The sequence below is a fragment of the Pseudomonas chlororaphis subsp. aurantiaca genome, assembly GCF_013466605.1.
Classification (GTDB): domain Bacteria; phylum Pseudomonadota; class Gammaproteobacteria; order Pseudomonadales; family Pseudomonadaceae; genus Aquipseudomonas; species Aquipseudomonas chlororaphis_I.
Genome location: NZ_CP059162.1, coordinates 4,905,429 through 5,124,660 on the forward strand (window position 1 = coordinate 4,905,429; position 219,232 = coordinate 5,124,660).

The following is a 219,232-nucleotide window of genomic DNA, read 5'->3' on the forward strand; positions in this document are numbered from 1 at the left end:
CCGGGCAGCTCGATCATGCCGGGCAAGGTCAACCCGACCCAGTGCGAAGCCCTGTCGATGCTGGCGTGCCAGGTGATGGGCAACGACGTCGCCATCGGCTTCGCCGCCAGCCAGGGCCACCTGCAGTTGAACGTATTCAAGCCGGTGATCATCCACAACCTGCTGCAATCGGTGCGCCTGCTCGCCGACGGCTGCAGCAACTTCCAGCAGCACTGCATCGCCGGGCTGGAGCCCGACCCGGTGCAGATGGCCGACCACCTGGAACGCGGGCTGATGCTGGTCACCGCGCTCAATACCCACATCGGCTACGACAAATCCGCCGAGATCGCCAAGAAGGCCTATGCCGAGAACCGCACCTTGCGTGAAGCGGCCCTGGAGCTGGGTTATCTGACGGACGAAGAATTCGATGCCTGGGTGCGGCCGGAAAACATGCTGGAGGCTGGCAAGCAGGGCTGATCGCCAGCGATTGGGATCAGTTGCAAATCAGCCCCGCTCCTGCTTCCACAGGAGCGAGGCTTGCCCGCGATCAACCATAACGCGCCCTAGCTCTCCGGCACTTCCATGCGCACTCGCCGCGCCTTGAGCCCGGCTATCAGCGACGGCCCCAGGGCCGTCAAGGCCGAGCCCAGCACCACCAGCACCGCCCCGCCATAGCCCAGGCCGTTGATCTGTTCGGCATGCACATATTCGGGCCACAACCAGGCCGCCACAGCCACCGCGGCGAAAGTCACCAAGGGCGTGATCGCCAGCGTGGCGCTGACCCGCGACGCCTCCCAATGGGCCAGCGCTTCGGCAAAGGCGCCGTAGGCGATCAGGGTATTCAGGCAGCAGGCCAGCAACAGCCAGCCTTGCAGCGGGCTCAACTCCAGCGCCTCGAGGGGATGGGCCCACGGCGTGAGCAACAGCGCGCAGAACAGGTAGATCACCATCATCACCTGCAGGGAATTCCACACCGTCAGCAACTGCTTCTGGCCCAGGGCATAGAAGGTCCAGACCGCCGAGGCGGCGAGCACCGTCAGCACACCGGCGGTGTAGTTGCTCAGGGACGTCAGCAGCTCGGTCAGGCGCTGATTGAAAAACAGCCCGAAACCGATCAGCAGCACCGCCAGGCCAATGCCCTGCCCCAGGCTGAAACGCTCCTTGAACACAAACAGGCTGGCGATCAGCAGCAGGATCGGCCCCATCTGCACCACCAGCTGCGCGGTGCCGGGGCTCAGCAGGTTCAGCCCCATCAGGTACAGCACGTAGTTGCCCACCAGCCCACAGACCGCCATCAATACCAGCCAGCAGCCACGCGGCCCGAGCACCCGCCAGCTCGGCAAACGCTTGACCGCCGCCAGGTAGATCAGCAGGAAGCCACCGGACACCAACAGGCGAAACCAGGTCACGGTCACCGGGTCCATCACCAGCAGCACCTGCTTGAGCTTGATCGGCAGGATGCCCCACAACAGCGCCGTAAGCAGTGCGAGGAACAAGCCGTAGACCCAGCGACCGGACGAGATGTGCATGCGAACCCCAAAAGCCTGATGGAGGGAGCCCGCATTCTAGGCCCGGGGCTGTGACGAACACAGGGACAATTGCCGGCTGAGCGTGATTGGGATTGTGCTGGTCGTAAAAAGCATCGCGGGCAAGCCTCGCTCCTACAGATGCAGGAGCGAGGCTTGCCCGCGATGGGCTTAGCGCACTGCTTCGAACAACCCGGTCGCGCCCATGCCGCCGCCGACGCACATGGTGACGATGCCGTAGCGCAGGTTGCGCCGTTGCAGTTCGCGCACCAGGTGGCCGACCTGGCGCGAACCGGTCATGCCGAACGGGTGGCCGATGGAGATCGAGCCACCGTTGACGTTGTACCTGGCGTTGTCGATCAGCAGCCGGTTGCGGCTGTACAAACATTGCGACGCGAAAGCCTCGTTCAACTCCCAGAGGTCGATGTCGTCCACTTGCAGGCCCTTGGCCTTGAGCAGCTTGGGTACCGAGAACACCGGGCCGATGCCCATTTCGTCCGGCTCGCAGCCGGCCACGGTGAAACCGCGGAAGAACGCCTTGGGCTTGAGCCCCAGCGCCAGGGCCCGCTCCAGACTCATGACCAGGGTCATGGACGCACCATCGGACAGCTGCGAGGAGTTGCCCGCGGTGACCGAGCCGTCTTCGGCGAACACCGGTTTCAAGCCGGCCAGGTTTTCCAGGGTGGTATCCGGGCGGTTGCAGTCGTCGCGATCGACCACGCCGTCGAGGACCTGCACCTGGCCGCTGTTCTTGTCCTCGACCCGGTACTTCACCGCCATCGCCACGATTTCGTCGTCGAACAGCCCGGCCGCCTGGGCCGCCGCGGTGCGCTGCTGGCTTTGCAGGGCGTACAGGTCCTGCTCCTCGCGGCTCACGTTGTAACGCCGGGCCACCACCTCGGCGGTCTGGCCCATGGGGAAGTAGATGCCCGGCACCTGCTCCTTGAGCAGCGGATTGATCAGGTTGTCGGTGTTGACGCTTTTCATCGTCAGGCTGATGGACTCGACGCCGCCGGCGACAATGATGCCGCTGCAACCGGAAGCGATCTGGTTGGCCGCGATGGCGATCGCCTGCAGGCCGGAAGAGCAGAAACGGTTGAGGGTCATGCCCGCGGTACCGGTGCCCAGGCGGGACAGCACCGCGACATTGCGCCCGATGTTGTAGCCCTGGGCGCCTTCGTTGGAACCGGCGCCGACGATGCAGTCCTCGATGCTGGCCGGGTCGATACCGTTGCGGGTCAGCAGCGCATTGACGCAATGGGCGGCCATGTCATCCGGACGGGTCTGGTTGAACTTGCCGCGAAAGGACTTGGCCAGGCCGGTCCGCACGCTATCGACGATCACCACTTCACGCATGGCATACCTCATCATTGTTGTCGGTTGTGAGTGGGTCGAGCATAGATCCAGCCCTTGCCCGACCGCGACGATCATTCATCCGGCGTATGCAAAACCATCGCGGCGCCGGGCCCGCGCCTTGACCCGCTCATCGCCTGCGATGGCTATTTCTTGTTCTTCTTGCCTTTCCTGTCCTTTTTCTCGGACTTGTCGAACGCCTCTTCCAGCGCGCGGTTGAGGGTGCGCAGCACCTTGACCCGGGCCCAGCGCTTGTCGTTGGCCTCCACCAGGGTCCAGGCCGCGACCTCGGTGCTGGTGCGATCGACCATGTCGCCGACGGCGGCGCGGTAGGCGTCCCATTTGTCGCGGTTGCGCCAGTCGTCCTCGGTGATCTTGAAACGCTTGAACGGGATCTCTTCGCGGGCCTGGAAACGCTCCAGCTGGGTCTGCTTGTCGATCGCCAGCCAGAACTTGACCACTATCACCCCGGCGTCCTCGAGCTGCTCCTCGAAGTCGTTGATCTCGCCATAGGCGCGCAACCAGTCCGCCGGGCTGCAAAAACCCTCGACCCGCTCCACCAGCACCCGGCCATACCAGGAACGGTCGAACACGGTGAACTTGCCCCGCGCCGGAATATGCCGCCAGAAGCGCCACAGATAAGGCTGGGCACGCTCATCCTCGGTCGGCGCGGCAATCGGCACGATGCTGTACTGGCGCGGGTCCAGCGCCGCCGCCACCCGGCGGATCGCCCCGCCCTTGCCGGCGGCATCGTTGCCCTCGAAAACCGCCACCAACGCGTGCTTGCGCATGCGCTTGTCGCGCAGCAGGCCGGCCAGGCGCGCCTGCTCGGTAATCAGTTGTTCCTCGTAGTCGTCCTTGTCCAGGTGCTGGCTCATGTCCAGGCTGTCGAGCAGGGTCAGCTTGTCGACTGCCTCGGCCAGCGGTGCCACATGGGACTCGACTTCGACCGCGGGCCGGTTGAGCGCGCTCTGCAGGCCCTCGAGGAGGATCTTGCCCACCGCCAGGCTGCGGTAATGCGGGTCCACGCCTTCGATCACATGCCAGGGCGCGTAGTCGCGGCTGGTGCGGCGCAACACCCGCTCGCCATATTTGACGAACTTGTCGTAGGTCTCCGACTGCTGCCAGTCCAGCGGGCTGATGCGCCAGCTGTGCAGCGGGTCGTCCTGCAGCGACTTGAGGCGGGTCTTCATCTGTTTCTTGGACAGGTGGAACCAGAACTTGAAGATCAGCGCGCCTTCGTCGCACAGCATTTTCTCCAGACGCTCGGCACCGGCGATGGCCTGGTCGAAACGGCCGTCCTTGAACAGCTCATGCACCCGTCCCTGGAGCATCTGGCTGTACCAGTTGCCGAAAAACACGCCCATGCGGCCCTTGGCCGGGAGCATCCGCCAGTAGCGCCAGGCCGGTGGCCTCGCCAGTTCTTCGTCGGTCTGCTGGTCGAAGGTGCGGACCTCGATCAGGCGGGGGTCCATCCACTCGTTGAGCAGTTTCACCGTCTCGCCCTTGCCGGCGCCTTCGATGCCGTTGATCAGCACGATCACCGGAAAACGGGCTTTCTGCTTCAGCTCGAACTGGGCTTCCAGCAGGGCTTCGCGCAGGGCCGGGACTTCGGCGTCAAAGGTTTTTTTGTCGATGGCGTGACCGATTTCGGCTGATTCGAACATGAGCGACTCCCTGGCAAGATGGAGCAAGACTAACGGATCGACACATGATTTGTCGGCAGGGAAGATGCCAGCCATTGCCGTGGATCATTACCCCCTGTGTCGATCGGCTAGAATGGTCGCCTTGCCGTTACCGAGCCGAACATGACCGCTGAACTGTCTCACACCCAGCCCCATGCCCAGCTCGACTGGGACGACCAGGGCCGCCCGCGTTCGCGGGTTTTCGACGACGTGTATTTCTCCACCGACTCGGGCCTGGATGAAACCCGCCATGTGTTTCTCGAACAGAATCGCCTGCGCGAGCGTTTTGCCGCGTTGCCGCCCAGTGGCCGCTTCGTCATCGGCGAGACTGGCTTCGGCACCGGTCTGAATTTCCTCTGCGCCTGGCAGTTGTTCGAGCAACAGGCCGACGCCAGCGCGCGCCTGCATTTCGTCAGCGTGGAAAAATATCCGCTGACGCCAGCCGACCTGCAGCGCGCCCTGGCCCTGTGGCCGGAGCTGGCGCCCCTGGCCGAGCGCCTGTTACGCGCCTATGTCGCTGTGCATCAGGGCTTTCAACGCCTGGTGCTGGACAAGGGCCGCGTCACCCTGACCCTGTTGATCGGCGATGCCCTGGAGCAGTTGCCGCAACTCGACGGGCAGGTCGATGCCTGGTTCCTCGACGGCTTCGCCCCGGCGAAAAACCCCGAGATGTGGACCGCCGAGCTGTTCGCCGAACTGGCGCGCCTGGCCGCTCCGGGTTCGAGCATCAGCACCTTCACCAGCACCGGCTGGGTGCGCCGCCTGCTGAATGCCGCGGGCTTCAAGATGAAACGCACCCCGGGCATCGGCCATAAGTGGGAAGTGCTGCGCGGCGAGTTCCTCGGCTGGCCCGCAGACACCCCAGCGCCAGCCGCCAGCAAGCCCTGGTTCGCCCGCCCGACTCAACGGATCCAGGACAAACACGCCCTGGTGATCGGCGCCGGCCTGGCCGGTTGCGCCAGCGCCGCCAGCCTCGCCGCGCGGGGTTGGCAGGTCAGCCTGCTGGAGCGCCACGGGCAACTGGCCCAGGAAGCCTCGGGCAACCCGCAGGGCGTGCTGTACCTGAAACTCTCGGCCCACGGCACCGCCCTGTCGCAGATGATCCTCAGTGGTTTCGGCTACACCCGGCGCCTGCTCGAACAGCTGCAACGGGGTGTCGACTGGGACAGCTGCGGCGTGCTGCAACTGGCCTTCAACGCCAAGGAAGCCGAGCGCCAGGCGCAGTTGGCGGCCGCCTTCCCGACGGACCTGTTGCATCAGCTGGACCAACCCCAGGCCCAGGCCCTGGCCGGCATCGGCCTGGCCCACGGCGGGCTGTTCTACCCGGAAGGCGGCTGGGTGCACCCGCCGGCCCTGTGCCAGTGGCAAGCCGCACACCCGCGGATTCGCCTGCTGCCCCATCACGAGGTACTGGAACTGCGCCGGGTCGATGGCCAGTGGCAGGCCTGGGACGGCGAGCGGCTGCTGGCCAGTGCCGAGGTGGTGATCCTCGCCGGCGCCGCCGAGATCAAGCGCTTCCCGGCCAGCGCCGAGCTGCCGCTCAAGCGCATCCGCGGGCAGATCACCCGCCTGCCGCAGACCGCGCGCAGCCAGGACCTGGCCACTGTGGTGTGCGCCGAAGGCTATGTCGCCCCCGCGCGCCTGGGCGAACACACCCTGGGCGCCAGTTTCGACTTCAAGAGCGAAGACCTGACGCCCACCGCCGCCGAGCACGCGGGCAACCTGCAGATGCTCGAAGAGATCTCCCAGGACCTGGTGGAACGCCTGGAGGCCGACCGGCTGCAAGCGGAAACCCTCGAAGGACGGGCCGCCTTCCGCTGCACCAGCCCGGACTATCTGCCGATCGTCGGCCCCCTGGCGGACCAGGCGGCATTCGCCGAGGTCTACGCGGTGCTGGGCAAGGATGCGCGCCAGGTCCCGGACCTGCCCTGCCCCTGGCTGGACGGCCTGTATATCAACAGCGGCCACGGCTCGCGCGGGCTGATTACCGCGCCGCTGTCGGGCGAGTTGCTGGCCGCCTGGCTGGACAACGAACCGCTGCCCCTGCCGCGCAACGTGGCCGAAGCCTGTCACCCCAATCGCTTTGCCTTGCGTCGGTTGATTCGCGGCAAGCCATGAAAGCAAACCGCGATGCCAGCCACCCTGGCATCGCTTCGCCATCGCCGCGCAAACGCCCACGGGCCCTGCCCGCGCGGCAAAACTCCAGGCAGATCAAGGCCTTTACCTCGGCCCGCAACGCACTAGCACTCCGCCGCTTATAACCCATCGGTCTAAAACTCCAGGGTTTCACCTGGGTCAGTTTCCGGGTACCTGCCGTTTCTGGCCGGTCGCGTTTCACCCCTCCCCAACGGAAAAACCGGTAAGGACTTATGTGCGGATTAGCTGGAGTATGTGATATGCGCTAAACAAGGGCTCCTAGCGCCTCTTATTGTCCCTGATATCCCCTATCGGGAACTGAACATGGTACAAAAAGTGGTACGAGAGCCACATGCCCTCCTACGGCGTCCTGCCGACCGAACACAACCCCTATTTTTGCAGTTCCCTCACATACGCCTGGCAAGCCTGCAGAGCGATCAGTCCCCGGTCGCCGGCATCGGCGATGCCGACAATTCGTTGAGCATGCGCTGGGTCAAGTCTGGCGCGTGCGGTTCCATGAACCACGCCGACGGTGGCGGCGGTGGCAGGCACTGCACAGCTACTGGCTGTATCCGCGGCGTCGACAAGGACTGACAGCCGCAGGTCAGCAGTAGCAAGACGGTCACGCAGACGGCTTTGATCACGTTGTGCATCGGTCAGGGCTCTGTGATGGGTTTGATCGCTGGCCTGCAGCTGCTGCTCCAGGGCCAGGCGTTTGTCCTGCTCGGCCTGCTGTCGGGCCGCTGCCGCAAGGTTCAGCTGATTCAGGTCGTCATCGTGCTGCCTGGCCTGATCCGCCAGCTGTCGGCCAAAGCGCCAATCCTGGACCTGCCAGGCGACGCCCGCGCCGGCGGCGATCAGCAGGCCGGCCAGCACCAGGGCGCCGGTCAGTTTCTGTAATGGCGTAAACATCGCTAGTCCTCCCAGTCAGGCAGATCCACGGTATGACCGGCCAGCGCATGCGTGCAGTCGCCGAGGAATTGAATGCGGCCATCAGTCACGAATGAGTGGCACACGAACGGGCGCGGCTCGACGTGACCGCCAGCCATCAAGATCGCGTGCTCCTCTTCGGTTACACGCTGAGCGCCGCGAACAAGAATCGACGGTGTAAACGTTGGCGTGTCGACATTACCGTTCCACCCCCACCGGGGGCCGGGGCCTGAACCATGCTGAATGCTGTGCATTTGCTTGCAGCCTGGGCACTCGAACCACAGAGAGCCATCGGCGGCGGTAGCCAGAATGCGGGACAACCTGAGGAAGTAGCTCATGCCAGCGCCCTCCGCACGCCTTCAGCCAGTACAGCGGCCGGGTATTCGTACCCTGCGTTTTCGTGATGGATGATCGCCTTGACGAACCCGGCCATGGCCGGGGCCTGAGTCAGATCGATCTCTGCCCCAGGCCGGGTACCGGTGTTGGCCTCGACGGCGCGTACGTAGGCAGCCGTGTCGTTCTCTACTGCTGGCGCCCAGCGGCTGATAATCCCCTTCACCGTCTTGAGCCCGTGCTTTCGCTGGTAGGTCAGCAGCAGTTTGCCCAGTGCGCGGATGCCGTTCTCTGGCGTGTCGAACCGGGCGAACCGCTTCTCAAGCGCAGGGTTGGGTGGGAGTTGGCCTTTCCACTGATTTGCTGGGTTGTAGTCGATGTTCCCGGGGTTTCGATTGCGCACCCCGCGCGTTTCGGTTGTCGGCATACTTTTCTCCAGGCGAAAAAAAGCCCGCGCATGGCGAACCATGATCTGAGGTAAATTTTTTATTTCTCGCTTAATGCAATATGATGCAGGAATGTTTTCAGAAAAAGACAACTACTGACAAATGAACAATAAATATTACTCAATTCAAGCCCTTCGCGGACTTGGCGCCATATCAGTTGTAGTCTTTCACTCCTTGTCACTTGCCCCTATATTTAACTTTAAAGCTGGGGCCGCCGGCGTAGATCTATTTTTCATTATCAGTGGATTTGTTATGTGCATGGCATTGCGCCCGCAAACAAATCAAATAGATTTTCTTGCAAGGCGAGTAATTAGAGTGACCCCTATTTATTGGGTCGCAACAGCAATAACAGTTGTTTATTATCTATTAAGGTATCCAGAAACTCCTCCATCAGCAGAGCACATAATAAAATCTTTTCTTTTCCTACCTCCTCCTGACGGATTTGGAAAACCAATCCTATATCCTGGATGGACGTTAAATTATGAAATGTTTTTTTACTTTACATTATCATCATTCATGATTTTCAAGGGTAGAGCGATAAGCATAACCTGCTGCGCGCTAATTGTAATGGGGACGGCCATCAGCTCAAGCAAATACGGAAACAATATTTACTATGCAAACCCGATACTCCTTGAGTTTGTAGCTGGACTATTAATTGGAAGAGTTGTAAAGCTCGGCTATCACCCAAGCAAAAAAACCGGAATATTGCTTTTATGCTCATCTCTAATAATTTTTGCAACTCATAACCACTTGAAATCCGATGGGATAATTGCCTGGGGAATTCCATCTGCTCTGCTGGTAATTGGAGCGCTAGCTTTTGAAGATTCATCGTTAGTAAAAAACAAGATATCTCAGCTTCTAGGGGAGGCAAGTTACTCAATCTACGTATTCCACATAATAGTAATATGGGCTATAGATTGGTCAGCGCCAGATTCCAGATCACCAATACTAATTGCTGTAGCAACATCGGCATCTATTGTGGTTGGTATAGTTGCACACAAAACTATAGAGCGGCCAATGCTAAAATCAATGCAAGGGCTATTGAGCATTCGCAAAGCGCCACTGGATACCGCCCCCTGAAACTCCTAGCCGAGCGAATCATTAAGCCATGATGGTGCTGTTGGCCGGTTCTCTAAATAAGGAAATCCTAATGAGCTTGGCCACTCCCTAAGGCTGCGACGATACCTCTGTAAATCTGTGTATTTATCTGCTGACAAGGTAGATGGGCCTCCTGCCTCTATCTCGTCACGATGGCGTGCAACCAGGCGATCGGTTAACAAAAGATATGAATTAATCCATTGATCCTCGACGGCTGCTAGTTCTTCTTCTGTGGGGCCCGGGCGAAGGGACAATACTAATTCACCAGAATCATCAACCTTAATAATCTGAAACCTTTCAACCCCAGACTTTAGCTCTTCGTATTTACTATCTGAAATGCCAATACAGTCTTCTGGTTTCCTACTACCATTAATGTCATCAGAATAAAACTGATTATTGCTCGGAGAAAAATAGTACATTGCTTAACCCTCAATAGCCAATAGCTAAAAGCCTTACACCTGCGTTTCCGCCGTTGGTTGACGACCAAGAGACTCGAACGCTACCAGTAGTATTCTCGATAACATTAGTTGCAAACGTATCAGCCTGACCTGACGAAGAATTAGATGCAAATGCAATCAGCATCGCATTTGGAAAAGTTATAGGCAGAGATATTGTCTGAAATACATTTGGGGTTACACCAGTAGACGCAGCCCTCATCCATTGCAAGATAAGGCCATTTGGCAATTTCGCATAGCCACTATTATTGGTTGACGCAATACCAGCGCCATTACTAACCAAAATTGTCGATGCCGATATATAAATAAACTCTACGGCAACTCCAGGCTGAATAGCGATGCTAGTTCCAGATCCATTTGGCGGGCCAAATGTCAACCCTGACGGAGCGTTTACAGTTATAGCACCTGTACCGGCTCCACACTGAATATAAAACTTAGTCCCTGCCGACACGCTAGCAAAAGACGGAAGAGCAATCACTCCACCTGACGTTATATTTGCCAGGACCACATGGCCTGCATCGGCAGCTGTAAGGGTTGCTCCGGAAGTTATAATCTTAACTCCGGCCATATTCCCAAGCGATTTCTGCACAAACTCTGTGGTCGCAAGTTTTGTCGTGTTATCGAACTGGGGCGCTGTCACGCCGGCCTTATTAAGGCCCTGCTTAAAGCTATTGAGCAGGGTTGTGATTGTCCCATCATCAATGGCGTCCGTTCCATTGTTATCGACAATGAACTGGCCGATCATCGCTGCCATGATCGAGGCTTGCCGCCAGACTTTATTTAGCTGGATTGATGCAGCCGTACCTGCTGAAAATCCATTTGACCTGGCGGTGAGTGCTGCATAGTCCGACTGGGACATGACATTAGCACCCACGGCAGAGCCGAACGGCAAAAAGTCATTCGTTGGCATAGATACCCCGATTTTCTAGTAGATTTTTCCCCAGCTTCCTTGGTCGAAGCCGGCGATGTATTGGTTTTCTGCGTCAAACCCGAAGAGAGGCCCTTCTTCCGTTGAGATGATGTAGTAATCAACGCCAACGCTTTGCGGCTTGATGGGAATGTACCCGCCAGTAAGGAGCGCAAGTTCAAGAGCTGACGGTGAGACCCCGGCAACACCGATGGTCATGGTCATGTCTTGGTTGTCCTGGATGAAAGCAAAAGTCCCATCAGAGAACACAAGGTCCAAGATTTCCTTGGACTGCTCCATAGTCCCATCCCAGCGGTTTGCGCCGATCCTCGCCCTGATCAGCAATCGATAGGTGTCATCGTCCAGCCTAGTTACACCGCTATCCGGGTCGAACGGCCCTTGCCATACCCCTTGATCGAATCCAAGACCGCTGACATCAAGGGAGAAGTACACGCCTGTGAGTGGGGTTCTAACGTTTCTAGATATGCCGACCCATAGACCTATGTCGTCGAGCTGCACACCGACTGCATCATCTAAATCAAATACCGATGAAAGACTGCTTGCGGTGGAATTGGTGTCAAGAAAACACTGTGATACAGCCTCCACCATCGCCATGTACTTCGGCTTGTCGGAATGCTCGCTGGTAATTTTCCCGGTGTAATCCTTGATGGTTGCCATGTCAGGTCACCGTAAGGACAACGGCCGCCGGAGTGCACGAGGCGGACTGGTTAAATGCAAGCGGCACATCTGGCGCTCCAGGACCACCCGGGCCCGATATGGTCAAAGCCGTCAGCTTGAAGGTTTCGCTGCCTGGAATACTATTTGCTGCAGTCAATGCATCAGCCCATTCCACAGTCCCGCTGGGGCCGCCACCTATTGCTACTTGATTTACATAATCAGAAACAGCCTGCTGAAGCGCCACCCCGATTGCTGTGGTGTAACCGTTTAGAGCCTTTAATGACGCTGCAGCTGTAATTGGTTGATTTGTCGGACGAAAAAACTTGATGGTTACAGGCATGCCGTAGACGTTGGTGGTGGAAATTGACGTTGTGCCATAGGTTCCACCGCCTGGACCTTTCTTTGCGGCTATTGCTGCCGCAATTTCGTTGGCATCGCCGCCTTCGACAACCACGGCCAAGCTGTTTCCTGGAATTCCATTTGAGTCTGTGACCTTCGTATCATTGTCGACCGCGGAATATCGAGTAACACCAGTCACGTTGGCGACAGCGCCGATCGTTCCCTCAAGCACAGTCCTTGATGGAAGTGCTGTCGAAGTCTTCTGCTTGGCGCGAAGTTTAGGGTCGGTCTCGACTGGCGCCCCGGGTGTTGCATCCAAAAGGTTTGTAACGCTCTGCCAACCTCTAGTCATCGTTGAGATTTTATTGATCTGGCCGGCAAGAGCAGTTATCGCCCCTACTGTCGCGCAAATGGCTGTCTCAACAATCTCTCCAGAGGGCGGGATGACTACCGACGACGGTAATGCCCACTTGTTACCGCTCTGATCCTCAGCGAACCCATTCGTGATGGTAGTTCCGGCCTGCCCAACGATTTTCAAGTCGACTTGCGAGTTTGTAGCAACCGCTCTGGCAATGCCGTTGATTTTTACGTTGCTCGAAAGAGCTGCACCTTGTGCAGTAGCTGGAGAGAATGAGAGGTAAGCGGCAATCGTCGCAGCATTGGCATCGCTTATGGCCAAAGCCTGAACAGCCAGAAACTGACCGTCTTGAGAGTCTGACTCGAGATAGACATCATCGCCATAGATCGAGCGATATTTCGCCTTGAGGTAATCAAGCACCTCGGCGTAGGCGGGTGCAGTGATCCCGGTTGCGGTGATTGTCGGTGCTGTTGGAGAGGCCATTTACAGGTTCTCGCTTATGGTCGTCTGCCCGTAGGTTGTATCGATTGTCACCGTAGGGGTGAACTTCCTAGTTTCAGAATCAAATTCGCTTTCATAGCTGGCAATCTGAGTAACGCCCTGCGTGCCAAGCACGCGCTTCTGCACTGCGCTATCACGGGTTGCAGTGGTTCGCTCACCAAGAACCTGAGTCTTCCATGGCATCCCTTCTGTTTTGTCGAGGAACCATTCGCCTTGGTCTAGCTTTAATCGGGTGCTGACTGCCTGAGCAACAGCCTCAGGCGAGTCGCGGAGAAAGTCGGCTTGCTGGTGGCCGAAGGTGTAGTCACCATTGGCGTCGAGCTTTCGGTATCTCATGGCACGGGCACCCCGCTCGTTCCGCCGCCAGGCGTTACACCGCTAGTTTTATGGGTCAACAGGCTGATGGTGTCCGCCTTGACGTCGCCGGTCGTGTCGACGCGACCGTTTACCTTCATGTCGCCATTGATGGTTACCAATGGCGCAGTCATGGTGATATTGCCCTGGGCGCTGATCGATGCTGCGCCACTGGTGACGGCGTTGATGGCATGCGTACTCGAGTCGACCTCAATAAAGGCCGCGCCATCGTCAGTCCTGAGCTGAGCCGCGGTTCCGCTGATGCTGCCAATAACCCTAGGTTGCGAGCGAAACCCCAGCAGCGCGAATCCATCTGACAGGTCGTGCATGCGCAGATCAGCCTGAGCCTGAATACCTCCCGACTGCCACCATGAATCAATGCAGCGAGAAGAGAACACTACTAGGCATTCGTCACCTGGCTTAACAGGAAAGGTCAACGTACAGCCGCCGCCGGCCGGGAACTGCACTGGGCAATCCACCAATAGCGGCAACTCAACACCGATAAGGGCTCCAGTTTCGTCCCGCACTTGGCCACTGATTGCTGGCTGCACCGTGCAGGTCATAGAATCAGGGTTGTCGGTGTTGAAGGACTGAATTATTCCGGGAATGGCTGTCTGCATTTTTGACTGCCACCCGCCAAGGGCGACCGTCAACCCAACGACGGGGTCGTTCATTCGCTCGCGTGAATCCATGGAGAATCACCACATGAGAAAGTTGATTTTGGTTGTGGCGTTGGCGCTGCCGGCGATTGCCAGCGCAGAAGTCGTGTATGTACAAACGGCCAAGGGGCACCAATGCGTCGGAGACAAATTCCCCATCACAACCCCTCAGGAAGTGTTGTACGGAGATCGTCAGTGCGACTTGCCTCTGGTCCACGCTAAGGACATGCGCGCCTATTCATTTAAAAGCGGGGCTGGGCCAGCTTTGGCACTGAAAGGCTGCTGGGGCAAACATCTGGACGGTTCGTATATGGTTGTCAGACAGGATGAAAGCCAGAACTACGCACCACCAAACGCCTATGTCACAGCGGAACTATCAAGCAGCGGAATGGCCATCGTCACCAAGTCGCCGAACCAGGGAACGCCTTACGCGAAGGCAATTGAGATGTGCCCTTAACCATAAGGTCGCACCGGTCCGACAGGGCCAACCCCGCCTGTTTGCGGAAGCAGCCCGAGAGGGACCGTAGCGTCAATAGCCAAGCAGATCGAGTCGGTGTACCACTCGTTTCCCCGTGTATCACCAAAATGATCCACAACGAATGCCTTGTAGAAGCCGTCATCAGCAACCTTGGCCTGCTGTGCGACAAAGCTGTTGGATGTTCCCGAGTTGGTACCGGTACCGAACCGGTATAGCTGGATGCTGGTGTTATTGATCTGCAACCGTTTGCCGATTCGAATGCCTGGGTTCAGTAGTGTTCTGACGGTTATCCCGTTCTGTGTCTGCTCGGGCAATCCAATCATGCCGGTAGCGGAAGTAACCACCACAGCTTCACCTGGCAAATAGGCATTGTTCGGTATCAGCGTCAGCTTGCCGTCTTGAATGCTCCAGCTCACATCCTGTGTCTTCCCGAGGATATCGAGGAAGTCTCGGGTCATCCCATAGAACACCTTCCCGCGCGGCAGCTTGTTGGACGACAGCTCCGGCGCCTCTCCCATCGTTATGCCGCGAGATGCCATCGAACTCAGTACTTGCTGAAGATGGTCATTCGCAGTAGATCCGGCCGCCAAAGTTACATTCATGACAGCAAAGTTGTAGGCGCTGTCTCCGTCGGCAGCGGTGATGTCGATATAGGTGTCGGTCTGGCTCTCACGCCCGCGCCTGACCTGTTTGATTGTGCCGTCGAAAATGGTGCCGTAATTCCCCGCATAGCCTGCCTGCAAGACAACGCGCTCAAATTCCTTTTGAACACGTTTAATTGTGTCATCACTCAGGTTGTAGACGCGGATGTCGGCAGTGTTTGGCGTTCTGAAATCGCCACGCCGGACAGCAAACCGAATGCGCATATCTGAAAGGTCAAGAGCGTCAGTGACGTCTCCCACCTTAAGGCTGATTTGACGCAGGTATTGAGGTACGCTCATTGGTCACTCCACGGGACGGGCGAACTTAAAAAATGGAACCTGAGAACAAAACTGATATTGCCAAGCCCCCTGGTAACGGCGACCTTCTGTCAGAGTCAATGAACCATGTATTTTTGATCGTCTTCCAGACATCACGATCTCCCAGCTACCCAATGGCTGTCGCCATCGCACGCAATGCTTCGTTCTACGAAGAATCGAAACAAGGGAAGACTACGCATCACGCTGCCGGCTTCTCCAACACGGAAGAGCAACTTGCACGCGCCGCAACTATCGCCAGCCTCATTGGCTCGCTCAAAGGCACATTTTTCATCGTCCGAGGGAGGCTAGTTCACTCGTCTGGCGGGATTCTTAGCGTTATCGAATGCTGCCTAAAGTCATTTCAGGTTCAAGATCATAGAGCCCATTGCAATGTCCTATATCCTTCACAGTTAACACCCGGAATTGCGGGTAGTTACATAAAGATCACCGGCCTAGCAAAAAATGAACAAGCCGTTATCCCTTGCGCCTTTGTGACGCAGTACACCGGATGGTCCATAAGTCATGAACACCCAGCATCAATGAAGGATCAATTCCGATCAGTATGTGTAAAGCGCGGCTGTGATTGGTGCCCCCGCTGTAACCCTGACGATTTCAGGCTTATTACTTCCAGCTAGGCCGTATACCAATAAAGGTGTGAGCCGACACCAAGATTGTCGAAGGTCGGCACCGCATCAGGATCGGCCGTTGTCTGAACCCAGAGCACGCCCGTAAATCCAAGGTATGCGTACTGCTCCAGCAGGTTCACCCCAGTCACCAGGGGGATGCCTTGAATGATTGGATTGCCGCTGGTATCAGCTATATCGACGACCCAGCCAGCGCCTTCAGCATTCCGCCACTGCACGGTTAGCCGATAATCGATACCGGAAAGCGAAATGGTGAAGGTCTGAGGATTTGGGCTCAGTGGGATTTCAAAGTTCGCCATAAGGCTATCCGTTTGGGGGCTGCCATCCGCCTGGAGCAGGAGTTCCGACCACTACCTGCTTTACCCCTGCATCGGATGTTTCTGCCGTTGACTGTGGCTGTGCCTGGTCATCCCTGGGTGGCAAGGTAGTTGCTCGGGTCTGGACGATGAGAACCTGCTTGAAAACAGCAGTCACCATCAGCGCATATTCGCTTTTCTCATCTGTGGTAACGCCAAGGCTGCGCATCAACATGTTGGTGTAGAGGCGCTTCCCGGTGGACACGTCGAAAGGAATCCGTGACTCCTGCAGCGCAAGTAGCTGGTTATAGATTCCCGATACGTAATCAGAGCCGAATGCATCACCGCCTTGTAGTGCAGTTATTAGCCCCTTCACGCTGCCGATCACTCCAGCCAGGCTGGCATTGCTCCATCCACACCGAATAATCAGATCTGCAGGCTTCTTGAAGGCGTGATCAGTGATGTTGGCACCAAGCTCAACCGGGTGTTCCGTAATCTGCAACTCATCGGTAGCAACCTCTTCCATAGTCACATGAGCGACGATGCTACCGATGGAGCGCTTCGGGTCGATGGTGATGAAGCCGGCAAAATTTGGCATATCAGTTCACCGCCGAGTTCATGTTGCGGGTTATTTCCTGGTTCACCCTGATCTGTGCACCACTTACCGCCGTTGCTGTGGCGTTCGGGTCAGTTGCGCCATGAATGTTGATATTGGTTGTTTGGCTAAATTCAACTGGAGGCGGGGTCGTCCCGGCCGCAGGGGCAGCCCTTGAAGTGTTGTAACTGGACATTGACACCTCGGGCGAAGCTGCGTTTTGACTGGCCCGTATCATCTGCTCAGCTGTACGCCCAGCATTGGCTTGGGCCTTTGCAAGTGCCTCAGCGACTTCCGGGGATAGCTCGGGCTGTGGCAGCGATTGAAGTGGCTTCGCTGCACCGGCATTGGCGAGCTGATAGGCCATTGCAGCGCGCACCCTTGCCTCCCTATCTCTGGCCTCTTGATCAATGCCTGGGCGCAGCCACTTCTTGGACGCCGCGGCGCCGGCAGCGCTGGCACCAGTGGTTGCACGAATCTGATCACCTGCTGGCTTTTCAAGCCCCTCTGTCAGCTCGTATTGAGCAAACTCCAATTGCTTCATCAGGTCAGCACGAGCATCCCTGATATTGAATCCCGCCCATTTTTCGAACTCGCTCTGACGATCAGGATGCCATTGCCCAATCCCCCTGGCTCTGCCCCCGTCACCCATAGCTTTGGGGTTGAAACCGCTTTCTGCCGCAAGATTCGCGGTGATACCTGCGGCTTGGTCTTTTGTCCATCCTTGAGCCACAAAGAAATCTTGAACGAAGTTCGACTTGTCCTTATCGGTTCCTTGAAGTTTATTCCATGCTTCTACGACTGATTTTTCGTTGTTTGCTTGATCAGGTGTCTGGCCTTCCTCAGCCGAAAGCCCTTGGCTCTCCCTGATCTTTTTGACGATCTCGTCTTCCCCGTCATTCAGGGATGACGAGTAAAGGGCAGATCCAAGTCCGACTGCTAGGGTAGACAAAGCAGTTGCGCCGGCAGCAGCAGCCCCTGCACCGGTTATCGCTGTTCCAAGTCGCAAGAAAGCCCCTGCCAAGCGCGCAATGCCACTGATCAGCGATAACGCGCCAAGGGCATTCAGCACCCACAACAGCGCAATAATCTTCGTGCTCCAGCCATCGGTAGCATCGTCGAGTTTGACGAAGAATTCCCAGATCTTCTGAAGGTACGGACCGGCCTTCTCCACCATGTCGACCAGCTTCACGGTGATGTCAGCGACTCTGTCCGCGATCATTGGTCCGTTCTGCTCGAACCAGATTGCGAACCGCTGCAAATCAGGACCCAGTTTGCGCATAAATGCTGATTGCACCAGAACCGAGAAAGTCTCGAACTGCAGACCAACTTCGCGCAGCGTCTCCATGAACGCATGGGCGTCCTTGGTGGCCTGATCCAGGCCACTGTCCTTGAGCTTCTTCCGGTTCTGCTCGAGCTTGGCGCCGAACTTGTCGTCCTGGATGGCGCGCAGCATGCGCTCATCGATGCCAAGCTCATTCGCGTATAGATTTGCCTGGTACCACGGCATCGCCTTCAATTTATGGCCAATGTCGACCAGCATGTCAGTTGTATCGCGTAGATTGCCATTAGCATCCCGCGTCTGGACTCCTAGGTTTTGCAAGAACCCTTCGCCACCAGGAACATTACGCAGAAACTTCGCAATACCCTCGATCGAGCCGCGCGCCTCATCCGCCGAAGCGCCCAAATCACGGGCGGCATATTCAGCGGATTTCAGGCTTTCAGCGGAGGCACCCACACGCTGCGACGCGAAATACAGCCCCTCCAGATTGGAGGCGAACGCCGAAACACCGGCGGCGACCGTCAGCGATGCGCCGGCGATCACCGTTACCAGCTTGACCACGCTCTTGGTGGCAGTGTCGATACCCTGCGTGAAATCCTTCGCTCCCTTCTGGTCAACCTTGAAGCCCAGGCCAACCAAGAACTCCTTGATGACTTCTTGATCGGCCATTTAATCCTCCAGGGCTCTACGCATCCGCTCCTTATTTTCGGCTCGGACCAGCAGCGAATCATTCATTTTTGCGATGTCGGAAAGATCTAAAGTCCCATCAATCAGGGACTCGTACCGGCACATGCCTTCGTGTACGGGAATCAGGAGCCAGTCTTCCCCGTTCGGCATCTTGGCGAGTTCGACCGTCAGCCCTTTGGAGTGCTCTGGCCGGTAAGCATCCCGCGTAAGAAAGGGCCGAGCGACTCGGTGATCACTCGGACAGCCAGTTTCATCATGACGCCCAGGTCGAGATCGTCGAACATGCATGTGTTTTGGCTTGAACTCCAGACAGGGAACCAGGCAGTCCCTTGCTTGCGCTGCACGACGCCCAAGCAGGTCGACAGGATGAACTCGGCCGTCTCGTCTGGCATACCGGCGATGCCGTCGGCAAAGGGCTGAAGCATCTCAGCCAGTGCGCCGAGATCACCGCTCAATGGCGCCAAAGCAGAATTCGAAGCACTCTCAGCAGGCGTGGCTTTAGCCGACGCTTGAAGCTTCAGAAATACCGGAATAAGCGTCGGAATGACCGGCGCCACTTTCCGCGACAGATGGAACTGCTGAAAGGCATTCAGCTTGCCGATGCGGTAGGTGTCGGAACCAAGCTCAAAGTCGCTCATCAGTAGGTACCCAGGATTGCATCAATTTTGATGGAGTCGAAAACCCACTCAACAATATCGCCATCCTTCTTGTAGTTCAGATCGGGAATCTTTTTGAACGCACAGCTTCGGCAGCCAATTGCGTCACCGCTAGCGCTGTTGGTGATGGTGATGACGTTCTGCCCCCAGAGCGACGAACTGATGCTTTGTGCCCCGTACAGCGCCATCAGCTTGGCGTTCTGCGGGGATGTCTTTAGTAGTCGTACCGTCACCGTGCCGGACTTGCCGGCATGCAACGAATGCATCCCTTCGCCGTCAGCACCAATCAGCATGGTGTTTTTGTCGTCGACCATGGCCGTAGTAATGCCTTCTTCGGCGTTTGCCGATCCAGCACCAAGATCAATAACCGCGCCAGCACCAACCAGAGTCGCGCTTACATCAAGAAAGCTATAAGTAGCCATAAGAGATCAACTCCGATCAGCGGTTAACGTTAACAATGACGTCGGCGAAATGGACTGCTCCGGCCAACTTGATTGCCACCTGGATGACTGGTGCTTTACGAGCCTCACGATCTGCCTGCGACTGAGTGGCAATAGGAGCTGCATAGACGTAATAGCCTTTAGTAAGAAGCTGCCCGCTGGTGATTGCGCCAATATCAGGACCATTCCAAATCCCTGGAGCAGACAGGCCGTTGTCTACGGCTTGTTCGCAACGCCCATCAATGGTGGTTACTATTCTGTTAGTTCCAGGATCGGTCTGCGGTGTTTTGGTTGGAGTGGTATACAAAAGGTTGTATACGGCGGTTTGCAGATCATTCTGCAACCAGTCAAGGCCATGTACCTCATCGAAGAAGTACCCGTTGCACATCACTCCTTCCTGGATGATCGCGGTGTCATTGTTGTAGTTGACGAACACGTTGCAGTTCTTCGCCTTCAACGCAGCGGCTTGCCCCTCAGTCAGGCTTTCGGCAGTAATGCCAGGCTCCTGCTTGAACTTCAGGGTGATGGTTGTGTTGTTGCCCTGGAAATTCACCGTGAATGCCCGGCCAAACATCGACGCAGCGGCATACGGGGTAGCGCTGGAGAACTGGGTAAAGGTGCGCTTGTAGTTGGCTGCCTTCAGCTTGCTGGCGATGTCAGTGGTACTGGTTGGGTCAAGTGCAAGCGAGTTCTGCGTGGTGTAGCCAAAGATCCTGCTTTGTCCGGTTCCCTCAATGAATGCCGCAGTTGCCAGCACATCAGCTTCGGCCAGCGCGGAATCAGCCACGAGCAGTCCATACCAGTCGTTCGACATGCCGGCCAATCGGGCCACAGCGTCGACCAGAGGCTCGGCTGCCACACCATTAACCGGCGCAGAGGCTTGACCAGTCTGTAGGCCAAGCAAAGCCGATACATCAACGCCACTGGATGGCGCCTCGGCATAGGTGATGGTCGAAGTTACGCCGGTGGTGGCACTCGTGACCTCGAAACGGCTTTGGGTAGAATTCCATACGCAGGTGCCAGAGGAGGCGAGCTTGGTAGTAATAGCTGAAGCAACGCCGTTCAGATTGGTAACCGCTGAAAGATCAATCGCGCTGAGCGTCTTCAGCGTTCCGTCGATAGTGATCTTCATGCCGCCAGCAGTCACCGCCGTGAAGTTGGAAATGTCCTGCTGGGCAGTTGAAAGCACAGCGCCCTTGAGGATCGCCGATGTAGCAGTCTTGGCCCAGCGCCCGATGTACATGATTGCCGGCTGCGGCGATTGGCTGAAGAACAGGTTTCCTGCTAGGTACTCAGGCGCTGATGTTCCAAAGTCGCTGACGATGCCATCAGTGCTTGAGTATTGGCGCAAGCCCTCATTCACATCGATAACGGGCGACGAACCGAGGACCAGCAGAGCGCCAAAATCGCGCACGGCAGCTGCCTTCGGAGACATGACGATTTGGACGTTCACGACGTCCGAAATGGCAAGAGTCTGCATTGCTTTCTCCGGGGTGAAATCAGTCGACGATCGTTGGTTCGGCCGACAGGATGTTGAGCACTGGATAGACGCGTACCACTTGGCGGCGCATCTGAATAAAAAGGTCGTAGCGGCGCACCCATTGCTGGTTCACTAACTCGGGAACCGGGCGAATATCTGATGCACCTACGAAAGCCATGCGCGAGGATTTGATTGCCTCGCTGTTTTGAGGGATGAAGATGCCGTCACGGAGGATCGAGGCATATGCCTGGGCCTGTGGACCGTAGAACGTGCACAGCACGCTCAACTCTTCATGCATCTGGTATTCATCGCTGCCATCTCCAGCACCGACATGGCTAATGGCTGGATTGGCTACGGTTTTTGTTTCATGAACTCCAACAGCGCACCAGTTGATGTTTGGCTCAGGCTGCTTTGGAGGGTTTGGTTGCCATCGCGGACGAACCATTGGCCCGGGCAGCCCGCTTATGCCGACCACCATTGCCTGCAAGATATCCTCAAGCTGATCGTCTTCCGATGGCGCAGGCGACCCCGCCGGCGCTAGATATCCGCCGGTTGCTGAGGTATTCGCCATGGGTTACCCCTTCAAAGGAAGTAGATCGCAGGTGGCGCAGACGAAACCGCGCCCGAAGTGCTTGTAGTCATTGATGTTGGAGACGGTGTAGCGCTTGCCCTGCCAGGTGACGATGTCGGCAGTGGTGTCGCCTTCGCCGGCTGTCAACTTGAAGATGGTATGGATGGTGATCGAGCCCTTCTTGCGCTCGCCACCCGCCAGACGCTCCAGAATGTCGCCCTTGTCGCTTGTGACCACGCCGGCAAATGTTATGTCGGCGTCCGAGATAGTGGTGCGCCCGTTATCGCCAACGGTTTGCACCGAGCGAGTACAGATCAATCCGAGATCCATGAAATCCGGGTCTAGCAAGATTTCCGAAACATCAAGCTGGGCCATGGATTCAATCCTTCTCGCGGATCACGTAGGTGATAGCGTTACGCAACTGACCGGTATCGATCAGCGGTTTTACACCGCTCCTGCCTCGCCGACGCCTGGCCGCCAGGGTGCTTTCCGCCAAAGGAGCAAGATCGCCATTAGTGATCTCGTTCCTGGCCCCGGCCTGCGCAATCAGCCCAGTAGCATTCAGCTCGACATCAACCTTTTCGGAATTCCCATCCATGGCTGCTTTCGCCGCCTTTTGCAGATGGTTGTTGATGCTTTCCTGCGACCGATTAACGCCTGGATTCAGGAATGGGCGCGCCGGAATGTTGGCCTTTGGCGAGCCGTATTCATGGATGTAGCCAAGCTGCGCGTTGTTGATCGGCTCTTCATCGCCTTCCTTGCGCTCTGTCTTAGATGCCGGGATTCCCACCAGGACCTGCTTGTTAGCCAGATCCTGGATAGACGCCAGAACTTTTGATACGGCGTCCTTGGTGATCTTCATGCTCACAGTTGAATACCCCCAGTGCCGACCATACGGGCTAGTTGCAGGAACTGGATGCCGTAGGTGGTCAGGTTGTAGAACCCGCCATCCTGAAGCGCCACAGCGCCCGTATCGTAGCCCGCGCTAACCTTGTCCACGGACTTTGAGGTTAATGGTCCCTTCACCTGCCCAGGGGTTCCACCTACAGCCGCCGCCAACTCGCGTCCTGCCGCAAGCGACAGGTTGTGAGCTATGAACAACTCAAGACCAAGGTCCAAGTAGTCACACCAGCGATCTGGCGCGAGCGTCTTCTCGCCCAAGGCCAGCCATAGGTTTATGGCTGAATCCTTGTAGATGGTGGTGTCGGCGAATTCAGGGAAGTCCTGTCGGAACTGGGAGGAATCCATGGGTAGTTCCTTGCTTAGGCTGTGGTATTGGCCTTAGCCACCCGGTCGCGAAGAGTTTCCAGCTTGATGTTTCCACCAACGTTAATACCTTTGGCGGCCAACTCAGCGATGAGGCGCTTTTTCTCATCGTCTTCGCTTTCGCTATTCGTTGCGTCTTTCAGTTGCTCGAGGTGGGCTTTGACGAACCAATGATCAACTAACTCATCATCGATTTCCTGTGTGCCTGCCTCGAAATCGATAACACCATCAGTCGTGTTCAGCTTGAAGGGCTTGAGAACATTACGTGTTGCCATGTTTAAGCCCTCAAATGCCGTCGCGGTAGCCGACAGTTTCTGGATAGACCACTTCCACGACGCCCAGGCGACCGTAGTAGGTGGTGATTTGACGGATGCCGCGATATTCCAGCGGGGTACGCTGCAGAGGCACCAGAGGGAACCGCACGCGGTCCTTCTCGTTGGTGTACGCCATCATGCGGTTGGTGTTCGAAGTTCCGCGGCTAGTCAGCCACTTCAGAGGCTGGATATTCAGCGGCCGGCCATTGATGGAGTTCGACAGGCTGTTGACCTTCAGGTACTCGAGAATCGAGATGTTGCCGGCGGTCGACACGATGCGGCTGACCAGCTTGCTGTAGCTGACCGGGTCCAGACGCAACTCGCTTGGGCAGATTGCGAAGGCAGACGCTGCCCATACGCTGTTGAGCAGGTCGTTGACGTCGGCCAGGATCTGGTCAGGCGTTGCAGTAGTCCAGTTGCCGGTGATGGCGTTGCTGACGTTGGTAACAACACTGGAGTTCACCAGACCGGTTTCGCCCAGCTCGGTATCGCCGATGTAAACCTGCTCATCGATGTCCATGTTGTGCTTGAGCTGCATGCCAGAGAACTTCTGGCTGTCTACCGGGCGGCCGAGTTGTTGTGCAGATGCCAGCTCAGGCAGCGTCCAGGACAGTTCCATGCCCCAGAGGCTCAGGGGCTTGGCGGTCTTGCCGATATCCAGCGCCAGGCTGGCAATCGCGCTCGACTCTTTACCGATCCAGGCCTTGCCGTTCGGGCTAGTGCCGCCTACCGCGGCAAAGGTGCTGTTGGTGAAGCTGGACAGTTCGTCGGCGATGCTCACGTCTTCACGCAGCATGATGTCGCGTGACCACGTAACCGAGGCTAGGGGGCCATGCAGGTTCTGGTCGAGACGCTCCAGCTCACCGATCAGGAATACGCCAGTGGAGTCGATGGTTTGAGCATCGAACGTCATCATGCTGTCGCGGGTGTGGGCGCGCTTGATGGAGCGCGGCAGAATCAAATTGCTCATCGAGCGTTCCCCTTAGATGTTGTAAGCGATTTCGACGTTGCCAGAGGCATCCGCCGCGCCCATGAAAGACGCCCGAGTAATGGCGACGGTGTTGGTACTGTCAGCAGCGGCTTCGATGCCGCCAATTGGCTTGCCAGCAGCAGCTGCAGCAACGCGCACGTAGACCTGGCTGTCTTTCGAAGCAGTACCGGCGTTGAGCTTCACGGTCATGTAGCCGCGGCGCAGGACGTCAGCCACGCCCTTGGTTGGAGGGGTAGCCGTGCCGAGTGGATCGGAGCCCGATCCGCCAGTGATCGGATACGGGCGCGCGAACAGACCGTATTCGGCACCGTCAACGTCGCTTGCACCGAACGGGACGAACTTGCCAGATGCGATCTTGCCGAACAGGCCATAGCCTGCGAACGGCAGAGTCGAATCCAGAAATACCGGCTCGATAGTGGATTGACTGGCGCGGGTAACGTCACCAGGAATGCCCGCAGGCATGCGATAGAGAAAAGCGTTAGCCATGGGAATAGTCCTCAGTTACGGCCCGAGCCGTTCCAAAATTCACGGTTACGTTGGTTGATCTCGGCAACGCTCAACGGAGGGCGGCCAAAGTCTTTGGTGGTGATGGAGTTGCGAGCGCCAGATGCGTTGTTCTGCATCTTGGCGAACTCAGTGACGCCGATGAATGCTGCGGACACTTGGTCAGCGGTCATCTTCGACAGGTCGCGACCGGTCAGGAAGGGCTCTACCAATGCTTTACCATCACCAGTTTGCATGGCCTTGGTCAGCGCCTGGCGTTGGCAGCTGCACACGTGATCGGCGGTCTTGGTCTTGGCATCACGGGTCTGGAAGCTGATTCCCGGGACGAGGATCTCGGCGCGGGAGCGGAGATCAGTCATGATCTCGGCATCACCCGTGTAGGTCTTGCCAGATGCTTCTGGATTTCTCGCTGCTTCTTCAGCCTCTAGGACGTCATCCTCGGTCTTCGATTTGTCGTCGTCAGGATCTTCATCCTCGGTGATCTTCTTCACCTCGGCCTCCATGTCGCCGACTCGTGCACCGAGGGCCGTAACCGCTTTGAGGATCGAATCAAGAGTCGCAGAGTCACCAGTCTTGGCATTCTCTTTGCCTTCTTCTTTCATGTCCTCGTCTTCGGTCTTGGATTCCTCCAGAGCCTCTTCGAGTGCTGCTTCATCTTTGGCCCGGAAAGCCGTGCGAACACGATCCATCCAGGTGCGCTTTTGCGGCTTTGCGTCTGTCGTCTTGGCCACTTCTGAATCTCCAATTGCACATCGCGGGCCACAGCGGCCGCGCTCTACCAGGGCTACGTGGTTACCCACGATGTTTGTCTGGCGGCCGCGACCGACTGCCAGCTGTTCGTATTCGGCGTCATAGCCGCAGGACACCTGACGCAAACCGCTGCGTACCTCTTCGATGGCGGTTGCATCCGTGATCAGCAGGTCGGCCAGCATCAAATCGCTTTCAACCCCATCGCCTTGACGCACGTTCTGGGTGATCCCCATCGAAAGCTCACGCCAGTTGGCCGGGGTTACAAAATCATCAGGATGAGCCATGGTCACCGGCTTCCCCTCGAAGCTGGCGATCGTCTCGGCGCGGAACACCTGATCTGGGTTGCGCTCAATGGTCACCAGTCCACCGCCGCCACCCTGGATCAACGGGCCATCCTCGTTGACCAGTTCGCTTTCGTCGTAAACAAGCGTACCGGTACGGGCGATGGGGACTGCCTCACAGAGCAGGAATCCTTCAGGCGTCATGCTCTGCCTGGCGCTCAAACGCTCAGGCGCGAACCATCGCCCGGCCTCGTCCTGGGTTCTCACTTTCATGTTTGGGTTACTCGGGAATGACTGGTTCTGGATAGCAGCGGCAGTTCGGCAGGCAGCCTGCGTGACCTGTGAGCTTGTCTAGCGTCGGAGGCGAATCCCAGCGCACGAACTTTCCGTTCATTTCTTTGTGCGAGTGGCGAACATCGCTGTCGCCAGAGGTCCGCCAGATGTAGCCCTCACTGCCAACAGCCTTGGCGCGTGCCTCGGTCAGTGTGGCGGCAGTGCGGGATACCTCGGTGCGGGCAATCAGCTTGGCTCTACTCTCAGCTACCTCGCCGGAGCGCATGATTTCCTTCGCGATCTCGTTTGCCCGGGTGCCATCCTCGATGCCTTGCAGCGTCAGTTCGTGCACGCGTTTGGCCGCATCGAGGGGGATGCTCTTGATCAGCGTGACCTGCTCAGCCAGCAGACCCTGCATGGCCTGCCCAGTGGGCGCTGTGCGGATCTCCTGCCGCAAAGCCTGGGACATCTGTTCAGTGAGCGTTGCCCATGCCTTGCGGTCCTGCTGGTTGACCTCTACGAGCATCTTGCTCGCCGTGGACACGGCCCAGTCGCTCAGCAGATCCGCATATCGGCTCAGCATGTGAGAGATGGTTGGATCGACTGATGGGTCGCCTGGCGGGAAGCCGTTGATGATGCTTCCCACCTGGCGTGCAACCTGGGAAAGGGCCGATTGGTATTGCCTCTCGGCCCTATTCGTCCTGACCGGATTCCGGCTTCGCTTTTTGTCCCGGGTTTTCAGGCGCATCGATCAGATCCTTTTCGCCAGGGACTGGAGGCGGCTCGTTTTCGGCCTCTGTGATTTCTTCGTCTGTAATGTTCGACCAGAGCCCCGTGGTATTGCTGGACTGGCGCAGCTCTTTGAGAGCGGTGCCGCGGTCGACAATCCCGGAATCGAATGCCTGCACCACAGATGCAGTGTCCTTGGCGCCGACATCGGCCTTCTCGGTATCGCTGAGCTGCCACAGCGGCACGAAGTCGAACGCAAACCCTTCCGGCAACGGCTTGCCAAGCTCAGAACGGGCGATGACGTCGCACAGTGTGGTCACACCAGGCCGCAGGGCCGAATCCTGATCAGCCTTGATGCCGTCGTAGTAGATGCGCACGCTGTCATCGTCATTACCTATCCCACCAGGAGACTGGCCGAAGAGAATGACGTCAGGGGTTTCAACAGCCCCGCACACCTGCTCGCCGAACTTGTCGATCACGTCGGACAAGCCACTAAAGCTGTATTGATGCGTTTCGAACGTGTCAGAGGCGTCCATGAGGGTCAGCCCCTCATTGCTCTGGAACTGGCGAATCATGTCGATGTTCTTGAGCAGAGCCTCAAGAGACTTACCGCCGAGGGCGATCAGATCACGGAGTTTTTCAACCTTGTATGTCCGCAAATGAGCCTTGTAGACGAGCTGGGCAGTCCCAGACGTAACACTGTCGAACGCGATCAGGCGATCCCACAAGCGCTCAAGCACTGACTGCCCCCAACCGTTTTCAGCAATGCGCTGCCAGTACGGCAACTCGACACCTTCACGGCGAATCACCCGAGAGTAGTGAATCTTCTGGTTTATCAGCGCCTGGGCATCAGCAACCACGGTGTAGAACTTCGGTTTTCCGAGGTTCGGACCGTATTCGGTAACCAGATTCTCGAGCGATGGCTGAACCAGCCAGCGGTCCAGCACCAACAACCCTTTGAACTGACCAGGGCCGATCGTATCTAGGCGCAACTCAGTTTCCGGACGCTGCCCATCGATCAGCATCACGGCGATGGAGCCGCCATAAAGACGTGACCACTTCTCGTTGTCGCACAAGCCCTTCCAGATCTGGAGACGCTCGAAGGCGCGGGACAGCTTGTCCTTTTCCTCTGGAGGCATCACCGAGTTGAACTCGATGCCCTCGCGGGTCATATCCTTGGCGCGACAGTCAACAGCACGACCAGCAAGCCAGCTGGACCGATACACCGCTTCCATCTGGATGCGGTTTCGGCTGACGAAGGTAAACCCGTAGCTACTGCCGCTGTTCTGGTTGGCGGTGCCAAGCCCTACACGAGCGGTGAAGTTTTGGAAGCTATCGCCGGTCATGAACGACTTGCGCGCCACGTCAGTCTGCTGATTGACCTTGGCAGCCCTGGCATTGAGTTGGTGCCGCTTGCTCATAGTCTTCCCCACACGGCAAGGCTGCTTTGGCTACCAAGCATGTCGTTGATTGCATCGCACATTGGGTCTATTTGGTCGTCGTGGAGGTGGCTGTCGTCAGCCGTGAAAGCCTCGCACTCGGTGATGAAGTCGGATGTGAACGGGGCGCCTTCGGGGATGCAGACGTTACTGGACTCGATGTAACCCAGCACATCCATAACCCTGGTGAGCTTGTCCTTGGTCCGCTCGATGCCCGAGATCGGGATACCGCCCAGGCTGCGAATATCTTGGATGAGGCCGGTTCCGCTGGCCTTGTCTTCCACCATGAACGAGCGAAGATAGCCAACGTCCAGTTGGGCGGCGTGCTTGTTCCAGAATTCGGTGGCGCGCTTGCGCAGGTCCGGTGCTTCCCACTTTCCGCGCAGCTGGTCGATCAGATATATCCGGCGATCCTCCCCAAACCCCCAGCACTGGAACACAGTGTAATCATTGCGCTCGCCGGTCTTCTGCGCGGTGTCTGCGTAAATTACGCGGTACTCGATGCGTGGCAGCGTGCGGTAGCGAATGAACCAGGCCGAGTGGATTAGGCCGCCGCCCTTGGTGGTGGGCCGCTGCTGGTAGAGCGCGTTCCAGGCATGCGAGCCAATGGCCTGTTTGATCTTAGCTAGACGCTCCAGAGGGTACCGCTCAGGGTGCAGCGCCTCGCCAGCCTTCCGGTAGACCTCATCCTCTTCGGCGATGGCTGGGAAGCTCACAACCTTCCAGTTGTCGCCCTCACCGTTCTCCATTTGCTCCAGCAGCCGCCCGGCTAGGTCGTCGGAGTGCCAGCGGGTCATGCCGAGCAGAATCCCGCTCTTGGGCGACAGTCGCGTGTAGAACGTGGTTGTGTACCAGTCCCAAATGGCGGCCCTGACCGTCTCGCTATTCGCCTCCTTGGCGTCCTTGACCGGGTCATCGATGATGCCGATGTCGGCGCCCATGCCGGTGATGCCCGCGCCAACACCCGCACTACGGTACGCACCGGAGTGACCAACAATCTCAAAAATCTCGCTGTTACGCAGCGCGGTACCGGTTACGGTCACTACGCGCTTACCATTCAGGCAGGTGTCCGGGAAAATGCTGTGGTATGCGTCATCATCAATGATGCGCTGCACATCACGGCTCATCCGGCTCGCTAGGTCCGAGGCATACGAACAAGCGATCATCTGCAAATCTGGGTTCTTGCCGAGCGCCCAGGCGGGGAAGCGGCGACTGAACAATTCAGACTTGCCGCTACGTGGCGGGGCAAAGATCATCAGCCTGGGTTGCAAGCCGCGCTCGACGTCGTAGTAAAACTGCTGAAGAGCCGCCGCTACTTCGCGGTTGAACCATCCCTCAACAAAGTCAGGCTTCGTCCTTAACGTGAACTGGAGAAGACCCCGGCGCGCTCGCTCATTTTTGATCGACGTCAGGTCGAGCAGCTGCGGCGATATGCTCAAGCTGCTCAAGTTGCTCATCGGTTAAGTTCCGTAAATCTGCGGTGACAGTCTGGATTGGGCCACCACCTGGTCCTGCCAATTCAAGCTCCTGCTTGGACTTGCCATAACCTCGGTCAAGAATCTCTTTCGTTGCTGCCACTCTGGCCGCATGTGGGGCATCGCCATCACGCATGATCTCAACCAAAGCATTTACAGCCTCTTCACCAAATGCCTGGGCGATTACCTTAATGTCCGCAGTGATCTTGTTGCGCTGACCCTTAGGACGGCCAGCACCTTCGCGCTTTCCACCTAAAGCCATATTGAATTCCTTTGATTTTTTTTCACTTAATCAATTGGCTGCGACGCGTCCAGGCATACAGGACGACGCCGCCATGCAGCATTACGCCGAAGGGGTTCACCCATTGGCCCTGGAGCGCCGTAACGAAGGCGCCGAATGCACCGATAGCCACGAGATAGAACGCCGTACTCAAAAGCGGCTCATCGATCGGGCGCACCTTGCGCAAGTAATCACATGCAGCAATCACCACGAGGACACACAGGAAGGCGTCAGCGGCGGTCATGGCTGAAACGAGAATGCTGTTCATCAGACCGCTCCTGTGGCGCCAAACTTCCTCGCCAAGGCTCTTAGGCCTGGAATGATGTTCATGGCCAGCAGGCCGATCAGGAAGGCAACGCCATATTGGGTTTCGCCACCAGGCTCGAGCTTGAAGAAGCTGATGGCCAGAGGCGTACAGAAGATTGCCGAGGCGAACCCAGTGAAGAATGCGCAGACTGCTTGCTTACGGGTCAGGCCCTGCAAGAAGGTCAGAGAAAGGATCGCCCCACCAAACGCGCCGAGAAAGACGCCGTACTTCACAAGCAGGACGCCGGCAGCAGTGGTGCTTGCTGGTTCTGCCATTGGAGTCTCCGGGGAATAAAGTCGGCCGCAACGGCACTCCCCAGCTTGACGCGATGGGTGTGGTTGGGCCGAGAAACAAAAAGCCCAGCGGTTAGGCTGGGCTCTGAATAGCAAAAAGCCCGACTCTAGGCCGGGCTTTGTGTAATTTGCCAAAGGCAAAACTTTAACGATGGGGAAATCCTACTGTCAGCCGGACATTTCGTCAACATGTATTTTGCGCGCTATATTTTTGCGCAGAATATGCACGGGTTTCTCCGTCATGCCACATCCTTCATCACCTTTATGCAATGAGACACAGGGATGAGCGCAGCTTTGTCCAAGTCATTGCATGCGTCGAAGCACAGATCAATGAACTGCGACCATTCCCTACTCCACTGCTCTGAAGATAGTTGCAACCCGAGCTCTGCATAAAGCCATCCCCTGAAAGCCTCTGGAGTAGGGCAAGGATCAACCCCCTCGCTCTGGCCGCCTTGGTGCATGCGGCGGTACCGAAACAGGACGCCAGAAGCTACCAGCTTGGCCTTCTCGAACTTCTTAGCCGTCATCCTGGAGCCCATTGCATAAGCGACCCTAAATAGGGCCTCTTCTGCCTCTTCCCTATCGTCGTCAGTGGCCATAGGGCTGTACATGTGATCGCCGAATGCCTTGAGGTGGCGCGGTAGCGTGTCGATCGCCTGCTGAATGCGGCCGGCGATGGCCTGGTGGGCAGCATGATTAGCGTTGGTGGACCGCTCGGTTCGCTGGACCATGCGGCCGAGCAAGCCGATCTCCCGCAGGCAAGCGCCCTGACTGTCACGGGGCATATACAGGCTGTCATGCCAAGCCATACGCGCACTATTCAGCTTCATCATGCTGCCACCTCTTTCAACATGTCAGGGCTTACGGTATGACGGGCTACCTCGCCGAATTCTGAGTGCATGACGATGCACTTCATGTTCTGCTGGGCGCGATATCCTCCAAAGGCCGCGTAGGCATCCTTGGCAGTCAGGGTGTTGAAGGACTCGACGGTGACTCCGGCATACTCTTTGACGCTCTGGTGGTGGACGTGGCCGAGATACCAGTAGCGATACTTGGTGCGGCCCCACGCTTCGGCCTGGTCGGCCGCCATGACGCCGGGGAGACGTTCTGACTTGCAGGTGTGCCCGTGGTGGGTGCCGATCAGAACGCGACCGTGCTCGATGTAGTGGAAGGCTGACGGGGCGCGATCGATCTGTACCCGGGGCTCATTCTCATAGGTATGGCTCAGGGCTACGGACATCCATAGCGCGCCTGTGTCGTCATGGTTGCCTACAACGTTTATCACGCGGACCTTGGCGTGCTTCTTGAGTGCCGAGGCGATGCATTGGCGCATCACCTTCATCCCCACACTGATCATCTTCGCGTACCGGCCGTCCAGGTCCATGATGTGGCCAGAGCGGGATGTCATGCCTTCCATGTTGTCAGCATGGAACCAGTCGCCCAGGTTGATAATTACCGCCAGCTCTGCGGGCGGCGCCAGATCGACCAAGGCCGCCATAGCGCCACACTGGACACGAACGGCCTCGGTCATGTCCCAGCTATCGCCCTGCGTTTCTTCCCCCCAGGCCCGCATGCCGATATGGGCATCCCCGATTGGATAGACAGCCATAAGGCTAGCGAGGGTCGAAATAGGCCCTGAAACCGGGTCGATTTGCGGAAGGTCTTCGGACATGGCCTGGCAGGCTGCAATCATCAGTTCGCGCTGGCGTTCGTGGTCAATGCTCGACTTCACCCATTGCATGACCTGGACGCCATCCTTATAGAGCGTCGATGCGCCCTTGAGGTGAAAGCCATCCGGTACGGCGTGGGTTAGATCGTGCTCGGGACTCCACCCTTTGCGCGCCAAGGCCGACTTGCGCTTGCGCAATGTGCGGATGTGGATTCCCAGGTGCTCGGCAGCCTTTGGCATCGTGTGGATCTTGAGCGCCTCAATGATCTGGTCGTCTGTTACTTTGCGATCGCTCATTGGGCCTCTCCATTCTTAGACTTTGGCTTAAGTCCGGCGCACGCAGCCCAACCCAGCCAGCAGCCGTGCATGTAGGGGAGATGGTCGTAATCGCCCTTCTCGCCGCGGAGCTTTGCCATCTCAGAGTCAGAGAGATAATCCCCGGTAACAGCAAGGTGCTTCTGTGCAAACCATTCCTCGAAAGTTTGGCGAACCTTGAAATCACTCATTGCTTCTCTCCATTCAGGAACCGAGTACGGCGGGCGACTGCGCGTATTGCCAAGTAGCAAGCACCGCAGGCGATGAAAAGGATGCAGAGCCAGAACTGGATGGGGTTGATGGTCATGCGGCAGCCCTCTTCATCTCGCGTATCAACACCCGAAACTTGGCCTTGATGGCCTTCAAGTCTTCGATGGTGTAGCGCTTGGGCTCATGAGGCCCTTCTAGCCACTCGACCAGTTCAACCCCGATCCGCTTCACCAGCTCAATGCGGTAGTTAACGATGTCGCCGGACTTGTGGTTGTTGCATGGCGCGCACTGCTTGTGGACGTTGAGCGGCTCGAACCGAAGTTCGGGGTTCGCTCCTACAGTGCGGTAGTGGCCGGCGTGGTATTGGCCTTCGTGATGGCGTCCACAGCTGACACACGGCAACGCGGCATCGCGCAGGCGGATCCACTCGTTGAACACCGTCTGCGTTTCCCGGAAGTGATCGCCGCGGGTCTTCATGCGTTCCTTGCTCGCCTTGATCTCTCGGCGCTCACGCTGCTGGATCGCCTTCCGCGCTCTTTCCTGGTTCACGCCCTTGATGGCCAGGCCGCAGGCCCAACCGCAAACCTTCTGGCCCAGCTGGACCGGAGTAAACTTCACGCCGCATGCCGGGTTGCCGCACTCCTTTTGGCGGCGCTGCTTGATGGCAACCTTCATGCTGCCGCCTCCCATTGCTCAGGCATCTGCCCTTTCGGTTCGCTCCAAACCACCCCCTTCTCGGCGCCGAAGGCATACATGCACTCGATCACGTCGCCCAGCTCAGCTACGGTCATGCGCTTGGTGCTTTCGCCGAGCATGACCACGCCGCCATTGATGCCCTGGGCCATGCGGATCTCTTGGCGCGCCGCGGCAGTCATCAGAGCCTTCCAGTCCTCGCTGTCGAGCTTCTGCATCACTCCATTGACCGGCCATTCAGCCTGACGGGAAATGTCGCCCAACATCGCCCAGAGCTTCGCGTTCTGTTCCAAGGTGCGGCGGGACTTAACGGGGCGGACGATAATCTCGACGGCGCCGATAGCAGAAAGGTCGAAGGCAAACAGATAGGCCAGCTTGAACACGTCGCGGATGCGGTTATGGCCAGTGGCGAAGAAGTGGCGTGATTTATGGATTACGTTGGTCATTGAGCACCGCCCTTTAACCTTTCTGGATCAATGGCTTCAGAAGTTTTATGGGGCAATTGGGCACCGCCCTCTTCGTACCCGAACAACCCCTCGATAGCGGCGCCTATGAGCAGGATTCCAAGCCATGCAAGCAATCCCCAGCCATTGCCAAGCCAGAACGCCGCCGCTAGCCCAGCTGACATAGTGAGCCACTGCCAGTAGCTGATGGTTTTGGCGAAAAGGAAGCTCTTCATGCCTGCTCTCCCTTGCTCATGGCAGACTCAAGATCATCCAGCCATTCTTCATTCGGGATTTCATGCGACAGATTCGGGTCCCGATGAATCTGAATTACCCACTCCGCTGCCTTGCGCAGCGCCTCGTTCTCGGCCTTGAGCTGGTCGCGCTCAGCAGCCAAGTCTCTGGCAACTTGGAACCACTGAGCATCAGAGGTATTGCATCCTCCATGTGGAGAACACATTCCCGGTGTCTGACAACGGGCCATGGATTTTTTGCAGATCATGTCGGTCATCAGAAACCCTCCTTACCGCGCTGCGATTCCCACTCGAACGGGATGACGATCACCCCGCCCTCCCGAAGACGATCTGCGCAGCGCTCTCCGATAGCGGCTGGCAATGCCTTGGCGTCCAGGTTCGACACGATCACGGTGGGGCGCAGCTCTTCGTAGCGGCCGTTGATGATTGAGAACAGAGTGGTCAACTCGAAGTCGCTAGGCTTCTCCTTGCTCACGCCGATCTCATCCAGGATCAGCAGCGATGGGCTGATGAGGCTCGACAGGATCTGGCTTTCACTCTGGTCGCTGGTGTGGTCGTAGGTGGCGCGAATGGCCTGGAGTACAGCGCCGATCGTGCGATACACCGCTGTGGCGGTAGTGGTCGCCATGATCTCGTTGGCGATTGCCACGGCCAGGTGGGTCTTACCGGTTCCGGGTTTTCCCAGCAGCAACAGGCAGCGACCAGACTCGGCGATCTGCTGGAACTCGGCGGCGTACTTGCGGCAGGTGTTCAGAGCCTTGCGCTGTTCGGCGGTCTTCGCTACGTACTGGTCGAAGGTCTTGTCCATGAAGCGCCTGGGAATCAGGGCGGCGCCGAGCTTTTCAGCCATGCGCATGCGTAGAAGCTGCGATTCCTGGGCCTGCTTGCGGGCTTCCTCACCCTCGGCTCGAATGCGGCTGCACTCGGGACAACCGGATCTAAGGTCGCGCCCAAGCACCGAGTACACCTTCTGCTCGTACTCGCCGTGGGTTTCACAGGTGGCCGACTGGATTCGAGTTCCTGGCGGATAGACCGGTGCGGGAATGGCAACAACGTTTTCAGAAGGCATAGGTGCCATCCTCCCGAGGGATCAGGCCAGCGGTGTAATCGCGATCAGAGAAACCAGAATGCCGGGATGGCAGCTGGTGGACGTTGCCAGTGGTCTTTTCCGGAAATATCCCAGTCCAGCCGTTGGAAATTGAGTTGGATAGGACTTGATCTGGGCATACGTGCCCTTCCAGTGCCTTGGCCTGCTGCTCGCAGCTCTTGGCGGTCAGTGGCTTGTGGATTTCCCGGCGGTGCTGGCACCAATCGGCCCAGGCCTGCTCGGAGACGTTTTCTGGCCGGGCAGAGAGAGGATCGAATTTTGTGGAATTTGTTTTTCGAGCACGCGCAGGCTTTTGATCTTCTTCTGTATCTGTATCTGTATCTGTATCTCTTATCGTTGAGTTTTCGTTCAACGGAATTTCAACGGGCGTTGAACGCGCGTTCACAGTCTTTGTTTTCCTGGCCTGAGCACGTGCCGCTCGCGCCTCAGCAGAAGCCTTTCCGGCTGCGCTACGCTGTGTTTGGGTGGCGTGGACAGCCTGCAAATCACGCTCAATCCGGTCATGAACCCACTCACCTGAACGCTCGTTGAAAAACTCGTTCAACGAGCGTTCAACGACCGTCCATCGCTCGTCTGAAAGCCGCGCAATACGGGCTAGACGAGACACCGGGATCGGCTTTCCGGTCTGCCAGTAGTTGAAGATCAATAACAGATAGGCGCCGTGCTCCTCAGTGTTGAGGTGCATGGTGTCGGCCAGGTAGTCGGCAACATAGAGTTGCATGTACGGAAGAGCGGCCATGGTCAGTCCCACTCAAGTTGTTCAACGCTTTCGATGTCCACCATCCGCGAACGAGCGAGTTGGAGAATCGCGGCGATCTCTTTCTCGTCGAAGCACTTCATTTCGTTCGGGACAATCTTCAGATCGAGCACAGCCAGGATCTTGGCGAACTCCTGGAACTTCTCGGGCTTCATCCGGCTAATAGTCGATTCATCGACTCCTACCGCTTCCGCTACCGCAAGATTTCCGGCCGATGCAAGCTTCTGCATGAGCTGGCCGTAGTTCTTGCGTGCCCTTGCATCCTGTTCAGGGCTTAATTTATCGGCGCTCATGATTAAGCCGCCGCTCTAGAGGCTTCCGCCTCTTTATGCATAGCTTCGATAGCCTTGCCAGCGCTATAGCCGATACCGGCGCCCTTACTGGCGCGGTGAATCGTTGGCTGTGTTGTTCCGGTCTGCTTGGCGATAGCTGCCTGGGAAAAACCCCACTCGGCAAGATCCGCAAGCATTTTCTGAATGGTCATTTCGCTCACCAATGCGTGTTCGTATCGTCTTCATGATACGCAAACGTATTGATAGGCGCAATACACTTCGTTGATACGTTTTTCTATTGGTGGCACATGAATATTGGAGATCGAATACTCGCTGAAATGGCCTCCAGGGACTGGAGCGAGGGCGAGCTTAGTAGGCGTTCTGGGGTTACCCAGCCAACGATTCATCGAATCGTTTCTGGCGAATCAGAGAACCCACGACAAGCGAATATTGAAAAAATCGCTAAGGCCTTGCGACTGCCAAGTGATTGGCTATGGAGAGGTGGACCAAGACCATCAAGTAATGGGGATTCTGGGACGCAGTCGATAGATGATGGCTTTAATTTACAAAATACTGTGCACTCATACAGTGTTCCGCTAATCTCACTGAGCCAGGCTTTGAACTGGATTTCAGGGGATTACAAGATGTCAGACCTCAGCGAAGAGAACCGTCTGCCTTGTCCTGTCATGGTTGGAGCGCGGGCTTTTGCCTTTCTTATGCCAAATGACTCGATGGTAGGATCAAGGAACGAAAAACCAATATATGAAGGAGCCGCGGTCTTCATAGATCCTGATCTTTCAGCAGAGGCAGGGAACACAGTCCTTGCCTCCATCGATGGTCGGCCACCGATTATTGGTGTCCTCATAGAACACGGCGGCAAGCTGTACGTTAAGCCAGCAAACGTACAGTTCGAAAAAGAGGAGGTCAGTAAAGAAACCAAAGGATGGTACCTAGGCCGTGCCGTTTTTACTGGTCATTTCCTATAAGCAATACAGGCCTGGCAGTAGCTCTGTAACTGCTGAATAGACGAAGAAATCCCGCCTTTGAGCGGGATTTTTTTTCGCCCTCTAAAAAAACAATGCGTTTACGTATTGACTAAATCGATACGCGAACGTATTGTTTGTTCAACGCCGCCAAACACGGCAGGGTCTGAAAAGACCCACACGCTCTTTAGCGACACCGCATCACCCATTGCCGGATCGACACCGGCGGAAACAGAAAGGTTTAGCGAGGTCGAGCCTCAATTCGACCCACGGGTAAAAGCGATCAGTGATCGTGCCTCGACCCGGCCGGAGCAGCCTAGATCCGTGCAGAAACAAGAGTGCAGTCGGGAAGAGCCGCGGACTGCTGAACAACTTGAAGGGCCCGTACCGCGCCAGTAGCGCCGAAGGGCAAGGAGATAGAGCCCTGCCTGATTCAGGGCTCCATCTGGTTTCACAAATGCCTCTCCTACCCCGGGAGGCATTCGGAAGCCAAACAACCGCCCTGGAGGGCAAGACGATGGAAATTTCCTTGAACCATTACCAGCTCAAGGCCTTGCTTGAAATGAGCGAGTCCAGCGGCGACCCAGAGTGTTACGACACAATCGTCATCGCACCAGGCAAGGAGAATGGGCATAGCGGCCCAGGGTTGTATGCCTGGTTCTACGAGTGCCCGGAGGAAGGTGCCAGCTTCATCGGCGAAGATGAAGATGACGACGCTCGAGCTTCGAAAATCGCCGAAGAACGAGAAGCCAATGCCTCCGCTGAATAGGCCAACCAGCGCCGCGTCAGCATGACGTTAACTGCCCTTATGCAGCGATGGTTGAGAACGTGGGTGGTCACGTTGAAAGCTGCCTTGAACCCACCCGATCACCTCGAAAGAGGCTGCATCGGAGTGTGATCTGGAAAGGTGACTCCATACCGGGCTCAGTTTGTCGCTGAGCTGAGGCCTTGAGCCGGAACAGAATGGGCGTCCTTGCGATGACAAGCGCAGATCACACCCCGATGCGGACGAAACTGCGGCCTATAACCGCCCACCTGCATCAAATCGCCTGACCGAGGGTGCACTTAAGTCGGGAGGAAATGGAGACGGCCGTGGAACTCGGCGCCGGAGACGTAACCGGCAACGCAGATGAATGCGCAGGCTGATGCGCAGCGACGCAGGCTCACGAGTGCGGCGCCGATGGGCGAAAGCTGGTCGGCTTGGTTGAACCTGACACTTCACACGCAAGCCGGAAATCAGCGCCGGCCATCTGCATCACCCATCCCAACTAGTGCAAAAGATGCACCAGTTCAACCAGAGCGGAGGATAAAGCCATGAAGCGTTAAATGATCTGGCAGCACGGCCCTCATGGCCCGGCTGTCACGTAAGGGGAAAAGCCCGGCGCGATTGCCGGGCTTTTTATTGCGAACCCAACAGAAAGCACTCCCTCCGCGCCCAACGGCAAACAGCGGCCACACCGAGTGCTTTCGATTGGATTTGAACCGTCACCCGACAAGGAAAAACCCATGAACGCAGAACAGAGCATCCAGCCGCCAGCCATTGGCGACATCTGGCCAGGTCAAGGCGGTATCTATGGCGGCCTTCGCCAATACCCCGAAGGTCTGTGTCACGTGATCTTCGCCGCCGAAGACGTTGGGCGACACGCATACGGCGACTACGGCGTATCAACTAAAGCCACCAGCCGCACCGACGGCCGCGCCAACACTGCAATCCTGATCGCTCGCAAGGGCAAGCATCCTGCCGCCATCGCCGCGGTTGCTTACACCGCCGATGGGCACGCCGACTTCTACTTGCCAGCGATTGGCGAACTTCACCATGTATGGCAGTACGCGCCTGAGTCATTCGCCACTAATTGGTACTACATCTCGTCTTCGCAGTACTCAGCCGACATCGCCTACTACATGGACTTCGGAGTTGGCTGGCTCTTCTACGGCGTCAAGCTCTACGAGCGCGTGGTGCGCCCTGTCCGCAGATTCCTTCAGTAATTCATTTATTGCTTCTGATCTTAAGACTTCTATCGAGGTTTAAGCCATGAAACGCAAGCCATCAAAGCCCCGCCCCAACGTCCACGACTGCGCCAAAGGCCGTATGCATGACGCACCGCGGAAAGTCGTTACCACTATGCCTGGCGGGTATATCGCCTGATTGGAGATTGAGATGAGCGAGTGGAGTTCTGTAAATAACCCGCCGCCACAAGCAGGTACCTACCTGCTCCTGCTTGGCGACCAAAGCATGGCCGTCGGTTACCTGGATGCCTGGCGTGAATGGTGGCCAAGTGGTGTCTATGCAACATACGACGGTTGCGGAACAGTTGCTTTCGACTCTAAGCCGACTCACTGGCAGCCACTCCCCGCCCCGCCCACCGAGTAACCGCCACCCTGGAGGCGACCATGAACACCGCGATGCAGATTTGCCAGGACCGGCACGACAACATGTTGCCACCGGAGCCGATCGACCACGAAGAGCTAGTAGACGCTGAGGTCGAGCGGGTGCTGGCGATGGAATCCAAGGTGGTTCCGTTCTTCGACAAGCGCGCAACGATGACGAAGCCGCATGTACCTGGCTTTGCGCTGAACGCCAGCGAGACCATGGCCCAGGCTGGCGGCCATGAGTGCTTCGAGGTGCAGCTGGTCCTGGCGGTCCTGGCCGGCAACTTCGAGCTGGCCCAGCGCATCGCGGAGAATAACTTCCGGGCGGTGTTGGTGGCTGAGGCCCGGCACATGGTCATGAAATCCATGGGGCTGATCGCCAAGGTGTACCCATGAGCCGCCAGCATCAGATTGCGATCGACATGATCGACGCCCGGTTCCTGGCCTTCGCCCGGGGTGAGTCCTCGGACAGCCTGCACGCCGAAACGTCCATGGCCATCGAAATGGCCTACTCCCTTGGCGCCATCAGCGACGCCGAACACCGCCACTACGTTGCGCGCCGCAAGCGGATCATCGAGCGCGAGCACGACGAGTTCATGGCCAGAATGTCGAGGTCAGCATGACGATCACCGCCCGAACCTGCAAAGAACTGACTGAAGCCCTGGCCCGCCGGGGCTTTTTTCTGGTCACCGACTTACCCCGGCCGCTGCGGATCGAGATCCGGCGCGGCATGCTGATAGCGAGGATGCCATGAATATCGATTGGAGCAAGGCGCCGGAAGGCGTGACGGGTTTCCACCCTGATAAAAACGGTCACCTCGCGCACTGGGTAAAATTGGGGTCTAACGGCAATAATTGCTTCTGCGTGGTGGGTTTCGAATCCAGCGGATGGGTAAATTTACACAGCAGTAGAATTAGCGAAGATTACCGAGCAGAAATCATTAATGCGCCCGTAGCCTGGAACGGTGAGGGTCTGCCGCCGGTTGGGACGGTGTGTGAACGTAATTACGGTGGCGAATGGAAGAAGACCACCATTTGCGGTCATAGCCCAGACGGGCAATCGTGGGCCGCTTTCTACGATGACGACAAAGCCGGCTGGCTGAGCGTTTCAGGCTTCCGACCAATCCGCACGCCCGAGCAGATCGCGGCGGAAGAACGAAAGAAAATTGAGGACGAGATCCAGGACATTTGCACTGATGCAGAAAACAGTGGGGTGCCCTACTTCGAGGCCCTGTACGACGCCGGCTACCGCAAGCAGGTGGCGCCATGAGCGGATCAGGAGCAGTGCTTAGAGCACAAGCCCTTGCCAAGCGGGCCTATAAGCTTCGCGCCGATGGCGTAAGCGTCCGGGAAACCGCCGAATTACTCGGCGCCCACAAAGGCCGAATCAGGACGCTCCAGATTCTGGGTGAACGCTTACTGAGCCTGGAGCCGAAACCATGACCTTACGCGAGTTCATCAACGTCACCGCTTGGCTTCTGTTCTGCGGTGCTGGAATCTGGGGGCTTTCCCAAGCCATCGAGCATCGGCCTGAGATTCCACAGGTTCCGCATTGTGCGGGGGTCGTCAAATGACCGCCCGCCAGCGCGCCCGCCGCCTCCTAATCTGGCGCGGCAGCTTCGCCCCTCTCGCCCTCTTCTCTTTCCTGATGCTGCTCAGCGCTCTTGCTGATCGCGTTACTTCCTGAACCAACGTACCCGAGCACGGCGGGCTGCCTAGCAGATAACCGTACCCTGAGTGGAGCGTAAGCCGGTAAGAGCGCGCAACCATCACCGGCTGCCAGGGCGTGAATCGACCCTCCGTATCGCGTGACCTGGCTTCCCTTATTTCAACTGACGGCGCTCCGCATGGAGCGCGGAGAGTAATCGTGTCTAACAAAAACCTACGCATCTGGGATCAGGTCGAGAAGACCGACACCCGCTATACCAAAGACGCCAAGGTTGGTGGCCAGCAAATCACCAGCCTGAATGGCACTGCGATGATCATGAAGGCGACCGAGGTGTTCGGGCCTGCTGGAATCGGTTTTGGTTGGAAAGTGCTAGAGGAGCGCTTCGACAAAGGCGCAGAGATGTTCAGCGGAGAAGGTGAAAAGCGCATCAGCCTTGGCCATGAACTGAACCATACCGTGAAGATTCAATTCTGGTTCAAACAAGATGGCGAACGCGGGGAGCTTGAGCAATATGGCTGCACGCCCTACCTCTACAAATCGAAGTACGGCACGACTACTGATGGCGAGGCGCCAAAAAAGTCTCTCACTGACGCCATCAAAAAATCCCTGTCGATGCTTGGCTTCAGTGCTGACGTATTCCTTGGGCTGTTTGACGATCAGGAATACGTAAGCCAGTTGAAGGATGAACAACTCCTCGAACAGGCAGAAGACAAGGCCGCGGAAGAGGAACGCCAGAAGCAAGAGCGTCTCGATTACATCGCGTCAGTTATCAAATCGCTACGGGAAGCCCAATCAGCAAACGAGATGAAAAAGATCCACGACGTGGCTGTACGCAAGCTCGCAGCTCGGCGTGATGAGAAAGCCGTCACAAGGATTGTTCGAGAGTACGAAGAGCAGAAAACCCGTTTTGATGAGGAGAAGGCAGCATGAGTGCTCTCTACACAATTACTGAACAGTTCAAGCAACTGGCAGTCCTGGCCGAGACTGCCGACGAGGATCTGGCTATAGCCCTACGCGACACCATGGAGGGGATCGAGGGAGAGTTTCAGGAGAAGGGCCAAGCAATCGCCATGGTGACTCTGAACCTTGATGGCGACCTGGAGGCGATTCAATCGCAGATCGACAGGCTTACAGAGCGTAAACGGGTTATCACCAATCGCCGCGAGAGCCTAAAGGAATACCTGCGACAGAACATGGAAGCATCAGGGATAACCAAGATTGCACACCCCCTATTCACCATCACCTGCGGCAAGGGCAAGCCGATCGTAGTGATTGATGACGAGAAGGCTATTCCTGACGAGTTTATGAGGACCTCTGTATCCAGCATCCCGGATAAAGCGCAGATCGCTAAGGCCATCAAGGAAGGGTCAGACGTTCCTGGTGCTCACACAGAGATCGGAAAAAGCTCTATCAGTATCAAGTGAGGCAGCCATGATCAGTCATGAACTCAGCATGATCCAGCTGAACGCGCCAAGAAGCGCAGAGCTGGCCAGCCATATAGAAGCGTTCTTGAGTGTCGGAGGGACTATTCAGGAACTGCCAGGATTCCAGAGGACCAAGGACCGGCCTCCATGCACATATCCGCCCGACTTCTCAACACAGAAAAACATGAACGCAAAAGAAGGCCGGATATCCAGGGTGCGCAGCATGGCTAAAACCATGACAGCCCAGGAGATCTGCGATGCGGAAGGTCTTAGTCGCGGCGAGCTTCGAGGCCTTCAGAAGCGATATGGATTCACCTGCAAGAGCGTAGATAGGACCGGTAAAGCGCCGCCGAACAAGATGAAGCCAGAGGAAGAAGCAATCATCCTCACCAAAATCCATGAGGCTGCAGCAGAAGGTCTTAGCCAACGAGCATGCTGCGCCAAGCATGGATTCAGCGACACAGTCCTAAGGCGCCTTGAACGCGATTATGGATTCACCTACCCGCGCCACTAAAGCCACATCAACTTCACATCTGTGGAGGCTCACATGATGCCGCGCAAGTTCTGCGACGAAGATATCGATAAGGCTATGGAGCTGCGTAGACGCGGCGAGAAGTGGGTAGTGATTGAGGCGTTACTTGGCGAAGGAATCCAAGGCGCCTGCGATAGGCGTAGACGGCTGATGACGGCTGATGACGAAACGAAGCGCGAAGTCTTTGCTGCGAAGATTTGGCGCGAGCAGAAAATTGCCACACCCTGGATATCCGGCGCGTCCCACTTCGCGGACATGGATGTCCAGCTGCAATGGCAGGCATTCCAGAACCAATAAACACCCTACCCCACGCTGCGCATCCGGTTCCGGAGGGCGGCGCACACCTGGAGAAACACCATGACCCAAGCTGCACAGCAAACCATCGACGCGGCTGAACTCCCTGAGCGCGGCCAACCACTCGCCGGCGGCATCTTCGTTACCCGCTACTGGCTCAACGGTGAAGAGCGCGCCCTGGTGCTGCTCGACGACGAGCTGAACGGCGCCTGGGGCGAATACGGCGTGAAGATCCCCGGGGCGGACAGCTACAGCGACGGCGAGGCCAACACTCGGGCACTGGCTGAGGCCGGCAGCGAGATCGCTATCAAGGCACTGGAACTGGATGCGCATATCCCTTCCTGCCTTGAAGGCCAGCTGGTTATGGCAGCCAAGGCTGATGGCCTGGTGACCCTGCGCGAGGATCGCTTCCACTGGCTGAGCACGCAGTACTCAGCCGACCACGCCTACGACCTGGACTTCGAAGATGGCTGGCTCTACGACGACGGCAAGGACGGCGAGCGCGTGGTGCGCCCTGTCCGCAGCCTTCCAATTCGCTAATTCACCCCTTCATTCCTTCTCTTGCAGGCGATTCCGGGTTCGTCAGGACGACGATCAGACCAGAAGCGAGCCGGGAAGCGCCGGCCGCCTGCACCCTATTCCGCTCACAGGAGCATCCCATGCAAATGATCACCGTAAGTCACGGCGAGACCATGCTGACCACTCCGGACGCTGCCCTTGCACTGCAGGTGCTGGCCGGGCTTAGCGCTTCCGAAAAGCCGGCCGCGGCACCATCTGGCATCCCAGCAATCGGCGAATACTGGCCGGGTGAAGGCGGCGTCAACGGTGGCCTGTTCCCTGGCGGCGACAAGCCCTACTACCTGATTGTCCCTATTGGCGCCGACGCCGAGAAGGAACTCCAGTGGGGTGGCTACGGCGATGAGCTCGATGGCGCTAATAGCCCGAATGACGGACTGGCAAACACTGCGGAGCTGGTAGGAGCTGACGACAATTACCCGGCCGCGCAGTTCTGTGCCGCCTTCGAGCGTGACGGGAAAAAGGACTTCTACCTGATGGCCCGCCGTGAGGCGCAGTTCCTGGAAATCACTGTTCCGGATATGTTCAGCAAGCGCTGGCACTGGACCAGTACGCAGTACTCAGCCTACAGCGCCTACCGCGTGGGCTTCGGAGATGGCTGGCTCGGCCTCAACGTCAAGGACAGCGAGCGCGTGGTGCGCCCTGTTAGACGAATATTAATTACCGAATAAGGGTTGAAGAATGCCTGAAGAGCAATGGCGACAAATTGTTGATTGGCCGGCTTATGAAGTAAGCAGTCTTGGCCGAGTACGGCGCGGTGACCACGTGAAGGCGCATTATCTTGACCGCAAGGGCTACTTCAAGGTGAAGCTGTGGAGCGGTCCAGAGTCGAAAGCCTTCCTGATCCACAGGCTTGTCGCCATCTACTTTATCGGGCCTGTTCCAGAAGGTCATATTTGCCGCCACCTGAACGGAGACAAGTCAATCAATAGCGTAGGCAATCTGGCATATGGGACGCCATCGCAAAACGAGACTGACAAGAAGTCACATGGAACAGATGGAACTGGCGAAAGGCATCCTGCTGCGAAACTGACAGCGGCACAGGTCATCGAGATCAGGTCAACTTTCAGGCCGTACTGTCGGAAATTTGGTGGTGTTTCCCTTGCCAGAAAGTATGGGGTTTCTCAGCCGATAATCAGCGCCATTATTTGTCGGCGGATATGGAAGCATCTATAGCCACCAACAGCTACTTCGGCCTGCTCGGACAGGCCAGCCACAGCCAGAAGGACCGCGCAGCCCTGGCCAATGTCGTGCTGAGGCGCAGCAATACAGTCAACGCAGCGCTGACGAAGACTTACCAGAAACGCGAGGCTCCGGCCCGTAGGCCAGGTCACGCCACCGCGCAAGGTCAGCAATAAGCTTGAGCCCCAGGCGCACCTCAACCTCGAGCCTTTCCTCTGGAAGGTTGAGCAGTCGCACAACCTCACCGCCGATCAGGCGTAACGCTTCCGCATCGGTTTTCGTGCTCATCACGGTCATCGTCTGGTTTGTGTCGAGCGCAAATCATCAACCCATTTCATTCATCACGCCAGCCCGCGAGGCAGGCACGCGCCTGGAGGTGCGATATGTCTACCCCCCCCAACGCATCAAGCGTAACGACCTGTCGCGCAGACGCATTCGTAAGCGCGTCCTGCGAGCCTTCAAGTCGAGCTTCCGACTGAAAGGCGGTCCTATCGAAACGGCCTGGCTATCTACACCCGGAACCCTGGTGTTCACACTGGGCGAATGGCGCGGCCACTACAACGCCAAGAATGAATGGGTGCCGCTATGACACCTCATGAATTCATCGAGAAGAATGTCCACGACGAGCTGCGCAAGCTGAAGTTCAAGGAGTCGGTTTGCTTCAGCGTGAGCCGCGATGCAGTCGACTACTACCGTCAGCGCAGTATGTTCAGCAAGAGCGTTGTGCTTGACGTGCTGGCCTGGTCGAAGAAGCGGGCCAAAGAGCTTTCCCGATAATCACCCTCAACCGCCCGGGCATGGCCCGGCAAGGACTCCCCATGCCTACAGAAATTAAAATCAGCACTGGACACCCTGATGCGGGCCGGATCTATGCGCAAGCCTTGGCACGTGTAACCGCCGAGCGCGACGCCCTGCATGCCGACCTGACTGCCCGGGATCAGCGGGTGGCTGACCTGGAGGGGCTGCTACAAGAGACTATTTCGGCTTGGGCCGCCACCCAATTCGGTGATCCGCCGACCGAACTCGCCAAGGTCATTGCGCGTATCAAGCCCGCTCTCAACCCCACCCCGAAGCCCCACACCTGCTGCGGCAACTGCCCGGCCGGCTGCATTGGAGCGAAGCCATGAAAAGGCTGATTAACTCCATGGCCAAGGGCAAGCTGAAAAACACGCACCTGAACCGGGTCGATGCGCTGATCGAGCGCTACTCCTACCACCTCTATCCCAGGGTCTATATCGACATAGACCGGATGAAAGAGGCACTCAAGGGACCGTTTTACACTTTGCCTCGGGGCCTGGATGCCGAAGGAATCCGCAAGTTCATGCTTGATTGCGCCGGGGATACCGACAACCGCCCGGTCTGGCCCAATACCGGAGAAAACCATGAGCAATAACGAAATGGTCAGCGTGCCGCGTGAGCTGCTGGAGAGCATCCGAACTACCTGCATGTATACGATGCCCGGCAATGCATACAAAGAACTAAGCGCCATACTGGATGCGCCGCCGCACTGCCCAGAGTGCGGTTACACCGAGCAGGATTGCCGGGAGCAGATGGACCATCACTTGTGCGGGCTTCCGGAGCCAGCTCCAGCAAAAGTAACCGGAGCCGACGTACTCCGCTGGATGGATGAGCATGCAGCCGCCCAGCCCCAGGACAAACTTGATCAGGTCAATCTGGCCAGTTTTGCCATGGACATGTCAACCTGTACCCTGACCACTGGCGACGGCACGGCGTATTTTTACAACCGAATCGACCTCAATAAGGCCGAACAAGTCCCAGTGTGTATATATTGGGATGCCAAAACCCAAGACTGTCTGGACAGCAAGTGCGGCGAGCACGGTGCGTACAAACCAGCCGCCCAGCCTGTGCCGCCTGCGGGCTACGCACCGTGCTCGCCTGAGCTGTTGGAGCCTGGAGTTGATTGCGCAACCGCGCCGCGCTGGTCAAGCCCAACCTGGGACGGCCATTCGCATTGGCATCCTATGCCGCCTGCTGGCGGGGAGCCGGAAGCCCTTGTCTTGTGTCGAAACTGCGCCAACAAAGGGCAGGACTCAAACTGCGCGGAGTGCCAAGGCCGTGTCGTTTACTACGTAAAGCCTATAAGTAAGGCGTTCAGTGATTGGTATTCGCGCAATCCGTACAGTGAACTTAGCCCAGGAACACTTGGCCTCATGGCGTTCAAGGCAGGGGCCAACTTTGTCCGCGCCCACGTCACCCGGCTGCTGGCCGAGAACAAGCGCCTGGATTTGATGGTTGCCCAGGGCGACTACAACCGGGATGCCACGGTAATAGCTCTGCGCGCCGAACTGGACGCCCTGAAAGCCCAGCTTCAGGGCGAGCCGGTGGGTTTTGCTACAAAGCGAAATGGGAAGATAGGTAGCTGGCTTCACAGCAGCCAACGCCAAGCTGAAAACTTTGATTCAACTGCGGACAACGGGAAGCCCGGCAACTCCGAAATATTTCCTGTTTATCGCCATCAAGCCGAGCCGCCCGCGCCGGTGGCGGTGGTGCTGCCTGTCCGATACGAAAGCAACCTTTTCCCAAAACCGTACCGTGACGGCTGGAACGCCTGCCTCGACGAAGTAGCCCGTCTCAACAGCCTGTAACCCCTCCCCCCTTCAACTCAACTCTGCCGCGTGGCAGAAAGGACAAGTCATGCCTGAAGAAATCAAGATCCAGACCTGGAGCGGCGAAGGCCTGCCGCCGGTTGGGACGGTGTGCGAGTGGTTTGAGCGCAACTGCTCTCGCTGGGCGAAATGTGAGGTTGTATTCTCGTCCTCATGGGTGATGGTGATACGAGATACGAGCACACATCCCGATGGACCTGTCGATACGGCTATAGATCTTGTTGCAACAGCTCCTGACTTCCGTCCCATCCGCACGCCCGAGCAGATCGCGGCGGAAGAGCGGGAGACTGCCATTTACGAGATGTCGGTATGGGCTGGGGTCGGGGTAACTGGTCCGGGTTCCGACCGGGAGCGCAGAATTCTCGGTCTGCTTTGGGACGCAGGCTACCGCAAGCAGGTGGCGCCATGATCCTGCTCTCCCTCCCCGCCCTGCTGTTCCTGGGCCAGCACATCTACCGAGGGCCGAAGCGATGAGTGAATATCAGCTCTACCTCGGCGACTGCCTGGAGGTCATGAAACAGCTGCCAGACGCCAGCGTCGACCTGGTGCTGGCCGACCTGCCTTATGGCACAACCCAGTGCGCCTGGGACACCATCATCCCGCTTGAGCCGCTCTGGCAGGAATACCTGCGAATCGCCAAGCCCGAGGCGGCCATCGTACTTTGCGCGGCCCAACCGTTCGCCTCGATGCTGGTGGCGAGCAATCCAAAGCTCTATCGGTATGAATGGATCTGGGAGAAAGGCAACGCCACCGGCTTCCTGAACGCCAAGAAGCAGCCATTGCGGGCACATGAAAGCGCCCAGGTCTTCTACCGCAAGCAGCCGGTGTACAACCCTCAGATGACGGGGGGGCATGAGCGGAAGGCGGCGAAGCGAAAGACAGTCAACTCGGAGTGCTACGGCAAAGCTCTGGCCCTGGCCGAATACGATTCAACTGAGCGGTACCCGCGCTCAGTGCAGTTCTTCTCGAGCGACAAACAGACCGGCAGCTTTCACCCAACACAGAAGCCTGTGGCCTGGATGTCATTCCTGATCAGCACCTATACCCAGCCGGGCCATGTGGTGCTGGACAACACGATGGGCAGCGGTACCACCGGCGTGGCCTGCATGCAGCTTGGCAGGAAGTTCATCGGCGTCGAGAAAGACCTCGACGAGAACGGGAACAGGCTCGGGTATCTGGATATAGCCCGCGCGCGGATAACCGACGCTATCGCCATCCGTGACGCCCCGGTACCGCAGCTGGCATTTGAGGAGTTCGCCACAGCCCGCCGGAAAGTCGACGGATAGCCAGGACAACGGGCCGGGCGAACAACCCAACAGTAGCCGCGCGCAACGCCGGCGTCTGTAAGACCTTTCCGAAACAACCCCTCAACTTTCATAACGAATGAGGTCGGTCATGCACAGTTGGATCCTCATCTATTTTGCTTTGGTTCTGGTTGGCTTAATCGGCGCGACCAAGCGACAGCCATTGCTTGTCACCATCTGCATAGTCTTGGCATGGATTGCAGGTGCGTTTTTTTACAGGAAATAACAATCCCATCAATCACACCGGCCGGAGACGGCCGGCGAGGAATTCGCATGCAGTACGACATCCACGAAAAACGTCAGGACGGTGGCGTAGGTCGCCTCCTCGACGTAATCGACCGAACCCCAGAACGACGCAAAACCGGGCTCTTCGTAGAGTTCGACGGCGAATTTCACCCAGTGCTGACCGGTATCAGGAACTTCATTGTCCTGACTGCTGAGCGGTGGGAAATGATGAAGAGGAGGAAATCATGAGCAGATACCCATATACCGAGGCATACGATGCTTTGCGGGCTCTGACCGACTGGAAGAATGGCCAAGGGATAACCTTCAGCAGGTCAGAAGCAGCAAGAGTTTGCGAGTACATTGCCGCCGCCATTGGCCTGGACAAAAAAGAACTCGCCGAGAAGATTGCCGACCACGCACGGATATTGGATGCCAAATCATGACCGACTACAGCGAACTGAAGCGACTGGCCGGCGAAGTTGCCAGCACGAAGACAATGACAATCGACGACGAACGCCTTTGGTACCGACCTTCAACCGGCGAGGCCGTGCTGGAGTTGTTCATCGAGCGCGACCAGCTCAAGGCCGAGAACGAGGCGCTGCGCAAGGACGCCAAGCGGTATCGATGGCTTAGGGATAGTCCTGATGACTTGGATCTATCCTCGGCTGACAACATGGAAGAGATTGACGCACTGATCGACGCCGCAATGAGCAAGGAGAGATGAGATGGGAGCAGCAGAGAAGCTGTCTGATGATTCCGGGCATGACAAGGTAACCGAGAAGCGCATGGCCGAACTGCTGGGCACGACCGCAAAAGCCCTGCAACGGAAGCGCGAACGCGCCATCATACCGGCCGATGTATGGTGCAAAATCGACGGCCGAATCATGTATAGCAAATGGAGATATGACGAATGGCTAGAGAGCCTATGGAGCTGCCCACGGGCGTTGAGTTCGTCGGGGAGTCAATCCGAATTCGATTCTCCTACAACAAGAAACGCCGCTGTGAAACGCTCCCCTTCCCCCAAACGCCGAAGGGAATCGCAGCCGCAGCCGGTCTTCGTTCTCAAGTAAAGCAACTCGAGAAGCTCGGTGCATTAACCCAAGAAAAATATGCCGAGCTTTTCCCCCGCTCAAGAAGCGTCGTAACAACCCATCTTCCCCTCTTCTTCGATTATGCCCAGGAATGGCTAGATAGCCTGCAGATCGTCGAAGGCACACGAAAGAACTATCGCTCTACCCTACAGACCTACTGGGTTCCGCGCCTAGCCGCTCTCCCCCTAGACAAAATCACGCCGATGCTGATGCGTAAGCTGGCTACGGAAATTCAGTGGACTTCGCCTGCCCGTCGCAAGGGCGCAGTCCGATTGGTCACCAGCATTTTCAGTCAAGCCGTCAAGGATGAGCTGATTATGCGAAACCCTGCCCTATCAATCCCTCCATCGCGAGTGGTGAAGCGTGAGATTGATCCGTTCACCCGGGAAGAGGCCGATCTCATGATCGATAAGCTTTATGAGGTTACTGGTGGCCTTCAATCGATATATGCAGCGTTCTTCGAGTTCTCTTTCTATACCGGAATGCGCCCGGGTGAGGCGATGGCACTACGCTGGGAGGAGATAGATACAAGGAAGAAAACGGCAAGGGTTTGCCGAATTCGGATCTACGGGGAGATCAAGGAAAGGACGAAGACGAAGACCGTTCGTGAGGTTTTATTGAACGATCGCGCTCTTCAGGCACTCGATAAAGCTAGGCCATTAACCATGGCCCGCTCGGATTACGTGTTTGCGCCAAGTGGCGCGGGGGATAGGTCAGGGCTGTACGTGAAGTCAGAGACTGGCGCTAAGCGCTATTGGATAAGCGCGATGCGAAAGCTTGGGATCAGGCAGCGTCGAATGTATGACACGCGCCACACCTACGCAACGATGTGCCTGATGTCGGGCATGAACCCTGCGTTCATCGCCGCACAGCTCGGGCATAGCGTACAGGTCCTGCTTTCAACCTACGCCAAGTGGATCAACTCGCCGAGTGATTGGGCTGAATTGGAGAAGCTGAATTTTGCTGAAACAGGTACAAATTTGGTACACGAAAAACTCCAATAGCGTCACACACTAAGAAACACAAGGGTTTTAGTCTTATGTGCGGATTAGCTGGAGAACTACGTTTTGATCATCAACCCGCCGACCTGGCAGCGGTTGAACGAATCACCCACCACCTCGCCCCTCGTGGACCCGATGCCTGGGGCTTCCATAGCCAGGGCCCGATAGCCCTGGGCCATCGACGCCTGAAAATCATGGACCTGTCGGACGGCTCGGCCCAGCCGATGATCGACAACCAACTGGGCCTGTCCCTGGCCTTCAACGGCGCGATCTACAACTACCCCGAACTGCGCGCCGAGCTGGAAAGCCTGGGCTACGCCTTTTACTCCGGCGGCGACACCGAGGTGCTGCTCAAGGGGTATCACGCCTGGGGCGCCGAGCTGCTGCCGCGGCTCAATGGCATGTTCGCCTTCGCCATCTGGGAACGCGACGCCAAGCGCCTGTTCATCGCCCGCGACCGCCTGGGCGTCAAGCCGCTGTACCTGTCGCGCACCGGCCAGCGCCTGCGTTTCGCCTCGGCCTTGCCGGCGCTGCTCAAGGGTGGCGACATCAACCCGCTGCTCGACCCGGTGGCGCTCAACCATTACCTGAACTTCCACGCCGTGGTACCTGCACCGCGCACCCTGCTGGCGGGCATCGAGAAACTGCCGCCGGCCACCTGGATGCGCATCGAAGCCGACGGCCGCACCGAGCAGCAAACCTGGTGGACCCTGCCCTACGGCCCGCGCGCCGATGAAGCCGGGCTGAGCCTGGAAGACTGGCGCGACCGCGTACTCGACAGCACTCGCCAAGCCGTGGCGATCCGCCAACGGGCGGCGGTGGATGTCGGCGTGCTGCTGTCCGGCGGCGTCGATTCGAGCCTGCTGGTCGGCCTGCTGCGCGAAGTCGGGGTGGAGAACCTGTCGACCTTCTCCATCGGCTTCCAGGATGCCGGGGGCGAACGCGGCGACGAGTTCCAGTATTCGGACCTGATCGCCCAGCACTACGGCACCGATCACCATCAGTTGCGCATCGACGAGCGCGAGATCATCGAACAGTTGCCGGCGGCGTTCCGCGCCATGAGCGAACCCATGGTCAGCCACGACTGCATCGCCTTCTACCTGCTGTCGCGGGAAGTCGCCAGGCATTGCAAGGTGGTGCAGAGCGGCCAGGGCGCCGACGAGCTGTTCGCCGGTTACCACTGGTACCCGCAGGTGGATGGCGCCAGCGATCCTTACGCGGCCTACCGCGAGGCGTTCTTCGACCGCAGCTACGACGACTACGCGGCCACCGTGCAACCGCAGTGGCTGACCGCCAACGACGCCGCCGGCGATTTCGTCCGCGAGCACTTCGCCCAGCCCGGCGCCGCCGCGCCTGTGGATAAGGCCCTGCGCCTGGACAGCACGGTGATGCTGGTCGACGACCCGGTCAAGCGTGTGGATAACATGACCATGGCCTGGGGCCTGGAGGCGCGCACACCGTTCCTCGACTACCGGCTGGTGGAGCTGTCGGCGCGAGTGCCGGGCAAATTCAAGCTGCCCGATGGCGGCAAGCAGGTGCTTAAGGAAGCCGCGCGCCTGGTGATCCCCAGCGCAGTGATCGACCGCAAGAAAGGCTACTTCCCGGTGCCTGGCCTCAAGCACCTGCAGGGCGACACCCTGGACTGGGTGCGTGAACTGCTGCTGGACCCAAGCCAGGACCGTGGCCTGTTCAACCCGGCGATGCTCGACCGCCTGCTGACCGATCCACAAGGCCAGCTGACGCCGTTGCGCGGCTCCAAGCTGTGGCAACTGGCCGCGCTGAACCTGTGGCTCAGCGAACAAGGAATCTGACCCATGAAACCCTACGCCACGGCTTACAGCCAACGCTTGCTGCGCGGTCAGGCACCCTCCTACGAACGTCTGCAGGCGCGTTTCGCCGAAGACCGCAGCGCCCTCGGCACCGCCCCCATCGCTGTGCACTGCGGCTGGGGCCGGCTGCTGATCGGCCATACCTTTCCCGACCCGACGAGCCTGGCCGAGGAACTGCTCAACGAACACCCCGGCGAACGCGACATCGCCCTGTATGTCGCCGCGCCGCAGCAGATTCTCGGCCTGGAGCCGACCCAGTTGTTCCTCGACCCGTCCGACACCCTGCGCCTGTGGTTCAGCGATTATCGCCAAGCCACTCGGGTGTTTCGCGGTTTCCGCATCCGCCGGGCGCAGAGCGCGGCGGACTGGCAGGCCATCAACCAGCTGTACCTGGCCCGCAACATGCTGCCGGTCGACCCGAGCCTGCTGACCCCGCGCCACGCCGGCGGGCCGGTGTACTGGCTGGCCGAAGACGAAGACAGCGGCGCGGTGATCGGCAGCGTCATGGGCCTGGATCACCAGAAGGCCTTCCACGACCCGGAGCATGGCAGCAGCCTGTGGTGCCTGGCGGTGGACCCGCATTGCACCCGCCCGGGGGTCGGCGAAGTGCTGGTCCGGCACCTGGTCGAACACTTCATGAGCCGCGGCCTGAGCTACCTCGACCTGTCGGTGCTGCACGACAATCGCCAGGCCAAGAGCCTCTACGCCAAGCTGGGCTTTCGCACCCTGTCCACCTTCGCCATCAAGCGCAAGAACGGCATCAACCAGCCGCTGTTCCTCGGCCCCGGGCCCGAGGCGGCGTTCAACCCCTATGCGCGGATCATCGTCGAGGAAGCCCATCGCCGCGGCATCGACGTGCAGGTCGACGACGCCGAAGCCGGGATGTTCACCCTCAGCCATGGCGGCCGTCGGGTGCGCTGCCGCGAGTCCCTGAGCGATCTGACCAGCGCCATCAGCATGAGCCTGTGCCAGGACAAGAGCCTGACCCACAAGGTACTGAAACGGGCCGGGCTGAACCTGCCGGCGCAACAACTCGCAGGCAACGCCGACGACAACCTGGCGTTTCTCGACGAGCATGAACGGGTGGTGGTCAAGCCACTCGACGGGGAACAAGGCCAAGGGGTGGCCGTGGATCTGCGCACCATCGAAGAAGTGCAACAGGCGATCGACAACGCCCGGCGGTTCGACAGCCGGGTGTTGCTCGAGAGCTTCCACGAGGGCCTGGACCTGCGCATCCTGGTGATCGGCTTCGAGGTGGTCGCCGCCGCCATTCGCCGGCCGGCCGAGGTGATCGGCGACGGTCAGCATTCCATCAGGCAACTGATCGAAGCCCAAAGCCGGCGTCGCCAGGCCGCCACCGGGGGCGAAAGCAAGATCCCCCTGGACCACGAAACCCAGCGCACCCTGCAGGCCGCCGGGCATGGTTACGACAGCATCCTGGCGGCCGGCGCACGGCTGTTCGTGCGGCGCACCGCCAACCTGCATACCGGTGGCACCCTGGAGGATGTCACCGCGATTCTCCATCCGGAACTGGTGGACGCCACGATCCGCGCGGCGCGGGCGCTGGATATCCCGATGGTCGGCCTCGACCTGATGGTGCCGGCGGCCGACCAGCCGCGGTACGTGTTCATCGAAGCCAACGAGCGAGCGGGCCTGGCCAACCATGAACCGCAGCCGACGGCGGAGCGGTTCGTCGACCTGCTGTTTCCCCACAGTCAGCCGGCGATCTGACCGTCATGGACCGACAGTAACGGCCTTATCGCGGGCAAGCCTCGCTCCTACAGAAACACATTGTGGGAGCGAGCGCCCGACGCCTTGTTCATCGAAACCATCGATGGCCTTTTCATCATCAGGAGTTTCCATGACCCGATCGATTCCCGAACCGGACCTCAACTACCTGCAGAAAGTCCTCCTGGAAATGCTCGCCATTCCCAGCCCCACCGGCTTCACCGACACCATCGTGCGTTATGTGGCCGAGCGCCTGGAAGAACTGGGCATTCCCTTCGAGCTGACTCGCCGTGGGACCATTCGCGCCACCCTCAAGGGTCAGAAGAACAGCCCGGACCGCGCCGTCTCGGCGCACCTGGACACCATCGGCGCCAGCGTGCGCGCGGTGAAAGACAACGGCCGCCTGACCCTGGCCCCGGTGGGCTGCTGGTCCAGCCGTTTCGCCGAGGGCAGCCGGGTCAGCCTGTTCACCGACAACGGTGTATTGCGCGGCAGTGTGCTGCCGCTGATGGCCTCCGGGCACGCCTTCAACACCGCGGTGGACGAGATGCCCATCAGCTGGGACCACATCGAATTGCGCCTGGACGCCTACTGCACCACCCGCGCCGACTGCGAGTCGCTGGGTATCGGTGTCGGCGATTTCGTCGCGTTCGACCCCTTGCCGGAATTCACCGAAAGCGGCCATATCAGCGCCCGCCACCTCGACGACAAGGCCGGTGTCGCCGCGTTGCTGGCCGCGCTCAAAGCCATAGTCGACAGCGGTGAGCCGCTGATGATCGACTGCCATCCGCTGTTCACCATCACCGAAGAAACCGGCAGCGGCGCGGCGGCGGCCCTGCCCTGGGACGTCAGCGAATTCGTCGGCATCGACATCGCCCCGGTCGCCCCCGGCCAGCATTCCAGCGAGCACGCGGTAAGCGTGGCCATGCAGGACTCCGGCGGGCCTTACGACTATCACTTGTCGCGGCACCTGCTGCGCCTGGCCACGGAGCACGAACTGCCGGTGCGCCGCGACCTGTTCCGCTACTACTTCAGCGATGCCCATTCGGCGGTCACCGCCGGCCATGACATCCGCACCGCCCTGCTGGCCTTCGGTTGCGACGCTACCCACGGCTATGAACGCACCCATATCGACAGCCTGGCGGCCCTCAGTCGCCTGTTGGGCGCCTACATCCTCAGCCCGCCGGTGTTCGCCAGCGACGCGCAGCCGGCCCAGGGTTCCCTGGACCGCTTCAGCCATCAGCTGGAGCACGACACACAAATGGAAAGCGACACCCGGGTGCCGTCGGTGGACAGCCTGGTGGGGCAAAAGTCCTGAGGTGATAAGCCCTGAAGTGAAAAGCCGGGCCCCGCGCGAGGTTTGCCTAGCCGCGCGGGGCTCGGCGCAGTAGGATCCGGGATTGTTTGCCGGAGGCCCCTATGCTGATTCCCCATGACCAACTGGAAGTCGACACCCTGACCCGCCTGATCGAAGACTTCGTCACCCGCGACGGCACCGACAATGGCGACGACACCCCGCTGGAAACCCGCGTCCTGCGCGTGCGCCAGGCGCTGACCAAGGGCCAGGCAGTGATCGTGTTCGATCCGGACAGCGAGCAATGCCAGTTGATGCTCAAGCACGATGTGCCCAAGGAATTGTTCGACTGATCCCTGGCCGGGAGCGGGCGCCATGGCGGCGCCCAAAACCCGGCTAGCGCCTCAACCGTTGGTAAAGCGCGGGCCGAACAGAATGATGCTCGCGCCGATCACGCACAGCGCCACCCCGAGCCAGTCCGAACTCAGCGGCCGCACCCGCTCCACCATACCCAGCCAGCCGATCGAGGCGATGATGTAGATCCCGCCGTACGCCGCATAGGCGCGGCCGGCGTAGCTCGCTTCGATCTTGGTCAGCAACAGGGCGAAGAGCATCAGGCTCGCCAGCGCCGGGACCATCCACCAGGCGCTTTTGCCCTGGCGCAGCCACATCCAGAAGGCGTAGCAGCCGGCGATCTCGAACAGCGCGGCGAGGAAGAACCACAGGTAATTGAGCATGCAAGGTCTCGTCAGGGATGCCAGATGCTGGCAACCCTAACGACGCACAGGGTCAGCGGCAAGCTCAGCTGGCGTTTTGCTTGGCCTTGGCACGCATCTTGTCGGCCATGAGGGTCATTTCGTCGTACAGCAGCTGCGGGTTCTTCTGCTTCAGGGCCCAGGCCATGCGCCCCTGCTCGTGGGGCAGGATCATGAATTCGCCGGCGGCGACCTGGGTGTAGATGTAGTCGGCGATGTCCGCCGCGCTGATCGGCGAGCTTTCCAGCAGTTTGCCGACCTGGGCCTTCATCGCCGGGGTCGGGCCGCGGAACGAATCCAGCAGGTTGGTCTGGAAGAACGACGGGCATACCACGTGCACGCCGACTTCCTGCTGGGCCAGCTCGATCAACAGGCTTTCGGAGAGGGCCACCACGCCCGCCTTGGCCACGTTGTAGTTGCTCATGGCCGGGCCCTGCATCAAGGCCGCCATCGAGGCGATGTTGATGATCCGGCCTTTGCTCTTTTCCAGCAGCGGCAGGAACGCCTTGCAACCCTTGACCACGCCCATCAGGTTGATCGCGATCTGCCAGTCCCAGTCTTCCAGGGACAACTCGCTGAAGAAGCCGCCAGAGGCCACGCCAGCGTTATTGACGATCACATCGATGCCGCCGAGCTTGACCTCGCAGGCCTGGGCGAAGGCCGTCAACTGGCTGTAGTCACGCACGTCGCAACGTTGCACGAAGCCGTCGCCGCCGGCTTCGCGCACCAGCCTGAGGGTTTCCTGCAGGCCGGGTTCGCTGACATCCGACAACGCCAACTGCCAGCCTTCGCGCGCCCAGCGCAGAGCGATTTCGCGACCCAGGCCGGATCCGGCGCCAGTGATCATCATGCGATTTTGCATAGGAGTTGCCTTGTTGTTCCGGGAAAGATGAGGCGAGTGTAGCGAAGGATTTTGTACCACCCACGCACCATCAGAATGCTGAATGCCCCAGGCAAACCGGGGCCTCGGTGCGATTTCCCGCGGTGTTGCAAGTTCCACTCGATGGCCAGCGGCAGCAGGTACGAAAGGAAATAGTCCTGCGTGCAAAAAACATTAAAAAAACTTGGAATCATCCTTGAAGGCCCAGAGTCGGAATGATTAAGCGGTGTGGATTAATTGCTTTGAATCCAGCCGCGCCTTCGATCATCCAATAAGGACAACGACATGGGCACAATCCTGATCATTATTCTGATTCTTCTGCTGATCGGTGGTCTTCCAGTGTTCCCGCACTCCAGAAGCTGGGGTTATGGCCCATCCGGCATCATCGGTGTGGTCCTGGTGGTGTTGCTGATTCTCGTGTTACTGGGCCGGATATAGGCATCGCTCATTCAAGCTCGGTACTGTTCAAGCGTCGAAAAAAAAGAGGCCCGAGGGCCTCTTTTTCATTCGCGCGATGAATCAGTCCGGCGTGCCGTGCACCACGCCTGCGGTGTTATCCAGCAGGCTCTTGGTAGCGGTTTGCAGGAAGGCTTCGAGCTTGTGCTTCAACTCGGCGGTACGCGGAGCGTCCGGTACGACTTCGGCATGGGGATTGGCGCCCAGTTCGTACTGGTAGATCTTCGGCGCCATTTCCTTCTCGCGCGGCAGTACCAGGATCTGGTCGGCGGTGACGATGGCGGTGGTCTGCTCGCTGCCCGACGGCTTGATCACGCCAAACCCGGTATCGCCTTGCGGCAGGTTGAGCAGGTCGCGGCCCCAGCACTGGTGACGCACTTCGCCACCCAGGCGGCCCATGATGGTCGGCACGATATCGACCTGGGTACCCACGGTGTGGTTGCGCTGGCCGAATTTTTCCTGGATGCCCGGGGCGATCATCAGCATCGGCACGTTGAAGCGGCCCAGGTCCATTTCGGTGATCTGGCGCTCGTTGCCGAAACCGTGGTCACCCACGATCACGAACAGCGTCTCCTTGAAGTACGGCTCCTTGCGCGCCTTCTCGAAGAACTGGCCCAGGGCCCAGTCGGAATAACGCATGGCGGTCAGGTGTTCGTTCAGGCTGCCACGGTCGGTCACCTTCTCCACCGGCAACGGCGTCGGCAAGGCGTACGGGGTGTGGTTGGACAGGGTCTGCAGCAGGGCATAGAACGGCTTGCCGTTTTCCCGCGCCTTCAACTCTTCCAGGCCCCGGTTGAACATGTCCTGGTCGGACACGCCCCAGGTCGGATCGGAGAACACCGGATCGACGAAGTCGTTGCGACCGACGAAGTTGGTCATGCCCTGGTTGCTGAAGAAGCCCGACTGGTTGTCCCAGGCGAAATCGCCGTTGTATACGTACACGTCGTCATACTTGCGGGCGCTCAGCACCTGCGGCAGGCCGGACAGCTTGTGGCTGCCTTCCGGGGTCTGCATCAGGTATTCGAAACCCGGCAGGTTGGGGAAGCAGGCCATGGTGGCGAACATGCCCTGGTGGGTATGGGTGCCGTTGGAGAAGAAGCGGTCGAACAGCAGGCCTTCCTTGGACAGTTGATCCAGGTACGGGGTGATGTTACCCGGAGCGCCCAGGGCCCCCACCGAGTGACCGGCCATGCTTTCCATCAGGATCACGACCACGTTCTTGATCGGCAGGGTCTTGTCGGCCGGTGGCGTGTAGTCGCGGCGCACGGCGGCGATATCGGCGTCCACCAGCTTGTCGTCCGGCATCACCAGCAGGTCGCGCACCACTTGCTGCGCCTCGGGCTGCGGCAGGGTGGCTTTCCAGATATTGCTGCGGTCTTCGCCCATCCGGCTCTTGGCCGCTTCGACCAGCGACAGCGTGCCGTTGAGGCCCAGTTGGTTGGCGAAGTTCGATTCGGTGGTGTAGACGTCACCCCAGCGCAGTGGCGGGCCCTGGCGCAGGGTGCCGCGGGCGGCGACCACGCAGACCAGCAGGCAGACCACGAATACGCCGATACGGGCGTACCACGGGGCGACCTGCCGGGTGCCGATGCTGCCGCCGCTGAACGGGCCGCGTGGCCGGGTCGCGCGGTCGGCGCCCTTGAACGCCAGGCTCAGCAGCCAGGTGCCGAGCGCCCAGGCCAGCAGGTAGCGCACCACCGGGAAGCCGTACCAAAGCATGCTCATCACGGTTTTCGGGTCTTCCTTCACATACTGGAAGACCAGGCCGTTGAGGCGCTGGTGGAACTCGCGGTAGAAGTCCATCTCCATCAGGCCGAGGAACAGCGCGATGCTCGAAACGATGGTCAGCCAGAAGCGGAAGAAACCGCGGGCCGCCATGGCCCGGGCACTGAACAGGGCCAGCAGCAGCGGGATGCTGAGGTAGACCACCAGGCGCACGTCGAAGCGCAGGCCGTTGGCGAAGGCTTCAAGGAAGGTCGAGGCCGGTGTGTCGAGGATCATCTCGCGGTTGTAGACCAGCAGCGCCACGCGCAGCAAGGACAGCATGACCATCATGGCCAGCGCGCAGAGCAGCGTATAAGCCAGATGCGATTTGACGGTCGGTTGCAGCAGGCGACTCGAGGCTCGCTGCTGACTCAGGGCGTCCGGGTTTGCCATATCGTTTTAGGACCCAATGGAAGTTGAAGTTGCGAAAAAAATGCAGCTGCGCTTTGCCCTCTTGTAGCCATTCAGGGCTGGGGGGATGGCGCGGTGCGCAAATGTTGCACGATCAGCAGCGGCATTGCCATTGATTACTGGCAGGCGCCCTCACCCGGCCGGCAATGGCCAGAGTCAGGGATCGCAACCGGAGATCGCACGGGGTGCAGCGGAAAAACAGCGCTGGCGAATTGTCATGGAGACTTTGTGAAAATTTCGTGCAGCGCATATTTGGTCACATAAAAAAGGGCCTGGCGGCCCTTTTTCGAACCCGCGCCAGCCTTCAGAGCCGTACGTTGCCGCGCGGCCCGGCAATCGCCCAGATGATCAGGCCCAGAACCGGCAACAGGATGATCAGCAGCACCCAGAGGATTTTCATCCCGGTTTCGGCACTGCTTTTAAGCACATTGATGATCGCCCAGATGTCCAGCGCGAGGATGATCAGGCCGACCAGCGTATTGAAGGTGGAACCCATGGTGTCGCTCCTAAGTGAGGGCTTGCCCACTTAGGATAGCCGGCCAGCGCCGGGGTTCCTTTTTATTGCCCGTACGGTCAGGTCTGTGGCTCGGCAGCTCAGACGTGAACCGCGACCTTGAGCGCTTCCAGGGACGGTGCGGCGGCGATGCCGGCTTCGGCGCACAACTCCAGCACGCGCGGCACGTCGTTGCCGTAGACCAGCACCACTTGCAGCTCGTCGTCCAGCAGCTGGCTGAAGTTCATCAGCACGTAGCCGCCGTTTTCCGGGTTCATGCTGCCCATCTGGATCTGGATGCGGTTGAGCGCGGTCAGGGCCTCGGTCTTGGCCAGTTGCTTGGGCTTGATGTTGAACGCCACGCCCGGGCCGAAAGACGCGACAATCTGCGCGAACAGGTCCATGTAGGTGTCGGCCTGGAACAGCACGGTGTCCGGCAGGCTGCCGACCACCACCCATTCGCCCAGCGGGATCGGGAAGCTGTCGTCGTAGTTGATGTCCGGATTGGCGGCCAGGAAGGCCTGGGGATCGGCGTAGGCTTGGGCGGCCTCGTCGGCGATCCGCAGGATTTCTTCTTCGCCCATACAGCCGGAGCTGATTTTGGTGATGAGTTCGGCGAGGACGGTTTTCATGGGCGAATCCTGTTACGGGTCAATGGCGGGCGCGCAGGATAGCCTAAACCCGCCCCGCGAACCTACCGCCGCGACCAAGGCCTGGCCTTGGCCCGGCGGCATGCGCCGTTCAGCTCAGCCCAGCAACTTCTGCAACTGCGCGGTGGTGTCGACGGCGCCCATGGTCTTCGCCGCGTCCAGTGCACTCACGCCGTTAGCGTCGGTGGCTCGTGGGTTGGCGCCCTGGCTGATCAGGTAGTCGACGATTTCCGTGCGGTTGAACATCGCCGCCATCATCAGCGCGGTACGCCCGTCGAAGGACGAACCTTCCACCTCGGCACCGCCTTCCACCAGCGCCTTGACCACCGCCAGGTCGCCCTTGAAGGCCGCGCCGGCGATCGGGCTCTGGCCGTTGTCGTTACGGATCTCGGGGTCGGCCTTGTGCTTGAGCAGCACCTGCACCGCATCCACATGCCCGTAGTAGCTGGCCAGCATCAGCAGGGTGTCGCCCTTGTGATTGCGCAGGTTGACCGGCAGACCGCTGCTCGCCAGCTTGTCGAGCATCTGGGCGTCGCCTTGACGGGCGACGTTGAAGACCTGCTCGGTAAACTCGGCGGCTTCTTCTGCGGTCATCTGGCGGCTTTTGTCTGACATCGGGAACTCCACTTTCGGCCAATCGGAAAGCCGCTAGTGTCCCCAAGCGGCTCCAACCCTGTCATCCCTTTTTTCTCAAGAGCGGCCATAGCCAGAATCAATAACGGTGCCGGCCGGCACAAATGTCCGCCAGGACCGCCTCCGTCACCTGGACGTAGGTCGCCGATCCCGGCAACCAGGCGTACACCGGATCGCCACCGGTTTTCGACGGGTCGAAGGCTTCTTCCTTGAGCCGGGTCTTCTGGTACTTGAAGGTGCCGGTGGTCTCCATCTTCACCTTGACCCGCAGGAACAGCGGCACCGCGTAGCCCGGCAGATGCTCGCGGGCGAACTGCAACAGTTCGGTGAAATCCAGGGTCGCCAGGGATTCGGCCGGGGTGATCGCTGCCATCCCGGCGCGACCGTTGGTGTTGTGCACCTCCACGCCATAGGCCACCGCCTCGGCGACCTGCGGATGTTGCAGGAGGATGTTCTCCACTTCGGTGGTGGAGACGTTTTCGCCCTTCCAGCGATAGGTATCGCCCAGGCGATCGATGAACTGCGCATGGCCAAAACCGATATCGCGCAGCAGGTCGCCGGTATTGAAGTAACGGTCGCCCTTCTCGAACACGTCGGTGAGGATCACCTTCAGGTTCTTTTCCGGCTCGGTGTAGCCGTCCAGCGGCGCCTTGTCGTCGATCTTCGCCAGCAGCAGGCCCTGCCCGCCCCGGGCGACCTTCTGCATGAAGCCGGAACCGTTGCGGATCGGTGCGCAGGTGTCGTGGGCGTACTCCACCAGCGCCCAGGGCGCCAGGGAAAAGCCCACGGTATTGTCGAAGTTGAGCACGTTGGTAAAGCCGATATTGCCGTCGCTGGCGGCATACAGCTCGCAGATATGCTCGACGCCGAAACGCTGCTTGAACGGCCCCCACACGCCGGGGCGCAAACCGTTGCCGACCATCTTCACCACGCTGTTGTCGCGGTCGTGCTCGCTGGCGGGCTGGTCGATCAGGTAACGACACAGCTCGCCCACGTAGCCGATGGTGGTGGCCTTGAACCGGCGGGCATCCTCCCAGAACCGGCTGGCGCTGAACTTGCGGCGAATGGCGAAACCCGAGGCCCCGCTGATGGCCGAGCCCCAGCATACGCACAGCCCGGTGGCGTGATACAGCGGCAAGGTGCAGTAGAGAATGTCGGCCGGCTGCATGTCGAGGGCGATCATGCCGAAGCTGGCGGAGGTGCGCATCCAGCGGCCGTGCTTGAAAATGCCGGCCTTGGGCAGCCCGGTGGTGCCCGAGGTGTAGATATAGAAGCATGGATCGTCGAGGTAGATCCGCGCGGTGCTCGGGGGATTGGTCGAGTCACTGGCGACGCTGGCGGTCATCAGGTCGATGCAGCCGGCGGGCGTTGGCCCGGGCGCCACATCCGGATCGGCGACGAACCAGGTTCGCGCCTCGTCAATGGCAACCTGGTCGCGAATCGCCGAATAGGCATCCAGCAGTTCGCCGCCGACGATCATCGCCACCGGCTTCACCAGGTTCACGCTGTGCACCAGCACGCTGCCGGCCTGTGCGGTGTTGAGCATGGCGCAGATACCGCCGAGCTTGGCCACCGCCAGCACACTCAGCAGCAACTCGGGACGGTTCTCGACGAAGATCGCCACCACGTCGCCCTTGCCGATGCCCTGGCTCGCCAGGTAATGGGCGATCCGGTTGGCCCACTGGTTGGCCTGTGCATAACTCAACACCCGGTCGCCGTACAGCAGCGCCGGGCCGTCGGGGTTGCGTTGCGTGGCTTGTTCGAAGGTCCAGCCCAGCCCGCAGGGCTGATCGGCACGCTTGACGTTGGCTATCTGCATGCCCCTGATGACCCGCGGCAACGCCCGGGCGATGGAGGGCAATTTGCGCAGCATCATGCCCCAGGTGATCGTGTCGTGCTGACGAGTGCTCATGACGGCTCCTGTTCGACGCAAAAGGATCCTGCACGGGCCAGGCCGGCAGGCAGACAAGGTCGATGGGGCTATTCAGCCGGGGGCCGAAGGCGGGCCGCCACGGCAAACAGGAGCGAAACAGGGGGCGCGCTATTGGCAGTAATGCGGAGCATGGCGTTCATGGATGACGTCCTATTTTCTTATTATCAGGCGCCCATGACCCTAGGGATCACGACGCATGACTGTCCATGTCGATGAAGCGTCTGATTGACCTGTACAGCCTGTCGCTGGCAAAAAAATACGTCAGCGCTTCTTGGCCTGTACACGGAGTTTTTGCAAAGTTTTGTATCTCCCCCGCGCCGCCAGGTGCCTCGCGCTTGAGGGTCGGTTTGCCGGTTGAATCTTTTACGTGAACCGGCAGTCACAGCGTTACGCCCCGGCCCTTGCCCACGCCTGCGATCTCGCAAAATGCAGGATGCACGATGGCCATTCATGCAAATTGCACGGGCGCGCAAATGGCGAATATTTATAACAATATGATTTATAACGATTTTTTAAAAATTTGAGGCTGGCACAATCGCTGCACCTATCACTTCAGGTTTGCCATTCAAGAACCAATGGAGCTGATAGACATGAGCCTGATCCAAGAAAAATTCGCTTCCCTGTTCTCCAACTACGAAGTGACCACTCAGCCACGGCCCGATGGCGGCATCCTGCTGACGCTGCGTAACAGCGAAGGTAAACAGCTCAAGCGCTCGATCTCTTATGCCCAGTTGCATGCGGGCGATCAGTTGTCGTGGGTGATCAGCGCGTTGCGTCGCGACCTGGCCGAACAGGCCAGCGAATTGCCACAGATTTCCCTGCTGCAAAGCCAGAACCGTTTTGCCCTGCCGTCGTATCACTCGCTTTAAATCCGCAGCGCTGCGGATTCGCGGTGACAACGCAGACATGACGGATAGCCCCAATCAGGCCGTGCCAGCCTTGCGCTGACACGGCCTGATTGCTTTCAGAAACGCTGCGGATCGATATCGGCGAAGCTCGCCACATTCGCATGCCCCGCCAACACCCCGCCTTCGCGCACCAGGCCGCAAGTGGCCAGGCCGGCGGACTTGGCCGCATCCAGTTCCTGGACGACATCGGACAGAAAGAGAATCTGCCCAGGCGCACAACCGATGGCCTGGGTAATGCGCTGGTAAGACTGCACTTCGCGCTTGGGCCCCGAGGCGGTGTCGAAAAAACCGCTGAACAGCGGCGCCAGGTCCCCGGCAGTGGAGCGACCGAAAATCAACTTCTGCGCTTGGATCGAGCCCGACGAATAGACGTACAACCGATAACCAGCCTGATGCCAGTGCTGCAACGCCGCCACCGCATCCGGATAGACATGGCCCTTGAGCTGCCCGGCCCGATACCCCTGCTCCCAGACCATGCCTTGCAAGGTCTTGAGTGGCGTGGCCTTGCGATCTTCCGCGATCCAGCCCAGGAGGATCTCGATCACCCGTTCGACATCCGCCGCCGGCTCGCCGCTGGCCTCGCGCACCGCCTGCAGCTGCTCAGCGACATCGGCCCGGGTGACGTGCTTGCGCACGAAGTCCGGCAGCTGCTGCACCGCATAGGGGAACAGCACCTCGAAGACAAAACTCACCGCGCTGGTGGTGCCTTCGATGTCGGTAAGAATGGCCTTGATCGGCATCCGCTCAATCCTCCAGAAGCGGGAACTGGCTGGCGATATCGGAACCGGTGAAGTCGGCGACCCAGCCTTGCGGGTTATTGAACATGCGGATCGCCACCAGGTACGGGTTCTCGCCCATGTCGAACCAGTGCGCGGTACCGGCCGGCACCGAAAGCAGGTCGTTCTTCTCGCAGAGCACGGCGTACACGTAGTCGCCGATGTGCAGATTGAACAAGCCGCGACCGGCGACGAAAAAGCGCACCTCGTCCTCGGCGTGGCGGTGTTCGTCGAGGAACTTGGCGCGCAATTCGGCCTTCTGCGGGTGATCGCTATTGAGGCTGATCACATCGACGGTGATGTAGCCGCGCTCGGTCATCAGGCGGTCGATCTGTTCCTGATAGGCGCCTATCACTTCTTCCTGGCTGGCGCCCGGCTGGATCCTGGTGGCGGCTTGCCAGCGATCGAAACGCACGCCCTGCTCGGCCAGGGTCGCGGCGATATCGTCGAAATGGGTCAGCACCTTGTTCGGCAGGTCCGGGCTGGATACGTGGTAAACGGACAGGCTGCTCATCTTGGCAATTCCTCGCTATCGGCAGTGCCCTCCGGCTTTTTCCAGGCCGGTCAGGCAGTGCATATCATCAGGCGGTGGCTACTTCAGTCGAAGAAAGCCTTAACGGTTTAACAGGGCGCGAGTCTTCAACTCACACTCGAACAGGAACTCGAAGGCCTCGATCTGGCGCTGCGCGTCACTCATGCGCGCCCCCCAGGTATAGAGGCCATGACCGCGAATCAGGTAACCGACGCAATCGGGATGGGCGTCGAGCCAGGGCTGGACCTTGCTCGCCAGCCGGGCGATGTCCTGATCGTTGTCGAAAATCGGCACACGCACCCGCGACTCGTGGCTGGCGATGCCGGCAAAGGCCTTTTGCAGCTCGTAACCCTCGAACTCGATGAAGTCCTCGGCGGTCAGGCGCGACAGCACCGTGGCATTCACCGAGTGGGTATGCAGCACGGCGCCGATCTGCGGGTTCCAGCTGTACAACTGGGTGTGCAACAGGGTTTCGGCCGACGGCTTTTTACCCGGTTCCAGGCTGTTGCCCGCCAGGTCGGTGGCCAGCACGTCATCCAGGCCCAACTGGCCTTTGTGCTTGCCCGAAACCGTGAGCAATACCGCGCTTGGCGACAGGCGCGTGGAATAGTTGCTGCTGGTGGCCGGGGACCAGCCGCGGGCATACAGAAAGCGCCCGACCTCGATGATGTCCTGTGCCAGCTGTTCGCGGCTAAGGCTCATGGCCTCTCCTCTTGCATACGTGTGGCAATGATAACGGCTGCCGCCAGCGCTGCGAGGCTTGCAATACTAAAGGTCAATGTCGCGCCCAGGGCATTCCAACTGTAGCCGGAATACAGCGCGCCCAATGCGCCGCCGGTGCCGGCCAGGGCCGCGTACAGGGCCTGGCCCTGGCCCTGCTGACGGTCACCGAAGCTGCGTTGCACGAAATGAATGGCCGCGGCATGAAAGCTGCCGAAGGTCGCGGCATGCAGCACCTGGGCAAACAACAGCAGCCACAGGTGCTCGGCAAAGGCACCCAGCAGCAGCCAGCGCAGGGCCGCCAGCAGGAAACTCGCCAGCAACACCCGGCGCACCGAAAAGCGCAAGAGAATCCAGCTCATCGCCAGGAACATCAACACTTCGGCGACCACCCCCAGCGCCCACAACAAACCGATCAAGCCGCGGCTGTAGCCCAGGTGTTCCAGGTGCAGGGTCAGGAAGGTGTAGTAAGGACCGTGGCTCATTTGCATCAGCGCCACGCAGGCATAGAAGGCCAGCACGCCGGGGCTGCGCAACTGGCCTATAAAACCTCCGGCCGCCAGGCGACTGCCCTGGGCCGCTGGCTGGGCATTGGGCACCCAGGCGCTGCTGAGCACGATGCCGGCCATGATCAGCACCAGCGCCGCCGGGTAGATGTCCAGGCTCAGCCACTCGAACAGCCGCCCCAGCGCCACCACCGTGAGGATGAAGCCGATCGAACCCCACAGGCGGATCTGGCTGTAGCGGGCAGTCTGGCCTTGCAGGTGCGCCAGGGTGATCACTTCGAATTGCGGCAGTACCGCGTGCCAGAAGAACGCATGCAAGGCCATGACCATCGCCAGCCAGGCGTAGCTCTTGCTGACGAAAATCAGCGAAAAGCTCAGCAGCGTGCAGATCGCGCCAAAACGCACAATGGCCAGGCGCCGGCCGGTGTAGTCGCCGAGCCAGCCCCAGATGTTCGGCGCCACGCAGCGCATGAGCATGGGAATCGCCACCAGCTCGCCGATGCGCGCGCTGGAAAACCCCAGGTGATCGAAATACAGCGCCAGAAACGGCGCGGTCGAACCCAGCAGGGCGAAATAGAACAGATAGAAACTGGAGAGCCGCCAGTACGGGAGCGCCGCCACGGCCGTCAGACCGTGGCGGCTGGCAGGGACGCCATTACAACTGGCCCAGCACCGGCGTGCTGACGCGCACATCGGCGTTCTGGCCACGGTGACGCAGCAGGTGATCCATCAGCACGATGGCCATCATGGCTTCGGCGATCGGCGTGGCGCGAATGCCGACGCATGGGTCGTGACGGCCCTTGGTGATAACGTCCACCGGGTTGCCATCGATGTCGATCGAACGGCCCGGGGTGGTGATGCTGGAGGTCGGCTTGAGCGCCAGGTGCGCGACGATCGGCTGGCCGGAGGAAATCCCGCCAAGGATGCCGCCAGCGTTGTTGCTGAGGAAACCTTGCGGGGTCAGCTCGTCGCGATGCTCGGTGCCACGCTGGGCGACGCTGGCGAAACCGGCGCCGATCTCCACGCCCTTGACCGCGTTGATGCTCATCAGCGCGTGGGCCAACTCGGCATCCAGGCGGTCGAAGATCGGCTCGCCCAGGCCCGGCATCACGCCCTCGGCGACCACGGTGATCTTCGCCCCCACCGAATCCTGATCGCGACGCAGCTGGTCCATGTAGGCTTCCAGTTCCGGCACCTTGTCCGGATCGGGGCTGAAGAAGGCGTTGTCTTCCACCGAATCCCAGGTCTTGAACGGGATTTCGATCGGGCCCAGCTGGCTCATGTAGCCCCGCACCACGATGCCCTGGCTGGCCAGGTACTTCTTGGCGATGGCCCCGGCCGCCACGCGCATGGCGGTTTCCCGCGCCGAGCTGCGACCGCCGCCGCGGTAATCGCGGATGCCGTATTTGTGGTGGTAGGTGTAATCGGCGTGGGCCGGGCGGAACAGATCCTTGATCGCCGAGTAGTCCTTGGACTTCTGGTCGGTGTTGCGGATCAGCAGGCCGATGGAGCAGCCAGTGGTCTTGCCTTCGAACACGCCGGAGAGGATTTCGACTTCATCGGCTTCCTGGCGCTGGGTGGTGTGGCGACTGGTGCCGGGCTTGCGCCGGTCCAGGTCGCGCTGCAGATCGTCCAGCGACAGCTCAAGACCCGGTGGGCAGCCGTCGACAATGGCGACCAACGCCGGGCCATGGCTTTCGCCCGCGGTGGTGACAGTGAACAGCTTGCCGTAGGTATTGCCAGACATGCGGGACGCTCCGTGAAATCAGCCGAAATAACTCAATCTGGATTACTGAGCGCGCCAGTATACGCAGCCTACCCAACTAGTTCATCCTCGAACCTTATCCGTGCCCGGAAGTCCAACCGGCACCTTCTCCATGATGGCGTGATGATGCTGCGAGTTCTTCTCTTGAGCCTTACCCTGTTCACCGGCCTGGTCCAGGCGGCCGTGCTGCAACGTCCCATCAGCCTGGAGACTGGCAACGGCGAATTATACGGCTCGCTGCTGTTGCCCAAGTCCGACGCCCCGGTGCCGGTGGTGCTGATCGTCTCCGGCTCCGGCCCCACCGACCGCGATGGCAACAACCCCGACGGCGGGCGCAACGATAGCCTCAAGCGCCTGGCCTGGGTGCTGGCCAAGCACAACATCGCCAGCGTGCGCTACGACAAGCGCGGCGTGGCCGCCAGCCTTGCCGCCACCCCGGACGAACGCAACCTCACCCTCGACGCCTACGTCGCCGATGCCGTGGCCTGGGGCAAAAAACTCAAGGCCGACCCGCGCCTGGGCCCGTTGATCATGCTCGGCCACAGCGAAGGTGCGCTGATCGCCACCCTGGCGGCGCCCCAGGTCGATGCGGCGGCGGTGATTTCCATCTCCGGCACCGCCCGCCCGGTGGACCAGGTGCTGCGCCAGCAATTGAGCTATCGCCTGCCGGCGTCGCTGATGCTGCGCAGCAACGAACTGCTCGACAGCCTCAAGGCCGGCCGGGTCGACACCGACGTGCCGCCGCCGCTGGAGGTGATCTTCCGCCCCAGCGTGCAGCCGTACCTGATCACCCTGTTCAAGCAAGACCCGGCCGCCGCGTTCGCCCGCCTGAAAATGCCGGCCCTGATCGTCCAGGGCAGCAACGATATCCAGGTCGGCGTCGACGACGCGCGGATGCTCAAGGCCGCCAAGCCGGATGCCCAGTTGGCGCTGATCGAGGGCATGAACCATGTGTTGCGCATTGTGCCCAACGACGTCAAGCGGCAACTGGCCTCCTACAAGGACCCGCAACTGCCCCTGGCCTCGGAACTTGGCAGCCGCATCATCGGTTTTATTGACGGACTTCACGCCCGTTGACGCGTTTTCCCCTCCAGTCCTGAAAAAAACGGCCGATAAGCCTTTGCCGGCCGTTCACTTGCCGTCGGCAAGTAGCGCTTGGACAGGATCTCGCCGTTATGACCGATACCCAGAACCCTCCCGAAACCGAGGTTGAAAACCCCGTTCCCGAAGCCGTGGCGTTGCCGTGGGCGGACGTCCATGCCGAGCATCACCGGATGCTTCGCCTGGCCCCGCTGCAAACCGATCGCGCCACGGGCGGACGGCCCCTGCGCTTTATCGAGTTCGGTTATGCCGAGCGCAGCAACAAGGAGCGCAGCCTGTTGCGCATGACCCTCCAGTTGCCGGGCCAACGGGTGCGCAAGGAACAGAATCACCTGGATGTCTGGGTCGACCATACGACTCGGCGGGTACGTTTCGAGCCGGACAACCTGCAGATCGAACCGGCGAACCGTGGCATCGGCCGCTTTCTGCTGGCGCAGGGGGCAAGCTGGGCGCAGAAAAAATGGCCGCACTACCGCGTGGATGGTTTCGAACTGGCGAACAAGGATGCGCTGAACGAGGCCACGCGCCTGCGACGCGACCATTTCCTGCGGGTCCAGGGCTTCGATGTGGTTTACGCCGATGCCCAGCATCTCAAGGGCAGCGTCAAGGATGTGCAGGTCGGCGAACTGCTGGCCAACTGGAACACCGAAAAGCTGCAATTCGTCGAGATCCTCGAAGCCGCGCAGATGCTGCAGCAGGCCGAGCAGAACCTCGAAGAGCAGGAAGTCAAACTGCGCAAGCACGAAGAAAAGGTCGCCAAGTACAAGCGCGAAGACACCGGACTGCGCTTTACCATCACTTGCCTGGTGGCCTTTGCAGTGTTCCAGGCCGGGTTGCTGATCTGGATCGCGACCCACCGCTGACAACAAAAAGCCCGCCGATTGGCGAGCCTTTTTGTAGCGCTTCGCTCGCGGCTCAGACCCGGGAACTGAACAGCGCCTGATGCTGCCGGCACTGCTCGGCGGTGAGCATGAACACGCCATGACCGCCGCGCTCGAAGTCCAGCCAGGCAAAGTCGACTTCCGGGTACAAGGCTTCGACATGGACCTGGCTGTTGCCGACCTCGACGATCAACAGGCCCTTCTCGGTCAGATGATCGGCCGCCTCGGCCAGCATGCGCCGCACCAGGTTCAGGCCATCGTCGCCACAGGCCAGGCCCAGCTCCGGTTCATGCTGGTACTCCTCGGGCATGTCGGCGAAGTCCTCGGCATCCACATACGGCGGGTTCGACACGATCAGGTCGAAACGCTGGCCCGGCAAACCGTCGAAGCCGTCACCCTGCACCGTGAACACTCGCTCGTCGACGCCATGGCGCTCGATGTTCTGGTTCGCCACCTCGAGGGCTTCGAACGACAGGTCGGCCAGCACCACTTCCGCATGGCGGAATTCGTAGGCGCAGGCAATGCCGATACAGCCGGAACCGGTGCACAGGTCGAGAATCCGAGCAGGCTCGGCGCCCAGCCAGGGTTCGAAACGTTTTTCGATCAGCTCGCCGATCGGTGAACGCGGAATCAGCACGCGCTCGTCGACAATGAACGACAGGCCACAGAACCAGGCTTCGCCCAGCAGGTAGGCGGTCGGCACGCGCTCTTCGATGCGCCGCTTGAGCAGACGCTGCAGGTTGACCAGTTCGTCGTCTTCCAGCGCGCAGTCCAGATAGCTGTCGGCGATTTCCCACGGCAGGTGCAAGGCACCCAGTACCAATTGGCGGGCTTCGTCCCAGGCATTGTCGGTCCCATGGCCGAAAAACAGATCCTCCCCATGAAAGCGGCTGACAGCCCAACGGATGTGGTCGCGCAGGGTGCGCAGGCGGGAAGTGATCACGGGGCAGACTCCTGAAAAAACGACTGGCGATTCTAACAGCCAAAACGTCTGAGGACGACGCATGAAAAATCTGAGTCTGCGGAGCGTTCAGGCGCTTTTCCCCGCATTCGACCCGATTCTCCATAGCCCTTGACACGGCTGTAGGCCAGCAACCACGCACCTTACGTTAGTAGCGATTCACAGAAGCGCTCCGCCAGAGGACAATGTCGCAAAAGCCCCACTCACAGGAGCCCCAGAATGTCCGTTCCAAAGACGATGTTTCAACTCAGCGGTCGTGGTTATGCAGCGGCTAATTTGAGCCACGCGACCCTTGTGATCATCGACGCCCAGAAAGAGTACCTCAGCGGTCCGCTGGCCCTGTCCGGCATGGACGCCGCGGTCGCCAACATCAAGCAACTGGTCGCTGCCGCCCGCTCCGCCGGCCGCCCGGTTGTGCACGTGCGCCACCTCGGCACCGTCGGCGGTCTGTTCGACCCCCAGGGCGAGCGCGGCGAGTTCATCCCCGGCCTCGAACCCCAGGGCGACGAGACCATCATCGGCAAGCTGCTGCCAAGCGCCTTCCATGGCACCGAACTGGAAAAGCGCCTGCAGGACCTGGGCTCCCTGGACCTGATCGTCTGCGGCTTCATGAGCCATTCCAGTGTCAGCACCACCGTGCGCGCCGCGAAGAACCTGGGCTTTCGCTGCACCCTGGTGGAAGACGCCTGCGCCACCCGCGACCTGCCCTACAAGGGCGGCATCCTCACTGCCGAGCACGTCCAGCAGACCGAAATGGCCATCATGGCGGACAACTTCGCCACCCTCGCCCTGACCAAAGATCTGATCTGATCGACCCGCAATGAGCGGTCCACGGGCCGCTCATCCGTAAAAGCCTCTCATTTGCCGTAATTGCCTTAGCCTCAGGAACCACCCGGTCATCTTTCGGTCGAAGGGCCGATACCCATTGAGGAAGGTCGGAATGAAGATATCCGATGGTTTTGACGCACGTCGTCTGCGGCCAAAAGGCCCGCGGAACTGGCGTTTGCGCCTGGGCGCGGCATTCTCCGCGTTGCTGGCGACCTTCGGTGTGCTGCTGGCGATGGCCGGGGCCGCCAGCCTGTTGGGGCGCCCTCCGGCGCTGGGCGAATTGAATGCAAGCCCGGCAGGTTCCGCGGTGATTCTAGCGGTCGGTCTGTTACTGCTGTATGTCGGCGTCTGGCTGTGGCGTCGCTGTCGGCGCCGCATGCGCCAGCCGCAGACCCTGAACATGGCTCCACACCTGATGAAGAAACATGACTGAATCGACGGCAACACGTTTTGTCCCGCCCCTCTCCCGTCGAGTTGGGTAAACTGCTCGGTCTTCGCGGAGGCTGACATGCAAGACGACGATTTTTCCCTGTTCAAAAGCGCGATCCAAGGCGTCAGGCCAATCAAGCACGATCGCGCCGAAACCGGCAAACCCAAGGCTGACCGGGCGCAGATCGCCAAGCTGCGCCAGGCCGCCAGCCTGCGCACCGAAACCACGACCGTCGACGGGCTGTCCGATCAGTTCGTGATCGACGTCGGCCCGGAAGACGAGTTGATGTGGGCTCGCGACGGGGTCCAGGAAAGCCAGATGCGCAAGCTCAAGGTCGGCCAGATCCCTTTCGAGGGCAGCCTCGACCTGCACGGCATGAACGTGGAAAAGGCCCGGGAAACCCTCTGGGCGTTCCTTGCCGAAGCCACCAGGTTCGAGATCCGCTGCGTGCGCGTCACCCATGGCAAGGCCGTGCGCCTGGACGGCAAGCGGCCGATGATCAAGAGCCACGTCAACACCTGGCTGCGCCAGCATCCCCAGGTGCTCGGCTTCACCACGTGCCAGGCCAGGCACGGCGGCGCCGGCGCGGTCTACGTGATGCTCAAACGCACCATGATGGAAGGCCGCGACGAGTAAAGCCGCTTCGTCGCGCTTGCAGCGTCGAGTCCGCCACCGTACCCTTGCCCTTTGCGTAAAATCCCACAGGTAGTTTCATGTCCCTGGAACAGAATTACACGGCGATCCTCGGCCAATTGGGCGAAGACGTCTCCCGCGAGGGCCTGCTCGACACGCCAAAACGTGCCGCCAAAGCCATGCAGTACCTCTGCCGCGGTTATGAACAAACGCTGGAAGAAGTCACCAACGGTGCCTTGTTCAGCTCCGATAACAGCGAAATGGTGCTGGTCAAGGACATCGAGCTCTACTCGCTGTGCGAGCACCACCTGCTGCCTTTCATCGGCAAGGCCCACGTCGCCTACATTCCGAGCGGCAAGGTGCTGGGCCTGTCGAAAGTCGCGCGCATCGTCGACATGTACGCGCGTCGCCTGCAGATCCAGGAAAACCTCAGCCGCCAGATCGCCGACGCGGTCCAGCAAGTGACCGGCGCCCTGGGCGTCGCGGTGGTGATCGAGGCCAAGCACATGTGCATGATGATGCGCGGTGTGGAGAAGCAGAACTCGTCGATGATCACCTCGGTGATGCTGGGCGAATTCCGCGAAAACGCGGCGACCCGCAGCGAGTTTCTCAGCCTGATCAAGTAACACGGCTGCCCGAAAGAACCGGCGTTCATCGCCGGTTTTTTTTCGCCTGGCAAAAATCAGGTAAGCTGCCGCCCCTTCTTTCATGGGCAAGAGGCAATATCGTGATCGTCAAAGCGCTTCGAGTCGGCCTGGGCCAGCTCATCATCCTCATCGACTTCATCACCCGCCCACGCAAGCAGCAGCGCCCCGTCGCGGCTCAAGCCCGGGTCGAACAGGCCGCCAAGGGCCTGACCCTGTACCAGTTCCACGCCTGCCCCTTTTGCGTGAAAACCCGCCGCACCCTGCACCGCCTGAACGTTCCGGTGGCCCTGCGCGACGCGAAAAACAACGAGCAGGACCGCCAGACCCTGCTGGAGCAAGGCGGCAAGATCAAGGTGCCGTGCCTGCGTATCGAAGAAAACGGCCAGACCACCTGGATGTACGAGTCCAAGGTGATCATCGATTATCTGGACAAGCGTTTCTCCGCCGCCTGAAGCGCGCAATCGCCGGCTGGCCCACAAGAGCCACACCATAAAAAACCGACCCAAGGGTCGGTTTTTTGTTTCCCGCAACGGCTCAGTCGAGCATCCCGACATGCCGCGGATGGCTTTCCACCCGTTGCATCCAGGCCTGGATCGCCGGGTAGCGCGCCAGGTCGAAATCACCTTCATGGGCGACATGGGTGTAGGCATAGAGCGCGATATCGGCAATCGAATACTGCTCGCCCACCAGATACGGCGTGCGCGCCAGTTGATGCTCCATCACGTCCAGGGCCTTGTAGCCGCGCTTTTGCAGTTTCTCGTATTCGTGAAGGCGCTCTTGCGGCATCCCCAGATAAAGCTGGATGAAACGCGCCACGGCAATGTACGGCTCATGGCTGTATTGCTCGAAAAACTGCCATTGCAGCACTTGCGTGCGTAAACGCGGCTCGCTCGGCAGGAATTCGCTGCTATCGGCGAGGAAGTTGAGAATCGCGTTCGATTCCCACAGGCAGGTGCCGTCTTCCAGCTCCAGCACCGGGATCTTGCCGTTGGGGTTCTTCGCCAGAAACGCCTCGGTCTGCGTATCCCCGTTCAAGATGTCCACGGCGTGCCACTCGTAAGGCTGGCCCAGCAGATTGAGCATCAGCTTGACCTTGTAGCAATTGCCGGACCGGTAATCCCCATAAACCTTGTACATGGCCCTCTCCTCTTAGGCTGCCTGTGCAGCCTGTGCTTGACGTACCACGGTGGCCAGCCGCTTGAGACCTTCGTCCAGACGCGCCGGATCGATATGACTGAAATTCAACCGCAGGTGACCTGGATTGCGGTCCGGCTCGGAGAAGAAGGGTTCGCCCGGCATGAATGCCACATCCTGCTCCAGCGCCGCTTTCAGCAAAGTGCGGGTGTCCAGCGGCTGTTTCAAGGTCAACCAGAAAAACAGCCCACCCTGGGGCACCTGCCAGTCGGCCAGATCGCCGAAATGACGCTGCAGGGCAGCTTGAAAACCATCGCGGCGCACCCGGTAGAAATCGCGCAACTCGCCCAGGTGCCGCTGATACTGCTCGGTACCTATCCATTGCAGCGCCTGCCATTGGCCGACACGGTTGGTGTGCAGGTCCGCCGACTGCTTCAACCGCAGCAGATGGAGAAACAGGTCCGGGCTGGCGATCAGGTAACCGACCCGCAGCCCTGGCAGCAGCGTCTTCGACACGGTACCGGTGTAGATCCAGCTGGCCTTGCGCAGGCGCCCGACAATGGGCGTGGCGCTGCCGCCATCAAAAGTCAGCTCGCGGTAAGGCTCGTCCTCGATCAGGGTCACTCCGAACTCGTCGAGCAACGCCGCCACGGCATCGCGCTTGGCCTCGCTGTAGCGCACCGCCGAAGGATTCTGGAAGGTCGGGATCAGGTAGATGAACGCGGGCCGATGCTGCTCCAGGCGGGCGCGCAATTGCGCCAGGTCCGGCCCATCGGCCTGAAGCGGCACGGTCAGGCAATCGGCGCCGAACAACTGGAAGATCTGCAGCGCCGCCAGGTAGGTCGGCGCTTCCAGCATGATCTCGGTGCCCTTGTCGATGTACAACTTGGCCGCCAGATCGAGGGTCTGCTGAGACCCGCTGACCACCAGCACCTGGCTCGCCTCGCACGGCACGCCCAGCGCCCGGGCCTGCGCCGCCAGGGCCTCGCGCAGCTGTGGCTCGCCCTCGCTCATGCCGTATTGGCCCATGGACACCGGCATCGCCTGCCAATCGGTCTTCGGCAGCATCGCTTCGGCGGGCAGGCCCCCGGCGAACGACATCACTTGCGGACGCTGCGCGGCGGCAAGGATTTCACGGATCAGTGAGCTTTTAAGACGCGAAACACGTTCGGAGAAGGCCATGAGGGTCACCAGTAGCGAAGGCGGAGGAAAATACGTCAAACTGCTTGACCGAAATTACGCCGACTTTCGCAAATACGTCAATATGCTTGACCTTAAAAACCAGACCACGCAACAAGCCGCCATGGAAGCCTTCTTCTTTGGTTACCAGGCGTTCACCGCCAAGGCCGACGAAATGCTCGAGCGCCGCGGCCTGAGTCGCGTGCACCAGCGCATTGTGTTTTTCATTGCCCGCTATCCGGGGCTGAGCGTGAAGGAACTGCTCACGGCACTGGGCGTGAGCAAGCAGGCGCTGAACATTCCGCTGCGCCAATTGATGGAGATGCACCTGGTCAACAGCGTTGCCTCGCAGAGCGACAAGCGCAAACGCTTGCTGGAGCTGACCGAGGACGGTGCGCGCTTTGAGCAATCGCTGCGGCGCGAGCAGGTGAAACTGCTGCAACGGGTGTTCGCCGAGGCCGGCGAGGCGGCGGTGGATGGCTGGCTGGCGGTGAACAAGGCCCTGGGCGAAAACCGCTGAACACCAAGCCTGCGGCGCAGTGCTCTTCAACCTGCCTGCAAGAACGCTTCAGCCCCGTTGCGACCGCTGCGCGCTCGATCCCAGGCTGCGTCAGCGGCCAAAGGCCATATAGCCTTTCTGGCGAACTTTTCGCACACAACCTAAAAAACATTATTTGCTTTCTTTGTATACAAAAGCATAATTCGCCACGTGCGAGTTCCTGACCTAAAGGTCAATAAAAGCCCGCAAGCCTTACATGCCTCAAAGAGCCGCTGCCCACCCTCACGTGTCCGGCTCTGGAAAAAATAATAAAACTCTTGAGGAGTACTCGCTGTGGAAAGCCGCAAATCCGAAGCCCCTACGCTGGAACTCTCGCCGCCGCTGAACAGTGGCTGGCTGGAGCGCATCTTCAAACTCAGGTTGCATGGCACCACGGTGAAGACCGAGCTGATCGCCGGTCTGACAACCTTCATCACCATGGCCTACATCATCTTCGTCAACCCCAACATCATGGCCGACGCCGGCATCGACCACGGCGCGGCATTCGTCGCCACCTGCATCGCCGCCGCCCTGGGTTGCCTGTTGATGGGGCTGTACGCCAACTGGCCGGTAGGCCTGGCGCCCGGCATGGGGCTGAACGCCTTTTTCACCTACACCGTGGTCGGAACCATGGGCTACAACTGGGAAACCGCCCTCGGTGCGGTGTTCGTGTCCGGCGTGCTGTTCATGTTCCTGACCTTCTCGCGGATCCGCGAATGGCTGCTCAACAGCATTCCGGCCAGCCTGCGCTTCGCCATGGGCGCCGGCGTGGGCCTGTTCCTCGGGCTGATCGGCTTGAAGACCGCGGGCATCGTGGTCGATAGCCCGGCCACCCTGATCAAGCTCGGCTCCCTGCGCGAACCCGGCCCGCTGCTGGCGGCGATCTGCTTCCTGATGATTGCCGTGCTCAGCTATCACCGGGTGTTCGGTGCGATCCTCATCAGCATCATCACCGTGACCCTGGCTGGCTGGGGCCTGGGCCTGGTGCACTACGAGGGCATCATGTCGGCCCCGCCGAGCCTGGCACCGACCTGGATGGCCATGGACGTCGCCGGGGTGTTCAACGTCAGCATGATCAGCGTGGTGCTGGCCTTCCTCTTCGTGCACATGTTCGATACCGCCGGCACCCTGATGGGCGTGGCCCAGCGCGCCGGCCTGGTCAACCCCGACGGCAAGATCGAGAACCTCTCCCGCGCCCTGAAGGCGGACAGCGCCTCCAGCGTATTCGGTGCGGTGGTCGGCGTTCCGCCCGTGACCAGCTACGTGGAAAGTGCCGCGGGCGTCGCCGCGGGTGGTCGGACTGGTCTTACCGCATTGACCGTAGGTGTGCTATTTATCGCAGCCATGTTTTTCGCACCGCTGGCTGGCATGATCCCCGCTTATGCCACCGCCGGCGCTCTGATTTATGTGGCAATGCTGATGATGGGCGGCATGGCCCACATCGATTGGGAAGAGGCCACCGACAGCATCCCGGCGATCGTCACCGCAATCATGATGCCGCTGACCTTCTCGGTCGCCGACGGTATCGCCCTGGGCTTCATCACCTACGTGGCCTTGAAGGCCGGGACAGGCAAGTACAAGGAAATCTCCATCAGCCTGTGGGTGCTGTGCGCGATCTTTATCGCCAAGTTCATTTTCTTGTAGGCACAGCGGTTTCAAACGGCCTCACCCCGTCGGGTGAGGCTTTTGCACATAAGGAGAAAGGCAATGAGCGTGGAAACCTGGCTGCTGTTCAGCGGCGCGGCACTGGTGGTGATACTGATTCCGGGCCCGCTGTCCCTGCTGATGATCAGCAACAGTCTGAATTACGGTTTGCGCCGGTCCTACCCGGCGTTTCTCGGCGGCGTGTTTGCCTCGATCTGCCTGCTGAGCGCCTCGGCCCTGGGCCTGGGCGCCCTGCTGCTGGCTTCGGAGCAGCTGTTCAGCGCCCTGAAAATCGTCGGTGCGCTGTACCTGTTCTATCTCGCCTGGCAAAGCTGGCAGCAATCGCGGCAGCCCTCCCTGGGCGCCGAAGTGCCCGAGGCCGCACCGAAACCGCGCTTTCGCGCACTGTTCGGGCGCGCTTTTGTACTGGGCGCCAGTAATCCGAAAGACATTCTGTTCTTCGCCGCGTTTCTGCCGCAGTTTCTCAGTGCCGAACAACCCTTCCTGCCGCAGCTGCTGATCATGATCGTCACCTGGACCCTGCTCGACCTGCTGTGCAAGCTGGCTTACGGTCTGGGCGCCCATGGCGCGGCGCGTTACCTGCGCAGCGGCAAGGGCCAGAGCTGGTTCAACCGGGTCAGCGCCGGGCTGTTCAGCGGCGCGGGTGCTGCGTCGCTGTTGAGCCGCTGAAGAGCTTCGCGGGCAAGCTCGCTCCTACAGGATCTTCACGTTTCTGTAGTGTAGGAGCGAGGCTTGCCCGCGATGGCGCCCTCACAAGCACCACTTTTCTGAGGACGAAAAAAAGCCCGCAGTGTGAGCGGGCGAAAGACCAAAGAAGCTATTTGCGCAGGCTTCGTGGGGGAATGTCCTAGCTTCCTCTATAGGTCGAATAGCTGTAGGGCGAGATCAGCAGTGGTACGTGGTAATGCTCCTGTTCGGCCGAGATGCCGAAACGCAGCACCACCACATCGAGAAACGCCGGCTCGGGCAGTTGTACGCCGCGAGCACGGTAGTAATCGCCGGCATGGAATTGCAGCTGGTATACCCCCGTGCGGTAGTCATCGCCTTGCAGCAACGGCGCATCGCAGCGGCCATCGCTGTTGGTCAGGGCACTGGCGACCAGTTCCAACTGCGCACCTTCGACCCGGTACAACTCGACCTTGATGGCGCTGCCTGGGCAGCCATGCGCGGCATCCAACACGTGTGTAGTCAAACGTCCCATTGATTCTGCGTGTCTGTGCGCGCTCACACGTCCAGACCTCGCGCCTCCTGAAGTCAGTTGATAAGGAGACCGCACCGTTTCGGAGCACGAAAGGATGCGGCAAGGAATTTATTAAGACACTTTTCAAAAAAATTGTACACAATAAAAATCACCCATTTCCGGGTACTTCGAGCAAGTCCCCGTATTCCCTTGATCAGCAGCCAGACCATGAGAGCAGAAGACTTTTCATCAATTAGCTGACCAACCAGGCAGGTTTCTTGCAGGACCCGGGCATGAGCACAATCGATGAAAAATGCAAAAAATCGGGCTTACAAACCGAATTAAAAGTTGTATACAATCAGCCCATCGCTGTGACGCCAGCCTGCCTTTCCCCCTCAGGCCCCGCCACGCCACCGTTATCACGATAAGAAGGAAGACTGCAGTGAGCGCTGACTACCCACGCGACCTGATCGGTTACGGCTCCAACCCTCCTCACCCTCACTGGCCGGGCAATGCCCGCATCGCCCTGTCGTTCGTGCTCAATTACGAAGAAGGCGGCGAGCGCAATATCCTGCACGGCGACAAGGAGTCGGAAGCCTTCCTTTCGGAAATGGTCGCCGCCCAGCCCCTGCAGGGCGAACGCAACATGAGCATGGAATCGCTGTACGAGTATGGCAGCCGTGCCGGCGTCTGGCGGATCCTCAAGCTGTTCAAGGAATTCGACATTCCGCTGACCATCTTCGCCGTGGCCATGGCCGCCCAGCGCCATCCGGACGTGATCCGCGCCATGGTCGAAGCCGGCCACGAGATCTGCAGCCACGGCTACCGCTGGATCGACTACCAGTACATGGACGAAGCCCAGGAACGCGAGCACATGCTCGAGGCGATCCGCATCCTCACCGAAATCACCGGTGAACGCCCGCTGGGCTGGTACACCGGCCGCACCGGCCCGAACACCCGGCGCCTGGTGATGGAAGAAGGCGGCTTCCTCTATGACTGCGACACCTACGACGACGACCTGCCCTACTGGGAAACCAACAACCCGACCGGCAAGGCGCACCTGGTGATCCCCTATACCCTGGACACCAACGACATGCGCTTCACCCAGGTCCAGGGCTTCAACAAGGGCGACGACTTCTACCAGTACCTCAAGGATGCCTTCGACGTGCTGTACGCCGAAGGCGCCGAGGCGCCGAAGATGCTGTCCATCGGCCTGCACTGCCGCCTGATCGGCCGCCCGGCGCGCCTGGCCGCCCTGAAGCGCTTTATCGAGTACGCCAAGGGTCACGATCAGGTCTGGTTCACCCGCCGCGTGGACATCGCCCGCCACTGGCAGCAAACCCACCCGTTCCCGGGGGCTGCGAAATGAGCACCTTCCAAACCCTGAAACCCTCGACCCTGAGCCGCGACGCCTTCGTCAAAGCCTTCGCCGATATCTACGAACATTCGCCATGGGTCGCCGAAAAGGCCTTCGACCTGGGCCAGGACGCGTCGATCGACCGAATCGACGTCCTGCACCAGCGCATGAGCGACATCCTGTTGAGCGCCGATCACCAGAGCCAGTTGGCCCTGATCAACGCTCACCCGGACCTGGCCGGCAAAGCCGCCGTCCAGGGTCAACTGACCGAAGCCAGCACCCATGAACAGGCTGGCGCCGGTATTCACCAATGCACGGCCGAAGAGTTCCAGCGCTTCACCGAGCTGAACGAGGCCTACAAGGCCAAGTTCAAGTTTCCCTTCATCATGGCGGTAAAAGGCAGCAACCGGCATCAGATCCTCGCGGCGTTCGAAGCACGCATCCACAACTCGGTGGACACCGAATTCCGGTGCGCGCTGGCGGAGATCAACAAGATCGCGCTGTTCCGATTACTGACTCTCTAGCAAGCAGCCCTTGTGAGAAACCCGAGCACGAATGAACGCCCAGCGTACCCAGGGGCCTGCAAGCATCCCAAGCCACTCAATTAAAGGCAGACAAGAAGAATGAAAGCTTACGCCGTACCTTTCGAGAAGTTCGTCAACCTGGCCGACGCCCGCCTGGGCACCAAGATCATCTCGGTGACCGATGACTGGTTCGCTGACGCCAACCGTCTGTTCCAGCCGACCCCGGCCGTATGGAAGGAGGGCGTATTCGATGACAACGGCAAGTGGATGGACGGCTGGGAGTCGCGCCGCAAGCGCTTCGAAGGCTACGACAGCGCCGTGATCCGCCTGGGCGTGCCCGGCCAGATCAAGGGCGTGGACATCGACACCTCATTCTTCACCGGCAACTTCCCGCCATCGGCCTCCCTGGAAGCCTGCTTCCTGACCGAAGGCGAGCCGAACGAAAACACCCAGTGGGTGGAAGTGCTGCCGGCCGTCGAGCTGCAAGGCAACAGCCACCACTACCACGAGATCAGCAACGACCAGGCGTTCAGCCATCTGCGCTTCAACATCTACCCGGATGGCGGCGTGGCCCGTCTGCGCGTGCATGGCATTCCGTACCGCGACTGGTCGGCGGTCGGCGACAACGAGCAGGTCGACCTGGCAGCCGCCCTCAACGGTGGCCGTGCCCTCGCCTGCTCCGACGAACACTTCGGCCGCATGAGCAACATCCTCAACCCGGGCCGCGGCATCAACATGGGCGATGGCTGGGAAACCGCCCGCCGCCGCACGCCGGGCAATGACTGGGTGATCGTCGCGCTGGGCCATCCGGGCGAGATCGAGAAGATCATCGTCGACACCCTGCACTTCAAGGGCAACTACCCGGACAGCTGCTCGATCCAGGGCGCCTTCGTCAAAGGTGGCACCGACAGCCAGATCGAAACCCAGTCGCTGTTCTGGCGCGAATTGCTGCCGAGCCAGAAGCTGGAAATGCACGCCGAACACACCTTCGCCGAGCAGATCAAGGCCCTGGGCCCGATCACCCATATCCGCCTGAACGTGTTCCCGGACGGTGGCGTCAGCCGCCTGCGGATCCTCGGCAAGGTCGCGAAGTCGAAGTAATGCTGCGCCCGCAGGAACGAGGCTGCTCGCTCCTGCGGGAAAGACGATTCACCGACAACAACGAATTCACAGATTAAGAAGAACAGCATGCGCACATTGATGATCGAACCGCTGACCAAAGAAGCCTTCGCCCCCTTCGGTGACGTGATCGAAACCGACGGCAGCGATCACTTCATGATCAACAACGGTTCGACCATGCGCTTCCATCGTCTGGCTACCGTGGAAACCGCCACGCCGGACGACAAGGCGATCATCAGCATCTTCCGCGCCGACGCGCTGGACATGCCCTTGACCGTACGCATGCTGGAGCGCCATCCGCTGGGCAGCCAGGCTTTCATTCCGCTGCTCGGCAACCCCTTTCTGATCGTGGTCGCGCCACTTGGCGATGTACCTGTATCGGGCTTGGTCCGCGCCTTCGTCAGCAATGGCAGGCAGGGCATTAATTACCATCGCGGCGTCTGGCACCACCCGGTGCTGACGATCGAAAAGCGGGATGACTTCCTGGTGGTTGATCGCAGTGGCACAGGCAATAACTGCGATGAGCATTTCTTTGAAGAGGATGAGTGTTTGATCCTCGCCCCCCACCAATAAGAGAAGGTCTGATCACTCGACAACAAGGGTGACAGGCGAGAGGTAAAGACTGTGGAAGCACATCTGTTGGAATGGCTCAACCTGAGCGTGCGTTGGGTTCACATGATCACTGGCGTGGCCTGGATCGGCGCGTCGTTCTACTTCGTCTGGCTGGAAAACAACCTCAATCGCGTCAACCCCAAGGACGGCCTGTCGGGCGACCTCTGGGCAATCCACGGTGGCGGCATCTATCACCTGGAAAAATACAAGCTGGCCCCACCGTCCATGCCGGAGAACCTGCACTGGTTCAAGTGGGAAGCCTACTTCACCTGGATGTCGGGGATCGCCCTGCTGTGCCTGGTGTTCTACTACAATCCGATGCTCTACCTGGTAGCGCCCGGCAGCGGCCTGACCGGCCCTGAAGGCGTGGCCATCGGCATCGGCTCGCTGATCGCCGGCTGGTTCGTCTACGACTTCCTCTGCGACTCGCCCCTGGGCAAGAAACCCGCCCTGCTCGGCTTCATCCTGTTCGTGCTGTTGATCGCCGCGGCCTATGGCTTCAGCAAGGTGTTCAGCGGTCGCGGCGCCTACCTGCACGTCGGCGCCATCATCGGCACCATCATGGTCGGCAACGTGTTCCGCATCATCATGCCGGCCCAGCGCGCGCTGGTGGCCGCCATCGCGGAAAACCGCACGCCGGACCCGACCCTGCCGGCCAAGGGCCTGCTGCGTTCGCGCCACAACAACTACTTCACCCTGCCCGTGCTGTTCATCATGATCAGCAACCACTTCCCGAGCACCTACGGCAGCCAGTACAACTGGTTGATCCTGGCCGGGATCGCGGTGCTGGCAGTGCTGGTGCGTCACTACTTCAACACCCGCCACGACAGCCACAAGTTCGCCTGGACCCTGCCGGTCGCGGCCCTGGGCATGATCTGCCTGGCCTACGTCACCGGCCCCGTGCAAATGGCCAAGGGGCCGGAAGTGGCCAAGGCGCCGGCGAAGATCGAGTACCAGCCGCTGCCGGAAACCGCCATCGGCGGCGGCGCCAAGCCTGAATCCGCCGCGGCTCCGGCAGCCCCGGCGGCTCCCGAAGTTGCTCCGACGCAAGCGTCCACGGCAACCCAGGGCCCGACCTTCGACAAGGTGCATAACGTGATCCAGGAACGTTGCACCGTCTGCCACTCGGCCAAGCCCACCAGCCCGCTGTTCAGTGCCGCGCCGGCCGGCGTGATGTTCGACACCCCGGAGCAGATCAAGCTCCAGGCCCCACGGATCCAGGCCCAGGCCGTTGCCAGCCAGATCATGCCACTGGGCAACATCACCCAGATGACCCAGCAGGAACGTGACCTGATCGGCGCCTGGATCAACCAGGGGGCGCGCACCAACTAGTACTGCGGTGTCTTGACGACCGCTATCGCGGGCAAGCCTCGCTCCTACAGCATGTGTGTTGCTTCTGTAGGAGCGAAGCTTGCCCGCGATCAACCGCCACGCGGTTGGCCTGCTGCAAAAAGCTGTTCGCAACCACACAGCTTTCTAATCACAAGAATAAAAAAATCCGAGGTGTTGCATGTCCGCGTTAAACGAACCGCGCATCCCCGACGCACCCGCCATTGCGCGACTGCCCCTTTTGCAACTGATCCTGGTCGGGTTGCAGCATGTCCTGCTGATGTACGGAGGTGCCATCGCGGTGCCGCTGATCATCGGACAGGCCGCGGGTCTGAACCGTGAAGAAATCGCCTTCCTGATCAATGCCGACCTGCTGGTCGCCGGCATCGCGACCATCGTGCAATCCCTCGGCATCGGCCCCATGGGCATCCGCATGCCGGTGATGATGGGGGCCAGCTTTGCCGCGGTGGGCAGCATGGTAGCCATGGCCGGCATGCCCGGCATCGGCCTGCAGGGGATCTTTGGCGCGACCATCGCCGCCGGTTTCTTCGGCATGCTCATCGCGCCCTTCATGTCCAAGGTGGTGCGCTTCTTCCCGCCCCTGGTCACCGGCACCGTCATCACCTCCATCGGCCTGTCGCTGTTCCCGGTCGCGGTGAACTGGGCGGGCGGCGGCAGCCACAATGCCGAATTCGGTTCCCCCATCTACCTGGCCATCGCCGCGCTGGTACTGGGCACCATCCTGCTGGTGCACCGTTTCATGCGCGGTTTCTGGGTGAATATTTCCGTGTTGATCGGCATGGGCCTGGGCTACGTGCTCTGCGGCCTGATCGGCATGGTCGACCTCAGCGGCATGGCCCAGGCACCCTGGTTGCAGGTGGTCACTCCGCTGCATTTCGGCATGCCGCAGTTCCATCTGGCGCCGATCCTTTCGATGTGCCTGGTGGTGGTGATCATCTTTGTCGAATCCACCGGGATGTTCCTGGCACTGGGGAAAATCACCGGCCAGGAAGTCACCCCGCGCATGCTGCGTCGCGGCCTGCTGTGTGATGCCGGCGCCTCGTTTTTTGCCGGTTTCCTCAACACTTTCACCCACTCCTCGTTCGCCCAGAACATCGGCCTGGTGCAGATGACCGGCGTGCGTTGCCGCTCGGTGACCATAGTCGCCGGCGGCCTGCTGATCGTGCTGAGCCTGCTGCCCAAGGCGGCTTTCCTGGTGGCCTCGATTCCACCGGCGGTATTGGGTGGCGCGGCCATCGCCATGTTCGGCATGGTGGCGGCGACCGGAATCAAGATCCTCCAGGAAACCGACATCGCCGACCGCCGCAATCAACTGCTGGTGGCGGTGAGCATCGGCATGGGCCTGATTCCGGTGGTCCGCCCGGAGTTCTTCGCTCACCTGCCCCTATGGATGAGCCCCATCACCCACAGCGGAATCGCCATGGCGACCCTCAGTGCACTGGCCCTGAACCTGCTGTTCAACATCCTGGGCGGCACCGAACGGGCCGCCAGCAACGCCCGACACGCCCACCAGCATTGAAGCCTGAACGAGGCGGCCTGGCGGTCGCCCCTGCTTGACCGTCGATACCCAAAATACACGCACGACAGGCAGACCCGGCACCGCGCCCGGTCGCAGTCGGCGGCTGCCTGCGCCTTGACAATAAAAACAAACAGGGAGCAACACGATGAGACATGCACACGCACACCTGCTGCTCAGCGGCGCACTGCTGGCGACGACCCAGGCCATGGCCAGCGACCTGCTACTGTGGCAGACCAACAGCCTGACGTACCTGTACGGCAAAAACTTCGCGATCAACCCGTCGATCCAGCAGACGGTGACCTTCGAGCACGCCGACCGATGGAAGTACGGCGACACCTTCCTGTTCGTCGACAAGATTTTCTATAACGGCCAGGAAGACCGTAACAAAGGCCGTCACGCCTTTTACGGCGAGTTCAGCCCCAGGCTGTCGTTCGGCAAGATCCTCGACCGCTCATTGGCCTTCGGCCCGGTCAAGGATGTGTTGCTGGCCATGACCTACGAATATGGCGAAGGCGACAGCGAGGCCTACCTGATCGGCCCCGGTTTCGACCTCGCCGTCCCGGGCTTCAACTATTTCACCCTGAACTTCTACCGCCGCCAGACCGAAGGCCCGCGCCCCGGCGACGGTGTCTGGCAGATCACCCCCTCCTGGTCCTACAGCATTGCGCTGGGTCGCTCGAACCTGTTGATCGACGGCTACCTGGACTGGGTGGTGGACAACGACCAGAACGACCGCGGCACCTACCACGCCAACCTGCATATCAACCCGCAGATCAAATACGACCTGGGCAAGGCCCTGCGCCTGGGCGAGAGGCAACTGTATGTCGGCCTCGAATACAGCTACTGGAAGGACAAGTACGGCATCCAGAACAGCCCGAACCTGGACACCAACCAGAACACCGCCAGCCTGCTGGTGAAGGTGCATTTCTAGGATGGCTGGCAAACGTGCTCCAAAGTTGTTTCAAGTGCGCTATTGCAGAGCACTTGAGCAAGGCCGTGGGAGTCAGTATTCTCCGCGGCCGCCTGAATCCGGTGAAAAAAAAAGCCCGGATTTAAAGCCTGACCAGAAAGCCAACTTATCCCGGCCTCTGGAAAGTACCAAGGCGTACCGATTTAGAACCGAATTCACTCTCGATCGACTGTATTGGTACAGCCGTAAGGGAGTTTTTGCGTTTTTTTTTCGCCTTGGCTCAGCTCTTGCTACCAGCAACAAAGCTGACCGATCGGATGATTTTTCAGCCACTGAAAGGTGCCACACCAGAGCACCGGCTTTTAAAGAAAAACGTGGAACCACTTACTTTTTGGGAGCAACCGAATGAACCGCATCTGTAAAGGCCTGATGCTTGCCGGATCCTTGCTGGCTGGGGCCCAGGCCACCGCCGGCGACCTGCTGCAATGGCAGAACAACAGCCTGACCTACCTCTACGGCAAAGACTTCGCGATCAATCCAGAGATCCAACAGACCGTTACGTTCGAACATGCCGATGCCTGGAAGTACGGCGACAACTTCCTGTTTATCGACAAGATCTTCTACAACGGTAAAAAGGACGGCAACGTCGGCCCGAACACTTATTACGGCGAGTTCAGCCCGCGTCTTTCATTCGGCAAGATCTTTGACCGGAAGTTGGAGTTCGGTCCGATCAAGGATGTATTGCTGGCCATGACTTACGAGTTCGGCGAAGGCGATAACGAGTCCTACCTGATCGGTCCGGGTTTCGACCTGGCGATCCCCGGGTTCGATTACTTCCAGTTGAACTTCTACAACCGCCAGACCGAAGGCAGCCGAGCCGGCGACAATGTCTGGCAGATCACCCCGGTCTGGTCCTACACCATTCCCATGGGCCGTTCTGACATCCTGATCGACGGCTTCATCGACTGGGTGGTGGACAACGACAAGAATTCCAAAGGCGAGTACCACGCCAACCTGCACATCAACCCGCAGATCAAGTACGACCTGGGCAAGGCGCTGAAACTGGGCGACAAACAGCTGTATGTCGGTATCGAATACGACTATTGGAAGAACAAGTACGGGGTCAAGGACACCCCCTACTTCGACACCGACCAGAACACCGCCAGCCTGCTGCTCAAGTACCACTTCTGATGCTGTGAGCGCCGTTCCCGTGCTGGTCGCGGGAACGGATTACATCGAATAAATCGATAGCAACGCGCCGATATTCGCAACCATCGATCAGTTGAGCTGGCATAGCATGTCGCTCATTCCAACCTGATCAGGAGTTGCATCGATGACTCATTTTCGCAAAGTACTCAGCGTCCATACCGGCCAGCCCGCCTCGGACGGTGCCGGCGTCAGACTGACCCGGGTCTTCGGTGGCCAGGGTGTCGAGCGTTTCGACCCGTTCCTGATGCTCGACGAGTTCGGCTCGGAAAACCCCGACGATTACATCGCCGGCTTCCCGCCCCACCCCCATCGCGGTTTCGAAACCGTCACCTACATGCTCGAAGGCCGCATGCGCCACGAGGATCACCTGGGCAACGTCGGCCTGCTGGAAGGCGGTGGCGTGCAGTGGATGACCGCTGCCAAGGGCATCATCCACAGCGAGATGCCGGAACAGGAAGAAGGCGTGATGCGCGGCTTCCAGCTATGGCTGAACCTGCCGGGCAAGCACAAGCTGGATAAGGCCGGTTACCGGGACATTCAACCCCAGGACATCCCGCGCCTGACCACCGTCAATGGCGTGGAAGTGGTGGTGATCGCCGGCCGCTTCGACGACGGCCAGGTGCAACAGACTGGCGCCGTGGAACGACCGGACACCGAGCCCCACTACTTCGACCTGCGCCTGCCGGCAGGCGCCAGTATCAGCCCGCGTCTGCCCGAGGGGCACCGGGCCCTGCTGTATGTCTATGAAGGCCAGATCGAGCTGCCCGGGCATCCGCAACCGGTCGCCAGCAGCAAGCTGGTGCGCCTGTCCGACCAGGGCGAGATCCGGCTGAGCAGTGCCGCCGGGGCCCGTGTGCTGCTGATTGCCGGCAAGCCTCTGGGCGAGCCGATCGTGCAGTACGGCCCGTTCGTGATGAACACCCGGGAAGAGATCGAGCAGGCGTTGCGGGATTTTCGCGACGACAAACTGACGGCCTGAGCCACGCAGGCTCAAAACCGCTATCGAGGGCAAGCCCGCTCCCACACAGAGGCAAGGTTTCTGTGAGGGCAAGCTTGCCCTCGATGCATTTAGACGGTCGCGACTTCTGCCGCCAACCCCAGGAACCGCCGCAGCTCGTCGCGCTTGGCCAAGGCATCGCTGCGTCCCAGTTCGATCAGTTCGCTGCAATACCCCGACTCGAACAACAGGTAACTCAGGACCCCGGCACCGCTGGTCTTGGTCGCCCCCGGCCCGCGCAGAAACAGGCGCAGTGCCGCCGGCAGCTCATGCCGATGACGGGCAGCGATCTCGTCGATCGGCTGGCTGGGCGCAATCACCAGCACCTCCACCGGCGCCACGCCCAGAGCGCGGACGGGCGTGCCCGATGGCAGCAGATGACTGAACTGGTTGAGCCGCTGCAAGAGCTCGATGTCGCTCTCCAGGCTGTCAATGAAGGTACTGTTGAGCATGTGGCCGCCGATCTGCGCCAGCGTCGGCTGCTGCCCGGTGTAGCTGCGTTGCTGGGGCGCCTGAGGATCAATGCCACGGGGGTTGCCGCTGACCCCGACCACCAGCACCCGGCTGGCCCCCAGGTGCAACGCCGGACTGATGGGCGCCGATTGCCGCACCGCGCCGTCGCCGAAAAACTCCTGGTCGATTTTCACCGGCGCGAACAGCAACGGAATCGCCGAACTGGCCAGCAAGTGTTCGACCGTGAGTTCGGTGGGCAGGCCGATACGCCGATGGCGCAGCCAGGCATCGATGGTGCCGCCGCCCTGGTAGAAGGTCACCGCCTGGCCCGATTCATAACCGAAGGCCGTGACCGCCACCGCTTGCAGGTGCTTTCGCGCGATCGCCTGACGAATGCCGGACAGTTGCAGCTTATCGTTCAACAACTGCCGCAGCGGCGCGCTGTTGAGCAGTGCCACCGGCACCTGCGCGCCCAGGCCGAGCAGGCTGTGGCCGACGAACCGGGTGGCCTGTCGGATTACCCCGGGCCAGTCGCTGCGGATCACCTGATGGCTGCGAAAGCCCTGCCAGAATGCCGTGAGACGCTCGATGGCCGCGGTGAAATCCAGCGCGCCGCTGGCCAGGCTGACCGCGTTGATCGCCCCGGCCGAGGTCCCGACAATCACCGGAAACGGATTGCTCGCCCCCGCCGGCAGCAACTCGGCAATCGCCGCCAATACCCCCACCTGATATGCCGCACGAGCCCCGCCGCCGGAAAGAATCAATCCTGTGACCGGTTCCGCTGGGCTCATCGCTACACTCCATGGCGCTGATAAAGAGTTTTCAATCTAACGCGATAATTTCAACCGCGCTTCTTATACAGCTTCGGCTCGCCTGGCGGGCGGCTCTTGAAGCGGCGGTGCGCCCACAGGTACTGCTCCGGGCACTCGCGCAGCACGCCTTCGATCCACTGGTTGATGCGCAGGCAATCGGCCTCTTCGGTCTCTCCCGGGAAATCCTGCAACGGCGGGTGAATCACCAGCCGATAACCACTGCCATCGGCCAGCCGTTGCTGAGTGAAAGGCACCACCAGGGCCTTGCCCAGCCGGGCGAACTTGCTGGTGGCGGTAACCGTCGCCGCCTGGATGCCGAACAGCGGCACGAATACGCTCTGCTTGGCGCCGTAATCCTGGTCCGGTGCGTACCAGATGGCACGCCCGGCACGCAGCAGCTTGAGCATGCCGCGCACGTCTTCACGCTCCACCGCCAGGGAATCCAGATTGTGCCGCTCGCGGCCACGGCGCTGGACGAAATCGAACAGCGGGTTCTTGTGCTCGCGGTACATGCCGTCGATGGTGTGCTGCTGGCCCAGCAACGCCGCGCCGATTTCCAGAGTGGTGAAGTGCAGGGCCATGAGGATCACGCCCTTGCCTTCCAGTTGCGCCTGCTTGAGGTGCTCCAGCCCTTCGACATGGGCCAGGCGCGCCAGGCGCGGCTTGGACCACCACCAGCTCATGGCCATTTCGAAAAAGGCGATGCCGGTGGAGGCGAAGTTTTCCTTGAGCAGGCGCTTGCGCTCGGCGGCGGACTTCTCGGGGAAACACAGTTCCAGGTTGCGCTTGGCGATCCGCCGACGCTCTCCGGCCACCCGGTACATCAGCGCGCCCAGGGCACGGCCGATCCACAGCAGCAGCGGATAAGGCAACTGGACCACCAGCCATAGCAGGCCCAGGCCCAGCCACAGCGGCCAAAAACGGGGATAAAGAAATGCAGCTCGAAAACGCGGGCGATCCATTACAGATTCCGGACAGACAACAAGGTCGCGCATTCTACATCGGTTCGACCCGGCTTGCGGCCTGCGGGCGTTCTCGTTATAAGTCTCGGCACTTTTAGTGACAAGCCGCTTTATGCCGACCATGAGCCAAACCGAATCGCAAGACCTGGATCCTGTATTCCAGTTGAAGGGCAGCATGCTGGCCATCACCGTGCTGGAACTGGCCCGCAACGACCTCGAAGGCCTCGATCGCCAACTGGCGGCGAAGGTCGCGCAAGCCCCGAATTTCTTCAGTAACGCCCCGCTGGTGCTGGCGCTGGACAAACTGCCAGCCAGCGAAGGCGCCGTCGATCTGCCCGGCCTGATGCGCGTCTGCCGTCACCATGGGCTGCGCACCCTGGCGATCCGCGCCAGCCGCATCGAAGACATCGCCGCGGCGATCGCCGTCGATCTGCCGGTCCTGCCGCCCTCCGGCGCCCGGGAACGACCGCTGGAACCGCAGGAAAACGAAGCCCGGAAGAAGCCTGAAAAACCGCCTGAGCCGACCATCAAGCCCACCCGCATCATCACTTCGCCAGTACGCGGCGGACAACAGATCTATGCCCAGGGTGGCGATCTGGTAGTGACCTCCTCGGTCAGTCCGGGTGCGGAACTTCTGGCCGATGGCAACATCCATGTATACGGCCCGATGCGCGGTCGAGCGCTGGCCGGGGTCAAGGGCGACACCAAGGCACGGATTTTCTGTCAGCAGTTGAGCGCTGAACTGGTGTCCATCGCCGGCCAGTACAAGGTTTCCGAGGATCTGCGGCGCGATCCGTTGTGGGGTGCCGGGGTCCAGGTCAGCCTGTCGGGTGACGTGTTGAACATCACACGTCTTTAACGGATACTGCCGCATTTTCCAAGCATCTCTAAAACCTAGCGAATACGGCTCAAACGAAGTAGGAGCAGGTGTTAACCGACCTCCAGCCAAGGCTGTCCGACTGCAGTAGTTTTCAAGAGATGTTTTTCAGGGGCTAAAAGTCCTTTTTCCTTAGGGGTGAAACACCTTGGCCAAGATTCTCGTGGTTACATCCGGCAAGGGTGGTGTGGGTAAGACCACCACCAGCGCCGCTATCGGTACCGGCCTCGCTCTGCGCGGCCACAAAACTGTCATCGTCGACTTCGACGTCGGCTTGCGTAACCTCGACCTGATCATGGGTTGCGAACGTCGCGTGGTGTATGACTTCGTCAACGTGGTCAACGGCGAAGCCAACCTGCAGCAAGCCCTGATCAAAGACAAGCGCCTGGAAAACCTCTACGTACTGGCCGCCAGTCAGACCCGCGACAAAGACGCGCTGACCCAGGAAGGCGTGGAAAAAGTGCTGATGGAGCTCAAGGAGACCTTCGAATTCGTGGTCTGCGACTCCCCGGCCGGTATCGAAAAAGGTGCTCACCTGGCCATGTACTTCGCCGACGAAGCGATTGTCGTGACCAACCCGGAAGTTTCCTCGGTACGTGACTCCGACCGCATGCTGGGCCTGCTGGCCAGCAAATCCAAGCGCGCGGAGAACGGCGAAGACCCGATCAAGGAACACCTGCTGCTGACCCGCTACAACCCTTCGCGTGTCAGCAACGGCGAAATGCTTGGCGTCGAAGACGTCAAAGAGATTCTCGCAGTAACGCTGCTGGGCGTGATTCCAGAATCCCAGGCAGTACTCAAGGCTTCCAACCAAGGCGTTCCGGTTATTCTCGATGACCAGAGCGACGCCGGCCAGGCGTACAGCGATGCTGTCGATCGTCTGCTGGGTAAAACCGTGGAACACCGGTTCCTTGATGTTGAGAAGAAGGGATTCTTCGAGCGCCTGTTTGGAGGTAGGTAATGAATCTTTTTGACTTCTTTCGTGCCAGCAAAAAAGTAAGCACCGCGTCGGTAGCGAAAGAGCGTCTACAGATCATCGTGGCGCATGAACGCGGCCAACGCACTACCCCTGATTACTTGCCTGCCTTGCAGAAGGAACTGGTGGAAGTAATCCGCAAGTACGTCAATATCGGGTCCGATGATGTGCATGTCGCTCTGGAAAACCAGGGCAGTTGCTCGATCCTGGAACTCAATATCACCCTGCCTGATCGCTGATCGATTCGGCTGGAGCCACGGCGGCTCGATCCCTCGGTTTTTCTACAGGAGCAAGCTTGTTCCTGTAGAAGCCGGGTTGATCGAGCCGCCGTTGGCGTTTGTTACGAGGCTGTTTTAATGCCGCTGTCGAATATCCGCATCATTCACCAGGACGCCGCCGTCCTGGTGGTGGACAAACCCACCCTGCTGCTCTCAGTGCCTGGCCGGGCCGATGACAACAAGGATTGCCTGATCACCCGCCTGCAGGAAAACGGCTACCCGGAAGCCCGCATCGTCCATCGGCTGGACTGGGAAACCTCCGGCATCATCCTGCTGGCCCGCAACCCCGATACCCATCGCGAACTGTCCCGGCAATTTCACGACCGCGAGACCGAGAAAGCCTACACCGCGCTGTGCTGGGGCCAGCCGGAACTGGACAGCGGCAGCATCGACCTGCCGCTGCGCTACGACCCGCCGACCAAACCGCGGCACGTGGTGGACCACGAGTTCGGCAAGAACGCTCTGACCTTCTGGCGAGTGCTGGAACGCTGCGGCGACTGGTGCCGCGTCGAGCTGACCCCGATCACCGGGCGCTCGCACCAGTTGCGGGTGCATATGCTGTCCATCGGCCATCCACTGCTGGGCGACGGCCTGTACGCGCACCCACAAGCGCTGGCCGCCTGGTCACGCCTGTGCCTGCACGCCAGCATGCTCAGTTTCACCCATCCGCAGAGCGGCGAACGCCTGCGCTTCGAGTGCCCGGCACCGTTCTGATCGAGAGCGGCCACCGTATCTGTATGCCCCTCGATTGAGGGGCATACAGATACGGAAAAATCCGATCAAAAATGAAGATTAATCTGAATAATTTGTTATGGATTTGTGAAAAAAATATTAAAATAGTGGCTATTCAACATTAAGGCAGGAAGCCCTCGTGCTCAGCAGTCAGCCATTTCAACGCGATTACCCTTTCACCTTCTGCTTTCTGAATACCACTCTGCACCTTCGCGAAAAACCTTCGGCAGACGCCTGCACAGCCCTCGAACAACTCATTCGCCAACGTCACGCACACAAACAGACCCGCGCCAGCGCCCCCTTGGCGACCGGCGAGACACCGCTGTTCGCCAAGGTGCAGCCTCTGGATACGCTCAAGGCGAAAGTTCGCGTCACCCTGGGCAAGCCCCAGCGCAACGGCCGCTTCGACTGGCCGCTGGAAGAGCTGATCAACACCGTCGAAGCCCAGCGACGCGGCGTACAGATGTCCGACCTTGAAGGATTCGGCTATACCCGGGATCGCCTGGGGCTGGTACAGGAATACTTCATCCTTACCCGCCTGCTGGACGATTACGTCGACGGCGTACAGTGGTTGCGCAACAACCCGGACAAGATCGAGCCCTTTATCCGCGATGCATTCGGCCTGCTGCACTCCCTCGCGCAAAAGAACATCACCCACATGGACTTCTGGGCCGGCAACATCATGATCAGCCCCCAGGCTCCGCTCAAGGCCATCGACTTCGAGAACTGCTTCGCGACCATCACGCCCCATCCCAGCGAAACCCTGGGTTTTCAGTTGGGGTTCTTCTACCGTCGCGAAGTCTACAAACTGATCACCGAAGCACAGTACGACGCGCTGGTGGAGGAATACCTCGATCAACTGCCAGGCATTTGCGCAGAGAAATTCAACCAGGTTTACCAGGCCAGCAAGCATGAATATGTGGGCCGCAAGCAACGCCGCGAAGTGTTCCTCAAAGGCAACCTGATCACCGGCTGAGTCGTTCTCCCTGCCGCGATGAATGTTGTCTCTCTCTACGGCATTGCGCCTGCAATGCCGCGAGCCGATACGGTAAACTCGCGCCACTGCTGTCTGGAGTTACTTATGCGCGAAGAGCTGAACCAGGGCCTGATCGACTTCCTCAAGGCCTCCCCAACCCCTTTCCATGCAACCGCCAGCCTCGTTCAACGCCTGGAGGCCGCGGGCTATCAGCGCCTCGACGAGCGCGAGCCGTGGACCACCGAAGCCAACGGTCGCTACTACGTCACCCGCAATGACTCCTCCATCGTGGCCGTCAAGCTGGGTCGGCATTCGCCCCTTCAAGGCGGGATCCGCATGGTCGGCGCGCACACCGACAGCCCGTGCCTGCGGGTCAAGCCGCAACCGGAGCTGCAACGCCAGGGCTTCTGGCAACTGGGTGTGGAAGTCTATGGCGGCGCCCTGCTGGCGCCCTGGTTCGACCGCGATCTGTCGCTGGCCGGCCGCGTCACCTTCCGTCGCGACGGCAAGGTCGAAAGCCAGCTGATCGACTTCAAGGCGCCCATCGCGATCATCCCCAACCTGGCCATTCACCTCAATCGCGAAGCCAACCAGGGCTGGGCCATCAATGCCCAGACCGAGTTGCCGCCGATCCTCGCGCAATTCGCCGGCGACGAGCGGGTCGACTTCCGCGCGGTGCTGACCGACCAGTTGGCCCGCGAACACGGCCTGAACGCCGATGTGGTGCTCGACTATGAGCTGAGCTTCTACGACACCCAAAGCGCGGCGGTGATCGGCCTGCACGGCGATTTCATCGCCGGCGCGCGCCTGGACAACCTGCTGTCCTGCTACGCCGGCCTGCAAGCCTTGCTCAACGCCGACACCGAGGAAACCTGCGTGCTGGTCTGCAACGACCACGAAGAAGTCGGCTCCTGCTCGGCCTGCGGCGCCGACGGCCCGATGCTCGAGCAGACCCTGCGCCGCCTGCTGCCCGAAGGCGACGAATTCGTGCGCACCATCCAGAAGTCGCTGCTGGTCTCGGCCGACAACGCCCATGGCGTGCACCCCAACTACGCCGACAAACACGATGCCAACCACGGCCCGAAACTCAACGCCGGCCCGGTGATCAAGGTCAACAGCAACCAGCGCTACGCCACCAACAGCGAAACCGCCGGTTTCTTCCGCCATCTGTGCATGGCCGAGGAAGTGCCGGTGCAAAGCTTCGTGGTGCGCAGCGACATGGGCTGTGGCTCGACCATCGGCCCGATCACCGCCAGCCACCTGGGCGTGCGCACCGTGGATATCGGCCTGCCGACCTTCGCCATGCACTCGATCCGCGAACTGTGCGGCAGCCACGACCTGGCGCATCTGGTGAAGGTACTGAGCGCGTTCTACGCCAGCCGCGACCTGCCATAAGCCCCGTGTAGCCGCTGCCGCAGTCTGCGAAAAGCCCGAAGGGCTTCAGCGATCCGAGAATCCTGCGCCTGTTTTACAGGCGATCGCAGCCTGCGGCAGCGACGACAAGGGTGCTGAAGCATTTCTGATGCACATCAACCCGAATTCGGCCAAAGCCACCTAGACTGATGAGTATCCCCTCCGACAAGGCTGTCGCCATGATCTCGATGTCTTCGTTCCACGCCATGCTCATTCCCATTCTCTCGGGGATGATCCTGCTGGCCATCGGCTACAACTTCCGCGACAAGAATGCCGGCATCTTCAGCATGTGGGCCGGTATGCTGCTGATCCTTGGCACCGTGATCTACAAGATCCTCGCCAAACTCGCCGAATAAAATGCGCCGTCCAGGCTCGCATTGGTATTAGCTGCCTCGTACACTCGGTCGATCCGCTTTTTCTGAGGTTGACCGCCCAGTGTTCGCTCGTCTTTCCGTTCTGCCCTACTGCCTGTTTCTCTGTCTCCTGACACTATTGCCACTGTCATCGGCCCAGGCGATGGGTTTGCCGGGCCTGCTCAACAGCGGTAAAACCCAGCCACAAGCCGAGCAGCCCCTGGGACAGTCGCTGGACGAGGTCATCAAATCCCTGGAAAACGACCAGCAACGTACCCAACTGCTGACCGACCTGAAAAAGCTTCGCGACGCCACGAAAAAAGCCCAGACGCCCGCCGAAGAAGGCGTGCTCGGCCTGATCGGCGGCACCCTGTCCAGCTTCGAAAAACAGTTCTCCGGCGCCGACAGCCCAATCACCCGCTGGTCGAACGAATTCGATCAGGCCCAGGATGAACTGGCAGCCCTGATGCTGCCAGCCAGCGAATGGCTGCCGATCATCTTCGCCTTCGCCCTGATCCTGATGGTCTGGAGCCTGCTGGCGGCGGCGCTGATCTGGCTCAGTCACCGCCTGCGGGAGCGTTTCGGCCTCACCGAAGAACTGCCGCAACACCCCAAGACCTGGGACCTGCTGCGCTTCGCCCTGCGCAAACTGGGGCCCTGGCTGATCGCGCTGATCATGACCGTGTACATGACCTACAAACTGCCGTCGTCCCTGGGAAAGGACCTGGCCATGGTCCTGGCTTACGCACTGGTGGTCGGCACCTGCTTCTCGGCGATCTGCGTGATCGCCTTTTCCGTGCTGGACGGTCCGAACCGTCACCGCGCCCTGTACATCCTGCGCCGCCAGGCGTTCCGGCCGTTATGGCTGATCGGCAGTTTCGCCGCCTTCGGCGAGGCCTTGAGCGACCCACGCTTGATCGCCAGCCTGGGCAGCCACCTGGCGCACACCGCGGCCACCTTCGCCAATGTCATGGCGGCCCTGTCCACCGGCGTGTTCATCCTGCGTTTCCGCCGGCCGATCGCGCACCTGATCCGCAACCAGCCGCTGTCCCGGCGCCTGACCCGCCGCGCCCTGAGCGATACCATCGAGATCATCGGCACCTTCTGGTACCTGCCAGCGCTGGTGCTGGTGGCCATTTCCCTGTTCGCCACCTTCATTTCCGCCGGCGACACCAGCACCGCCCTGCGCCAGTCGCTGATCTGCACCGTGCTGCTGGTGCTGTGCATGGTGATCAATGGCCTGGTGCGCCGCCATTCCCTCAAGCCCCAGCGCGGGCACAAGCGCCACGCCCTGTATTCCGAGCGCCTGAAAGGTTTCTTCTACACCCTCGCCCACCTGATGGTGTGGCTGGTGTTCATCGAACTCGGCCTGCGGGTCTGGGGCATGTCGCTGATCCGCTTCACCGAAGGCGACGGCCACGAAATCAGCGTCAAGCTGTTCAGCCTCGGCGGCACCCTGCTGTTCGCCTGGCTGATCTGGATCCTCAGTGACACCGCGGTGCACCACGCCCTGACCCGCTCGCGCAAAGGCCTGGCCAATGCCCGGGCGCAGACCATGATGCCGCTGATCCGCAACGTGCTGTTCGTGGCGATCTTCATCATCGCCCTGATCGTCGCCCTGGCGAACATGGGCATGAACGTCACGCCGCTGCTGGCCGGTGCCGGGGTGATCGGCCTGGCCATCGGCTTTGGCGCCCAGTCGCTGGTGGCCGACCTGATCACCGGCCTGTTCATCATCATCGAGGACTCCCTGGCCATCGACGACTACGTGGACGTCGGCGGCCACCTGGGCACCGTCGAAGGCCTGACCATCCGCACCGTGCGCCTGCGGGACATCGACGGCATCGTGCACACCATCCCGTTCAGCGAAATCAAGAGCATCAAGAACTACTCCCGGGAGTTCGGCTACGCGATCTTCCGGGTGGCCATTCCGTACAACATGGACATAGACGAGGCCATCAAGCTGATGCGCGATGTTGGCCAGAAGATGCGCACCGACCCGCTGCAACGGCGCAACATCTGGTCGCCGCTGGAGTTCCAGGGGGTGGAGAGCTTCGAGTCCGGCAACGCGATTCTGCGCGCCCGCTTCAAGACCGCGCCGATCAAGCAATGGGAAGTGTCACGGGCCTTCAACCTGTCCCTCAAGCGCCACCTCGACGAAGCCGGAATGGACCTGGCCACGCCACGCATGAGCGTGCAAGTGATCACCGCCGGCGGCGGCCCTCAGCAAGAGGAGTAAGGCGACCGGCCGCGCACCGGCAAGGGCGCGGCCGCACTCTCCACGACTGGGGCGGTCACAGGTTTTGCCACCTGAGCAGCACAACAATAATCATGGAGAGAGTCCCTATGCAGCTATCCGCTATCGCCCAAGCCTGCCTGATCAGCGTCCTGGCCTTGTCCAGCCAGGTCGCCAACGCCGTCGACGACAGCGCCATGGAACAGGCCCGCCAGTACATCGCCGAACAGGCCAAGGCCCTGGAGCCGGCGCTGCTGGAAACCCGTCGCGATATCCACGCCCACCCGGAACTCGGCAACACCGAATACCGCACTGCTGAACGGGTGGCCACGCAATTGCGCGCCCTGGGCCTGGAGGTCAAGACCGGCGTCGCCCGCACCGGCGTGGTGGCGGTGCTCAAGGGCGCTCTGCCCGGCCCAACCGTGGCCCTGCGCGCCGACATGGATGCGCTGCCGGTCAAGGAAGTCGCGGACCTGCCGTTCGCCTCCAAGGCCAAGGGACGCTACCTGGACAAGGAAGTGGACGTCATGCACGCCTGCGGCCATGACGCCCACACCGCCATCCTGCTGAGCACGGCGAAAATCCTCAGCGACATGCGCGAGCGCCTGCCCGGCACCGTGGTGTTCTATTTCCAGCCCGCCGAAGAAGGCCCGAGCGATTTCGTCCCCGACGGCAAGAACACCTGGGGCGCGAAGATGATGGTGCAGGAAGACATGATGAAATCGCCCAAGCCGGACGCGGTGTTCGGCCTGCATGTCTGGGCCGGGATTCCGGCCGGGCGCATCGCCTATCGACCGGGCCCGACCCTGGCCAGCTCCGACGACCTGCGCATCAGGATCCTCGGCAAGCAAACGCACGCCGGCCGCCCCTGGGACGGCATCGACCCGATCACGGTCGGCGCCCAGATCGTCGTCGGGCTACAGACCGTGATCAGCCGCCGCACCGATATCTCGTCGTTTCCCTCGGTGGTCAGCATCGGCACCATCAACGGCGGCACGCGCTACAACATCATCCCCGAGTCGCTGGACATGACCGGCACCATCCGCTCCTACGACTACGGCATCCGTCAGAAGCTGCACAGCGATGTGCGCCAGACCGTGGAGAAGATCGCCGAAAGCGGTGGCGCCAAGGCCGAGGTGAGCATCATCGAGAAGTACGACCCGACCATCAACGACCCGGCCCTGACCGAGAAAATGCTGCCGAGCCTGCGCTGGGCGGCCAAGGACGATGTGGTGCAGGGCCCGTTGGTGGGAGGCGCGGAAGACTTTTCCTTCTATGCCAAGGAGGCGCCGGGGCTGTTCGTGTTCCTCGGCGTGACGCCGCGGGACCAGGACATGGCCAAGGCCGCGCCGAACCACAACCCGGGGTTCTTTGTCGATGAGTCGGCGCTGCTGGTGGGCGTGCGTACCCTGGCGTCATTGACCACCGATTACCTGTTCGCCGGGGTCAAACCCTAAGGATCGAAACACCCCTGGCGTCATCGCGAGCAAGCCCGCTCCTGCAACGGGAGCGGGCTCAGACCACATCGACGCCGACATGGATCGCATCGTGGCGCCAGAACTCCAGGTCGCAGTCGATCAGGCGCTGGTGCTGGTCGTAATTGACCCGGGCGATCCGCAGCCCCGGACTGCCCGCCGACACCTTCAGCGCCGCCGCGGCGTCCACCGGCAATGAAGTCGGCACGATTTCGAAGCGCACCCGGCCGTAATTCAGGTCGTAGTGCCGCGCGTACAGCTCGGTGATCGACTGGTTCAGGTCGAACTCGAGGATGCCCGGAAAATACTGCGGATTGAGGTAGTGCTCCACATACAGCACCAGGCGCTCGTCGATGCGCCGTACCCGACGGATCTGGATCACGCTGGACAGCGCCGGCAGTTGCAGCCAGGCACAGACCGCCGCTGAAGCCGGTTGCAGACGCGCCGAGATCATCTCGGTCGACGGCACTCGCCCCTGGGCGCTGACCATCGCGTGAAAGTGGCTGCGCTGCATCAGGTTGTAGGCCAGGCGCGGTGGCGAGACGAACCAGCCACGCCGCTCCTCGCGATAGATCTGGCCCTGGGCCTCCAACTGCAACAAGGCTTCGCGCACGGTAATCCGGGTAGTACCGAACAACTCGCTGAGCTTGCGCTCGGCCGGCAGCCTGCTACCGGGCGCCAACAACCCGTGATCGATCTGTTCCTGCAGGACCTGCCCAATGGCTGTCACCGCCTTGACTGCCTCTTCGCGCATCAACGTTACCTATCTGGACTAGACCAGCACTGTTTCAGGGCAAAACGTGCCTGGAAAAAAGGCACTCAGCCTTCACCGAGAGCCTAGGCAATGCATATGACTGACAGATGACAAAGCCGCCCAATGGCTGTGCCAGACGCCTGCAATTGGCTGGCCAAGTCCTTTCATATCAGCCGTTTAGCCTTGGTCTACGCTTATCTCGCAGCCCCGCACCTGCCGCCCGCGAATGCCCTGCAGGACTGATGCCGACATTAAAGTGTCATCCAGCCGGCTTAGATTGGCTCAGGTATTGCTGACCTAGACCAACAACGTTAGACAAACACAGCGTTGAACACGCCCAAAGGAGCTTCGGATGAAACAGCTTTTCCTGGCATCACTGTTAGGCTCGACCATCGCCCTGTGCACCGCCGCCATGGCCGCTGATACCGACTTGAAGACCCTGGAAGCCGCGGCGAAAGCCGAAGGCGCCGTCAACAGCGTCGGCATGCCCGACGACTGGGCCAACTGGAAAGGGACCTGGGAAGACCTGGCCAAGAACTACGGCCTCAAGCACATCGACACCGACATGAGCTCGGCCCAGGAGATCGCCAAGTTCGCCGCCGAGAAAGACAACGCCAGCGCCGACATCGGCGACGTGGGCGCGGCCTTCGGTCCGATCGCGGTCAAGCAGGGCGTGGTCCAGCCTTACAAGCCAAGCACCTGGGACCAGGTCCCGGACTGGGCCAAGGACAAGGATGGCAACTGGGCGCTGGCCTATACCGGCACCATCGCCTTCATCATCAACAAGAAGCTGCTGCACGGTTCCGAAGCGCCGAAAAGCTGGGCCGACCTGGAGAAAGGCAAATACAAGGTCTCCATCGGTGACGTGAGCACCGCCGCCCAGGCCGCCAACGGCGTGCTGGCCGCGGCCATCGCCAAGGGCGGCGATGAAAAGAACATCCAGCCGGCGCTGCTGATGTTCGCCGAGATCGCCAAGCAAGGGCGCCTGTCGCTGGCCAACCCGACCATCGCCACCATGGAAAAGGGTGAAGTGGAAGTCGGCGTGGTCTGGGACTTCAACGGCCTGAGCTACCGCAACAAGATGGTCAACAAGGACGACTATATCGTGCTGATCCCCTCGGACGGCTCGGTGATCTCCGGCTACACCACTATCATCAACAAATACGCCAAGCACCCGAACGCGGCCAAGCTGACCCGTGAATACATCTTCAGCGATGCCGGGCAGATCAACCTGGCACGCGGCAATGCGCGTCCGATCCGCGCCGAGCACCTGACCCTGCCCGCCGAAGTCCAGGCCAACCTGCTGCCCAACGAGCAGTACAAGAAAGTCACGCCGATCAAGGACGCCGATGCCTGGGAGAAGACCTCCAAGGCCCTGCCACAGAAATGGCAGGAAGAAGTGATCATCAACATGCAGTAATGCCGCATCCGTGTAGGAGCGAGGCTTGCCTGTGATAGCAGCGCCGGGGTCCCAGACGGATCGCGGTGCCTGCATCGCGGGCAAGCTCCGCTCCTACAGGGCTGTTCTGCCTTGCGGAGTCCTCCCCCATGCCACACAACGTCATCCTTGTCGTGCTCGACGGCCTCAACCACGAGGTCGCCCGCCATGCCATGGGACACCTTCAGGCCTACGTCGGCGCAGGACGCGCAGCGCTGTACAAGCTGGAATGTGAACTGCCGGCCCTGTCCCGACCGCTCTACGAATGCATCCTGACCGGGGTGCCACCGCTGGACAGCGGCATCGTGCACAACAACGTCTCGCGCCTGTCCAACCAGCGCAGCATTTTCCACTATGCCAGCGCCGCCGGGCTCAGCACCGCCGCCGCGGCCTATCACTGGGTCAGCGAGCTGTACAACCGCTCACCGTTCGAGCCAGCCCGGGACCGGCATACCGACAACAAGAAGTTGCCGATCCAGCACGGGCATTTCTACTGGAACGACCACTACCCCGATTCCCACCTGTTCGCCGATGCCGAGCACCTGCGGCTGCGCCATGCGCCGAACTTTCTGCTGGTGCACCCGATGAACATCGACGACGCCGGGCACAAGCACGGCCTCGATAGCCCGCAATACCGCAACAGCGCACGCTCGGCCGACATCCTCCTCGCCGACTACCTGCAGGGCTGGCTCGACGCCAGCTACCAGGTGCTGGTGACCGCCGACCACGGCATGAACAACGACCGTTCCCACAACGGCCTGCTGCCCGAGGAGCGGGAAGTGCCGCTGTTCGTCCTCGGCGATGCGTTCAGCTTCAGCCCCGTCGCCACCCCGGATCAGACCGAGCTGTGCGGCACCATCTGCGAATTGCTCGGCGCGCCCCACGACAAACCTGTATGCCGGGAGTTGCTGAAGTGAAGGCATTCACCCGCGGCAAATGGCTGGCAATCCTGTGCCTCTTGCCCTTTGCCCTGTTCTTCATCGTGTTCCAGATCGCCCCGCTGCTCTGGGTGCTGGTCAACAGCCTGCAATCGGAAGAATTCGGCTGGGGCCTGGCCAACTTCAACAAGATCTTCAGCTCGAAGTTCTATCTGCAGGCCATCCAGTACAGCCTGGAGATCAGCTTCTGGTCGAGCGTGTTCGGCATCGTCATCGCGATCCTCGGCAGCTACTCGCTGCGCCGGGTCGACTCGAAGCTGCGCAACTTCGTCAACGCCTTTGCCAACATGACCAGCAACTTCGCCGGCGTCCCCCTGGCATTCGCCTTCATCATCCTGCTGGGCTTCAACGGCAGCATCACCATCATGCTCAAGCAGGCGGGGATCATTCAGGACTTCAACCTGTACTCCAAGACCGGCCTGATCATCCTCTACACCTACTTCCAGATCCCCCTGGGCGTGCTGCTGCTCTACCCGGCCTTCGACGCCCTGCGCGAAGACTGGCGCGAGTCCGCGGCATTGCTCGGCGCCAGTGGCTGGCAGTTCTGGCGCCATATCGGCCTGCCGGTGCTGACCCCGGCGCTGCTGGGGACCTTCGTCATCCTGCTGGCCAACGCCCTGGGCGCCTATGCCACGGTCTATGCGCTGACCACCGGCAACTTCAACGTGCTGCCGATCCGCATCGCCGCCATGGTTTCCGGCGACATCTCCCTGGACCCGAACATGGCCAGCGCCCTGGCCGTGGTCCTGGTGGCGCTGATGACCCTGGTGACCATCGTCCATCAGTTGCTGTTGAAGAGGAGCTACCATGTCTCGCGCTGAACCCGGCTCCGCCGCCCTCTATCACCGGCTCGTGGTGTACCTGCTGTTCGCCATCCTCCTGCTGCCGCTGGCCGGGACCCTGGTCTACTCCATCGCCAGCAGCTGGTCGGCGACCATCCTGCCCAGCGGCTTTACCTTCAAGTGGTATATCCAGCTGTGGAGCGACCCGCGCTTCCTGCATGCCTTCGGCCAGTCGCTGCTGGTCTGCGTCGGCGCCCTGATCCTGTCGGTGGTGCTGATCCTGCCGCTGCTGTTCGTGGTGCACTACCACTTCCCACGGCTCGATGCGCTGATGAACATCCTGATCCTGCTGCCGTTCGCGGTGCCGCCGGTGGTGTCCTCGGTGGGCCTGCTGCAACTCTACGGTTCAGGGCCGTTCGCCATGGTCGGCACGCCGTGGATCCTCGTCGGCTGCTACTTCACCGTGGCCCTGCCCTTCATGTACCGGGCGATCACCAACAACCTGCAGGCGATCAACCTGCGCGACCTGATGGACGCTGCCCAGCTGCTGGGCGCCAGCACCTGGCAGGCGGCTTTCCTGGTGGTGCTGCCGAACCTGCGCAAGGGCCTGATGGTGGCCCTGTTGCTGTCGTTCTCGTTCCTGTTCGGCGAATTCGTGTTCGCCAACATCCTGGTGGGTACCCGCTACGAAACCTTGCAGGTCTACCTGAACAACATGCGCAACAGCAGCGGCCACTTCACCAGCGCGCTGGTGATTTCCTACTTCTTCTTTGTGCTGGTTCTGACCTGGGCCGCCAACATCTTGAACAAGGACAAAAGCCAATGAGCTTCGTCAGCGTCCAACACCTGCAGAAAAATTACAGTGGCACCCCGGTGTTCAGCGACATCAACTGCGAAATCCACAAGGGCGAATTCGTCACCCTGCTCGGCCCCTCCGGCTGCGGCAAGTCCACCCTGCTGCGCTGCATCGCCGGCCTGACCCCGGTGGACGCCGGCAAGATTCTCCTCGACGGCCACGACATCGTGCCGCTGAGCCCGCAGAAACGCGGGATCGGCATGGTGTTCCAGAGCTATGCGCTGTTCCCCAACATGACCGTGGAACAGAACGTGGCTTTCGGCCTGCGCATGCAGAAGGTCAACGCCGACGAGAGCCACAAGCGCGTGCTCGAAGTCCTGCGCCTGGTGGAACTGCACGACTTCGCCAGTCGTTATCCCCATCAACTGTCCGGGGGCCAGTGCCAGCGCGTGGCCCTGGCCCGCTCGCTGGTGACCCGCCCACGCCTGTTGCTGCTGGACGAGCCGCTGTCAGCGCTGGACGCAAGGATCCGCAAGCACCTGCGCGAGCAGATCCGGCAGATCCAGCGCGAACTGGGGCTGACCACGATTTTCGTCACCCATGACCAGGAAGAAGCCCTGACCATGTCCGACCGCATCTTCCTGATGAACCAGGGCAAGATCGTCCAGAGCGGTGACGCCGAGACGCTCTACACCGCACCGGTGGATGTGTTCGCCGCAGGCTTCATCGGCAACTACAACCTGCTGGACGCCGAAAGCGCCAGCAAGTTGCTGCAGCGACCGATCAACGGGCGTATCGCAATTCGCCCCGAGGCCATCGAACTGCGCAAGGACGGCGAACCCGACGCGCAGATCCGCAGCCACAGCCTGCTGGGCAACGTGATCCGCTACCGGGTCGAGGCCCGTGGCGTGGAGCTGGTGGTGGATGTATTGAACCGCTCGCCGGACGATCTGCACCCCGACGGTCAACGCCTGGCCCTTTCCATCGATCCCGCGGCCCTCTGTGAGGTAGCCTGATGACTTTGACGCAAACGATTAAGAGAGAGCGGTACTAATGGCCCTGGCAATTTTTGATCTGGACGAGACCCTGATCCACGGCGACTGCGCCACCCTCTGGAGCGAACAGATGGGGCGCCTGGGCTGGGTCGACAGCGAGTCCTTCATGCGCCGTAACAATGAACTGATGGACGCCTACAGCCACGGCAAGCTGGCCATGGAGGAGTTCATGGCCTTCAGCCTGGAGCCGATGGCCGGCCGCACCCCGGAAGAGGTCGGGCACCTGGTCGGCCCCTGGGTCGAGGACGTGATCGAGCCGATCATTTTCAGCGACGCCTGCAAGGCCATCGCCGCACACCGCAAGGCCGGCGACCGGATCCTGGTGATCTCGGCCTCGGGCACTCATCTGGTCCAGCCCATTGCCGAACGCCTGGGCATCGATGAAGTCCTGGGGATCGAGCTGGAGGTGCTGCACGGGGTCTACAGCGGCAATACCCTGGGCACCCTGACCTACCGCGAAGGCAAGGTCACCCGCCTGCTGGAATGGCTGGATGCCGAAGAAGAAAACCTCGAAGGTGCGAGCTTCTATTCCGATTCGCGCAACGATTTGCCGTTGCTGCTGAAGGTCGACTATCCGCACGTGGTCAACCCGGACCCGGTGCTGCGCGATCACGCGGAAAAGGCCGGCTGGCCGATTCACCAGTGGAAATAAGCGCCACTGTAGCCGCTGCCGCAGGCTGCGATCGCCCACAACGTGGGCGCAAGATCTGAAGATCGCTGAAGCCCTTCGGGCTTATCGCAGCCTGCGGCAGCGGCTACAGGATCATGCCAACGTCTCGTCGATCAACAGCACCAGCTTGCCCGACACCTGGTTGGTCGCCAGCTCGGCAAAGGCCGCCTCGGCGTCCTTGATCGGGAAGGTCATGGCCAGTTGCGGGCTCAGGCGCCCTTCGGCGAACAGCGGCCAGACATGCTGGCTGAGGTCGCTGAACAGATCGGCCTTGAACTGTTCGTCGCGGCTGCGCAGGGTCGAGCCCAGCAACTGGATGCGCTTGCCAAGGATCTGCGCCAGGTCCACTTGGGCCTCGCGCCCGCCCATCAGCCCGATCAGCACCCAGCGCCCGTCCAGGGCCAGCAGCTTGACGTTGTGCGCTGCATAGTTGGCGCCGACCGGATCCAGGATCACATCGAACGGCCCGAAGTCCCGCAGGCCTTCCAGGCCATCGGTGCGCACCACGCCGCCCTGGGCGCCCAGCGCCTCACAGTAGGCCAGGCGATCGGCGGAACCGACGCTGACCCAGCACGGGTTGCCAAACGCCTTGCACAACTGGATCGCGGCCGAACCGACGCCGCTGGCGCCAGCGTGCAGCAAAACCTTTTCCCCCGGTTTGAGGGCCGCCAGCTGGAACAGGTTCAGCCAGGCGGTGCTGTACACCTCCGGCAGCGCCGCCGCTTCCGCCAGGGACAGGCCTTCCGGCACCGGCAGGACATGACGGGCATCGACCACCACTTCCTCGGCCATGCCGCCCCCGGCCAGCAGCGCGCAGACCCGATCGCCGACCTGCCACGCAGAACCCGGGCCGACCTCGCTGATCACGCCCGAACATTCCAGGCCCAGCACCTTGCTGGCGCCCGGTGGCGGCGGATAGAGCCCGGCCCGTTGCAACAGGTCGGCCCGGTTCAACCCCGCGGCCGCCACGCGGATTCGCACTTGTCCTACGTCGCACGTCGGACTTGGCTCTTCAACCCACTCCACATGACCTTCAACGCCTTGCAATGCTTTCACAGTGCCTCCATAGTGAGTCTGGACTGAGCCCGGAGCTGTAGCACCGGGCTTTTTGCATTATGCGACCGGCCCTTGTGGAACCGGCGACTTCAAAGACGGCCTAATATGCGTTATCAATTGCCCCCGCGTCGAATCAGCATGAAGCATTTGTTCCCCAGCACCGCCCTCGCTCTTTTCATTGGTCTCGGTCTGCTGCCGATGTCGACCAATACGTTCGCAGCCAATAGCTGGGACAAACTTCAGCCGGATCGCGACGAGGTAATTGCCAGCCTCAATGTCGTCGAGCTGCTCAAGCGTCATCACTACAGCAAGCCACCGCTGGACGACGCGCGCTCGGCGATCATCTATGACAGCTACCTGAAGCTGCTGGACCCGTCGCGCAGCTACTTCATGGCCAGCGATATCGCGGAATTCGACAAGTGGAAAACCCAGTTCGACGACTTCCTGAAAAGCGGTGACCTGAACGCCGGCTTCATCATCTACAAGCGCTACCTGGATCGCGTCAAGGCGCGCCTGGACTTTGCCCTGGCCGAGCTGGGCAAAGGCGTCGACAAACTCGACTTCACCACCAAGGAATCCTTGCTGATCGATCGCAAGGACGCGCCTTGGCTCAAGACCACCGCGGAACTCGACGACCTGTGGCGCAAGCGCGTCAAGGACGAAGTCCTGCGCATGAAGATCGCAGGCAAGGAACCCAAGCAGATTCAGGAAACGCTGACCAAGCGCTACAAGAATCAGCTCGCTCGCCTGGACCAGACCCGTGCCGAAGATATCTTCCAGGCGTACATCAACACCTTCGCCATGTCCTACGACCCGCATACCAACTATCTATCGCCGGATAACGCGGAGAACTTCGACATCAACATGAGCCTGTCGCTGGAAGGCATCGGCGCCGTGCTGCAGAGCGACAACGACCAGGTCAAGGTCGTGCGCCTGGTGCCGGCCGGCCCGGCGGACAAGACCAAGCAGGTGGCTCCGGCGGACAAGATCATCGGCGTCGCCCAGGGCGACAAGGAAATGGTCGACGTGGTCGGCTGGCGCCTGGACGAAGTGGTCAAGCTGATCCGCGGTCCGAAAGGCTCGGTGGTGCGCCTGGAAATCATCCCGGCGAGCAACGCGCCGAACGACCAGACCAGCAAGATCGTCTCCATCACCCGCGAAGCAGTGAAGCTGGAGGAGCAGGCGGCGAAGAAATCGATCCTCAACCTCAAGCAGGACGGCAAGGACTACAAGCTCGGGGTGATCGAGATCCCGGCCTTCTACCTGGACTTCAAGGCCTTCCGTGCCGGCGATCCGGACTACAAGAGCACCACCCGTGACGTGAAGAAGCTGCTGACCGAGTTGCAGAAAGACAAGGTCGACGGCGTGGTCATCGATCTGCGCAACAACGGCGGCGGCTCCCTGCAGGAAGCCACCGAGCTGACCAGCCTGTTCATCGACAAGGGCCCTACCGTGCTGGTGCGTAACGCCGACGGCCGGGTCGACGTGCTCGAAGACGAAAACCCTGGCGCCTTCTACAAAGGGCCGATGGCGCTGCTGGTCAACCGCCTCTCGGCCTCGGCCTCGGAGATTTTCGCCGGTGCGATGCAGGACTATCACCGCGCGCTGATCATCGGTGGCCAGACCTTCGGCAAAGGCACCGTGCAGACCATCCAGCCGCTCAACCATGGCGAGCTGAAACTGACCCTGGCCAAGTTCTACCGGGTTTCCGGGCAGAGCACCCAGCATCAGGGCGTGCTGCCGGACATCGATTACCCGTCGATCATCGACACCAAGGAAATCGGCGAAAGCGCCCTGCCCGAAGCCATGCCGTGGGACACCATTCGTCCGGCCATCAAGCCGGCAGTGGATCCGTTCAAGCCTTTCCTCGCGCAGCTGAAATCCGAGCATGACGTACGCTCGGCCAAGGACGCCGAGTTCGTCTTCATCCGCGACAAGCTGGCCCTGGCCAAGAAGCTGATGGCGGAAAAAAACGTCAGCCTCAACGAGGCCGAGCGTCGGGCGCAGCACGCCGACATCGAGGCCAAGCAGCTGGCGCTGGAAAACATCCGCCGCAAGGCCAAGGGTGAAGAGCCGCTCAAGGAGCTGAAGAAAGAAGACGAGGACGCCATCGCGGCCGCCGATCCGGACAAGACCAAGCCGGAAGACGACGCTTACCTGAGCGAAACCGGGCGAATCCTCCTCGATTACCTGAAGCTCAACACCGCGGTAGCCAAGCACTGAAATGATGGCAATTTAATGCTGACGCTCCTCGGAGCGTCATCAAACAGTCATCATTCTGTCGTGAAATAAAGGACCGGGCGCTGCTCTTGAATCAAGGGCACGCCCGGTCCTTTTTTTATCGACAGAGATCGCCATGACCACGACCGAACAGCTGAGTGCCTTGAGCTCAATCCTGGCTCAAAGCGGTTTGCACAGTCTGTTCCAACCGATCCTCTGCCTCTCCGAACGGCGCATTCTCGGCTATGAAGCCTTGAGCCGTGGTCCGTCCAACAGCCCGCTGCACTCCCCTGTCGCCCTGTTTGCCGTGGCCCGCCAGGTCGGGCGCCTCAGCGAGCTGGAAATCGCCTGCCGCCAGAGCGCCTGCAAGGGTTTCAGCGAGCAGCGGTTGCCCGGCAAGCTGTTCCTCAACGTCTCTCCGGAATCGCTGCTGGAGGCCGCCCACCAGCCCGGGCGCACCCTGCAATTGCTGCAGGACTTCGGTATCCCGCCAAGCCAGGTGGTGATCGAACTCACCGAACAGACGCCGATCGATGACTTCCAACTGCTGCACGATGCACTGCATCACTATCGGGACATGGGGTTCTCGATCGCCCTGGACGACCTCGGCGCCGGTTATTCGAGCCTGCGCCTGTGGTCCGAGCTGCGCCCGGACTACGTGAAGATCGACCGGCACTTCATCGACGGCATTCATCAGGATGCCCTCAAGCGCGAGTTCGTCGGTTCGATCCTGCAAATTGCCAAGGCCTCCCGCGCCCAGGTGATCGCCGAGGGCATCGAAGTGGCGGAAGAGCTGGCGCTGCTCACGGAAATGGGCGTGGACCTGCTGCAGGGTTACCTGCTCTGCCGCCCCCAGGAGCATCCACCCCGCGATGGCCGCAACCTGCTGCCCAAGCGCGAAAGTCCCCCCGCGACGCTCAACGACGAAGGCAGCGACCTCAGTGCCCTGCTCAACGAACAACCAGCGGTAGCGCGCGACATACCGACGGCCACGGTGCTGGAAGCCTTCCGCCGCCAGGCCAACCTCAATTCGCTGGCGGTGCTCGACGAACAGGGCCAGCCCTGCGGCATCGTGCACCGCCATTCGTTGTCCGATGCCCTGCTCAAGCCCTTCGCCACCGACCTGTTTGCCCGCAAGCCCATCAGCCGACTGATGAACGACGACTTCCTGGCGGTGGAGCTCAGCCAGTCGCTGCAACAAGTCAGCCGCCTGATCACCAGCCGCGCCCGGCAACGGATCGAGGAGGATTTCATCATCACCCTCAACGGCGGCTACCTGGGCCTGGGGCGAGTGATCGATGTGCTCAAGCTGATTACCGAGCTGAAGATCCAACAGGCGCGTTATGCCAACCCCTTGACCCTGCTGCCTGGCAACGTGCCGATCCAGCAGTGCCTGACCCACTTGCTGCAACAAGGGCGGGAATCGCTGATCTGTTACGTGGACATCGACAGCTTCAAGCCCTTCAACGATATCTATGGCTACGGCCGTGGCGATGAAGTGCTGCTGTGTCTGGCGCACTGCCTGAATGACCGGGTGGACCCCAGCCGCGATTTCGTCGGCCATATCGGCGGCGACGATTTTTTCCTGGTATTGGGCCCCGAGGACTGGCAAAAGCGCCTGAACCAGCTGCTGGACGACTTCCACAGCCAGTGCCGGCGTTTCTATCGCAGCGAACACCTGGAAGCCGGCTGCTTCATCGCCCCCAACCGCCAGGGTATTCGCCAGGAGTTCGCCTTGCTGTCACTGTCCATTGGCGTGGTGCATCTGTATCCACAGGCCTGTGGGCAACTCGATGCCAGCCAATTGGCCGAGCTGGCCTCGCAAGCCAAGCATCACGCCAAGAACGTGCCGGGCTACAGCATTCATGTGATCGACAGCCGCCAGGTGGCCGGCGGCTTTACGGCTGACGCGGACCCGCTAGCGGATCCGCTGTACTCGACTGATTCAGCTGCGCCAGCTTGACCTCGGCCAGGGGATGTCCGGCCTTCGCCGCCAGGGTCCACCAACGGGCGGCTTGCGCCGCATCTGCGGCCTTGCTGGGTGAACCGGCCAGGCTGATGACGCCCATCTGATAGGCCGCCTTGGCATCCCCGGCCAAGCCGGCAAGACGCAACAGCCGTATGCCTTCTTCGCGAGCCCCCAGGCCCTGGCCACGAAAGGTCAGGATATGACCATAAAAGCTCTGCGCCCCGACGTCCCCCAGGTTCGCCATGCGCGCCAGTTGCCCTTCCAGCCAGCGCCAGCCCCGGGGTTGACGCACAAACCAGGACCAATGAAACAACCGGCGGGCCAGCCAGTAGCCGGCCCGCGCCTTCAGGCGCCAGTACACTCAGGCTTCCGCCGACTCAGGGTATTCGTACTCGAATACACGCACCACTTCCGAGGCATGCCATGAGGCGGCCGCCACCCCGTCGGAAGGCCCCGAGAAACGCCCGAGGCGCTCCACACACTCGAAAAAACCGGTGCGCGGCAAACGGCTCGCCCCCTGGCTGATCACCAGCGAACTGCGCAACGGCTGCTCCGCGCGCGCATCCAGCGCGGCCAGATGCTCGAGGGCCGCCGTCAGGGTCTGCATGGCGGGGCTGGGTAGCTGCAAGCGCTCAAGCAGAGCGCGATAGGTCAAAAGATGGCGTTGCCGACGGGCCTGGTCGAGTTCCCCCAACAGGCCATCCCAATGTTGACGACTGATCCTTACGCTCACGATTCATCCCTCCAACCCGGAACCGTCAATTCCCAGGCCAGGCTACGGCGTATAGCGGCGTCCGGTTGACGCTCACCGCTTTCAATCATGGCCAGATATGACGGACTGATACCTACCGTACGGGCAAGCGCCTCGATGGCGATGCCCTTGGTTTCACGCAAACTGCGGAGTTGATCCAGACCCGGAAGCGGCTGGTCGGCTGCGGTCGCGACAAGCCCCCTGGCCTCTCGCGGAGATTGATCGGTGATACCTGCGGCCTTTAGCAAAGCCTGATACTGAGCCCATGGCAGAACCGCATACTCGGGCTCGCCACCGCGTGCAATTATCTGAATATCCATTACTACCCCGTAGGACGACACATAACGAGTCGGACTTTTCCTTATGAAGTGTAATCCTAACAGTCACTAAGGTCGCGGGGGCATCGTTGTATGGATCCGAATTCACCTCAGTTTTTCTTCGGACCTTCCAATTGCAGTTGTTCCGGGGTGTCGGGCAAACGCTCCACCACCGCCAGCTTCTCCGGTTGCTGGCGATTGCGCCAGGCACGAAAGGCGCTGAGTTCGCCGTCCAGGGTTTTCATGATCCAGGCCAGCACGGCGATGTCGTCGAGCATGCCGAACATGGGCAGGAAGTCCGGAATGGCATCCAGAGGACTGAGGAAATACATCAGGCCCGCGACCACCGACAGCAGCGCCTTGGGGCTGATGGCGCGGTACTCGCCACGCCAGTAAGCCAGGCACAGGGCCTGCAGCAGGCGCAGATCGTCCTTGAACTTGCCGAGACGGCCGCCCTGCAAGGCGCCTTTGCTGGCCACGGCGAACAACAGGGTCGGCAGGCGGCCACGGCTGAGCAAACGACCGGCCAGGGGCAGGAAACGGGCAAAATTCCAGGGTGCTTTCATCGTCACTCCCACTGAAATGTTATCCACACAAATTGTGGATAACCTTGTGAACAGAGCCGCTTTTCACTGCTGAAAGCCCCGTTTTACAAGGGCTCGGCTCAGATCGGGCGTTTTTTACTCACATAAAAAAACCCATAATTTCATTGACTTGGCAGCCTCATGCGGCTAGCTGCAGTGCGTCCTGTTAAGACTATGCCTTATGCCGTGGGTTCGCATTTTTTCCCGGACCAACGACCAGATACGACAACGCCCCGTAAGGACGGGGCGTTGTCATTGAACCAGACGAAGATTACTTGGCGGCGTCTTGTTTCGCTGGATCCTTGATACCCAGCAGTTCCAGCTCGAACACCAGCACCGAGTTGGCCGGAATGGCCGGGCTCGGGCTCTGTGCGCCGTAGGCCAGATCGCTCGGGATGTACAGTTTGTACTTCTCGCCGACGTGCATCAGTTGCAGGCCTTCGACCCAACCCGGAATCACGCCGCTGACCGGCAGATCGATCGGGCTGCCGCGCTCGACCGAACTGTCGAACACAGTGCCGTTGGTCAGGGTACCGGTGTAGTGAACGGTCACCACGTCGGTCGGCTTAGGCTGGGCGCCATCGGCCTTCTTCAGCACTTCGTACTGCAGGCCCGAGGCGGTAGTGGTCACGCCGGCCTTCTTGCCGTTTTCTTCGAGGAATTTCTTGCCGGCTGCTGCCGACTCTTCGCTGATCTTGACCATGCGCTCTTCAGCACGCTTTTGCAGCGCGGCGAAGGCTTCGACCAGTTCGTCGTCTTTCAGCTTCTGTTCTTTCTTGCCGATGGCATCTTCGATGCCCTGGGCTACCGCTTTGGAATCCAGGTCATCCATACCTTCCTGGGCAAGGCTTTTGCCCATGTTCAGGCCGATACCATAGGAAGCTTTCTGCGCCGGGGTTTTCAGCTCCACGCTGGTCTGCGAGTCACAACCCGCGAGTACCAGGCTAACCAGGGCTACCGCCGCCGCTAACCGATGCTGTTTCATGCTATTTCCTTGTTCATGCGCCTAAAGGGCATTCGAGTAAAGCCGCGAGCTTATCAGGCGGCCACGACCAATGGCTACCGGCATGAGAGCCGGATTAGTCCGATAAGTTCACGTGTTTAAAAGCATTTCGCCAGCCAATACTACAAGTGCGGGAAAGAACGCCTCGAACACAAAGTCATGACATCGAACGTAATGGCCACTTGCCCGGCAGTTTGCCCTGAGGCATAAGAGAGCCACAACTCGACAAGGATGTTTATCTTGCGCCTCTTATCCCGTGTTTTGCTGCTGATCCTCGCCCTGATCGGCGTTGCCCTGGCCGTGGTCCTGTATTACGTGGCCAATCCGAAATTGCCCGACTATGTGCCCGCCCGGCAGGTGCACTATCAGGATCAATGGAGCACCGCCGACCGCCAGACCTATTACTTCACGCCCCAGGGTACCCAGGTGAAGGGCCTGCGCTATGAGTGGTTCGCCGCCCTGGAACTGCCCTTCTCCACGCAGCGCTTTGCCACGCCACAGTACCTGGCCCGCTTCGGTTTCCTGGTGGATCCGGCGCAGCAGGCCAGCGCCGATAATCCGGCGAACCTGCCGGTCGGCTTCACCCGCCATCAGAACCCTGGCAGTCCACAGCAGTACCTGGACATCACCTGCGCCGCCTGCCACACCGGCGAGCTGCGCTACAACCAGCAGGCCCTGCGGGTCGACGGCGGCTCGGCGCAGCATGTGCTGCCCTCCAGCGTGCCCACCCTGCGCGGCGGCAGCTTCGGCCAGGCGCTGGTCGCCAGCCTGGCGTCGACCTATTACAACCCGTGGAAGTTCGAGCGGTTCGCCCGCAACGTGCTGGGCCAGAACTACGACACCGAGCATGAACAGCTGCGCAAGGATTTCAAGGCATCGCTGGACACCTTCCTGCGCGTCGCCTGGAACGACACCCACCGTGGCCTCTACCCCACCGAAGAAGGCCCCGGGCGTACCGATGCCTTTGGCCGGATCGCCAACGCCAGCTTCGGCGACGCCATCTCCTCCGACAACTATCGGGTGGCCAACGCGCCGGTGGATTACCCCCAGCTGTGGGACATCTGGAGCTTCGACTGGGTGCAGTGGAACGGCTCGGCCCAGCAACCCATGGCCCGCAATATCGGCGAGGCGCTGGGCGTCGGTGCCACCTTGAACTTCTTCGATGCCCAGGGCCAGCCACTCAAGGGCGATGCCCGCTACCCGTCGAGCGTTCGGGTGCGCGACCTCAATCGCATCGAAGAAACCCTGCAACGGCTGAAACCGCCGACCTGGCCCGAAGCCTTGTTCGGCAGCATCGACAAGCCGCTGGCGGCCAAGGGGCGAGCACTGTTCGCGGAAAACTGTGCGGGTTGCCATGTCCCGTCGGTCACCGAGGTCAACGGACGCCCGGTGCAGCAACTGAAGATGCTGCCGGTCGCGGTGATCGGTACCGACCCCAATACCGCCAACAATATTGCCGACCAGCGCTATGACCTGAGCGCGCTGCAATGGGATGCCGCCGAACTGGCACAGTCGAATGTCGAATTGCACCCTACGCCCGACGAGCCGCTGGACATGCGCCAACTGTCCGCGGCCAAGGGCCTGGCCTATGTCACGGCCTTCGTCGAGGAACGTGCCTACCGGGACGCCCAGGTGACTCCGGCCGAACGGCCACGGCTCGACGGCTACGGCCTGCCGATCGGCGTTCGCGAACTGCGAGCCTACAAGGCCAGGCCGCTGGCTGGCGTGTGGGCCACCCCGCCCTTCCTGCATAACGGCTCGGTCCCCAGCCTGTACCAGCTGCTTTCGCCTCAGGACGAACGCGCCAGCACCTTTTATAAAGGCACCTTCGAATACGATCCAAAACACCTGGGCTATCGCACCGAACCGTTCAAGAACGGCTTCCTGTTCGATACGCGGATCAGCGGCAACCACAACAGTGGACATGAGTTCCGCTCGGGCAAGCGTGGCGGCGGGGTGATCGGCCGCCTGCTGCAACCCGAGGAACGCTGGGCGCTTCTGGAATACCTGAAGGTGCTGGGTGGGCCGCTGGAGGCGCAGCTGCCATGACCCAGGCCCTCATCGAAAGGACGCTTTCATGCTGATCACCTTATGGCTGCGCATGGGTGCGTTGCTGCTCAAGACACTTGTACTGCTGGTGCTGATCGCGTTGCTCGGCTGGGCGCTGAGCAGCGTCTGGTCGATCTGGCGCTACCAGGGGCCGGTCTCGACCGAAGAACAGGTCCCGCCCGGCGAAGCCGCCATGACCCAGGACATCATCCAGACCGCCGTGCGCATCGTCGACCAGCACCGGGATAACACCCGTTACCTGCGCGACGCCCACGCCAAGGCCCACGGCTGCGTAAAGGCCGAGGTCCAGGTGCTCGAGCAACTGGCACCGCCGTTGCGCCAGGGCGTGTTCGCCGAACCCGGCAAGACCTGGCAAGCCATGATGCGGCTGTCCAACGGCAATGCTTATCCACAGTTCGACAGCATTCGTGACGCGCGCGGGATGGCGATCAAGTTGTTGAATGTGCCCGGCACCCAGTTATTGAAGGAGCAGCAGGGCCGTGGCGAGCAGGATTTCGTGATGTTCAACCATCCGAACTTCTTCGTCAGCAATGTCGCCGAGTACCGGCAGAATGTCGCCGCGCAGGCGGACGGAAAAAAGGTCGGAGCCTTTTTCCCCGGCTGGGATCCACGCACCTGGCAGGTTCGTCATCTGTTCATCGCCCTGGCCACCCTGTCGCCGCCCCCGGCCAGCCCGACGCAAACCCGCTATTTTTCGGTCTCGCCCTACAAGTTCGGCAGTGCCAACGCCAAGTTCCGCGTCGTACCGGATCCGGACAGCTGCCCGGCGTACAACCTGCCCCCACAGAACCAGACCCTGCCCAACTTTCTGCGCAACGCCCTGAACCAGCAGCTGTCGACCGACCGTGTGCCGGCCTGCCTGGTATTGCAGGTGCAGCGCCAGGACCCAAGCCACTACATGCCCATCGAAGACACCAGCATCGAATGGCGAGAAAGCGATGCGCCCTTCGAAACCGTGGCGCGAATCAGGATTCCCGCCCAGGACTTCGATACCCCGCAACAGAACCTGCAATGCGACAACCTGTCCTTCAACCCCTGGTTCGGCCTGGAGGCGCACCGCCCCATCGGCGGCATCAACCGCCTGCGCAAGGCGGTGTACGAAGCGGTCAGCGACTATCGGCACAGTCGCAACGCCGAGCAGTGAGCCACAAACGAAAAAAGCGGCCCGCAGGCCGCTTTTTTTGGGGAATATTTGCATATCCCAGACAGCAGAAAGCCCGCGTTAGCGGGCTTTCTGTAATGAGCTGGCGTTCAGTATTCCAGCTCATCGAATATGGCGCAGCGGACGGGACTCGAACCCGCGACCCCCGGCGTGACAGGCCGGTATTCTAACCGACTGAACTACCGCTGCGCGTAGCGTTGAAAGCAAGTGGTGGGTGATGACGGGATCGAACCGCCGACCCTCTGCTTGTAAGGCAGATGCTCTCCCAGCTGAGCTAATCACCCTTTACCTTCGTTGCGGGGCGCATTATTACACAGAAATTCATAACGTGCTGATTTAAATAATAAAATTATAAAAAAAAGCTGAATTTCGATGTATCGGACGCCGCGCATGAAACACAGGCATAAAAAAGCCCGCGTTAGCGGGCTTTCTATGATGACCTGGCGTTCAGTGTTCCAGGTCATCGAATATGGCGCAGCGGACGGGACTCGAACCCGCGACCCCCGGCGTGACAGGCCGGTATTCTAACCGACTGAACTACCGCTGCGCGTAACACTGAAAGCGAATGGTGGGTGATGACGGGATCGAACCGCCGACCCTCTGCTTGTAAGGCAGATGCTCTCCCGGCTGAGCTAATCACCCTTCACGTTCGGTGTGGCGCGCATTCTACGGAGCGTCCCCTACTCTGGCAAGCACTTTTTAAAATAATTTTTTCAGGCCTTCCAAAGGCTTAGCGGAGGGTTGGCCTATGGAGCTGCGCGGAGAATAATGCCCCCCTTTGTATAAAGGAGAGATTCACCCCATGTGGTTCAAGAACCTGCTTATCTATCGCCTGACCCAAGATCTGCCCTTTGATGCTGAGGCGCTGGAAACCGCACTGGCCACCAAACTGGCGCGTCCATGTGCAAGCCAGGAGTTGACCACTTACGGTTTCGTCGCGCCATTCGGCAAAGGCGAAGATGCGCCGCTGGTACACGTCAGCCAGGACTTCCTGCTGGTCGCCGCACGCAAGGAAGAACGTATTCTGCCTGGCAGCGTGGTGCGCGACGCGGTCAAGGAAAAGGTCGAAGAGATCGAAGCCGAGCAAATGCGCAAGGTCTATAAAAAGGAACGCGACCAGATCAAGGATGAAATCATCCAGGCCTTCCTGCCGCGCGCCTTTATCCGTCGCTCCTCGACTTTCGCCGCCATCGCACCGAAACAGGGCCTGATCCTGGTCAACTCGGCCAGCCCGAAACGCGCCGAAGACCTGCTCTCCACCCTGCGCGAAGTACTCGGCACCCTGCCGGTGCGTCCGTTGACCGTGAAGACCGCGCCGACCGCAATCATGACCGACTGGGTGAAAACCCAACAAGCCGCCGACGACTTCTTCGTCCTCGACGAGTGCGAACTGCGCGACACCCACGAAGACGGCGGCATCGTCCGTTGCAAGCGCCAGGACCTGACCAGCGAAGAAATCCAGCTGCACCTGAGCACCGGCAAGGTGGTCACCCAATTGTCCCTGGCCTGGCAGGACAAGCTGTCCTTCATGCTCGACGACAAGATGACGGTCAAGCGCCTGAAGTTCGAAGACCTGCTGCAGGATCAGGCGGAACAGGACGGCGGCGACGAAGCCCTCGGCCAACTGGACGCCAGCTTCACCCTGATGATGCTGACCTTCGGCGATTTCCTCCCGGCGCTGTTCGAAGCCCTGGGTGGCGAAGAGATTCCACAAGGCATCTGACCTTGTAGCAGCCAGCTGGCTGGCGGCCGGCCGCCTCCGGCCTTATCGCCAGCCCGCTCGCTCCTGCAGGAGCCTCACAGACGCCACCGCTTTCGGTGGCGTTTTCATATAAGAAGGAACAGGCCATGCGTGCACTGGCAGCATTAAGTCGTTTTGTCGGCAATACTTTTGCCTACTGGGTACTGATTTTCGCGGTGGTGGCGTTCTTGCAACCGGGCTGGTTCATCGGCCTCAAGGGCGCCATCGTGCCGCTGCTGGGCCTGGTGATGTTCGGCATGGGCCTGACCCTGAAGCTCGAAGACTTCGCCGAAGTCGCCCGCCATCCATGGCGCGTGGCCCTGGGCGTGGTTGCGCATTTCGTGATCATGCCGGGCGTGGCCTGGTTGCTGTGCCAGGTCTTCCACCTGCCGCCGGAGATCGCCGTCGGTGTGATTCTGGTCGGCTGCTGCCCGAGTGGTACTTCGTCCAACGTCATGACCTGGCTGGCCCGCGGCGATCTGGCGCTGTCGGTGGCGATCGCCGCCGTCACCACCCTGCTGGCGCCGCTGCTGACGCCGGCCCTGATCTGGCTGCTGGCCTCGGCCTGGCTGCCGGTTTCGTTCATGGAGCTGTTCTGGTCGATCCTGCAAGTGGTGCTGCTGCCGATCGTGCTCGGGGTGATTGCCCAGCGCGTGCTCGGCGACCGGGTGCGGCATGCGGTGGAGGTATTGCCGCTGGTGTCGGTGGTCAGCATCGTGATCATCGTCACCGCGGTGGTGGCCGCCAGCCAGGCGAAAATCGCCGAGTCCGGCCTGCTGATCATGGCCGTGGTGATGCTGCATAACAGCTTCGGTTACCTGCTGGGTTACTTCACCGGCCGCCTGTTCAAGCTGCCGTTGGCGCAACGCAAATCCCTGGCCCTGGAAGTCGGCATGCAGAACTCCGGCCTCGGTGCCGCCCTGGCCAGCGCGCACTTCTCGCCGCTGGCGGCGGTGCCGAGCGCACTGTTCAGCGTCTGGCACAACATTTCCGGGGCGCTGCTTTCCACCTGGTTCCGCCGCATGAGCGAAAAGGACGACCGCGTACTGGCCGCCCTGCAGGCGAGCGACTGAGGAGAAACTTGATCCCCGGATCAATGATGGGCACTATACTGCGCAACGCGGGGACGACCCCGCGGCTCGATCGAGCCATTAATCTGGGGACGACCCCGTCAATCGATGGAGGTCATCATGTCCTGGATCATTCTGTTTTTCGCCGGCCTGTTCGAAGTGGGCTGGGCCGTCGGCCTCAAGTACACCGACGGTTTCAGTCGCCCTCTCCCCACTGCCCTGACCATCGCCGCCATGGCGGTCAGCCTCGGCCTGCTGGGGCTGGCCATGAAGGAGCTGCCGCTGGGCACCGCCTATGCCATCTGGACCGGGGTCGGCGCAGTCGGCACGGTGATCGCCGGGATCATTCTGTTCGGTGAGTCCATGGCGCTGTTCCGCCTGGCCAGCGTGGCACTGATCATTACCGGGCTGATCGGCTTGAAGGTCAGCACGGCCTGATACAAGCAAGCGCCCCAACAAAAACGCCCACAACTCTGTGGGCGTTTTTATAGGCGCTGGAAACCTAGCGCACGCTACCGCGCAACTCGCCCACCAGGGTTTGCAAACGGGCCGGTTCGGCACTGTCGGCTGTTACGGCCGAACCAGCCACCAGGGTCACTCGCGACCACAGGCGGCGGAACAGCCCCTTGCTTGGATCGCGGCTGAAGAAGCTGCCCCACAGCCCCCGCAACGCCAGCGGAATCACCGGTACCGGCGTCTCTTCGAGAATCCGCGTCAGCCCACCCTTGAACTCATTGATCTCGCCATCGGCGGTCAACTTGCCTTCCGGGAAGATGCACACCAGCTCGCCATCCTTGAGGTAGCGGGCAATTTGGGTGAACGCCCTTTCGTAGATCTGGATGTCCTCGTTGCGCCCGGCAATCGGAATGGTCCCGGCGGTACGGAAGATGAAGTTGAGCACCGGCAGGTTGTAGATCTTGTAATACATCACGAAACGAATCGGCCGCCGCACCGCGCCACCGATCAGCAAGGCATCGACGAAGGACACGTGATTGCACACCAGCAACGCCGCGCCTTCGTCCGGGATCGCCTCCAGGTTGCGATGCTCGACCCGGTACATGGAATGGCTGAGCAGCCAGATCATGAAACGCATGCTGAACTCGGGGACGATCTTGAAGATGTAGGCGTTGACCGCGATGTTCAGCAGCGACACCACCAGGAACAGCTGCGGGATCGACAGCTTGGCCAGGCTCAGCAACACGATCGAGACGATCGCCGACACCACCATGAACAGCGCGTTGAGAATGTTATTCGCGGCAATCACCCGTGCCCGCTCGTTCTCCGGGGTCCGCGACTGGATCAGGGCATACAGCGGCACGATGTAGAAACCGCCGAAGATGCCCAGGCCGAGAATATCGATCAGCACCCACCAGGCGTGGCCATAACCAAGCACCTCGATCCAGCCGTAACCCGCCTCGCTTGGCGGGATCCCGCCGGAATGCCACCACAGCAGCAGGCCGAATATCGTCAGGCCGAACGAGCCAAAGGGCACCAGGCCGATCTCGACCTTACGACCCGAAAGCTTCTCGCAGAGCATGGAACCGACAGCGATCCCCACCGAGAACACGGTGAGGATCAGCGTGACCACCGTCTCGTCCCCATGCATCCACTCCTTGGCGTAGGCCGGAATCTGCGTCAGGTAGATCGCCCCGACAAACCAGAACCACGAGTTGCCGACGATCGAGCGTGACACCGCAGGGGTCTGCCCCAGGCCCAGGCGCAGGGTGGCCCAGGACTGACTGAAGATATTCCAGTCCAGGCGCAGGTCCGGGGTGGCCGCCGCGGCCCGGGGAATGCCCCGGCTGGCGAGGTAACCGAGTACGGCGACGGCGATGATCGCCGTCGAGACGATGGATGCGTAATGGGCCGAGGACATCATGATCCCCGCGCCAATGGTCCCGGCGAGAATCGCCAGGAAGGTGCCCATTTCCACCAGGCCGTTGCCGCCGACCAATTCTTCCTCCCGCAGCGCCTGGGGCAGGATCGAGTATTTCACCGGGCCGAACAGCGCCGAGTGGGTGCCCATGGCGAACAGCGCCAGCAGCATCAGCGACAGGTGATCGAAGACAAAACCCACCGCCCCCACCGCCATGATCACGATCTCGCCGAGCTTGATCAGGCGGATCAACGCGTCCTTGGCGAACTTCTCGCCGAATTGCCCGGCCAGCGCCGAGAACAGGAAGAACGGCAGGATAAACAGCAAGGCGCAGAGGTTGACCCAGATCGAGCGGTCTCCCTCGATGGCCAGCTTGTAGAGAATGGCGAGGATCAGCGACTGCTTGAAGATGTTGTCGTTGAACGCACCGAGGGACTGAGTGATGAAAAATGGCAGGAAACGCCGTGTACGAAGCAAGGTGAACTGTGAGGGGTGACTCATCTTCCATGTCCCTGAGTGGCTTGGATGCTGTTATTGGATTATCGATCTTCGATCCAGGCCACAACCTTACCTAAAGTTCGCGGATCATTTCGCTAATCCTGCGATGCAAGGCGAAACGAACAGCTCCCCCCTATAAGCGCCCTGCAGCGTGCGCTTGCCGACCAGCAGCCACATCAATGCCAGCGCCAGGACCAACAGGCTGCCGAACACCGCGAAAAACGTCAGGTTCAGGGTAGCGGCCAGTTTCAGGGTGGTCAGGGCATAGACCCCCAGCGGAAAGGTGAACCCCCACCAGCCGAGGTTGAACGGAATGCCGTCGCGCAGGTAACGCAGGGTGATCAGCAGAGCCGTCAGCATCCACCACAGACCGAACCCCCACAGGGTGATACCGGCCACCAGCCCCAGGCCCTCGGCGATTTCGCCCACTCCGGCCATACCGTTGGCGGCGAAGATCGCCGGAGCGTCCGCACCCAGCAGCAACATGCCCAGGGCCCCTGTGCCGATCGGTCCCAGGGCCAGCCAGCTCGAGGCGGCCATGCTTTCGTGAGGCAGCTTATGCAAGGCCATGCGCAGCAGGAGAATGGTCAGGATGCTGAAAGCCACCGGCAGCGAGAAGGCCCAGAGCACATAGCTGGTCACCAGCATCACCAGTTGCGAATGCGCATCCACCAGATGCGGCGCCAGCAACCCGCCACTGGCGGCGGCGACTTCGGCCGCGACCACCGGCAACAGCCAGACCGCGGTCATCTGGTCGATACGGTGCTCCTGGCGGGTGAACATCATGTAGGGAATCAGCACCCCGCAAGCCAGCGACAGCGCCACGTCCAGCCACCACAGCAGCTCGGCCAACTGCACCACGCCTTCGCCCCAGCGCGGTACGCCGAACAGCAGAAAACCGTTGATGATGGTGGCCAGGCCCATGGGAATGGTGCCGAAGAACATCGAGACCGTGGAATGCCCGAAAATCCGCCGGGCTTCGTCGAAGAACATTACCCAGCGTGCCGCATAGGCCGCACTGAACACCACGAACAGCACGATGGTGAACAGCCACAGACCCTCGGCCAGCAGGTGCAGGCCCGGGATCCGCAGCGGCAACTGGGCCAGCGCCAGGGCCAGTACGCCGGTGCCCATGGTCGCGGCGAACCAGTTGGGGGTGAACTGGCGGATGGCTTCACGAGGATGCTGCAGCTGGCTCAAGGGCCGTCCGGTTCTGAAGGTGTTGGGGCATGTCATGGTGCGATCTCCTGTCCTCCGATGAGGTGGAGCCCATGGTAGAACCGGATCGAATATCCATATAACGGGTAATTTCTCTATATGTTATCTATTATATAAATATACGAGTCAGACACTGCCTTCGGTTTCCACCACCAACACCCGCGCCGCACCTTGCGGATGGGCCACATGCTCGGTGCCGACATCGGCGTAGAAAATGTCGCCCACCTCCAGCAGCACCGACTGTTCCAGGCCGTTTTCCCGATAGTGCATGCGCACCTGGCCATCGAGCACGACAAACACTTCCTGCCCGTCGTTGGTGTGCCACTTATAAGGCTGGTCGGTCCAATGCACGCACGTGGTGATGCCGTTCATGTTGGCGATATCCAGCGCCGCCCAGGCCCGCTCCCCGGTGAAGGTTTTACTGCGAATGATCTTCATGAATGCCCGTCGCTCCCAAGGCTGATGCGTACACCTCGCACGCGCGTCAGATGCGCAGGCTAACCCAAGCCGGCGCCCGGATCAGCCACCAACGCGCTCAACTTTCTGGCACGACGCAGGTCTTGGCGGTGCGCTGACGCAGCAGCCCCAGCAAGGCGGCCAGGGACAGCAGGATCAATACCGCGCCATAACCATCGGTGGTCGCGATCAGGCCAAGACTGCGGGTCAGGTTTCCCGCCAGCAGGGACGGCAGGCAGAACGCCAGATAACTCAGCACATAAAATGCCGACATCAACCCCGCCCGCTCATGAGGCAAGGCCAGGGGCATCACGCTGCGCAGGGCGCCGAGGAACCCGGAACCAAAACCACCGCCCGTGACCAGGGTGCCGAGGAAGAACAGCGGCAGGCTGGCGGTGTGCACGGCGATCAGGATCAGGCCGATGCCGACAGCCAACAGGCTCGCACCCAGCCGCAGCACCTTGTCCGCCGGACGATGGCGCAGGGAAACAATCATCAGGGCGCCGCTCAGGGTCAGTACCGCCACCAGGCCGCCCCCGATCAGGTTCGAGGTCGAGCCCGTCGCGGTGCGCACCAGCGATGGCGCCAACGACAGAAAGAACCCGCCCACGGCCCACACCGCCACATCCACCGGTAACGCCAGCCACAGTGCCCGCCGCGCCTGGGGCGGTACATGCAAAGTGGGTCGCAGGGAGGCCCAGACACCGGACTGGGCACTGACTGTTTCCGGCAGGCGCCAGACGTACAGCGCCTGGACGACAAACAGCACCAGCAGCAACCAGTAGGCCAGTTGCAGCGGCAACGGTGCGTATTCCACCAGCAAACCGCTGCCCATCGCCCCGCAGGCCATGCCCAGCAAGGGCGCCACGCTGTTGACCAGCGGCCCTTGTTGCCGGTCGGTATCCAGCAGCGCCGCCCCCAGTACACTGGTGGCCATGCCGGTGGCGAAGCCCTGCATCACCCGGGCAGCAATCAGCCAGGCGACGCTGTCGGCCTGGATAAATAGCAGCATCGCCAGTATGTCCAGCAGCAGCGCCACGAAGATCACCGGCTTGCGCCCCAGATAGTCCGAAAGCGAACCCACCGTCAGCAGCGCCGCCAACAGGCTCAAGGCGTAGACGCCGAAGATCAGGGTCAAGGTCGCCGGGGAGAATTGCAGCGCCTCCTGATACAGGTGGTACATCGGCGTCGGCACGCTGGAAGCGGCGAGAAAACTGAGTAAGGTAATCGCCAGAAACAGCAGTCTGGAACGGTTTGACCGTGAAGAGTCGACAATACTGGACATGGGCACGCTCCATTAAAGCTAATTTTTTGCTTTTGTGGAGTGTGCTACCGCCTCGCTCTTAAAGCAAATTCTTTGTGTTAAGGTTCGACCCATGGCTATTAAAGAAGGTTTACGCCCAGGCGGACGCAGCGCCCGGGTGCAGGAATCCATCCACTCGGCAGTCCGTGAACTCCTCGAAGAACAGGAGCGCTCGACCCTGACCGTGCCGCAAATCGCCGCCCGCGCCGGCGTCACGCCTTCGACCATCTACCGCCGTTGGGGCGACCTGTCGGTGCTGCTGGCGGATGTCGCCCTGGAACGCATGCGCCCGGACGGCGAACCGGCCGCCACCGGCAGCCTGCGCGGCGACCTGCGGGCCTGGGCCGAACAGTACCTCGACGAAATGAGTTCCGAACCGGGGCGCACCATGATGCGCGACGTGCAATGCAGCAGCACGCCCGGCTATTGCGTGAGCATTCTCGGCGGGCAATTGCAGATCATCCTCGACCGCCACCGCCACAGCGAAGCAGCCCTGCCGAGCGTCGATCGGCTGTTGAATATGCTGGTGGCGCCAACGGTGTTCCGCATCCTGTTCGCCGCGGCACCGCTTGAAGTGCAGGAACTGCATGAACTGATCGACATCGCGCTGCGGCCTTGAGGCCGCTCTCGCGCCCACCAGCTCCGCACGGCCTTCCAAAGGAGCACGCCGGCTCGTGATAAAGCCTGACGAACCGCCTTTTTCCCCCTGCGACACCTGGCCGCGCCAATACCTTGGTCGACACTGACGAACCCCGAACATCGTGCGAAACTGTCTGACCGGGCTGAAGCGCCCGGCGCGCCTTTATGTTCGGAGTTTCCATGTCGTTGTCCAGCGGGCTGATCGCCATCGTCGCCCTAGCCTATATGGCCATCATGTTCGCCATCGCCTTTTACGGTGACCGTCGCAGCGCGCCCTTGCCGCCGCGGGTGCGTGCCTGGGTGTACAGCCTGTCGCTGGCGGTGTATTGCACCAGCTGGACCTTCTTCGGCGCTGTCGGCCAGGCCGCCGAGCAACTCTGGTCGTTCTTGCCGATCTACCTGGGGCCGATCCTGCTGCTGGTACTCGCGCCCTGGGTCCTGCAAAAGATGGTGATGATCAGCAAGCAGGAAAACATCACCTCCATCGCCGACTTCATCGCCGCGCGCTACGGCAAGTCCCAGTCCCTGGCGGTGGTGGTGGCGCTGATCTGCCTGGTCGGCGTGCTTCCCTACATCGCCCTGCAGCTCAAGGGCATCGTGCTTGGCGTGGACCTGCTGATCGGCGCCGGCGCCGACACCATGGGCACCCGCGCCCAGGACACGGCACTGATCGTGTCGCTGATCCTGGCGCTGTTCACCATCGTCTTCGGTACCCGCAACCTCGACGCCACCGAGCACCACCGCGGCATGGTGCTGGCGATTGCCTTCGAATCCCTGGTCAAGCTGCTAGCCTTTCTCGCGGTCGGCGCCTTTGTCACCTATGGCCTGTACGACGGTTTCGACGACCTGTTCAGCCAGGCCATGCTCGCCCCGCGCCTGGAGCAGTACTGGCAGGAAACCATCAACTGGCCGTCGATGGTGGTGCAGACCGGCGTCGCCATGATGGCGATCATCTGCCTGCCGCGGCAGTTCCACGTCACAGTGGTGGAGAATATCGAGCCCCAGGACCTGCGCCTGGCCAAGTGGGTGTTTCCCGCCTACCTGGCCCTGGCCGCACTGTTCGTGGTGCCGATCGCCCTGGCCGGGCAGATGCTGCTGCCCAGCTCGGTGTTGCCGGATTCCTTCGTCATCAGCCTGCCCCTGGCCCAGGCCCATCCGGCCCTGGCGGTGCTGGCCTTCATTGGCGGCGCATCGGCCGCCACCGGCATGGTGATCGTCGCCAGCGTGGCGCTGTCGACCATGGTCTCCAACGACATGCTGCTGCCCTGGCTGCTGCGCCGCCAGAGCGCCGAGCGGCCCTTCGAAGTGTTCCGCCACTGGATGCTCTCGGTGCGTCGGGTCAGCATCGTGGTCATCCTGCTGCTGGCCTATGTCAGCTACCGTCTGCTGGGCTCCACCGCGAGCCTGGCGACCATCGGCCAGATCGCCTTCGCCGCCGTGACCCAGCTGGCCCCGGCCATGCTCGGCGCGTTGTACTGGAAGCAAGCCAACCGCCGCGGCGTGTTCGCCGGTCTGGCGGCCGGCACCTTCTTGTGGTTCTACACCCTGATCCTGCCAATCGCCGCCCACAGCCTGGGCTGGTCGCTGAGCAGCTTTCCAGGCTTGGCCTGGCTGCACGGCAACCCACTGAACCTGCCGATCACGCCCCTGACCCAGGGCGTGGTGCTGTCGCTGGCCGGTAACTTCATCCTGTTCGCCTGGGTCTCGGTGTTGTCGCGCACCCGGGTTTCGGAACACTGGCAGGCCGGGCGTTTCATCGGCCAGGAAATCAGCGGCCGCCCCAGCTCCCGCTCGATGCTGTCGGTGCAGATCGACGACCTGCTCAAGCTCGCCGCGCGTTTTGTCGGGGAAGAACGGGCCCGCCAGAGCTTCATCCGCTTTGCCTACCGCCAGGGCAAAGGTTTCAACCCCAACCAGAACGCCGACGGCGAATGGATCGCCCACACCGAACGCCTGCTGGCCGGCGTCCTCGGCGCCTCGTCCACCCGCGCGGTGGTCAAGGCCGCCATCGAAGGGCGGGAGATGCAGCTCGAAGACGTGGTGCGCATCGCCGACGAAGCCTCGGAAGTGCTGCAATTCAACCGCGCCCTGCTGCAAGGGGCGATCGAGAACATCAGCCAGGGCATCAGCGTGGTCGACCAGTCCCTCAGGCTGGTGGCCTGGAACCGTCGGTACCTGGAGCTGTTCAACTACCCGGACGGACTGATCAGCGTCGGCCGACCGATCGCCGACATCATCCGCCACAATGCCGAGCGCGGCCTGTGCGGGCCCGGCGAGGCCGAAGTGCATGTCGCCCGCCGCCTGCACTGGATGCGCCAGGGTCGCGCCCACACTTCCGAGCGGCTGTTCCCCAATGGCCGGGTGATCGAGTTGATCGGCAACCCGATGCCGGGCGGCGGCTTTGTCATGAGCTTCACCGACATCACCCCGTTCCGCGAAGCCGAACAGGCCCTCACCGAAGCCAACGAAGGTCTGGAACAACGGGTCGCCGAACGGACCCAGGAGCTTTCGCAGTTGAACGCCGCGCTGACCGAGGCCAAGGGCACCGCCGAGGCCGCCAACCAGTCCAAGACGCGATTCCTGGCGGCGGTCAGTCACGACCTGATGCAGCCGCTGAACGCCGCCCGGCTGTTCTCCGCCGCCCTCTCCCACCAGGACGACGGTTTGTCCGCCGAAGCGCAGCAATTGGTCCAGCACCTGGACAGCTCCCTGCGCTCCGCCGAAGACTTGATCAGCGACCTGCTGGATATCTCCCGCCTGGAAAACGGCAAGATCAATCCGGAGCGCAAGCCGTTCGTGCTCAACGAGCTGTTCGATACCCTGGGGGCCGAATTCAAGGTCCTGGCCCAGGAGCAAGGCTTGAAGTTCCGCCTGCGCGGCAGCCGCCTCAGGGTCGACAGCGACATCAAGCTTCTACGCCGGGTCCTGCAGAACTTCCTGACCAATGCCTTCCGTTACGCCAAGGGGCCTGTGCTCCTGGGCGTGCGCCGCCGCGGCAACCAACTGTGCCTGGAGGTCTGGGACCGCGGGCCGGGGATTCCGCTGGACAAGCAGCAGGTGATCTTCGAAGAGTTCAAGCGCCTCGATAGCCACCAGACCCGCGCCGAAAAAGGCCTGGGCCTCGGACTGGCGATCGCCGATGGCTTGTGCCGCGTCCTTGGCCATGGCCTGCAGGTACGCTCCTGGCCGGGCAAGGGCAGCGTCTTCAGCGTCAGCGTGCCCTTGGCCAAGGCGGCCGTCAGCGCACCGAGGCAGGTGGCCGAACTCAACGGCCATCTGCTGTCCGGCGCCCAGGTACTCTGTGTCGACAATGAAGACAGCATCCTGATCGGCATGAACAGCCTCCTCAGCCGCTGGGGCTGCCAGGTCTGGACCGCGCGCAACCGGAAAGAATGCGCCGCGCTGCTCAGTGATGGCGTGCGCCCGCAACTGGCGTTGGTGGACTATCACCTGGACGACGGCGAAACCGGCACCGAGGTCATGGCCTGGCTGCGCACCCAGTTGGGTGATCCGGTACCTGGCGTGGTGATCAGCGCCGACGGGCGCCCCGAGATGGTCGCCGAGGTACACGCCGCGGGGCTGGACTACCTGGCCAAGCCGGTGAAGCCGGCGGCACTGCGGGCGCTGTTGAGCCGGCATCTGCCGCTCTGAGAGTCCTGTAGTCGCTACCGCAGGCTGCGCTAAGACCGAAGGCCTTCAGCGATATTGAAAACGCCGCAAACGCCGCGTCCCCTCCGGGGTCGATCGCAGCCTATGGAGCGGCTACAGCTCAATCCGGCAGTTCGAGCAACGCGCCGTCGGCATCGGTCATCGCCCGCTCCAGCAGGTCCGCCGGCAGGCTCTTGCTGGCGCGCGCGCCGAGCAAGCGCAGTTGCTCGCTACGGCTGACCAGGTTGCCGCGCCCCTCGGTCAGCTTGTTGCGCGCGGCGCTGTAGGCCTTGTCCAGTTGCTGCAGACGATTGCCGACCTCATCCAGATCCTGAATGAACAACACGAACTTGTCGTACAGCCAACCGGCGCGTTCGGCGATTTCCCGGGCGTTCTGGCTCTGCCGCTCCTGCTTCCACAGGCTGTCGATCACTCGCAGCGTGGCCAGCAGCGTGGTCGGGCTGACAATCACGATGTTGCGGTCGAAGGCCTCCTGGAACAGGTTGGGCTCGGCCTGCAAGGCGGCGGAAAAGGCCGCCTCGATGGGTACGAAAAGCAAGACGAAATCCAGGCTGTGCAAGCCTTCCAGGCGTTTGTAGTCCTTGCCGGCCAGGCCTTTGACGTGATTGCGCAAGGACAGCACGTGCTGCTTCAGCGCTGCCTGGCCGATCACCTCATCGTCCGCCGCGACAAACTGTTGGTAGGCAGTCAGGCTGACCTTGGAATCCACTACTACCTGCTTGTCGCCGGGCAGCATGATCAGCACGTCGGGCTGGAAGCGCTCGCCGTCGGGCCCTTTGAGGCTGACCTGGGTCTGGTACTCGCGGCCCTTCTCCAGGCCGGCATGTTCGAGCACCCGCTCGAGAATCAGCTCGCCCCAGTTGCCCTGGGTTTTCTGGCCCTTGAGCGCGCGCGTCAGGTTGGTCGCCTCGTCGCTCAAGCGCAGGTTCAACTGTTGCAGCCGTTCGAGTTCCTTGCCGAGGGAAAAACGCTCGCGCGCTTCGGCCTGATAACTCTCTTCGACCCGCTTCTCGAAGGACTGGATGCGCTCCTTGAGCGGGTCGAGCAATTGTCCGAGACGCTGTTGGCTGTTCTCGGCAAAACGCTGCTCGCGCTCATCGAAGATCTTGCCCGCCAGCTCGGCGAACTGTGCCCGCAGCTCGTCCCGCGAGCCTTGCAGGTCGCTCAGGCGCTGCTGGTGGCTTTCCTGCTGCTCGCGCAGCTCGGCATTCAATGACGCAGCCTGGGCGTCCAGGCGCCGCAACTCGGCTTCCTTGTTGGCCCGTTCAAGGTTCCAGGCGTGGGCCGCGTCACGGGCGTTGTCGCGTTCGATCTGCAACAACTCGACTTCCCGGCGCACCGCCGCCAGATCGGCCTGCTTCACGGCATTGGCCTGGCCCAGGTCGCTGATCTCGTCGCGGCAGGCATCCAGCTGGGCATTCAAGCCATCCTGCGCCAGCAGCGCGGTGGCCAGGCGCTCCTCCAGCAGGGACAGTTCAGTTTGGCGGGAGCTCAGACGGCGTTGCAGTTGCCAGGCGAGCGCCACCAAGGGCAATGCCGCGCCTGCCAGACCGAGCAGTACGCTGGTCAAGTCCATAGCCATAGCCACTCCAGACAGTGAAATAAAGCTTGAAGGTTAACCAAGGGACCGAAGGTTGGACAGCTCAGTCTTCGATCTGGCCAAGCTCCAGCTGGGCGCGGCGATCACCAGCCCGTGCCGCCTGGCGCAGCAGGTCATGGCCAATCCGCCGATCGCGGGCGTTGCCGCATTCGCGGCACATCAGTTGGCCAAGACGACTCTGTGCTGCCACCACCCCTTCCCGGGCAGGCTGCTTGAGCAAATGCCCGGCAAAGTGCTTGATGTTCCGGTTATCACCCAGGCGCGGACTGTCGAGTAGCCACATGGCCACGCGTAACGAAAAACGCTTGGGCTCGGTAACACTGGAAGAGGCAGAGGTAACAGAAGGTGACACTGAGCGAAACTTCATAAAGCACTGTAGGGCAGATCGGAAGGCGCGCCACTCTACTCCTTTTTTCGCACGCGTAAAGTCGAAAAGAACTCGGCACGCCCGTGCTAGAGCAAGCGCTTGGGACAATCCACAGAAGCTGTGGATAACTCAGTGGACAACCGCCCTACAAGTCGCCGAAAGCCGCATGGGACGGGGCCCGCAGTCAAACTGACGATTTTTTCACCAGTAAAAAAAACCGATGTTTTTCATTGACTTAAATTTTCATCGCAGGCATTGGAGGGCCCGGCAGGTGAGGTGACAGGCCGATGACAGCCCGCGCAACTATTGTGCACAAGTACCCTCGATCCAGTTATATCGGTGCACCTTTTTCGCTCGTTCACGAGAACAGCATCGAAGACGAAAGATTTCAGTAACAACTCCTGCCCAACTGCGATGGAAAGCCCGGCCTGCCTCCTTCACGGCCTCGACTCCGGTGCCGCTCATAACCATTTTGCCTAACACACTTGCATCAGATACATCAATCCGTTATCATCCACAGCGTTAGTACCAAGCTGAAAGTCAATTCTGGTCGAACAAGTCCCCCGGTTCAGCTTCCCTGAAGAGAAGTTTCTATCGACTACACGGGATCGACCACCTCGCTGGTTTCCAGGTAAAGCTTTCGCCGACACCGCCTTTGAACACATTGCAAAGGATGTCGCGAAACCCTTTTACTCTGACCGAACCAACCTGCAAATTGATCAGGATCTTCACCTGGGGCCCAGAACCTTAACCCCCGCTGTGATTGCCTGCCCTCCTAAGTACCTACCTGCCAGCCCTAGCGCGCACTTGATAAAGCGCTTCCAACTGGCTGCTTTGTTCCAGTCGGGTTCTTCGTTCGACCAATGGTGGTCGGCGTTACTGGAACGTTTTAACGTTGCACGGTTCTTAACCGTGTCATTTGTAGGAACACCCAATAACTATGTCTACTCAAATCCAGACTCAGGATGCCATTCGCACCCTCACCAACGCTTTTGCTCCAATGAACTGCCTGATCATGGCCGCTCGCAAAGGCTGCTTCAGCTTCACCCTGGTCAACGAACACGGTATCGCTCGTCACAGCGAACGCCTGTACCCCGACCAGTATTCCAGCGCCGAGCCGCTGCAAGCGGTGATCGAGCGCACCCGTCAGGCCCTGACTGCCTGAGACGCCAGAGCGCTGAAAACTCGAAGCCCCGCCTGAACAGCGGGGCTTTTTATTGCCTGTTATTTCGGTTTTTCCGCCTTCGGCTAAAGCACCATCCGGTATAACGGTTATAACTCGAAGTTGGAAATATTTTAAAAACAGACCTTTACAGCAACGATATGACACTACACTTCAACTCAAGCGGCATGATCCGCTTCCGGCGAGTCTGACCGATCCACCGCTGCCAAGCTCCCCCATCAGGCCTCGCCGGCCACTTTCACGCTTCGAGGGCTTTATGGGTATTGCCGCCAGCGAACTGTGCCGCTACGTGATCCGCCCGACCCTGATCTATCTGGGCAGCCACAGTCGCACCGCAGAATCACTGCTGCTAGGCATCGCCGCCAGCCAATCCGCCCTCGGCTCCGCCCTGCACGACCGCAGGGGCCACGGTCTCTACCGCATCGCCGAACCCCGCCACCAGGCACTCTGGGATCACTATCTGGCGCTGGACCCGGAACGCGCCAGCCTGGTTCGCGGCCTGGCCAGCCAGCACGCATTCCTCAGCGGCCCGCACCTGGAATTGACCGTCAACCTGCGTTACGCCACCGCCATCGCCTGGCTGCTGGTAGAAGAGCAGAACCCCCCGCTCCCCGAAACCGGCGACCTGGTCGGCATGGCTCGCATCTGGAAGCAGATCTTCCAGCCCCAAGGACGCTTGCGGGACTTCGCCGATGCCTGGCAAACCTGTGTTGCACCACTGAATCAGGTCGCCTGCTGATCGGACTTTTTGCAAGATCGCGCAAACAACCGCAATTTTGGTCGGATTGTCCTACAAAACCGCTCTATCTCAAGCCATACAGGCTATAGCGCTAAGGGGGAAATGTTGGTAATTTTCGCTCCGGTGATCACCAGGAGTTCTAATAATGAAAAAAGTAATACTCAAAACCAGTCTTAGCCTTGCCGTTGCCGTGGCATCCACCCAACTTTTCGCAAGTGGCTTTGCCCTGAACGAACAAAGCATCAGCGGCATGGGTACTGGTTTCGCCGGTCGATCCTCTGCTGCGGATGATGCAAGCACAGTTTTTGGCAACCCTGCCGGTATGTCGCGCCTGAAACGCCAGCAAATCACTGGCGGCGTCGCGGCCATTGATGCATCCACCGACATCAACGATGCCAGCGGCAGCCGTAGCGGTACCAACAAGGGCGACATGGTGCCCCTCACCGCCGTGCCAATGGGCTTCTACGTCAAGCCTATCGACGATCAGTGGGCCTTCGGCCTGGGTGTCTACGCACCATTCGGCCTGATCACCGACTACGAAAGCGGCTTCCAGGGCCGCAACTTCGGCAGCAAAAGCGAAGTTAAAGTCATCACCTTCCAGCCAACCGTCAGCTACGCCTTCAACGACAAGGTGTCGATCGGTTTCGGCCCGACCATCAACCGCATTTCCGGCACCCTGGAATCGGCACTGACCACGCCACTGTCGCCGAACGACGGCAATGTCCAGATCAAGGGCGACGACGTTGGCTACGGCTACAACATCGGCGTGCTGGTCCAGGCGACCGACACCACCCGCGTGGGCCTGACGTACCACTCGAAGGTCAAGTACAAGCTGGAAGGCCACACCGAAGTCAGCCCAGGCGCCGGTACTCCAGGCGCTCTGCTGCGTGGCGCTCGCTACGATGCCTCGCTGGACATCACCACCCCTGAATCGGCCGACCTGTCGGTGACCCAGGACCTCAACGATGCCTGGAAACTCTACGCCGGTGCGACCTGGACCCGCTGGAGCCGCCTGAAAGACATCACCGTGCAAAACGAAGGCGTAACTGCCAGCGCCGGCGGTCTTCTGGCCCCGGGTGCGCTCAGCAGCATCAAGGAAGAGCAGAACTGGCACGACACCTGGGCCTATGCCATCGGTACTTCCTACCAGTTGAACAAGCAGTGGGTACTGCGTACCGGCCTGAGCTTCGACCAGTCGCCGGCCAACAACACCAACCGCTCGCCACGCATTCCTACAGGCGACCGGACCATCTTCAGTCTCGGTGCCGGCTGGAGCCCAACCGAAGACCTGACCATCGACGTGGCCTATTCCTACCTCAAGGAAGAGAAAGTCAAGGTCAACAACCACAATACGCTCGGCCAGTCTTACAGCTCCGAGTATGAAAACAGCGCGAACGGCTTCGGCGTGGGTGCAACCTACCGCTTCTAAAGCCTGACGGCCTGAACGAAAAAGCCCCCGCATCCAAGGATGCAGGGGCTTTTTTATTGGCCGCGGATAACACTCAAGGCTTGGACGCCAGCGCCTGCTCCACTGCCTCGATCAATTCCGGACTGTCCGGCTTGGTCAGGCTGGAGAAGTTGGCGATCACCTTGCCCTGGCGATCGACCACATACTTGTAGAAATTCCACTTCGGCGCACTGCTCTGCTCGGCCAGGACCTTGAACAGGTGCACTGCGTCCGGGCCCCTGACCTGCTGCGGCTCGGTCATGGTGAAGGTGACGCCGTAGTTCACATAACAGACCTTGGCCGTTTCCGCGCCATCCTTGGACTCCTGCTTGAAGTCATTGGACGGCACGCCTAGCAGCTCCAGCCCCTGATCCTTGTAACGCTGGTACAGCGCCTCGAGCCCCTTGAACTGCGGGGCGAAGCCGCAAAAGCTCGCGGTATTGACTACCACCAGCGGTTTGCCGGCAAAACGCTGGCACAGATCGATGGATTCCTTGGCGCGCAGCTTGGGCAGCGAGCCCTGCAACAGCGACGGACATTCGTCCGCCCAGGTCGAACCTGCGAACACCATGAGTACAGCTGGAACAGCAAGCCAGCGCGCCAACATATTCAACTCCTTGAAAGTACCGTCAGGGGTGAAGCTACTCGCCCGGCGGACGCCCTAGCAAGCGCTTCCTAGCAGACGCCCATGCCCAACTGCATCAGCGCCAGCCCACCCTGGTGCCAGCCCCACCAGGCCAACGCCAACAGCGAGACAACAACCGCCAGGCCGCCCCAGCGCAGGCCTGCCCGGCTCATGCCGCGTATACGTAGACGAACACTCTATGGAAAAAATATAATATAAAAATCAATATATTGACTCACATATAGCACAATATAACTGCATGTGAAATTTCCACGCCAATCTTCCATATACCGTGCATGTGCTAAAAAGAGTTCTCCGCGTCGGACCGATCTTATTACTGCATACCTTACTGGATATTGAAGAACCATAATTTAATGACTTTACAAAGAGCGCAGACAGCAATCCGAAACGGCCAAACTGGTCGCGATAGGGATGGTAGTTACCTGCCGCTCCTGCACATACATGGGTGATCCCCCCTGAAAAAAGTACTCGTCGAAAGTAGAATTTTCTCCTAATCGGATCAAGGAAATTTTGCGTGAAGACATCACGTTTTTCGGACAGTCAAATCATCGCCGTCCTCAAGCAAGCGGAGGCTGGAAGCCCGGTACCAGAGCTGTGCCGCGAGCACGGCATCAGCACGGCTACATTCTACAAGTGGCGCACTAAGTTCGGCGGCATGGACGTATCGCTGATGGCTCGGTTGCGCGAACTGGAGGACGAGAACCGGCGCCTCAAGAAGATGTATGCCGAGGAACGCCTCAAGGCCGAAATCATCCAGGAAGCCATGGCAAAAAAGTGGTGAAGCCATCGCGGCGACGAGAGATGGCGCAGGAAGTGGTTCGTTCAGGTCGATGTAGTATCAAGCTGGCGTGCCTGGCCTTCGGGGTCAGCATCACGAGCTATCGTTATCAGCCGCGCTTGTCGTCTGAAAATGCGCAGATTGCTGACCTCCTGATTCGACTGACGCATCACCAGCGTAACTGGGGCTTTGTCTTGTGCTTTCTGTACCTGCGCAACGTGAAAGGCTATCGCTGGAACCACAAGCGGGTGTACCGGATTTACCGTGAACTGGAACTGAATTTGCGGATCAAGCCGCGCAAGCGCATCGTGCGCGAGAAACCCGAACCGCTGGCCGTTCCCGAGGCCACCAACCAGTGCTGGTCGATGGACTTCATGCACGATCAATTAGCGGATGGGCGCAGCTTTCGGGTTTTCAATCTGATTGATGACTTCAACCGTGAAGCCCTGAGTATGGAAATTGATTTGTCGCTACCGGCTGAACGTGTGGTGCGTGCGCTGGATCAGGTCATTGAATGGCGTGGAAAGCCGCAGGCGATCCGTAGCGATAACGGTCCAGAATTTATCAGCGCCAAGCTCACAGGGTGGGCCGAGAAACGGGGCATCCGACTGGAATATATCCAGCCGGGTAACCCGCAGCAGAATGCCTATGTCGAGCGCTACAACCGCACGGTACGTTATGACTGGCTGGGGCATTACTTGTTTGAGTCGATCGCCGAAGTTCAGGAGTACGGCTCGAACTGGATCTGGACGTACAATCACGAGCGCCCGAATATGGCGCTCGGAGGCATCACCCCCAAACAGAAGTTAGCCCTCGTGGCTTGATCTCTACTTCTGGCGTGTACTGGAAACGGGGGGATTACCGATTTTCGTACAGACCCTAGGGATGCTACCCATTAAAACTCATCGTTTGGTATGTGGGCTTTAGAGGCTTACCCTTGACGGACCGGCATCAGGCCTTGCAGCCCAAGCGCTTTCAGCTGGCCCCCGTTACACGTTGTCTTTGCCCAAGCTCCTCGATTGCAAGTGACGGTAGCAACTACTGCTGTAGTTTCTTGATGGCGTTGGATATTGACTCGCTGTGCTGTTGCTGCCATACCTCGACGGGGTTTGGCTCTCCATTACCGCAAAGGCGCATATACGTTCGCTGATTCTCCTCCTGCACGATGATTTTCAAAGCCACAGCTGCAGGTGAAAGAGCTTCTCCTCTGCGGCTGACGATGCCATAGGCCGTTCTTTCATCTAACAGATTCCTGGGTATCGGCAAGATGGCAATTCGACCCGCACTGACATGATCGGCAAGAACATCCCAGGGTGCCAATCCGAGCATGCTGCTTTCACGAATCAGTTGATACAGGGCTTCGAAATTGTCGCACTCGATGCTGACCGGAGGGATGCGTGCGTTCAACCGCCCTACGCTCAGCATTTTACAGGAGGGAAGTTTGGTACAAGCCAGGGGATAGTGACCGATTCGCTCCGGGGATAAGTTAACGCATTCCAAGAGGGGATGGTGGGGCTGGCAAAAAACCATGACCGGAAAATTGAACAACTCGTCAACCTGCAGCATAGGGTCATCGAGCACCTTTCGGACGTCCGCCACATACAGTTCAATATGATGATCCAATAACTGCTCGCGAAGATTCATCCAATTATCAATAATCAATGAGGTCCGAACTCCAGCGTGGCGAGTGATCAGCAGTCCAAGTGCGCGAGGTATCAACATTGCGGAAGGAATGGGGCCGCCACCAAGAAGCAATTCACCGAACTCAAGATTATCCAGTTGATCAATAGCATTTTTCAGTCCTTTGCTTGCGATCAATAGAGTGCGCGCATGCTCTATCACCAAGTGGCCATGAGTCGTGAGACTTACGCCCCGGGATGATCGATTCAGCAATTGACAGCTCAGCGTTCTCTCCAATGCCTGCAGACTGCGCGACAAGGCGGGCTGAGTAAGATTCACTGCCTCGGCAGCGCGGGCGAAATTACCATTCTCTGCGATAGCAACAAAGTGTCGTAATTGTCGAAGATCGTGCATTTCCATGCTTCCGTTATATCATGGCCTGGGAGTGGTAGAGTGAAGCACTTCATGCGCTAACCACTTACCATATTTTTAGTATTTTTTAATTTTGCTTTCCGATCCAACATATAGCTTTAAGGAAGATCTGAAGCACCCATCAATTTCTGATGCCCTCGCTACCTAGGCTCTGTACGAAATCAGTTGAAACTCATTTGAACCCTGTATGCGTCGGGATTCAGTATAGTCCGCGTCCATCAAAGGCAGGAGCCCACGATGGCTAAACGGTATGAACTCCCCGACGCAGCCTGGAAATGGGTTGCAGACCTCTTCATCCAAGCCCGGCGCGGTGGCTTCCCCAGGGCAGATGATCGCTTGTGCTGAATGGCATCCTATGGGCGCTCTGCTCAGGCGCAGCCTGGCGAGACATGCCGGAGCGGGTCGACGGCCTATCAACGCTTTCGTGATTGGCGCAACCGAGGCGTCTTCGACCAATTGCTCAAACGTCTTCACATCAGACTCAACGAGCAAGGTCTGATCGACCTGGACACCTGGATGATCGATTCCACGGCCGTATCAAGCGCAGGTTCGGATGGCTAAAGAAGAATCGCCGCATCGTTACGGGCTTTGACAAGCTCGCGAAAAGTTTTGCTGCGATGGTCTCATTGGCCTGTGCCATGCGCTGTTTACGACATTTTCGTACAGAGCCTAGCTTCCTTTCTTCGTCTGATGCATTTCCGGATCGCGTTTGCCGTCCTTGTCTTGGTCAAGCTCGGCGCATGAGTGATCGTCGCATCGACCACGATGCCTTGACGCAGTATCAAGCCACGATTACCCAGATAACCGTTGATAACCTACAAAATCCCGCCCACCAATTCGTGTTTTTCCGGCAGCCGGTAGGGGGTGAGGATCGTGGTCTCATACAGTACTTCCTCCATCGCCGAATCACTGTAGCCGAACCAGTTCTGCATCAGATGAACCCGCAACATCGCCATCAACGGATACGCCGGACGACCACCTTCGCCTTTTGGATAATGCAGCTCGATCAAGGCAATCAGCCCCTTCCAGGGCACCACCTGATCCATCTCGATCAGAAAGCACTCGCGGCGGGTCTGCTTACGTTTGCCGGCATATTCGACATCAGCGAAGGACATCTGTTTCATGGGGCGCAACCGCTCGGTTCGTGTGAGACGGGTATTTCACCAAATCTGGAAGTCTTTTTCAGAGTTTCAATAGCTCACAATCCGCTGGAGCAATAAGCCAGCGTCATGATTCACACCTAAATTCAAACACCCTCCCATCTTGCTGGATCGAGCCCCCTAACATAAGCGCTCAATATAAGCCTACACTCATGAGCTCAAAATATATTACGCTCGTTAGATTGCAGGCATAGTAATTAAATAACAGATTTTGAACATTCCCGGATGACTATTGATTACTGTAAAAAGCATCAGAATAGAACTGCCCTGCCGGAAGGTTGCGCTGGGTTGTAAACAGATTAAAGGCATCCTGTATCATACCAGGCGATCCACAGGCATATACATCAAACCCCCTCAAACAGTCAATCTCACCAACTACACAGTTTTGAACGTGCCCCACCATTCCCTTCCAGCCATCCAGCCGAGAGGGACTGGACAAGACGGGATTAAAGTAGAGATTCTTATAATCGTTTACGAGACTCAAAATCGAGTCCAGGAAATACAGGTCCTCATGAAATCGCCCCCCCCAATAAAAGTGAATCACTCTTTCATCATTGATAGCGCCAGATGCAAGCATTGACAAAATTGGTGAAAATCCGGTTCCTGTCGCGATAAAAAGCAATTTTCGCTCTGATGTGCAATCTAGTTTGAAATCCCCGTACGGCCCTCTGATCCAGAGTACATCATTCAGCTGAACTGAGTGCTTTAGACGTTCGGAAAAAGCCCCATTCTGGCGATAGCGAACATGCAATTCAATAACACCATCTTTGTGGGGTATGTTCGCGATGGAGTAAGCACGAAATACGCCATCGCCCACCTCGACCTCTATATATTGCCCTGGATCGGCAGCGATCATGGTGTGCGCTGACAACTTCAATCGCAAAATGAAAACTGAGCCTTTGTCTTCCTTATACACGACAAGCACACCCTCCTTTCTACGCGACACCTTTGCCGCTACGGCACTTTGACTATTGCCTGTACAGACAATATCACTCGTGGCTATAGCGCAACAGGGTAAAAAATAGTTCTCTGCAACTTCATTCGCCGTCAGGCATACTGTCGCCCCTGAGCGGTATGCTACATCCCCTGATATTAATTTTAGCTTACAAATCCTACAGATTCCCTTCATACAGCCCTGTTGCAGATTTACTTTCTGATGCGTGGCCGACTCCAGTATGGTCTCGTGTTCGCTTGCGAAAAAATTAACTTCATCAGATTGCAAAAGTACATTATAAACCATAACATCACCTAGCTTGAGTGCGCAGCCTTACGGAGATTTGAAAGCCCCTTGCTTAACCCAACAAAGGCTGACAAACACCTTCTAGGTCGGCCACTGCGAGATCGACCTAGAAGTGAACGCATCCTATACCTCGATAAAAAGCCCAGAAATTTGATTCAGGTCGCGCATTGGACACGACCTGCCTTTAACTGACCTATATAATTCCTAGCTGAAACTACAAAGTCATGTGGCGAGTAGCCGCCGCCCGACTCTTCAACAATAAAATTCCCTTGGTACCCTTCACCTCTCATGAAGTCGAGAACCTGATGATAATCGAAGTTCCCTTTCTGTAGAGGAAGGTGAACATGCTCACCATTACAAACGTCATTAAAATGAGCATTTTTTACATCTGGAATGATCTTCTTTAGTTTCTCGAGATACTCAGTCTTGTTGAGCTTGTGGTAGAAGGCGTGAAAGTGAACCAAATCCAGGGTAAGAGAAATATTACCGTACTGGCACAGCCTTTCATGCTGTTCATCCGACAACACAATATACTTTTCACGGTCCGGCCCGGTATTTTCCAGTAATATCTCTATCTTATGCTTTGCAGAGACAACTGAGAGAGCTTCAAGTGACTTTGCAAGCTGATCAAAATCAAATGACGCCATGCCAAATTGATCAACCTCTACGTAACCTGGATGAATCGTGATGATTTCGGCCCCAATTTCCGCAGCCCTGACAATGTACCTGCTTAAATAGTCGACCGCGCAGAGCCTCGTGACTTCATCCCTACTGGATATATCGGTTTCCATGCCAATGTAGGGGGCGTGAGTCGAATAGTAAACACCAGTCACTTCGCGAATGAGGTTGAGTTTATCCCGCTGTTTATGCCACTCAACCTCATCAGAGTCGATCAAAAGTCGTAGATCTTTTTCGAACTCTATTTCTATCGCGTTGAAATCATTTGCCAGGCTTTCAACCAAACTGGCGATGTCGGCAGGATTATCAAAGATATTAGTAGAAAACCCGATTTTATTGCATAGACTCATCACATTACTCCTCATTTATAGTTTATATGCTCGTACCGCGCCATTACCTTACTGCTTGACAATCTATTGATGTGAAAATTTCGTTGTAGGCCGATACTGTTCGGATTGATAAACTCGTAGGTCTCTGGATCTTTGACAATGGCGCTCTGATGGATACCGGCGCATGTCGAGAATGCATTTGAGCCAATGATCGGCTTGTTGGCATTGGGTTCCTTGTCGATTGTCGTGTAAAAGAACTGGCACATGCCGACAACATCTTTAAGTGTTATACCTGTGCTTACTTTTCCTTTATATCCATCACAGTGTGAAAGCACCGCCATCACTTCTTCAAATGACGCATTTCCACATCGCTCACCTATCCCACCCAAAGTGACCTGAACTTCATACACGCCGGCATCAATCGCGGAGATTGTATTAGCCACCGCCAAACCCAAATCATTGTGAAAGTGAGCCGAAAACCTGACTTCCGGATAAGCGCTTATAAATGTTGAAAAAAAATGATACGACCTGGCCGGAGCCATAGCCCCAACCGTGTCGGCCAAACAAATATCCCGTACACCGTTGTTTATCAAAAACTGTATCTGCTGATGCAGAAGCGTTTCACTTCCTCTGCTTGAGTCTTCCAGAATGGCATAGATTTTTCCGTGAAACTCAGCCTCTCTTATCCTGGCTAGGGACCTTTCCAGCAGTGCGTAGATATCCTCCGAACTCATCTGCATCTTTTTGTTCAGGTGTATCTCCGAGCCTACGCAAAGAAGGTTGATCGTTGCGTGTTTGAAGCGTTTCAGCGCTTTTACAGTATTTTGAATTTCCACGTCATTGAGCCGACACAATGCGGCGATGTTCTTATCACCCACCACCAGAGCTGCTTCCTCGAAAAGATCCTGGCTTTCCTGATCAGTGACCATACCCAGTTCGATTACGGCCACATCAAGCTTTGTCAGTCTCTCAAGGACACTCAATTTCTGCTGATTGTTAAGCAAATAACCAATACCCTGCTCGCCATCTCTCAAAGTGGTATCAAAAATGCGGATAGTCTTCATGAAACATCACCATTGTCGTTATGTATAAAATCATCGATAGAAGCAGACTTTTCAGGATCGACCCGGTGTATCTGGACGTAACAAATGCTGCTGCAATCGCTATAGCCGAAAGTACATTCTTCGTCTCAAGCGTTTGTGTCAGCTGAGCAAATGTGGCGTTGCCGAATGCAACATTAACGATAATTCCACCCATAATAAAGCAAACAGCATATTCAACAGTCTTTGCTGTCAGCCCGGAGGGTGCGAGTATCAATTTCCGGGATAGTAATGGAAGTATCTTCAGACAATAACTTGCGATTGAGACCAGCAGAATGGTAATCATGAAACACCCCGTCTATTTGAGCTAATATCTCGCACAGCCAGAAAGTAGCCTACAACAACAGGAAGTCCGACCATAAGCCAGACGGAATCAAGCTCAATTAATAATGGCGCGCAAAGACCTCCGATAAGGGTGGCAAGAACGGTAAAGCCTTGCCCTGAATTCTTGGCGGTCAATGCCGTAAAGTGCAAAGGCAGAATCATGACCATAAACATTTCTATGGAGGCATAATCAACACGACTTGATAGTAGAAACCCAAATATCGTCGCAGTAATTGCCACCAGGTAGCTGGGCACCGAGACACCAAGATAGTAGCGAAACTGCGACGCCCCATTCCTCACCCCTGATGACTTCAGATGATAATGTGTAACCGCATAAGTACTCGCACTAAACATCAACATGGAAAATAGAACCTTTGCCTTGGCAACTCCCACGAAATACTGTGAAGCCACCATTGACATAAACAAGAATCTAAAGTTAACCAGCACTGTCAACGCCAAAGCGGCAACAATCTGGCCATTTGAAACAACATCGACTCCGGTCACTTGCAGCGGCGCAGCAAAGATCAGCGCAGTCCCCAACGCAGCATCCAAAAGCTGAATACCCTTCTCTTGGTATAGCGCCCCCAAAGATGCAAAAACAAAAAAGAAAGAAACTGCTACCGGTATCGAGTCAATAATCCCTCTCCTAGCATGAATATTTATTCTCAATTTTACCTCCTATTCCATTTTTTGCTTGCAGATACAGACAATCCTTCATGTTTGAAAAACTGGATATGTACAATTAGATAGCTCTGCACACGCAAAGAAAGTTATATTACTAATGTATTACCCAAGTAATCTATGCCAGATAAAAAGGCCGTCAATTTATCTCAAAGATGACGTAGCAGTATTGGCCCTCAGGCTTTCGTGACCAAAGACTATTACTGTAAACCATGAGTAGCAATGCGACCAAAAAATGGGAAATGTAACAAGTTTTTGCAATTCAGCTATATTGATAGCTAATCGCGAATTTACTAAGCAAATCCGTGTTTCAGATGCACGCTTTCTTTCTGTCGATGCAATATTTGCATCAAAAGCTCGTGAGGTCTGGGTGGCCTCAAGAAGCAAGTACAACACTTGATGTAAGGTGTTGTGTGTGTGTGTGGGGGGGGGGGGGGGGGGGGGGCGGTAGAAATCTTGGACTACCTGGAGGTAGTTCATGTATTCATACGAAGACCGCATCCGAGCAGTCAAGCTCTACATCAAACTGGGGAAGCACACCAGGGCAACTATTCGTCAGTTGGGCTACCCGACGAAGAACTCTCTGAAGAGCTGGCATGAAGAGTACGAGCGATGTCTCGACCTGTCGCGTGGTTACGTGCTCTCGAAGCCGAAGCACTCACTAGCCCAAAGGGAAAAGGCTGTCGGGTACTATCTCGACCACGGACGCTGCATCGCCTCCACCATCAAGGCGTTGGGCTACCCGGCACGGGATTCGTTGCGTGCCTGGATTCACGAATTGCACCCCGAACTGCACACGCGCGTCGTCAGTCGATCTGACGGGCTGGCACGCCCGCCAGCGATGAAGCGGGCCGCGGTTATCGCGCTGTGCACGCGACAAGAAAGTACGAACGCCGTGGCTCAAAAGCTGGGCGTGTGCAGGCCGACCTTGTACAACTGGAAAAATCAGTTACTCGGCCCAGAGGCATCCGCATCCATGAAACGCCGACAAGAAACTCCGTCGACTCCGGAACGAGAAGAGTTGGAGCGGCAACTTGAATCTCTTCGGCTCGACGTGCGTCGTCTGCAGCTTGAACATGAACTGTTGATGAAGGCGAATGAACTCATAAAAAAGATACGGGCATCGATCGGCAAGTCCTGACCAATCGGGAGAAGACATTGCTGACTGATGCCCTGAGGCAGACGTATTCCTTGTCAGAGTTGCTTGAAGCGCTGGGCTTGGCCCAAAGCTCCTATTTCTATCATCGAGCCCGAATGCAGGTCGCGGAAAAGTACACTGAAGTGCGTCGTACCATGGCGGACATTTTCGAGCGCAATCATCGCTGCTACGGCTACCGACGGATGCGGGCTTCGCTGAGCAGGCAGTGTATGCGTCTGTCAGAGAAGGTGGTGCAGCGCTTGATGAAGCAGGAGTGCCTGGTCGTCGCAAAGCCGAAACGGCGTCGATATGGTTCCTACCTCGGGGAGATCAGTCCCGCGCCGGAAAACCTCGTCAACCGGGACTTCACGGCTATTGCTCCGAATGAGAAATGGCTGACTGACATATCAGAGTTCCAGATCCCGGCCGGCAAGGTGTACCTGTCCCCCATGATCGACTGCTTCGATGGGAAGGTAATCAGTTGGTTGATCGGCACGCGTCCTGACGCCGAGCTTGTGAACACGATGCTGGATGCCGCCGTTGAAACGGTGGCCTGCAACGATAAACGGCCTGTTGTTCACTCCGATCGTGGCGCTCACTACCGCTGGCCCGGTTGGTTATCGCGCATCGCTGATGCGAAGCTGATTCGTTCGATGTCGCGCAAGGGCTGCTCGCCTGACAACGCGGCTTGTGAAGGCTTCTTCGGCCGGCTGAAAACGGAACTGTTCTATCCTCGCAATTGGCAGTCAACGAGCATCGAGCAGTTCATTCGGGCCCTAGGGTCTGTACGAAAATCTATGGTCACCCCCGTTTTTGCAATGTTGATTAATAGGTGAAGTGGTTGGCTTGCTTAAATCTATCTGGCGTCTATCTGGGGCATGTCCCCCGCGCCACGATGAGAGTCGCGCCTAGCGATCCTTAAAAGTATTGCGGCTTCAAAAGCCTCTTTTCGTACCAGGTTCTTCGCTAGGCCGGTGGGCCGTTCACGTCATCTGTTATTCAGCTATCGCAAAACCTGAAGGGTGATTCGTAGTACAACAACCGCGGGATCAGGCCACCAGGGCGTCAGGTCCGGCTTCAAACTCAACATGGTGAGCCGCTATCACCCACGCAATACGCGCCAGCTTGTTGGCCAAGGCGCAGGCCACCACGTTCGAGTGCCGTCGACTTAAGCAGTGAGCGCACCCAGTCCGCCAGTGCTCCGTGTTGGTAGTCCAACCGCAGCAGATAAACCCGAGCGCACTGAACCAGCAGTCGCCTGAGGTGCTTGTCACCCCGTTTGCTGATCCCCAGCAAATTTGCCTTACCGCCGGTGCTGTACTGTCTAGGTACCAGGCCGACAGAGGCGGCAAAGTCACGACTACACCCGTACTGTTGGCCATCGCCTATCTCCACAGCCAGTAGGCTGGCGGTGATCGGGCCGACACACGGCATGCTCAGTAAACGACTGCGAGATCATCGTCGGCCAATTGGCCGGCCAGTTCCTTATCCAGCTCCTTGATCTGCTCATCGAGGTAAACGAAGTGAGCGTGCAGTCGTTGCAACAGCACGGTGAGCCGAACCGGCAACTCATGCTCGGCCAAGATACTCGCCAAACGTTTCATGATCGCCAAACCCTTGGGTAGGCTGATGCCGAACTCCAGCAAGAAGCCGTGCATCTGATTGGCGGCTTTGGCGCGGTCACGTACCAGCGACTCGCGCAGACGATGCAGAACTGAAAGGATTTGTTGTGCCTCAGTTTTAGCAGGAACAAAGCGCATCGATGGGCGCGAGGCGGCCTCGCAGATGGCCTCGGCATCGACGAAATCGTTTTTGTTGCCTTTGACGAAAGGTCGAACGAACTGCGGGGAAATCAGTTTGGCCTCATGCCCCATGGCCATCAGTTGGCGAGCGACAAAATGAGCGCCAGCGCACGCTTCCATCACCACGGCTTAAGTCATAAGACAGTTGCTCATTAGTCATGTCGCAAACAGCGCATGGCACAGGCCAATGAGACCATCGCAGCAAAACTTTTCGCCAGCTTGTCGAAGCGCATAACAATGCGGCGGTTCTCCTTCAGCCATCCGAACATACGCTCGATAATGTTGCGCTGTCGGTACTTGGGTTTGTCGAACAGTCTGGGCAAATCCGGTCGAGGTTTGCGCTTCATGCTTCGCAACGGGATCACTGGCTGCATCCGATAACGATCGCAGTAACGACGCAGAGCCTCAGCGTCATAGCCTTTATCTGCCAACAATCAGCGACAGCGTTTGCGGGGACGACCGCGCAAACTTGGGATGTGTGCCTCATCCAGCAGCGGTTGGGCATAGGCGATATCGCTGGCCTGCCCGCCTGAAAGTAGGAAGTGCAAAGGCACGCCATTGGCATCGCACAGCATGTGAATCTTGGTCGTCAGACCGCCCCGGCTGCGTCCGAGCGCGTGGTCTTGCGGCTCTTCAGGCCCCCTTGATGGTTACCTGACTGCATGATTGCTGCCTACCCAACACAACAACAATAAACTTTCGAGATACAAGATGGTCACCCCGCGATCCTGCAAAGGCTAAGCTTTCGCAGGGCGCTTTACCGCGGAGATCGTCATCATGAGCACAGTGACACTGATGGGCATCGATATCGGTAAACATACCTTCCACCTGCATGCTCAGGACAAGATCGGCAACGAAGTCTTGCGCAAGAAGTACTCACGACAGCAGATGATGGAATTCCTGGCCAATCATCCCGCGTGTACTGTGGTAATGGAGGCCAGTGCCGGCGCCCACTACCTAGCTCGAGAGTTCAAGGCTATGGGCCATGACGCCAAGCTAATTTCGCCTCAGTTCGTGAAGCCTTTAGTCAAGAGCAACAAGAGCGACTTCATTGATGCACAAGCCATATGCGAAGCCGCCTCTCGGCCTTCCATGCGCTTCGTGACACCCAGATCCCCTGATCAACAAACGCTATCCGTTTCCCATCGGATCTGTGAATCGCTGATCCGCGACCGTACCAAGACCGTGAATCAGATGCATGGTTTTCTGCTCGAGTTCGGCATCAGTCTGCCGGTCGGGTTGGCAGTCATCAAACGCCTGACCTCGGTCTTGGAAGAACACGATCTACCCGTCCGGCTCACCACGCTGCTGCAGCGCCTTCATGACCATTTCGTCTACCTGGATGACCAGATCAAGGTGTAGGCTTAGTACCCAAACAATACAGTACGGGCGGCAGGCAGGCCTTGCTGGGGATCAGCAAGCGTGGCGACAAGAACCTTCGGTGCTTGCTGGTGCCATGCGCACGGGTTTACCTGATGCGTCTGGAGCATCAAAAGGGTCCATTGGCCGAGTGGGTGCGTTCGTTGTCGATGCGGCGCCACTCCAATGTGGTGGCCTGCGCGCTCGCGAACAAATTTGTCTGTATCGCCTGGGCTATTGCTACTCGACACACTCGATACGAAGCGGGGCCAAGCGCCGCGAACGCCTGACCTCGCAGGTGCAGCACCGTGTTTCACCATCAGGTTTTGCGATAGCTGGACAACAGATGAAATAAACGGCCGACCGGCCTGGCGACGACCCTGAAGGAAAAATTGGCTCTTGAGAAGCCGCCCCCTTTCTTAGGGGCGCCAGGCGCGGATACTCATCGTGGCGCGGGATACAATCCCAAACAGACGCCGGATAGATTTAGGCAAGCCATCCATTTCATCCGATGATCAGTATTGCAAAAAATGGGGTGACCATAGATTTTCCCAGCACCAGAAGAGGCCCGGGTTGCGCGTACTGCGGTGGAGTCAATCATCCAGGTCTCCAGATCAATCAACCCTTGCTCGTTGAGCTTGATATGAAGCCGCTTGAGCATTTGGTCAAACGTTCCACGATTGCGCCAATCACGAAAACGTTGATAGACCGTTGACCAGGGGCCGAAACGCTCAGGTATGTCGCGCCAGGCGGCGCCGGAGCAGAGCACCCAAAGTTCACCGTTGAGCATCAGGCGATCATCCGTTCGCGGTCGCTCGCTACGGCGCGGTTCATTGATAATGTCCGCAACCAAATCCCAGACTGCGTCGGGGAGCTCGTACTGTTTGGCCATCGTGGGCTCCTGCCTTTGATGGGCGCGGACTCTAATGAATCCCGACGCATATGGAGTTCAAATGAGTTTCAGCTGATTTCGTACTGTCACCAAAGTCGTAGAGATAATTGAATGTCCGCTTTCCGCTCAGCGCCTTGATCAACGTTTTACGGGCTTCCGGGTTCACCGGCGGCCCCCAACCATCAGGGTCGGGCATGCCGTAATTCTCACCGGCAATTTCAAACTCATGCAGATGGCAATCACTCCAGCCCATCACGACCTGGATGACATGGTACAATTTGCCCAAGGTGATGTTTTCAGGCACCGCGAACCGACGCCAAATCGTCGGAGTGATCCACCTCAGCTCAATGTGCAGTAGCAACAGGTCGGAGGCGGGTTTGGGTAAACGGACAGTTTTAACCATGGATCAGGCGGCCTCGCAGTGTTCAGAGTGGTTCAAAGAAACATTCCAGGGTAGCAACTCGCTCACCCGATTGATCGGATGCTCGGCAATGCGCTCCAGTACATGGGTCAAATAGGCTTGTGGGTTCAATCCGTTTAGCTTGGCCGAACCCACCAGGCTGTAAATCGCAGCCGCTCGTTCTCCGCCGGCATCGGAACCGGCAAACAGGTAATTTTTGCGACCCAATGCGACGGCGCGCAACGCGCGTTCGGCGGCATTGTTGTCGATTTCGATCCGGCCATCATTGCAGTAGCGCGTCAGCGCCTGCCACCGATTGAGGGCATAGAGGATCGCACTGCCCAATGCCAATTTTTTTTTCGACAATTGAGTCAGCGTCTGGTTAAGCCATGCGTGCAGTTGCTCCAGCAGCGGACTGGCTCGGCTTTGCCGAACCGCTTTTCGCAGGTTGGGCGGTTGCCCTCGAATCTCGCTTTCGATGGCATACAGGACCGCAATCCGTTGCAGCGCCTCGGCGGCAAGTGGTGAAGCCAGGTCTTTGTAGACATCGTAAAACTTGCGGCGGGCGTGAGCCCAGCACGCGGCTTCCTCAATAGTGCCCGTGGCATACAGCTGAGCAAAACCGGCATAGCCGTCAGCCTGTAAGATCCCTCTGAAGCTCTTGAGATGAACGCGGGGATGTTGCCCTTTGCGATCCGGCGAGTAGGCAAACCAGACCGCCGCCGGTGTCGAGTCACCGGCAGATCGATCGTCTCGCACGTACGTCCACAGGCGAGCCGTTTTGGTCTTGCCATTGCCCGGCGCAAGCACGCCAATCGGTGTGTCGTCGGCATGGACTTTGTGACCGCTCATGACGTGATGCTCAAGAGCGTTGATCAGTGGTCGCAGCAACTGACTGCTCTGGCCGACCCAGTCGGCCAGGGTTGAGCGCTCCAGCTCCACGCCCTCACGGGCGTAGATCTCGGACCGCCGATACAACGGCAAATGATCAACAAACTTCGAGACCAGCACATGTGCCAACAACCCCGGGCCTGCAAGGCCTCGGGCTATTGGCCGACTCGGTGCCGGCACCTGGGCGATGTGCTCACAGCAGCGGCAAACCCACTTCGGACGGACATGGCGAATGACTTTGAAACGTGCCGGAACGTACTCCAGCACTTCGGACACATCCTCACCCAAATGGCGAAGCTTCCCACCGCAGCCAGTGCATTGCGACTCGGGCTGATGGACTTGAGTTTCGCGAGGCAGGTGTTCAGGTAACGGCTTGCGCCGAGAGACGGTGCGAGGTGGCGGTTCGGTTGGGGGTGTCAGTTCAGTCTGGCTGACTTCCAGCTTCTCAAGACTCAACTGGAGCTGGTCGATCATGGCGTCCAGTTGCTCGGAGCTGCGACCGAACTGCATACGACGCAGCTTGGCGATCATCATTTTCAAGCGCTCAATCTCTGCCCGCTGGGCAGAGACCAGGGCCTTCAAGGCTTGAAGATCGTTCGGCAGAGAGTCGGTCACGAGTGTCATGATCGAATATTACTGGGGATTTTTTCAGCGCGGCAAGTCAGACCGCGAGGACGGGTGCTGTACGAATTGGCCTGCGCCAATCAATGCCCTCCAATAGCATCGACAACTGCGCGGTCGTCAGCGACACGCTGCCGCTGGTTGCTTGCGGCCAGACAAAGCGCCCTTGTTCCAGCCGTTTGCAAAACAGGCACAGGCCGTCGCCATCCCACCACAACAGCTTGATCCGGTCACCGCGCCGTCCGCGAAAGGCGAAGATCTGACCGGAGAAGGGATCGGCTTCCAGTTGAGTTTGCACCAAGGCCGCCAATCCATCGAAGCCACGGCGCATGTCCGTGACGCCGGCGGCGATCCAGATACGGGTTCCAGCGGGCGGGGCAATCATCGCAATAACTGCTGCAAGACGAATTGCAGCGTCTGCGGATCGGGTGCGCCTGTGATACGCAGCTTGGCTTTTCCTACCTCAACTGCGATCTCGGAATGACACTCTGCCTGTGGCTGGACGACTTGCGGCAGATCCATTGGCGCCTCGATCACCTGGACGGGCAAAAGCGTTGTGCTCTGGCTGACGGCACCGAATAACCCTTCCTGATATTGATGCCGCCAGCGAAAAACCAGGTTGGCATTGACGTCATGTTCGCGAGCGATCAACGACACCGAAGCTCCTGGCTGGAAGGTGGCTTCGACGACTTGGCGTTTAAAGTCCAACGGAAAGTTGGGGCGGCGACCGGCTCGACGGGCTGGGGTAACGGTATCCAAGATAGTGGACACCATTTTTTGTCCACTATCTTGGCCAATTTGGAGGGCTGTCAGGAGAGGGTGCTGGCCGGACGGTTACGAAGAAGAGATGGTGGTTGAGTTCCGTCGACGGACAATGCTGCCTTTGGACGACATGCTGGGGCATCTTCATGAGTGCCTTCCCCAGTTGAGCCGCAGCGCCTTGCATCGCTGCCTAGTACGTCACGGAATCAGCCTAATCCCCAAGAACACCAACGCAGCCAAGCGCGGCAAGTTCACCTATGTCGCATTTTTCGATGCCGCAACGAAACGCAACGGCGCAACATTTTTGCGTCAGGCTATTGAAGCATTTCCGTACCGGATCCATACCGTCCTGACTGACAACGGCGTAGCGTTTACCGAGCTGCCAAGGCATCGAGGCGGCGCCACCAATCGCTTTGGGGGACACATCTTTGATCGTGTTTGCTACGAGCACAACATCAAACACTGCCTAACCAAGCCTTATCATCCTTGGACCAACGGCCAAGTCGAACGAATGAATCGAACGATAAAAGAGGCGACGGTCAAGGTGTTCCACTACCCCGATTTTGATGCTCTGAAGGCCCACGTATTGGCTTTCGTGATGGCCTACAACTTCGCTAGGTATTTAAAGGCCTTGCGATGGCGCACGCCCTTCAAGGTGATCTGTGAGGCCTGGACTCAAAATCCAGACCGTTTCACAATTAATCCGCACCATCTCATTCCGGGACCGAACACCTAGTTTGCATCAATGTGCAAAAATTAAAGGGCGTTAAGCATAACCATTTAATTATGCTCAATGAATACAGGGCTGCTCACCTAGCCCCTACTCACGCAATACAAGATGATGGTTGCTGAAGACAAGAACAACATACTGAACGAGGTACAGTCATCATGACCACCATCACCGACGTCGCTACCGCGCAACGCTGTCTGGGTACACCGACCCTGTCGGTGGTCGATAACCGAGGGCTGTTGGTGCGTACCGTCCAGTACAACCGCACCACTGCCGAGGAGCCACTGGACGAACTGATCAGTCAACAGACCTATTCCGTGCTGGGCCACCTGAGCAGCAGCATCGACCCGCGGTTGTTGGCCGAACAACAGCTTGATTCCTCAGTGCCGCCCAACATTCGTTATGTCTCATCACTGTCCGGCCAACAGCTCAAGCTCCAGAGCCAGGACGCCGGCGAACGGCTGGCGCTGTATGACAGCGAAGGTGGTGTTGTCTGGCAACAGGATGCTCGGGTTCAGCAACTCACCCGCACCTTTGACCCCTTGCATCGCTTGACCTCGATCATTGAGCTTGCCGAGGGCACCCGTCGGGTCAGCGAACGCTTGATCTACGCCGATTCCAGCACATCGACCGACGCCAATCTATGTGGACAGTTACTGCAAGCCTACTCCCCCGCCGGCATGGCCCTCACCGATGCCTATAGCATCACTGGCCAGTTGCTGAGGAGCGAGCAGCAGTTCCTGCAGGACGAGATCTTGCACAGTGACTGGGCGGGCAGCGATCCGAGCGTTTGGAATGCCGCCTTAACCCCCGAGACGTTTACCGCCCGCTGGGCCTACGATGCCTTGGCCCAAGCAGTACAGACCCTCGATGCCAAAGGCAACCAGCAGCATTGCCGCTTCAATATCGCCGGCCAGCTGGCAACCAGCGAACTGCTGTTGGCCGGGCAGACCACCCCGAAGGCGGTTTTGCAGGCGATCGACTACAGCGCCGCCGGCCAGGTGCTGCATGAAGAGGCCGGCAATGGCGTGGTCACTGACTATGTCTACGAACTACAGACACAACGGTTGTCCAGCCTGACCACCATCCGACCGGCGCAGAGAGGGCGAGCCACTGTACTGCAAGCACTGACCTACCAGTACGACCCGGTCGGCAATCTGCTGGCGATCAACAATGCTGCCAAGGCCATCCGTTACACCCGCAACCAACAGGTCGCCCCGCTCAGTCGGTACCAGTACGACGCGTTGTATCAGTTATGCCAGGCCGGTGGCCGGGAAAATGCCAATGCCGGCCAGCAAACCCAAGCCTTGCCCCTGGCTATCGTACCGCTCTGGCAAGAGATGGGTGAACTGACCAATTACACCCGAACCTATACCTATGACCGCGGCAACAACCTCACCGCGATTCAGCATGTCGGCCTGCATCCCTATACCCAGCAGATGGTAGTGGCCACTACCTCCAACCGTGCCGTTCAGCAGACGGTCGGCCTCACGCCGCAGGATGTGGATGGCTTTTTTGATGCCTGCGGCAACCTGCTGCAACTGACGCCAGGCCAACCACTGAGCTGGGACAGCCGCAACCAGCTGCTGCGCACCACCCAGGTGGTGCGCAACGGATCCGATGATGATTGCGAAGTGTACTGGTACGACAGTCAGGGGCAGCGGGCCACCAAGCTGGGTATGGCCCTGACCAGCGGCACCACGCAGGCTAAACGGGTGCGTTATCTGCCTGGGCTGGAATTACGCCAGACCGAACAGACACCAAGCGAAGGTGGCAGCACCAGCGTCACCGAAACCCTACAAGTGATTCAGTTCGCCGCAGCTGGGCGACAGGCATTGCGGGTGTTGCATTGGGAACAGGGTAAACCGGTTGAGATCGAAAACGACCAGTGTCGCTACAGCCTGGGCGATCAAATCGGCTCCTCATTGCTCGAGCTGGACCAGCAAGCCGATATTCTGACCAGGGAAGAGTACTTCCCCTTCGGCGGTACGGCGGTGTGGTCAGCGCGTAATGAGACGGAAACCCGGTACAAGTATGTGCGGTATTCGGGCAAGGAGCGGGATGCGACCGGGCTGTACTATTACGGTTTCCGTTATTACGCGCCGTGGCTGGGGCGCTGGTTGAATCCGGACCCGGCGGGGACCGTCGATGGGTTGAATCTATTTTGCATGGCAGGTAATAACCCGATCACCAGAAAGGATATTACTGGACTAATGTTTAGATCAAATAATGAAAAAAACACCCCAACCTCATCAGGCAAAGGTTTTTTTGCAGCTAAATTCAGCAACTGGATTAATGACTCAAAAGCACCTACAGCAAATCCAGCCTCTAAATCCAACAGCATTGAAAGTGCCAGCACCAACAAAACAATTGCAGTCAATCGATTTAATCAATTCTTGGAACTTTTGCAACTTCAGAAACCCCCTTCGGCCTCAGCCTCTACAGCCACCCCTGTAGCTTCCGAACTGCATAGATTCTCCGCAAAGAACTTCGGCGACTATGAGTACTCCCCTACATTAAAACAACATGGCGCAGTAAAGCTATTAAGTAACAAAGCCGATGGCAACTGCTTGCTGTACGCCCTGGCGGGTCGAGACTTGAGCTTCGAAGAAATTATCGAGCTCAGAGAAGACATTGCAAAACAGGTTGGCATATCAAGAGCAGGGCGCGATGTGTCCAGCCTCGAAATCTACAGCAGCCTAGTACCAACCATACCCAATACTTTGGCGTTAATTGAAGGATTGGATAAAGTTTCTGTCGAAACGCTGCAGGCTATGATTAAAGTCCCTGGGATATACGCAGGAGACACAGAAATTCATGGGTACACCAAAATTCCTGGAAATCCGAAAAGTTTCGTTGTAATGACAGAAGAGGAAAACAAAAACTTGGAAATTAGAATGTTTTCAAACAACACCACCTGTACACTCTACAATGGCCTCAAGGCAGAAGCTACTAGTACGATAAATGAAATACGTAGACAAGAACTTCCTATGGTTTACCTCACCGGCTCGGGCCCCGGAGCGCACTGGCAACGGGCATTTTAATATTGGCACGCTGGCGTTCGGTGACGCCTAGCCCCAACAAGTGCCGTTACTACCGAAGCAGCGCAACTGTCTGGACTTGCCGCTGGCAACTTAATGACCAACGGATACTTGCAGAAAGCCTCAGGGGGGCGGCAAAAAACTTGGACTGGTTATGCTGCGAGGCCCAGGCTCTCACGATACTCAATGGGACTGAGAGCGCCGAGGGGAATCTTGATCCGTTTCTCGTTGTACCAGCGAATGTATGAATCTAGGCTCTGTACGAAATCAGCTGAAACTCATTTGAACCCCATATGCGTCGGGATTCATTAGAGTCCGCGCCCATCAAAGGCAGGAGCCCACGATGGCCAAACAGTACGAGCTCCCCGACGCAGTCTGGGATTTGGTTGCGGACATTATCAATGAACCGCGCCGTAGCGAGCGACCGCGAACGGATGATCGCCTGATGCTCAACGGTGAACTTTGGGTGCTCTGCTCCGGCGCCGCCTGGCGCGACATACCTGAGCGTTTCGGCCCCTGGTCAACGGTCTATCAACGTTTTCGTGATTGGCGCAATCGTGGAACGTTTGACCAAATGCTCAAGCGGCTTCATATCAAGCTCAACGAGCAAGGGTTGATTGATCTGGAGACCTGGATGATTGACTCCACCGCAGTACGCGCAACCCGGGCCTCTTCTGGTGCTGGGAAAAAAGGGGGCCTGAAGAAGCGCAGGATCACGCGCTCGGGCGCAGCCGGGGTGGCCTGACGACCAAGATCCACATGCTGTGCGACGCGAATGGTGTGCCACTGAAATTTCTGTTGTCGGGCGGGCAAGCCAGCGACATCGCTTATGCCCAGCCGTTGCTGGATGAGGCACACATCCCAAGTTTGCGCGGTCGTCCCCGCAAACGCTGTCGCTGATTGTTGGCAGATAAAGGCTATGACGCTGAGGCTCTGCGTCGTTACTGCGACCGGTATCGGATGCAGCCGGTGATCCCTCTGCGCAGCATGAAGCGCAAGCCCAAACCGGGGTTGCCGGGACTGCTTGATCGTCCCAAGTACCGCCAGCGCAATATCATCGAGCGTATGTTCGGCTGGCTGAAGGATAACCGCCGCATCGTTACGCACTTCGACAAGCTGGCGAAAAGTTATGCGGCGATGGTCTCGCTGGCCTGCGCCATGCGGTGTTTACGACATTACTAATGAGATGGTCACCTCCACACCCCTGCGAGGGCTACGCTTTCGCAGGGTGTTTTACTTTCGGAGGCCATCATCATGAGCGAATCAGCACTGATCGGTATCGATCTCGGCAAACACAGTTTCCACCTGCATGGGCAGGACAAATCGGGCCGGGAAGTGTTTCGCAAGAAGTGCTCGCGTCCGCAGATGATGAGGCTCTTCGGCAACCTGCCGGCCTGTACCGTGGTGATGGAAGCCTGTGCCGGCGCGCATTTTGTCGCTCGCCAACTGATGGCCATGGGCATGAGGCCAAACTGATTTCCCCGCAGTTCGTTCGACCTTTCGTCAAAGGCAACAAAAACGATTTCGTCGATGCCGAGGCCATCTGCGAGGCCGCCTCGCGCCCATCGATGCGCTTTGTTCCTGCTAAAACTGAGGCACAACAAATCCTTTCAGTTCTGCATCGTCTGCGCGAGTCGCTGGTACGTGACCGCACCAAAACCGCCAATCAGATGCACGGCTTCTTGCTGGAGTTCGGCATCAGCCTACCCAAGGGTTTGGCGATCATGAAACGTTTGGCGAGTATCTTGGCCGAGCATGAGTTGCCGGTTCGGCTCACCGTGCTGTTGCAACGACTGCACGCTCACTTCGTTTACCTGGATGAGCAGATCAAGGAGCTGGATAAAGAACTGGCCGGCCAATTGGCCGATTTTCGTACAGTGCCTAGGAAATGCCCTCTAACAATTTTTCACTCAACTCTCATACCAACTTTGGCTATAAATGTGGGCAATTGCTTCAAGACGTTATTAAGCTCCGCCTACTACAAGAGACTGACTATACTGTGCTGAAAAACTCCGGATCGAATGCAGGCAAGGGGCCCATGCCCAGCGTCCTGTCTCCTGCAAGACCCAACACGCCGCCCGCGGGTCAAAAACGCAGGATCAGCAAGGTTTTTCCACCGATCGAAAGCTCCCAGGCGTCTTCACCAAGCACATTGGTACTGCCCCCTCGAATAGCGCCCGCCATCGCCCCAAAACCCGTGCCGTTTTCAGTCCCCAGGACCTGCTCGGCGTGCGGAACATATCATCAAGGCCCCTGCACGACTCCCCGACTTAGTGACGCATCTTCTTCGCCAAAAGCGGTTTCAGCGCAGGAAATGTATGAACGGCACCAGGCGAACTATCAGCCACAGGACCGGACTCAGCCGTTCGAAATCATGCATTCGGTCATGGATGGCAACCTGAAGTTCAGTAACCAGAAGGCGACCGATGCCGAGCTTTTAAAAGTTGCAGACAAGAAGTTCACCCTCCGCCACTACACCAGATCAAAAGACGGCCTCCCACCGTTCAGCACTATTTCTTCGAACTTTGAACTGGTGCACCGCAAAATCAAAACATTGCAAAGAACCCGAGACAGTAATACCAACCAGGATGACTGGGTGCGCCTGGGCAATACGGCGTTTACCTTCTTTCTCTTGGCAATCGACGGCGAGGTAGCAAACCGGAAGTTCCTCGCAGGTGCAACGCATTACGCGGAAATTGATCCGGACAACCTCGAACAAATGACGGCGGCAGGTCTGGAAAATGCGGAGCTTTTTGCCTCGCCAGACTTGCTGCACACCAAGGATTTGTCGAGTGCCAAAGCTATCAAAGGCCCGCTGAAAGACCTCAAGGCGCTGATGCTCGCAAGCTCCGGACTCAAACCTATCAGCTTGGGTCGAACATCTGCTCCAGGCCTGCTCAAAGCTATCGACGATCAATTCTCTGGCACTTTGGAAGTGAAACTGCCAGGCTCGGTAATCGTTACTCAATGGCACAGGATCTAGTTTTTGTGGTGTTTCCAAGTGCCGTAGAAAATCTGGTCTAGTCTCTGTAGAAACCAACTCATCAAGAACTGTGTATCTACATGAGCCGACCAGCGACCGTCATTGCCCTTTCCGAGGCCGACACAGCAGCGCTTCTACGCCGGGTTAACCAGCGCAAGGGGGCACAGGATGCTTCCCTTCGTGCTGAAATCATACTGGCATGCACAGATGGGGAGTCCGGAAACTCCATTGCCCAGCGCCTTGGTGTCAGCAAGGACGTGATATCGCGCTGGCGAGTTCGTTTCTCTAAATGGGGATTGCCTGGTCTGAACGATGAACCGCGCTCCGAGCGTCCACGCACCATCACCGATGAACAAGTGCAGCAAGTGGTTGATCAGGTACTTCAAAGCAAGCCCGAAGATGCGAGCCATTGGAGCACCCGGCGAATGAGCCGGGAAACGGGGCTATCTCCGGCTAGCGTGATGCGCACCTGGCATGCCTTCGGGATCAAGCCTCATCTGGAGAGACCTTTAAACTATCAACCGATCCGCTCTCCGTTGACAAGGTCCATGACATCGTTGGCCTATACCTGAATCCGCCCGATAGAGCATTGGTGTTGTGCGTCGATGAAAAAAGCCAGATCCAGGCGCTAAATCGAACCCAGCCTGGGCTACCTCTGGCACCGGGCAATCCTGCGACTCGCACGCATGATTACAAACGGTATGGGACAACCTCACTGTTCGCTGCACTGGACGTGGCGACAGGCGGTTGGCCGGTTGAAACGCCAGCACCGCAGTACCGAGTTCCTGTCATTTCTCAAGGAAATCGATGCGTCTGTCCCTGCCGAGATGTCAATCCACTTGGTCATGGATAACTACGCAATGAATCGCCCCGGGTTTCGTAGACACCTCTTTGCCTTAAACTGAGGCCAATCAGGAGGTGCCATGAGCAACCCGCGTTACCCCGAAGAATTCAAAATCCAAGCGGTCAATCAAGTGACCGAAAAGAAGCTGCCTGTCGCTGATGTAGCGGCCCGTCTTGGCGTGTCGACGCATAGCTTATATGCCTGGATAAAGCGCTACAGCAAACCTCAAGAAGAACGACAGCAAGACGATGATCAGCACGCTGAACTGCGTCGTCTGCGAGCAGAACTCAAGCGCGTCACTGAAGAGCGAGACATCTTAAAAAAGGCCGCCGCGTACTTTGCCAAGGAGTGCGGCTGAAGTACGCCTTTATCAAGCAGCGCGCGGGCGACTATTCGATTCGGCGGCTTTGCCTGATGCTGAAAGTCCATCCCAGCGGTTATTACGCCTGGCTGTCCGAGCCGCAATCTGTACGCGCCAAAGACGACCAGCGACTGCTGGGTTTGATCAAGCATTCATGGCTGGAGAGTGGCGGCGTTTATGGCTATCGCAAAGTCCATGACGATCTGCGCGAGGTCGGTGAAGATTGTGGTCGCCATCGTGTAGCGAGGCTGATGCGTCTTGAAGGTCTGCGCTCTCAGACAGGGTATCGACGCCGCCCTGGAAAGTACGGCGGTAAGCCAGCGGTCGCCTCACCCAATTTGCTGAAGCGCCAGTTTGATGTCGTAGAACCCAACAAAGTTTGGGTCACCGACATCACCTACATTCGCACTTATGAAGGCTGGCTGTATTTGGCTGTGGTGTTGGATCTGTTTTCTCGCTAGGTCGTTGGCTGGTCAATGAAGTCGCAGATGACCAGTGATTTGGCTATTGACGCGTTGTTGATGGCGGTTTGGAGGCGTAAACCGAAGCAAGAAGTGATGGTTCATTCCGACCAAGGCAGCCAGTACAGCAGCTCCGATTGGCGCAGCTTTTTGAAGGCAAACAATTTGGTTGCCAGCATGAGTCGCCGAGGCAACTGTCATGACAACGCTGTGGCCGAGAGCTTTTTCCAGCTTCTGAAACGGGAACGGATCAAGCGAAAAATCTACACCTCGCGGCAAGATGCTCGTAGTGATGTGTTCGATTACATCGAGATGTTCTACAACGCAAAACGCCGTCATGGTTTCAACAATCAGCTGTCACCGGCAGAGTTTGAAAAGCGTTACGCAATGAGCTTGCAAGGTGTCTAGAGAATCCGGGGCGATTCAATGGCAAAGGCAAACACCTCGCGCCCCCAGCCGAACTCGGCGCTCATGGGCGGCAGAAACAGCCCGAAGCCGTGTCTTACCCCCAGGGACAGGGCCAGGATCAGCGCACTCCCGAGAAGAACCCAACCGCTGGTACGCCACATCGAAGTCATCGTTATTCTCCATTTACGGGTATATACCCGCTTATCATCGAACAAAAGGCGTTCACGCCAGTTCGTTCAGCAAGGCCAGCAAGGTTTCGCGTTTCTCTGCACCCAGACGGTCGATCAAACGCTGTTGCGCCGCTTCCCAGGCAGGCAAGGCCGCCAGCAGTCGCTGCTGGCCCTCCTCAGTCAGCTGGACAATGCGATTGCGTTGATCCTCACCCTCGGACAGCCGGACCAGCCCCTCGCCTTCCAGCACCCGCAGGTTGCGGCCCAGGGTGCTGCGATCCAGGCCCATGGCCTCGGCCAGGCTGGAAATGCTCGGTTGGTCCAGGCGCTGCAGGTTGCTCAGCAAGGAATACTGGGCAACGTTAATCCCGAAGCCGTCGAGAGCGCCGTCGTAGAACCTGCTGACGCCACGGGCGGCGCGACGCAGGTTCGTGCACAAACATTGAGAAGGAATCATGGTGCGTGTATATACCCGCGATTAATGGAATGCAAGAAATTTGCAAAGCCCAGGGCGCGGATGAAACCCGCGTCCCGCCTTTCTAGAACAACGCCAACCCCACCAGGACCGCCGTCTCCAGCAGCTCCAGCATAGCGCCCGCCGTATCCCCGGTGGTGCCGCCCAGACGGCGCAGCATCAGCTGCCGCAAGCCGGCAAACACCACGCCCGCCAGCAGTAACGCCAGCACTGCGCTATAACCTCCGAGCACTATGCACACCAATGCAGCAAGCCCCAGCACCCACTTGCCAGCCAGACGCGGCAGATAATTCGCCAGCGCCTGCCCAAGGCCACCAGGGCGCACATAAGGCGTACAGAGGAACAGCCCGAGCAAGGCGCCGCGACCGATCAGCGGCGCCAGCAGCAAGGCGACACCGGTCTGCTGCTCGATCAGCGCCACCAGCGCGGCGAACTTGAGCAGCAACACCAGCCCCAGGGTGACCACGGCGATCGGCCCGCTGCGCGGGTCTTTCATGATCGTCAACGTACGCTCGCGATCGCCGAAGCCGCCCAGCCAGGCGTCCGCACTGTCGGCCAGCCCGTCCAGATGCAAGGCGCCACTGAGCAGTACCCAGACCGTCAGCAACAACGCCCCATGCAGCAACAGCGGCGCGCCCATCAACAACTGGTTCAGCCCCCACAGCAGCAGCCCGAACAGCAGGCCGATCAGCGGATAGAACAGCAACGACCGGCCCATTTCCTCGGGCGATGGCATGCCCGGCAAACGCACCGGAAAACTGCTGAGAAATTGCAAGGCGATCCAGAATGGCAGCATGCTCAGACTCCTTCGCTCAACACCAGGCCAGCCTCGACAGTCAGAGCGAACAAGGCACCGTGAGCGACCTCGACATTCAGCAACTGCTCGCGCGGCAAACCCCGGGCCCGGGCCAGCAACAAGCGCATCACCCCGCCATGGCTGACCAGCAGCACCCGCTCACCGGCATGACGCTGATGCAGACGCTCGACCGCCCCCAGCACCCGCTCGGAAAATGCCAACACCGGCTCGCCCTGCGGCGGAGTAAAGGCATAAGGATCGGCCCAGAACTGCTCCAGCGCCTCGGCGTCAGTCGCCATCAGCGCCGCCGCGCTCTGCCCTTCCCAGGCGCCGAAATGCAGCTCCTGCAGATCCGGGTCCAGGCTCACCGGCAGAGCCAGGCGCGCCCCCAGTTCCTCGGCGAAACGCGCGCAGCGTTGCAAGGGCGAGCTCACCAACCGATCCCAGGGCCCCTGGCCGGCAACTGCGGCACGCATCTGCTGCCAGCCGGCGTCGGTCAGGGCATCGTCGAGGCTGCCGCGCAGGCCGCCACCGAGCTCGGTTTCGCCATGGCGCAGCAGGTCCAGGCGCAAAGTCATGCCGGACGATCTGCCACGGCCGCCTCGGCGAAAGTCGCCATCTGCCCGTGCAGGTCGCAGGCCAGGCGCAGCAACGGTACCGCCAGCGCCGCGCCGCTGCCTTCGCCCAGGCGCAGGCCGAGGTCCAGCAAAGGCTCAGCCTCGAGGGTTTGCAGGATATGCCGATGACCCGGCTCGGCCCCACGGTGGCCGAACAGCAACCACTGCCGGCACTCGGGGTTGAGCCGCACCGCCACCAGCGCCGCCACGCTGCAAATAAAACCGTCGACCAGCACCGCGATGCCTTCCTGGGCACAGGCCAGGTACGCCCCCACCAGGGCAGCAATTTCGAAACCGCCAAGGTTGAACAAGGTCTGCAAGGCATCGCCACGCTGGGCCGCATGCAGGCTCAAGGCACGCTCGATCACCCGCGCCTTGTGGCTGACACCCGCCGCATCCAGGCCGGTGCCCGGACCCGCGAGGAGCGCTACCGGAATGTCCAGCAAGGCACAGGCCACGGCACTGGCCGCGGTGGTATTGCCGATGCCCATCTCGCCACCGATAAACAGTTCGCTACCCAGCTCGGCAGCCCGCAGCACACTGTCACGTCCAGCCTGCAGGGCCTGTTCGCCCTGGGCCTGGGTCATGGCCGGCCCCTCGACGAAGTTCCGGGTGCCCGCCCCCAGGTGCAAATGACGCACGCCAGGCAGATTCAAGCCGGGCGTCACCGTGCCGAGGTCGACCACCTCCAGGCGTGCCCGCAGCTGCCGCGCCAACACGCTGATGGCCGCGCCGCCGGTGACGAAGTTGTGCAGCATCTGCCCGGTGACTTCCTGCGGATAAGCCGAAACGCCCTCGGCCACCACCCCGTGGTCGCCGGCGAAAATCGCAATCCACAGCTGCTCCAGGCCAGGCTTGACCCGCCCTTGCAAGCCGGCCAGCTGTACCGCTACCCGCTCCAACTGCCCCAGCGAACCCGCGGGCTTGGTCAATTGCTGCTGACGCGACCGGGCCGCCTCCAGGGCTTGAGTGTCGAGCGCCTTGCACGGCCGCTGCCACCAGAAGTCATTCATAACGCAGTTCCTTTCAGAGTCAGGGGCAGGCCGGCCACCGTCAGCACTACCCGCTGACAACGCTCGGCCAGGGCTTGATGCAGCCAACCGGCTTCATCGACATAACGGCGAGTCAATTCGCCCAGCGGCACGACACCCATTCCGGTCTCGTTGCTGACAAAAATGATTTCGCCCGGCAGCGACGCCAGGCACTGCAACAGGGCTTCGCGCTCACTGGCGAGCCGCTGGGCATCCTCCAGCAGCAACAGGTTGGTCAGCCACAAGGTCAGGCAATCCACCAGCAGGCAACGCTCGGCGCTCGCCGCTTCGCGCAGCACCCGCGCCAGCTCCAGGGGTTCCTCGATCAATGCCCATTCGGCCGGACGCCGTTCGCGGTGATGCTCGATGCGCTGGTTCATTTCACCGTCCAGCGCCTGGCTGGTGGCGATATAGGTCACGGCCAGGCCGCTCTCGCCGGCGAGCTTTTCAGCCAGGCGACTCTTGCCGGAGCGGGCGCCGCCGAGGATCAGTTGCAACATGCTTGGAAACCCTTGAGTTGAGGTACAGCCACAGCGGCGCCGCAATACCGGCGCCGACGCTCTAATGCCCGCAAAGCTGGCGCAGGTGCTCAGTGTCCAGATGCTGTTCCACCAGATCGGCCAGGCGCTCGATGTCGCGCTCGCGCAGGGCGTGGTAGTCGACCGCCTGCACCTCGCGCAAACCCGCCCAGCGCAGCAATGCGCTGCAGGCCGCCGGCGCCTCGAACAGGCCGTGCAGATAGGTACCGAGAATCTGCCCATCGTCGCTGCGCGCACCGTCGCAACTACCGTCATCCAGAGTCACGACCGGCAGTTCCAGCGCAGGCCCCGTCGTGACCCCGGCATGGATCTCGTAACCACTGACTTCGGCCTCCTCCAGCGCCAGGCGCCCACGCACGTTGCGCAGTTGCTTCTCGTGTTCCAGCACCGTCTCGAACGCCAATAACCCCAGCCCGGCGCTGGAGCCCGGCGCGCCTTCCAGGCCCAGGGGATCGTGCAGCTGCTCGCCGAGCATCTGCAAACCACCGCAGATGCCCAACAACTTGCCGCCATAGCGCAGGTGCCGGGCGATGGCCCTGTCCCAGCCCTGGGCGCGCAGATACGCCAGGTCGCTGCGCACGCTTTTCGAGCCGGGCAGGATGATCAGGTCGGCCGGCGGAATCGCCTGGCCGGGACCGATGAATTGCAGGTCCACCTGGGGATGCAGGCGCAGCGGATCGAAGTCGGTGTGGTTGCTGATGCGCGGCAACACCGGCACCAGCACTTTCAGCACCTGCTCGACCTTGTCGGCCTGACGCTGGTCGATGCCGTCCTCGGCTTCCAGATGCAGGTCCAGCACGTAGGGCAGCACGCCGATCACCGGTTTGCCGGTACGCGCTTCGAGCCAGTCCAGGCCCGGTTGCAACAGGGCGATATCGCCGCGAAAACGGTTGATGATGAAACCTTTGACCCGCGCCTGCTCGCTTGGCGACAACAGCTCCAGGGTGCCCACCAGATGGGCGAAAACCCCGCCACGGTTGATGTCGGCGATCAGCAGCACCGGGCAGTCCACCGCTTCGGCAAAGCCCATGTTGGCGATGTCGCCGGCCCGCAGATTGATCTCCGCCGGCGAGCCTGCGCCTTCCACCATCACCACCGGATAGGCCGCGCTCAGGCGCTGGTGAGAGGCCAGCACGGCCTGCATGGCGATGGCCTTGTAGTCGTGATAGGCCACCGCGTTCATGGTGGTCACCGCGCGACCGTGAATGATCACCTGGGCCCCGGTGTCGCTGTTGGGTTTGAGCAGCACCGGGTTCATGTCGGTGTGCGGCTCCAGGTGCGCGGCCTGGGCCTGCACCGCCTGAGCGCGGCCGATCTCGCCACCGTCGGCGGTCACCGCGCTGTTGAGGGCCATGTTCTGCGGCTTGAAGGGCACGACACTGACGCCCTGGCGCGTCAGCCAGCGGCAGAGGGCCGTCACCAGGGTGCTTTTACCGGCATCGGAAGTGGTGCCCTGCACCATCAGGGTAGTCATGGATGTTCCTTGGCGTAGGCGACGAAGGCCTGTTCGAGACGCGACCAGTCGGCTTCGTCGGCCGGCAGGCCGAAGCGCAGGCTGCTGTTGTGGGTGAACAACCGCAGCAGGATGCCCCGGCGCGCCATGAACTCATGCAACAGCTCGGCGCGATCGGTGATCAGCCACTGGAACAGCGCACAACCACCCTGGGGTTTCAGGCCGTGGCGCTCGAGCAGGTGCGCCAAACGCAGGCTCGCCACTTCGCTGCGCAGCCGTTGCCGTGCATGGCCTTGGCTGTCACGCAGGCACACCTGGCCCAGTACCCGGGTCGGTCCGCTGACGGCCCAGGGGCCGACCTGTTCGGCCAGCAGCTTGAGCAACTTGCGCTCGGCCAGGACGAAGCCCAGGCGCACACCGGCCAGGCCGAAAAACTTGCCGAAGGAGCGCAGGACGATCAACCCCACCTGATCGGCCTGGGCCGCCAGGCTCAACTGGGGAGTGTTGTCCATGAAGGCTTCGTCGACCACCAGCCAGCCACCGCGCTGCGCCAGGCGCGCGTACCAGTCCAGCAGGCGCTCCGGGGTCAGGCTCAGGCCCGTGGGATTGTTCGGATTGACCACCACCAGCACGTCCAGGCTGTCGAGAAAGAAGTCCACTTCCTGCTCCAGCACTTCACGCACGATGTAGCCGCTGCGGCGCCAGGCTTCGGCGTGCTCGGCATAACAGGGCGACAGCACGCCGACCTTGCCGGCACGGCGCAAACGCGGGAGCAGCTGGATCGCCGCCTGGGAACCAGGCACCGGCAACACATGGGCGGCACCGTAGTAGTCGCGGGCGGCCTGCTCCAGGCCGTCGTCGGTTTCCGGCAGGCGCGCCCAGGCCCGCATGCCGATCTCGGGAATCGGCCACGGCCAGGGTGCCAAGCCGCTGGACAGGTCCAGCCAGTCGGCCTCGGCTATGCCGTATTGCTCGGCCGCCTTGCGCAGGCGGCCACCGTGCTCAAGCATAGAACTCAGCTCCCACGCAGAGAATCAGCAGCCATAACCAGACCCCGCGCTGTACCAGTTGCCAGCCGCGATCGATGGACGAAGCATCGGCCCCCGCCCCCTCGCCCAGTTGCGGCCGCTGGTGCAACTCGCCGTGATAGATCGCCGCGCCGCCCAGCTCGACACCCAGGGCCCCGGCCCCGGCCGCCATCACCGGCCCGGCGTTCGGGCTGTCCCAGGTCGGCCCCTGGCGGCGCCAGCATTTCAGCGCCAGGCGGGTCTTGCCCAGCAGCGCGTAAGTCAGGGCCACCAAGCGGGCCGGAATATAGTTGAGCAGGTCGTCGATCTTCGCCGCCGCCCAGCCGAAACGCTCGAAACGCTCATTACGATAGCCCCACATCGCATCCAGGGTGTTGCTCAGGCGGTAGAGCACCACGCCCGGCGCCCCGGCCACGGCAAACCAGAACAGGGCGGCGAATACCGCGTCGCTGCCGTTCTCCAGCACCGACTCGGTGGCGGCGCGGGCGACTTCGGTGGCATCCAGTTCGCTGGTCTGGCGACTGACCAGATAGCCGACCCGCTGCCGCGCCAACTCCAGGTCGTCGCTGCGCAAGGCCTGGGCCACCGGCTCGACATGCTCGCCGAGGCTGCGCAGGCCGAGAGCGCAGTACAGCGCCAGGATCTCGAACAACCAACCGATATAGGGCAGCCAGGAAAACAGCGTCGCCAGCAGGGTCAGCGGCAACACCGCGATGACCCAGGCGGTGACGCCATGACTGCGCCAACCGCGACCGCCGGAGTTGAAACGTTGCTCGATGCGATCGGAAAAACGGCCGAACGCCACCAGCGGATGCCAGCGTTTGGGTTCGCCCAGCAACGCATCCAGCGCCACCCCGGCGACACTCAGCAACGCCACACTCATTGACTCACTCCCCAGTAGTTTTCATACAGCAATTCACTCAGCGGGCGCTCCCGCGCCCAGCCTTCGAGCACCAGCATCGGTGCCGGGTAAAACTCGCCCACCGGGCCCAGGCATAGCACCGCCAGCGGCTTGGCCCCGGCTGGCAGGCCGAGCAGCTCGGCCAGGGCAGCGGGCTCGAACAGCGACACCCAGCCCATGCCCAGCCCTTCGGCCCGGGCCGCCAGCCACAGGTTCTGAATCGCGCAGGAGAGCGAGGCCAGGTCCATTTCCGGCAAGGTACGCCGACCGAAAATATGCCGCTCACGGTCGTCCATCAGCGCCGCTACCAGGACCTCGGCGCAGTCGTTGATGCCTTCGACCTTGAGCTTCATAAACTCGTCGGAGCGTTCGCCCAAGGCCTCGGCGGTGCGTACCCGCTCCTCCTCCACCAGTTGCTGGATCTGCCCGCGCAACGGCCGGTCGCTGATACGGATGAAACGCCAGGGCTGCATCAGGCCGACGCTGGGCGCCTGGTGCGCCGCCTCCAGCAGGCGGCGCAGGACCTGTGGTTCGACCGTGCCACCGACGAAGTGGCGCATGTCACGACGCTCGGCGATCGCGCGATAGACCGCGTCACGTTCCGCCGCGGAAAAAGCGTTGTCGGTCATGGGCGCCGCGCGAGCACGCTCGCTCCTGCCGGCGCCAGCAGGGCCGCCACCGCTTCGGGGTTGGACGGAAAATAGAAATGCACATAAGAGGCGGTCATCCGCCCTTTGCGGTAAACCGCTTCCGCGCCGCGCCCGCCATTCGGGCTCAGGCCGCGGGCGATCGGCTCCAGCTCGGTGCTGGTCAACGAATGATGGTAGGTATGCCCGCGCAACGAACCTTCCGGCAACTCCACTGCCTGCAAGGCCAGGGCCGCCAGGCGCTTTTGCATCACCGCATCGCCGGGCAACAGGCCCAGCAGTTCGGCGCGCTCGCCGTCAACGTCGGTCAGGGAGTCCAGCAGATACAACATGCCGCCACACTCGGCGAGCAAGGGTTTGCCGGCAGCATGATGCGCGCGGATCGCACTGAGCATCGAGCCGTTCTCCGCCAGCGCCCGGTGATGCAACTCCGGGTAACCGCCCGGCAGGTACAGGCTGTCCGCCTCGGGCAGTGCCGCGTCATGGAGCGGCGAGAAAAAGTCCAGCTCGGCGCCCATGGCCCGCAGCAGATCCAGGCTCGCGCCATAGGTAAAGGCAAAGGCTTCGTCGCGGGCCACGGCAATGCGCACGCCGGCCAACAGAGGCTCGACGGCAACTGTCTGAGGAGCGGCAAACGCCACGGCCGGCGGCAAGGCCACTTCGCAGCTGTCAGCCAAGGCGGCCGCCGCCGCGTCGAGACGCAGATCCAGATCGTTGAGTTCGCTGGCCTGCACCAGCCCCAGATGGCGGCTGGGCAGTTCGATGCCGGTTTCCCGGGACAGCGCGCCGTACCAGCGCAATCCCTCGGTCAGGCTGCCTTCGAGCAACTGCGCATGACGCAGGGTGCCGACACGGTTGGCCAGCACGCCGGCGAACGGCAGATCCGACTGATAACGCGCCAGCCCCAGCGCCAAGGCACCGAAGGTCTGGGCCATGGCGGTGCCATCGATCACCGCGAGCACTGGCACCCCGAAATGCCGCGCCAGGTCGGCGCTGGACGGCGTGCCGTCGAACAGCCCCATCACACCTTCGATCAGGATCAGGTCCGCCTCACCGGCGGCCTCCCACAGCAGGCGGCGGCTTTCCTGCTCGCCGACCATCCACATGTCCAGCTGATACACCGGCGCACCGCTGGCGCGCTCGAGGATCATCGGGTCGAGAAAGTCCGGGCCACACTTGAACACGCGCACCTTGCGTCCCTGATTGCGATGCAGGCGGGCGAGCGCGGCGGTCACGGTGGTCTTGCCCTGACCGGAAGCCGGCGCGGCAATCAATACCGCCGGGCAATGACGGGCATCACTCACAGTTCGACGCCTTTTTGCGCTTTGATTCCGGCCTGGAAGGCATGCTTGACCATGCCCATTTCGGTGACAGTGTCGGCCAGCTCGATCATCTCCGGCTTGGCGCCACGCCCGGTGACCACCACATGCTGCATCGGCGGCCTCGCCTGCAGGTCGCTGAGCACCTGGTCCAGATCCAGATAGCCGTGCTTGAGGGCGATGTTCAGTTCATCGAGCACCACCAGGCCGATCTTCGGGTCGCTCAGCAGTTCGCGGGAAACCGCCCAGGCCGCTTCGGCGGCGGCGATGTCGCGCTGGCGGTCCTGGGTTTCCCAGGTGAAACCTTCGCCCATGACATGGAAACGCACCTGCTCCGGAAAGCGCCGGAAGAACAATTCCTCGCCGGTACTGTTGCGACCCTTGATGAACTGCACCACGCCGCACTGCATGCCATGGCCCATGGCCCGCGCGAGCATGCCGAAGGCCGAGCTGCTTTTGCCTTTGCCGTTGCCGCTCAGCACCAGCAGCAAGCCGCATTCGTTCGGCGAGTTGGCGATGCGTTCATCGATCACGGCTTTTTTGCGCAGCATGCGCGCCAGATGGCGCTCGTCACGATCAGGGGATTCAGTCATGGGGCAGCTCTCCGTTGGGGCTGGATAACGGGGGGCAGGAATAGGAATAGACGGCGCAAGCCTGGCATCGCCCACCGTGATGCCGTTGGATGGATCAGGCCGGTCTCCGGGCTTGTGAGTGACTGGGATGCCCAACTGCGCGCCTTCCCATGTCGACAGTCGACACAGTGGCATCAGGCGCAGTCTTGACTCACTTACCGTTGCGGGGGCAGCGCCGGAATCGTCGTGCGTGCACCTTCGGCACGCGTACTCACCGGCTTCCCTGTTTCACTCTGTCGACCTGCGGCCACAGAGCACCTGAAACAAGTCGCGAAGGTTAGAGGGTTGGGGGTGGAGCGTCAATTAAAGCCGGGGCCCGGCAGATCGACGAATGGCTGCCATATCGGAAAAATGACGCCAATCTTGTGCCACACTCAACGCAGTGATATCAAATAGCCATAATCACGTTAAAAAACTCCAATATCTCAACAATAATAGGAAAAGTCCGATGCAAGGCATGATCATCAGCAATCCGAAACTGGAATTCCTGCGCCCTGCCCTGGAACGCTGGTTCGATTGCATCGACCGCTACAACGCCGTGCGCGGCGATAACGAAAGCCCTTACTGGTTCGACGAAAAAGCCAACCTGGGATTGCTCTCGGCGGCGGCCTGGATGGCGGAGATGGTCACCCTGGAACACACACCGAGCAAAAAACAGCTCGAGGACGGCGACCGCAGCGGCCGCACCGACCTGTACATCGCCACGCAGGAGGAGCGTGTCTACATCCAGGCCACCCAGCGCTGGCCCCGGGTCAACAGCCTGCACCTGACCCAACCGTTGCTGGATGCCGCCAGCGACGCGAAAAAAGCCAGCTACCCCAGCGACCTGAAACTCGGCTGCCTGTTCGTCACGCCGCAAAAAACCCAGCACAGCGCCACTCCGGAAGAACTGCAGGACATGGTCGACGATCTGCAAAAGGAACATTGCTGCGCCGTGGCCTGGTACTTCCCCTACGCGTACCGCAAATTGCGCAACGAAGCCGGCAACTATCACCCCGGCGTTGCCGTGCTGCTCAAGGAAGCACGCTGAGCAGGTGGAAGCATCGTCCATCTGTGCTTCTCTATGACTACACCGACTTCGTGCATTCATAGGGAAATCAGCATGCTCAAGCTTCGATACGCAATCCTTATCGCCGTCGCCGCAGGCCTTGCCGCCTGCGGCGAAACCTCCACCCTCCAGGTCTCCGACGGCACCGGCCCCTCGCCGAAACTGCCCGAACCGAACAAGACCCTGTTCCCGACCGTGAACATCGCGCCCGCGATCGGCTGGCCACAAGGCACCAAACCAGTGGCCGCCGCCGGCACCCAGGTGGCCGCATTTGCCGAAGGCCTGGAGCATCCGCGCTGGCTGTACGTGCTGCCCAATGGCGACGTACTGGTGGCGGAGACCAATGCCCCACCCTCCCCCGATGACGGCAAAGGTATTCGTGGCTGGATCGCCAGCAAGATCATGAGCCGCGCCGGGGCCGGCGTGCCCAGCCCGAACCGCATCACCCTGCTGCGGGACAAGGATCACGATGGCGTGGCGGAAACCCGCACGGTGTTCCTGGAAAACCTCAACTCGCCGTTCGGCATGACCCTGGTGGGCAATGACCTGTACGTCGCCGACACCGATCGCCTGCTGCGCTTCCCCTACAAGGACGGCGACACCAAGATCAGCGCCCAGCCGACCAAGGTGGTCGACCTGCCTGGCGGCAAGCTGAACCACCACTGGACCAAAAACGTGATTGCCAGCAAGGACGGCAGCAAGCTGTACGTCACGGTCGGCTCCAACAGCAACGTCGGTGAAAACGGCATGGGCCAGGAGGAAGGTCGCGCCGCCATCTGGGAAGTCGACCGCGCCACCGGCAAGCAACGGATTTTCGCCTCCGGCCTGCGCAACCCCAACGGCATGGCCTGGGAGCCGCAAAGTGGCCAGCTGTGGACCGCGGTCAACGAGCGCGACGAGATCGGCAGCGACCTGGTGCCGGACTACATCACCTCGGTCAAGGATGGCGCATTCTATGGCTGGCCATACAGTTACTACGGCCAGCATGTGGATGTGCGAGTCACTCCGCAGAACCCGACCCTGGTGGCCAAGGCCATCGCTCCGGATTATGCCGTCGGCCCGCATACCGCCTCCCTCGGCCTGGCATTCGCCGAAGGCAGCAAGCTGCCGGCGCCGTTCACCCAAGGCGTGTTCATCGGCCAGCATGGCTCGTGGAACCGCAAGCCCCACAGCGGCTACAAGGTGATCTTCGTGCCCTTCGCCAATGGCAAGCCGGTGGGCCAACCGGTGGACGTACTGACCGGCTTCCTCAGTGCCGACGAGAAAGCCATGGGCCGGCCGGTCGGCGTAGTGATCGACAAGCAAGGGGATCTGCTGGTGGCCGATGATGTCGGCAACAAGGTCTGGCGTGTGTCAGCAGCCAAGGCGCAATAGGTTCAGCGCTTGCGACACAGGGTCAAGCCATCCCCCAGGGGCAGCAGCGACAAGTCGACACGCGGGTCATCCTTCAAGGCACGATTGAGTGCCTGGATGGCCCGGGTGTCTTCGCTCTGGGGATTCTCCTCCAGCACCCGACCGCTCCACAGCGTGTTATCGAACACCGCCAGCCCGCCCACGCGCAGCAGGCGCAGGGCACTTTCCAGATAAGCCGGGTAATTGGCCTTGTCGGCGTCGATGAAGACCAGGTCGAAACCACCCTCGCCTTCCTCCCGCTCAATGCTGGCCAAGGTCTCCAGGGCCGGCGCCAGGCGCAACTCGATCCGCCCGGCGACACCTGCTTCCTGCCAGTAGCGGCGCGCGGTGGCGTTGTAGTCGCCCGGGATGTCACAACAGATCAACTGGCCATCGTCCGGCAAGGCCGCGGCCATGGACAAGGCGCTGTAGCCGGTGAAGGTCCCCACCTCCAGCACACGCCGGGCACCGATAAGCTTGACCAGCAAGGCGAGGAACTGCCCCTGCTCGGGCGCCACCTGCCAGCGCGCCATGGGCAGCGCCTGGGTTTCGTCGCGCAGACGGCGCAGCAGCGGCGTTTCACGCAGGGAAACGTCGAGCAGGTAGTGATAGAGGGCGTCGTCGAGGTTGAGGGTACGGGCGGTCATGGCAACCTCGACATTGAGATAGGACCTAAGGGTTGTGCGCCAGATGCTCTGGCTGCAGCACGCGCTTGGCGCTCAGGTAGGCTTTTTGCCAATAGGCCTTGGACAGGCTGTCCAGCTTCACCGTGCCGCCGGTGGCCGGTGCATGGACGAAGCGGCCTTCACCGACATAGATGCCCGCGTGGCTGACCTGAGAACCGCCATTGGTGGCAAAAAATATCAGGTCGCCGGTCTGCAAGGCGTCCTTGCCGACATTCGGCGCACGCATGCCGATCATTTCGCGGGTCGAGCGCGGCAGCGAGATACCGGCGGCATCGCGATAGACGTAGCCTATCAGGCCACTGCAATCGAAACCGGAATCTGGTGTGTTGCCACCCCAGCGATAAGGCGTGCCCACCAGGCCCAACGCACGAAACAGCACGTCTTCGGCAGCGGGCGAGAAGGTCTGGGGAGCATTGAAAACGGGAGCACGTACAACAGGCGCGGGTGGCGGGGTACGGCTGGCACACGCACCGAGCAGCGCGGCGAGAACAATCAATGCGAGGCGGGCCGACGTCGACATATGCAGAACAATCCTGATCTGGATGCGGCTTTCTCTGCCGTGAGGCCGAAAACAAAACCGCGTAAGCAGAACTTACGCGGTTAGTTTTCAACAATAGATCAGGATTCTAGCGTCTACGCGCTAAACTTCAAGTAAGACTTTAACTTCACCTTACAAAAAGTCCGCTTACTTGCGTGCAGTGACCACGGTCGGGGCCATCGCAAGGGCGCGTTTGGCTTCGATGAAGGTCTTGCTCCAGTAGCTGTCGCCCAGGCTGTCAACTCGCACACCACCGCTGCGGCGGCTGCTGGAATGGATGAACTGGTCATCGCCCAGATAGATGCCTGCGTGGCTTACGCGACCGCGGCGGCCATTGGTGGCGAAGAACAACAGGTCGCCCGGCTGCAGCTTGTTACGTGCAACCAGCGGAGCGTCAACGTTGATCATTTCACGGGTGGAGCGCGGCAGATTCATGCCGGCCTCTTCACGGAACAGGTAGCCGATGAAACCGCTGCAATCGAAACCGGCTTCAGAGGTACCGCCGAAACGGTAACGGGTACCGATCAGGGACATGCCACGCTCGAGGATACTGTCAGCCAAGACTGGCAGTTGGTAAGGCTTGCTGTCAGCGAACTCGGCGAGTTCTTTTTCGGTTGCCAGCTCTTCCTGGAAAATAGCGGAAGACTGGGCTTTTGAAGAGTTTTGAACCTGTTGCTGCTCTTGTTGGCTCACCGGAGAGTGGGTGGCGCAACCAAACAACAGGGTAACGAGTGCAAGAGGCACGAGGGGTGCGAAGCGCTTCAGCATGGGCACGACCGTGGCTTAAAGTTATAAAGAAGCCGCGACTATGCCTTCTATCGCTCTAATTTGCAAATTCAATCGATTGAAATGTGACTTATCGGTTTCCACTCAACATCTAAGGCCTTAAGCCCATTTTAAACGCACGCGCCTGTGGAACCGCTTCCAGATGCGGGTTTTCTGGCGCCTGAAATATACCAAAAAGCCACTGCCACCCGCGGTTTTACCAGCCCAGGGTTTCTTTGAGGAAGGGAATGGTCAGCTTGCGCTGAGCCTGCAAGGACGCCTGGTCGAGGCGCTCCAACAGCTCGAACAAGGCGCTCATGCTGCGGGTGCCGCGGGTCAGGATAAAGTGCCCGACTTCGTCGGTCAGGTGCAGCCCGCGACGCGAGGCGCGCAACTGCAATGCACGCAATTTGTCTTCGTCGGAGAGCGGACGCATCTGGAAGATCAGCGCCAGGGTCAACCGGGACTTGAGGTCCGCCAGCTTCACCGGCAACTCCCGGGGAGAGGTCGAAGCCGCGATCAACAGGCGCCGGCCGCTGTCACGCAGGCGGTTGAACAGATGAAACAGCGCCTCTTCCCAGTCGGCCTTGCCCGCCACTGCTTGCAAGTCGTCCAGGCAAACCAGTTCGTACTGTTCCAGGTTGTCGAGGATTTCGATGCCGCGATCCAGCAATTCCGCCAGGGGCAAGTAGACCGCTGGCTCCCCCAACTGCTCAAACCGCAGGCAGGCCGCCTGCAGCAAGTGCGTACGCCCTACCCCATCCTTGCCCCAGAGGTAGATCAGGCTTTCGGTCCAGCCGGCGTCGGCTTCGCAAAGCCGCTCGACATAGCCGAGTGCAGCGGCATTGGCGCCTGGGTAGTAGTTGATGAAGGTGGCGTCATCACGCAGACGCACACCTAGGGGCAGCTGAATCGGTTTCATGCTGACTGAACAGTTCCAAACAAACCGTTAGTGGCCTCTGTGTAAAGTTTGCAAAGTTTATACCCGTGACGCCGGGCGCACAATGCAACAGACCACAAGCAAAATCAAAGGTTTGCGTTAGCCTGATGAAATCACGGGGGGTTCTTTGACGGTGGATGTGACAGCTGTAAAGACTCTCCGAGGCACCTGCCCGAAACGCGGGTACCCCGAAATGCAAACAAGGGTCGCTACAGCTCGGACTCTTCTATACCGCTATAGATGTCCGAATCCTTGTACAGGTCGTGCACATGGCGCACCAGCACCATGACCACCGCCGCCACCGGCAAAGCCAGCAGGATGCCGGTGAACCCGAATAGCTCACCCCCCGCGAGAATCGCGAAGATCACCGCCACCGGATGCAGGCCGATCCGATCGCCTACCAGCAAGGGGGTCAGCACCATGCCCTCCAGGGCCTGGCCAACCATGAACACCGCCACGATGCCGATCATCGGGTACAGGTCGCCGCCGAACTGGAACAATCCGGCAATCAGTGCCGCGCCGATACCGATGACAAAGCCCATGTACGGCACAATCGCCGCCAGGCCGGCAATCAGGCCGATCAGCAGCCCCAGCTCCAACCCGACCAGCATCAGGCCGGCGGCATAAATCATTCCCAGGGCAACCATCACCAGCAGCTGACCACGGACGAACGCCCCCAGCACTTCGTGGCATTCCCCGGCCAGCGCCACCACCCGCTCCTCGCGATCACGGGGCAACAGGCTGCGGATCTTCGCCATCATCAGGTCCCAGTCGCGCAGCAGGTAAAAGCTGACCACCGGAATCAGCACCAGGTTGGCCAGCCAGCCGATCAGCGCCAGGCTGGAGGCCGTTGCCTGGCTCAGGACCACGCCGACGATATCGGTGGTCTGCCCCATGTGCTCGCTGATCGCCGCCTTGACCTTGTCGAACTTCCAGAAACCATCGGACAAGCCCAGCTTGGACTGCGCCCAGGGCATCGCCGTGTGCTGCAACCAATCGAGCATCTGCGGCGCCAGTTCGTACAGACGCAGCAGTTGCTTGGCGAGCATAGGCACCAGCACCAGCAACAACGCCATGACGATCAGGGTGAACAGGGCAAATACCGCCACCACGCCCCAGGTGCGCGACAAGCCGAGCTTTTCCAGGCGGTCCACCAGAGGATCGAACAGATAGGCCAACAGCAAGGCCACCAGGAACGGCGTCAGGATCGGATGCAACAGGTACACAAAACCACCGAGCAGGACCAACCCACCCAACCAGACCCATCGACGCGTATCAGCCATGAACCACTCCATTGCTTCTATATAAAGAAAGAAAACCTACCAGCGAAAATGCAGTTGCGCGGCCGGTGCAGGCACGGGCGCTGGTGTCGCGCCTTCGACGGCCGGCTGGACAGGCGCAGCGCCCGCCGGGACCTCCTGCAACCGAGCCAGGCTCAGCTGCGCGCGCAATTGCTCGGCACTGCCGCTGACCCGGTACACCGAGCGATCACCATCGACGCGTTGCAAACGCCCGCCGAAGGGTTCGAGCAAACGGCCCAATGCCGCGTAGCGCTCCAGGTTCATGCCCTGCACTTCCAGCAACTGCTCGCTGGATGCGCCCGGCTTGACCACGAAACGCGGCGCCAGGCGCTGACTGACCGCCAACAGCACGGCATCGGCCAAGGCTGGCACATCGGCTCCCTGGACGCTGTCCTGCTCCTTCTGGTCCCCCATCCACAGGCGCCATTTGGCCTGCCACTGCCCCCCCTCTTCACTGGCATGCACCGCCAGCAGGGCGTCCGCGCCGTAACGCTCCGACGCGGCACGCAATGGCGCCGGATCAGAACCTTCGAGATTCGGAGCCGTGGCGACGATCTGTTCGTTCAGGTCAGCCAACGGCAAACGCAGTGGCAAGCCGCGATGCAGGGCTGCACGGCGCAAAGGCGTGGCACTGGCCTGGCCATCGCCGACCAGGCTGGAACCTTCGCTGGAGTCGGTCAGCCACCAACCGAGAATCGATGGACGATTACTGCCCCACAGCGACAGGCCAGCCTGGCGCAACGCCCGATCGGTGCTGGCCGGATCGAAGTCGACCTGCAGGCTCTCGGGAGGACCGGCGTCGTAGCCGTACTGGCTGATGATCTGCTGCGGGTCCTTGCGGATCGCCGCCAACCCCGGATTCTGCAAGGCTTTGCTATCGCCGGTCAGGCGCAGCACCAGGGTTTCCAGGGCCCGCTGGGTGGCCTGATCGCGCTCGCCAGGGGCCTGACTGCTGACCGGTTCGCGGACCTGATACAGGTTATTGAGGGTTTCGGCATGACTCGCCAGGCTGACCAATGACAAACAGCCCACGAAAAGAAATTTGTACAAACGCATGGAGGATTCCCGACGACAAAAGGCGGCTGGAACGGACCGCATGAACAGGATTGACCCAGGCTGTGACCACAAAGCCCAGGCAAACATTCACCCGATCGATGGAAGTTTTCGTGCTGTCATAACGACAGCGGGTACAAGGCTATACCTTATACAGCCCTGAGCGACGCGATCGACACACGCAATTGCAGTTTTTTTAAACGGATATGCCCTGCCCGTCGGCACGAGGATGGCCGCTACACCTCAAGCCTGATAAAATCGCGCGCCTTCGCAGACCGGCAACAGCCGGGGTCGCTGAAATGATTGCGCGGCATTGCCGCCGCGACTGTTTCAATGGCCTCCCTGGACTCGGTCGATACCCCCCTGAATCCCCCCTAAAGGCCTGGATCATGAGCAAGCAACCCTCCCTGAGCTACAAAGACGCCGGTGTAGACATCGACGCCGGTGAAGCATTGGTCGAACGCATCAAGAGCGTCGCCAAGCGCACTGCGCGCCCGGAAGTCATGGGCGGCCTGGGCGGTTTCGGCGCCCTCTGCGAAATCCCGGCCGGCTACAAGCAGCCGGTACTGGTCTCCGGCACCGACGGCGTGGGTACCAAGCTGCGCCTGGCACTGAACCTGAACAAGCACGACAGCATCGGCCAGGACCTGGTCGCCATGTGCGTCAACGACCTGGTGGTCTGCGGTGCCGAGCCGCTGTTCTTCCTCGACTACTACGCCACCGGCAAGCTGAATGTCGATGTCGCCGCCACCGTGGTCACCGGCATCGGTGCCGGCTGCGAACTGGCTGGCTGCTCCCTGGTTGGCGGTGAAACCGCTGAAATGCCAGGCATGTACGAAGGCGAAGACTACGACCTGGCCGGCTTCTGCGTCGGCGTGGTGGAAAAAGCCGAGATCATCGACGGCTCCAAGGTGGCCACCGGCGACGCCCTGCTCGCCCTGCCGTCTTCCGGTCCGCACTCCAACGGCTACTCGCTGATCCGCAAGATCATCGAAGTCTCCGGCGCCGACATCGAAACCGTCCAGCTCGACGGCAAGCCGCTGACCGAACTGCTGATGGCCCCGACCCGCATCTACGTCAAGCCACTGCTCAAGCTGATCAAGGACACTGGTGCGGTCAAGGCCATGGCCCACATCACTGGCGGCGGCCTGCTGGACAACATCCCGCGCGTTCTGCCAAAAGGCGCCCAGGCCGTGGTCGACGTGGCCAGCTGGCAGCGTCCGGCGGTATTCGACTGGCTGCAAGAGAAGGGCAACGTCGAAGAACACGAAATGCACCGCGTGCTGAACTGCGGCGTGGGCATGGTGATCTGCGTGGCTCAGGAGCACGTTGAAAGCGCCCTGAACGTCCTGCGCGAAGCCGGCGAACAGCCTTGGGTCATTGGTCAGATCGCTAGCGCCGCCGAAGGCGCGGCCCAGGTCGAGCTGAAAAACCTCAAGGCACATTGATGCAAGAGCCGATGCCAGCCACCTGTGATGTAGTGGTGCTGTTGTCCGGTACCGGCAGCAACTTGCAGGCCCTGATCGACAGTACCCGGGCCGACGACAGCCCGGTACGCATCCGCGCGGTGATCTCCAATCGCGCCGATGCCTATGGCCTGCAGCGCGCCCAGGACGCGGGGATCGATACCCGCGCCCTCGATCACAAGGCATTCGAAGGCCGCGAGGCCTTCGATGCCGCGCTGATCGAACTGATCGACGCCTTCCAGCCCAAGCTCGTGGTGCTTGCCGGATTCATGCGCATTCTCAGCGCGGATTTCGTTCGGCACTATCAGGGTCGCCTGCTCAATATCCATCCTTCGCTGCTACCCAAATACAAAGGGTTACACACTCATCAGCGAGCGCTGGAGGCCGGAGACACCGAGCACGGCTGCAGCGTGCACTTTGTGACAGAGGAACTCGATGGCGGACCACTGGTCGTACAGGCAGTGATCCCGGTAGAGTTGCACGACTCGCCGCAAAGCCTGGCGCAGCGGGTCCACGCCCAGGAACACCGGATTTACCCGATGGCCGTACGCTGGTTTGCCGAAGGTCGACTCACACTCGGCGAACAGGGTGCTTTACTGGATGGTCAGTTGCTGGCCGCCAGTGGCCACTTGATTCGTAATTAGGAGATTTTATGCGTCGCGCCCTGCTCTTCGCTTGTGCTCTGCTCGCCCTGCCTTTCGCGCAGGCTGCGGACCTTCAACCCTTCTCCGCCAGCTATACCGCCGACTGGAAACAGCTGCCGATGAGCGGTACCGCCGAACGCAGCCTGGAAAAGAAAGGCGACGGCACCTGGAAGCTGAGCTTCAAGGCTTCGATGATGATCGCCAGCCTGACTGAAGAAAGCACCCTGACGCTGGACAAGGACACCCTGCTGCCGCAGTCCTATCACTTCGAGCGCGGCGGCCTGGGCAAGGCCAAGAAGGCCGACCTGGACTTCGACTGGAACGCCAAGATGGTCACCGGTACCGATCGCGGCGATGCGGTCAAGATCCCGCTCAATCGCGGCATGGTCGACAAATCCACCTACCAGCTCGCCCTGCAGCACGATGTGGCCGCCGGCAAGAAAAGCATGAGCTATCAGGTCGTCGATGATGGCGAAGTCGACACCTACGACTTCCGCGTCCTGGGTTCGGAAAAAGTCGACACCAAGGCCGGCCAGATCGATGCGATCAAGGTCGAGCGCGTGCGCGACCCGACACAAAGCAAACGCATCACCGTCATGTGGTTCGCCAAGGACTGGGATTACCTGCTGGTTCGCCTGCAACAGGTCGAAACCGACGGCAAGGAGTACAACATCATGCTCCTGAACGGCACCGTCAACGGCAAGACCGTCAAAGGCAGCTAAGCCGCACGACAATAAAAAAGCCCCGCCGATGCGGGGCTTTTTTTCGCCTGGTGTTTCTATTTGGCCGCTCAAGCACAGCCCTCCTGGCGACCCGGCAGGCTCGCTCGCCGAGCAAAAAATGCCCGGCACAACAGCCGCCCAACATGAAACTTTTGTCATGAAACTCCGGCCCCTGCGACCGAATGCCACAATTTCCGCGGCCTGCGGGACTGTTTCGAAATCTGCAAAAGATTGTTGCATTTGAAAGCAATTTACTTAGCCAGCTAACAAAATATATAACGAAGTCCTGCACACGCCTTGCTGCAGATCAATAGAGATTGGAGCTAGCAGATGACTGTAAAAGTAACTGAACGCGACGATTCACACATGTCCCATGAAGGCGTAGCCGCAGGTGTACGGATCTGGGACGTGCATCAACAAGACTTGCTGGTGGGAATGTTTCATTCCGAGAGCGATGCCCATGATTACAAGGCCGAACTGGAGAAGCTGGAGCAGAACCGCGCACCGCAAAGCTCCTGACCTCACACTGACTGCCGCGGCTGCCGCCACGCATCGGTAGCCGCTTCAGAAACAACAAACCCCGCTCATGGCGGGGTTTGTTGTTTCTGCGGGTTTACCACATCAGATCGTCAGGGATCTGGTAGGCCGCGTATGGATCGTCCTCGTCCGGCGCCTCGGTCGGCGTGTTGAGCTGAACGATGCGCCGTGGATCGCGCTCCTGGATCTTCAGCGCGGCTTCCCGTGGGATGACTTCATAACCGCCGGCATGATGCACGATGGCCAGCGAGCCGCTGCTCAGCTTGTTGCGCATCAGGGTGTTCACCGACAGGCGCTTGACCTTCTTGTCGTCGACGAAGTTGTAGTAGTCCTCGGTGGTCAGCTTTGGCAGGCGCGACACTTCGATCAGTTGCTTGATCTGCGCGGCACGGGCCTTCTGCTCGGCCTTCTCCTGCTGCTGGCGGTTGAGCTCCTGATCGCGTTTGACCTTCTCGGCCATGGCTTCCTGGGCCGCCCGCTGCTGGCTATCGTCCAGTTCGATCTGGCCTTTGTGGGCCAGGCGTTGCTGCTTCTGTTTCTCTTTGCTGACCTGTTTGGCCTGCTTTTGGTTGACCAGCCCTGCTTTGAGCAACTGGTCGCGAAGGGAAAGGCTCATTGGTGCTCACTCACTTAGGCAACAGCCTCAGCCACAGCTGGGCAAATTCTTTTCCTGACGTTTGGCTTCGCCCCACAAGGCGTCCAACTCTTCGAGGGTGCAATCTTCCATGGGTCGGCGGGTATCGCGCAATGCCTGCTCGATAAATCGAAAGCGCCGCTCGAACTTGGCATTGGCGCCACGCAAGGTGGTTTCCGGATCGACCTTCAGATGCCGGGCCAGGTTGACCACGGCGAACAGCAGGTCGCCCACCTCGTCGGCGATCGCCTGCGGGTCATTCTCGGACATGGCTTCGAGCACTTCATCGAGCTCTTCACGGATCTTGTCCACCACCGGCAAGGCGTCCGGCCAGTCAAAACCGACCTGGGCCGCGCGCTTTTGCAACTTGGCCGAACGAGACAGGGCCGGCAGCGCCGCGGGCACATCGTCGAGCAAGGACAATTGCAAAGGCTGCGTCGACTTCTCGGCGCGCTCCTCGGCCTTGATCTCCTCCCAACGCTGCTTGACCTGCTCTTCATCCAGCTGCGGGGTATCCAGCGGCGCGTATAGATCCCCGGTAGGGAATACATGGGGATGGCGACGGATCAGCTTGCGGGTGATGCTGTCGACCACGCCGTCGAACTCGAAACGCCCTTCCTCCCGCGCCAGCTGGCTGTAATACACCACCTGGAACAGCAGATCGCCCAACTCGCCCTGCAAATGCTCGAAATCGCCCCGCTCGATGGCATCGGCCACTTCGTAGGCTTCTTCCAGGGTGTGGGGAACGATGGTGGCGTAGGTCTGCTTGATATCCCAAGGGCAGCCGTACTGCGGATCCCGCAGCCGTGCCATCAGGTGCAACAGGTCTTCAAGGCTGTACATCGGCAACTCTCGTTAGCGCCCCCTGCGGGAGCAAGCTGACTTGCTCCCGCAGTGTCGGGCCATCTTCAAGGGGTACGGTTACGGCGGGTCTCGATGATATTCGGCAACTGGGAAATACGCCCCAGCAACCGCCCCAGCGCGTCCAGCCCCGGAATCTCGATGGTCAGGGACATCAACGCAGTGTTGTCCTCCTTGTTCGAGCGGGTATTGACCGCCAGCACGTTGATCCGCTCGTTGAGCAGCACCTGGGACACGTCACGCAGCAGACCGGAGCGGTCGTAGGCGCGAATGATGATGTCCACCGGGTAGGTCTGCACCGGCACCGGGCCCCAGCTGACCTGGATGATCCGCTCCGGCTCGCGGCCAGCCAGCTGCAGCACCGAGGCGCAGTCCTGGCGGTGAATGCTCACCCCGCGGCCCTGGGTGATGTAACCGACGATCGCATCCCCCGGCAGCGGCTGGCAGCAGCCGGCCATCTGGGTCAGCAGGTTGCCGACGCCCTGGATCTGGATGTCGCCGCGCTTGCCTGGCTTGTAGCCGGTGGCCTTGCGCGGGATCAGCTCCAGCTGTTCATTGCCGCGCTCCGGCTCCACCAGTTGCTGCGCCAGGTTGACCAGTTGCGCCAGGCGCAGGTCGCCCGCACCCAGGGCGGCAAACATGTCCTCGGCGGTTTTCATGTTGGCCTTGTCGGCCAGTTTGTCGAAATCCACCTGTGGCAGATCGAGGCGATTGAGTTCGCGCTCGAGCAGGGTCTTGCCCGCCGCCACGTTCTGATCGCGCGCCTGCAGCTTGAACCAGTGGACGATCTTCGCCCGTGCCCGCGAGGTGGTGACATACCCCAGGTTCGGGTTCAGCCAGTCGCGGCTCGGCGTGCCGTGCTTGCTGGTGATGATCTCGACCTGCTCGCCGGTCTGCAGGCTGTAGTTGAGCGGTACGATGCGCCCGTTGATCTTCGCGCCCCGGCAGTTGTGACCGATCTCGGTGTGCACCCGGTAAGCGAAGTCCAGCGGCGTCGCGCCTTTCGGCAAGTCGATGGCGTGGCCGTCGGGGGTGAAGATGTAGACCCGGTCCGGCTCGATATCCACCCGCAGTTGCTCGGCCAGGCCGCCGATATCCCCCAGCTCTTCATGCCACTCAAGCACCTGACGCAGCCAGGAGATTTTCTCTTCGTAGTGGTTGGAGCCGGATTTGACGTCGGTGCCCTTGTAGCGCCAGTGGGCGCAGACCCCCAGCTCGGCCTCTTCGTGCATAGCGTGGGTACGGATCTGCACTTCCAGGACCTTGCCCTCAGGGCCGATGACCGCCGTGTGCAGCGAGCGGTAACCGTTCTCCTTGGGGTTGGCGATGTAGTCGTCGAACTCTTTCGGAATGTGCCGCCACAGCGTGTGGACGATCCCCAGCGCGGTATAGCAGTCGCGCATTTCCGGGACCAGCACGCGCACCGCGCGCACGTCGTAGATCTGGCTGAACTCCAGGCCCTTGCGCTGCATTTTGCGCCAGATCGAATAGATGTGTTTGGCCCGGCCGCTGATGTCGGCGTCGACGCCGGTGGCCTGCAGTTCGTTCTGCAGCTGGTTCATCACATCGGAGATGAAGCGCTCACGATCAAGGCGCCGCTCGTGCAGCAACTTGGCGATCTGCTTGTACTGCTCAGGCTCCAGGTAACGGAAGGACAGATCCTCCAGCTCCCACTTGATATGACCGATACCGAGGCGATGCGCCAGCGGTGCGTAGATGTCGAAGACTTCCCGGGCAACCCGGTTGCGCTTCTCGTCGTCGGCGTTTTTCACTGCACGAATCGCGCAGGTCCGCTCGGCCAGCTTGATCAGTGCCACACGCACGTCATCGACCATCGCCACTAGCATCTTGCGCAGGTTTTCCACCTGGGCCTGGGTGCCGAGCACGAGGGATTGGCGGGGGCTCAAGCTGGCGCTGATCGCCGCCATGCGCAGCACGCCGTCGATCAGCTTGGCCACCACCGGACCGAAGCGCTGGCTGACAGCCGGCAGCGGGATCTGGCCTTCACGGACGCCACGGTAGAGTACCGCGGCCACCAGCGAGTCCTGATCCAGCTTGAGGTCGGCGAGGATCTCCGCGATCTCGAGGCCGGTGCTGAAACTCGACATATCTTCGCCGCTGAGATTCTTCGCGGCGATGTGTTGTAACTCTGCCTCACGAGCGAACTCGCAGGCTTCTTTCAAGGCTTCACGGTCCAGTGCCATGTCGACGCTGACTGCATGATCGAGCCACGCCTCGAGATTGATACTGCCGTCGGTGTTGATCGGCTGGTGCGCTCTCACCTGTACCATCTTGCTTTACCTTCCCTACGACGCACATTCAATGCGTCAAATCGCTGACCTTTACTGCCAGTATTTCCTCGCTGGGCCGGCGAGTGCTGCCTGACGGGCCAACGGATTAGACGAGCCGTCCTAGCTCGTTTCAAATAACGCCATGGCCTCGACATGTGCCGTCTGAGGAAACATATCGAGGATCCCGGCACGTTTTAACCGGTAGCCCTGCCTGACCAGTTCGACGGTGTCACGCGCCAGAGTGGCAGGGTTGCATGACACATAAACCAGGCGCTTGGCGCCCAGGCTCGCCAGCTTGCGTACCACCTCGAAAGCCCCGTCCCGAGGTGGGTCCAAGAGTACCGCAGAAAAGCCTTCGCGGGCCCACTCGGCGTCGTTCAGGGGCTGCGATAAATCGGCCTGAAAAAACCGGGTGTTATGCAAATTGTTGCTAGCGGCATTCTCCGCGGCACGCGCGACCATGGTCGCCACCCCTTCGACCGCCACCACTTCACGAACGTTCTGCGCCAGCGGCAAGGCAAAGTTGCCCAGGCCGCAAAACAGGTCCAGCACACGCTCATCGGCCTGCGGCGCCAGCCACTCCAGGGCCTGGGCCACCATCGCCTCGTTGACCCCGGCATTGACCTGGACAAAATCCCCCGGCCGATAAGCCAACTGCAGATTCCACGGCTCCAGGCGATAGCCCAGGACCTGGTCCGAGTCCATCGGTTGCGGCTCGCCTTCGCCATGCAGCCACAGCTGGGCCTCATGGAACGCGCAGAATGCCTGGAGAATCTCCCGGTCGGCCGCGGACAACGGCGCCATATGGCGCAGCAGCACGGCAATCGCCGAACCGCTGAACAACTCCACATGCCCCAGTGCCTGCGGTTTGCTCAGGCGCTGCAGCATGGCCGGCAAGCGGCTCATGATCGGTTGCAAGGGCTGTACCAGTACCGGGCATTCGTCGATGGCGACTATGTCCTGGCTGCCGGCGGCGCGAAAACCCACTTCGAGCTTTTTCGCCTTGGCGTCCCAGCGCACCGCGACCCGCGCCCGGCGTCGGTAGCCGAACTCCGGACCGCTCAAAGGTGGCGCCCACACCTCTGGCTCGACACCGGCAACCCGCGACAACTGCTCGGCGAGCATGCGCTGTTTCAGGGCAAGCTGTTCGTCATGGGGCAGATGCTGCACGCTGCAGCCGCCACAACGGCCGGCATGGGCGCAAGGCGCTGGCCGGCGCAGATCGCTGGCGCTGAATACCCGCTCGGTACGGGCTTCCACCACTTTGCCGTGGGCGCCCAGTACTCGCGCCTCGACCTCTTCGCCCGCCAGTGCACCGACGACGAACCAGGTACGCCCCTCAAGGAACGCAATGCCGCGGCCATCATTGGCCAGGCGCTCGATGGTCAGGCGCTGTTTTTTTCCAACGGGGATCTGCGCCGCCCGGCTCCCGCCCGAAGGTTGGAAGCGCAGGCCTCTGACTGGCTTAGCCATCAGTTGGGCGCATCGAAGATGCCGGTCGACAGGTAACGGTCGCCACGGTCACAGATGATCGCGACAATCACCGCGTTTTCGACTTCGCGGGACAGGCGCAACATCGCCGCCACCGCACCGCCCGAGGACACGCCGCAGAAGATGCCTTCTTCGCGGGCCAGGCGCCGGGTCACCTCTTCGGCTTCGCTCTGCGTCATGTCGACGATGCGGTCGACGCGAGTGGCCTGGTAGATCTTCGGTAGGTATTCCTGCGGCCAGCGGCGAATGCCGGGAATGGCCGAGCCTTCCATCGGTTGCAGGCCGATGATCTGCACGTTCGGGTTCTGTTCCTTCAGATAACGCGAGGTGCCCATGATGGTGCCGGTGGTGCCCATGGAACTGACGAAATGGGTGATGGTGCCCTCGGTCTGCCGCCAGATTTCCGGGCCGGTGCCGGTGTAGTGCGCTTCCGGGTTATCCAGGTTGGCGAACTGGTCGAGCACCTTGCCGCGACCTTCGGCCTGCATCTTCTCGGCCAGGTCGCGCGCGCCCTCCATGCCCTCTTCCTGACTGACCAGGATCAGCTCGGCGCCATAGGCGGTCATCGCCGCCTTGCGCTCGGCACTGGAGTTGTCGGGCATGATCAGGATCATCCTGTAGCCCTTGATCGCCGCAGCCATCGCCAGGGCAATCCCGGTGTTGCCCGAAGTCGCCTCGATCAGCGTATCGCCGGGGTGAATCTGCCCACGCAGCTCGGCGCGAGTGATCATCGACAGCGCCGGGCGGTCCTTGACCGAACCCGCCGGGTTATTGCCCTCGAGCTTGAGCAGCAGGGTGTTGCTGGTGACGCCGGGCAGGCGCTGCAAACGGACCAGCGGGGTGTTGCCGACGCAATCGGCGATGGTGGGGTACTGCAAGGTCATGGCGTATTCGCAATCCGGACTGCGGGGGCGACTATCATACCGGCAAACGTTCGCAGGCCATATCACGCAAAGTGAGGGTCTTATGGCTTAACGATATAAGGCAGCGAATCAGCCTCGCTCGAAGGCGTTTGCACCCTAACGGCAGCCCGCAGACGCATTTTCAGGCGCAGGCCACGCCCGGCATTTTCCGCCCACAACTGGCCGCCCTGACGCTGCACGGCGTTGCGCGCGATACTCAGCCCCAGGCCAAAACCGCCATTGCCCGGACGCGAGCCGTCGAGGCGGGTAAAGGGATTGAAGATCCGCTGCAGATCGGCGTCGGCCACGCCAGGCCCCTCATCCTCCAGCCACAGCAGCCAATGCTCGCCCTGGCGCTGGCCGTCCAGCAGCACACGACCGCCCGCGGGCGAATGGCGAATGGCATTGCGCAGGATGTTCTCCAGAGCCTGGGCCAGGGTATTGAGGTTGCCCCGGACCCAGCACGAGGCGTCCAGCGCGCAGTGCAGTTGCGCGCTGGACCAGGCGCTTTCGAAGCAGGCGTTTTCCGTGAGCATTTCCCACAGGGCCTGGATCTGGATGTCTTCCTCGGCCAGCGGCGCCCGCTCGGTGTCGAGCCAGGCCAGCTGCAAGGTGTCGTCCACCAGCCGCTGCATGCCATCGACTTCCCGTGCCAACCGCTCGCGCAGCGCCGACAGGCTCTGCTCGCCGTCGCAAGCCACTCGCAGTCGACTCAAGGGCGTGCGCAATTCATGGGAAAGATCGCGCAGCAATTGCTGCTGCAAGGCCACCGTGCCCTGCAGGCGCTCGGACATCTGGTCGAACGCCCGGCCCAGTTCGCCCAGCTCGTCCTGGCGACTGGTGGTCTGGCTCGACAGCCGCGCACTCAGTTGATCGGCGCGCCAGGCGTTGGCCTGTTCGCGCAGCTGGTTCAGCGGCACCACCAGCAGTCGATACAGCCCGACACACAGCAACAGGGTGAACAGGCCGGGAATCACCCCATTGGTCAGTACCCGCCAGAACACCCGGTAGCGCCCGGGCATGAAGCGCTGAGGCAGCTCGATCACCAGGCTGCCGGCGGACGGGTCGTTGGGAAACGGAATCTTCAGCCAGGGCAAACCACGGGCATGGCGGCTGACCGGCCAATCCAGGCCGCGCAGGAATGTCAGGTGCTGGCTCTCGGCTTCGCTCAGCGGATAGCTGCTCAGCGACTGCAGGTCGCGGCCGATGACCCCGACCCAATGCCGTTCGCGCCCCGCCATGCCCTGCAACCAGGCATCGACCCCGGCGCTCTGCCCCTGGTTCCAGGCCTGTTCGGCTTCGGCGGCGTAGCCGGTCAGCGTGCCGCGGGCCTCGTCGGAGAGGAACAGATTCTTCTGCTCCATGTAGCGGCCCCAGGACCAGCTCAGCCAGATCATCAGCAGGCAGAAGGCGACCAACAGAAAGGCCAGCTTCCAGAACAGCGAATGCCTGCCGGGTAGCTCAGGCCATTTCATCGACGGCGCTCAGCACATAGCCCTTGCCCCAGACCGTGCGCACTTGCCGCGCGACATAACCGACCGCCTTGAGTTTGCGGCGGATCTGGCTGATGTGCATGTCCAGGCTGCGATCATGGGGCGCGTAGCCGCGCTGCAGCACATGCTGATAAAGGAAGGGTTTGCTCAGGACCTCGTCGCCGTTGCGGTTGAGCGTCTCCAGCAGGCGGTACTCGCTGCGGGTCAGCCCGGCCCACTGTTGCCCGTAATGCACGTCGCACAGCTCGTCGTCGAAACGCAGCCCCTGGGCTTCCTGCCTGAGCGGCGCCAGGGCCGGCCGGCGGTCCAAAGCCACGCGCCGCAGGATGGCTTCGATCCGTACCCGCAGCTCGGCCATGCTGAAGGGCTTGGGCAGATAGTCGTCGGCCCCCAGGCGGAAACCGCTGATGCGATCGGCCTCGGCCCCCAGCGCCGACATCAGCAGCACCGGCGTGGAATGGCTCTGGCGAAAATGCGTGAGCACCGTCAGGCCGTCCATCCCCGGCAGCAGGATGTCCATCAGCACCACATCGAAAGGCTGCTGGCAGGCCATCGTCAGCCCTTCCTGGCCGTTCTGGCACCAGGTGACATCAAACCCACAACGGCCCAATTGCTCGTGCACATAGGCACCGAGCACCAGGTCGTCTTCGATGCTCAGGATCCGGGGATGGCCGACAGATACGGGATTCATTAGCTTCTGCAAGTAATTCTCAGTTGGGCGATTATTCAAGATTGTCCGCGGTCGGGCAACCGACACCGGTCGACAAAGCGTTCGCTACATCGGGGGAAGGCCAACCGGTTCGACGGTTAATTTTGCGAAGATTGCGGCAAAGCAAATGGCTACACTGCGCAGGTGGTGCGTACCGGATGTGCGCAGGGTTCATTCAACATGGCGTGTTAGCAGGAGAGTTGCGTGCTTAAGAAACTGGGGATCAAAGGCCGCGTGCTGTTGCTGACCTTGCTGCCAACCAGCCTGATGGCGTTGGTGCTGGGCGGTTATTTCACCTGGATGCAGCAGTCGGACCTGCAAACCCAGCTTCTGCAACGCGGCGAAATGATCGCCGAGCAACTGGCGCCCCTGGTGGCACCCGCCCTGGCCCACAAGAACACCGCCCTGCTGGAACGCATCGCCACCCAGTCCCTGGAACAGCAGGACGTGCGCGCGGTGACCTTCCTCGCGCCCGACCGCACGCCCCTGGCCCATGCCGGCCCGAGCATGCTCAACCAGGCGCCGACCGGTAATGGCAGCCAGATGTTGCAACGCACCGGCAGCGACGCCACCCGCTACCTGCTGCCGGTATTCGGCCGCCACCGCAACCTGGCCGGCGACCTGATTCCCGACGAGTCCGACCGCCTGCTCGGCTGGGTCGAGCTGGAACTGTCCCATAACAGCATGCTGCTGCGCGGCTACCGCAGCCTGTTCGCCAGCCTGATGCTGATTACCGCCGGGCTGATCTGCACAGGCCTGCTGGCGCTGCGCATGGGGCGCACCATCAACAACCCGCTGAGCCAGATCAAACAGGCTGTCACCCAACTCAAGGACGGCAACCTGGAAACCCGCCTGCCCTTGCTCGGCAGCCAAGAGCTGGACGAACTGGCCTCGGGCATCAACCGCATGGCCGGCACTCTGCAGAATGCCCAGGAAGAACTGCAACACAGCATCGACCAGGCCACCGAGGACGTCCGGCAAAACCTGGAGACCATCGAGATCCAGAACATCGAACTGGATCTGGCGCGCAAGGAGGCCCTGGAGGCCAGCCGGATCAAGTCGGAATTCCTGGCCAACATGAGTCACGAAATCCGTACACCGCTCAACGGCATCCTCGGCTTCACCCACCTGTTGCAGAAAAGCGAGCTGACCCCGCGCCAGCTGGATTACCTGGGCACCATCGAAAAATCCGCCGACAGCCTGCTGGGGATCATCAACGAAATTCTCGACTTCTCGAAAATCGAAGCCGGCAAGCTGGTGCTCGACAGCATTCCGTTCAACCTGCGCGACCTGTTGCAAGATACCCTGACCATCCTCGCTCCGGCCGCCCACGCCAAGCAGCTGGAACTGGTCAGCCTGGTGTATCGCGATACGCCGCTGTCGCTGGTGGGCGACCCGCTGCGCCTCAAGCAGATCCTCACCAACCTGGTGAGCAACGCCATCAAGTTCACCCGCGAAGGCACCATCGTCGCCCGCGCCATGCTCGAAGAAGAACACGAAGACAGCGTGCAACTGCGCATCAGCATTCAGGACACCGGCATCGGCCTGTCGAACCAGGACGTGCGCGCCCTGTTCCAGGCCTTCAGCCAGGCCGACAACTCGCTGTCGCGGCAACCCGGCGGCACCGGTCTGGGGCTGGTGATCTCAAAGCGCCTGATCGAACAGATGGGCGGCGAGATCGGCGTCGACAGTACGCCCGGCGAAGGTTCGGAGTTCTGGATCAGCCTACGCCTGCCGAAAACCCGCGACGACGCCGAAGACCTGCCCGCCCCGCCGCTGCTCGGCAGGCGGGTCGCGGTGCTGGAGAACCATGAACTGGCACGCCAGGCCCTGCAGCATCAACTCGAGGACTGCGGCCTGGAAGTCACGCCGTTCAATACCCTGGAAGCCCTGACCAACGGAGTGACCGGGGTACACCAGACCGAACAGGCGATCGACCTGGCGGTTCTCGGCATCACCACCAATGACATGCCGCCGGAACGCCTCAACCAGCACATCTGGGACCTCGAACACCTGGGCTGCAAAGTGCTGGTGCTGTGCCCGACCACCGAACAGACGCTGTTCCACCTGTCGGTGCCCAACCCGCACAGCCAGTTGCAGGCCAAACCGGCCTGCACGCGCAAACTGCGCCGCGCCCTGGCCGACCTGGTCAACCCCAAGGCGGTGCGCAGCGAGCCGAGCGAACCGATCGCCAGTCGCCCGCCACGGGTGCTGTGTGTCGATGACAACCCGGCCAACCTGCTGCTGGTGCAGACCCTGCTCGAGGACATGGGCGCCAAGGTGCTCGCGGTCGACAGCGGTTACGCGGCGGTCAAGGCGGTGCAGAACGAATCCTTCGACCTGGTGATGATGGACGTGCAGATGCCCGGCATGGACGGCCGCCAGAGCACCGAGGCGATTCGCCAGTGGGAAAGCGAGCGCAACTGCACGCCGCTGCCGGTGATCGCCCTCACCGCCCACGCCATGGCCAACGAAAAACGCGCCCTGCTGCAAAGCGGCATGGACGACTACCTGACCAAGCCCATCAGCGAGCGGCAACTGGCTCAGGTGGTGCTGAAGTGGACCGGTCTGGCCCTGCGCAACCAGGGCCCGGAACGCACGGGCGAACCGTCCGGCAACGGCCTCGAGCTGCAAGTGCTGGATCACGAGGAAGGTCTGCGCCTGGCCGCCGGAAAGGCGGACCTGGCCGCCGACATGCTGGCGATGCTCCTGGCCTCGCTGGAGGCCGATCGTGAAGCGATTCGCGCCGCCCGTGCCGCCAACGACCACAATGCCCTGATCGAACGGGTTCACCGTCTGCACGGGGCGACCCGCTACTGCGGAGTGCCGCAATTGCGCGCCGCCTGCCAGCGCAGCGAAACCCTGCTCAAGCAGGAAGACATCAAGGCCTTCGCCGCCCTCGACGAACTCGAACGGGCGATCAACCGCCTGGCCACGGAGGCCCGCATCAACGCCTGACTCAGGGCAACGACCCGGTCGCCCCGAAGGTTCATGCTTGGGGGCAACCACCCACAAGGACGACACCATGCGCACCATTCTCTTCAGCAGCCAGAACTATGACCGCGACAGCTTCCTCGGCGCCGAGCTGCCGCCGGGCCTCGAGCTACAGTTCCAGGCCGCGCGCCTGAGCCTGGACACCGCGGCCCTGGCGGAGCACCACGAAGTGGCCTGCGCCTTTATCAATGACGACCTGAGCGCCCCGGTGCTGGAACAGCTGGCCGCCGGCGGCACGCGCCTGATCGCGCTGCGCTCGGCCGGCTACAACCATGTCGACCTGGCCGCGGCCAAGCGCCTGGGCCTGAGCGTGGTGCGGGTCCCGGCCTACTCGCCCCATGCCGTGGCCGAGCATGCCGTGGCCCTGATCCTCGCGCTGAACCGCCGCCTGCACCGCGCCTATAACCGCACCCGCGAAGGCGACTTCAGCCTGCACGGCCTGACCGGTTTCGACCTGGTGGGGAAAACCGTCGGCATCGTCGGCACCGGGCAGATCGGCGCCACCTTTGCCCGGATCATGGCCGGTTTCGGCTGTCAGTTGCTGGCCCACGATCCCTTCCCCAACCCAGAAGTCGAGGCCCTGGGCGCACGTTACCTGAGCCTGCCGGAGCTGCTGGCCCAGGCGCAGATCATCAGCCTGCACTGCCCGCTCACCGCCGACAGCAAACACCTGATCAACCGCCAGAGCCTGGCCCGGATGCAATCGGGCGCGATGCTGATCAACACCGGCCGCGGCGGCCTGGTGGATACCCCAGCGCTGATCGAAGCCCTGAAGAACGGCCAACTGGGCTACCTGGGGCTGGATGTCTACGAAGAGGAAGCGCAGCTGTTCTTCGAGGACCGCTCCGACCTGCCGCTGCAGGATGACGTGCTGGCGCGGCTGCTGACCTTCCCCAACGTGATAGTCACCGCCCACCAGGCCTTCCTCACGCGCGAAGCCCTGGCGGCGATCGCCGACACCACCTTGCACAACATCGCTGCCTGGGCCGCCGGCACGCCCTGCAACCGGGTGGAAGGCTGAGTCGACGGACCGGCGGTAAGCGAAGGTCATCTGCCTGCAACCTGAGATATCAGGGTGCGTGCTAGCATACGCGCCAGATTTGGAGGACCCATGGTCGAACACGATTTCCGCTACAGCCTGATGAACCCGCAACACACCCTGATCGAATGCCGCGCCCTGGTGCCCGGGCGTTATCAGGTCACCGGCAACGGTGGTTCCATCCGCAACGACGACGTGCTGATCGTCACCCTCAAGGGCAGCAAGGACCTGTCGATGCGCCTGACGGTGGAAACCGTGCGGCACCTGATCAACCCGGTCGGCCAGTGGGTCGCCGTGGCCCGTGGTCCGGTATTCGGCGAGCTGGCGATCCATCAATGGCAGGTCAACTGCGACAGCTGCGCGGCCGAGCTGAGCTTCGAGTTCGCAGTGGATGCCAAGCTGGGCAGCAAGGCGCAAAAACCCGCGGCCAGCGCGCGGATCGCCGAGTTGGGCTGGATCAGCGAAGGGGAAAAACACCTCTGCCCGAAATGCCAGCGAGCCGCCCAATGAAACGCCTGGCGTTGACCGCCGCGTTCGGCGCCGGCCTGCTGGGTTGCGCGGCGGAGCCGGTGAAACTGCAGCAGGATCGCAGCTATATCCTGGAGTGGATCGGCGAGCGTCCGCTGATCGATTACAGCCACCTGACCATCACGCTCGGTGAAGACGGTCGCGCCTACGGCAACGGTGGCTGCAACCATTGGTTCGCGCCCTACACCCTGGACGGCGACAAGCTCAGCTTCGGCAAGGTCGGCAGCACCCGCAAGATGTGCGCGCCTGCCCTGATGGAGCAGGAACGACGCTTCCTGCAGGCGTTGGAAACCGTCCAGCGCTGGGACATTTCTCCGATCGAACAAGTGCGCTTCTGGCCGGCCGAAGGCAAGCCGTTGCGCTGGTGGCTCGAGGAAGGTTGACCGTTCCCCTGTAGCTGCCGCAGGCTGCGATCGGCCTGAAGGCTGGTGCGATCTCAAGATCGCTGAAGGTCCTGCGGACCTTATCGCAGCCTGCGGCAGCGGCTACAGATCAATGCCCGCGCAGGGCTTCCAGCTTCGCCATCACACCCGCCGCAGTCTGCTCGCCCATCAGTTGCTCACGCACCTTGCCCTGGTCATCGATGATGTAGGTCACCGGCAGCCCTTCGCTGCGTGGCAAATCGAAAATCTCCGCCGGGTTCTGCGCCAGCACGGTGAACTTGATGCCCAGTTTTTCGCTGGCGCTTTTCAGTTCTTCACCCTGGACGTTATCGAAATTGACCCCCAGCACACTCACCGGCTGGCCCTTGAGCCCTTCGGCCAATGCATTGAGCTCGGGAATCTCGGTGCGGCACGGCCCACACCATTCGGCCCAGTAATTGAGCACCAGCCACTGCTTGTCCACGCGCTCGGCGGCGACTTTCTGGCCATATTGATCGACCCCGTAATCGTTACCGCAGCCGCTCAGCAACAAGGTGCCGATGATCGCCAATGCCGCTGCCAGTTGCCTTGCCATGCCTTGATCCTTGTATTGAAAAAAACCAGTCAAACCCGCTTTCTCGTGCGACCCATCGCCTCGCAAGGTTCAGGACTGCCCGTCGCACAGGTAGAATAGCCGCCACCTTACGCAAGATGCGACCCGCCCATGACCGACCTGACGCTTTATCACAACCCGCGCTGCTCGAAATCCCGCGGCGCGCTGGAACTGCTGGAAGCCCGTGGCCTGACCCCGACCGTGGTCCGCTACCTGGAAACCCCGCTCGATGCCGCCCAGTTGCAAAGCCTGCTGGGCAAGCTCGGGATCGGCGCCCGCCAGCTGCTGCGCACCGGTGAAGACGAGTACAAGACCCTCAACCTGGCCGACGCCAGCCTGAGCGAAGCGCAGCTGATCGCCGCCATCGCCGCGCACCCGAAACTCATGGAACGGCCGATTCTCGAAGTCGGCGACAAGGCCATCATCGGCCGGCCGCCGGAGAACGTGCTGGAGATCCTGCCTTGAGTACGCCGTACATCCTGGTTCTCTACTACAGCCGCAATGGCTCGACCACCGAGATGGCCCGGCAGATCGCCCGGGGTATCGAACAAGGTGGCATGGAGGCGCGCCTGCGCACCGTGCCGGCGATATCCGCCGACTGCGAGGCCGTGGCCCCGAGCATCCCGGAAGACGGCGCGCTGTACGCCAGCCTCGATGACCTGAAGCACTGCTCCGGCCTGGCTTTGGGCAGTCCGACCCGTTTCGGCAACATGGCCGCGCCGCTGAAGTATTTCCTCGACGGCACCAGCAACCTGTGGCTGACCGGCGCCCTGGTGGGCAAGCCGGCCGGGGTGTTCACCTCCACCGCCAGCCTGCACGGCGGCCAGGAAACCACCCTGCTGTCGATGATGCTGCCGCTGCTGCACCACGGCATGCTGATCACCGGCCTGCCCTACAGCGAATCGGCCCTGCTGGAAACCCGTGGCGGCGGCACGCCTTACGGTGCCAGCCACCATGCCGGCGCCGACGGCAAGAGCCCGCTGAACGAGCACGAGGTCGCCCTCTGCCGCGCCCTGGGCCTGCGCCTGGCCAAGACTGCCCTGCAACTGGAGAGCAGCCGTGGCTAAAAAGCCGAAGATCCTGCCGGCCATCGAATGGCTGGAGCCACGCGTACGCATCACCCGGGTACTGAGCCTGATCTGCTTTTTCGGCCTGGTCGGCCTGCTCTGCGGCTACTACTTGTTCGTCGCCGACCTGCACGGTGCCCGGCCCTGGGTGATCCTGCTGATCGAACTGGTGCCGCTGCTGCTGATGGCGCCGGGCATGCTAGTGGGCAGCGCACGCGGGCATTCCTGGATGTGCTTCGTGGTGAACCTGTATTTCATCAAGGGCGCGCTGGCTGCCTACGATCCGAACCGCCAGCTGTTCGGCCTCCTGGAGATGCTCGCCAGCCTGGCGGTGTTCTGCTCGGCCCTGCTCTACGTGCGCTGGCGCTTCCAGCTCAATCGCAAGCTGGCGGGCGAAGGCGAGGTCAGCGCCGTCTGACGGTACGCCATCGCGGGCAAGCCTCGCTCCTACAGAAGCATTCCGTTTCCTGTAGGAGCGAGGCTTGCCCGCGATGAAGTCAACTTCGAATCAGTGGTTGACCGTATACGCCAGCATCATCGAGATCTGGCACAGCGGCCGGCCACTTTCGGCGTGCCACTGGTTGAAGGCGCCCTGCACGGTGACCAGGTCCTTGAGGCTGCTGGGCACCTTGTCGATGATCTGCTGCGCATTCAGCGCCGCCACCACGTCATAGGTCGGTACAAAAGTGTCCTTGCCGACCATCCGCAGAAAGCGCGGGGCCGACAGGCCGCCCAACTGGTGACCGTGCTTGGCCAGGTACTTCCACAGGCCGACGATGTCGGTCGCCGGCCAGTCGGCGATCAAGGCGCCGAAACTGCCCTTCTCTTTCTCCACATCGAGCACCATCTGCGCATTGCGCGGCACGCTCTTGAGCTTGCCCAGGTGGCGAATGATCCGCGTGTCCTGCATCAGCCGCTCGAGATGCTCGGCGCCCATCAGCACCACTTTCTCCGGGTCGAAACCGAAGAACACTTCTTCGAAGGCCGGCCACTTGGCGTCCACCAGGCTGTGCTTCAAGCCGGCGCGAAACACCCGCAGGGCCAGGGTCGAGAGATAACGGTCATCGCTGATCTTGCGCAATTGCGCCGGGGTTTTCGGCACCGGCAGATGGGCTTCCAGCTCGGCCGCAGAACCGAAGCGGTTCAGACAGTATTCGTGCAGCCACTTGTAATCGCGCATGCCCTCTCCTAATGACGATAAAGAAACGGCGCTCAGAGGAGCGCCGTGATTCCACGATACAGAGCCGCGAAACGACTCAGAGGTTCACCACATTGACGAAACGCGAGGCCGCGGTTTCGTCGATCTTCAGGCTGGTGAAGTCGAACAGGTTACGGTCCGCCAGCTGCGACGGCACCACGTTCTGCAGGCCGCGGAAAATACTTTCGGTACGGCCCGGGGTCTTGCGCTCCCATTCCTGGAGCATTTCCTTGACCACCTGGCGCTGCAGGTTTTCCTGGGAGCCGCAGAGGTTGCACGGGATGATCGGGAACTGCTTGAGGTCGGAATAGGCCTGGATGTCCTTTTCGCTGCAATAGGCCAGCGGGCGGATCACCACGTTGCGCCCGTCGTCGGCCCGCAGCTTGGGCGGCATGGCCTTGAGCGAGCCGTTGTAGAACATGTTGAGGAAGAAGGTCTCGACAATATCGTCGCGATGGTGACCCAGGGCCATCTTGGTCGCGCCGATCTCGTCGGCGAAGGTGTACAGGGTGCCACGACGCAGGCGCGAGCACAGCGAGCAGGTGGTCTTGCCTTCCGGGATCAGTTCCTTGACCACCGAGTAGGTGTCCTTCTCGACGATGTGGTACTCCACCCCCAGCGCCTCGAGGTAGGCCGGCAGTACGTGTTCGGGGAACCCGGGCTGCTTCTGGTCCATGTTCACGGCGACGATCTCGAACTTGATCGGTGCAACCTTCTGCAGGTGCATCAGCACGTCGAGCATGGTGTAGCTGTCCTTGCCGCCGGACAGGCAGACCATGACCTTGTCGCCATCTTCGATCATGTTGAAGTCGGCGACCGCTTCCCCGGCCTGGCGGCGCAGGCGTTTCTGCAGTTTGTTCTGGTTGACCGTAAGAGTGCCCATGGCGCTTGAAATCCGCGGTGTGTGACGAAAAGCCGGTCATTTTACGCAAAAACCGCGCGCGGGCGAAGCGCCGGGCGCCAGCCGACCGATCAAATCACCGAATGCGATTACCAGCCGCGCCGACAGCGCGATTTGCTCTAACACCTACACCTTTTGCAAGTCAGCCCTCTCTATACTGCGACATAAGGTCGCACACGTATTCAGACCTTTACTTACTTGGCCACTGGCCCGTAGGCGCTCCGTTGGGGGGCGATGGCAATAACAAAGGAGTGACTGACTATGATTCATCATGTCGTGGGACTCTTCACCCACCCCGATCAGGAATGGCGAGAAATACGTGGCGACGAAGAGGAAAGCATCAGCCACATGTACCTCACCCACACGCTGATTCTCGCGGCGATTCCAGCGGTTTCGGCCTTTATCGGCACCACCCAGGTCGGTTGGGTCATCGGTAATCGAGCGCCGGTCATGCTGACCATGGAAAGCGCGCTGTGGATGACCATCATGTCGTACCTGGCGATGCTCGGCGGGGTCGCGGTCATGGGCGCCTTCGTCCACTGGATGGCCCGCACCTACGACGCCAGCCCGAGCCTGGCACGCTGCATCGCGTTTGCCACCTACACGGCGACGCCGCTGTTCATCGGCGGCCTGGCGGCGCTGTATCCGCACATGTGGCTCGGCATGATCGTCGGCACGGCCGCCATCAGTTACACCGTCTACCTGCTGTATGTCGGATTGCCGACCTTCATGAACATTCCGTCGGACGAAGGTTTCCTGTTCTCAAGCTCCGTACTGGCCGTTGGGCTGGTGGTGCTGGTCGCGATCATGGCGTTCACCGTGATCGTCTGGGGTCTTGGCGTCGGCCCCGTTTACACCAACTGACGCTGCTCAAAAAACAAACACAATCTGCCAACACAGGCCGCCGCAAGGCGGCCTTCTAATCTGCGCAACGACCATTCGGCGCCTGGACGATTCGGAATGCATCAGCTTTGCGGCATACTCACCCGCTCTGGAGAGCCGTTAAGCATGCCCGAGCAACTCAATACCCGCGTCGAAGACTGTTTCCAACTCGCTGAATCCTTTTTCAAACGACCTTTCAAACGCCCGGTGGTCAGCCTCAAGTTGCGTGGCCAGAAAGCCGGTGTCGCCCACCTTCACGAAAACCTGCTGCGCTTCAACCTGCAGCTGTACCGGGAAAACACCGAAGACTTCCTCAAGCAGACCGTGGCCCATGAAGTCGCGCACCTGATCGCCCACCAACTGTTCGGCGAGCGCATCCAGCCCCACGGCGAAGAATGGCAACTGATCATGCGCGGGGTGTACGAACTGCCGCCCAATCGCTGCCACACCTACGAGATCCAGCGTCGCAGCGTGACGCGCTACATCTACCGCTGCCCCTGCGACAACGACTTCCCGTTTTCCGCCCAACGTCACCGCCTGGTCGCCCAGGGCCGGCGTTATCTGTGCCGGCGCTGCCGACACACCCTGGTGTTCAGCGGTGAGATGCGGGTGGAGTGAATCCGGCCCTACAGGATGACCCGGCCCTGGCGTAGCTCAGCGATGCGCTGTGTGCTGTAACCCAGCTCGGCCAGCACCTGGTCACTATGCGCGCCCAGCTCCGCCCCGATATGCCGCGGCTCCGGCAGCCCCTGGGAAAACTTCAACGGACAGGCCATCTGCGCCTGGTAGCTGCCATCGCCACGCGGCACCTGGCTGACCAGCTGTCGCGCCTGCAACTGCGGATGAGCGACCGCCTCCGCCAGGCCCAGCACCGGTTCGACGCAGGCATCGACCCCGGCAAACAATTCGCAGAGCTCGGTGAAATCGTGCTTCTCGAACTCGACCTGCAAGGCCTGCTTGAGCGCCTGCTGTTGCTCCGGCTGCGGTGACAGTCCCTGGGCCGCCAGTTCCGGACGCCCCAGGGCCTTGCACAGCGCCTGCATGAACGGTGGTTCCAGGCTGCCCACCGACAGCCAGCGGCCATCCCGACTGCGGTAATAGTCATAGAAGCTGCCGCCATTGAGCACCTGTTGCTCCGCCGCGGGCTCGATCCCGCACGCCAGGTAGCCGGCCCCGGCCATGGCATTCAGGCTGAACACGCAATCGGTCATGCTCACGTCCAGGTGCTGCCCCAGGCCGCTGTGCTGGCGGGCAACCACCGCCGCCAGCAGGCCAATGACCCCATGCAGCGAACCTCCGGCGATATCCGCCGCCTGGATGCCCAGGGGCAGCGGCCCGCTGTCCTTGCGTCCGGTGTAGCTGGCCAGGCCCGCCAGGGCCAGGTAATTGATGTCGTGGCCGGCGCGCTCCCGATACGGGCCGGTCTGCCCGTAACCGGTGATCGAGACATAGATCAGCTTCGGGTTGAGCGCCTTCAACGCCTCGTAGCCCAGCCCCAGGCGCTCCATCACCCCGGGGCGGAACTGCTCCAGCACGATGTCGTACTCCAGCACCAGTTGGCGGATCACCTCCAGCGTCTCGGGCTGCTTGAGGTCCAGCGCCAGGCTGCGTTTATTGCGATTGAGGTAGGCATGGCTGGCGGAGACGCCCTGATCGTGGGGCGGCAGCACCCGCAGCAGGTCCATGCGGGTCGGCGATTCGATGCGCAGCACCTCGGCACCCATGTCCGCCAGCAGCAAGGAGGCGAACGGCCCCGGCAGCAGCGTGGAGAAATCCAGTACCTTGAGTGACGCCAGTGGCCCTTGCATGAGCACTCTCCCTTGCCGATTGACTGCCCACAGAGTAGGCAGCGCCTCAAGGGCCGGCAATCACCGCAAGCGTCACCCGGGCTGACCGTTGCGCTCAAACCCCGGGTATGAAAAAACCCGCCGGAGCGGGTTTTTTCATCGACGCGGTGAAGTTACTTCACGGTCGTCGGGGTTGGGCCTTCGGCAACGCCCAGGTCATCTTCTTCGCGGGTGTCGCTGATAGCACGGCCACCGGAAGCCAGCTCGGCCTGCAGCTGGTCTTCGTCCAGCTCCTTGACCCACTTGGCGACCACTACGGTGGCTACCGCGTTACCTACCAGGTTGGTCAGCGCGCGGGCTTCGGACATGAAGCGGTCGATACCCAGGATCAGCGCCAGGCCGGCCACCGGCAGGTGCCCCACGGCCGACAGGGTTGCCGCCAGCACGATGAAGCCGCTACCGGTCACGCCCGCAGCACCTTTGGAAGACAGCAGCAGCACCAGCAGCAGGGTGATCTGGTGAGTGATATCCATATGGGTGTCGGTCGCCTGGGCGATGAACACGGCCGCCATGGTCAGGTAGATCGACGTACCGTCGAGGTTGAAGGAGTAACCGGTGGGGATCACCAGACCTACTACCGATTTCTTCGCGCCCAGGCGTTCCATCTTGATCAGCATGCGTGGCAGGGCCGATTCCGACGAGGAAGTGCCCAGCACGATCAGCAGCTCTTCACGGATGTAGCGGATCAGCTTCAGCACGCTGAAACCGTGGGCACGGCAGATGGCGCCCAGCACCACCAGCACGAACAGCACGCAGGTGATGTAGAAGCAGATCATCAGCTGGCCCAACTGCACCAGCGAACCCACGCCGTAGGCGCCGATGGTGAAGGCCATGGCACCCAGCGCACCGATCGGCGCGAGCTTCATGATCATGTTGATGATGTTGAACATCACGTGGGCGAAGCGATCGATGAAGTCCAGCACCGGCTTGCCGTAGGCACCCAGGCGGTGCAGGGCGAAACCGAAGATCACCGAGAACATCAGCACTTGCAGGATGTCGCCGTTGGCGAAGGCGCCGACGATGGTATTCGGAATGACGTTGAGGATGAAGCCGACGATGCTCTGGTCTTTGCCGGCGGTGACGTAGGCCGCCACTTTCGAGGCATCCAGGGTGGACACATCGATGTGCATGCCGTTGCCCGGCTGCACGACGTTGACCACGACCAGGCCGATCAGCAGGGCGATGGTCGAAACGATTTCGAAGTACAACAGCGCGTAGCCACCGGTCTTGCCCACCGATTTCATGTTCTGCATGCCGGCGATACCACTGACGACGGTACAGAAGATGATGGGCGCGATGACCATCTTGATCAGTTTGATGAACCCGTCACCCAGGGGCTTGAGGGCCACACCGGTCTGCGGGTAGAAGTGACCGAGCAGGATGCCGATAGCGATGGCAACGATCACCTGGAAATACAGGGATTTGTACAGTGGCTGACGAGTCGTCATTGCAAAGTTCCTCAAGAGCACCGTTGCACACCATCCATCGATGCACACGACGCCTAAAGTGCGAACCCTCCTGCACTGGAGGGATTTGTTGTGTAGAGCTGCGGGGAACATCTTTCGCTGCTCCCTTCTCCTCGCTCGCTATCGCAAAGCCCGTGCCAGCTTGCCAAAAAACCCTGAAGGCCTTTGGACATCCGGGTTTGCGCTCGCCCTTCGCTCTCCCCGCCCCACACGAAGTGGCGGATTTCCGCCCATCATCCGGCCCTCGTCCTACAATTTGGCGGATATCCGCCTTGCCCAGTCGCTGGCGGCTGTTAACATCCGCCACTTAATGGACGGATCAACCTTCATGCGCCAACGCACCATCGCCAGTCATTTCGCCCGCGCCGCCCTGGGCGGGGCCCGCCGGCGGGGCTACGACTATTCGGAGTTGCTGCAGACCCTGGGCATCAGCCTCGAACTGTTGAACGAACCCAAGGCCCGTATCGCCCCCGAGCAGTTCGCCAACCTGCTGCAACAGCTCTGGCAAGTCCTCGATGACGAGTACCTGGGATTCGGCGACGGCCCGAGCAAGCGCGGCACCTTCGCCATGATGTGCCACGCCCTGATCCACTGCAGCAACCTGGAGAAGGCCCTGCAGCGCGGCCTGCTGTTTTATAGCCTGTTCCCCCAGGCACCGCGGCTGAGCCTGACGCGCGAAGGGGAAATGACCCGCCTGAGCCTGGACGACGCAGGGCTGTGGGACCCGGACCACTTTCTCAGCGAGAGCCTGCTGGTGATCTGGCATCGCCTCGGCAGCTGGCTGATCGGCCAGCGCATCCGCCTGGAACAGGCCTGTTTCAGCTACCCGAAACCCGAGCACGGCAATGAATACGACCTGCTGTTCCCCTGCCCCCTGGTGTTTTCCCGCGACTGCAGCAGCCTGCTGTTCCACAGCCGCTACCTGAGCATGCCGCTGCTGCAGGACGAACGAACCCTCAAGCACTTTCTCGAGCGCTCCCCCGCCGACCTGCTGGCCCGCCCGGACGACGGCGACAGCCTGAGCAGCCAGCTGCGCCGCCTGCTCAGCCGCGACAGCAACCATTGGCCGGACCTGGAAAGCATTGCCCAGCACCTGCACATCAGCCCGCAGACGCTGCGCCGGCACTTGCGCGAAGAAGGTACGAGCTTTCAGGAATTGAAGGATCAGTTGCGGCGCGATATCGCCATCTACCATCTGCGTCGGGCCGACCTGTCATTGCAACAGATCGCCGAGCAGACCGGCTTTTCCGAGCCCTCGGCCTTTCACCGCGCGTTCAAGAAGTGGACCGGGCTGACGCCCGGCGCCTACCGCGCCCAGGAAACCTGAGCGCGCCGGTCAGATCGCCGGAAAGTGAATGCGGAACGCCGCCCCGCCCAGGGTGGAATCGCCAAGGGTCAGCTGGGCACCGTAGCTGTCGATGATGTCCTTGACCACCGCCAGGCCGATCCCCTGCCCCGGATGCTGGCGATCCAGCCGTTCGCCACGCTGGAGAATCCGCGCCCGCTGGTCCGGCGGCACACCGGGCCCGTCGTCCTCGACACACAACTGCGCGCCGTGAAGGTCTTGGCGGACACTGATGCGCACTTCGCTCAGGCACAGGCGATAGGCGTTCTCCAGCAGGTTGCCCAGCAACTCGAGCAAGGCCCCATGCTCGATCGGCACATAGCAGCGCTCCGGCAGGTCGAACGAGACCCGCACCTGTTTGTCGCGATAGACCTTGTCCAGGGTGTCGCACAGGCTTTTCAGCACCGGTCGCAGACGCACCTGGTGACGCACCAGGCCGCTCTTGCGCAGGCTGGCGCGTTGCAGCTGGTAGCTGATCTGCTGGCTCATGCGTTCGATCTGGGTCTGCAGCACCCAGGCCTGTTCGCGGTCCTGAGGGCGCAGGGCCATGTCCTCGCTGACCCCTTGCAACACCGTCAGCGGGGTTTTCAGGCTGTGGGCCAGATCGTCCAGGGAGTCGCGATAACGGCTGCGCTGCTCGCGCTCGCTGTGCAACAGGCGGTTCAACGAGCCGGTCAGGCGCAACAGCTCGCGCGGATGTTCTTCGCTGAGGCTTTCCCGGGTACCGCTTTCGATTTCGTCCAGCTCCTGGCTCAGCCGGCGCAAGGCCTGCAGGCCCCAGGTCAGGCCGAGCCAGAGCAGCGCCAGGAGCACCAGCAACGCGGCGCCAAAACCGAGGTAGAGGTTTTCCCGCACCCCTTCCAGGGTCAGTTGGTACTCACGCACCGGCTGCAAGGCAACGATGCTGAACGCCGCGCTCTTACCGCCGAGCAGCTTGACCTCGACGTCGTAGACGAAAAACTCCTGGCCATTGGCTTCGCGGATACGCGCGAACTCATTGCCGCGGCCGTCATAACGCGGCTTGTAGTTGATGTTCTCTTCCTGGGTCGCCTTGGAACGCCAGACCAACCGCCCCTCCCGGTCATAGATGTAGCCCAGCAGACGGCTGTCGGTCAGGTTGAAACGCTCGTCCGGCAGTTGCGCCGGCATTTGCAGGTGATTGTTCTCGACCCGGGCCGCCGAGATCAGCGTGGTCACATCGGAAGCCAGGCGCTGCTCGATGGAATCCTGCAGCGCCAGGCTGAACGCGCCTTGCATGGCCGGCAACAACGCCAGCATGAACAGCACCGCCAGCGTCGTGGCCGCCAGCATCAGGCGCAGGCGTAACGATCGAATCATCGGCAGCGCTCGTTGAACAGATAACCCAGGCCACGCACGGTATCGATGGGCTTGAAGCCCGAAGGGCCTTCCAGCTTGCGCCGCAGGCGACCGACCAGCACCTCGATCACGTTCGGATCGCGCTCGTCATCGTCCGGGTACAGCTGTTCCATCAAGCGGTCCTTGGCCACCACCTGCTGATGGTGGCGCATGAGGTACTCGAGAATCCGGTATTCGTAGGCGGTCAGCGCCAGCGGCTGTTCGTCGAGCGAAGCCTGCTTGCGATTCAGGTCGAGCAGCAACGGGCCGGCGATGATGGTCGATTGGGTGAACCCGCTGGAGCGGCGCAGCAGCGCATTCAGGCGCGCGTCCAGTTCCTCGAACTGGAAGGGCTTGACCACATAGTCGTCGGCACCGGCGGCCAGCCCTTCGACCTTGTCCTGCCAGTTGCCGCGAGCCGTCAGGATCAGGATCGGAAACGCCTTGCCCCGCGAGCGCAGCTGGCGGATCAGGTCCAGCCCGCCCATGCCCGGCAGGCCCAGGTCGATCACCGCCAGATCATGGTTGAACTGCTCGGTCTGATACAGCGCCTCCTCGGCATTGGCCACGGACTCGACCACATGACCGCTGTCCGTGAGGCGGGTTTGCAAGTGATGGCGCAGCAGCGCCTCATCTTCAACGACGAGCAGTTTCATACAGCTCTCCCAGGCAAAATTCGACATCTCCAAGGGCGCTCAGGCGCCCTGATCGTATACATGGCAACGCCGGATCCTGCCTTGGCAGATCCGGCGCGGTCAGAACCAGGACGGTATTTTAGAAAGCGTAGTTGGCCGACAGGTACGTCTGGGCGCTGCTGGTCAGGCTCAGCGAACCCTGCTTGCTGCCACTGCGCTCGCTCATCTCGGTGCTGGCATTGCTGCGCAGGTAACGGTAACCCAGTTCGACCGAAGTGTTCTGTGAAACCTGCTGCAGGACACCGGCCTGCACGCCGACGGCATAACCGATATCGCTGTCGCGGCTGAAGCCTGGGGAATCCTGGGTCAGCTTGGTCAGGCCTGCGGTGCCGCCGCCGAACAGCTTGGTGCTGCTGGTCACTGGCAGGAACACATCGTAGCTGCCGAGCAGGTTTTCCTGGCGCAGTTTAATGCCATTGTGGGAACCGGAAACATTGTCGTAGGTGGCGTAGTAGCGGTGCTGGTCATTCTGCTGACCCAGGCGCACGCCCCAGGTGTTGTCCTTGCCGATCACACCGTCGGCGTTCGGGTTGTTCAGGTTGCTGTTGAGCAGGCTGGACTTCTTCACCTTGTCGCTGGTCTGGCCGTAGGTAAGGCTGGCGAAGTTGCTGTCAGCGGCCTGGACGACAGCGCTGGCGCCGAGAACAGTGAAGGCCAGGATCATCTTCTTGAAAGTAGTCATGGGGGTATTTCCTCATTCGCTATGTGTTTTTGGGTACGGGGCCAGACTACCGACCCCGCCCTGAACTCCCCCTGAACACACTCTGAACCTCGGCTGAATCAAATCGACTAGGCTGTTTGGCAGTCTTTTAAAGGAGAACGGACTATGCGCGCACTTTTTGCTTGCCTGTTGTTGACCTTCTGCGCAATGAGCCAGGCGGCCATCAAGACCCAGGAAATCCCCTACCAGAGCCCCGACGGTACCCGGCTCATCGGCTACTACGCCTATGACGACGCGTTGAAAGGGCCACGCCCGGGGGTAGTGGTGGTGCATGAATGGTGGGGCCTGAACGACTACGCCAAACGCCGGGCCCGGGATCTTGCGGCCCTGGGCTACAGCGCCCTGTCCATCGATATGTATGGCGACGGCAAGAACACCGAGCACCCGAAAGACGCCATGGCCTTCATGCAGGCCGCCTCCAAAGACAGTGCCGCCGCCAGCGCGCGCTTCAAGGCCGGGCTCGACCTGCTGAAGAAACAACCGCAGACCGCCCCGGACAAGCTGGCCGCGATCGGCTACTGCTTCGGCGGCAAGGTGGTGCTGGACGCGGCGCGCCAGGGCCTGCCGCTGCTTGGTGTGGTGAGTTTCCATGGAGCCCTGGTCACCAACACGCCGGCCACCCCGGGCAGCGTCAAGGCGAAAATCCTGGTGGAGCACGGCGCCCTCGACAGCATGGTCACCGCCGATAACGTCAGCGCCTTCAAGGCAGAAATGGACAAGGCCGGCGCCGACTACCAGTTCGTCAACCTCGAGGGCGCCAAGCACAGCTTCAGCAATCCGGATGCCGACCGCATGAGCCACGGCGAACATGGCGGGCTGGACATCGGCTACAACAAGGCCGCCGATGAACGCTCGTGGGCGGACATGCAGGCGCTCTTCAAGAAACTGTTCAACTGATCCCGCACCGACCGCCCCGGGGGCCTCAACTCCCGGGACAGCGGCATCGAGGCCGACGGTTGCCAGGCTACCCTCCAGCCTTACAACCCGGCAAAATGCCTGGCATGAATCTCATCCCTACCCTCCCCGCCTGCTGCACCCCACTCGACGACCAGTGGCCGCTGCCCGATGCCCTGCCGGACACCGTCCTGCTCGGTACCCATTTTGATGCCTCGCGCCTGGCCAGCGACGACTTCCAGCTCAGCGCCATCGAGCCGCCCGCGAGCATTCAACGTTCGGTGGCGAAACGGCAGGCCGAGTTTCTCGCCGGTCGCCTCTGCGCCCGCGCTGCCCTGCAACGCCTGGATAGCCTGGACTGCATTCCGCCGATCGGCGAGGACCGGGCGCCGGTCTGGCCAGCGCACATCAGCGGCTCGATCACCCACAGCACCGGGCGTGCCGCGGCGATCGTCGCGCGCAAGGAGCATTGGCGCGGGCTCGGCATGGACCTGGAGAACCTGCTCAACATTGAACGGGCGGAGCGCCTGGCGGGGGAAATCCTCATCCCGGCCGAAATGCAGCGCATGGCCGCCGCCCCGCGCGAGCAACTGGCGCTCTGGGTCACCCTGACCTTTTCGGTGAAAGAAAGCCTGTTCAAGGCACTGTACCCGATCGTCCAGCAACGCTTCTATTTCGAACACGCCGAAGTCTTGGAGTGGACGGCCAGTGGCCAGGTCCGCCTGCGCCTGCTGACCGACCTGTCCGGCGAATGGCGCAATGGCAGTGAACTGGACGCGCAATTCGCCCTGCAGGACGGGCAACTGCTGAGCCTGGTCAGCATCCGGGCCTGATGCCCGGACGAACCTGAGCGCAGGCCCTCAACCTTTATCCTGATGCCGTGGCCAGCTCAGGCTGAAGCAGGCGCCGCCGAGGGTCTTGCTCCTGCCGATCAACGCGCGGCCGTCGTGCCAGTGAATGATCCGCCGCACGATCGACAAACCCAACCCGTGACCGCCCGAAGCGCGGGTACGGCTGTCATCCAGGCGCAGGAACGGGGTGAAGATCCGCTCCCAGGCGCTTTCCGGAACCCCCGGGCCATCGTCCTCGACGTCGACCCGGCAACGCATCTGCCCCACCTGGTAACTGACCAGCACCTGCGACTCGGCGTGGCGCATGGCGTTGCTCACCAGGTTCTGCAACGCCCGATGCAGATAGCGCGGCTCGGCCTCGACCCAGGCGCCATCGCAATCCGCCGCGGATAGGCACGAGCCACGCTGCACTTTGACTTGCGCGCGCAACGGCGCCAGCTCGCTGATCACCTGGTTGATCAACGCGTCCAGGTCGATGCGCTGGAAATTCAGCGCCGGCGAACCCTGCTCCAGCCGCGCATAGGTGAGCATTTCGTCCACCAGCCGGTCGAGGTCCTGGATATCGTTGTCCATGCCCTCCATGTACTTGTCCCGGGCCTGGGGGGTCGTCGCCGAGCCGATCATCTCCAGGCCGAAGCGCAGGCGCGCCACCGGCGTGCGCAACTCGTGGGAGACCGCGCGCACCAGTTCGCGCTGGATCGCCAGCAAGCGCTGCAAGTGCTCGGCCATGCCGTTGAAGGCCGCCGCCAGTCGCCCCACCGAGTCGGCGCCACCGGCCGGCACCCGGGCTTCCAGGCTGCCCTTGGCAATGCGCGTGGCCGCCGATTCCAGGCCACGCAAACGCCGCTCCAGCTGACGCACCAATAAATAGACGATCAGGCCGATCAGGCTCAGGCCCAGCACCGCGATCAACACCAGCCACTGCGGCGGGTAGGGATTCATCTGGTACAGCGGGCCTATTTCCAGGACCCAGGGCGTGCCCACCATGCCCGCGAACACGCGGATCGAATCGCCGCCCTTGCCCAGGGCCATCACCGTATCGCCCTCGGCAACCCGGCGACGCTGGTCCTCGTCCATGTCCGCGTCGTCCTGGGTGACCAGGTGCATGTCGAAGCCAAAGCCCTTGTCCTTTTTCAACGCCGCCAGGCGCTCTGGCTGCTCGGCCACCGAAAAGCGCACCAGCTCGTCGGCCAGCAGATAGATAGTCGCCCGCGCCAACTGTTCGCTGATCTGCTGCACCTCACCGGTCAGCAACAGCTGTTCCGGCTCGCTGACCAGGCGATAGACCCGCGCCGCGTAAGGCCCGGTCTGCTCCACCAGGGCCTGGCCGCGCAGCACGCGGTTGCGCTGCCCGAGGTCGAGGCCGGTCTGGGTGAAAGTTTGCAGGGTCAGCGGAATGCCCAACAAGCGCTCCCACACCGCCAGGGCGCGGCGGCGCTCGATTTCGCTCATCGGTTGCAGGTTGTCGGCCATCAGCGAGAACGTGCCGTGGGCCAGGCGCTCGCGGTATTGCTCGCTGCGCACCTGGTTGAGCAGGTGCAGCGCCAGCACGCCCAACAGCGCCACCAGAATCAGCGCGGCGCACATGCCGCCGTAGATGCGCAGGAATATGGAGTTCACGGCGACAGGTCGGCAGCGGCTTCGGGGACGAACAGATAACCCTTGCTGCGGATGGTCTTGATCAGCCGCGGGTGTTCCGGGTCGTCGCCGATTTTCGGGCGGATCCGTGAGATGCGCACATCGATGGAGCGGTCCTGGCCGTCATAGCCGATGCCGCGCAGGGCGGTGAAGATTTCCTCGCGGGACAGAATGCGCCCGGCGTTGGCCACCAACAGCCAGAGCAGGTCGAACTCAGCGCTGGTCAACTCGATACCGGCATCGTGCAACCAGGCTTCGCGCAAGGCGCTGTCCACCACCAGCGGACCGAATTGCAGACGCCGGGATTTCTCCGGCGCGGCGCCATCCACGGGTTCGCTGCGCCGCAACAGGGCCTGGATCCTGGCCAGCAACAGACGCGGACGGACCGGCTTGCACACATAATCGTCGGCACCGGTGTCCAGCCCCAGCACCTGGTCCATGTCGTCGGTGCGCGCGGTCAGCATCAGGATCGGCCCGTCGTATCGATCGCGGACCTTGCGGCAAATGCTCAGGCCATCCTCGCCGGGCAGCATCAGGTCGAGGATCACCAGGTCGGGTTGTTCGGCAATGATCCGCGCCGCGGCCAGGGCGCCATTGCCCTCGATGGCGACGCGCAGTCCGTTGCTCTGCAGATATTCACAGGTCAACTCGGCCAGTCGCTGATCGTCCTCGACGATCAATATCTGCCACGCTTCTTGCTCCACGGTGACCTCTGCTTGCCAGGTATGGGCTCCGGAAGAATCCGCCCGTCTTTTTGTAATGTGAGATGGATAAAACGATGCATCGAAGGCCCGATTGTAGCAACGGCAAAGGCCGTGAACACAAGGCGCTGAATACGCTCGGTAAAGGCGTTTTTTTGTGATAGGGTTCGCGCCCGCAAAAATCCGCCCCGGGCAGTTTTGCAGGGTAGAAAACAGTGACAAACGGTAGGATCCAGCCCTGCTGCGGCCTGCGTGAGGTTTACTCGCCTCATACACAATTTACGCACAACCTTATCCACAGGCTGTACGTTGCAATCACCCCCAAAAACGCATTATCTTGTAGCTCGGCCGCAAAAAAACCCTACATCTAGGGTTTCAGGCCAAAAACCAAACACAAATCAGACAAGAAACTCAAGCGCTTTTCTTGCACTTCTTTGGTTGAACCAATCGGATTTTCAGAAGCCAAACCGCGCGTGCGGATGGCTGCGGTTTTCCAGCCTACGGCGAGGAAAACGGTACGGGTGTTGCAGTACATGACTGTCACCCACCAGGAATACGGTCACGAGCCCCAGGCTCGCGACCTATGACTTCGGCATGGAAGCGGCGCCAACAGCCCCCCTTCCTGAACTGTCCCGAAGTCGTTATGCCCGGCGTGCGCCGGTTGTAGTGCTTCAGGACGGAACGGTGGGCACCCAAAGGGTGCCCAAACAAACATAGAGAACGTGGAGACACCCATGCAAACCGACACAACTCGCGAGAACCCGCAGGCCAAAGCGCCGCAGGCTGCCGATTCCAACCTGGATCTGTCTGCCACCGCGCCTGGCCAACTGCGAGTGATCAAGCGTAACGGCACTGTCGTTCCTTACACCGATGACAAAATCACCGTCGCCATCACCAAAGCGTTTCTCGCAGTTGAAGGCGGCACCGCTGCCGCTTCGTCGCGAATCCACGACACCGTCGCTCGCCTGACCGAGCAGGTCACCGCCACCTTCAAGCGTCGCATGCCTTCGGGCGGCACCATCCACATCGAAGAAATCCAGGACCAGGTCGAACTGGCCCTGATGCGTGCCGGCGAGCAGAAAGTTGCCCGCGACTACGTGATCTACCGTGACTCGCGCGCCAAGGAGCGCGCCACCCGCACGCCAAGCGAAGAGCCGGTGCAGGCTCACCCGTCGATCCGCGTCACCCGCACCGACGGCAGCTTCGCGCCTCTGGACATGGGCCGCCTGAACACCATCGTCACCGAAGCCTGCGAAGGCCTGGAAGAAGTCGACGGCGACCTGATCCAGCGCGAAACCCTGAAGAACCTCTACGACGGCGTAGCGCTCAAGGACGTCAACACCGCCCTGGTGATGACCGCCCGCACCCTGGTAGAGCGTGAGCCGAACTACTCGTTCGTGACTGCCCGCCTGCTGATGGACACCCTGCGCGCCGAAGGCCTGAGCTTCCTGGAAGTGGCCGAGAGCGCCACTCACCACGAGATGGCCGACCTGTACGCCAAGGCACTGCCGGCCTACGTCGCCAAAGGCATCGAGTTCGAACTGCTGAACCCTGTGCTGGCCGACTTCGACCTGGAAAAACTCGGCAAGGCGATCAACCACGAGCGCGACCAGCAGTTCACCTACCTGGGCCTGCAGACCCTGTACGACCGCTACTTCATCCACAAGGACGGCGTGCGTTTCGAACTGCCGCAGATCTTCTTCATGCGCGTGGCCATGGGCCTGGCGATCGAAGAGAAGCAGAGAGAAGACCGTGCCATCGAGTTCTACAACCTGCTGTCGTCCTTCGACTACATGGCTTCGACTCCGACCCTGTTCAACGCCGGCACCCTGCGCCCACAACTGTCGAGCTGCTACCTGACCACCGTGCCGGACGACCTGTCGGGCATCTACGGCGCCATCCACGACAACGCCATGCTGTCGAAATTCGCCGGTGGCCTGGGCAACGACTGGACTCCAGTGCGCGCGCTGGGTTCCTACATCAAGGGCACCAACGGTAAATCCCAGGGCGTCGTGCCGTTCCTGAAAGTGGTAAACGACACCGCCGTAGCCGTGAACCAGGGTGGCAAGCGCAAAGGCGCTGTATGTGCCTACCTGGAAACCTGGCACATGGACATCGAAGAGTTCATCGAGCTGCGCAAGAACACCGGTGACGATCGTCGTCGTACCCACGACATGAACACCGCCAACTGGATCCCTGACCTGTTCATGAAGCGCGTCTTCGACGACGGCAAGTGGACCCTGTTCTCGCCATCGGAAGTGCCGGACCTGCACGACCTGACCGGCAAGGCCTTCGAAGAGCGCTACGAGTACTACGAAGCCCTGTGCGAATACGGCAAGATCAAGCTGTTCAAGACCATCCAGGCCAAAGACCTGTGGCGTAAGATGCTGTCCATGCTGTTCGAAACCGGCCACCCTTGGCTGACCTTCAAGGACCCATGCAACCTGCGCAGCCCGCAGCAGCACGTGGGCGTGGTCCACAGCTCGAACCTGTGCACCGAGATCACCTTGAACACCAACAAGGACGAGATCGCCGTTTGCAACCTGGGCTCGATCAACCTGCCGAACCACATCGTCGACGGCAAGCTGGACACCGCCAAGCTGCAACGCACCGTGAACACCGCTGTGCGCATGCTCGATAACGTGATCGACATCAACTACTACTCGGTACCGCAGGCGAAGAACTCCAACTTCAAGCACCGTCCGGTCGGCCTGGGGATCATGGGCTTCCAAGACGCGCTGTACCTGCAGCACATCCCTTACGGTTCCGATGCTGCCGTCGAATTCGCCGACAAGTCCATGGAAGCGGTGAGCTTCTACGCGATCCAGGCTTCCTGCGACCTGGCCGACGAGCGTGGCGCCTACGAGACGTTCCAGGGTTCGCTGTGGTCCAAAGGCATCCTGCCGCTGGATTCGCAACAGATCCTGATCGAAGCCCGTGGCCAGAAGTACATCGATGTCGACCTGAACGAAACCCTGGACTGGGCACCGGTGCGCGCCCGTGTACAGAAAGGCATTCGTAACTCCAACATCATGGCCATCGCTCCGACCGCGACCATCGCCAACATCACCGGCGTGTCGCAGTCGATCGAACCGACCTACCAGAACCTGTATGTGAAATCGAACCTGTCGGGCGAATTCACCGTGATCAACCCGTACCTGGTTCGCGACCTCAAGGCTCGTGGCCTGTGGGACTCGGTCATGATCAACGACCTGAAGTACTACGACGGTTCCGTGCAGCAGATCGAGCGTATCCCGCAAGAACTCAAGGAGCTCTACGCGACCGCCTTCGAAGTGGAAACCAAGTGGATCGTCGACGCCGCCAGCCGTCGCCAGAAGTGGATCGACCAGGCTCAGTCGCTGAACCTGTACATCGCCGGCGCTTCGGGCAAGAAGCTCGACGTGACCTACCGCATGGCCTGGTACCGTGGCCTGAAAACCACTTACTACCTCCGTGCCCTGGCCGCGACCAGCACCGAGAAGTCGACCATCAACACCGGCAAGCTGAACGCTGTTTCCAGCGGCGGCAACCACGGTGACGACTCGGTCCTGGCCGCTCCGGCCGGTCCTGCCCCAGTACCGAAGGCTTGCGCCATCGACGAGCCGGATTGCGAAGCTTGTCAATAAGCTGAACCGATAGGCGCCTTCCGGCGCTTATCCGAACCCCCGACAGGCCCTGCCTGCCGGGGGTTTTCTTTTGCCCGGGGAAAAACAGCCCTATCCATCCTCCGCAGCCGCGACGGGCTCGCGAGATTGCGTCCGAGCACAGCCCGCAGCCCCGGCAGCCGCTATCGGCTGACGCCCCACCGGCGCGTCAATGACTCATCGCGAGCAAGCTTCGCCCCTACGGAAGCGGGCCGTGGTCGATGAAACTTGCGGGCACAAAAAAGCCCCTGCGATGAGGGGCTTTTTTCAAGCGCTGTCAGCCAGCCATTATCAGGTCATCTGAATAATGGTCTGCATGATGGTGCTCTGGGTGGAGATGGTCTTGGCGTTCGCCTGGTAGTTGCTCTGGGCCTTGATCAGGTCCACGAGTTCGTTGGTCAGGTTGACGTTCGACTCTTCCAGGGAGTTGGACACGATCGAACCCAGGGTGCCGGTTTCGGGAGCATCGTAGCCTGGTACGCCCGAAGCGTAGGTTTCTCTCCAGCTGGTGCCGCCTACCGGCTGCAGGCCTTGTTCGTTGGTGAAGCTGGCCAGGGAGATCTGGCCGATTGCCTTGTTCTGGCTGTTGCTGAAGTTGGCGAACAGGGTACCGGTGCCGTCGATGGTCAGGTTGGTGATCTGGCCAGTGGCATAGCCGTCCTGCACCGGCAGCGAACGCGCGGTATCGGCGTTGAACTGCGTGGTGCTGGTCATGGAGATGGTCACGCCGCCGGCATTGGCGCTGGCATCGTTGGCCTTCCACACGCCATTGGTCACAGTGCCAGGCACCCAGCCCGTCAGGGTCAGGTTGTTGCCCGGATTAGGCGTAGTGGCAGGCGGCGTGATGACCGAAACCAGTTTGCCGGCGGAGTCGAAATTCATGGTCGATGCGACTGGAGCGGTAGCACCGGTGGTGGTCGGAGCGGAACCATCGAGGTTACGACCATTGACCAGGGTGTAGGTCTTCCAGGTGTTGGCACCGGTTTTCACCATGTACTGGTCCAGCTTGTGCTCGTTGCCCTGGCTGTCATAGATCGGTGTGCTGAACTGCTTGGTGTAGGTTTCCACCTTGGTCGGATCGAAGGCAAACCCTGTCACGCTCTGGTCGATGATCGGCGCGGTGGAGTTCAGGTTGATGGTCGAGGACACCGAGCTGGTGGGCTTCGGCGACAGGTTCGAGGTGTCGATGCGCAGGTCGGTCAGCACGCCGTTGACGATCTTGCCATTGGCATCGACCGCATAACCTTGCAGGCGGGCAGTGCCATCGGTGTTGGTGATATAGCCGTCCTTGTCGGTCTTGAAGGTACCGGCGCGGGTGTAGGTCAGCGAGCCGTTGTCGCTCAGCACGAAGAAACCCGAACCCTGGATACCCATGTCCAGTACGTTGCCGGTGTTGTTCACGTCGCCCTGGCCGAACTGCTGGGAAACGTTGGCCAGACGCACGCCGTTACCCACGGTCTTGCTGCCGGTGCCCAGCTTGGTGGCCGAGTAGACGTCGGCGAATTCGGCACGCGACGATTTGAAGCCGGTGGTCGCCACGTTGGCGATGTTGTTGCCGGTCACATCCAGTTGCTTGTTGGCAGCATAGAGACCGCTAAGGCCGATATTAAAAGACATATTCCACTCCTTGTGCCGCGTTAGTCGGCTCTAGATACCAATGGTTTGAACTTTGGAGAGCGCCACGGGGCTGCTCAGTCCTGCGAGATTCAACATCAGCTCACCGCCGGTCTGGCTGATGGTGACGCTGTTGACCGTCGCCGGCAGGTAAGTGACCAGGTCGGTCGCCTTGCCATCGATCGTTGTGCTGGCCTTGAAGGTGTAGTTGCCCGGATCGGCCTTGGTGCCGTCGGTCTTGGTGCCGTCCCAGACAAAGCTGGTGCTGCCGGCCTTCTGACTGCCCAGGTCGAGGGTCTTGACCGCCTTGCCATCCTTGTCGGTGATGGTCACGGTGACACCGCTGACGCCGGTAGGCACAGTCACCGAACCAGTCATGCTCTTGGTGGTATCGACCTGGGTGGCACCGGTCTGGACGATCACCGAACGCCCCACCAGGGACGAAGCCTGCAGGGCCTGGGACGACTTGTAGCTGCCAGTGATGGAGTTCACCGAGGTATTGAGGGTGGTGATCCCTTCCAGGGTGGAGAACTGCGCCAACTGGGCAACGAACTCGCTGTTGTCCTGCGGGTCCAGCGGGTTCTGGTTTTTCAGTTGGGTCACCAGCAGCTTCAGGAACGCGTCCTTGCCCAGCTCATTTTTACCCTTGACGCTGTTGGTGGCCGCCG

Annotated in this window: 231 protein-coding genes, 4 tRNA genes, 17 pseudogenes and 1 riboswitch (2 of these 253 only partly in view); of the genes and pseudogenes, 115 read left to right on the forward strand and 137 right to left on the reverse strand. The window is 60.3% G+C overall.

The window, feature by feature from the left end:
• A protein-coding gene (locus tag H0I86_RS22005) for a class II fumarate hydratase (protein ID WP_096375109.1) crosses the window boundary here: on the forward strand, nucleotides 1-456 show its end. 939 nt of this gene lie to the left of the window's left edge; 456 of the gene's 1,395 nt are visible here — the last part of the coding sequence; its start codon lies beyond the left edge, outside the window; its stop codon occupies nucleotides 454-456.
• 86 nt (nucleotides 457-542) lie between these two features.
• On the opposite strand, the gene H0I86_RS22010 is transcribed toward H0I86_RS22005, so the two are convergent.
• The 3 genes from H0I86_RS22010 to pap form a co-directional block, all read right to left on the reverse strand.
• On the reverse strand, nucleotides 543-1,508 hold the full coding sequence (locus H0I86_RS22010; RefSeq protein ID WP_180922170.1) for a DMT family transporter: 966 nt from the start codon (nucleotides 1,506-1,508) through the stop codon (nucleotides 543-545).
• A 168-nt stretch (nucleotides 1,509-1,676) separates the two neighbouring features.
• Entirely contained in the window at nucleotides 1,677-2,861 is a 1,185-nt protein-coding gene (locus tag H0I86_RS22015) for a thiolase family protein (protein WP_180922171.1), read from the reverse strand.
• A gap of 143 nt (nucleotides 2,862-3,004) precedes the next feature.
• On the reverse strand, nucleotides 3,005-4,525 hold the full coding sequence (gene pap / locus H0I86_RS22020) for a polyphosphate:AMP phosphotransferase (protein WP_180922172.1): 1,521 nt from the start codon (nucleotides 4,523-4,525) through the stop codon (nucleotides 3,005-3,007).
• 141 nt (nucleotides 4,526-4,666) lie between these two features.
• On the opposite strand from pap, the gene mnmC reads away from it, so the two are divergent.
• Nucleotides 4,667-6,661, forward strand: coding sequence for a bifunctional tRNA (5-methylaminomethyl-2-thiouridine)(34)-methyltransferase MnmC2/FAD-dependent 5-carboxymethylaminomethyl-2-thiouridine(34) oxidoreductase MnmC1 (mnmC, locus tag H0I86_RS22025; protein ID WP_180922173.1), 1,995 nt, complete (start codon nucleotides 4,667-4,669; stop codon nucleotides 6,659-6,661).
• Between the two features lie 408 nt (nucleotides 6,662-7,069).
• Here the strand turns inward: mnmC and H0I86_RS22030 are convergent, their stop codons facing one another.
• From H0I86_RS22030 to H0I86_RS22040, 3 genes are read right to left on the reverse strand one after another with little or no spacing between them, the layout of a single operon-like run.
• Nucleotides 7,070-7,591 (reverse strand): lysis system spanin subunit, encoded by a 522-nt coding sequence (locus H0I86_RS22030; RefSeq protein WP_180922174.1) that lies wholly within the window; start codon nucleotides 7,589-7,591, stop codon nucleotides 7,070-7,072.
• A gap of 2 nt (nucleotides 7,592-7,593) precedes the next feature.
• Complete coding sequence (locus tag H0I86_RS22035) at nucleotides 7,594-7,947, reverse strand: ubiquitination-like system serine protease family protein (protein ID WP_180922175.1); 354 nt, start codon at nucleotides 7,945-7,947, stop codon at nucleotides 7,594-7,596.
• Nucleotides 7,944-8,369, reverse strand: coding sequence for a structural protein (locus H0I86_RS22040; RefSeq protein WP_180922176.1), 426 nt, complete (start codon nucleotides 8,367-8,369; stop codon nucleotides 7,944-7,946). Before H0I86_RS22040 ends, H0I86_RS22035 begins: the two co-directional genes overlap by 4 nt.
• Nucleotides 8,370-8,490: 121 nt before the next feature.
• Here H0I86_RS22040 and H0I86_RS22045 point away from each other — a divergent pair, with 121 nt between their 5' ends.
• Complete coding sequence (locus tag H0I86_RS22045; RefSeq protein WP_180922177.1) at nucleotides 8,491-9,468, forward strand: acyltransferase family protein; 978 nt, start codon at nucleotides 8,491-8,493, stop codon at nucleotides 9,466-9,468.
• Nucleotides 9,469-9,473: 5 nt separating this feature from the next.
• Here H0I86_RS22045 and H0I86_RS22050 read toward each other — a convergent pair whose 3' ends face one another.
• The 6 genes from H0I86_RS22050 to H0I86_RS22075 form a co-directional block, all read right to left on the reverse strand.
• Nucleotides 9,474-9,905 (reverse strand): phage tail protein, encoded by a 432-nt coding sequence (locus H0I86_RS22050; RefSeq protein WP_180922178.1) that lies wholly within the window; start codon nucleotides 9,903-9,905, stop codon nucleotides 9,474-9,476.
• Between the two features lie 10 nt (nucleotides 9,906-9,915).
• On the reverse strand, nucleotides 9,916-10,800 hold the full coding sequence (locus H0I86_RS22055) for a gp53-like domain-containing protein (protein WP_180922179.1): 885 nt from the start codon (nucleotides 10,798-10,800) through the stop codon (nucleotides 9,916-9,918).
• 66 nt (nucleotides 10,801-10,866) lie between these two features.
• Complete coding sequence (locus H0I86_RS22060) at nucleotides 10,867-11,526, reverse strand: DUF2612 domain-containing protein (RefSeq protein ID WP_180922180.1); 660 nt, start codon at nucleotides 11,524-11,526, stop codon at nucleotides 10,867-10,869.
• 1 nt (nucleotide 11,527) lies between these two features.
• Nucleotides 11,528-12,706, reverse strand: coding sequence for a baseplate J/gp47 family protein (locus H0I86_RS22065; RefSeq protein WP_180922181.1), 1,179 nt, complete (start codon nucleotides 12,704-12,706; stop codon nucleotides 11,528-11,530).
• Nucleotides 12,707-13,060, reverse strand: a complete 354-nt coding sequence (locus H0I86_RS22070) for a contractile injection system sheath initiator (RefSeq protein WP_180922182.1) — start codon at nucleotides 13,058-13,060, stop codon at nucleotides 12,707-12,709.
• Nucleotides 13,057-13,770 carry a Gp138 family membrane-puncturing spike protein gene (locus H0I86_RS22075; protein WP_180922183.1) on the reverse strand — a complete coding sequence of 238 codons (714 nt, stop codon included), beginning with the start codon at nucleotides 13,768-13,770 and terminating at the stop codon, nucleotides 13,057-13,059. The genes H0I86_RS22070 and H0I86_RS22075 overlap by 4 nt, the downstream gene beginning before the upstream one ends.
• Nucleotides 13,771-13,783: 13 nt before the next feature.
• Here H0I86_RS22075 and H0I86_RS22080 point away from each other — a divergent pair, with 13 nt between their 5' ends.
• The gene (locus H0I86_RS22080) at nucleotides 13,784-14,194 is read left to right on the forward strand and encodes a hypothetical protein (RefSeq protein WP_180922184.1); all 411 of its coding nucleotides are present in this window, start codon (nucleotides 13,784-13,786) and stop codon (nucleotides 14,192-14,194) included.
• On the opposite strand, the gene H0I86_RS22085 is transcribed toward H0I86_RS22080, so the two are convergent.
• From H0I86_RS22085 to H0I86_RS22240, 33 genes are all read right to left on the reverse strand, one after another.
• Nucleotides 14,191-15,156, reverse strand: coding sequence for a phage protein (locus H0I86_RS22085; protein WP_180922185.1), 966 nt, complete (start codon nucleotides 15,154-15,156; stop codon nucleotides 14,191-14,193). The two genes, H0I86_RS22080 and H0I86_RS22085, sit on opposite strands and share 4 nt — an antisense overlap.
• 649 nt (nucleotides 15,157-15,805) lie before the next feature.
• Complete coding sequence (locus H0I86_RS22090; protein ID WP_180922186.1) at nucleotides 15,806-16,117, reverse strand: phage baseplate plug family protein; 312 nt, start codon at nucleotides 16,115-16,117, stop codon at nucleotides 15,806-15,808.
• Between the two features lie 4 nt (nucleotides 16,118-16,121).
• Complete coding sequence (locus H0I86_RS22095) at nucleotides 16,122-16,712, reverse strand: phage baseplate protein (protein ID WP_180922187.1); 591 nt, start codon at nucleotides 16,710-16,712, stop codon at nucleotides 16,122-16,124.
• A gap of 1 nt (nucleotide 16,713) precedes the next feature.
• Nucleotides 16,714-18,660, reverse strand: a complete 1,947-nt coding sequence (locus H0I86_RS22100; protein WP_180922188.1) for a phage tail tip lysozyme — start codon at nucleotides 18,658-18,660, stop codon at nucleotides 16,714-16,716.
• On the reverse strand, nucleotides 18,661-18,828 hold the full coding sequence (locus H0I86_RS32545; protein ID WP_373369371.1) for a DUF6889 family protein: 168 nt from the start codon (nucleotides 18,826-18,828) through the stop codon (nucleotides 18,661-18,663).
• A 17-nt stretch (nucleotides 18,829-18,845) separates the two neighbouring features.
• A complete protein-coding gene (locus H0I86_RS22105; protein WP_180922189.1) occupies nucleotides 18,846-19,316 on the reverse strand; it encodes a phage tail assembly chaperone in 471 nt (156 codons plus the stop codon).
• Nucleotides 19,316-19,756, reverse strand: coding sequence for a phage structural protein (locus H0I86_RS22110; protein WP_180922190.1), 441 nt, complete (start codon nucleotides 19,754-19,756; stop codon nucleotides 19,316-19,318). Before H0I86_RS22110 ends, H0I86_RS22105 begins: the two co-directional genes overlap by 1 nt.
• A gap of 16 nt (nucleotides 19,757-19,772) precedes the next feature.
• The gene (locus tag H0I86_RS22115) at nucleotides 19,773-21,254 is read right to left on the reverse strand and encodes a DUF3383 domain-containing protein (protein WP_180922191.1); all 1,482 of its coding nucleotides are present in this window, start codon (nucleotides 21,252-21,254) and stop codon (nucleotides 19,773-19,775) included.
• 19 nt (nucleotides 21,255-21,273) lie between these two features.
• Nucleotides 21,274-21,825, reverse strand: coding sequence for a phage neck terminator protein (locus H0I86_RS22120; protein WP_180922192.1), 552 nt, complete (start codon nucleotides 21,823-21,825; stop codon nucleotides 21,274-21,276).
• A gap of 3 nt (nucleotides 21,826-21,828) precedes the next feature.
• Complete coding sequence (locus H0I86_RS22125; RefSeq protein WP_180922193.1) at nucleotides 21,829-22,200, reverse strand: hypothetical protein; 372 nt, start codon at nucleotides 22,198-22,200, stop codon at nucleotides 21,829-21,831.
• Between the two features lie 4 nt (nucleotides 22,201-22,204).
• Nucleotides 22,205-22,687 (reverse strand): phage virion morphogenesis protein, encoded by a 483-nt coding sequence (locus H0I86_RS22130; RefSeq protein ID WP_180922194.1) that lies wholly within the window; start codon nucleotides 22,685-22,687, stop codon nucleotides 22,205-22,207.
• A 2-nt stretch (nucleotides 22,688-22,689) separates the two neighbouring features.
• Nucleotides 22,690-23,073, reverse strand: a complete 384-nt coding sequence (locus H0I86_RS22135; RefSeq protein ID WP_180922195.1) for a DUF4054 domain-containing protein — start codon at nucleotides 23,071-23,073, stop codon at nucleotides 22,690-22,692.
• A gap of 14 nt (nucleotides 23,074-23,087) precedes the next feature.
• A complete protein-coding gene (locus H0I86_RS22140; RefSeq protein ID WP_180922196.1) occupies nucleotides 23,088-23,366 on the reverse strand; it encodes an STY1053 family phage-associated protein in 279 nt (92 codons plus the stop codon).
• A gap of 10 nt (nucleotides 23,367-23,376) precedes the next feature.
• A complete protein-coding gene (locus H0I86_RS22145; RefSeq protein WP_180922197.1) occupies nucleotides 23,377-24,375 on the reverse strand; it encodes a DUF2184 domain-containing protein in 999 nt (332 codons plus the stop codon).
• Between the two features lie 12 nt (nucleotides 24,376-24,387).
• Entirely contained in the window at nucleotides 24,388-24,882 is a 495-nt protein-coding gene (locus tag H0I86_RS22150; protein ID WP_180922198.1) for a structural cement protein Gp24, read from the reverse strand.
• A gap of 11 nt (nucleotides 24,883-24,893) precedes the next feature.
• Nucleotides 24,894-26,204, reverse strand: a complete 1,311-nt coding sequence (locus tag H0I86_RS22155; RefSeq protein WP_180922199.1) for a DUF2213 domain-containing protein — start codon at nucleotides 26,202-26,204, stop codon at nucleotides 24,894-24,896.
• Between the two features lie 7 nt (nucleotides 26,205-26,211).
• A complete protein-coding gene (locus H0I86_RS22160) occupies nucleotides 26,212-26,952 on the reverse strand; it encodes a phage head morphogenesis protein (RefSeq protein WP_180922200.1) in 741 nt (246 codons plus the stop codon).
• Entirely contained in the window at nucleotides 26,897-28,354 is a 1,458-nt protein-coding gene (locus H0I86_RS22165) for a DUF1073 domain-containing protein (protein ID WP_180922201.1), read from the reverse strand. Before H0I86_RS22165 ends, H0I86_RS22160 begins: the two co-directional genes overlap by 56 nt.
• Nucleotides 28,351-29,829, reverse strand: coding sequence for a phage terminase large subunit (gene terL / locus H0I86_RS22170; RefSeq protein WP_180922202.1), 1,479 nt, complete (start codon nucleotides 29,827-29,829; stop codon nucleotides 28,351-28,353). The genes H0I86_RS22165 and terL overlap by 4 nt, the downstream gene beginning before the upstream one ends.
• Nucleotides 29,765-30,109 (reverse strand): hypothetical protein, encoded by a 345-nt coding sequence (locus H0I86_RS22175; RefSeq protein WP_180922203.1) that lies wholly within the window; start codon nucleotides 30,107-30,109, stop codon nucleotides 29,765-29,767. Before H0I86_RS22175 ends, terL begins: the two co-directional genes overlap by 65 nt.
• A 22-nt stretch (nucleotides 30,110-30,131) precedes the next feature.
• Nucleotides 30,132-30,395, reverse strand: a complete 264-nt coding sequence (locus H0I86_RS22180; RefSeq protein ID WP_180922204.1) for a hypothetical protein — start codon at nucleotides 30,393-30,395, stop codon at nucleotides 30,132-30,134.
• Nucleotides 30,395-30,709 (reverse strand): peptidase M48, Ste24p, encoded by a 315-nt coding sequence (locus tag H0I86_RS22185; RefSeq protein ID WP_180922205.1) that lies wholly within the window; start codon nucleotides 30,707-30,709, stop codon nucleotides 30,395-30,397. The genes H0I86_RS22180 and H0I86_RS22185 overlap by 1 nt, the downstream gene beginning before the upstream one ends.
• Before the next feature lie 257 nt (nucleotides 30,710-30,966).
• Nucleotides 30,967-31,560 carry a hypothetical protein gene (locus tag H0I86_RS22190; RefSeq protein WP_308416443.1) on the reverse strand — a complete coding sequence of 198 codons (594 nt, stop codon included), beginning with the start codon at nucleotides 31,558-31,560 and terminating at the stop codon, nucleotides 30,967-30,969.
• Nucleotides 31,557-32,693: a DNA-binding transcriptional regulator Fis gene (locus H0I86_RS22195; RefSeq protein WP_180922206.1), complete on the reverse strand. Its 1,137-nt coding sequence runs from the start codon at nucleotides 32,691-32,693 to the stop codon at nucleotides 31,557-31,559. Before H0I86_RS22195 ends, H0I86_RS22190 begins: the two co-directional genes overlap by 4 nt.
• A complete protein-coding gene (locus tag H0I86_RS22200) occupies nucleotides 32,690-32,902 on the reverse strand; it encodes a hypothetical protein (protein WP_180922207.1) in 213 nt (70 codons plus the stop codon). The genes H0I86_RS22195 and H0I86_RS22200 overlap by 4 nt, the downstream gene beginning before the upstream one ends.
• A gap of 112 nt (nucleotides 32,903-33,014) precedes the next feature.
• Nucleotides 33,015-33,596 carry a recombination protein NinG gene (locus tag H0I86_RS22205; protein WP_180922208.1) on the reverse strand — a complete coding sequence of 194 codons (582 nt, stop codon included), beginning with the start codon at nucleotides 33,594-33,596 and terminating at the stop codon, nucleotides 33,015-33,017.
• The gene (locus H0I86_RS22210) at nucleotides 33,593-34,060 is read right to left on the reverse strand and encodes a recombination protein NinB (protein WP_180922209.1); all 468 of its coding nucleotides are present in this window, start codon (nucleotides 34,058-34,060) and stop codon (nucleotides 33,593-33,595) included. The genes H0I86_RS22205 and H0I86_RS22210 overlap by 4 nt, the downstream gene beginning before the upstream one ends.
• Complete coding sequence (locus H0I86_RS22215) at nucleotides 34,057-34,293, reverse strand: hypothetical protein (RefSeq protein WP_180922210.1); 237 nt, start codon at nucleotides 34,291-34,293, stop codon at nucleotides 34,057-34,059. Before H0I86_RS22215 ends, H0I86_RS22210 begins: the two co-directional genes overlap by 4 nt.
• The gene (locus H0I86_RS22220; protein WP_180922211.1) at nucleotides 34,290-34,568 is read right to left on the reverse strand and encodes a hypothetical protein; all 279 of its coding nucleotides are present in this window, start codon (nucleotides 34,566-34,568) and stop codon (nucleotides 34,290-34,292) included. Before H0I86_RS22220 ends, H0I86_RS22215 begins: the two co-directional genes overlap by 4 nt.
• Nucleotides 34,568-35,380, reverse strand: a complete 813-nt coding sequence (locus tag H0I86_RS22225) for an ATP-binding protein (RefSeq protein ID WP_180922212.1) — start codon at nucleotides 35,378-35,380, stop codon at nucleotides 34,568-34,570. The genes H0I86_RS22220 and H0I86_RS22225 overlap by 1 nt, the downstream gene beginning before the upstream one ends.
• Nucleotides 35,370-36,158: a YdaU family protein gene (locus tag H0I86_RS22230; RefSeq protein WP_180922213.1), complete on the reverse strand. Its 789-nt coding sequence runs from the start codon at nucleotides 36,156-36,158 to the stop codon at nucleotides 35,370-35,372. Before H0I86_RS22230 ends, H0I86_RS22225 begins: the two co-directional genes overlap by 11 nt.
• A gap of 2 nt (nucleotides 36,159-36,160) precedes the next feature.
• On the reverse strand, nucleotides 36,161-36,469 hold the full coding sequence (locus tag H0I86_RS22235; protein ID WP_180922214.1) for a CII family transcriptional regulator: 309 nt from the start codon (nucleotides 36,467-36,469) through the stop codon (nucleotides 36,161-36,163).
• A 2-nt stretch (nucleotides 36,470-36,471) separates the two neighbouring features.
• Nucleotides 36,472-36,660, reverse strand: a complete 189-nt coding sequence (locus tag H0I86_RS22240) for a hypothetical protein (RefSeq protein WP_180922215.1) — start codon at nucleotides 36,658-36,660, stop codon at nucleotides 36,472-36,474.
• 96 nt (nucleotides 36,661-36,756) lie between these two features.
• Between H0I86_RS22240 and H0I86_RS22245 the strand changes: the two genes are divergently transcribed.
• The 17 genes and pseudogenes from H0I86_RS22245 to H0I86_RS32265 all read left to right on the forward strand — a co-directional run.
• Nucleotides 36,757-37,434 carry a helix-turn-helix domain-containing protein gene (locus H0I86_RS22245; RefSeq protein WP_180922216.1) on the forward strand — a complete coding sequence of 226 codons (678 nt, stop codon included), beginning with the start codon at nucleotides 36,757-36,759 and terminating at the stop codon, nucleotides 37,432-37,434.
• A 514-nt stretch (nucleotides 37,435-37,948) separates the two neighbouring features.
• Nucleotides 37,949-38,200 (forward strand): hypothetical protein, encoded by a 252-nt coding sequence (locus H0I86_RS22250; protein WP_180922217.1) that lies wholly within the window; start codon nucleotides 37,949-37,951, stop codon nucleotides 38,198-38,200.
• A gap of 737 nt (nucleotides 38,201-38,937) precedes the next feature.
• The gene (locus H0I86_RS22255) at nucleotides 38,938-39,417 is read left to right on the forward strand and encodes an Lcl C-terminal domain-containing protein (protein WP_180922218.1); all 480 of its coding nucleotides are present in this window, start codon (nucleotides 38,938-38,940) and stop codon (nucleotides 39,415-39,417) included.
• A 172-nt stretch (nucleotides 39,418-39,589) separates the two neighbouring features.
• Nucleotides 39,590-39,802, forward strand: coding sequence for a DUF551 domain-containing protein (locus tag H0I86_RS32550; RefSeq protein WP_180922219.1), 213 nt, complete (start codon nucleotides 39,590-39,592; stop codon nucleotides 39,800-39,802).
• A gap of 20 nt (nucleotides 39,803-39,822) precedes the next feature.
• On the forward strand, nucleotides 39,823-40,197 hold the full coding sequence (locus H0I86_RS22265; protein ID WP_180922220.1) for a hypothetical protein: 375 nt from the start codon (nucleotides 39,823-39,825) through the stop codon (nucleotides 40,195-40,197).
• Nucleotides 40,194-40,424 (forward strand): hypothetical protein, encoded by a 231-nt coding sequence (locus H0I86_RS22270; RefSeq protein WP_180922221.1) that lies wholly within the window; start codon nucleotides 40,194-40,196, stop codon nucleotides 40,422-40,424. The genes H0I86_RS22265 and H0I86_RS22270 overlap by 4 nt, the downstream gene beginning before the upstream one ends.
• Entirely contained in the window at nucleotides 40,421-40,555 is a 135-nt protein-coding gene (locus H0I86_RS32255; RefSeq protein WP_258019357.1) for a hypothetical protein, read from the forward strand. The genes H0I86_RS22270 and H0I86_RS32255 overlap by 4 nt, the downstream gene beginning before the upstream one ends.
• On the forward strand, nucleotides 40,552-41,070 hold the full coding sequence (locus H0I86_RS22275; RefSeq protein WP_180922222.1) for a hypothetical protein: 519 nt from the start codon (nucleotides 40,552-40,554) through the stop codon (nucleotides 41,068-41,070). Before H0I86_RS32255 ends, H0I86_RS22275 begins: the two co-directional genes overlap by 4 nt.
• Nucleotides 41,071-41,239: 169 nt before the next feature.
• Nucleotides 41,240-41,374: a hypothetical protein gene (locus H0I86_RS32260; RefSeq protein WP_258019358.1), complete on the forward strand. Its 135-nt coding sequence runs from the start codon at nucleotides 41,240-41,242 to the stop codon at nucleotides 41,372-41,374.
• Between the two features lie 293 nt (nucleotides 41,375-41,667).
• On the forward strand, nucleotides 41,668-42,399 hold the full coding sequence (locus tag H0I86_RS22280; RefSeq protein WP_180922223.1) for a hypothetical protein: 732 nt from the start codon (nucleotides 41,668-41,670) through the stop codon (nucleotides 42,397-42,399).
• A complete protein-coding gene (locus H0I86_RS22285) occupies nucleotides 42,396-42,893 on the forward strand; it encodes a siphovirus Gp157 family protein (protein ID WP_180922224.1) in 498 nt (165 codons plus the stop codon). Before H0I86_RS22280 ends, H0I86_RS22285 begins: the two co-directional genes overlap by 4 nt.
• Nucleotides 42,894-42,900: 7 nt before the next feature.
• The gene (locus H0I86_RS22290; RefSeq protein WP_180922225.1) at nucleotides 42,901-43,407 is read left to right on the forward strand and encodes a hypothetical protein; all 507 of its coding nucleotides are present in this window, start codon (nucleotides 42,901-42,903) and stop codon (nucleotides 43,405-43,407) included.
• A 33-nt stretch (nucleotides 43,408-43,440) separates the two neighbouring features.
• Nucleotides 43,441-43,722 carry a hypothetical protein gene (locus H0I86_RS22295; RefSeq protein ID WP_180922226.1) on the forward strand — a complete coding sequence of 94 codons (282 nt, stop codon included), beginning with the start codon at nucleotides 43,441-43,443 and terminating at the stop codon, nucleotides 43,720-43,722.
• A gap of 60 nt (nucleotides 43,723-43,782) precedes the next feature.
• Nucleotides 43,783-44,259, forward strand: coding sequence for an Lcl C-terminal domain-containing protein (locus H0I86_RS22300; RefSeq protein WP_180922227.1), 477 nt, complete (start codon nucleotides 43,783-43,785; stop codon nucleotides 44,257-44,259).
• Nucleotides 44,260-44,378: 119 nt separating this feature from the next.
• Nucleotides 44,379-44,966 carry an Lcl C-terminal domain-containing protein gene (locus H0I86_RS22305; protein ID WP_180922228.1) on the forward strand — a complete coding sequence of 196 codons (588 nt, stop codon included), beginning with the start codon at nucleotides 44,379-44,381 and terminating at the stop codon, nucleotides 44,964-44,966.
• Between the two features lie 10 nt (nucleotides 44,967-44,976).
• A complete protein-coding gene (locus H0I86_RS22310; RefSeq protein ID WP_180922229.1) occupies nucleotides 44,977-45,471 on the forward strand; it encodes an NUMOD4 motif-containing HNH endonuclease in 495 nt (164 codons plus the stop codon).
• Nucleotides 45,472-45,476: 5 nt separating this feature from the next.
• Nucleotides 45,477-45,653 (forward strand): annotated as a pseudogene (locus H0I86_RS32265) (reverse transcriptase); the annotation flags it as partial.
• On the opposite strand, the gene H0I86_RS22315 reads toward H0I86_RS32265, so the two are convergent.
• Complete coding sequence (locus H0I86_RS22315; RefSeq protein WP_180922230.1) at nucleotides 45,568-45,765, reverse strand: hypothetical protein; 198 nt, start codon at nucleotides 45,763-45,765, stop codon at nucleotides 45,568-45,570. The pseudogene H0I86_RS32265 and the gene H0I86_RS22315 overlap by 86 nt on opposite strands.
• Here H0I86_RS22315 and H0I86_RS22320 point away from each other — a divergent pair.
• From H0I86_RS22320 to H0I86_RS22390, 15 genes are all read left to right on the forward strand, one after another.
• A complete protein-coding gene (locus H0I86_RS22320; RefSeq protein WP_180922231.1) occupies nucleotides 45,758-46,066 on the forward strand; it encodes a hypothetical protein in 309 nt (102 codons plus the stop codon). The two genes, H0I86_RS22315 and H0I86_RS22320, sit on opposite strands and share 8 nt — an antisense overlap.
• Entirely contained in the window at nucleotides 46,063-46,254 is a 192-nt protein-coding gene (locus tag H0I86_RS22325) for a hypothetical protein (protein ID WP_124350288.1), read from the forward strand. Before H0I86_RS22320 ends, H0I86_RS22325 begins: the two co-directional genes overlap by 4 nt.
• 41 nt (nucleotides 46,255-46,295) lie before the next feature.
• A complete protein-coding gene (locus H0I86_RS22330; protein ID WP_180922232.1) occupies nucleotides 46,296-46,604 on the forward strand; it encodes a hypothetical protein in 309 nt (102 codons plus the stop codon).
• Nucleotides 46,601-46,870 carry a hypothetical protein gene (locus tag H0I86_RS22335; protein WP_180922233.1) on the forward strand — a complete coding sequence of 90 codons (270 nt, stop codon included), beginning with the start codon at nucleotides 46,601-46,603 and terminating at the stop codon, nucleotides 46,868-46,870. The genes H0I86_RS22330 and H0I86_RS22335 overlap by 4 nt, the downstream gene beginning before the upstream one ends.
• Complete coding sequence (locus H0I86_RS22340; protein WP_180922234.1) at nucleotides 46,860-48,083, forward strand: hypothetical protein; 1,224 nt, start codon at nucleotides 46,860-46,862, stop codon at nucleotides 48,081-48,083. Before H0I86_RS22335 ends, H0I86_RS22340 begins: the two co-directional genes overlap by 11 nt.
• Nucleotides 48,084-48,132: 49 nt before the next feature.
• Nucleotides 48,133-48,513 carry a hypothetical protein gene (locus tag H0I86_RS22345; RefSeq protein WP_180922235.1) on the forward strand — a complete coding sequence of 127 codons (381 nt, stop codon included), beginning with the start codon at nucleotides 48,133-48,135 and terminating at the stop codon, nucleotides 48,511-48,513.
• A gap of 61 nt (nucleotides 48,514-48,574) precedes the next feature.
• Complete coding sequence (locus tag H0I86_RS22350) at nucleotides 48,575-49,390, forward strand: DNA-methyltransferase (protein ID WP_180922236.1); 816 nt, start codon at nucleotides 48,575-48,577, stop codon at nucleotides 49,388-49,390.
• 291 nt (nucleotides 49,391-49,681) lie between these two features.
• The gene (locus H0I86_RS22355) at nucleotides 49,682-49,882 is read left to right on the forward strand and encodes an adaptor complexes medium subunit family protein (protein WP_180922237.1); all 201 of its coding nucleotides are present in this window, start codon (nucleotides 49,682-49,684) and stop codon (nucleotides 49,880-49,882) included.
• Complete coding sequence (locus H0I86_RS22360) at nucleotides 49,879-50,076, forward strand: hypothetical protein (RefSeq protein WP_180922238.1); 198 nt, start codon at nucleotides 49,879-49,881, stop codon at nucleotides 50,074-50,076. Before H0I86_RS22355 ends, H0I86_RS22360 begins: the two co-directional genes overlap by 4 nt.
• A complete protein-coding gene (locus tag H0I86_RS22365; protein WP_180922239.1) occupies nucleotides 50,073-50,357 on the forward strand; it encodes a hypothetical protein in 285 nt (94 codons plus the stop codon). Before H0I86_RS22360 ends, H0I86_RS22365 begins: the two co-directional genes overlap by 4 nt.
• 186 nt (nucleotides 50,358-50,543) lie before the next feature.
• On the forward strand, nucleotides 50,544-51,728 hold the full coding sequence (locus tag H0I86_RS22370; RefSeq protein WP_180922240.1) for a tyrosine-type recombinase/integrase: 1,185 nt from the start codon (nucleotides 50,544-50,546) through the stop codon (nucleotides 51,726-51,728).
• 35 nt (nucleotides 51,729-51,763) lie between these two features.
• Complete coding sequence (locus H0I86_RS22375; protein WP_180922241.1) at nucleotides 51,764-53,536, forward strand: N-acetylglutaminylglutamine amidotransferase; 1,773 nt, start codon at nucleotides 51,764-51,766, stop codon at nucleotides 53,534-53,536.
• Between the two features lie 3 nt (nucleotides 53,537-53,539).
• On the forward strand, nucleotides 53,540-55,285 hold the full coding sequence (ngg, locus tag H0I86_RS22380; RefSeq protein ID WP_180922242.1) for an N-acetylglutaminylglutamine synthetase: 1,746 nt from the start codon (nucleotides 53,540-53,542) through the stop codon (nucleotides 55,283-55,285).
• A 130-nt stretch (nucleotides 55,286-55,415) separates the two neighbouring features.
• The gene (locus H0I86_RS22385; protein ID WP_087092386.1) at nucleotides 55,416-56,600 is read left to right on the forward strand and encodes an osmoprotectant NAGGN system M42 family peptidase; all 1,185 of its coding nucleotides are present in this window, start codon (nucleotides 55,416-55,418) and stop codon (nucleotides 56,598-56,600) included.
• Between the two features lie 101 nt (nucleotides 56,601-56,701).
• Nucleotides 56,702-56,929: a YheU family protein gene (locus H0I86_RS22390; RefSeq protein WP_007932245.1), complete on the forward strand. Its 228-nt coding sequence runs from the start codon at nucleotides 56,702-56,704 to the stop codon at nucleotides 56,927-56,929.
• A 51-nt stretch (nucleotides 56,930-56,980) separates the two neighbouring features.
• Here H0I86_RS22390 and H0I86_RS22395 read toward each other — a convergent pair whose 3' ends face one another.
• Together H0I86_RS22395 and H0I86_RS22400 are read right to left on the reverse strand one after the other, a co-directional pair.
• A complete protein-coding gene (locus H0I86_RS22395; protein WP_007932246.1) occupies nucleotides 56,981-57,313 on the reverse strand; it encodes a YnfA family protein in 333 nt (110 codons plus the stop codon).
• A gap of 64 nt (nucleotides 57,314-57,377) precedes the next feature.
• A complete protein-coding gene (locus H0I86_RS22400; protein ID WP_180922243.1) occupies nucleotides 57,378-58,193 on the reverse strand; it encodes an SDR family oxidoreductase in 816 nt (271 codons plus the stop codon).
• 303 nt (nucleotides 58,194-58,496) lie between these two features.
• Between H0I86_RS22400 and H0I86_RS22405 the strand changes: the two genes are divergently transcribed.
• Nucleotides 58,497-58,649 (forward strand): DUF3309 family protein, encoded by a 153-nt coding sequence (locus tag H0I86_RS22405; RefSeq protein WP_009045034.1) that lies wholly within the window; start codon nucleotides 58,497-58,499, stop codon nucleotides 58,647-58,649.
• A gap of 81 nt (nucleotides 58,650-58,730) precedes the next feature.
• On the opposite strand, the gene H0I86_RS22410 is transcribed toward H0I86_RS22405, so the two are convergent.
• The 5 genes from H0I86_RS22410 to H0I86_RS22430 form a co-directional block, all read right to left on the reverse strand.
• On the reverse strand, nucleotides 58,731-60,824 hold the full coding sequence (locus tag H0I86_RS22410) for an LTA synthase family protein (RefSeq protein WP_009050189.1): 2,094 nt from the start codon (nucleotides 60,822-60,824) through the stop codon (nucleotides 58,731-58,733).
• A 322-nt stretch (nucleotides 60,825-61,146) separates the two neighbouring features.
• Entirely contained in the window at nucleotides 61,147-61,338 is a 192-nt protein-coding gene (locus tag H0I86_RS22415) for a PLDc N-terminal domain-containing protein (RefSeq protein WP_007932252.1), read from the reverse strand.
• 98 nt (nucleotides 61,339-61,436) lie between these two features.
• Nucleotides 61,437-61,967, reverse strand: a complete 531-nt coding sequence (locus H0I86_RS22420) for a hypothetical protein (RefSeq protein ID WP_009045036.1) — start codon at nucleotides 61,965-61,967, stop codon at nucleotides 61,437-61,439.
• Between the two features lie 114 nt (nucleotides 61,968-62,081).
• Nucleotides 62,082-62,600 (reverse strand): ankyrin repeat domain-containing protein, encoded by a 519-nt coding sequence (locus tag H0I86_RS22425; protein WP_124321737.1) that lies wholly within the window; start codon nucleotides 62,598-62,600, stop codon nucleotides 62,082-62,084.
• A 97-nt stretch (nucleotides 62,601-62,697) separates the two neighbouring features.
• Complete coding sequence (locus H0I86_RS22430; protein WP_180922244.1) at nucleotides 62,698-64,530, reverse strand: long-chain-acyl-CoA synthetase; 1,833 nt, start codon at nucleotides 64,528-64,530, stop codon at nucleotides 62,698-62,700.
• Between the two features lie 611 nt (nucleotides 64,531-65,141).
• Between H0I86_RS22430 and H0I86_RS22435 the strand changes: the two genes are divergently transcribed.
• A complete protein-coding gene (locus H0I86_RS22435; protein WP_009045039.1) occupies nucleotides 65,142-65,420 on the forward strand; it encodes a DUF3509 domain-containing protein in 279 nt (92 codons plus the stop codon).
• A gap of 95 nt (nucleotides 65,421-65,515) precedes the next feature.
• Here H0I86_RS22435 and mtnC read toward each other — a convergent pair whose 3' ends face one another.
• The 5 genes from mtnC to aroC form a co-directional block, all read right to left on the reverse strand.
• Nucleotides 65,516-66,199: an acireductone synthase gene (gene mtnC, locus H0I86_RS22440; protein ID WP_180922245.1), complete on the reverse strand. Its 684-nt coding sequence runs from the start codon at nucleotides 66,197-66,199 to the stop codon at nucleotides 65,516-65,518.
• Between the two features lie 4 nt (nucleotides 66,200-66,203).
• Nucleotides 66,204-66,749: a 1,2-dihydroxy-3-keto-5-methylthiopentene dioxygenase gene (locus tag H0I86_RS22445; RefSeq protein WP_180922246.1), complete on the reverse strand. Its 546-nt coding sequence runs from the start codon at nucleotides 66,747-66,749 to the stop codon at nucleotides 66,204-66,206.
• 99 nt (nucleotides 66,750-66,848) lie between these two features.
• Nucleotides 66,849-67,469 (reverse strand): methylthioribulose 1-phosphate dehydratase, encoded by a 621-nt coding sequence (locus H0I86_RS22450; RefSeq protein ID WP_180922247.1) that lies wholly within the window; start codon nucleotides 67,467-67,469, stop codon nucleotides 66,849-66,851.
• On the reverse strand, nucleotides 67,466-68,614 hold the full coding sequence (locus tag H0I86_RS22455; protein WP_180922248.1) for an MFS transporter: 1,149 nt from the start codon (nucleotides 68,612-68,614) through the stop codon (nucleotides 67,466-67,468). The genes H0I86_RS22450 and H0I86_RS22455 overlap by 4 nt, the downstream gene beginning before the upstream one ends.
• Nucleotides 68,615-68,648: 34 nt before the next feature.
• Nucleotides 68,649-69,740, reverse strand: coding sequence for a chorismate synthase (gene aroC / locus H0I86_RS22460; RefSeq protein ID WP_007932265.1), 1,092 nt, complete (start codon nucleotides 69,738-69,740; stop codon nucleotides 68,649-68,651).
• A gap of 141 nt (nucleotides 69,741-69,881) precedes the next feature.
• On the opposite strand from aroC, the gene H0I86_RS22465 reads away from it, so the two are divergent.
• Both H0I86_RS22465 and H0I86_RS22470 read left to right on the forward strand, forming a co-directional pair.
• Nucleotides 69,882-70,835, forward strand: a complete 954-nt coding sequence (locus H0I86_RS22465; RefSeq protein WP_258019359.1) for an alpha/beta hydrolase — start codon at nucleotides 69,882-69,884, stop codon at nucleotides 70,833-70,835.
• Nucleotides 70,836-70,933: 98 nt separating this feature from the next.
• The gene (locus H0I86_RS22470) at nucleotides 70,934-71,722 is read left to right on the forward strand and encodes a hypothetical protein (RefSeq protein WP_180922249.1); all 789 of its coding nucleotides are present in this window, start codon (nucleotides 70,934-70,936) and stop codon (nucleotides 71,720-71,722) included.
• A 52-nt stretch (nucleotides 71,723-71,774) separates the two neighbouring features.
• Here H0I86_RS22470 and prmB read toward each other — a convergent pair whose 3' ends face one another.
• Entirely contained in the window at nucleotides 71,775-72,683 is a 909-nt protein-coding gene (gene prmB / locus H0I86_RS22475; RefSeq protein ID WP_023966445.1) for a 50S ribosomal protein L3 N(5)-glutamine methyltransferase, read from the reverse strand.
• Between the two features lie 237 nt (nucleotides 72,684-72,920).
• Here prmB and H0I86_RS22480 point away from each other — a divergent pair, with 237 nt between their 5' ends.
• The 5 genes from H0I86_RS22480 to H0I86_RS22500 all read left to right on the forward strand — a co-directional run bounded on the left by H0I86_RS22480 (nucleotide 72,921) and on the right by H0I86_RS22500 (nucleotide 75,691).
• Nucleotides 72,921-73,511: a cysteine hydrolase family protein gene (locus H0I86_RS22480; protein ID WP_180922250.1), complete on the forward strand. Its 591-nt coding sequence runs from the start codon at nucleotides 72,921-72,923 to the stop codon at nucleotides 73,509-73,511.
• Between the two features lie 130 nt (nucleotides 73,512-73,641).
• Entirely contained in the window at nucleotides 73,642-73,962 is a 321-nt protein-coding gene (locus H0I86_RS22485) for a hypothetical protein (protein ID WP_023966449.1), read from the forward strand.
• Between the two features lie 75 nt (nucleotides 73,963-74,037).
• Complete coding sequence (locus H0I86_RS22490) at nucleotides 74,038-74,595, forward strand: Smr/MutS family protein (protein WP_180922251.1); 558 nt, start codon at nucleotides 74,038-74,040, stop codon at nucleotides 74,593-74,595.
• Nucleotides 74,596-74,672: 77 nt separating this feature from the next.
• A complete protein-coding gene (gene folE, locus H0I86_RS22495; RefSeq protein ID WP_003204506.1) occupies nucleotides 74,673-75,218 on the forward strand; it encodes a GTP cyclohydrolase I FolE in 546 nt (181 codons plus the stop codon).
• A gap of 101 nt (nucleotides 75,219-75,319) precedes the next feature.
• Nucleotides 75,320-75,691: a glutathione S-transferase N-terminal domain-containing protein gene (locus H0I86_RS22500; RefSeq protein ID WP_180922252.1), complete on the forward strand. Its 372-nt coding sequence runs from the start codon at nucleotides 75,320-75,322 to the stop codon at nucleotides 75,689-75,691.
• 82 nt (nucleotides 75,692-75,773) lie between these two features.
• On the opposite strand, the gene H0I86_RS22505 is transcribed toward H0I86_RS22500, so the two are convergent.
• Both H0I86_RS22505 and H0I86_RS22510 read right to left on the reverse strand, forming a co-directional pair.
• A complete protein-coding gene (locus tag H0I86_RS22505; protein WP_180922253.1) occupies nucleotides 75,774-76,376 on the reverse strand; it encodes a glutathione S-transferase family protein in 603 nt (200 codons plus the stop codon).
• A 12-nt stretch (nucleotides 76,377-76,388) separates the two neighbouring features.
• Nucleotides 76,389-77,555, reverse strand: coding sequence for an aminotransferase-like domain-containing protein (locus H0I86_RS22510; protein ID WP_180922254.1), 1,167 nt, complete (start codon nucleotides 77,553-77,555; stop codon nucleotides 76,389-76,391).
• 82 nt (nucleotides 77,556-77,637) lie between these two features.
• Between H0I86_RS22510 and H0I86_RS22515 the strand changes: the two genes are divergently transcribed.
• The 3 genes from H0I86_RS22515 (at nucleotide 77,638) to H0I86_RS22525 (ending at nucleotide 80,424) form a co-directional block, all read left to right on the forward strand.
• Nucleotides 77,638-78,072: a MarR family transcriptional regulator gene (locus H0I86_RS22515; protein WP_007932281.1), complete on the forward strand. Its 435-nt coding sequence runs from the start codon at nucleotides 77,638-77,640 to the stop codon at nucleotides 78,070-78,072.
• A 312-nt stretch (nucleotides 78,073-78,384) separates the two neighbouring features.
• A complete protein-coding gene (locus H0I86_RS22520) occupies nucleotides 78,385-79,734 on the forward strand; it encodes an NCS2 family permease (RefSeq protein ID WP_180922255.1) in 1,350 nt (449 codons plus the stop codon).
• 63 nt (nucleotides 79,735-79,797) lie between these two features.
• Nucleotides 79,798-80,424, forward strand: a complete 627-nt coding sequence (locus H0I86_RS22525) for a LysE family translocator (protein ID WP_023966462.1) — start codon at nucleotides 79,798-79,800, stop codon at nucleotides 80,422-80,424.
• A gap of 178 nt (nucleotides 80,425-80,602) precedes the next feature.
• On the opposite strand, the gene uraH is transcribed toward H0I86_RS22525, so the two are convergent.
• Nucleotides 80,603-80,956 (reverse strand): hydroxyisourate hydrolase, encoded by a 354-nt coding sequence (gene uraH / locus H0I86_RS22530; protein WP_009050210.1) that lies wholly within the window; start codon nucleotides 80,954-80,956, stop codon nucleotides 80,603-80,605.
• A 421-nt stretch (nucleotides 80,957-81,377) separates the two neighbouring features.
• Between uraH and puuE the strand changes: the two genes are divergently transcribed.
• The 10 genes from puuE to H0I86_RS22580 all read left to right on the forward strand — a co-directional run bounded on the left by puuE (nucleotide 81,378) and on the right by H0I86_RS22580 (nucleotide 90,514).
• On the forward strand, nucleotides 81,378-82,304 hold the full coding sequence (puuE, locus tag H0I86_RS22535) for an allantoinase PuuE (protein ID WP_180922256.1): 927 nt from the start codon (nucleotides 81,378-81,380) through the stop codon (nucleotides 82,302-82,304).
• The gene (gene uraD / locus H0I86_RS22540) at nucleotides 82,301-82,816 is read left to right on the forward strand and encodes a 2-oxo-4-hydroxy-4-carboxy-5-ureidoimidazoline decarboxylase (protein WP_124338877.1); all 516 of its coding nucleotides are present in this window, start codon (nucleotides 82,301-82,303) and stop codon (nucleotides 82,814-82,816) included. Before puuE ends, uraD begins: the two co-directional genes overlap by 4 nt.
• Nucleotides 82,817-82,915: 99 nt before the next feature.
• On the forward strand, nucleotides 82,916-83,917 hold the full coding sequence (alc, locus tag H0I86_RS22545; RefSeq protein WP_016704390.1) for an allantoicase: 1,002 nt from the start codon (nucleotides 82,916-82,918) through the stop codon (nucleotides 83,915-83,917).
• Nucleotides 83,918-84,004: 87 nt separating this feature from the next.
• On the forward strand, nucleotides 84,005-84,508 hold the full coding sequence (locus H0I86_RS22550) for an ureidoglycolate lyase (protein WP_180922257.1): 504 nt from the start codon (nucleotides 84,005-84,007) through the stop codon (nucleotides 84,506-84,508).
• Between the two features lie 51 nt (nucleotides 84,509-84,559).
• Nucleotides 84,560-85,879: a urate hydroxylase PuuD gene (locus tag H0I86_RS22555; RefSeq protein ID WP_180922258.1), complete on the forward strand. Its 1,320-nt coding sequence runs from the start codon at nucleotides 84,560-84,562 to the stop codon at nucleotides 85,877-85,879.
• 178 nt (nucleotides 85,880-86,057) lie between these two features.
• Nucleotides 86,058-87,416 (forward strand): nucleobase:cation symporter-2 family protein, encoded by a 1,359-nt coding sequence (locus H0I86_RS22560; RefSeq protein WP_180922259.1) that lies wholly within the window; start codon nucleotides 86,058-86,060, stop codon nucleotides 87,414-87,416.
• A 145-nt stretch (nucleotides 87,417-87,561) separates the two neighbouring features.
• Complete coding sequence (locus H0I86_RS22565) at nucleotides 87,562-88,347, forward strand: outer membrane protein OmpK (RefSeq protein WP_180922260.1); 786 nt, start codon at nucleotides 87,562-87,564, stop codon at nucleotides 88,345-88,347.
• A 1-nt stretch (nucleotide 88,348) separates the two neighbouring features.
• The gene (locus H0I86_RS22570; protein ID WP_180922261.1) at nucleotides 88,349-88,735 is read left to right on the forward strand and encodes a hypothetical protein; all 387 of its coding nucleotides are present in this window, start codon (nucleotides 88,349-88,351) and stop codon (nucleotides 88,733-88,735) included.
• Nucleotides 88,732-89,517, forward strand: a complete 786-nt coding sequence (locus tag H0I86_RS22575) for an outer membrane protein OmpK (RefSeq protein WP_180922262.1) — start codon at nucleotides 88,732-88,734, stop codon at nucleotides 89,515-89,517. The genes H0I86_RS22570 and H0I86_RS22575 overlap by 4 nt, the downstream gene beginning before the upstream one ends.
• Nucleotides 89,518-89,659: 142 nt before the next feature.
• Nucleotides 89,660-90,514, forward strand: a complete 855-nt coding sequence (locus H0I86_RS22580) for a pirin family protein (protein ID WP_180922263.1) — start codon at nucleotides 89,660-89,662, stop codon at nucleotides 90,512-90,514.
• A gap of 89 nt (nucleotides 90,515-90,603) precedes the next feature.
• Here the strand turns inward: H0I86_RS22580 and H0I86_RS22585 are convergent, their stop codons facing one another.
• A complete protein-coding gene (locus H0I86_RS22585; RefSeq protein ID WP_180922264.1) occupies nucleotides 90,604-91,776 on the reverse strand; it encodes a patatin-like phospholipase family protein in 1,173 nt (390 codons plus the stop codon).
• A 50-nt stretch (nucleotides 91,777-91,826) separates the two neighbouring features.
• On the reverse strand, nucleotides 91,827-92,759 hold the full coding sequence (locus H0I86_RS22590; RefSeq protein WP_180922265.1) for a lipid A biosynthesis lauroyl acyltransferase: 933 nt from the start codon (nucleotides 92,757-92,759) through the stop codon (nucleotides 91,827-91,829).
• A 121-nt stretch (nucleotides 92,760-92,880) separates the two neighbouring features.
• Between H0I86_RS22590 and minC the strand changes: the two genes are divergently transcribed.
• The 9 genes from minC (at nucleotide 92,881) to H0I86_RS22635 (ending at nucleotide 102,057) form a co-directional block, all read left to right on the forward strand.
• Nucleotides 92,881-93,618 carry a septum site-determining protein MinC gene (gene minC / locus H0I86_RS22595; RefSeq protein ID WP_009045065.1) on the forward strand — a complete coding sequence of 246 codons (738 nt, stop codon included), beginning with the start codon at nucleotides 92,881-92,883 and terminating at the stop codon, nucleotides 93,616-93,618.
• A gap of 166 nt (nucleotides 93,619-93,784) precedes the next feature.
• Nucleotides 93,785-94,597 carry a septum site-determining protein MinD gene (gene minD / locus H0I86_RS22600; protein ID WP_007928664.1) on the forward strand — a complete coding sequence of 271 codons (813 nt, stop codon included), beginning with the start codon at nucleotides 93,785-93,787 and terminating at the stop codon, nucleotides 94,595-94,597.
• A complete protein-coding gene (gene minE / locus H0I86_RS22605) occupies nucleotides 94,597-94,851 on the forward strand; it encodes a cell division topological specificity factor MinE (RefSeq protein WP_007928666.1) in 255 nt (84 codons plus the stop codon). The genes minD and minE overlap by 1 nt, the downstream gene beginning before the upstream one ends.
• Nucleotides 94,852-94,968: 117 nt before the next feature.
• On the forward strand, nucleotides 94,969-95,604 hold the full coding sequence (locus tag H0I86_RS22610) for an RluA family pseudouridine synthase (RefSeq protein WP_180922266.1): 636 nt from the start codon (nucleotides 94,969-94,971) through the stop codon (nucleotides 95,602-95,604).
• Nucleotides 95,605-95,761: 157 nt separating this feature from the next.
• Nucleotides 95,762-96,598 carry a hypothetical protein gene (locus H0I86_RS22615; protein WP_180922267.1) on the forward strand — a complete coding sequence of 279 codons (837 nt, stop codon included), beginning with the start codon at nucleotides 95,762-95,764 and terminating at the stop codon, nucleotides 96,596-96,598.
• Between the two features lie 105 nt (nucleotides 96,599-96,703).
• The gene (locus H0I86_RS22620; protein WP_007928670.1) at nucleotides 96,704-97,993 is read left to right on the forward strand and encodes a M18 family aminopeptidase; all 1,290 of its coding nucleotides are present in this window, start codon (nucleotides 96,704-96,706) and stop codon (nucleotides 97,991-97,993) included.
• Nucleotides 97,994-98,160: 167 nt separating this feature from the next.
• Nucleotides 98,161-98,367, forward strand: coding sequence for a hypothetical protein (locus tag H0I86_RS22625; protein ID WP_124303308.1), 207 nt, complete (start codon nucleotides 98,161-98,163; stop codon nucleotides 98,365-98,367).
• A 79-nt stretch (nucleotides 98,368-98,446) separates the two neighbouring features.
• The gene (locus H0I86_RS22630; protein ID WP_180922268.1) at nucleotides 98,447-100,603 is read left to right on the forward strand and encodes a mechanosensitive ion channel family protein; all 2,157 of its coding nucleotides are present in this window, start codon (nucleotides 98,447-98,449) and stop codon (nucleotides 100,601-100,603) included.
• A 107-nt stretch (nucleotides 100,604-100,710) separates the two neighbouring features.
• The gene (locus H0I86_RS22635; RefSeq protein WP_180922269.1) at nucleotides 100,711-102,057 is read left to right on the forward strand and encodes an amidohydrolase; all 1,347 of its coding nucleotides are present in this window, start codon (nucleotides 100,711-100,713) and stop codon (nucleotides 102,055-102,057) included.
• 58 nt (nucleotides 102,058-102,115) lie between these two features.
• On the opposite strand, the gene phnR is transcribed toward H0I86_RS22635, so the two are convergent.
• Nucleotides 102,116-102,829 carry a phosphonate utilization transcriptional regulator PhnR gene (gene phnR / locus H0I86_RS22640; protein WP_180922270.1) on the reverse strand — a complete coding sequence of 238 codons (714 nt, stop codon included), beginning with the start codon at nucleotides 102,827-102,829 and terminating at the stop codon, nucleotides 102,116-102,118.
• 352 nt (nucleotides 102,830-103,181) lie between these two features.
• On the opposite strand from phnR, the gene H0I86_RS22645 reads away from it, so the two are divergent.
• The 6 genes from H0I86_RS22645 (at nucleotide 103,182) to H0I86_RS22670 (ending at nucleotide 108,490) form a co-directional block, all read left to right on the forward strand.
• A complete protein-coding gene (locus H0I86_RS22645) occupies nucleotides 103,182-104,249 on the forward strand; it encodes an ABC transporter substrate-binding protein (RefSeq protein ID WP_180922271.1) in 1,068 nt (355 codons plus the stop codon).
• Between the two features lie 128 nt (nucleotides 104,250-104,377).
• Entirely contained in the window at nucleotides 104,378-105,184 is an 807-nt protein-coding gene (locus tag H0I86_RS22650) for an alkaline phosphatase family protein (protein WP_180922272.1), read from the forward strand.
• Entirely contained in the window at nucleotides 105,163-106,026 is an 864-nt protein-coding gene (locus H0I86_RS22655; protein WP_373369372.1) for an ABC transporter permease, read from the forward strand. The genes H0I86_RS22650 and H0I86_RS22655 overlap by 22 nt, the downstream gene beginning before the upstream one ends.
• Nucleotides 106,013-106,813 (forward strand): ABC transporter permease, encoded by an 801-nt coding sequence (locus H0I86_RS22660; RefSeq protein WP_009050230.1) that lies wholly within the window; start codon nucleotides 106,013-106,015, stop codon nucleotides 106,811-106,813. The genes H0I86_RS22655 and H0I86_RS22660 overlap by 14 nt, the downstream gene beginning before the upstream one ends.
• On the forward strand, nucleotides 106,810-107,799 hold the full coding sequence (locus tag H0I86_RS22665) for an ABC transporter ATP-binding protein (protein WP_016704401.1): 990 nt from the start codon (nucleotides 106,810-106,812) through the stop codon (nucleotides 107,797-107,799). The genes H0I86_RS22660 and H0I86_RS22665 overlap by 4 nt, the downstream gene beginning before the upstream one ends.
• A gap of 37 nt (nucleotides 107,800-107,836) precedes the next feature.
• Complete coding sequence (locus tag H0I86_RS22670; RefSeq protein ID WP_180922274.1) at nucleotides 107,837-108,490, forward strand: HAD family hydrolase; 654 nt, start codon at nucleotides 107,837-107,839, stop codon at nucleotides 108,488-108,490.
• A gap of 111 nt (nucleotides 108,491-108,601) precedes the next feature.
• On the opposite strand, the gene H0I86_RS22675 is transcribed toward H0I86_RS22670, so the two are convergent.
• A complete protein-coding gene (locus tag H0I86_RS22675; protein ID WP_180922275.1) occupies nucleotides 108,602-109,564 on the reverse strand; it encodes a zinc-binding dehydrogenase in 963 nt (320 codons plus the stop codon).
• Between the two features lie 138 nt (nucleotides 109,565-109,702).
• Between H0I86_RS22675 and H0I86_RS22680 the strand changes: the two genes are divergently transcribed.
• Together H0I86_RS22680 and H0I86_RS22685 are read left to right on the forward strand one after the other, a co-directional pair.
• Nucleotides 109,703-111,787 (forward strand): carboxy terminal-processing peptidase, encoded by a 2,085-nt coding sequence (locus tag H0I86_RS22680; RefSeq protein WP_180922276.1) that lies wholly within the window; start codon nucleotides 109,703-109,705, stop codon nucleotides 111,785-111,787.
• 133 nt (nucleotides 111,788-111,920) lie between these two features.
• Nucleotides 111,921-113,747 (forward strand): bifunctional diguanylate cyclase/phosphodiesterase, encoded by a 1,827-nt coding sequence (locus H0I86_RS22685; RefSeq protein WP_180922277.1) that lies wholly within the window; start codon nucleotides 111,921-111,923, stop codon nucleotides 113,745-113,747.
• Here the strand turns inward: H0I86_RS22685 and H0I86_RS22690 are convergent.
• The 5 genes from H0I86_RS22690 to bamJ all read right to left on the reverse strand — a co-directional run bounded on the left by H0I86_RS22690 (nucleotide 113,683) and on the right by bamJ (nucleotide 116,390).
• Entirely contained in the window at nucleotides 113,683-114,114 is a 432-nt protein-coding gene (locus H0I86_RS22690; RefSeq protein ID WP_180922278.1) for an SEL1-like repeat protein, read from the reverse strand. The two genes, H0I86_RS22685 and H0I86_RS22690, sit on opposite strands and share 65 nt — an antisense overlap.
• Nucleotides 114,115-114,486, reverse strand: coding sequence for a hypothetical protein (locus H0I86_RS22695; protein WP_003179080.1), 372 nt, complete (start codon nucleotides 114,484-114,486; stop codon nucleotides 114,115-114,117).
• Entirely contained in the window at nucleotides 114,483-114,824 is a 342-nt protein-coding gene (locus H0I86_RS22700) for a helix-turn-helix domain-containing protein (RefSeq protein WP_180922279.1), read from the reverse strand. Before H0I86_RS22700 ends, H0I86_RS22695 begins: the two co-directional genes overlap by 4 nt.
• 107 nt (nucleotides 114,825-114,931) lie before the next feature.
• Nucleotides 114,932-115,387: a YkvA family protein gene (locus H0I86_RS22705; protein WP_102676584.1), complete on the reverse strand. Its 456-nt coding sequence runs from the start codon at nucleotides 115,385-115,387 to the stop codon at nucleotides 114,932-114,934.
• Between the two features lie 289 nt (nucleotides 115,388-115,676).
• Complete coding sequence (gene bamJ / locus H0I86_RS22710) at nucleotides 115,677-116,390, reverse strand: BamJ family beta-barrel-assembly machinery protein (protein ID WP_180922280.1); 714 nt, start codon at nucleotides 116,388-116,390, stop codon at nucleotides 115,677-115,679.
• 258 nt (nucleotides 116,391-116,648) lie between these two features.
• Between bamJ and H0I86_RS22715 the strand changes: the two genes are divergently transcribed.
• Both H0I86_RS22715 and H0I86_RS22720 read left to right on the forward strand, forming a co-directional pair.
• A complete protein-coding gene (locus tag H0I86_RS22715; RefSeq protein ID WP_180922281.1) occupies nucleotides 116,649-118,457 on the forward strand; it encodes a di-heme-cytochrome C peroxidase in 1,809 nt (602 codons plus the stop codon).
• A gap of 28 nt (nucleotides 118,458-118,485) precedes the next feature.
• Nucleotides 118,486-119,622 (forward strand): catalase family protein, encoded by a 1,137-nt coding sequence (locus H0I86_RS22720; RefSeq protein WP_180922282.1) that lies wholly within the window; start codon nucleotides 118,486-118,488, stop codon nucleotides 119,620-119,622.
• Between the two features lie 130 nt (nucleotides 119,623-119,752).
• Here the strand turns inward: H0I86_RS22720 and H0I86_RS22725 are convergent.
• From H0I86_RS22725 to H0I86_RS22740, 4 genes are all read right to left on the reverse strand, one after another.
• Nucleotides 119,753-119,829 (reverse strand) — tRNA-Asp (locus H0I86_RS22725).
• A 19-nt stretch (nucleotides 119,830-119,848) separates the two neighbouring features.
• Nucleotides 119,849-119,924 (reverse strand) — tRNA-Val (locus H0I86_RS22730).
• A 186-nt stretch (nucleotides 119,925-120,110) separates the two neighbouring features.
• Nucleotides 120,111-120,187, reverse strand: a tRNA-Asp gene (locus H0I86_RS22735).
• Between the two features lie 19 nt (nucleotides 120,188-120,206).
• Nucleotides 120,207-120,282: transfer RNA gene (locus tag H0I86_RS22740), tRNA-Val, on the reverse strand.
• A gap of 160 nt (nucleotides 120,283-120,442) precedes the next feature.
• Here H0I86_RS22740 and rdgC point away from each other — a divergent pair.
• The 3 genes from rdgC to sugE all read left to right on the forward strand — a co-directional run bounded on the left by rdgC (nucleotide 120,443) and on the right by sugE (nucleotide 122,889).
• Nucleotides 120,443-121,363 (forward strand): recombination-associated protein RdgC, encoded by a 921-nt coding sequence (rdgC, locus tag H0I86_RS22745; protein WP_009045083.1) that lies wholly within the window; start codon nucleotides 120,443-120,445, stop codon nucleotides 121,361-121,363.
• Between the two features lie 125 nt (nucleotides 121,364-121,488).
• On the forward strand, nucleotides 121,489-122,454 hold the full coding sequence (locus H0I86_RS22750) for a bile acid:sodium symporter family protein (RefSeq protein WP_180922283.1): 966 nt from the start codon (nucleotides 121,489-121,491) through the stop codon (nucleotides 122,452-122,454).
• 117 nt (nucleotides 122,455-122,571) lie between these two features.
• A complete protein-coding gene (gene sugE / locus H0I86_RS22755) occupies nucleotides 122,572-122,889 on the forward strand; it encodes a quaternary ammonium compound efflux SMR transporter SugE (protein ID WP_009050239.1) in 318 nt (105 codons plus the stop codon).
• A gap of 64 nt (nucleotides 122,890-122,953) precedes the next feature.
• On the opposite strand, the gene H0I86_RS22760 is transcribed toward sugE, so the two are convergent.
• From H0I86_RS22760 to H0I86_RS22775, 4 genes are all read right to left on the reverse strand, one after another.
• Complete coding sequence (locus H0I86_RS22760) at nucleotides 122,954-124,828, reverse strand: MFS transporter (protein WP_180922284.1); 1,875 nt, start codon at nucleotides 124,826-124,828, stop codon at nucleotides 122,954-122,956.
• Nucleotides 124,829-124,912: 84 nt separating this feature from the next.
• A complete protein-coding gene (locus H0I86_RS22765; RefSeq protein WP_180922285.1) occupies nucleotides 124,913-126,061 on the reverse strand; it encodes a TDT family transporter in 1,149 nt (382 codons plus the stop codon).
• A 108-nt stretch (nucleotides 126,062-126,169) separates the two neighbouring features.
• Nucleotides 126,170-126,481 carry a cupin domain-containing protein gene (locus H0I86_RS22770; RefSeq protein WP_180922286.1) on the reverse strand — a complete coding sequence of 104 codons (312 nt, stop codon included), beginning with the start codon at nucleotides 126,479-126,481 and terminating at the stop codon, nucleotides 126,170-126,172.
• Between the two features lie 97 nt (nucleotides 126,482-126,578).
• Nucleotides 126,579-127,784 carry an MFS transporter gene (locus H0I86_RS22775; RefSeq protein ID WP_180922287.1) on the reverse strand — a complete coding sequence of 402 codons (1,206 nt, stop codon included), beginning with the start codon at nucleotides 127,782-127,784 and terminating at the stop codon, nucleotides 126,579-126,581.
• A 91-nt stretch (nucleotides 127,785-127,875) separates the two neighbouring features.
• Here H0I86_RS22775 and H0I86_RS22780 point away from each other — a divergent pair, with 91 nt between their 5' ends.
• Nucleotides 127,876-128,421, forward strand: a complete 546-nt coding sequence (locus tag H0I86_RS22780; RefSeq protein ID WP_180922288.1) for a TetR/AcrR family transcriptional regulator — start codon at nucleotides 127,876-127,878, stop codon at nucleotides 128,419-128,421.
• Nucleotides 128,422-128,621: 200 nt separating this feature from the next.
• A complete protein-coding gene (locus H0I86_RS22785; protein ID WP_180922289.1) occupies nucleotides 128,622-132,092 on the forward strand; it encodes a hybrid sensor histidine kinase/response regulator in 3,471 nt (1,156 codons plus the stop codon).
• Nucleotides 132,093-132,210: 118 nt separating this feature from the next.
• On the opposite strand, the gene H0I86_RS22790 is transcribed toward H0I86_RS22785, so the two are convergent.
• Complete coding sequence (locus H0I86_RS22790; RefSeq protein WP_162096439.1) at nucleotides 132,211-133,578, reverse strand: DNA recombination protein RmuC; 1,368 nt, start codon at nucleotides 133,576-133,578, stop codon at nucleotides 132,211-132,213.
• A gap of 175 nt (nucleotides 133,579-133,753) precedes the next feature.
• On the reverse strand, nucleotides 133,754-134,077 hold the full coding sequence (locus H0I86_RS22795) for an SEL1-like repeat protein (protein WP_180922290.1): 324 nt from the start codon (nucleotides 134,075-134,077) through the stop codon (nucleotides 133,754-133,756).
• 940 nt (nucleotides 134,078-135,017) lie between these two features.
• Between H0I86_RS22795 and H0I86_RS22800 the strand changes: the two genes are divergently transcribed.
• The 3 genes from H0I86_RS22800 (at nucleotide 135,018) to H0I86_RS22810 (ending at nucleotide 137,428) form a co-directional block, all read left to right on the forward strand.
• A complete protein-coding gene (locus tag H0I86_RS22800) occupies nucleotides 135,018-135,242 on the forward strand; it encodes a hypothetical protein (protein WP_007927809.1) in 225 nt (74 codons plus the stop codon).
• Nucleotides 135,243-135,516: 274 nt separating this feature from the next.
• The gene (locus H0I86_RS22805) at nucleotides 135,517-135,999 is read left to right on the forward strand and encodes a hypothetical protein (protein WP_180922291.1); all 483 of its coding nucleotides are present in this window, start codon (nucleotides 135,517-135,519) and stop codon (nucleotides 135,997-135,999) included.
• 145 nt (nucleotides 136,000-136,144) lie between these two features.
• Nucleotides 136,145-137,428 carry an OmpP1/FadL family transporter gene (locus tag H0I86_RS22810; RefSeq protein WP_180922292.1) on the forward strand — a complete coding sequence of 428 codons (1,284 nt, stop codon included), beginning with the start codon at nucleotides 136,145-136,147 and terminating at the stop codon, nucleotides 137,426-137,428.
• Nucleotides 137,429-137,501: 73 nt separating this feature from the next.
• Here H0I86_RS22810 and H0I86_RS22815 read toward each other — a convergent pair whose 3' ends face one another.
• Nucleotides 137,502-138,053: a glutathione peroxidase gene (locus H0I86_RS22815; RefSeq protein WP_180922293.1), complete on the reverse strand. Its 552-nt coding sequence runs from the start codon at nucleotides 138,051-138,053 to the stop codon at nucleotides 137,502-137,504.
• A 68-nt stretch (nucleotides 138,054-138,121) separates the two neighbouring features.
• A complete protein-coding gene (locus tag H0I86_RS32270) occupies nucleotides 138,122-138,244 on the reverse strand; it encodes a hypothetical protein (RefSeq protein WP_258019360.1) in 123 nt (40 codons plus the stop codon).
• A gap of 362 nt (nucleotides 138,245-138,606) precedes the next feature.
• Here H0I86_RS32270 and H0I86_RS22820 point away from each other — a divergent pair.
• Nucleotides 138,607-139,694 (forward strand): IS3 family transposase gene (locus H0I86_RS22820; RefSeq protein WP_180922294.1). Its coding sequence is split into 2 segments (ribosomal slippage): nucleotides 138,607-138,859 and nucleotides 138,859-139,694, totalling 1,089 coding nucleotides; the frame shifts between segments, so codons are not numbered across the junction.
• A gap of 214 nt (nucleotides 139,695-139,908) precedes the next feature.
• Here the strand turns inward: H0I86_RS22820 and H0I86_RS22825 are convergent.
• Complete coding sequence (locus H0I86_RS22825; protein ID WP_180922295.1) at nucleotides 139,909-140,904, reverse strand: LysR family transcriptional regulator; 996 nt, start codon at nucleotides 140,902-140,904, stop codon at nucleotides 139,909-139,911.
• A gap of 255 nt (nucleotides 140,905-141,159) precedes the next feature.
• On the opposite strand from H0I86_RS22825, the pseudogene H0I86_RS22830 reads away from it, so the two are divergent.
• Nucleotides 141,160-141,480 (forward strand): annotated as a pseudogene (locus tag H0I86_RS22830) (transposase); the annotation flags it as partial.
• Nucleotides 141,481-141,594: 114 nt separating this feature from the next.
• Here H0I86_RS22830 and H0I86_RS22835 read toward each other — a convergent pair.
• From H0I86_RS22835 to H0I86_RS22860, 7 genes and pseudogenes are all read right to left on the reverse strand, one after another.
• Nucleotides 141,595-142,046, reverse strand: a pseudogene (locus H0I86_RS22835) (transposase); the annotation flags it as partial.
• Between the two features lie 265 nt (nucleotides 142,047-142,311).
• Nucleotides 142,312-142,998, reverse strand: coding sequence for an FAD-binding oxidoreductase (locus tag H0I86_RS22840; RefSeq protein ID WP_258019362.1), 687 nt, complete (start codon nucleotides 142,996-142,998; stop codon nucleotides 142,312-142,314).
• Between the two features lie 138 nt (nucleotides 142,999-143,136).
• Nucleotides 143,137-143,322, reverse strand: a pseudogene (locus H0I86_RS32555) (2Fe-2S iron-sulfur cluster-binding protein); the annotation flags it as partial.
• Between the two features lie 155 nt (nucleotides 143,323-143,477).
• Nucleotides 143,478-144,350, reverse strand: coding sequence for a sugar phosphate isomerase/epimerase family protein (locus tag H0I86_RS22845; protein WP_180922297.1), 873 nt, complete (start codon nucleotides 144,348-144,350; stop codon nucleotides 143,478-143,480).
• Nucleotides 144,351-144,361: 11 nt separating this feature from the next.
• Nucleotides 144,362-145,393, reverse strand: a complete 1,032-nt coding sequence (locus H0I86_RS22850) for a LeuA family protein (RefSeq protein WP_180922298.1) — start codon at nucleotides 145,391-145,393, stop codon at nucleotides 144,362-144,364.
• On the reverse strand, nucleotides 145,371-145,715 hold the full coding sequence (locus tag H0I86_RS22855; RefSeq protein WP_180922299.1) for a hypothetical protein: 345 nt from the start codon (nucleotides 145,713-145,715) through the stop codon (nucleotides 145,371-145,373). The genes H0I86_RS22850 and H0I86_RS22855 overlap by 23 nt, the downstream gene beginning before the upstream one ends.
• Nucleotides 145,712-146,422 carry an AzlC family ABC transporter permease gene (locus H0I86_RS22860; protein ID WP_180922300.1) on the reverse strand — a complete coding sequence of 237 codons (711 nt, stop codon included), beginning with the start codon at nucleotides 146,420-146,422 and terminating at the stop codon, nucleotides 145,712-145,714. Before H0I86_RS22860 ends, H0I86_RS22855 begins: the two co-directional genes overlap by 4 nt.
• Before the next feature lie 490 nt (nucleotides 146,423-146,912).
• Between H0I86_RS22860 and H0I86_RS22865 the strand changes: the two are divergent.
• Nucleotides 146,913-148,351, forward strand: a pseudogene (locus H0I86_RS22865) (IS3 family transposase); the annotation flags it as partial.
• A gap of 270 nt (nucleotides 148,352-148,621) precedes the next feature.
• On the opposite strand, the pseudogene H0I86_RS22870 reads toward H0I86_RS22865, so the two are convergent.
• Nucleotides 148,622-149,500, reverse strand: a pseudogene (locus H0I86_RS22870) (IS110 family RNA-guided transposase); the annotation flags it as partial.
• 26 nt (nucleotides 149,501-149,526) lie between these two features.
• Nucleotides 149,527-150,015, reverse strand: a pseudogene (locus tag H0I86_RS22875) (IS5 family transposase); the annotation flags it as partial.
• A 136-nt stretch (nucleotides 150,016-150,151) separates the two neighbouring features.
• Between H0I86_RS22875 and H0I86_RS22880 the strand changes: the two are divergent.
• Nucleotides 150,152-151,023, forward strand: a pseudogene (locus H0I86_RS22880) (IS110 family RNA-guided transposase).
• Nucleotides 151,024-151,280: 257 nt separating this feature from the next.
• On the opposite strand, the pseudogene H0I86_RS22885 reads toward H0I86_RS22880, so the two are convergent.
• From H0I86_RS22885 to tnpA, 5 genes and pseudogenes are all read right to left on the reverse strand, one after another.
• Nucleotides 151,281-151,625, reverse strand: a pseudogene (locus H0I86_RS22885) (IS5 family transposase); the annotation flags it as partial.
• A gap of 82 nt (nucleotides 151,626-151,707) precedes the next feature.
• A pseudogene (locus H0I86_RS22890) lies at nucleotides 151,708-152,028 on the reverse strand (plasmid pRiA4b ORF-3 family protein); the annotation flags it as partial.
• 3 nt (nucleotides 152,029-152,031) lie between these two features.
• Nucleotides 152,032-153,540, reverse strand: coding sequence for an IS66 family transposase (gene tnpC / locus H0I86_RS22895; protein ID WP_180922301.1), 1,509 nt, complete (start codon nucleotides 153,538-153,540; stop codon nucleotides 152,032-152,034).
• A 37-nt stretch (nucleotides 153,541-153,577) separates the two neighbouring features.
• Nucleotides 153,578-153,922: an IS66 family insertion sequence element accessory protein TnpB gene (gene tnpB, locus H0I86_RS22900; RefSeq protein WP_029571618.1), complete on the reverse strand. Its 345-nt coding sequence runs from the start codon at nucleotides 153,920-153,922 to the stop codon at nucleotides 153,578-153,580.
• Nucleotides 153,919-154,296 carry an IS66-like element accessory protein TnpA gene (gene tnpA / locus H0I86_RS32560; protein ID WP_180922302.1) on the reverse strand — a complete coding sequence of 126 codons (378 nt, stop codon included), beginning with the start codon at nucleotides 154,294-154,296 and terminating at the stop codon, nucleotides 153,919-153,921. Before tnpA ends, tnpB begins: the two co-directional genes overlap by 4 nt.
• Nucleotides 154,297-154,375: 79 nt before the next feature.
• Here tnpA and H0I86_RS22910 point away from each other — a divergent pair.
• Together H0I86_RS22910 and H0I86_RS22915 are read left to right on the forward strand one after the other, a co-directional pair.
• A pseudogene (locus H0I86_RS22910) lies at nucleotides 154,376-155,035 on the forward strand (integrase core domain-containing protein); the annotation flags it as partial.
• A 152-nt stretch (nucleotides 155,036-155,187) separates the two neighbouring features.
• Nucleotides 155,188-158,073 carry an RHS repeat-associated core domain-containing protein gene (locus H0I86_RS22915; protein WP_180922304.1) on the forward strand — a complete coding sequence of 962 codons (2,886 nt, stop codon included), beginning with the start codon at nucleotides 155,188-155,190 and terminating at the stop codon, nucleotides 158,071-158,073.
• A 149-nt stretch (nucleotides 158,074-158,222) separates the two neighbouring features.
• On the opposite strand, the pseudogene H0I86_RS32565 reads toward H0I86_RS22915, so the two are convergent.
• Nucleotides 158,223-158,336 (reverse strand): annotated as a pseudogene (locus H0I86_RS32565) (IS3 family transposase); the annotation flags it as partial.
• 77 nt (nucleotides 158,337-158,413) lie between these two features.
• Here H0I86_RS32565 and H0I86_RS22925 point away from each other — a divergent pair.
• From H0I86_RS22925 to H0I86_RS22945, 5 genes and pseudogenes are all read left to right on the forward strand, one after another.
• A pseudogene (locus H0I86_RS22925) lies at nucleotides 158,414-159,252 on the forward strand (IS5 family transposase).
• A 72-nt stretch (nucleotides 159,253-159,324) separates the two neighbouring features.
• Nucleotides 159,325-159,956: pseudogene (locus H0I86_RS22930) on the forward strand (IS110 family RNA-guided transposase); the annotation flags it as partial.
• Between the two features lie 152 nt (nucleotides 159,957-160,108).
• Nucleotides 160,109-161,053 carry a hypothetical protein gene (locus H0I86_RS22935; protein ID WP_180922305.1) on the forward strand — a complete coding sequence of 315 codons (945 nt, stop codon included), beginning with the start codon at nucleotides 160,109-160,111 and terminating at the stop codon, nucleotides 161,051-161,053.
• 80 nt (nucleotides 161,054-161,133) lie between these two features.
• Nucleotides 161,134-161,922: pseudogene (locus H0I86_RS22940) on the forward strand (IS630 family transposase); the annotation flags it as partial.
• 54 nt (nucleotides 161,923-161,976) lie between these two features.
• A pseudogene (locus H0I86_RS22945) lies at nucleotides 161,977-163,127 on the forward strand (IS3 family transposase).
• A gap of 17 nt (nucleotides 163,128-163,144) precedes the next feature.
• On the opposite strand, the pseudogene H0I86_RS22950 reads toward H0I86_RS22945, so the two are convergent.
• The 12 genes and pseudogenes from H0I86_RS22950 to cobO form a co-directional block, all read right to left on the reverse strand.
• A pseudogene (locus H0I86_RS22950) lies at nucleotides 163,145-163,297 on the reverse strand (MFS transporter); the annotation flags it as partial.
• Between the two features lie 52 nt (nucleotides 163,298-163,349).
• Nucleotides 163,350-163,754 (reverse strand): MarR family winged helix-turn-helix transcriptional regulator, encoded by a 405-nt coding sequence (locus H0I86_RS22955; RefSeq protein ID WP_180922306.1) that lies wholly within the window; start codon nucleotides 163,752-163,754, stop codon nucleotides 163,350-163,352.
• Between the two features lie 82 nt (nucleotides 163,755-163,836).
• A complete protein-coding gene (locus H0I86_RS22960) occupies nucleotides 163,837-164,568 on the reverse strand; it encodes an adenosylcobinamide-GDP ribazoletransferase (protein ID WP_180922307.1) in 732 nt (243 codons plus the stop codon).
• A 2-nt stretch (nucleotides 164,569-164,570) separates the two neighbouring features.
• Nucleotides 164,571-165,146 carry an alpha-ribazole phosphatase family protein gene (gene cobC / locus H0I86_RS22965; RefSeq protein ID WP_180922308.1) on the reverse strand — a complete coding sequence of 192 codons (576 nt, stop codon included), beginning with the start codon at nucleotides 165,144-165,146 and terminating at the stop codon, nucleotides 164,571-164,573.
• Complete coding sequence (gene cobT / locus H0I86_RS22970; protein WP_180922309.1) at nucleotides 165,143-166,198, reverse strand: nicotinate-nucleotide--dimethylbenzimidazole phosphoribosyltransferase; 1,056 nt, start codon at nucleotides 166,196-166,198, stop codon at nucleotides 165,143-165,145. The genes cobC and cobT overlap by 4 nt, the downstream gene beginning before the upstream one ends.
• Nucleotides 166,195-166,716, reverse strand: a complete 522-nt coding sequence (cobU, locus tag H0I86_RS22975; protein WP_124300195.1) for a bifunctional adenosylcobinamide kinase/adenosylcobinamide-phosphate guanylyltransferase — start codon at nucleotides 166,714-166,716, stop codon at nucleotides 166,195-166,197. Before cobU ends, cobT begins: the two co-directional genes overlap by 4 nt.
• Nucleotides 166,717-166,777: 61 nt before the next feature.
• On the reverse strand, nucleotides 166,778-168,229 hold the full coding sequence (locus H0I86_RS22980) for a cobyric acid synthase (RefSeq protein ID WP_180922310.1): 1,452 nt from the start codon (nucleotides 168,227-168,229) through the stop codon (nucleotides 166,778-166,780).
• A complete protein-coding gene (cobD, locus tag H0I86_RS22985) occupies nucleotides 168,226-169,218 on the reverse strand; it encodes a threonine-phosphate decarboxylase CobD (RefSeq protein WP_180922311.1) in 993 nt (330 codons plus the stop codon). Before cobD ends, H0I86_RS22980 begins: the two co-directional genes overlap by 4 nt.
• Nucleotides 169,211-170,119 carry an adenosylcobinamide-phosphate synthase CbiB gene (cbiB, locus tag H0I86_RS22990; protein ID WP_180922312.1) on the reverse strand — a complete coding sequence of 303 codons (909 nt, stop codon included), beginning with the start codon at nucleotides 170,117-170,119 and terminating at the stop codon, nucleotides 169,211-169,213. Before cbiB ends, cobD begins: the two co-directional genes overlap by 8 nt.
• Nucleotides 170,116-170,766, reverse strand: coding sequence for a 5,6-dimethylbenzimidazole synthase (bluB, locus tag H0I86_RS22995; RefSeq protein ID WP_124372780.1), 651 nt, complete (start codon nucleotides 170,764-170,766; stop codon nucleotides 170,116-170,118). The genes cbiB and bluB overlap by 4 nt, the downstream gene beginning before the upstream one ends.
• Complete coding sequence (locus tag H0I86_RS23000) at nucleotides 170,763-172,088, reverse strand: cobyrinic acid a,c-diamide synthase CobB (protein WP_180922313.1); 1,326 nt, start codon at nucleotides 172,086-172,088, stop codon at nucleotides 170,763-170,765. The genes bluB and H0I86_RS23000 overlap by 4 nt, the downstream gene beginning before the upstream one ends.
• Nucleotides 172,085-172,696, reverse strand: coding sequence for a cob(I)yrinic acid a,c-diamide adenosyltransferase (cobO, locus tag H0I86_RS23005; RefSeq protein ID WP_180922314.1), 612 nt, complete (start codon nucleotides 172,694-172,696; stop codon nucleotides 172,085-172,087). Before cobO ends, H0I86_RS23000 begins: the two co-directional genes overlap by 4 nt.
• A gap of 80 nt (nucleotides 172,697-172,776) precedes the next feature.
• A riboswitch (cobalamin riboswitch) is annotated at nucleotides 172,777-173,012 on the reverse strand.
• A 171-nt stretch (nucleotides 173,013-173,183) separates the two neighbouring features.
• Between cobO and H0I86_RS23010 the strand changes: the two genes are divergently transcribed.
• Both H0I86_RS23010 and H0I86_RS23015 read left to right on the forward strand, forming a co-directional pair.
• Complete coding sequence (locus H0I86_RS23010) at nucleotides 173,184-173,765, forward strand: hypothetical protein (RefSeq protein ID WP_180922315.1); 582 nt, start codon at nucleotides 173,184-173,186, stop codon at nucleotides 173,763-173,765.
• A 72-nt stretch (nucleotides 173,766-173,837) separates the two neighbouring features.
• Nucleotides 173,838-175,157 carry a PQQ-dependent sugar dehydrogenase gene (locus H0I86_RS23015; RefSeq protein ID WP_180922316.1) on the forward strand — a complete coding sequence of 440 codons (1,320 nt, stop codon included), beginning with the start codon at nucleotides 173,838-173,840 and terminating at the stop codon, nucleotides 175,155-175,157.
• Between the two features lie 2 nt (nucleotides 175,158-175,159).
• On the opposite strand, the gene H0I86_RS23020 is transcribed toward H0I86_RS23015, so the two are convergent.
• The 6 genes from H0I86_RS23020 to H0I86_RS23045 form a co-directional block, all read right to left on the reverse strand.
• Entirely contained in the window at nucleotides 175,160-175,822 is a 663-nt protein-coding gene (locus tag H0I86_RS23020) for a class I SAM-dependent methyltransferase (protein WP_180922317.1), read from the reverse strand.
• Nucleotides 175,823-175,847: 25 nt separating this feature from the next.
• On the reverse strand, nucleotides 175,848-176,381 hold the full coding sequence (locus H0I86_RS23025) for a C40 family peptidase (RefSeq protein ID WP_180922318.1): 534 nt from the start codon (nucleotides 176,379-176,381) through the stop codon (nucleotides 175,848-175,850).
• A gap of 165 nt (nucleotides 176,382-176,546) precedes the next feature.
• Nucleotides 176,547-177,167 carry a C40 family peptidase gene (locus tag H0I86_RS23030; RefSeq protein WP_038576846.1) on the reverse strand — a complete coding sequence of 207 codons (621 nt, stop codon included), beginning with the start codon at nucleotides 177,165-177,167 and terminating at the stop codon, nucleotides 176,547-176,549.
• Between the two features lie 214 nt (nucleotides 177,168-177,381).
• Nucleotides 177,382-178,086, reverse strand: a complete 705-nt coding sequence (gene hda, locus H0I86_RS23035) for a DnaA regulatory inactivator Hda (RefSeq protein WP_007898944.1) — start codon at nucleotides 178,084-178,086, stop codon at nucleotides 177,382-177,384.
• 227 nt (nucleotides 178,087-178,313) lie between these two features.
• Nucleotides 178,314-179,387 carry an AI-2E family transporter gene (locus tag H0I86_RS23040; protein WP_180922319.1) on the reverse strand — a complete coding sequence of 358 codons (1,074 nt, stop codon included), beginning with the start codon at nucleotides 179,385-179,387 and terminating at the stop codon, nucleotides 178,314-178,316.
• Nucleotides 179,388-179,423: 36 nt separating this feature from the next.
• On the reverse strand, nucleotides 179,424-180,461 hold the full coding sequence (locus H0I86_RS23045) for a DUF2066 domain-containing protein (protein WP_180922320.1): 1,038 nt from the start codon (nucleotides 180,459-180,461) through the stop codon (nucleotides 179,424-179,426).
• Nucleotides 180,462-180,847: 386 nt separating this feature from the next.
• Between H0I86_RS23045 and purM the strand changes: the two genes are divergently transcribed.
• The 4 genes from purM to H0I86_RS23065 all read left to right on the forward strand — a co-directional run bounded on the left by purM (nucleotide 180,848) and on the right by H0I86_RS23065 (nucleotide 183,809).
• On the forward strand, nucleotides 180,848-181,906 hold the full coding sequence (purM, locus tag H0I86_RS23050; protein WP_009050270.1) for a phosphoribosylformylglycinamidine cyclo-ligase: 1,059 nt from the start codon (nucleotides 180,848-180,850) through the stop codon (nucleotides 181,904-181,906).
• 11 nt (nucleotides 181,907-181,917) lie between these two features.
• Nucleotides 181,918-182,568 carry a phosphoribosylglycinamide formyltransferase gene (gene purN, locus H0I86_RS23055; RefSeq protein WP_180922321.1) on the forward strand — a complete coding sequence of 217 codons (651 nt, stop codon included), beginning with the start codon at nucleotides 181,918-181,920 and terminating at the stop codon, nucleotides 182,566-182,568.
• Nucleotides 182,569-182,576: 8 nt separating this feature from the next.
• Nucleotides 182,577-183,290 carry a DUF3108 domain-containing protein gene (locus H0I86_RS23060; protein ID WP_007927772.1) on the forward strand — a complete coding sequence of 238 codons (714 nt, stop codon included), beginning with the start codon at nucleotides 182,577-182,579 and terminating at the stop codon, nucleotides 183,288-183,290.
• 330 nt (nucleotides 183,291-183,620) lie between these two features.
• Complete coding sequence (locus tag H0I86_RS23065; protein ID WP_180922322.1) at nucleotides 183,621-183,809, forward strand: hypothetical protein; 189 nt, start codon at nucleotides 183,621-183,623, stop codon at nucleotides 183,807-183,809.
• Between the two features lie 94 nt (nucleotides 183,810-183,903).
• Here H0I86_RS23065 and H0I86_RS23070 read toward each other — a convergent pair whose 3' ends face one another.
• From H0I86_RS23070 to H0I86_RS23100, 7 genes are all read right to left on the reverse strand, one after another.
• Entirely contained in the window at nucleotides 183,904-184,443 is a 540-nt protein-coding gene (locus tag H0I86_RS23070; protein WP_009045116.1) for a DUF2058 domain-containing protein, read from the reverse strand.
• Between the two features lie 27 nt (nucleotides 184,444-184,470).
• Nucleotides 184,471-185,304, reverse strand: a complete 834-nt coding sequence (mazG, locus tag H0I86_RS23075; protein ID WP_180922323.1) for a nucleoside triphosphate pyrophosphohydrolase — start codon at nucleotides 185,302-185,304, stop codon at nucleotides 184,471-184,473.
• Between the two features lie 65 nt (nucleotides 185,305-185,369).
• Complete coding sequence (relA, locus tag H0I86_RS23080; protein ID WP_081360111.1) at nucleotides 185,370-187,613, reverse strand: GTP diphosphokinase; 2,244 nt, start codon at nucleotides 187,611-187,613, stop codon at nucleotides 185,370-185,372.
• A 120-nt stretch (nucleotides 187,614-187,733) separates the two neighbouring features.
• The gene (gene rlmD, locus H0I86_RS23085) at nucleotides 187,734-189,086 is read right to left on the reverse strand and encodes a 23S rRNA (uracil(1939)-C(5))-methyltransferase RlmD (protein WP_180922324.1); all 1,353 of its coding nucleotides are present in this window, start codon (nucleotides 189,084-189,086) and stop codon (nucleotides 187,734-187,736) included.
• A complete protein-coding gene (cysM, locus tag H0I86_RS23090; RefSeq protein ID WP_180922325.1) occupies nucleotides 189,086-189,988 on the reverse strand; it encodes a cysteine synthase CysM in 903 nt (300 codons plus the stop codon). The genes rlmD and cysM overlap by 1 nt, the downstream gene beginning before the upstream one ends.
• Nucleotides 189,989-190,068: 80 nt before the next feature.
• Complete coding sequence (locus H0I86_RS23095; RefSeq protein WP_180922326.1) at nucleotides 190,069-191,481, reverse strand: sensor histidine kinase; 1,413 nt, start codon at nucleotides 191,479-191,481, stop codon at nucleotides 190,069-190,071.
• Complete coding sequence (locus H0I86_RS23100) at nucleotides 191,468-192,190, reverse strand: response regulator transcription factor (RefSeq protein WP_180922327.1); 723 nt, start codon at nucleotides 192,188-192,190, stop codon at nucleotides 191,468-191,470. The genes H0I86_RS23095 and H0I86_RS23100 overlap by 14 nt, the downstream gene beginning before the upstream one ends.
• 222 nt (nucleotides 192,191-192,412) lie before the next feature.
• On the opposite strand from H0I86_RS23100, the gene H0I86_RS23105 reads away from it, so the two are divergent.
• From H0I86_RS23105 to H0I86_RS23120, 4 genes are all read left to right on the forward strand, one after another.
• Nucleotides 192,413-195,166, forward strand: a complete 2,754-nt coding sequence (locus H0I86_RS23105; RefSeq protein WP_180922328.1) for a response regulator — start codon at nucleotides 192,413-192,415, stop codon at nucleotides 195,164-195,166.
• A 67-nt stretch (nucleotides 195,167-195,233) separates the two neighbouring features.
• Nucleotides 195,234-196,223, forward strand: a complete 990-nt coding sequence (locus tag H0I86_RS23110) for a 2-hydroxyacid dehydrogenase (RefSeq protein WP_180922329.1) — start codon at nucleotides 195,234-195,236, stop codon at nucleotides 196,221-196,223.
• A 90-nt stretch (nucleotides 196,224-196,313) separates the two neighbouring features.
• A complete protein-coding gene (locus H0I86_RS23115; protein ID WP_009050281.1) occupies nucleotides 196,314-196,751 on the forward strand; it encodes a hypothetical protein in 438 nt (145 codons plus the stop codon).
• Nucleotides 196,748-197,152, forward strand: a complete 405-nt coding sequence (locus H0I86_RS23120) for an META domain-containing protein (protein ID WP_023966598.1) — start codon at nucleotides 196,748-196,750, stop codon at nucleotides 197,150-197,152. Before H0I86_RS23115 ends, H0I86_RS23120 begins: the two co-directional genes overlap by 4 nt.
• Nucleotides 197,153-197,261: 109 nt before the next feature.
• Here the strand turns inward: H0I86_RS23120 and H0I86_RS23125 are convergent, their stop codons facing one another.
• The gene (locus H0I86_RS23125; protein WP_038576819.1) at nucleotides 197,262-197,726 is read right to left on the reverse strand and encodes a TlpA disulfide reductase family protein; all 465 of its coding nucleotides are present in this window, start codon (nucleotides 197,724-197,726) and stop codon (nucleotides 197,262-197,264) included.
• Between the two features lie 129 nt (nucleotides 197,727-197,855).
• Here H0I86_RS23125 and arsC point away from each other — a divergent pair, with 129 nt between their 5' ends.
• From arsC to H0I86_RS23140, 3 genes are read left to right on the forward strand one after another with little or no spacing between them, the layout of a single operon-like run.
• Entirely contained in the window at nucleotides 197,856-198,209 is a 354-nt protein-coding gene (gene arsC, locus H0I86_RS23130) for an arsenate reductase (glutaredoxin) (protein ID WP_007931799.1), read from the forward strand.
• Entirely contained in the window at nucleotides 198,206-198,811 is a 606-nt protein-coding gene (wrbA, locus tag H0I86_RS23135; RefSeq protein ID WP_009050285.1) for an NAD(P)H:quinone oxidoreductase, read from the forward strand. Before arsC ends, wrbA begins: the two co-directional genes overlap by 4 nt.
• Nucleotides 198,804-199,229, forward strand: coding sequence for a DUF2069 domain-containing protein (locus H0I86_RS23140; RefSeq protein ID WP_180922330.1), 426 nt, complete (start codon nucleotides 198,804-198,806; stop codon nucleotides 199,227-199,229). The genes wrbA and H0I86_RS23140 overlap by 8 nt, the downstream gene beginning before the upstream one ends.
• Before the next feature lie 90 nt (nucleotides 199,230-199,319).
• Here the strand turns inward: H0I86_RS23140 and H0I86_RS23145 are convergent, their stop codons facing one another.
• Together H0I86_RS23145 and ttcA are read right to left on the reverse strand one after the other, a co-directional pair.
• Nucleotides 199,320-199,991: a DNA-3-methyladenine glycosylase I gene (locus H0I86_RS23145; RefSeq protein WP_180922331.1), complete on the reverse strand. Its 672-nt coding sequence runs from the start codon at nucleotides 199,989-199,991 to the stop codon at nucleotides 199,320-199,322.
• Nucleotides 199,992-200,067: 76 nt separating this feature from the next.
• Nucleotides 200,068-200,892, reverse strand: a complete 825-nt coding sequence (ttcA, locus tag H0I86_RS23150; protein WP_023966607.1) for a tRNA 2-thiocytidine(32) synthetase TtcA — start codon at nucleotides 200,890-200,892, stop codon at nucleotides 200,068-200,070.
• A gap of 279 nt (nucleotides 200,893-201,171) precedes the next feature.
• Between ttcA and H0I86_RS23155 the strand changes: the two genes are divergently transcribed.
• Both H0I86_RS23155 and H0I86_RS23160 read left to right on the forward strand, forming a co-directional pair.
• Nucleotides 201,172-201,774 carry a Yip1 family protein gene (locus tag H0I86_RS23155; RefSeq protein WP_023966609.1) on the forward strand — a complete coding sequence of 201 codons (603 nt, stop codon included), beginning with the start codon at nucleotides 201,172-201,174 and terminating at the stop codon, nucleotides 201,772-201,774.
• A 144-nt stretch (nucleotides 201,775-201,918) separates the two neighbouring features.
• Nucleotides 201,919-202,410 carry a SprT family zinc-dependent metalloprotease gene (locus tag H0I86_RS23160; RefSeq protein ID WP_180922332.1) on the forward strand — a complete coding sequence of 164 codons (492 nt, stop codon included), beginning with the start codon at nucleotides 201,919-201,921 and terminating at the stop codon, nucleotides 202,408-202,410.
• An 8-nt stretch (nucleotides 202,411-202,418) separates the two neighbouring features.
• On the opposite strand, the gene H0I86_RS23165 is transcribed toward H0I86_RS23160, so the two are convergent.
• Both H0I86_RS23165 and H0I86_RS23170 read right to left on the reverse strand, forming a co-directional pair.
• Nucleotides 202,419-203,600: a CaiB/BaiF CoA transferase family protein gene (locus tag H0I86_RS23165; protein WP_180922333.1), complete on the reverse strand. Its 1,182-nt coding sequence runs from the start codon at nucleotides 203,598-203,600 to the stop codon at nucleotides 202,419-202,421.
• A 152-nt stretch (nucleotides 203,601-203,752) separates the two neighbouring features.
• Nucleotides 203,753-205,087, reverse strand: coding sequence for a dicarboxylate/amino acid:cation symporter (locus H0I86_RS23170; RefSeq protein WP_009050291.1), 1,335 nt, complete (start codon nucleotides 205,085-205,087; stop codon nucleotides 203,753-203,755).
• Between the two features lie 346 nt (nucleotides 205,088-205,433).
• On the opposite strand from H0I86_RS23170, the gene H0I86_RS23175 reads away from it, so the two are divergent.
• Nucleotides 205,434-206,432, forward strand: coding sequence for an AraC family transcriptional regulator (locus H0I86_RS23175; protein WP_180922334.1), 999 nt, complete (start codon nucleotides 205,434-205,436; stop codon nucleotides 206,430-206,432).
• A gap of 9 nt (nucleotides 206,433-206,441) precedes the next feature.
• On the opposite strand, the gene H0I86_RS23180 is transcribed toward H0I86_RS23175, so the two are convergent.
• The 3 genes from H0I86_RS23180 to H0I86_RS23190 all read right to left on the reverse strand — a co-directional run bounded on the left by H0I86_RS23180 (nucleotide 206,442) and on the right by H0I86_RS23190 (nucleotide 209,183).
• Nucleotides 206,442-207,788 (reverse strand): ATP-binding protein, encoded by a 1,347-nt coding sequence (locus tag H0I86_RS23180; RefSeq protein ID WP_081360102.1) that lies wholly within the window; start codon nucleotides 207,786-207,788, stop codon nucleotides 206,442-206,444.
• Nucleotides 207,785-208,462 (reverse strand): response regulator, encoded by a 678-nt coding sequence (locus tag H0I86_RS23185; RefSeq protein ID WP_007931776.1) that lies wholly within the window; start codon nucleotides 208,460-208,462, stop codon nucleotides 207,785-207,787. Before H0I86_RS23185 ends, H0I86_RS23180 begins: the two co-directional genes overlap by 4 nt.
• 118 nt (nucleotides 208,463-208,580) lie before the next feature.
• Complete coding sequence (locus H0I86_RS23190) at nucleotides 208,581-209,183, reverse strand: hypothetical protein (protein WP_007931772.1); 603 nt, start codon at nucleotides 209,181-209,183, stop codon at nucleotides 208,581-208,583.
• A 144-nt stretch (nucleotides 209,184-209,327) separates the two neighbouring features.
• On the opposite strand from H0I86_RS23190, the gene H0I86_RS23195 reads away from it, so the two are divergent.
• Together H0I86_RS23195 and H0I86_RS23200 are read left to right on the forward strand one after the other, a co-directional pair.
• Nucleotides 209,328-210,119 carry a dienelactone hydrolase family protein gene (locus tag H0I86_RS23195; RefSeq protein ID WP_180922335.1) on the forward strand — a complete coding sequence of 264 codons (792 nt, stop codon included), beginning with the start codon at nucleotides 209,328-209,330 and terminating at the stop codon, nucleotides 210,117-210,119.
• Between the two features lie 104 nt (nucleotides 210,120-210,223).
• The gene (locus H0I86_RS23200) at nucleotides 210,224-210,949 is read left to right on the forward strand and encodes a 4'-phosphopantetheinyl transferase family protein (protein WP_219637299.1); all 726 of its coding nucleotides are present in this window, start codon (nucleotides 210,224-210,226) and stop codon (nucleotides 210,947-210,949) included.
• A 27-nt stretch (nucleotides 210,950-210,976) separates the two neighbouring features.
• On the opposite strand, the gene H0I86_RS23205 is transcribed toward H0I86_RS23200, so the two are convergent.
• The 3 genes from H0I86_RS23205 to H0I86_RS23215 form a co-directional block, all read right to left on the reverse strand.
• Entirely contained in the window at nucleotides 210,977-212,587 is a 1,611-nt protein-coding gene (locus H0I86_RS23205) for an ATP-binding protein (RefSeq protein WP_180922337.1), read from the reverse strand.
• Nucleotides 212,584-213,309: a winged helix-turn-helix domain-containing protein gene (locus H0I86_RS23210; protein WP_124311903.1), complete on the reverse strand. Its 726-nt coding sequence runs from the start codon at nucleotides 213,307-213,309 to the stop codon at nucleotides 212,584-212,586. The genes H0I86_RS23205 and H0I86_RS23210 overlap by 4 nt, the downstream gene beginning before the upstream one ends.
• A gap of 364 nt (nucleotides 213,310-213,673) precedes the next feature.
• Nucleotides 213,674-213,841 (reverse strand): hypothetical protein, encoded by a 168-nt coding sequence (locus H0I86_RS23215; protein ID WP_155290718.1) that lies wholly within the window; start codon nucleotides 213,839-213,841, stop codon nucleotides 213,674-213,676.
• Nucleotides 213,842-214,040: 199 nt separating this feature from the next.
• On the opposite strand from H0I86_RS23215, the gene H0I86_RS23220 reads away from it, so the two are divergent.
• Entirely contained in the window at nucleotides 214,041-216,932 is a 2,892-nt protein-coding gene (locus H0I86_RS23220; RefSeq protein ID WP_180922338.1) for a ribonucleoside-diphosphate reductase subunit alpha, read from the forward strand.
• A 309-nt stretch (nucleotides 216,933-217,241) separates the two neighbouring features.
• Here H0I86_RS23220 and flgE read toward each other — a convergent pair whose 3' ends face one another.
• Nucleotides 217,242-218,567 carry a flagellar hook protein FlgE gene (gene flgE / locus H0I86_RS23225; RefSeq protein ID WP_180922339.1) on the reverse strand — a complete coding sequence of 442 codons (1,326 nt, stop codon included), beginning with the start codon at nucleotides 218,565-218,567 and terminating at the stop codon, nucleotides 217,242-217,244.
• 30 nt (nucleotides 218,568-218,597) lie between these two features.
• Nucleotides 218,598-219,232: the 3' portion of a flagellar hook assembly protein FlgD gene (gene flgD, locus H0I86_RS23230; RefSeq protein WP_180922340.1), read on the reverse strand. It continues 94 nt past the right edge of the window; only the last 635 of its 729 coding nucleotides appear in the window; its start codon lies beyond the right edge, outside the window — the gene reads right to left on this strand; its stop codon occupies nucleotides 218,598-218,600.

Excerpts from the sequence above, each read along its gene's own strand:
- H0I86_RS23120 (WP_023966598.1), top strand. The coding sequence starts at position 196,748 with ATGAAACGCCTGGCGTTGACCGCCGCGTTCGGCGCCGGCCTGCTGGGT.
- H0I86_RS22310 (WP_180922229.1), top strand. The coding sequence starts at position 44,977 with ATGCCTGAAGAGCAATGGCGACAAATTGTTGATTGGCCGGCTTATGAA.
- H0I86_RS23095 (WP_180922326.1), bottom strand. The coding sequence starts at position 191,481 with ATGAAATGGCCTGAGCTACCCGGCAGGCATTCGCTGTTCTGGAAGCTG.
- H0I86_RS22105 (WP_180922189.1), bottom strand. The coding sequence starts at position 19,316 with ATGAGCGACTTTGAGCTTGGTTCCGACACCTACCGCATCGGCAAGCTG.
- H0I86_RS22230 (WP_180922213.1), bottom strand. The coding sequence starts at position 36,158 with ATGGCCGCTCTTCCGTACATGCAACTCTATGTTGCCGACTACCTGGCC.
- bluB (WP_124372780.1), bottom strand. The coding sequence starts at position 170,766 with ATGACCGACAACGCTTTTTCCGCGGCGGAACGTGACGCGGTCTATCGC.
- H0I86_RS22680 (WP_180922276.1), top strand. The coding sequence starts at position 109,703 with ATGAAGCATTTGTTCCCCAGCACCGCCCTCGCTCTTTTCATTGGTCTC.
- H0I86_RS23195 (WP_180922335.1), top strand. The coding sequence starts at position 209,328 with ATGCGCGCACTTTTTGCTTGCCTGTTGTTGACCTTCTGCGCAATGAGC.
- folE (WP_003204506.1), top strand. The coding sequence starts at position 74,673 with ATGTCCCTGGAACAGAATTACACGGCGATCCTCGGCCAATTGGGCGAA.
- H0I86_RS22765 (WP_180922285.1), bottom strand. The coding sequence starts at position 126,061 with ATGACATGCCCCAACACCTTCAGAACCGGACGGCCCTTGAGCCAGCTG.
- H0I86_RS22420 (WP_009045036.1), bottom strand. The coding sequence starts at position 61,967 with ATGAAAACCGTCCTCGCCGAACTCATCACCAAAATCAGCTCCGGCTGT.
- H0I86_RS22445 (WP_180922246.1), bottom strand. The coding sequence starts at position 66,749 with ATGAGCAGCCTGTCCGTTTACCACGTATCCAGCCCGGACCTGCCGAAC.
- H0I86_RS22685 (WP_180922277.1), top strand. The coding sequence starts at position 111,921 with ATGACCACGACCGAACAGCTGAGTGCCTTGAGCTCAATCCTGGCTCAA.
- H0I86_RS22390 (WP_007932245.1), top strand. The coding sequence starts at position 56,702 with ATGCTGATTCCCCATGACCAACTGGAAGTCGACACCCTGACCCGCCTG.
- cobT (WP_180922309.1), bottom strand. The coding sequence starts at position 166,198 with ATGAATGACTTCTGGTGGCAGCGGCCGTGCAAGGCGCTCGACACTCAA.
- H0I86_RS22350 (WP_180922236.1), top strand. The coding sequence starts at position 48,575 with ATGAGTGAATATCAGCTCTACCTCGGCGACTGCCTGGAGGTCATGAAA.
- mazG (WP_180922323.1), bottom strand. The coding sequence starts at position 185,304 with ATGTACAGCCTTGAAGACCTGTTGCACCTGATGGCACGGCTGCGGGAT.
- mtnC (WP_180922245.1), bottom strand. The coding sequence starts at position 66,199 with ATGCCGATCAAGGCCATTCTTACCGACATCGAAGGCACCACCAGCGCG.
- H0I86_RS22660 (WP_009050230.1), top strand. The coding sequence starts at position 106,013 with ATGTCTCGCGCTGAACCCGGCTCCGCCGCCCTCTATCACCGGCTCGTG.
- H0I86_RS22175 (WP_180922203.1), bottom strand. The coding sequence starts at position 30,109 with ATGGCTTTAGGTGGAAAGCGCGAAGGTGCTGGCCGTCCTAAGGGTCAG.
- tnpC (WP_180922301.1), bottom strand. The coding sequence starts at position 153,540 with ATGACACTCGTGACCGACTCTCTGCCGAACGATCTTCAAGCCTTGAAG.
- H0I86_RS22780 (WP_180922288.1), top strand. The coding sequence starts at position 127,876 with ATGGCTATTAAAGAAGGTTTACGCCCAGGCGGACGCAGCGCCCGGGTG.
- minC (WP_009045065.1), top strand. The coding sequence starts at position 92,881 with ATGAGCCAAACCGAATCGCAAGACCTGGATCCTGTATTCCAGTTGAAG.
- H0I86_RS32260 (WP_258019358.1), top strand. The coding sequence starts at position 41,240 with ATGACCTTACGCGAGTTCATCAACGTCACCGCTTGGCTTCTGTTCTGC.
- H0I86_RS22650 (WP_180922272.1), top strand. The coding sequence starts at position 104,378 with ATGCCACACAACGTCATCCTTGTCGTGCTCGACGGCCTCAACCACGAG.
- H0I86_RS22720 (WP_180922282.1), top strand. The coding sequence starts at position 118,486 with ATGCTGATCACCTTATGGCTGCGCATGGGTGCGTTGCTGCTCAAGACA.
- H0I86_RS22190 (WP_308416443.1), bottom strand. The coding sequence starts at position 31,560 with ATGATGAAGCTGAATAGTGCGCGTATGGCTTGGCATGACAGCCTGTAT.
- H0I86_RS22795 (WP_180922290.1), bottom strand. The coding sequence starts at position 134,077 with ATGAAGTTTCGCTCAGTGTCACCTTCTGTTACCTCTGCCTCTTCCAGT.
- H0I86_RS22670 (WP_180922274.1), top strand. The coding sequence starts at position 107,837 with ATGGCCCTGGCAATTTTTGATCTGGACGAGACCCTGATCCACGGCGAC.
- H0I86_RS22150 (WP_180922198.1), bottom strand. The coding sequence starts at position 24,882 with ATGGCTAACGCTTTTCTCTATCGCATGCCTGCGGGCATTCCTGGTGAC.
- H0I86_RS22635 (WP_180922269.1), top strand. The coding sequence starts at position 100,711 with ATGCAGCTATCCGCTATCGCCCAAGCCTGCCTGATCAGCGTCCTGGCC.
- pap (WP_180922172.1), bottom strand. The coding sequence starts at position 4,525 with ATGTTCGAATCAGCCGAAATCGGTCACGCCATCGACAAAAAAACCTTT.
- H0I86_RS22330 (WP_180922232.1), top strand. The coding sequence starts at position 46,296 with ATGCCTACAGAAATTAAAATCAGCACTGGACACCCTGATGCGGGCCGG.
- H0I86_RS22435 (WP_009045039.1), top strand. The coding sequence starts at position 65,142 with ATGAGCCTGATCCAAGAAAAATTCGCTTCCCTGTTCTCCAACTACGAA.
- uraH (WP_009050210.1), bottom strand. The coding sequence starts at position 80,956 with ATGGGACGTTTGACTACACACGTGTTGGATGCCGCGCATGGCTGCCCA.
- H0I86_RS22075 (WP_180922183.1), bottom strand. The coding sequence starts at position 13,770 with ATGGATTCACGCGAGCGAATGAACGACCCCGTCGTTGGGTTGACGGTC.
- H0I86_RS22400 (WP_180922243.1), bottom strand. The coding sequence starts at position 58,193 with ATGCAAAATCGCATGATGATCACTGGCGCCGGATCCGGCCTGGGTCGC.
- H0I86_RS23065 (WP_180922322.1), top strand. The coding sequence starts at position 183,621 with ATGACTGTAAAAGTAACTGAACGCGACGATTCACACATGTCCCATGAA.
- H0I86_RS22575 (WP_180922262.1), top strand. The coding sequence starts at position 88,732 with ATGAACCGCATCTGTAAAGGCCTGATGCTTGCCGGATCCTTGCTGGCT.
- H0I86_RS22485 (WP_023966449.1), top strand. The coding sequence starts at position 73,642 with ATGAAGATATCCGATGGTTTTGACGCACGTCGTCTGCGGCCAAAAGGC.
- H0I86_RS22505 (WP_180922253.1), bottom strand. The coding sequence starts at position 76,376 with ATGTACAAGGTTTATGGGGATTACCGGTCCGGCAATTGCTACAAGGTC.
- H0I86_RS22700 (WP_180922279.1), bottom strand. The coding sequence starts at position 114,824 with ATGGATATTCAGATAATTGCACGCGGTGGCGAGCCCGAGTATGCGGTT.
- cobU (WP_124300195.1), bottom strand. The coding sequence starts at position 166,716 with ATGTTGCAACTGATCCTCGGCGGCGCCCGCTCCGGCAAGAGTCGCCTG.
- H0I86_RS22645 (WP_180922271.1), top strand. The coding sequence starts at position 103,182 with ATGAAACAGCTTTTCCTGGCATCACTGTTAGGCTCGACCATCGCCCTG.
- H0I86_RS22415 (WP_007932252.1), bottom strand. The coding sequence starts at position 61,338 with ATGGGTTCCACCTTCAATACGCTGGTCGGCCTGATCATCCTCGCGCTG.
- H0I86_RS22210 (WP_180922209.1), bottom strand. The coding sequence starts at position 34,060 with ATGACCAACGTAATCCATAAATCACGCCACTTCTTCGCCACTGGCCAT.
- H0I86_RS22030 (WP_180922174.1), bottom strand. The coding sequence starts at position 7,591 with ATGTTTACGCCATTACAGAAACTGACCGGCGCCCTGGTGCTGGCCGGC.
- bamJ (WP_180922280.1), bottom strand. The coding sequence starts at position 116,390 with ATGAAACAGCATCGGTTAGCGGCGGCGGTAGCCCTGGTTAGCCTGGTA.
- H0I86_RS22300 (WP_180922227.1), top strand. The coding sequence starts at position 43,783 with ATGACCCAAGCTGCACAGCAAACCATCGACGCGGCTGAACTCCCTGAG.
- H0I86_RS22815 (WP_180922293.1), bottom strand. The coding sequence starts at position 138,053 with ATGTTGGCGCGCTGGCTTGCTGTTCCAGCTGTACTCATGGTGTTCGCA.
- flgE (WP_180922339.1), bottom strand. The coding sequence starts at position 218,567 with ATGTCTTTTAATATCGGCCTTAGCGGTCTCTATGCTGCCAACAAGCAA.
- H0I86_RS22080 (WP_180922184.1), top strand. The coding sequence starts at position 13,784 with ATGAGAAAGTTGATTTTGGTTGTGGCGTTGGCGCTGCCGGCGATTGCC.
- mnmC (WP_180922173.1), top strand. The coding sequence starts at position 4,667 with ATGACCGCTGAACTGTCTCACACCCAGCCCCATGCCCAGCTCGACTGG.
- rlmD (WP_180922324.1), bottom strand. The coding sequence starts at position 189,086 with ATGGCTAAGCCAGTCAGAGGCCTGCGCTTCCAACCTTCGGGCGGGAGC.
- H0I86_RS22065 (WP_180922181.1), bottom strand. The coding sequence starts at position 12,706 with ATGGCCTCTCCAACAGCACCGACAATCACCGCAACCGGGATCACTGCA.
- H0I86_RS22425 (WP_124321737.1), bottom strand. The coding sequence starts at position 62,600 with ATGTCAGACAAAAGCCGCCAGATGACCGCAGAAGAAGCCGCCGAGTTT.
- H0I86_RS23145 (WP_180922331.1), bottom strand. The coding sequence starts at position 199,991 with ATGCGCGATTACAAGTGGCTGCACGAATACTGTCTGAACCGCTTCGGT.
- H0I86_RS22290 (WP_180922225.1), top strand. The coding sequence starts at position 42,901 with ATGATCAGTCATGAACTCAGCATGATCCAGCTGAACGCGCCAAGAAGC.
- H0I86_RS22270 (WP_180922221.1), top strand. The coding sequence starts at position 40,194 with ATGAGCCGCCAGCATCAGATTGCGATCGACATGATCGACGCCCGGTTC.
- H0I86_RS22155 (WP_180922199.1), bottom strand. The coding sequence starts at position 26,204 with ATGAAAGTGAGAACCCAGGACGAGGCCGGGCGATGGTTCGCGCCTGAG.
- H0I86_RS22010 (WP_180922170.1), bottom strand. The coding sequence starts at position 1,508 with ATGCACATCTCGTCCGGTCGCTGGGTCTACGGCTTGTTCCTCGCACTG.
- hda (WP_007898944.1), bottom strand. The coding sequence starts at position 178,086 with ATGAAACCGATTCAGCTGCCCCTAGGTGTGCGTCTGCGTGATGACGCC.
- ttcA (WP_023966607.1), bottom strand. The coding sequence starts at position 200,892 with ATGGGCACTCTTACGGTCAACCAGAACAAACTGCAGAAACGCCTGCGC.
- H0I86_RS22565 (WP_180922260.1), top strand. The coding sequence starts at position 87,562 with ATGAGACATGCACACGCACACCTGCTGCTCAGCGGCGCACTGCTGGCG.
- H0I86_RS22590 (WP_180922265.1), bottom strand. The coding sequence starts at position 92,759 with ATGGATCGCCCGCGTTTTCGAGCTGCATTTCTTTATCCCCGTTTTTGG.
- H0I86_RS22090 (WP_180922186.1), bottom strand. The coding sequence starts at position 16,117 with ATGGCGAACTTTGAAATCCCACTGAGCCCAAATCCTCAGACCTTCACC.
- H0I86_RS22185 (WP_180922205.1), bottom strand. The coding sequence starts at position 30,709 with ATGGCAGAACCAGCAAGCACCACTGCTGCCGGCGTCCTGCTTGTGAAG.
- H0I86_RS23215 (WP_155290718.1), bottom strand. The coding sequence starts at position 213,841 with ATGTACTGCAACACCCGTACCGTTTTCCTCGCCGTAGGCTGGAAAACC.
- cysM (WP_180922325.1), bottom strand. The coding sequence starts at position 189,988 with ATGACCTTGCAGTACCCCACCATCGCCGATTGCGTCGGCAACACCCCG.
- H0I86_RS22785 (WP_180922289.1), top strand. The coding sequence starts at position 128,622 with ATGTCGTTGTCCAGCGGGCTGATCGCCATCGTCGCCCTAGCCTATATG.
- H0I86_RS22620 (WP_007928670.1), top strand. The coding sequence starts at position 96,704 with ATGCGCGAAGAGCTGAACCAGGGCCTGATCGACTTCCTCAAGGCCTCC.
- H0I86_RS22655 (WP_373369372.1), top strand. The coding sequence starts at position 105,163 with ATGCCGGGAGTTGCTGAAGTGAAGGCATTCACCCGCGGCAAATGGCTG.
- H0I86_RS22430 (WP_180922244.1), bottom strand. The coding sequence starts at position 64,530 with ATGAGCACTCGTCAGCACGACACGATCACCTGGGGCATGATGCTGCGC.
- H0I86_RS22750 (WP_180922283.1), top strand. The coding sequence starts at position 121,489 with ATGCGTGCACTGGCAGCATTAAGTCGTTTTGTCGGCAATACTTTTGCC.
- H0I86_RS22510 (WP_180922254.1), bottom strand. The coding sequence starts at position 77,555 with ATGGCCTTCTCCGAACGTGTTTCGCGTCTTAAAAGCTCACTGATCCGT.
- H0I86_RS22275 (WP_180922222.1), top strand. The coding sequence starts at position 40,552 with ATGAATATCGATTGGAGCAAGGCGCCGGAAGGCGTGACGGGTTTCCAC.
- H0I86_RS22285 (WP_180922224.1), top strand. The coding sequence starts at position 42,396 with ATGAGTGCTCTCTACACAATTACTGAACAGTTCAAGCAACTGGCAGTC.
- H0I86_RS23180 (WP_081360102.1), bottom strand. The coding sequence starts at position 207,788 with ATGATTCGATCGTTACGCCTGCGCCTGATGCTGGCGGCCACGACGCTG.
- H0I86_RS22800 (WP_007927809.1), top strand. The coding sequence starts at position 135,018 with ATGTCTACTCAAATCCAGACTCAGGATGCCATTCGCACCCTCACCAAC.
- H0I86_RS23190 (WP_007931772.1), bottom strand. The coding sequence starts at position 209,183 with ATGACTACTTTCAAGAAGATGATCCTGGCCTTCACTGTTCTCGGCGCC.
- tnpB (WP_029571618.1), bottom strand. The coding sequence starts at position 153,922 with ATGATTGCCCCGCCCGCTGGAACCCGTATCTGGATCGCCGCCGGCGTC.
- H0I86_RS23220 (WP_180922338.1), top strand. The coding sequence starts at position 214,041 with ATGCAAACCGACACAACTCGCGAGAACCCGCAGGCCAAAGCGCCGCAG.
- H0I86_RS22450 (WP_180922247.1), bottom strand. The coding sequence starts at position 67,469 with ATGAGCCTTAGCCGCGAACAGCTGGCACAGGACATCATCGAGGTCGGG.
- H0I86_RS22610 (WP_180922266.1), top strand. The coding sequence starts at position 94,969 with ATGCCGCTGTCGAATATCCGCATCATTCACCAGGACGCCGCCGTCCTG.
- H0I86_RS22760 (WP_180922284.1), bottom strand. The coding sequence starts at position 124,828 with ATGAGTCACCCCTCACAGTTCACCTTGCTTCGTACACGGCGTTTCCTG.
- H0I86_RS22570 (WP_180922261.1), top strand. The coding sequence starts at position 88,349 with ATGGCTGGCAAACGTGCTCCAAAGTTGTTTCAAGTGCGCTATTGCAGA.
- H0I86_RS22960 (WP_180922307.1), bottom strand. The coding sequence starts at position 164,568 with ATGCTGCCATTCTGGATCGCCTTGCAATTTCTCAGCAGTTTTCCGGTG.
- H0I86_RS22585 (WP_180922264.1), bottom strand. The coding sequence starts at position 91,776 with ATGAGCCCAGCGGAACCGGTCACAGGATTGATTCTTTCCGGCGGCGGG.
- cobO (WP_180922314.1), bottom strand. The coding sequence starts at position 172,696 with ATGACTGAATCCCCTGATCGTGACGAGCGCCATCTGGCGCGCATGCTG.
- H0I86_RS22200 (WP_180922207.1), bottom strand. The coding sequence starts at position 32,902 with ATGAGTGATTTCAAGGTTCGCCAAACTTTCGAGGAATGGTTTGCACAG.
- H0I86_RS23185 (WP_007931776.1), bottom strand. The coding sequence starts at position 208,462 with ATGAAACTGCTCGTCGTTGAAGATGAGGCGCTGCTGCGCCATCACTTG.
- H0I86_RS22580 (WP_180922263.1), top strand. The coding sequence starts at position 89,660 with ATGACTCATTTTCGCAAAGTACTCAGCGTCCATACCGGCCAGCCCGCC.
- H0I86_RS22775 (WP_180922287.1), bottom strand. The coding sequence starts at position 127,784 with ATGTCCAGTATTGTCGACTCTTCACGGTCAAACCGTTCCAGACTGCTG.
- H0I86_RS32545 (WP_373369371.1), bottom strand. The coding sequence starts at position 18,828 with ATGCCGAACGGGGAAGACTGGCTCCTGATTCCCGTACACGAAGGCATG.
- H0I86_RS22130 (WP_180922194.1), bottom strand. The coding sequence starts at position 22,687 with ATGAAGATCACCAAGGACGCCGTATCAAAAGTTCTGGCGTCTATCCAG.
- H0I86_RS22825 (WP_180922295.1), bottom strand. The coding sequence starts at position 140,904 with ATGCACGATCTTCGACAATTACGACACTTTGTTGCTATCGCAGAGAAT.
- H0I86_RS22395 (WP_007932246.1), bottom strand. The coding sequence starts at position 57,313 with ATGCTCAATTACCTGTGGTTCTTCCTCGCCGCGCTGTTCGAGATCGCC.
- H0I86_RS22360 (WP_180922238.1), top strand. The coding sequence starts at position 49,879 with ATGAGCAGATACCCATATACCGAGGCATACGATGCTTTGCGGGCTCTG.
- H0I86_RS23045 (WP_180922320.1), bottom strand. The coding sequence starts at position 180,461 with ATGCGTTTGTACAAATTTCTTTTCGTGGGCTGTTTGTCATTGGTCAGC.
- H0I86_RS22180 (WP_180922204.1), bottom strand. The coding sequence starts at position 30,395 with ATGAACAGCATTCTCGTTTCAGCCATGACCGCCGCTGACGCCTTCCTG.
- H0I86_RS22340 (WP_180922234.1), top strand. The coding sequence starts at position 46,860 with ATGAGCAATAACGAAATGGTCAGCGTGCCGCGTGAGCTGCTGGAGAGC.
- aroC (WP_007932265.1), bottom strand. The coding sequence starts at position 69,740 with ATGTCTGGCAATACCTACGGCAAGCTGTTCACTGTCACCACCGCGGGC.
- H0I86_RS23160 (WP_180922332.1), top strand. The coding sequence starts at position 201,919 with ATGCCCGAGCAACTCAATACCCGCGTCGAAGACTGTTTCCAACTCGCT.
- H0I86_RS22095 (WP_180922187.1), bottom strand. The coding sequence starts at position 16,712 with ATGCCAAATTTTGCCGGCTTCATCACCATCGACCCGAAGCGCTCCATC.
- cobC (WP_180922308.1), bottom strand. The coding sequence starts at position 165,146 with ATGACTTTGCGCCTGGACCTGCTGCGCCATGGCGAAACCGAGCTCGGT.
- H0I86_RS23030 (WP_038576846.1), bottom strand. The coding sequence starts at position 177,167 with ATGCTGAAGCGCTTCGCACCCCTCGTGCCTCTTGCACTCGTTACCCTG.
- purN (WP_180922321.1), top strand. The coding sequence starts at position 181,918 with ATGCCAGCCACCTGTGATGTAGTGGTGCTGTTGTCCGGTACCGGCAGC.
- H0I86_RS22015 (WP_180922171.1), bottom strand. The coding sequence starts at position 2,861 with ATGCGTGAAGTGGTGATCGTCGATAGCGTGCGGACCGGCCTGGCCAAG.
- H0I86_RS32255 (WP_258019357.1), top strand. The coding sequence starts at position 40,421 with ATGACGATCACCGCCCGAACCTGCAAAGAACTGACTGAAGCCCTGGCC.
- H0I86_RS22665 (WP_016704401.1), top strand. The coding sequence starts at position 106,810 with ATGAGCTTCGTCAGCGTCCAACACCTGCAGAAAAATTACAGTGGCACC.
- H0I86_RS22050 (WP_180922178.1), bottom strand. The coding sequence starts at position 9,905 with ATGTACTATTTTTCTCCGAGCAATAATCAGTTTTATTCTGATGACATT.
- purM (WP_009050270.1), top strand. The coding sequence starts at position 180,848 with ATGAGCAAGCAACCCTCCCTGAGCTACAAAGACGCCGGTGTAGACATC.
- H0I86_RS23165 (WP_180922333.1), bottom strand. The coding sequence starts at position 203,600 with ATGCAAGGGCCACTGGCGTCACTCAAGGTACTGGATTTCTCCACGCTG.
- rdgC (WP_009045083.1), top strand. The coding sequence starts at position 120,443 with ATGTGGTTCAAGAACCTGCTTATCTATCGCCTGACCCAAGATCTGCCC.
- H0I86_RS23060 (WP_007927772.1), top strand. The coding sequence starts at position 182,577 with ATGCGTCGCGCCCTGCTCTTCGCTTGTGCTCTGCTCGCCCTGCCTTTC.
- H0I86_RS22770 (WP_180922286.1), bottom strand. The coding sequence starts at position 126,481 with ATGAAGATCATTCGCAGTAAAACCTTCACCGGGGAGCGGGCCTGGGCG.
- H0I86_RS22085 (WP_180922185.1), bottom strand. The coding sequence starts at position 15,156 with ATGAGCGTACCTCAATACCTGCGTCAAATCAGCCTTAAGGTGGGAGAC.
- H0I86_RS22370 (WP_180922240.1), top strand. The coding sequence starts at position 50,544 with ATGGCTAGAGAGCCTATGGAGCTGCCCACGGGCGTTGAGTTCGTCGGG.
- H0I86_RS23025 (WP_180922318.1), bottom strand. The coding sequence starts at position 176,381 with ATGTCGACGTCGGCCCGCCTCGCATTGATTGTTCTCGCCGCGCTGCTC.
- H0I86_RS23100 (WP_180922327.1), bottom strand. The coding sequence starts at position 192,190 with ATGAATCCCGTATCTGTCGGCCATCCCCGGATCCTGAGCATCGAAGAC.
- H0I86_RS23115 (WP_009050281.1), top strand. The coding sequence starts at position 196,314 with ATGGTCGAACACGATTTCCGCTACAGCCTGATGAACCCGCAACACACC.
- H0I86_RS22515 (WP_007932281.1), top strand. The coding sequence starts at position 77,638 with ATGCTTGACCTTAAAAACCAGACCACGCAACAAGCCGCCATGGAAGCC.
- H0I86_RS23170 (WP_009050291.1), bottom strand. The coding sequence starts at position 205,087 with ATGACGACTCGTCAGCCACTGTACAAATCCCTGTATTTCCAGGTGATC.
- H0I86_RS22060 (WP_180922180.1), bottom strand. The coding sequence starts at position 11,526 with ATGGCAACCATCAAGGATTACACCGGGAAAATTACCAGCGAGCATTCC.
- phnR (WP_180922270.1), bottom strand. The coding sequence starts at position 102,829 with ATGCGCGAAGAGGCAGTCAAGGCGGTGACAGCCATTGGGCAGGTCCTG.
- H0I86_RS22980 (WP_180922310.1), bottom strand. The coding sequence starts at position 168,229 with ATGACTACCCTGATGGTGCAGGGCACCACTTCCGATGCCGGTAAAAGC.
- H0I86_RS22325 (WP_124350288.1), top strand. The coding sequence starts at position 46,063 with ATGACACCTCATGAATTCATCGAGAAGAATGTCCACGACGAGCTGCGC.
- H0I86_RS22220 (WP_180922211.1), bottom strand. The coding sequence starts at position 34,568 with ATGACCGACATGATCTGCAAAAAATCCATGGCCCGTTGTCAGACACCG.
- H0I86_RS22195 (WP_180922206.1), bottom strand. The coding sequence starts at position 32,693 with ATGAGCGATCGCAAAGTAACAGACGACCAGATCATTGAGGCGCTCAAG.
- H0I86_RS22810 (WP_180922292.1), top strand. The coding sequence starts at position 136,145 with ATGAAAAAAGTAATACTCAAAACCAGTCTTAGCCTTGCCGTTGCCGTG.
- H0I86_RS23175 (WP_180922334.1), top strand. The coding sequence starts at position 205,434 with ATGCGCCAACGCACCATCGCCAGTCATTTCGCCCGCGCCGCCCTGGGC.
- H0I86_RS22355 (WP_180922237.1), top strand. The coding sequence starts at position 49,682 with ATGCAGTACGACATCCACGAAAAACGTCAGGACGGTGGCGTAGGTCGC.
- H0I86_RS22365 (WP_180922239.1), top strand. The coding sequence starts at position 50,073 with ATGACCGACTACAGCGAACTGAAGCGACTGGCCGGCGAAGTTGCCAGC.
- H0I86_RS22850 (WP_180922298.1), bottom strand. The coding sequence starts at position 145,393 with ATGAAGACTATCCGCATTTTTGATACCACTTTGAGAGATGGCGAGCAG.
- cobD (WP_180922311.1), bottom strand. The coding sequence starts at position 169,218 with ATGCTTGAGCACGGTGGCCGCCTGCGCAAGGCGGCCGAGCAATACGGC.
- H0I86_RS22120 (WP_180922192.1), bottom strand. The coding sequence starts at position 21,825 with ATGGCGAATACCTCAGCAACCGGCGGATATCTAGCGCCGGCGGGGTCG.
- H0I86_RS22805 (WP_180922291.1), top strand. The coding sequence starts at position 135,517 with ATGGGTATTGCCGCCAGCGAACTGTGCCGCTACGTGATCCGCCCGACC.
- cbiB (WP_180922312.1), bottom strand. The coding sequence starts at position 170,119 with ATGAGTGTGGCGTTGCTGAGTGTCGCCGGGGTGGCGCTGGATGCGTTG.
- H0I86_RS22955 (WP_180922306.1), bottom strand. The coding sequence starts at position 163,754 with ATGATTCCTTCTCAATGTTTGTGCACGAACCTGCGTCGCGCCGCCCGT.
- H0I86_RS22115 (WP_180922191.1), bottom strand. The coding sequence starts at position 21,254 with ATGCAGACTCTTGCCATTTCGGACGTCGTGAACGTCCAAATCGTCATG.
- H0I86_RS23015 (WP_180922316.1), top strand. The coding sequence starts at position 173,838 with ATGCTCAAGCTTCGATACGCAATCCTTATCGCCGTCGCCGCAGGCCTT.
- uraD (WP_124338877.1), top strand. The coding sequence starts at position 82,301 with ATGAGCACCTTCCAAACCCTGAAACCCTCGACCCTGAGCCGCGACGCC.
- H0I86_RS22855 (WP_180922299.1), bottom strand. The coding sequence starts at position 145,715 with ATGATTACCATTCTGCTGGTCTCAATCGCAAGTTATTGTCTGAAGATA.
- H0I86_RS22305 (WP_180922228.1), top strand. The coding sequence starts at position 44,379 with ATGCAAATGATCACCGTAAGTCACGGCGAGACCATGCTGACCACTCCG.
- H0I86_RS22405 (WP_009045034.1), top strand. The coding sequence starts at position 58,497 with ATGGGCACAATCCTGATCATTATTCTGATTCTTCTGCTGATCGGTGGT.
- H0I86_RS22345 (WP_180922235.1), top strand. The coding sequence starts at position 48,133 with ATGCCTGAAGAAATCAAGATCCAGACCTGGAGCGGCGAAGGCCTGCCG.
- H0I86_RS22215 (WP_180922210.1), bottom strand. The coding sequence starts at position 34,293 with ATGAAGAGCTTCCTTTTCGCCAAAACCATCAGCTACTGGCAGTGGCTC.
- H0I86_RS22035 (WP_180922175.1), bottom strand. The coding sequence starts at position 7,947 with ATGAGCTACTTCCTCAGGTTGTCCCGCATTCTGGCTACCGCCGCCGAT.
- H0I86_RS22205 (WP_180922208.1), bottom strand. The coding sequence starts at position 33,596 with ATGAAGGTTGCCATCAAGCAGCGCCGCCAAAAGGAGTGCGGCAACCCG.
- H0I86_RS22335 (WP_180922233.1), top strand. The coding sequence starts at position 46,601 with ATGAAAAGGCTGATTAACTCCATGGCCAAGGGCAAGCTGAAAAACACG.
- H0I86_RS22265 (WP_180922220.1), top strand. The coding sequence starts at position 39,823 with ATGAACACCGCGATGCAGATTTGCCAGGACCGGCACGACAACATGTTG.
- H0I86_RS23155 (WP_023966609.1), top strand. The coding sequence starts at position 201,172 with ATGATTCATCATGTCGTGGGACTCTTCACCCACCCCGATCAGGAATGG.
- H0I86_RS22235 (WP_180922214.1), bottom strand. The coding sequence starts at position 36,469 with ATGAGCGCCGATAAATTAAGCCCTGAACAGGATGCAAGGGCACGCAAG.
- H0I86_RS22470 (WP_180922249.1), top strand. The coding sequence starts at position 70,934 with ATGACCGATACCCAGAACCCTCCCGAAACCGAGGTTGAAAACCCCGTT.
- H0I86_RS22560 (WP_180922259.1), top strand. The coding sequence starts at position 86,058 with ATGTCCGCGTTAAACGAACCGCGCATCCCCGACGCACCCGCCATTGCG.
- H0I86_RS22375 (WP_180922241.1), top strand. The coding sequence starts at position 51,764 with ATGTGCGGATTAGCTGGAGAACTACGTTTTGATCATCAACCCGCCGAC.
- H0I86_RS22550 (WP_180922257.1), top strand. The coding sequence starts at position 84,005 with ATGCGCACATTGATGATCGAACCGCTGACCAAAGAAGCCTTCGCCCCC.
- H0I86_RS22140 (WP_180922196.1), bottom strand. The coding sequence starts at position 23,366 with ATGGCAACACGTAATGTTCTCAAGCCCTTCAAGCTGAACACGACTGAT.
- H0I86_RS22045 (WP_180922177.1), top strand. The coding sequence starts at position 8,491 with ATGAACAATAAATATTACTCAATTCAAGCCCTTCGCGGACTTGGCGCC.
- H0I86_RS22525 (WP_023966462.1), top strand. The coding sequence starts at position 79,798 with ATGAGCGTGGAAACCTGGCTGCTGTTCAGCGGCGCGGCACTGGTGGTG.
- H0I86_RS22245 (WP_180922216.1), top strand. The coding sequence starts at position 36,757 with ATGAATATTGGAGATCGAATACTCGCTGAAATGGCCTCCAGGGACTGG.
- alc (WP_016704390.1), top strand. The coding sequence starts at position 82,916 with ATGAAAGCTTACGCCGTACCTTTCGAGAAGTTCGTCAACCTGGCCGAC.
- relA (WP_081360111.1), bottom strand. The coding sequence starts at position 187,613 with ATGGTACAGGTGAGAGCGCACCAGCCGATCAACACCGACGGCAGTATC.
- H0I86_RS22240 (WP_180922215.1), bottom strand. The coding sequence starts at position 36,660 with ATGACCATTCAGAAAATGCTTGCGGATCTTGCCGAGTGGGGTTTTTCC.
- H0I86_RS22465 (WP_258019359.1), top strand. The coding sequence starts at position 69,882 with ATGATGCTGCGAGTTCTTCTCTTGAGCCTTACCCTGTTCACCGGCCTG.
- H0I86_RS22315 (WP_180922230.1), bottom strand. The coding sequence starts at position 45,765 with ATGAGCACGAAAACCGATGCGGAAGCGTTACGCCTGATCGGCGGTGAG.
- H0I86_RS23020 (WP_180922317.1), bottom strand. The coding sequence starts at position 175,822 with ATGACCGCCCGTACCCTCAACCTCGACGACGCCCTCTATCACTACCTG.
- H0I86_RS22100 (WP_180922188.1), bottom strand. The coding sequence starts at position 18,660 with ATGGCCGATCAAGAAGTCATCAAGGAGTTCTTGGTTGGCCTGGGCTTC.
- H0I86_RS22935 (WP_180922305.1), top strand. The coding sequence starts at position 160,109 with ATGCCCAGCGTCCTGTCTCCTGCAAGACCCAACACGCCGCCCGCGGGT.
- H0I86_RS23110 (WP_180922329.1), top strand. The coding sequence starts at position 195,234 with ATGCGCACCATTCTCTTCAGCAGCCAGAACTATGACCGCGACAGCTTC.
- H0I86_RS22225 (WP_180922212.1), bottom strand. The coding sequence starts at position 35,380 with ATGCCTTCTGAAAACGTTGTTGCCATTCCCGCACCGGTCTATCCGCCA.
- H0I86_RS22385 (WP_087092386.1), top strand. The coding sequence starts at position 55,416 with ATGACCCGATCGATTCCCGAACCGGACCTCAACTACCTGCAGAAAGTC.
- H0I86_RS22490 (WP_180922251.1), top strand. The coding sequence starts at position 74,038 with ATGCAAGACGACGATTTTTCCCTGTTCAAAAGCGCGATCCAAGGCGTC.
- H0I86_RS22625 (WP_124303308.1), top strand. The coding sequence starts at position 98,161 with ATGAGTATCCCCTCCGACAAGGCTGTCGCCATGATCTCGATGTCTTCG.
- terL (WP_180922202.1), bottom strand. The coding sequence starts at position 29,829 with ATGAGCAACTTGAGCAGCTTGAGCATATCGCCGCAGCTGCTCGACCTG.
- H0I86_RS22160 (WP_180922200.1), bottom strand. The coding sequence starts at position 26,952 with ATGCGCCTGAAAACCCGGGACAAAAAGCGAAGCCGGAATCCGGTCAGG.
- H0I86_RS32550 (WP_180922219.1), top strand. The coding sequence starts at position 39,590 with ATGAGCGAGTGGAGTTCTGTAAATAACCCGCCGCCACAAGCAGGTACC.
- H0I86_RS22295 (WP_180922226.1), top strand. The coding sequence starts at position 43,441 with ATGATGCCGCGCAAGTTCTGCGACGAAGATATCGATAAGGCTATGGAG.
- H0I86_RS22125 (WP_180922193.1), bottom strand. The coding sequence starts at position 22,200 with ATGGCCCAGCTTGATGTTTCGGAAATCTTGCTAGACCCGGATTTCATG.
- H0I86_RS22070 (WP_180922182.1), bottom strand. The coding sequence starts at position 13,060 with ATGAGATACCGAAAGCTCGACGCCAATGGTGACTACACCTTCGGCCAC.
- H0I86_RS22110 (WP_180922190.1), bottom strand. The coding sequence starts at position 19,756 with ATGGCTACTTATAGCTTTCTTGATGTAAGCGCGACTCTGGTTGGTGCT.
- H0I86_RS22135 (WP_180922195.1), bottom strand. The coding sequence starts at position 23,073 with ATGGATTCCTCCCAGTTCCGACAGGACTTCCCTGAATTCGCCGACACC.
- ngg (WP_180922242.1), top strand. The coding sequence starts at position 53,540 with ATGAAACCCTACGCCACGGCTTACAGCCAACGCTTGCTGCGCGGTCAG.
- H0I86_RS22480 (WP_180922250.1), top strand. The coding sequence starts at position 72,921 with ATGTCCGTTCCAAAGACGATGTTTCAACTCAGCGGTCGTGGTTATGCA.
- H0I86_RS22145 (WP_180922197.1), bottom strand. The coding sequence starts at position 24,375 with ATGAGCAATTTGATTCTGCCGCGCTCCATCAAGCGCGCCCACACCCGC.
- minE (WP_007928666.1), top strand. The coding sequence starts at position 94,597 with ATGAATCTTTTTGACTTCTTTCGTGCCAGCAAAAAAGTAAGCACCGCG.
- H0I86_RS22915 (WP_180922304.1), top strand. The coding sequence starts at position 155,188 with ATGACCACCATCACCGACGTCGCTACCGCGCAACGCTGTCTGGGTACA.
- H0I86_RS32270 (WP_258019360.1), bottom strand. The coding sequence starts at position 138,244 with ATGAGCCGGGCAGGCCTGCGCTGGGGCGGCCTGGCGGTTGTTGTCTCG.
- H0I86_RS22040 (WP_180922176.1), bottom strand. The coding sequence starts at position 8,369 with ATGCCGACAACCGAAACGCGCGGGGTGCGCAATCGAAACCCCGGGAAC.
- sugE (WP_009050239.1), top strand. The coding sequence starts at position 122,572 with ATGTCCTGGATCATTCTGTTTTTCGCCGGCCTGTTCGAAGTGGGCTGG.
- arsC (WP_007931799.1), top strand. The coding sequence starts at position 197,856 with ATGACCGACCTGACGCTTTATCACAACCCGCGCTGCTCGAAATCCCGC.
- H0I86_RS22055 (WP_180922179.1), bottom strand. The coding sequence starts at position 10,800 with ATGTCCCAGTCGGACTATGCAGCACTCACCGCCAGGTCAAATGGATTT.
- H0I86_RS22845 (WP_180922297.1), bottom strand. The coding sequence starts at position 144,350 with ATGAGTCTATGCAATAAAATCGGGTTTTCTACTAATATCTTTGATAAT.
- H0I86_RS22165 (WP_180922201.1), bottom strand. The coding sequence starts at position 28,354 with ATGAGCAAGCGGCACCAACTCAATGCCAGGGCTGCCAAGGTCAATCAG.
- H0I86_RS23040 (WP_180922319.1), bottom strand. The coding sequence starts at position 179,387 with ATGGCTGATACGCGTCGATGGGTCTGGTTGGGTGGGTTGGTCCTGCTC.
- H0I86_RS23070 (WP_009045116.1), bottom strand. The coding sequence starts at position 184,443 with ATGAGCCTTTCCCTTCGCGACCAGTTGCTCAAAGCAGGGCTGGTCAAC.
- H0I86_RS22410 (WP_009050189.1), bottom strand. The coding sequence starts at position 60,824 with ATGGCAAACCCGGACGCCCTGAGTCAGCAGCGAGCCTCGAGTCGCCTG.
- H0I86_RS23125 (WP_038576819.1), bottom strand. The coding sequence starts at position 197,726 with ATGGCAAGGCAACTGGCAGCGGCATTGGCGATCATCGGCACCTTGTTG.
- H0I86_RS22255 (WP_180922218.1), top strand. The coding sequence starts at position 38,938 with ATGAACGCAGAACAGAGCATCCAGCCGCCAGCCATTGGCGACATCTGG.
- H0I86_RS23200 (WP_219637299.1), top strand. The coding sequence starts at position 210,224 with ATGAATCTCATCCCTACCCTCCCCGCCTGCTGCACCCCACTCGACGAC.
- H0I86_RS22250 (WP_180922217.1), top strand. The coding sequence starts at position 37,949 with ATGGAAATTTCCTTGAACCATTACCAGCTCAAGGCCTTGCTTGAAATG.
- H0I86_RS22705 (WP_102676584.1), bottom strand. The coding sequence starts at position 115,387 with ATGAAAGCACCCTGGAATTTTGCCCGTTTCCTGCCCCTGGCCGGTCGT.
- H0I86_RS23010 (WP_180922315.1), top strand. The coding sequence starts at position 173,184 with ATGCAAGGCATGATCATCAGCAATCCGAAACTGGAATTCCTGCGCCCT.